Origin of the sequence: Culturomica massiliensis (genome assembly GCF_900091655.1) — a bacterium.
In the GTDB taxonomy this organism is placed as follows: Bacteria; Bacteroidota; Bacteroidia; order Bacteroidales; family Marinifilaceae; genus Culturomica; species Culturomica massiliensis.
In genome coordinates this window covers 865,073-1,095,758 of record NZ_LT594621.1, presented here as the reverse complement: position 1 = coordinate 1,095,758, position 230,686 = coordinate 865,073, and the positions used below count along the sequence as shown (strand labels likewise).

194 protein-coding genes, 3 tRNA genes, 1 other RNA gene, 4 pseudogenes and 1 CRISPR repeat array (2 of these 203 cut by a window edge) are annotated in these 230,686 nt (G+C 43.4%); of the genes and pseudogenes, 105 read left to right on the top strand and 97 right to left on the bottom strand.

From position 1 onward, the window contains the following. Positions 1-779, top strand: the 3' portion of a protein-coding gene (locus BN8908_RS05790; protein ID WP_068689608.1) for a thioredoxin family protein. 229 nt of this gene lie to the left of the window's left edge; 779 of the gene's 1,008 nt are visible here — the last part of the coding sequence; the start codon falls outside the window, past its left edge; its stop codon occupies positions 777-779. An 87-nt stretch (positions 780-866) separates the two neighbouring features. Beyond that, complete coding sequence (locus BN8908_RS05785; RefSeq protein ID WP_068689606.1) at positions 867-1,886, top strand: endonuclease/exonuclease/phosphatase family protein; 1,020 nt, start codon at positions 867-869, stop codon at positions 1,884-1,886. 41 nt (positions 1,887-1,927) lie between these two features. Here the strand turns inward: BN8908_RS05785 and BN8908_RS05780 are convergent, their stop codons facing one another. The 3 genes from BN8908_RS05780 to BN8908_RS19195 form a co-directional block, all read right to left on the bottom strand. Then, positions 1,928-2,797 carry an SPL family radical SAM protein gene (locus tag BN8908_RS05780; protein WP_068689604.1) on the bottom strand — a complete coding sequence of 290 codons (870 nt, stop codon included), beginning with the start codon at positions 2,795-2,797 and terminating at the stop codon, positions 1,928-1,930. Positions 2,798-2,803: 6 nt separating this feature from the next. After that, positions 2,804-3,079 (bottom strand): zinc ribbon domain-containing protein, encoded by a 276-nt coding sequence (locus tag BN8908_RS05775; protein WP_021988872.1) that lies wholly within the window; start codon positions 3,077-3,079, stop codon positions 2,804-2,806. A gap of 830 nt (positions 3,080-3,909) precedes the next feature. Further along, positions 3,910-4,173, bottom strand: a complete 264-nt coding sequence (locus tag BN8908_RS19195) for a hypothetical protein (protein WP_005653600.1) — start codon at positions 4,171-4,173, stop codon at positions 3,910-3,912. 296 nt (positions 4,174-4,469) lie between these two features. Between BN8908_RS19195 and BN8908_RS05760 the strand changes: the two genes are divergently transcribed. From BN8908_RS05760 to BN8908_RS05725, 8 genes are read left to right on the top strand one after another with little or no spacing between them, the layout of a single operon-like run. Further along, positions 4,470-4,685 carry a hypothetical protein gene (locus BN8908_RS05760; protein WP_004291535.1) on the top strand — a complete coding sequence of 72 codons (216 nt, stop codon included), beginning with the start codon at positions 4,470-4,472 and terminating at the stop codon, positions 4,683-4,685. Between the two features lie 11 nt (positions 4,686-4,696). Continuing rightward, positions 4,697-4,918, top strand: coding sequence for a hypothetical protein (locus tag BN8908_RS05755; protein ID WP_004291534.1), 222 nt, complete (start codon positions 4,697-4,699; stop codon positions 4,916-4,918). 13 nt (positions 4,919-4,931) lie between these two features. Beyond that, the gene (locus tag BN8908_RS05750) at positions 4,932-5,348 is read left to right on the top strand and encodes a PcfK-like family protein (RefSeq protein WP_004291533.1); all 417 of its coding nucleotides are present in this window, start codon (positions 4,932-4,934) and stop codon (positions 5,346-5,348) included. Continuing rightward, entirely contained in the window at positions 5,345-6,676 is a 1,332-nt protein-coding gene (locus BN8908_RS05745) for a PcfJ domain-containing protein (RefSeq protein WP_004291532.1), read from the top strand. The genes BN8908_RS05750 and BN8908_RS05745 overlap by 4 nt, the downstream gene beginning before the upstream one ends. A gap of 24 nt (positions 6,677-6,700) precedes the next feature. Next, positions 6,701-6,958 carry a hypothetical protein gene (locus tag BN8908_RS05740; RefSeq protein ID WP_004291531.1) on the top strand — a complete coding sequence of 86 codons (258 nt, stop codon included), beginning with the start codon at positions 6,701-6,703 and terminating at the stop codon, positions 6,956-6,958. Positions 6,959-6,977: 19 nt separating this feature from the next. After that, positions 6,978-7,211 carry a DUF3873 domain-containing protein gene (locus BN8908_RS05735; protein WP_004304291.1) on the top strand — a complete coding sequence of 78 codons (234 nt, stop codon included), beginning with the start codon at positions 6,978-6,980 and terminating at the stop codon, positions 7,209-7,211. Continuing rightward, positions 7,208-7,453, top strand: coding sequence for a DUF6956 domain-containing protein (locus tag BN8908_RS05730; RefSeq protein ID WP_004291529.1), 246 nt, complete (start codon positions 7,208-7,210; stop codon positions 7,451-7,453). Before BN8908_RS05735 ends, BN8908_RS05730 begins: the two co-directional genes overlap by 4 nt. A 53-nt stretch (positions 7,454-7,506) precedes the next feature. After that, a complete protein-coding gene (locus BN8908_RS05725) occupies positions 7,507-7,815 on the top strand; it encodes a hypothetical protein (protein WP_004304290.1) in 309 nt (102 codons plus the stop codon). A gap of 33 nt (positions 7,816-7,848) precedes the next feature. Here BN8908_RS05725 and BN8908_RS19080 read toward each other — a convergent pair whose 3' ends face one another. The 21 genes and pseudogenes from BN8908_RS19080 to BN8908_RS05620 all read right to left on the bottom strand — a co-directional run bounded on the left by BN8908_RS19080 (position 7,849) and on the right by BN8908_RS05620 (position 24,657). Continuing rightward, positions 7,849-8,238, bottom strand: a complete 390-nt coding sequence (locus BN8908_RS19080; RefSeq protein WP_004291527.1) for a hypothetical protein — start codon at positions 8,236-8,238, stop codon at positions 7,849-7,851. 64 nt (positions 8,239-8,302) lie between these two features. Next, a complete protein-coding gene (locus tag BN8908_RS05715; protein ID WP_004291526.1) occupies positions 8,303-8,830 on the bottom strand; it encodes a glycoside hydrolase family protein in 528 nt (175 codons plus the stop codon). Further along, positions 8,827-9,330 (bottom strand): DUF3872 domain-containing protein, encoded by a 504-nt coding sequence (locus tag BN8908_RS05710; RefSeq protein ID WP_004291525.1) that lies wholly within the window; start codon positions 9,328-9,330, stop codon positions 8,827-8,829. The genes BN8908_RS05715 and BN8908_RS05710 overlap by 4 nt, the downstream gene beginning before the upstream one ends. Beyond that, a pseudogene (locus BN8908_RS05705) lies at positions 9,327-10,052 on the bottom strand (toprim domain-containing protein); the annotation flags it as partial. The pseudogene BN8908_RS05705 and the gene BN8908_RS05710, both read right to left, overlap by 4 nt. A 112-nt stretch (positions 10,053-10,164) precedes the next feature. Further along, positions 10,165-11,973: a reverse transcriptase/maturase family protein gene (locus tag BN8908_RS05700; RefSeq protein WP_007850383.1), complete on the bottom strand. Its 1,809-nt coding sequence runs from the start codon at positions 11,971-11,973 to the stop codon at positions 10,165-10,167. Positions 11,974-12,532: 559 nt separating this feature from the next. Then, positions 12,533-12,709 (bottom strand): annotated as a pseudogene (locus tag BN8908_RS05695) (toprim domain-containing protein); the annotation flags it as partial. Between the two features lie 7 nt (positions 12,710-12,716). After that, the gene (locus tag BN8908_RS05690) at positions 12,717-13,292 is read right to left on the bottom strand and encodes a conjugal transfer protein TraO (protein ID WP_004291523.1); all 576 of its coding nucleotides are present in this window, start codon (positions 13,290-13,292) and stop codon (positions 12,717-12,719) included. Between the two features lie 2 nt (positions 13,293-13,294). Beyond that, positions 13,295-14,281, bottom strand: a complete 987-nt coding sequence (traN, locus tag BN8908_RS05685; RefSeq protein WP_004291522.1) for a conjugative transposon protein TraN — start codon at positions 14,279-14,281, stop codon at positions 13,295-13,297. Positions 14,282-14,315: 34 nt separating this feature from the next. After that, positions 14,316-15,668, bottom strand: a complete 1,353-nt coding sequence (gene traM, locus BN8908_RS05680; protein WP_004291521.1) for a conjugative transposon protein TraM — start codon at positions 15,666-15,668, stop codon at positions 14,316-14,318. After that, entirely contained in the window at positions 15,649-15,936 is a 288-nt protein-coding gene (locus tag BN8908_RS05675) for a TraL conjugative transposon family protein (RefSeq protein ID WP_018697145.1), read from the bottom strand. The genes traM and BN8908_RS05675 overlap by 20 nt, the downstream gene beginning before the upstream one ends. Before the next feature lie 27 nt (positions 15,937-15,963). Continuing rightward, positions 15,964-16,587 carry a conjugative transposon protein TraK gene (traK, locus tag BN8908_RS05670; RefSeq protein WP_004291519.1) on the bottom strand — a complete coding sequence of 208 codons (624 nt, stop codon included), beginning with the start codon at positions 16,585-16,587 and terminating at the stop codon, positions 15,964-15,966. Positions 16,588-16,618: 31 nt separating this feature from the next. Next, on the bottom strand, positions 16,619-17,623 hold the full coding sequence (traJ, locus tag BN8908_RS05665) for a conjugative transposon protein TraJ (protein WP_004291518.1): 1,005 nt from the start codon (positions 17,621-17,623) through the stop codon (positions 16,619-16,621). Between the two features lie 3 nt (positions 17,624-17,626). Beyond that, positions 17,627-18,256 (bottom strand): DUF4141 domain-containing protein, encoded by a 630-nt coding sequence (locus BN8908_RS05660; RefSeq protein WP_004304283.1) that lies wholly within the window; start codon positions 18,254-18,256, stop codon positions 17,627-17,629. Positions 18,257-18,279: 23 nt separating this feature from the next. Next, positions 18,280-18,660, bottom strand: a complete 381-nt coding sequence (locus BN8908_RS05655) for a DUF3876 domain-containing protein (RefSeq protein ID WP_004291516.1) — start codon at positions 18,658-18,660, stop codon at positions 18,280-18,282. 40 nt (positions 18,661-18,700) lie between these two features. Then, positions 18,701-21,205 carry a TraG family conjugative transposon ATPase gene (locus BN8908_RS05650; protein WP_004291515.1) on the bottom strand — a complete coding sequence of 835 codons (2,505 nt, stop codon included), beginning with the start codon at positions 21,203-21,205 and terminating at the stop codon, positions 18,701-18,703. Next, complete coding sequence (locus BN8908_RS05645; protein WP_004291514.1) at positions 21,202-21,534, bottom strand: DUF4133 domain-containing protein; 333 nt, start codon at positions 21,532-21,534, stop codon at positions 21,202-21,204. Before BN8908_RS05645 ends, BN8908_RS05650 begins: the two co-directional genes overlap by 4 nt. Before the next feature lie 10 nt (positions 21,535-21,544). Continuing rightward, positions 21,545-21,862: a DUF4134 domain-containing protein gene (locus BN8908_RS05640; RefSeq protein ID WP_002560983.1), complete on the bottom strand. Its 318-nt coding sequence runs from the start codon at positions 21,860-21,862 to the stop codon at positions 21,545-21,547. Between the two features lie 201 nt (positions 21,863-22,063). After that, positions 22,064-22,792 carry a hypothetical protein gene (locus tag BN8908_RS05635; RefSeq protein ID WP_004304280.1) on the bottom strand — a complete coding sequence of 243 codons (729 nt, stop codon included), beginning with the start codon at positions 22,790-22,792 and terminating at the stop codon, positions 22,064-22,066. 16 nt (positions 22,793-22,808) lie between these two features. Then, on the bottom strand, positions 22,809-23,162 hold the full coding sequence (locus BN8908_RS05630) for a DUF3408 domain-containing protein (RefSeq protein ID WP_004291505.1): 354 nt from the start codon (positions 23,160-23,162) through the stop codon (positions 22,809-22,811). Between the two features lie 2 nt (positions 23,163-23,164). After that, positions 23,165-23,605 carry a DUF3408 domain-containing protein gene (locus BN8908_RS05625; RefSeq protein WP_004291503.1) on the bottom strand — a complete coding sequence of 147 codons (441 nt, stop codon included), beginning with the start codon at positions 23,603-23,605 and terminating at the stop codon, positions 23,165-23,167. A 2-nt stretch (positions 23,606-23,607) separates the two neighbouring features. Continuing rightward, positions 23,608-24,657: a ParA family protein gene (locus BN8908_RS05620; RefSeq protein ID WP_004291492.1), complete on the bottom strand. Its 1,050-nt coding sequence runs from the start codon at positions 24,655-24,657 to the stop codon at positions 23,608-23,610. A 421-nt stretch (positions 24,658-25,078) separates the two neighbouring features. Here BN8908_RS05620 and mobA point away from each other — a divergent pair, with 421 nt between their 5' ends. From mobA to mobC, 3 genes are read left to right on the top strand one after another with little or no spacing between them, the layout of a single operon-like run. Continuing rightward, the gene (gene mobA / locus BN8908_RS05615; protein ID WP_004291488.1) at positions 25,079-25,507 is read left to right on the top strand and encodes a conjugal transfer protein MobA; all 429 of its coding nucleotides are present in this window, start codon (positions 25,079-25,081) and stop codon (positions 25,505-25,507) included. Then, the gene (gene mobB / locus BN8908_RS05610) at positions 25,486-26,733 is read left to right on the top strand and encodes a conjugal transfer protein MobB (protein WP_004291483.1); all 1,248 of its coding nucleotides are present in this window, start codon (positions 25,486-25,488) and stop codon (positions 26,731-26,733) included. The genes mobA and mobB overlap by 22 nt, the downstream gene beginning before the upstream one ends. A 30-nt stretch (positions 26,734-26,763) precedes the next feature. Continuing rightward, positions 26,764-28,782, top strand: a complete 2,019-nt coding sequence (gene mobC / locus BN8908_RS05605) for a conjugal transfer protein MobC (protein WP_004291482.1) — start codon at positions 26,764-26,766, stop codon at positions 28,780-28,782. A gap of 131 nt (positions 28,783-28,913) precedes the next feature. Here mobC and BN8908_RS05600 read toward each other — a convergent pair whose 3' ends face one another. The 13 genes from BN8908_RS05600 to BN8908_RS05540 all read right to left on the bottom strand — a co-directional run bounded on the left by BN8908_RS05600 (position 28,914) and on the right by BN8908_RS05540 (position 52,319). Beyond that, positions 28,914-32,168, bottom strand: a complete 3,255-nt coding sequence (locus tag BN8908_RS05600; protein WP_004291481.1) for a P-loop NTPase fold protein — start codon at positions 32,166-32,168, stop codon at positions 28,914-28,916. 16 nt (positions 32,169-32,184) lie between these two features. After that, positions 32,185-33,315 (bottom strand): ATP-binding protein, encoded by a 1,131-nt coding sequence (locus tag BN8908_RS05595; RefSeq protein WP_004291480.1) that lies wholly within the window; start codon positions 33,313-33,315, stop codon positions 32,185-32,187. Positions 33,316-33,616: 301 nt separating this feature from the next. Then, positions 33,617-34,222: an RteC domain-containing protein gene (locus tag BN8908_RS05590; protein ID WP_004304269.1), complete on the bottom strand. Its 606-nt coding sequence runs from the start codon at positions 34,220-34,222 to the stop codon at positions 33,617-33,619. Positions 34,223-34,460: 238 nt separating this feature from the next. After that, on the bottom strand, positions 34,461-34,883 hold the full coding sequence (locus BN8908_RS05585; protein ID WP_004291474.1) for a dihydrofolate reductase family protein: 423 nt from the start codon (positions 34,881-34,883) through the stop codon (positions 34,461-34,463). A 279-nt stretch (positions 34,884-35,162) separates the two neighbouring features. Further along, the gene (locus tag BN8908_RS05580; RefSeq protein ID WP_004291471.1) at positions 35,163-36,485 is read right to left on the bottom strand and encodes a sigma-54-dependent transcriptional regulator; all 1,323 of its coding nucleotides are present in this window, start codon (positions 36,483-36,485) and stop codon (positions 35,163-35,165) included. Further along, on the bottom strand, positions 36,478-38,796 hold the full coding sequence (locus BN8908_RS05575) for a hybrid sensor histidine kinase/response regulator (protein ID WP_004291467.1): 2,319 nt from the start codon (positions 38,794-38,796) through the stop codon (positions 36,478-36,480). The genes BN8908_RS05580 and BN8908_RS05575 overlap by 8 nt, the downstream gene beginning before the upstream one ends. Further along, positions 38,796-40,721, bottom strand: a complete 1,926-nt coding sequence (gene tet(Q), locus BN8908_RS05570) for a tetracycline resistance ribosomal protection protein Tet(Q) (protein WP_004291466.1) — start codon at positions 40,719-40,721, stop codon at positions 38,796-38,798. The genes BN8908_RS05575 and tet(Q) overlap by 1 nt, the downstream gene beginning before the upstream one ends. A gap of 657 nt (positions 40,722-41,378) precedes the next feature. Continuing rightward, the gene (locus BN8908_RS05565) at positions 41,379-47,195 is read right to left on the bottom strand and encodes an N-6 DNA methylase (protein ID WP_004291462.1); all 5,817 of its coding nucleotides are present in this window, start codon (positions 47,193-47,195) and stop codon (positions 41,379-41,381) included. Continuing rightward, positions 47,185-47,637: a DUF1896 domain-containing protein gene (locus tag BN8908_RS05560; RefSeq protein WP_004304266.1), complete on the bottom strand. Its 453-nt coding sequence runs from the start codon at positions 47,635-47,637 to the stop codon at positions 47,185-47,187. Before BN8908_RS05560 ends, BN8908_RS05565 begins: the two co-directional genes overlap by 11 nt. A gap of 162 nt (positions 47,638-47,799) precedes the next feature. Further along, positions 47,800-49,887: a type IA DNA topoisomerase gene (locus BN8908_RS05555; protein ID WP_004291456.1), complete on the bottom strand. Its 2,088-nt coding sequence runs from the start codon at positions 49,885-49,887 to the stop codon at positions 47,800-47,802. Positions 49,888-49,947: 60 nt separating this feature from the next. Beyond that, positions 49,948-51,519, bottom strand: coding sequence for a DUF3945 domain-containing protein (locus BN8908_RS05550; RefSeq protein ID WP_004291455.1), 1,572 nt, complete (start codon positions 51,517-51,519; stop codon positions 49,948-49,950). A gap of 20 nt (positions 51,520-51,539) precedes the next feature. Then, the gene (locus tag BN8908_RS05545) at positions 51,540-51,890 is read right to left on the bottom strand and encodes a helix-turn-helix domain-containing protein (protein ID WP_004291454.1); all 351 of its coding nucleotides are present in this window, start codon (positions 51,888-51,890) and stop codon (positions 51,540-51,542) included. A 3-nt stretch (positions 51,891-51,893) separates the two neighbouring features. Then, a complete protein-coding gene (locus BN8908_RS05540; protein ID WP_004291432.1) occupies positions 51,894-52,319 on the bottom strand; it encodes a helix-turn-helix domain-containing protein in 426 nt (141 codons plus the stop codon). Positions 52,320-52,457: 138 nt separating this feature from the next. On the opposite strand from BN8908_RS05540, the gene BN8908_RS05535 reads away from it, so the two are divergent. Further along, positions 52,458-52,757, top strand: coding sequence for a helix-turn-helix domain-containing protein (locus BN8908_RS05535; protein WP_004291426.1), 300 nt, complete (start codon positions 52,458-52,460; stop codon positions 52,755-52,757). 31 nt (positions 52,758-52,788) lie between these two features. Next, entirely contained in the window at positions 52,789-53,094 is a 306-nt protein-coding gene (locus BN8908_RS05530; RefSeq protein WP_004291424.1) for a helix-turn-helix domain-containing protein, read from the top strand. Between the two features lie 77 nt (positions 53,095-53,171). On the opposite strand, the gene BN8908_RS05525 is transcribed toward BN8908_RS05530, so the two are convergent. Both BN8908_RS05525 and BN8908_RS05520 read right to left on the bottom strand, forming a co-directional pair. Beyond that, positions 53,172-53,534 carry a hypothetical protein gene (locus BN8908_RS05525; protein WP_004291423.1) on the bottom strand — a complete coding sequence of 121 codons (363 nt, stop codon included), beginning with the start codon at positions 53,532-53,534 and terminating at the stop codon, positions 53,172-53,174. 11 nt (positions 53,535-53,545) lie between these two features. Further along, positions 53,546-54,781: a site-specific integrase gene (locus tag BN8908_RS05520; RefSeq protein WP_004291422.1), complete on the bottom strand. Its 1,236-nt coding sequence runs from the start codon at positions 54,779-54,781 to the stop codon at positions 53,546-53,548. A gap of 436 nt (positions 54,782-55,217) precedes the next feature. Between BN8908_RS05520 and BN8908_RS05515 the strand changes: the two genes are divergently transcribed. The 4 genes from BN8908_RS05515 to BN8908_RS05500 all read left to right on the top strand — a co-directional run bounded on the left by BN8908_RS05515 (position 55,218) and on the right by BN8908_RS05500 (position 61,880). Beyond that, entirely contained in the window at positions 55,218-56,144 is a 927-nt protein-coding gene (locus BN8908_RS05515; protein ID WP_068692134.1) for a magnesium transporter CorA family protein, read from the top strand. Between the two features lie 139 nt (positions 56,145-56,283). Beyond that, positions 56,284-57,357: an efflux RND transporter periplasmic adaptor subunit gene (locus BN8908_RS05510; protein WP_021988870.1), complete on the top strand. Its 1,074-nt coding sequence runs from the start codon at positions 56,284-56,286 to the stop codon at positions 57,355-57,357. 46 nt (positions 57,358-57,403) lie between these two features. Further along, positions 57,404-60,454, top strand: a complete 3,051-nt coding sequence (locus BN8908_RS05505; RefSeq protein WP_021988869.1) for an efflux RND transporter permease subunit — start codon at positions 57,404-57,406, stop codon at positions 60,452-60,454. A 103-nt stretch (positions 60,455-60,557) separates the two neighbouring features. Continuing rightward, positions 60,558-61,880: a TolC family protein gene (locus tag BN8908_RS05500; RefSeq protein WP_187373429.1), complete on the top strand. Its 1,323-nt coding sequence runs from the start codon at positions 60,558-60,560 to the stop codon at positions 61,878-61,880. Between the two features lie 226 nt (positions 61,881-62,106). On the opposite strand, the gene BN8908_RS05495 is transcribed toward BN8908_RS05500, so the two are convergent. After that, positions 62,107-63,174 (bottom strand): RluA family pseudouridine synthase, encoded by a 1,068-nt coding sequence (locus BN8908_RS05495; RefSeq protein WP_068689597.1) that lies wholly within the window; start codon positions 63,172-63,174, stop codon positions 62,107-62,109. A 17-nt stretch (positions 63,175-63,191) separates the two neighbouring features. Next, complete coding sequence (locus tag BN8908_RS05490; protein ID WP_021988866.1) at positions 63,192-64,007, bottom strand: PASTA domain-containing protein; 816 nt, start codon at positions 64,005-64,007, stop codon at positions 63,192-63,194. 176 nt (positions 64,008-64,183) lie between these two features. Between BN8908_RS05490 and BN8908_RS05485 the strand changes: the two genes are divergently transcribed. Beyond that, on the top strand, positions 64,184-65,953 hold the full coding sequence (locus BN8908_RS05485; protein ID WP_068689595.1) for a PBP1 and LysM peptidoglycan-binding domain-containing protein: 1,770 nt from the start codon (positions 64,184-64,186) through the stop codon (positions 65,951-65,953). A 485-nt stretch (positions 65,954-66,438) separates the two neighbouring features. Here BN8908_RS05485 and BN8908_RS18910 read toward each other — a convergent pair. The 3 genes and pseudogenes from BN8908_RS18910 to BN8908_RS05470 form a co-directional block, all read right to left on the bottom strand. Next, positions 66,439-67,095, bottom strand: a pseudogene (locus tag BN8908_RS18910) (cell division ATP-binding protein FtsE); the annotation flags it as partial. A gap of 24 nt (positions 67,096-67,119) precedes the next feature. Then, the gene (gene rpe, locus BN8908_RS05475; protein WP_068689591.1) at positions 67,120-67,770 is read right to left on the bottom strand and encodes a ribulose-phosphate 3-epimerase; all 651 of its coding nucleotides are present in this window, start codon (positions 67,768-67,770) and stop codon (positions 67,120-67,122) included. 102 nt (positions 67,771-67,872) lie between these two features. Then, positions 67,873-68,385, bottom strand: coding sequence for a gamma carbonic anhydrase family protein (locus BN8908_RS05470; RefSeq protein ID WP_068689589.1), 513 nt, complete (start codon positions 68,383-68,385; stop codon positions 67,873-67,875). Positions 68,386-68,586: 201 nt separating this feature from the next. Between BN8908_RS05470 and BN8908_RS05465 the strand changes: the two genes are divergently transcribed. The 3 genes from BN8908_RS05465 to BN8908_RS05455 all read left to right on the top strand — a co-directional run bounded on the left by BN8908_RS05465 (position 68,587) and on the right by BN8908_RS05455 (position 69,458). Further along, positions 68,587-69,036: an Hsp20/alpha crystallin family protein gene (locus BN8908_RS05465; protein WP_021988861.1), complete on the top strand. Its 450-nt coding sequence runs from the start codon at positions 68,587-68,589 to the stop codon at positions 69,034-69,036. A 230-nt stretch (positions 69,037-69,266) separates the two neighbouring features. Continuing rightward, positions 69,267-69,339, top strand: a tRNA-Gly gene (locus BN8908_RS05460). Between the two features lie 46 nt (positions 69,340-69,385). Then, positions 69,386-69,458, top strand: a tRNA-Gly gene (locus BN8908_RS05455). Between the two features lie 83 nt (positions 69,459-69,541). Here the strand turns inward: BN8908_RS05455 and BN8908_RS05450 are convergent. Beyond that, positions 69,542-70,351, bottom strand: a complete 810-nt coding sequence (locus BN8908_RS05450; RefSeq protein WP_068689587.1) for a GLPGLI family protein — start codon at positions 70,349-70,351, stop codon at positions 69,542-69,544. 241 nt (positions 70,352-70,592) lie between these two features. Further along, on the bottom strand, positions 70,593-71,135 hold the full coding sequence (locus BN8908_RS05445; RefSeq protein WP_021988859.1) for a hypothetical protein: 543 nt from the start codon (positions 71,133-71,135) through the stop codon (positions 70,593-70,595). 160 nt (positions 71,136-71,295) lie between these two features. Here BN8908_RS05445 and BN8908_RS05440 point away from each other — a divergent pair, with 160 nt between their 5' ends. Next, complete coding sequence (locus tag BN8908_RS05440) at positions 71,296-71,916, top strand: TonB-dependent receptor (RefSeq protein WP_068689585.1); 621 nt, start codon at positions 71,296-71,298, stop codon at positions 71,914-71,916. A 5-nt stretch (positions 71,917-71,921) separates the two neighbouring features. Continuing rightward, positions 71,922-74,147, top strand: coding sequence for a peptidase domain-containing ABC transporter (locus tag BN8908_RS05435; RefSeq protein WP_068689583.1), 2,226 nt, complete (start codon positions 71,922-71,924; stop codon positions 74,145-74,147). A gap of 1,924 nt (positions 74,148-76,071) precedes the next feature. Here BN8908_RS05435 and BN8908_RS05430 read toward each other — a convergent pair. The 7 genes from BN8908_RS05430 to BN8908_RS05400 all read right to left on the bottom strand — a co-directional run bounded on the left by BN8908_RS05430 (position 76,072) and on the right by BN8908_RS05400 (position 82,700). Then, positions 76,072-77,598: a vitamin K epoxide reductase family protein gene (locus tag BN8908_RS05430; RefSeq protein ID WP_161945855.1), complete on the bottom strand. Its 1,527-nt coding sequence runs from the start codon at positions 77,596-77,598 to the stop codon at positions 76,072-76,074. A 92-nt stretch (positions 77,599-77,690) separates the two neighbouring features. Then, complete coding sequence (locus tag BN8908_RS05425; protein ID WP_068689578.1) at positions 77,691-78,500, bottom strand: GLPGLI family protein; 810 nt, start codon at positions 78,498-78,500, stop codon at positions 77,691-77,693. Between the two features lie 91 nt (positions 78,501-78,591). Further along, entirely contained in the window at positions 78,592-78,759 is a 168-nt protein-coding gene (locus tag BN8908_RS18695; protein ID WP_021988855.1) for a bacteriocin, read from the bottom strand. 298 nt (positions 78,760-79,057) lie between these two features. Continuing rightward, the gene (locus tag BN8908_RS05415) at positions 79,058-79,903 is read right to left on the bottom strand and encodes a GLPGLI family protein (protein WP_068689574.1); all 846 of its coding nucleotides are present in this window, start codon (positions 79,901-79,903) and stop codon (positions 79,058-79,060) included. A gap of 70 nt (positions 79,904-79,973) precedes the next feature. Continuing rightward, positions 79,974-80,144 (bottom strand): bacteriocin, encoded by a 171-nt coding sequence (locus BN8908_RS18690; protein ID WP_021988853.1) that lies wholly within the window; start codon positions 80,142-80,144, stop codon positions 79,974-79,976. 331 nt (positions 80,145-80,475) lie between these two features. Beyond that, positions 80,476-80,874: a DUF3244 domain-containing protein gene (locus BN8908_RS05405; RefSeq protein WP_021988852.1), complete on the bottom strand. Its 399-nt coding sequence runs from the start codon at positions 80,872-80,874 to the stop codon at positions 80,476-80,478. A gap of 161 nt (positions 80,875-81,035) precedes the next feature. After that, positions 81,036-82,700 (bottom strand): tetratricopeptide repeat protein, encoded by a 1,665-nt coding sequence (locus BN8908_RS05400; protein WP_021988851.1) that lies wholly within the window; start codon positions 82,698-82,700, stop codon positions 81,036-81,038. Between the two features lie 245 nt (positions 82,701-82,945). On the opposite strand from BN8908_RS05400, the gene BN8908_RS05395 reads away from it, so the two are divergent. The 4 genes from BN8908_RS05395 to BN8908_RS05380 all read left to right on the top strand — a co-directional run bounded on the left by BN8908_RS05395 (position 82,946) and on the right by BN8908_RS05380 (position 87,245). Then, positions 82,946-84,199 carry a carboxypeptidase-like regulatory domain-containing protein gene (locus BN8908_RS05395; protein ID WP_021988850.1) on the top strand — a complete coding sequence of 418 codons (1,254 nt, stop codon included), beginning with the start codon at positions 82,946-82,948 and terminating at the stop codon, positions 84,197-84,199. A 44-nt stretch (positions 84,200-84,243) separates the two neighbouring features. Beyond that, positions 84,244-84,801, top strand: coding sequence for an RNA polymerase sigma-70 factor (locus BN8908_RS05390; RefSeq protein WP_021988849.1), 558 nt, complete (start codon positions 84,244-84,246; stop codon positions 84,799-84,801). Positions 84,802-84,868: 67 nt separating this feature from the next. Beyond that, a complete protein-coding gene (locus tag BN8908_RS05385; protein WP_148453216.1) occupies positions 84,869-85,714 on the top strand; it encodes a FecR family protein in 846 nt (281 codons plus the stop codon). Positions 85,715-85,718: 4 nt separating this feature from the next. After that, the gene (locus tag BN8908_RS05380) at positions 85,719-87,245 is read left to right on the top strand and encodes a carboxypeptidase-like regulatory domain-containing protein (protein WP_021988847.1); all 1,527 of its coding nucleotides are present in this window, start codon (positions 85,719-85,721) and stop codon (positions 87,243-87,245) included. A gap of 79 nt (positions 87,246-87,324) precedes the next feature. On the opposite strand, the gene uvrB is transcribed toward BN8908_RS05380, so the two are convergent. The 4 genes from uvrB to BN8908_RS05360 are packed head-to-tail and all read right to left on the bottom strand — an operon-like array spanning position 87,325 to position 91,722. Further along, positions 87,325-89,337 carry an excinuclease ABC subunit UvrB gene (uvrB, locus tag BN8908_RS05375; protein WP_021988846.1) on the bottom strand — a complete coding sequence of 671 codons (2,013 nt, stop codon included), beginning with the start codon at positions 89,335-89,337 and terminating at the stop codon, positions 87,325-87,327. A 2-nt stretch (positions 89,338-89,339) separates the two neighbouring features. After that, complete coding sequence (locus BN8908_RS05370; protein ID WP_021988845.1) at positions 89,340-89,732, bottom strand: response regulator; 393 nt, start codon at positions 89,730-89,732, stop codon at positions 89,340-89,342. An 11-nt stretch (positions 89,733-89,743) separates the two neighbouring features. Continuing rightward, complete coding sequence (locus BN8908_RS05365; RefSeq protein WP_021988844.1) at positions 89,744-90,115, bottom strand: thioesterase family protein; 372 nt, start codon at positions 90,113-90,115, stop codon at positions 89,744-89,746. Positions 90,116-90,144: 29 nt separating this feature from the next. Continuing rightward, the gene (locus BN8908_RS05360) at positions 90,145-91,722 is read right to left on the bottom strand and encodes a peptide chain release factor 3 (protein WP_021988843.1); all 1,578 of its coding nucleotides are present in this window, start codon (positions 91,720-91,722) and stop codon (positions 90,145-90,147) included. Between the two features lie 294 nt (positions 91,723-92,016). On the opposite strand from BN8908_RS05360, the gene nfo reads away from it, so the two are divergent. From nfo to BN8908_RS05340, 4 genes are all read left to right on the top strand, one after another. Continuing rightward, the gene (nfo, locus tag BN8908_RS05355) at positions 92,017-92,865 is read left to right on the top strand and encodes a deoxyribonuclease IV (protein ID WP_021988842.1); all 849 of its coding nucleotides are present in this window, start codon (positions 92,017-92,019) and stop codon (positions 92,863-92,865) included. A 30-nt stretch (positions 92,866-92,895) separates the two neighbouring features. Next, positions 92,896-93,387: a metallophosphoesterase family protein gene (locus BN8908_RS05350; protein WP_021988841.1), complete on the top strand. Its 492-nt coding sequence runs from the start codon at positions 92,896-92,898 to the stop codon at positions 93,385-93,387. A gap of 23 nt (positions 93,388-93,410) precedes the next feature. Further along, on the top strand, positions 93,411-94,991 hold the full coding sequence (locus BN8908_RS05345; RefSeq protein WP_068692130.1) for a S41 family peptidase: 1,581 nt from the start codon (positions 93,411-93,413) through the stop codon (positions 94,989-94,991). Positions 94,992-95,059: 68 nt separating this feature from the next. Next, the gene (locus BN8908_RS05340; RefSeq protein WP_068689568.1) at positions 95,060-95,938 is read left to right on the top strand and encodes a hypothetical protein; all 879 of its coding nucleotides are present in this window, start codon (positions 95,060-95,062) and stop codon (positions 95,936-95,938) included. Positions 95,939-95,984: 46 nt separating this feature from the next. On the opposite strand, the gene BN8908_RS05335 is transcribed toward BN8908_RS05340, so the two are convergent. Then, positions 95,985-97,808, bottom strand: coding sequence for an ABC transporter ATP-binding protein (locus BN8908_RS05335; RefSeq protein WP_021988838.1), 1,824 nt, complete (start codon positions 97,806-97,808; stop codon positions 95,985-95,987). Between the two features lie 84 nt (positions 97,809-97,892). After that, on the bottom strand, positions 97,893-99,230 hold the full coding sequence (gene purB, locus BN8908_RS05330) for an adenylosuccinate lyase (protein WP_021988837.1): 1,338 nt from the start codon (positions 99,228-99,230) through the stop codon (positions 97,893-97,895). 158 nt (positions 99,231-99,388) lie between these two features. On the opposite strand from purB, the gene BN8908_RS05325 reads away from it, so the two are divergent. After that, a complete protein-coding gene (locus BN8908_RS05325; protein WP_021988836.1) occupies positions 99,389-100,186 on the top strand; it encodes an EI24 domain-containing protein in 798 nt (265 codons plus the stop codon). Between the two features lie 112 nt (positions 100,187-100,298). Further along, on the top strand, positions 100,299-101,684 hold the full coding sequence (locus BN8908_RS05320; protein ID WP_068692128.1) for an NfeD family protein: 1,386 nt from the start codon (positions 100,299-100,301) through the stop codon (positions 101,682-101,684). A gap of 310 nt (positions 101,685-101,994) precedes the next feature. Next, a CRISPR array of direct repeats spans positions 101,995-103,383; the repeat unit is 29 nt; unit sequence CTTTTAATAGAACTAAGTAGTATTGAAAC. A gap of 108 nt (positions 103,384-103,491) precedes the next feature. Here BN8908_RS05320 and BN8908_RS05315 read toward each other — a convergent pair. Continuing rightward, positions 103,492-104,085 carry a TetR/AcrR family transcriptional regulator gene (locus BN8908_RS05315; RefSeq protein WP_021988834.1) on the bottom strand — a complete coding sequence of 198 codons (594 nt, stop codon included), beginning with the start codon at positions 104,083-104,085 and terminating at the stop codon, positions 103,492-103,494. Between the two features lie 431 nt (positions 104,086-104,516). Between BN8908_RS05315 and BN8908_RS05310 the strand changes: the two genes are divergently transcribed. Next, complete coding sequence (locus BN8908_RS05310; protein WP_021988833.1) at positions 104,517-105,422, top strand: YitT family protein; 906 nt, start codon at positions 104,517-104,519, stop codon at positions 105,420-105,422. 154 nt (positions 105,423-105,576) lie between these two features. Here the strand turns inward: BN8908_RS05310 and hydF are convergent, their stop codons facing one another. Continuing rightward, positions 105,577-106,758 (bottom strand): [FeFe] hydrogenase H-cluster maturation GTPase HydF, encoded by a 1,182-nt coding sequence (hydF, locus tag BN8908_RS05305; protein ID WP_068689562.1) that lies wholly within the window; start codon positions 106,756-106,758, stop codon positions 105,577-105,579. Positions 106,759-106,776: 18 nt separating this feature from the next. After that, a complete protein-coding gene (locus tag BN8908_RS05300; RefSeq protein ID WP_021988831.1) occupies positions 106,777-107,928 on the bottom strand; it encodes a sigma-54-dependent transcriptional regulator in 1,152 nt (383 codons plus the stop codon). Between the two features lie 231 nt (positions 107,929-108,159). Between BN8908_RS05300 and BN8908_RS05295 the strand changes: the two genes are divergently transcribed. From BN8908_RS05295 to BN8908_RS05280, 4 genes are all read left to right on the top strand, one after another. Continuing rightward, complete coding sequence (locus BN8908_RS05295; RefSeq protein ID WP_068689560.1) at positions 108,160-110,352, top strand: patatin-like phospholipase family protein; 2,193 nt, start codon at positions 108,160-108,162, stop codon at positions 110,350-110,352. A gap of 44 nt (positions 110,353-110,396) precedes the next feature. Beyond that, the gene (locus BN8908_RS05290) at positions 110,397-111,377 is read left to right on the top strand and encodes an FAD:protein FMN transferase (protein WP_068689558.1); all 981 of its coding nucleotides are present in this window, start codon (positions 110,397-110,399) and stop codon (positions 111,375-111,377) included. Between the two features lie 19 nt (positions 111,378-111,396). Next, entirely contained in the window at positions 111,397-113,301 is a 1,905-nt protein-coding gene (locus BN8908_RS05285) for a BamA/TamA family outer membrane protein (RefSeq protein ID WP_068689556.1), read from the top strand. 113 nt (positions 113,302-113,414) lie between these two features. Further along, complete coding sequence (locus BN8908_RS05280) at positions 113,415-114,557, top strand: cation:proton antiporter family protein (protein ID WP_068689554.1); 1,143 nt, start codon at positions 113,415-113,417, stop codon at positions 114,555-114,557. Between the two features lie 247 nt (positions 114,558-114,804). Here BN8908_RS05280 and BN8908_RS05275 read toward each other — a convergent pair whose 3' ends face one another. Further along, positions 114,805-117,159: a transglycosylase domain-containing protein gene (locus BN8908_RS05275; RefSeq protein WP_068689543.1), complete on the bottom strand. Its 2,355-nt coding sequence runs from the start codon at positions 117,157-117,159 to the stop codon at positions 114,805-114,807. Between the two features lie 298 nt (positions 117,160-117,457). Here BN8908_RS05275 and BN8908_RS05270 point away from each other — a divergent pair, with 298 nt between their 5' ends. After that, positions 117,458-118,024: an adenylate kinase gene (locus tag BN8908_RS05270; RefSeq protein ID WP_021988825.1), complete on the top strand. Its 567-nt coding sequence runs from the start codon at positions 117,458-117,460 to the stop codon at positions 118,022-118,024. Positions 118,025-118,153: 129 nt separating this feature from the next. Here BN8908_RS05270 and BN8908_RS05265 read toward each other — a convergent pair whose 3' ends face one another. From BN8908_RS05265 to BN8908_RS05255, 4 genes are all read right to left on the bottom strand, one after another. Next, on the bottom strand, positions 118,154-120,187 hold the full coding sequence (locus BN8908_RS05265; RefSeq protein ID WP_068689541.1) for a transketolase family protein: 2,034 nt from the start codon (positions 120,185-120,187) through the stop codon (positions 118,154-118,156). Between the two features lie 68 nt (positions 120,188-120,255). Next, on the bottom strand, positions 120,256-122,790 hold the full coding sequence (locus BN8908_RS05260) for a S9 family peptidase (protein ID WP_068689539.1): 2,535 nt from the start codon (positions 122,788-122,790) through the stop codon (positions 120,256-120,258). 159 nt (positions 122,791-122,949) lie between these two features. Continuing rightward, the gene (locus BN8908_RS18445; RefSeq protein ID WP_154670133.1) at positions 122,950-123,126 is read right to left on the bottom strand and encodes a hypothetical protein; all 177 of its coding nucleotides are present in this window, start codon (positions 123,124-123,126) and stop codon (positions 122,950-122,952) included. Positions 123,127-123,690: 564 nt separating this feature from the next. Further along, on the bottom strand, positions 123,691-125,424 hold the full coding sequence (locus tag BN8908_RS05255; RefSeq protein WP_068689537.1) for a tetratricopeptide repeat-containing sensor histidine kinase: 1,734 nt from the start codon (positions 125,422-125,424) through the stop codon (positions 123,691-123,693). Positions 125,425-125,729: 305 nt separating this feature from the next. Between BN8908_RS05255 and BN8908_RS05250 the strand changes: the two genes are divergently transcribed. Then, positions 125,730-129,749 (top strand): hypothetical protein, encoded by a 4,020-nt coding sequence (locus BN8908_RS05250; RefSeq protein WP_068689535.1) that lies wholly within the window; start codon positions 125,730-125,732, stop codon positions 129,747-129,749. Positions 129,750-129,919: 170 nt separating this feature from the next. Here the strand turns inward: BN8908_RS05250 and BN8908_RS05245 are convergent. The 4 genes and pseudogenes from BN8908_RS05245 to BN8908_RS05230 all read right to left on the bottom strand — a co-directional run. Beyond that, positions 129,920-129,992, bottom strand: a tRNA-Phe gene (locus tag BN8908_RS05245). 54 nt (positions 129,993-130,046) lie between these two features. Continuing rightward, positions 130,047-131,198 (bottom strand): lipoprotein N-acyltransferase Lnb domain-containing protein, encoded by a 1,152-nt coding sequence (locus tag BN8908_RS05240; RefSeq protein WP_068689533.1) that lies wholly within the window; start codon positions 131,196-131,198, stop codon positions 130,047-130,049. Then, positions 131,198-131,962 carry a tRNA pseudouridine(38-40) synthase TruA gene (truA, locus tag BN8908_RS05235; RefSeq protein WP_068689530.1) on the bottom strand — a complete coding sequence of 255 codons (765 nt, stop codon included), beginning with the start codon at positions 131,960-131,962 and terminating at the stop codon, positions 131,198-131,200. Before truA ends, BN8908_RS05240 begins: the two co-directional genes overlap by 1 nt. Before the next feature lie 124 nt (positions 131,963-132,086). Beyond that, positions 132,087-132,401, bottom strand: a pseudogene (locus BN8908_RS05230) (acyltransferase family protein); the annotation flags it as partial. A gap of 352 nt (positions 132,402-132,753) precedes the next feature. On the opposite strand from BN8908_RS05230, the gene BN8908_RS05225 reads away from it, so the two are divergent. From BN8908_RS05225 to BN8908_RS05195, 8 genes are all read left to right on the top strand, one after another. Next, positions 132,754-133,425: a YggS family pyridoxal phosphate-dependent enzyme gene (locus BN8908_RS05225; protein ID WP_068692126.1), complete on the top strand. Its 672-nt coding sequence runs from the start codon at positions 132,754-132,756 to the stop codon at positions 133,423-133,425. Positions 133,426-133,457: 32 nt separating this feature from the next. Further along, entirely contained in the window at positions 133,458-134,435 is a 978-nt protein-coding gene (locus BN8908_RS05220) for a dihydroorotate dehydrogenase-like protein (RefSeq protein ID WP_021988776.1), read from the top strand. A 41-nt stretch (positions 134,436-134,476) separates the two neighbouring features. Beyond that, positions 134,477-135,664, top strand: coding sequence for a transglutaminase-like domain-containing protein (locus tag BN8908_RS05215; protein ID WP_068689529.1), 1,188 nt, complete (start codon positions 134,477-134,479; stop codon positions 135,662-135,664). Between the two features lie 156 nt (positions 135,665-135,820). Then, positions 135,821-136,570 carry a transporter gene (locus BN8908_RS05210; protein WP_316245205.1) on the top strand — a complete coding sequence of 250 codons (750 nt, stop codon included), beginning with the start codon at positions 135,821-135,823 and terminating at the stop codon, positions 136,568-136,570. Between the two features lie 315 nt (positions 136,571-136,885). Beyond that, positions 136,886-137,170: a hypothetical protein gene (locus BN8908_RS05205; protein ID WP_068692124.1), complete on the top strand. Its 285-nt coding sequence runs from the start codon at positions 136,886-136,888 to the stop codon at positions 137,168-137,170. Positions 137,171-137,268: 98 nt separating this feature from the next. Continuing rightward, a complete protein-coding gene (locus BN8908_RS18905; protein WP_235837411.1) occupies positions 137,269-137,655 on the top strand; it encodes a hypothetical protein in 387 nt (128 codons plus the stop codon). A gap of 177 nt (positions 137,656-137,832) precedes the next feature. Continuing rightward, positions 137,833-138,072, top strand: a complete 240-nt coding sequence (locus BN8908_RS18900; RefSeq protein ID WP_235837410.1) for a hypothetical protein — start codon at positions 137,833-137,835, stop codon at positions 138,070-138,072. A gap of 110 nt (positions 138,073-138,182) precedes the next feature. Next, complete coding sequence (locus BN8908_RS05195) at positions 138,183-139,361, top strand: DUF418 domain-containing protein (protein WP_068692122.1); 1,179 nt, start codon at positions 138,183-138,185, stop codon at positions 139,359-139,361. Positions 139,362-139,447: 86 nt separating this feature from the next. On the opposite strand, the gene BN8908_RS05190 is transcribed toward BN8908_RS05195, so the two are convergent. After that, positions 139,448-140,542 carry an MFS transporter gene (locus BN8908_RS05190; RefSeq protein ID WP_068692120.1) on the bottom strand — a complete coding sequence of 365 codons (1,095 nt, stop codon included), beginning with the start codon at positions 140,540-140,542 and terminating at the stop codon, positions 139,448-139,450. A 323-nt stretch (positions 140,543-140,865) separates the two neighbouring features. On the opposite strand from BN8908_RS05190, the gene BN8908_RS05185 reads away from it, so the two are divergent. After that, entirely contained in the window at positions 140,866-141,774 is a 909-nt protein-coding gene (locus tag BN8908_RS05185; RefSeq protein ID WP_021988769.1) for a bifunctional enoyl-CoA hydratase/phosphate acetyltransferase, read from the top strand. Positions 141,775-141,843: 69 nt separating this feature from the next. On the opposite strand, the gene BN8908_RS05180 is transcribed toward BN8908_RS05185, so the two are convergent. Then, positions 141,844-143,454: a serine hydrolase gene (locus BN8908_RS05180; protein ID WP_068692118.1), complete on the bottom strand. Its 1,611-nt coding sequence runs from the start codon at positions 143,452-143,454 to the stop codon at positions 141,844-141,846. A gap of 137 nt (positions 143,455-143,591) precedes the next feature. Beyond that, positions 143,592-144,299: a YiaD family glycine zipper/OmpA-like lipoprotein gene (locus BN8908_RS05175; protein ID WP_021988767.1), complete on the bottom strand. Its 708-nt coding sequence runs from the start codon at positions 144,297-144,299 to the stop codon at positions 143,592-143,594. A gap of 290 nt (positions 144,300-144,589) precedes the next feature. Between BN8908_RS05175 and bioD the strand changes: the two genes are divergently transcribed. The 3 genes from bioD to BN8908_RS05160 are packed head-to-tail and all read left to right on the top strand — an operon-like array spanning position 144,590 to position 148,282. Next, entirely contained in the window at positions 144,590-145,255 is a 666-nt protein-coding gene (gene bioD / locus BN8908_RS05170) for a dethiobiotin synthase (RefSeq protein ID WP_021988766.1), read from the top strand. Positions 145,256-145,259: 4 nt separating this feature from the next. Then, positions 145,260-147,065 carry a peptidase U32 family protein gene (locus BN8908_RS05165; protein WP_068689525.1) on the top strand — a complete coding sequence of 602 codons (1,806 nt, stop codon included), beginning with the start codon at positions 145,260-145,262 and terminating at the stop codon, positions 147,063-147,065. A 2-nt stretch (positions 147,066-147,067) separates the two neighbouring features. Then, positions 147,068-148,282, top strand: coding sequence for a hypothetical protein (locus BN8908_RS05160; RefSeq protein ID WP_148453213.1), 1,215 nt, complete (start codon positions 147,068-147,070; stop codon positions 148,280-148,282). On the opposite strand, the gene BN8908_RS05155 is transcribed toward BN8908_RS05160, so the two are convergent. Both BN8908_RS05155 and holA read right to left on the bottom strand, forming a co-directional pair. Continuing rightward, positions 148,229-148,813, bottom strand: a complete 585-nt coding sequence (locus BN8908_RS05155) for a D-glycero-alpha-D-manno-heptose-1,7-bisphosphate 7-phosphatase (RefSeq protein ID WP_021988763.1) — start codon at positions 148,811-148,813, stop codon at positions 148,229-148,231. The two genes, BN8908_RS05160 and BN8908_RS05155, sit on opposite strands and share 54 nt — an antisense overlap. A 111-nt stretch (positions 148,814-148,924) precedes the next feature. Continuing rightward, positions 148,925-149,935, bottom strand: coding sequence for a DNA polymerase III subunit delta (gene holA, locus BN8908_RS05150; protein ID WP_021988762.1), 1,011 nt, complete (start codon positions 149,933-149,935; stop codon positions 148,925-148,927). A 126-nt stretch (positions 149,936-150,061) separates the two neighbouring features. Between holA and BN8908_RS05145 the strand changes: the two genes are divergently transcribed. Continuing rightward, positions 150,062-152,017, top strand: coding sequence for a heavy metal translocating P-type ATPase (locus BN8908_RS05145; protein ID WP_068689521.1), 1,956 nt, complete (start codon positions 150,062-150,064; stop codon positions 152,015-152,017). 7 nt (positions 152,018-152,024) lie between these two features. Beyond that, complete coding sequence (locus BN8908_RS05140) at positions 152,025-152,453, top strand: Fur family transcriptional regulator (protein ID WP_021988760.1); 429 nt, start codon at positions 152,025-152,027, stop codon at positions 152,451-152,453. Positions 152,454-152,476: 23 nt separating this feature from the next. On the opposite strand, the gene BN8908_RS05135 is transcribed toward BN8908_RS05140, so the two are convergent. Then, positions 152,477-153,055: a DUF4294 domain-containing protein gene (locus BN8908_RS05135; RefSeq protein WP_021988759.1), complete on the bottom strand. Its 579-nt coding sequence runs from the start codon at positions 153,053-153,055 to the stop codon at positions 152,477-152,479. 45 nt (positions 153,056-153,100) lie between these two features. Between BN8908_RS05135 and BN8908_RS05130 the strand changes: the two genes are divergently transcribed. The 6 genes from BN8908_RS05130 (at position 153,101) to BN8908_RS05105 (ending at position 158,895) form a co-directional block, all read left to right on the top strand. Further along, a complete protein-coding gene (locus BN8908_RS05130; RefSeq protein ID WP_021988758.1) occupies positions 153,101-153,691 on the top strand; it encodes a YqgE/AlgH family protein in 591 nt (196 codons plus the stop codon). A 53-nt stretch (positions 153,692-153,744) separates the two neighbouring features. After that, positions 153,745-154,101, top strand: an RNA gene (gene rnpB / locus BN8908_RS05125) — RNase P RNA component class A. Positions 154,102-154,158: 57 nt separating this feature from the next. Then, positions 154,159-155,385 carry an L-serine ammonia-lyase gene (locus BN8908_RS05120; RefSeq protein ID WP_021988757.1) on the top strand — a complete coding sequence of 409 codons (1,227 nt, stop codon included), beginning with the start codon at positions 154,159-154,161 and terminating at the stop codon, positions 155,383-155,385. Positions 155,386-155,466: 81 nt separating this feature from the next. Further along, positions 155,467-156,054 (top strand): bifunctional nuclease family protein, encoded by a 588-nt coding sequence (locus BN8908_RS05115; protein ID WP_021988756.1) that lies wholly within the window; start codon positions 155,467-155,469, stop codon positions 156,052-156,054. A 143-nt stretch (positions 156,055-156,197) separates the two neighbouring features. After that, entirely contained in the window at positions 156,198-157,529 is a 1,332-nt protein-coding gene (locus BN8908_RS05110) for a glucose-6-phosphate isomerase (RefSeq protein ID WP_068689519.1), read from the top strand. A 151-nt stretch (positions 157,530-157,680) separates the two neighbouring features. After that, a complete protein-coding gene (locus BN8908_RS05105) occupies positions 157,681-158,895 on the top strand; it encodes a 6-phosphofructokinase (protein WP_068689518.1) in 1,215 nt (404 codons plus the stop codon). A gap of 54 nt (positions 158,896-158,949) precedes the next feature. Here the strand turns inward: BN8908_RS05105 and BN8908_RS05100 are convergent, their stop codons facing one another. Beyond that, positions 158,950-160,134 carry a porin gene (locus BN8908_RS05100; RefSeq protein WP_068689517.1) on the bottom strand — a complete coding sequence of 395 codons (1,185 nt, stop codon included), beginning with the start codon at positions 160,132-160,134 and terminating at the stop codon, positions 158,950-158,952. 249 nt (positions 160,135-160,383) lie between these two features. Here BN8908_RS05100 and BN8908_RS05095 point away from each other — a divergent pair, with 249 nt between their 5' ends. After that, a complete protein-coding gene (locus BN8908_RS05095; RefSeq protein ID WP_068689516.1) occupies positions 160,384-161,178 on the top strand; it encodes a hypothetical protein in 795 nt (264 codons plus the stop codon). Positions 161,179-161,249: 71 nt separating this feature from the next. Here BN8908_RS05095 and BN8908_RS05090 read toward each other — a convergent pair whose 3' ends face one another. The 6 genes from BN8908_RS05090 to BN8908_RS05060 all read right to left on the bottom strand — a co-directional run bounded on the left by BN8908_RS05090 (position 161,250) and on the right by BN8908_RS05060 (position 167,478). Then, positions 161,250-162,458 carry an acetate/propionate family kinase gene (locus BN8908_RS05090; protein ID WP_021988751.1) on the bottom strand — a complete coding sequence of 403 codons (1,209 nt, stop codon included), beginning with the start codon at positions 162,456-162,458 and terminating at the stop codon, positions 161,250-161,252. Between the two features lie 104 nt (positions 162,459-162,562). After that, positions 162,563-163,570, bottom strand: coding sequence for a phosphate acetyltransferase (gene pta, locus BN8908_RS05085; protein WP_021988750.1), 1,008 nt, complete (start codon positions 163,568-163,570; stop codon positions 162,563-162,565). A gap of 94 nt (positions 163,571-163,664) precedes the next feature. Next, the gene (locus BN8908_RS05080; protein WP_021988749.1) at positions 163,665-164,741 is read right to left on the bottom strand and encodes a ParM/StbA family protein; all 1,077 of its coding nucleotides are present in this window, start codon (positions 164,739-164,741) and stop codon (positions 163,665-163,667) included. Between the two features lie 57 nt (positions 164,742-164,798). Next, positions 164,799-165,968, bottom strand: coding sequence for an IS4 family transposase (locus tag BN8908_RS05075; protein ID WP_068688305.1), 1,170 nt, complete (start codon positions 165,966-165,968; stop codon positions 164,799-164,801). Between the two features lie 518 nt (positions 165,969-166,486). Further along, the gene (locus tag BN8908_RS05065; protein ID WP_021988748.1) at positions 166,487-166,951 is read right to left on the bottom strand and encodes an alanyl-tRNA editing protein; all 465 of its coding nucleotides are present in this window, start codon (positions 166,949-166,951) and stop codon (positions 166,487-166,489) included. A 71-nt stretch (positions 166,952-167,022) separates the two neighbouring features. Beyond that, positions 167,023-167,478 carry a GNAT family N-acetyltransferase gene (locus BN8908_RS05060; RefSeq protein WP_021988747.1) on the bottom strand — a complete coding sequence of 152 codons (456 nt, stop codon included), beginning with the start codon at positions 167,476-167,478 and terminating at the stop codon, positions 167,023-167,025. A 385-nt stretch (positions 167,479-167,863) separates the two neighbouring features. On the opposite strand from BN8908_RS05060, the gene fabG reads away from it, so the two are divergent. The 4 genes from fabG to BN8908_RS05040 all read left to right on the top strand — a co-directional run bounded on the left by fabG (position 167,864) and on the right by BN8908_RS05040 (position 174,932). Continuing rightward, complete coding sequence (gene fabG / locus BN8908_RS05055) at positions 167,864-168,610, top strand: 3-oxoacyl-[acyl-carrier-protein] reductase (RefSeq protein ID WP_021988746.1); 747 nt, start codon at positions 167,864-167,866, stop codon at positions 168,608-168,610. Positions 168,611-168,694: 84 nt separating this feature from the next. Continuing rightward, positions 168,695-170,758: a hypothetical protein gene (locus BN8908_RS05050; RefSeq protein WP_068689514.1), complete on the top strand. Its 2,064-nt coding sequence runs from the start codon at positions 168,695-168,697 to the stop codon at positions 170,756-170,758. After that, the gene (locus tag BN8908_RS05045) at positions 170,719-171,696 is read left to right on the top strand and encodes a DUF6340 family protein (protein ID WP_082989225.1); all 978 of its coding nucleotides are present in this window, start codon (positions 170,719-170,721) and stop codon (positions 171,694-171,696) included. Before BN8908_RS05050 ends, BN8908_RS05045 begins: the two co-directional genes overlap by 40 nt. Before the next feature lie 38 nt (positions 171,697-171,734). After that, complete coding sequence (locus BN8908_RS05040; RefSeq protein WP_068689512.1) at positions 171,735-174,932, top strand: UvrD-helicase domain-containing protein; 3,198 nt, start codon at positions 171,735-171,737, stop codon at positions 174,930-174,932. A 130-nt stretch (positions 174,933-175,062) separates the two neighbouring features. Here the strand turns inward: BN8908_RS05040 and buk are convergent, their stop codons facing one another. From buk to BN8908_RS05020, 4 genes are all read right to left on the bottom strand, one after another. Continuing rightward, positions 175,063-176,136, bottom strand: a complete 1,074-nt coding sequence (buk, locus tag BN8908_RS05035) for a butyrate kinase (RefSeq protein ID WP_068689510.1) — start codon at positions 176,134-176,136, stop codon at positions 175,063-175,065. A gap of 107 nt (positions 176,137-176,243) precedes the next feature. Then, positions 176,244-177,359: a glycerate kinase family protein gene (locus tag BN8908_RS05030; protein WP_068689507.1), complete on the bottom strand. Its 1,116-nt coding sequence runs from the start codon at positions 177,357-177,359 to the stop codon at positions 176,244-176,246. After that, entirely contained in the window at positions 177,359-178,702 is a 1,344-nt protein-coding gene (locus BN8908_RS05025; RefSeq protein WP_021988740.1) for a serine hydrolase domain-containing protein, read from the bottom strand. The genes BN8908_RS05030 and BN8908_RS05025 overlap by 1 nt, the downstream gene beginning before the upstream one ends. A gap of 131 nt (positions 178,703-178,833) precedes the next feature. Next, positions 178,834-179,622 carry an aminotransferase class IV gene (locus BN8908_RS05020; protein WP_068689505.1) on the bottom strand — a complete coding sequence of 263 codons (789 nt, stop codon included), beginning with the start codon at positions 179,620-179,622 and terminating at the stop codon, positions 178,834-178,836. 248 nt (positions 179,623-179,870) lie between these two features. Between BN8908_RS05020 and BN8908_RS05015 the strand changes: the two genes are divergently transcribed. The 6 genes from BN8908_RS05015 (at position 179,871) to BN8908_RS04990 (ending at position 185,612) form a co-directional block, all read left to right on the top strand. Then, positions 179,871-180,362 (top strand): hypothetical protein, encoded by a 492-nt coding sequence (locus BN8908_RS05015; protein ID WP_021988738.1) that lies wholly within the window; start codon positions 179,871-179,873, stop codon positions 180,360-180,362. Continuing rightward, complete coding sequence (locus tag BN8908_RS05010) at positions 180,352-181,182, top strand: Rossmann-like and DUF2520 domain-containing protein (protein ID WP_021988737.1); 831 nt, start codon at positions 180,352-180,354, stop codon at positions 181,180-181,182. The genes BN8908_RS05015 and BN8908_RS05010 overlap by 11 nt, the downstream gene beginning before the upstream one ends. Positions 181,183-181,223: 41 nt before the next feature. Continuing rightward, positions 181,224-181,751: a KdsC family phosphatase gene (locus BN8908_RS05005; RefSeq protein ID WP_021988736.1), complete on the top strand. Its 528-nt coding sequence runs from the start codon at positions 181,224-181,226 to the stop codon at positions 181,749-181,751. 112 nt (positions 181,752-181,863) lie between these two features. After that, positions 181,864-182,814, top strand: a complete 951-nt coding sequence (locus BN8908_RS05000) for a geranylgeranylglycerol-phosphate geranylgeranyltransferase (RefSeq protein WP_068689503.1) — start codon at positions 181,864-181,866, stop codon at positions 182,812-182,814. Between the two features lie 23 nt (positions 182,815-182,837). Beyond that, positions 182,838-183,425: a Maf family nucleotide pyrophosphatase gene (locus BN8908_RS04995; protein WP_021988734.1), complete on the top strand. Its 588-nt coding sequence runs from the start codon at positions 182,838-182,840 to the stop codon at positions 183,423-183,425. A 33-nt stretch (positions 183,426-183,458) separates the two neighbouring features. Further along, positions 183,459-185,612: a S46 family peptidase gene (locus BN8908_RS04990; RefSeq protein WP_068689501.1), complete on the top strand. Its 2,154-nt coding sequence runs from the start codon at positions 183,459-183,461 to the stop codon at positions 185,610-185,612. A 32-nt stretch (positions 185,613-185,644) separates the two neighbouring features. Here the strand turns inward: BN8908_RS04990 and BN8908_RS04985 are convergent, their stop codons facing one another. Continuing rightward, positions 185,645-186,322 carry a superoxide dismutase gene (locus tag BN8908_RS04985; protein ID WP_082989223.1) on the bottom strand — a complete coding sequence of 226 codons (678 nt, stop codon included), beginning with the start codon at positions 186,320-186,322 and terminating at the stop codon, positions 185,645-185,647. Between the two features lie 171 nt (positions 186,323-186,493). Between BN8908_RS04985 and BN8908_RS04980 the strand changes: the two genes are divergently transcribed. From BN8908_RS04980 to BN8908_RS04970, 3 genes are read left to right on the top strand one after another with little or no spacing between them, the layout of a single operon-like run. After that, a complete protein-coding gene (locus BN8908_RS04980) occupies positions 186,494-188,011 on the top strand; it encodes a DUF4836 family protein (RefSeq protein ID WP_082989222.1) in 1,518 nt (505 codons plus the stop codon). Positions 188,012-188,044: 33 nt separating this feature from the next. After that, positions 188,045-188,689, top strand: coding sequence for an ATP-binding cassette domain-containing protein (locus tag BN8908_RS04975; RefSeq protein WP_021988730.1), 645 nt, complete (start codon positions 188,045-188,047; stop codon positions 188,687-188,689). After that, the gene (locus BN8908_RS04970; protein WP_068689497.1) at positions 188,686-189,867 is read left to right on the top strand and encodes a hypothetical protein; all 1,182 of its coding nucleotides are present in this window, start codon (positions 188,686-188,688) and stop codon (positions 189,865-189,867) included. The genes BN8908_RS04975 and BN8908_RS04970 overlap by 4 nt, the downstream gene beginning before the upstream one ends. Positions 189,868-189,907: 40 nt before the next feature. Here BN8908_RS04970 and BN8908_RS04965 read toward each other — a convergent pair whose 3' ends face one another. The 3 genes from BN8908_RS04965 to BN8908_RS04955 form a co-directional block, all read right to left on the bottom strand. Next, complete coding sequence (locus BN8908_RS04965; RefSeq protein ID WP_068689495.1) at positions 189,908-190,579, bottom strand: hypothetical protein; 672 nt, start codon at positions 190,577-190,579, stop codon at positions 189,908-189,910. 109 nt (positions 190,580-190,688) lie between these two features. After that, positions 190,689-192,821, bottom strand: a complete 2,133-nt coding sequence (locus tag BN8908_RS04960) for a TonB-dependent receptor (RefSeq protein WP_068689493.1) — start codon at positions 192,819-192,821, stop codon at positions 190,689-190,691. A 94-nt stretch (positions 192,822-192,915) separates the two neighbouring features. Then, entirely contained in the window at positions 192,916-193,233 is a 318-nt protein-coding gene (locus BN8908_RS04955) for a hypothetical protein (protein WP_021988726.1), read from the bottom strand. 305 nt (positions 193,234-193,538) lie between these two features. Between BN8908_RS04955 and BN8908_RS04950 the strand changes: the two genes are divergently transcribed. The 4 genes from BN8908_RS04950 to BN8908_RS04935 all read left to right on the top strand — a co-directional run bounded on the left by BN8908_RS04950 (position 193,539) and on the right by BN8908_RS04935 (position 197,272). Beyond that, entirely contained in the window at positions 193,539-193,964 is a 426-nt protein-coding gene (locus BN8908_RS04950) for a Fur family transcriptional regulator (RefSeq protein ID WP_068689491.1), read from the top strand. 31 nt (positions 193,965-193,995) lie between these two features. Further along, the gene (locus BN8908_RS04945) at positions 193,996-194,547 is read left to right on the top strand and encodes an NADH peroxidase (protein WP_021988723.1); all 552 of its coding nucleotides are present in this window, start codon (positions 193,996-193,998) and stop codon (positions 194,545-194,547) included. A gap of 86 nt (positions 194,548-194,633) precedes the next feature. After that, positions 194,634-195,470, top strand: coding sequence for an ATP-binding protein (locus BN8908_RS04940; protein ID WP_068689489.1), 837 nt, complete (start codon positions 194,634-194,636; stop codon positions 195,468-195,470). Positions 195,471-195,487: 17 nt separating this feature from the next. After that, entirely contained in the window at positions 195,488-197,272 is a 1,785-nt protein-coding gene (locus tag BN8908_RS04935; RefSeq protein ID WP_068689487.1) for a vWA domain-containing protein, read from the top strand. 4 nt (positions 197,273-197,276) lie between these two features. On the opposite strand, the gene BN8908_RS04930 is transcribed toward BN8908_RS04935, so the two are convergent. Continuing rightward, positions 197,277-197,981 carry an SAM-dependent methyltransferase gene (locus BN8908_RS04930; RefSeq protein ID WP_021988720.1) on the bottom strand — a complete coding sequence of 235 codons (705 nt, stop codon included), beginning with the start codon at positions 197,979-197,981 and terminating at the stop codon, positions 197,277-197,279. 269 nt (positions 197,982-198,250) lie between these two features. On the opposite strand from BN8908_RS04930, the gene BN8908_RS04925 reads away from it, so the two are divergent. The 13 genes from BN8908_RS04925 (at position 198,251) to BN8908_RS04865 (ending at position 213,461) form a co-directional block, all read left to right on the top strand. Continuing rightward, positions 198,251-199,015, top strand: a complete 765-nt coding sequence (locus BN8908_RS04925; protein WP_021988719.1) for an MBL fold metallo-hydrolase — start codon at positions 198,251-198,253, stop codon at positions 199,013-199,015. Between the two features lie 211 nt (positions 199,016-199,226). Beyond that, on the top strand, positions 199,227-201,731 hold the full coding sequence (gene gyrA / locus BN8908_RS04920; protein WP_068689485.1) for a DNA gyrase subunit A: 2,505 nt from the start codon (positions 199,227-199,229) through the stop codon (positions 201,729-201,731). 59 nt (positions 201,732-201,790) lie between these two features. Further along, the gene (locus BN8908_RS04915; RefSeq protein WP_021988717.1) at positions 201,791-202,951 is read left to right on the top strand and encodes a tetratricopeptide repeat protein; all 1,161 of its coding nucleotides are present in this window, start codon (positions 201,791-201,793) and stop codon (positions 202,949-202,951) included. 197 nt (positions 202,952-203,148) lie between these two features. Then, positions 203,149-203,970 carry an SDR family oxidoreductase gene (locus BN8908_RS04910; protein WP_227462024.1) on the top strand — a complete coding sequence of 274 codons (822 nt, stop codon included), beginning with the start codon at positions 203,149-203,151 and terminating at the stop codon, positions 203,968-203,970. 104 nt (positions 203,971-204,074) lie between these two features. Continuing rightward, positions 204,075-205,559, top strand: a complete 1,485-nt coding sequence (locus BN8908_RS04905; protein WP_227462023.1) for a DUF3078 domain-containing protein — start codon at positions 204,075-204,077, stop codon at positions 205,557-205,559. A 3-nt stretch (positions 205,560-205,562) separates the two neighbouring features. Beyond that, positions 205,563-206,609, top strand: a complete 1,047-nt coding sequence (locus BN8908_RS04900) for a nucleoid-associated protein (RefSeq protein WP_021988714.1) — start codon at positions 205,563-205,565, stop codon at positions 206,607-206,609. 6 nt (positions 206,610-206,615) lie between these two features. Beyond that, positions 206,616-207,635 (top strand): endolytic transglycosylase MltG, encoded by a 1,020-nt coding sequence (gene mltG, locus BN8908_RS04895; RefSeq protein WP_068689483.1) that lies wholly within the window; start codon positions 206,616-206,618, stop codon positions 207,633-207,635. Positions 207,636-207,740: 105 nt separating this feature from the next. Then, the gene (rpsF, locus tag BN8908_RS04890) at positions 207,741-208,088 is read left to right on the top strand and encodes a 30S ribosomal protein S6 (RefSeq protein WP_202668897.1); all 348 of its coding nucleotides are present in this window, start codon (positions 207,741-207,743) and stop codon (positions 208,086-208,088) included. Between the two features lie 3 nt (positions 208,089-208,091). After that, positions 208,092-208,361, top strand: a complete 270-nt coding sequence (gene rpsR, locus BN8908_RS04885; protein WP_009136073.1) for a 30S ribosomal protein S18 — start codon at positions 208,092-208,094, stop codon at positions 208,359-208,361. A 19-nt stretch (positions 208,362-208,380) separates the two neighbouring features. Further along, on the top strand, positions 208,381-208,821 hold the full coding sequence (gene rplI, locus BN8908_RS04880) for a 50S ribosomal protein L9 (protein WP_021988711.1): 441 nt from the start codon (positions 208,381-208,383) through the stop codon (positions 208,819-208,821). 170 nt (positions 208,822-208,991) lie between these two features. Beyond that, a complete protein-coding gene (gene uvrA / locus BN8908_RS04875) occupies positions 208,992-211,751 on the top strand; it encodes an excinuclease ABC subunit UvrA (protein ID WP_021988710.1) in 2,760 nt (919 codons plus the stop codon). A gap of 55 nt (positions 211,752-211,806) precedes the next feature. Beyond that, positions 211,807-212,568: a dihydroorotate dehydrogenase electron transfer subunit gene (locus BN8908_RS04870; RefSeq protein ID WP_021988709.1), complete on the top strand. Its 762-nt coding sequence runs from the start codon at positions 211,807-211,809 to the stop codon at positions 212,566-212,568. Continuing rightward, positions 212,556-213,461, top strand: a complete 906-nt coding sequence (locus tag BN8908_RS04865) for a dihydroorotate dehydrogenase (RefSeq protein WP_021988708.1) — start codon at positions 212,556-212,558, stop codon at positions 213,459-213,461. The genes BN8908_RS04870 and BN8908_RS04865 overlap by 13 nt, the downstream gene beginning before the upstream one ends. Here the strand turns inward: BN8908_RS04865 and BN8908_RS04860 are convergent, their stop codons facing one another. Beyond that, positions 213,462-213,878: a helix-turn-helix domain-containing protein gene (locus BN8908_RS04860; RefSeq protein ID WP_021988707.1), complete on the bottom strand. Its 417-nt coding sequence runs from the start codon at positions 213,876-213,878 to the stop codon at positions 213,462-213,464. A 653-nt stretch (positions 213,879-214,531) separates the two neighbouring features. Between BN8908_RS04860 and BN8908_RS04855 the strand changes: the two genes are divergently transcribed. The 3 genes from BN8908_RS04855 (at position 214,532) to BN8908_RS04845 (ending at position 218,192) form a co-directional block, all read left to right on the top strand. Beyond that, a complete protein-coding gene (locus BN8908_RS04855; RefSeq protein WP_021988706.1) occupies positions 214,532-216,313 on the top strand; it encodes an aminopeptidase P family protein in 1,782 nt (593 codons plus the stop codon). A 71-nt stretch (positions 216,314-216,384) separates the two neighbouring features. Continuing rightward, entirely contained in the window at positions 216,385-216,915 is a 531-nt protein-coding gene (locus BN8908_RS04850) for an RNA polymerase sigma factor (RefSeq protein ID WP_021988705.1), read from the top strand. Then, a complete protein-coding gene (locus tag BN8908_RS04845; protein WP_068689482.1) occupies positions 216,912-218,192 on the top strand; it encodes an outer membrane beta-barrel protein in 1,281 nt (426 codons plus the stop codon). The genes BN8908_RS04850 and BN8908_RS04845 overlap by 4 nt, the downstream gene beginning before the upstream one ends. On the opposite strand, the gene BN8908_RS04840 is transcribed toward BN8908_RS04845, so the two are convergent. Further along, positions 218,189-218,551, bottom strand: a complete 363-nt coding sequence (locus BN8908_RS04840) for a hypothetical protein (protein ID WP_021988703.1) — start codon at positions 218,549-218,551, stop codon at positions 218,189-218,191. The two genes, BN8908_RS04845 and BN8908_RS04840, sit on opposite strands and share 4 nt — an antisense overlap. Positions 218,552-218,588: 37 nt before the next feature. Between BN8908_RS04840 and BN8908_RS04835 the strand changes: the two genes are divergently transcribed. From BN8908_RS04835 to ftcD, 9 genes are all read left to right on the top strand, one after another. Continuing rightward, a complete protein-coding gene (locus BN8908_RS04835; RefSeq protein ID WP_021988702.1) occupies positions 218,589-219,068 on the top strand; it encodes a Rieske (2Fe-2S) protein in 480 nt (159 codons plus the stop codon). Positions 219,069-219,195: 127 nt separating this feature from the next. Beyond that, positions 219,196-220,731 (top strand): bifunctional phosphoribosylaminoimidazolecarboxamide formyltransferase/IMP cyclohydrolase, encoded by a 1,536-nt coding sequence (gene purH, locus BN8908_RS04830; protein ID WP_021988701.1) that lies wholly within the window; start codon positions 219,196-219,198, stop codon positions 220,729-220,731. 4 nt (positions 220,732-220,735) lie between these two features. Further along, a complete protein-coding gene (locus BN8908_RS04825) occupies positions 220,736-221,758 on the top strand; it encodes a rod shape-determining protein (RefSeq protein WP_009136110.1) in 1,023 nt (340 codons plus the stop codon). Between the two features lie 94 nt (positions 221,759-221,852). Further along, the gene (gene mreC / locus BN8908_RS04820) at positions 221,853-222,677 is read left to right on the top strand and encodes a rod shape-determining protein MreC (protein ID WP_068689476.1); all 825 of its coding nucleotides are present in this window, start codon (positions 221,853-221,855) and stop codon (positions 222,675-222,677) included. Positions 222,678-222,688: 11 nt separating this feature from the next. Next, a complete protein-coding gene (locus tag BN8908_RS04815; protein WP_021988699.1) occupies positions 222,689-223,195 on the top strand; it encodes a hypothetical protein in 507 nt (168 codons plus the stop codon). A gap of 52 nt (positions 223,196-223,247) precedes the next feature. Then, on the top strand, positions 223,248-225,098 hold the full coding sequence (gene mrdA, locus BN8908_RS04810) for a penicillin-binding protein 2 (protein ID WP_021988698.1): 1,851 nt from the start codon (positions 223,248-223,250) through the stop codon (positions 225,096-225,098). Between the two features lie 12 nt (positions 225,099-225,110). Beyond that, complete coding sequence (gene rodA, locus BN8908_RS04805; protein WP_068689474.1) at positions 225,111-226,532, top strand: rod shape-determining protein RodA; 1,422 nt, start codon at positions 225,111-225,113, stop codon at positions 226,530-226,532. 111 nt (positions 226,533-226,643) lie between these two features. Beyond that, complete coding sequence (hutI, locus tag BN8908_RS04800) at positions 226,644-227,897, top strand: imidazolonepropionase (protein ID WP_068692112.1); 1,254 nt, start codon at positions 226,644-226,646, stop codon at positions 227,895-227,897. A gap of 29 nt (positions 227,898-227,926) precedes the next feature. Beyond that, positions 227,927-229,630, top strand: coding sequence for a glutamate formimidoyltransferase (gene ftcD, locus BN8908_RS04795; RefSeq protein WP_021988695.1), 1,704 nt, complete (start codon positions 227,927-227,929; stop codon positions 229,628-229,630). A gap of 105 nt (positions 229,631-229,735) precedes the next feature. Here the strand turns inward: ftcD and BN8908_RS04790 are convergent, their stop codons facing one another. Next, positions 229,736-230,413 (bottom strand): hypothetical protein, encoded by a 678-nt coding sequence (locus BN8908_RS04790; RefSeq protein WP_021988694.1) that lies wholly within the window; start codon positions 230,411-230,413, stop codon positions 229,736-229,738. A 5-nt stretch (positions 230,414-230,418) separates the two neighbouring features. Next, positions 230,419-230,686, bottom strand: partial view of a peptidase domain-containing ABC transporter gene (locus tag BN8908_RS04785; protein WP_021988693.1) — the end only. It continues 1,949 nt past the right edge of the window; 268 of the gene's 2,217 nt are visible here — the last part of the coding sequence; the start codon falls outside the window, past its right edge — the gene reads right to left on this strand; its stop codon occupies positions 230,419-230,421.

Below are 230,686 nucleotides of genomic sequence, written 5' to 3'. Positions count from 1 at the left end.
CTGTGAAAATAAATGCAGAATCGGCGGATACGATGCAATTCCGGGGAAAAATATATCCGCCTTTGAAAAACGGTGAACGTTACATCAGCAGTTTGGCTGCCGAAATGTTAAAAGGAAAGATGTCTTATCCGACGACGGTTTTTTTGTATGATAAGGAAAATGTCAATATTGTTGTACCGGGGTACCTGGATGTTGCCAAAATGGAGGCTTTCCTGATTTATTTTACAGAGAATGCTTATTTTTCTACGAATATCAATGATTTCATCGTTGATTTCGAGCAGGTTTTCACACCGGGAAAAGAGATGCAGGAGAACCGGCCGGAACCCTATTGGACTTCCTTTCAGGATTTAGAGAATAAACAGAAAGCAGAAAATAAGAAAGTGTTGCTTTATTTGTCTGCTCCCTGGAGTAATTCTTCGAAAATGATGGAGCAACTGGTTTTTCCCGATTCGACTTTTTCCTCTATTGCTCAAAAATATTATTATTGTTTGCATCTGGATGTGTTGTCGCAGGATACCCTGACATTTATGACTCATCGTTTTGCCAATGCCGGTAAGGAAAATAATAATTTGCACCAGTTAGCGATAGCTTTGAGTGATAAAATATTGCGGGTGCCGAGTATCTATATTTTCGATGAGGAGGGAAAATTGATGGAAAGTCTGTATTTTTATCTGGACAGGGGGAAGGGGGATATGATATTGGATTATATCGGGAGCGATACTTATAAAAATATGACATGGACCGATTATGTAAAGATGAAAAGTAAAGAAGGTTTTTAATCGGTTTTCAATTCAGACTCTTGTTTTACGATCGGTGTTTTTTTGTTTGGATCGGATTTATCGGTTTAATTTATAGGGTATTAGAGTATGTTGTTACGGTTTGTATTGACATTCATTTGTCTGTGGGGACTATCCGGATTTGCCGAAGGACAGCAACATTATCGGATTGTTTCTTACAATGTGGAAAATTTATTCGATATTCAGGATGATCCGGATACACGGGATGAAGATTTTACTCCTTTCGGGAGGTTGCATTGGAACCAGGAAAAATATACGGATAAACTGTTGAAGCTGGCTGAAGTTGTAAAGGCCGTCGGAGAAGGTGAGTTTCCGGTTTTTATCGGTTTGTGTGAAGTGGAGAACCGGCGTGTGTTGGAAGATCTGACTCAAAAGACCGGACTGACTGAAGGCGGATATGGAATTGTACACCGGGATTCCCCCGATGCAAGGGGAATAGATGTGGCTTTTCTATATCGGAAAGCACTGTTCCGGGTGATAGACGAGGAATTTTTGCCGATCCCTTTTTCGCCGGAGGAAGAAGTATTTACCCGTGATATTTTGTATGTTTCCGGGATATTGGAGCAGGATACCTTGCATTTTATGGTTTGTCATTTCCCTTCGATGTCCGGAGGGGAAGCCGGGAGCGAATGGAAAAGGAAACGGGCGGCAGCCGTAGTAAAGGAAAAAGTCGGTGAATTACAGTCGAAGAATCCGGAAGCTGCTATTGTTATTATGGGAGATTTGAATGGTAAAGCCGATCGGCCGGCTCAAACGGTTGTATTGGATACAAAGGATTCCGGGACGGAGCAAATTCAATCCGGACATTTGTATAATACCGGTTATTATTTATTGAATCAGGGATACGGCAGTTATAAATACAAGGGAACCTGGCAAACGATAGATCATATTATTGTTTCCGGGGCGTTGCTGAATGGAAATCATGTTTTACAAACCGACCCGAAATTGCAGGTATTTAATCCCCGTTTTTTGTTGGAGGAAGATAAAACCTATTATGGTTTCAAGCCTTTCCGGACTTATCTGGGGCCCCGTTATCACGGAGGATATAGCGATCATCTGCCGATTTATCTCGATTTGAAACGGGAATAAATAACCATTTTTTCACTGGATCGGATTTTTATTTTATCGGTTTAAAATAAGGAGAGTTGTCCGTCTGCCAAAGGTTGATAGAATTGCATTTGAGTAGCTATCCCTAATTTTCCACAGAAGTCGAAAAAAACATCGGATAGTTCTCTGTAATGGGAACTGTAACAGGCATATTGATCACCGAAATGTTTTTGATATTCGGCTTTCACTCCGGGAAAATTTTTGTCCAGAGCCGAATAAAAATATTCCCGGGAACCTTTTCGGAGAGTTACGCCGAACATCGGCAGGATGTACGATGCTCCGGAATCTTTTGCCCGGTGAATGATTGTCTGGATATTTTCTTTTGTATCGTTGATAAAGGGGAGTATCGGCATCAGTGTTACACCGGTGTAGATGCCTTTATGGGCTAAGAGTTCCATCGCCTTAAAACGTTCTGACGTTTTCGGTGCCAGCGGTTCTATCTGTGAGGAAAGGGTGTCGGTTGCAGAGGTAATTGTAAAGCTTGCTGCAACATATATTTTTGCGATCTCTTGCAATATATCCGAATCCCGTTCTACCAGACTACTTTTGGTTAGGATATGGACCGGAAATTTTTCGGTTGCTATGAGTTGAAGTGCTTTGCGTACAAATTGTAATTCTTTTTCAACCGGCATGTAGGGATCGTTCATCGATCCGGTGCCTATTGTAGCTTTGTTTTTCCGTTTGGCATATAACTCTTTTTTTAATAGTTCCAGTGCATTTTGCTTAACGGATATTTGTGATATGTCTCCTATTTTGTAACAGTCACTCCGGGTATCACAATATATACACCCATGCTGGCATCCCCTATATAGATTCATGTTATAGGTGATGCCAAACCAGGTATCCGGTCCTTTTAACCTGGACAGGATGGATTTTGCTTCAATGTATTGCATCGTATTCTATTGTCCGGACCAACGCTTTAAGGTCGGGAAATAGGTTTTCATGTTGGCAATGGCCTCTTCTTTGGTATAGGAAACACCGGCATTTTTGTTAAATTCAGCTACAAACTGTGCGCAATGTTCGATCATTTGTTCCAGGGTACAATCCTGGGTAAAGGCTCCGTCTTTATAACAATAGCAACAAAATTCTTCGTTTTTACTTCCATCCCTGTTGCTACCCAGCTCTTCCTGTTTTTGCAGGGGCATACCGCAGCTTTGGCAATACTTTGTTTCCATACTTGTTTTTGCTTTAATAATCAATAATTCGTTTAACCGTTATATTCGTTTTCGTTTGAAAATGAATGGAATGGGGATATTTTATCAGTATATAAATTTTTGTTATTTTTTTCTTTCCCTTCCGGGGTGTTTATATACTCCTCGAATGACATCTTTGCGTACAAAATTACACAATTTGGAAGGATTAATGGTTGTCCGGTCCAGCCAAATTTTATATATTTTAAAAGTTTGCTTTCTACCTTTTATTTTGTTTTTACAGATGTTTAATATTTCAGGTGAGGGATTAAACAAGTCATTGTTTTCAGTGAAAGAGAAAAACGGTTCTATTTTTTGACATGAATACTCTTTCCTTTGGATTTTAAAAGCTATTTTTGCGGCGTGAAGTTACGAAAAGAGTGTAATTTATTGGAAATGAGCGTAGGTTAATTGCTCTTGATAGTAATAGGTTACGATTTAGTTAGTTATCTACTGCATTATCCTTCTGCGCGTTGCGTAACCTTCAAAGAACTCTTCGTATGCAAAAGTAGCTATTTAATTCGAGATTTTGATATAAACTCCCGTTTTTTATCCCCTCATTCATAAGAATTTTCCGTAAAAGCGGTATTGTCCGTCGGCACACCATTGCCCAAAACGAGTTTGGAACAAACGTGTGCCGACTACCGCATAGCTGGAGAAAAGGGCATTGCCTCACGCCTAAACGATGTTTAGACAGATGAAGCAATGCCCCTTTCTTTTGCGCCTATGCCAAGAGGTGCTTTTACGGGTTTTCAAATGATTTTTCTTTTTTCGCTGTCTCTTTTGCCGGAAGCGGAAAGTGAATGCAGAGTGTGTCAGCCTGCCCCATGAATGAAACAGGCGCCCACACACAGCCGGACAAACCGGGAAGAATGATTGTTGCCACCCGGCTGAACAAGTTCCGTCGGATCGGAAACAATCATACTTCCTTTGTTGTGGTTTGCCCTTTTCACGCTTCCGGTGATGTCTTTTTCCTTTTGGTGATTCTTTTTTTTACGGATTTTCCCCTGAAGTTTTTTTCTACACAATCTGCCTCTGTTTTCGTTTACCTCCATTTTGCGCCTTTCAGTAAGCCGCATCAGTCAGTCATTTTCGTTCTGGGCGCAAAGGTAATTCCGGGATTGGACGGGAAAGCAAGGTCAAGCCTCCTGTTTTCGGTAAAAATCTCCAGCCCTGCGGGTAGTATTTTGACCGAAAAACCTTGCATTCCCTAATCCCTACCTTTTCAAGCACCCGAAACGAAAACGACCGATGCGACAGAAAGACGCATAAAAAAAATGTCGGATAAACGAGAGGCAGATAAGATAGTTTGAAACTCAACTCCCTCAGCTCTTGAATCCGCATTAAAAACAAAAAAATCAAAAACAGCGAAGATATGACGGCAACGGCAAATTTCAGACAAATGGCGCAACACATCGGGTTGGCGATATGCGGCTTGATGATGCGCACCGCCTTCGGGGTGTTCGGCATCCTTTGGGGCATCATCAGAGAGATTGTAAACGGAGTGTTCCGAGTGGCGATAGGTGTAATCGTGGCTATCCTTTCCACCATTGCCTTCTTTGGCTTCATCCTTTGGTTATTCACCCTTTAACCCTTACCGACATGGCAAAAAGAAACAGCAAGACGGCAGCGCAGCAGTGCAGATATTACGAGGTGGACAACATCTTCGTGTATATGGTGGAAACGTACATCAACGGCAATTTTGAAACTTTCCGAAGATTGTACCACGAACTGAACAAGGACGCACGGAGGGATTTCATGGACTTCCTTCTCAGCGAGGTAGAGCCGACCTATTGGAGAGAGATACTGAAACAGATAATCTAAAAATGACAGCGATATGAAAGGAACAGACCATTTCAAGAGAACGATATATATGTACTTGGAACAGCGTGCGGAGGAAGATGCGCTATTTGCAAAGAAGTACCGCAACCCTGCCAAGAACATGGACGAGTGCGTGACCCACATTCTGAACTATGTGCAGAAAAGCGGTTGCAACGGTTTCACGGACGGAGAGATATTCGGGCAAGCCATCCACTACTATGAGGAAAACGAGATAGAGGTGGGCAAACCGATGGACTGCCAAGTGGTTGTGAACCACGTTGTGAAACTCACGGCAGAGGAAAAGGCGGAGGCACGTCAGAACGCTGTCCGCAAATACCAAGAGGAGGAACTCCGCAAGTTGCAGAACCGCCACAGACCGTCAGCGAGAAAAGAAAACCAACCCCAACCCTCATTATTTGATTTAGGCTTATGAAACCGAAGACCAAGATACAGAAAGAGGTGGCAAGACTTTCCGCCAACCTTCGCCCCATATCAGCGACACAAATAGATTGGGCATACCGCCACTGCGTTGAGCATATCGGCTACCGCACCAAGAAAGGGAACATCACCTGTTCCGACTGCGGTCACGAGTGGCACAGCGACAGCGGACTATGCGACACCCTTGAAGGCTGCACCTGCCCCAAATGCCATGCCGAACTCAAAGTGCAGGACACACGCAGACGCATCTACAAGGAAACGCAGAATTTCAGCGTGATAACCACCTGCAAAGGGTATCAGGTAATCCGCGTGGCGCAGGTCAGATGCGAGAGCAGGAAAGGCGAACCGATGCGTTTCTACTGCCACGAGGTCGTGCAGCGTTGGATTTCACCCGACGGCAAGGTTACGGACATGGCGTTGCTCCGTGGCTTCCTTTTCTGCTATTGCGATGTGTGGGCATTAGGCAGCGATATGGAGGTAAGACCGCACAACAGCCTATACGATGATGTGGTGGCAAGAAGCTGTGCATATCCAAAGATGAGGATATTGCCCCAACTCAGACGTAACGGCTTCAAGGGCGATTTCCACGGCATCTCCCCCGTGCGTCTTTTCAAAGCCTTGCTTTCAGACCCAAGAATTGAAACCCTTATGAAAGGCGGTGAGATTGAGGTCATGAAACACTTTCTTTTCAATACCCGTACTGCCGATGAATGTTGGGCATCATATCTGATTGCCAAGCGTCACAAGTATCAGATAGACAACCTCTCAATGTGGTGCGACTATCTGCGTATGCTCAAAAAACTCGGTCAAGACCTCCGTAACCCGAAGAACATCTGTCCCGAAGATTTCATGGCGGCACACGACAACGCAACCCGAAAAATTGAAGCCATACACGAGAAGGAAAGAGCCGCAGAGCAACGCCGTTGGGAGATTGAAAGGCGTGAGCGTGAGCAACAGCGACAACTCCAACGAAAGAAAGATGCGGAGGATTTCATCGCCAACAAATCCAAATTCTTCGGCTTGGTAATCACGGACGAGGAAATAATCGTCAAGGTGCTTGAAAGCATAGACGAGTATTACAACGAGGGCAAGACGCAGGGCATCTGCGTGTTTGGCAGTGGATACTACAAGAAAGCCGACACCCTCATACTATCGGCAAGGATTGGCGATGAGATTATTGAAACCGTAGAGGTGGACTTGCGAACCCTCGAAGTGGTGCAGTGCCACGGCAAGCACAACCAGGACACCGAATATCACGAGCGCATCATAGACCTTGTGAACAAGAACGCCAACCTTATCCGTGAGCGGATGAAAGCGGCATAGCATAACCCCTAAAACAACATTGATATGGAAGTAAGAATTGAAAGTATGATTTGTGTGTGGGATGATGCAATCCCCACGATGTTCCTTGAATTTGTGAACCTCCTCACTCTCACAACGAGTGAGGGGGAATTGAGAAAGAGCGTAAAGGAGTTTGCCGAGAAGCACGAACTTGACAAGTTTTTCCTTTACGGCTTCGGCTCACACCATTTCTACCTGCACCAACGCTACACAAGCAACCCCGAAATGGTGATGAAGAACAGAGTTCTGTCAGTACATTTTTAACCATCTAAAAAGCAACATTATGACAACACGAATGACCATCAACGGAGTAAGCACCTGCGCGGAAGCAGGTACGGAGAAATACGAGCGTTTCCAATCGGGTATCGGAAGACGCAGGCGGACACTTGTGCAGTACGACTACCGCCACCCCATAGACAGAGAATTGTTCTCTTGTGTCAAACCCACGTTGGACGAGTGCCGAGCCGCACGGGACAAGTGGCTGAACGCAAAGAAGGGAAAGGAGGACAGACTATGAACACGACCTATCAAACGCTGATAGTCAAGTTCAGCGAACCTATCACGGCATTGGACGGTATCTTTGACGATACCGGAGCGTGGGGAACGGACACCCTCAAGGGGTGGATAGATGATTACGAAAGCACACGTTTCACCGCCACCGACAGCCATACGGCAGTCATCACGAGCGAGTACAATATGGAATGTGTGAAAGAGTGGCTACAACGGCAGACCCCCATTTCCGAAATGCGAGAATTTTGAACGGGATGGCGGTGTCCGCACCGCCAATACTTAAAACCCTAAAAACAAAAGATATGATAGCCAAGACGATATTACAGCAGATAGGCGGAAAACGCTTCACCGCCATGACAGGTAGCCGTGATTTCATAGATATGGGCAACGGCTTACGGATGAGCCTTGCAAGGAACAAAACAAGTGCCAACCGCCTTGACATCATCTATGACGAAGGGGCAGACCTCTACAATATGCGCTTCTACCGCAGGACGTTCAGCAAAAAGACCTTTGAGTGCAAGACAAAGGACATTGCCGTACACGAGGGTATCTATTTTGATATGCTGGAGGAAATGTTCACGATGGTGACGGGACTTTACACACGCTTTTGAGTGGCGGGGCGGCGAGAGCCGCCCTACTTTCTTTCAGTGAGCATGATGGCGGACAAAGAAAGTAGCAAAGAAACCTTTGTCCAATCTGCGATAACTAAAAAATCCGCAAGTAAAACTTGCGGAGGCTATATATTGGGTCGTTATTTTTTGGTGGAGGGGAATGATAATCTCGAACCGTTGAACTACACATTTCTGCTTCGTCTCCATTTCCCCCAACGATTTGATACGTTCAATCATTTTTGTTGTTCCTTTCTGAATTTTCCTAAATACTTTCTTCATAATTTCGCTATACTTTTTATGGTTAATAACTATGTTTTGTATTGCTCTCACAACACTTACAACTTGAAGTGTTATTTGGAAACCGATAGGCAAAAATGGCTCAACGATGTCAATTAACGAGAAAATCCTACGATAATCTATCAAGTGATAGAGCAAAAGACGTGCCAAGTTAAATATGGCACGTCTTTTGCCAGTTTTGTCAGTCCTTTTATGGGATATACAACAGCGCAAACTCCGCCTTTCTCCGTTTGAGCAGCATGGCGTGGCGTTTTCCTTTGTAGTTGCAGAAGGCTATATACTCACGGTAGATGTTCCTGTCACCAGCTTCCAGCTTCTTGATTAAGGTGCTTTTGGGGATTGTTTTGCTGCCTAACAGCTTCGCCGGTCCCACATTGTAAGCTAACGTGCCAAGCAAAATCGAATCAACCCCGAATTTACGGAACATGGCGACAAATTTGCGCAGGTCTTTCCGCAAAAGTTCATCCGCATCCCGTTTTGTCATGGTTCGTGCCGAATACTTCTCGTTTGGCAAAAGTTTGTGACCCCAACCGACGTATGGGTAGTGTTTTTCTGAGTGCCAGCCTTCAAAGTAGCGGCAGCATAAAAAAGCACGTTCCATAAGCGGCAGTCGGTAGATTGCCGCCTGCCCGTCCGTTCCCTCTTGGCGGCTGATCTGCGCGGACACAGAACAGACCGTCAGAAGTGAACAGAGCATTGTCATGAATACACGCATCATTTCAACAAGGGGCTGAAGTTGCCGATGGGAACGATGGTAAGATCGTCGTCCTTTACATTCCTGTTGTTGAAGTCAAATTCCAGTTCGTAGGAGTTGCTAAAGTTATCCTCCACCACCACGATGAAATTATGCGCCTCATCACCCGCCGCCGTGTAGTACAGGCGGAATTTTTCGTTCTCCAGCAGGTAGCGGTCGTTAGGCAGGAAGGTGATGCCGTTATCCATTTTGAGCGAGCCTTCCCCCTCGAACTGGAAATAGCGGATGGTATAGAGCGTACCCGAAAAGTCGCCCTCCTTTTTCAGTTCACAGCGGATTTCCACTGTCTGCCCCTTTACTACCTTGTTCGGCACGGGCATGACCTCCACCGTGAAGGGATAGGACTGCTGGATGTCCATGTCATCGTCACATGACACGAGGGTGAATGACATGGCGGCTATCAGGCATAACGCCACTGCCTTGAATATTGATGTTCTCTTGTTTCTGTTGTTCAGTATGTTCATTGTTCTTCGATTTTTAGATGGTTGTTTTTCTGTTTTTTCGTTGTCAGTTGCAGGTACTCGTTCAAGTCCTTGCAACCGTCATAGAGGGAGGAACGGTCGGTGACACGTTCCCCGTATCGCATGGTAAGTGCGGCAAGCGTCCGCCGTCCGGCTTCGTCACGGTCGAGGAAGCAGCCGATGCGCCCGTATCCGTCCAGCAATCCCGCCGCCTTCTCCACGTTGGCGACTGAGTTCAGCACAAGACAGTCAGCGTTACCGGTTACACCAAGCGTCACGGCAGAGAGAAAGTCCATGAAGCCCTCGAACACGAGGCACTCGTCAGCCGGGATGTCATTCGCCTTTACCAGTGATACAGACTTCGGAGGTATGCAACCCTTGAAATATCGGCTTCTGACTTCATAGCCACCTGCCATGTTCGGAAAGCCAACGGCAAAATACCGTTTCCCACGCACACCGTAGTTCAAGCGGCAGCAGTGACGGGATGCGATGGCGTAAGGGATGCCCCGTTCCTCTAAATACTCCGTCAGCAGTGAGCGGAGCAGCGGAGCGACCTCCACATCCTCAAAAACGGATTCGGTCGGCTTCGAGAGATAGACGGGCTTTTCCCATCCGGCAACCGTCATATTGGCGGCTTCCGCTATGAACTTCGCTTGCTTCATGAAGTCATCGCTTTGCAGAAACTCCCCGGCAAGCGTGAAGATGTCGCCGCCCTTGCCCAAACGTAGGCTCGGTACAAGACGCCTTGCCGCCTTTCGGCAGTAGGTTTCCTCATACCTGCCCCCAAACCGTACTTGCATGTCTCCACGCATACGGCTCTCCATTGATAACATGACTTTATCCTGCATGGCTCTGTATTTTTGCATTACAACTTGTGCATACGACCAAAGTCTTTCGATGTTTTGCGAGCATCAGTTTTTCCCATTCCGTATCTCCTTTCAGATGATTCAGATTTCTTGCATGATGCATTACAACAGGACCGACTTTCCCACACAACTCACACACCTCGGATTTTAACCTTTCAACCAGCGTTGGTTGTGGTACTGTGATTATATATGGGATATTGTCCACATCTGCGAAAGACGATGGCAGTTTGCGTTTGAAACCTTCATTGTAGAATACTCTGTAACGTAGTTTACCTTTTGCATCGTGATACGGAACAATGATGTCATTTCCTTTTTTGTATTTGTCAATGACCTTACTGATTGAACTGTTTGTTTTTGCTGCAATGGTATGATACATACTGTATTCCATAATGTAGCCAAATTTAGAAGCTGCATACGAGACGTTATTGGCTATACTGTAATAGTTGTAGAATCCTCTGATTTCAGAGTTGTACCGTGCTACTATGTCTTCTATTTTCTTTTTCATCAGTTTGCCCCTCAATTTAGAAAACCACGTTTGAACCCCGTTTTCCATCTTATATTTAATGGCTTCATAGTGTTCCAATCTGTTTTTTACAGTTTCTGTGGCTACCTTGAGGACAACTGTACCATTGAAACTTCGGACTGGTACATTGAACTTGTTACGTTTGGTTACGTCAGTTTTACGGACTAAGACTTCATATCCGAGAAATTTTGCAGGCTTTTGAGCGTTTGTTATCAAAGTCTTTTCTTGCGACATTTCCAAATGCAGACATTCTTGCATATATTGAGTTATGTCAGACTTGATTTTGATACAGTCCGCCTTGCTACCAATAACACCGATTAAAAAATCATCGGCGTATCTCGTGTATTTCAGTCTTTTATAGGTGTCGTCCATATAATCCCTACATGTAACCTTTAGCCGTTCACGTCTAAGTTTCTCATATTTGTCTTTAAGTTGTTTCGCACTTTCGGCATCTTTCGCACTTTCAATCTCAGCTTTCAGTTTGTATATCTGTTCGCTGAGTCTTGAATACTCCTTTGTTAGATGTCTTTCTTTTCCCTTGTTGAAATTACGGGTATATTCTTCCATGTACTTATCGAAACAGTCAAGATAGATATTTGCCAATATAGGACTTATTATACCTCCTTGCGGTGTTCCCGAAAAGGTGTTATGGTATTCCCAATTTTCAATGTAACCAGCATTCAAGAACTTACGGATGAGTCTGAGAAATCTTTCGTCAGAGATTCTTTTCCTCAGAATTCCTATCAATACATTGTGGTCGATGTTGTCGAAGAATCCTTTGATGTCTCCCTCTATGAACCACTTTGTACTTTTGAATGTTTTTTGTATGCGGGTTAAGGCGGTATGGCAGCTTCTGTTAGGTCTGAATCCATGTGAAGAATCTTCAAACACTTCTTCATAAATAGCTTCGAGAATTGTCCGTACTACCTCCTGCACAAGCTTATCCTCAAAGGAGGGTATGCCAAGCGGTCTTTTCTTGCCGTTTTTCTTGGGTATATACTTTCTCCTTGCCGGATTCGGCTTGTAAGATTCATCCTTTAGGGATGCGATGATGCGGCTTATTCTTTGAGTGCTCATTTGGTCTATTGTTTTACCGTCAGAGCCGGGTGTCATATTTCCCGGCTTTGCATAGATGCGTTGGTAAGCCATATAGAACATTTCCACGTTGTACAAAATGCGATACAATCTTTCGAACTTGTAATCCGAAACTTTGCCATGCTTGTTTAAAGCTTTTAATACTTGCTCTGGACTTCTCATAATGTCTCACACATTTTCCGTTGTTTGTATTAAGTTATCTAACTGCTTCCCTTCGCCATGTACAAGGCTTTCCCTTGCTCGGACTACTACGGAAGCTCCGTTCCCATGTCAGATATTCAGAGCCTATGCTCATAGCTTTTCAGCATTCTGATTTAGGGAATCCCCATTTGCTTTCACAATAACTATTTGGCGGACTGACTGTCGGATGCGACTTACGTTCTGTATCCGCTTATTGCGGTTGCTCAGAAGCCAGTTCTTGCCCTGTTGTAATTTCGGTTTACATAGGGTGCTTCTGCCCGACATTTCAATTACCTTACGTCGGGGCTGGTACAGGTGCCGCAGAACTATCGTTCAACCAATTAGGCTTCATCCTTGTGTCTGTCTTTTCCTCTTGCCATACAGTCGCAGCTTGGTAATTGGCTGACTAATGACTTTACTGACATGCTTCTGTCACCTTTGGGTTTCCCCTCCAGCTGAGTCGTTGAGGATAGGCCTATTTGAACTCTAACCTAATCTCTTGCCAAAGAGATATTTATTGTGTAGCCTATATGGGCGCATCGAAGTCGTACCAGAGCTGTTTCGCCACGTTCACACGGAAAGAGGATGTGCGCTCGCCCCTGTACGGGGCAAGATACCACAGCTCGTTACCGCTCCTTCTGACAGGCTCATGCCCCAGCCGTGCGAGAAAATCCGCAAGCGGCATCCTTCTGACAGCATCTATTTCCGTCCTTTCCATGCCCGTGTCAGTTGATGATGAACTTGATACCGACCCCGAACTGCGTGTGGAACTTCCGTGTGTCGCCACCCCAAAGGCAACGCTCCCGCAGGTTGGCAAGCAGGGCGATACGGTCTGCCACGTAACACTCCACATCGAGCGTCAGCGCACCGCCGTAGATGAAGGCGTCCCGGTCGTGCAGCGTGGAGCCGTCATGCAGCACCTTCTTCCCCCAATTTACCGCCTCATATCCGGCGAGAGCCGAAGCCCCGGCATAGACGAAAACAATCTTTCGGGCGTCCGACAGTATCTTGAAGTAATAGCCGCCCTCCGCCGTGAACTGCGCCACGGGTATCTTGGTGTCCTTGTAGGGATTGTTCTTCAACAGGTATTCGCCACCGAACACCCACTTGTTCCCCTTCTTCGTGTAGGTGGAGAGAGCCGCCCCGAAGCTGTACCCGCCGTCCTTGCCGCCGAGATTGAAGCCGTCCGCCATGTCCGCCCTCACCTCGATGCCCTGCATCTTCGGCAGACACCGCTGGGCGTGCGCCTGCCCTGTAAAAAGGGCAAGCGACGCGATGATTATTGCGATGTACTTTCTCATGGTCAGCGTACTTGAAGTTCGTTGATGGTACCCGCGCGTACCAAATCCTCGTTCTCAATCACGAAGGACTGGTGACGGCCGCCGTTCTTCTCGTTCAATTCCACCACGAGGCACTTGTCATCGGGGATGGTGAACTTCGCCATCGTGAAGACCGTGCGCTCGCTCTTTTTGCCCGGCACGAGGGTGGCGTAGTTCTGCGCGCGGAGCGGCAGAATAATCTGCTCCTGCACGGCAGTACGCTTCGCAACCTTCTTGTCCACGATTTTCCAAGTGATGTAGTCCACATCGAAAGGCACGTTGCTCTGGTTCTTTATCTCCGTGTGGAAATAAAGCAAGCCGTTGTGCGTGTAGATGCCTTTCAACAGGTATTGGATGCCGAAACGCTTGCAGCCGATATGCTTCACCTCGCGCTTGTTCTGTTTGTGGATGGACTTCATGATAAGGCGCACCAGCATCGGGCTTTCGCTGCCCAGCTCTTTCAGATAGATTTCCTGCGCGTTGTTCGGGCGGTTCACCGTGCTGCCGTCATGGATGAAGTCGCACATCTCCACGTTGAGCAACAGCGGTTCGGCGGCGTACTTCACGTTGAAGGTGTAGAAACTGCCGTCCTCCGTGATGACGGACATATTCGTTTCGTTGGGAAAATTCCTTACGGTAGCCTTCACACGGATGATGTTCTCCGCTCCGTCGGCTTTCCCGGCAATCAGGTCGGGCGAGCCTAAATCGACATAGCGCACCTCCGCCGGAAAAATGACGTGGACGGTCTTGTCGTAGGTCACTTCCAGACCGTGCGGCGGTATCATGCGGTCGAAGGTCAGCTTGCGTGACAGCCCGTGATATAGGTCGCCGTCCGCCTCCTTCTGCGGATAGACCTCCTTCGTCAAGGTCGGTTGTTCACTTCCGTTGGTCGTTTCAACGGTTACATTCTCCTGCGCGTTGGCAGTTATGATGCCCATAGCGAGGGCAAACATGATGATTACTTTTCTCATTACTTTTGGATTTTAGTGGTAATTTTTATTGTTTTCAATATTTTTCTTGGTAAAGCATGACCCTGTACCCGGCTTTCAGATGCACCTTGACGGTTCGCATCTTTTTGGCGATGTACTGGCTCGTGCCTTGTATCAGCCCCTTGCCCAAGTCGGAGGCGAGCTGCGCCCCGGCATTGGTGGAGATGTTGATGCTGCTTCCCAGCGAGCCGCCCATGTTGGCGGCGACCTCCCGGACGGCGTTCATCTCCATCGAGTTCGGGATGAAGATGCCGGGCTGTCCGTCCGTGTCATAGACCGCAAGCTCCACGGGGATAATCGTGCCGTCGTATTCCAGCGAGGTAATCTCGATGTCGAGCCGCTCACCCTGTATCTTGCCCGTGCCGACCACCACCGCACCCCGGGGTATTGTCCTGCCTGCCACCGCCATAGGCTCCAGCAGGCGCAGCCTTACCGTCTGCCCGTCCGTCACGCTCTGCGCCCCATGCACGCACGCCGGTATGGTGTTCCTGTCCAATACCTCCGCCGTGCCGACAGCCGTGTTGAAACCCCGGTTGCGTTCCTGCGATAAGGCGGCGACAAACTCCGCGTTACTCATAGGCTGTGAGAGTGAAGAAACTACTTGATGCTCCACCTGTCTGATAGGCATTGCCTTGTTCTTCTTCCCTTTCTGCACGGTAGTTGGCTCTGCCCTCTGTTCCGCCGATGGCTGTCCTCCGTTCTGACCGCCCATGTACTTTGCCGCCAGCTCGTAGGACTTCTCCATAAGAGCCACCTGCTCGTCCATAGAGGAAGCCTTGCCCCTCTCGCTTTCCAGTTCCGACTCCAGCGATGCGATGCGCTCCAACAATTCGTCCATCTCCGCATTGTCGTTTTTCGGCTGGTCGTAGAAGTTTCCGAGCGTGGCGTTCAGGTCACGGTAGGCGGCTGCGGAGGACTGGATGGTCTGCGGCGTGGCTGGCTTTGCCCTTTCTTCCTTGCCGCCCGGATTGGCGAGGTCGAAGTCCACTCCGTTCTCCGTTCCCGCTATCTCGCGGTCGAACATGTCGCCCAGCTGCCCGATGGCACGGTTGCGGCTCTCCTGACGCTCTTCCATCTCCCCATGCTCGTAGGCTTTCAGCTTGTCGCCGATAATCTGCCGGTTCGCCTTGTCAGCGTCGGGCATCTCGGTGTTGTATCCGTCCGTTCCCGGCGGTTGCTCCTTGCCGGAGGACGGGGCGAATATCAGCCACATCGCCCCGATGAACACCAACACCATAGCGGGCAGCACGATCATCTTCTGCCGTTTCAGCCGTTGCGCCTCTGTCAGCGGTTCGCGCTCCTTTTTCGGTTTCCCCGTTTCGGGAGCAGCTTTGTTCTCTTTCGTCGGTTCATTCTTTGTCTGTTCCATATAAATAAGGTGTTAAGTGATTGCCTGTTTCCGCCGGGGTCGGCAGTTCCACCCGTCCGGCGTGTCCCGTTTCCATATGTGAGCCGTCGTTCCTGCCGATGTCATAGACGGCTCTGCCGAAGGTGTAAAGGGCAAGCACCGCGAAGGCGGCGAACATCCCCAGCACGATGCGGCGGCGTGTTTCCGGCGGCAAGCCGTCCAGATACCCTTTGAGACTTGCCGCCAAGCGTTTCCGTTTGTCGTGGAGTTTCCAATACATGCCCCACATTGATTTTCTGATACTTTTCATGTCCTGTTACCGTTTGATAGTCTGTAAATCCTTGTTCTCAATGATGGTGAAACCCTCGATGGTAAAACCGTTCGGGTTGTCATCCGACCGCGATGCGTTCAGCAGGCGGCAGGTGGTCACGAGGCTGCGCTCGGTGACGTTGCTCTGCCGGATGATTTTCTGTGTGGCGTAGGTCACGGCACGGTAGGGATAGGCGTTGAAGTCGCACACCACGCTGTCCACCTTCAGCACTTGGTTGATGTTCCCGGCGATGATGCGGTTGTAGTACCCCTTCTCCGCGAAGTCCGAATAATAGTGGTACACGCTCTTGTCCGCCAGCAGCAAGGCACGTTTCACGTTGTGTTCAATCGCGCTTTTTTCAGGTGATAGCGTGAAGAACATCTCGTGGAAACGGCGCACATGTTCCCGTGCCTCCGCCGGGCGGTTCTGCGACAAATCCTGAGACAAGGCGAGCATCAGGCTCTTGCCGTTGTCCAGCACATAGATTTTCTCCCGTTGCTTCTCTGCGAAACGGTAGGAGTTCCACACGCTCCACACCGTCACCACGGCGCACAGCGAGAGGAAGACGATACCGAACAGGCGTATCTGCCTGAACGACGATTCGATGTTTCTAAGTGATTTGAATTCCATTTATATTTTCCAATTTATGATTGCACATTGATTATTTCAGCAATTTGCCGACACGTCCGACTGCGTTTCCTGCGGCTGCACCCGCCACGCTGCCCGCCATGCTTCCGGCTCGTCCCGCCATCTGGTTCACGTTGCGACCGTAACCGCCCATGCCTCCGGCTTGGATAATCCAGCCCGCAACGGTGGGAATGGTAAAGTAGCCGATGATGCCGATGCAGAGGAATACGATATACACCCCGTCGCTCGAATCCAGCGAGAAGTTCGGGTCTGCCTGCATCCGCTCGATGTCGTTTTGCAGCATCAGAACCTGTATCTTCGCCAGTATGGTGCTGAACATGTCCGATACCGGTAGCCACAGATAGACCTGTATATAGCGGCATATCCACTGCGTGAGCGTGTTTTGGAAACCGTCCCATACCGACAGGGCGAAGGCTATCGGACCGAGAATCGCCAGCACCACGAGAAAGAAGGTGCGGACGGTGTCTATCACGAGGGCGGCGGCTTGGAACAGCAGTTCGAGTATCTCGCGGAAGAAGTCGCGGATGCTCTTCTTCATGTTGTACATTCCCCGGTCGATATACATTCCCGCCATCGTCACCATGTCGGAGGGCGACCAGCCGAGTTCCTCCAGTTGCTTGTCAAATTCCTCGTTGGACACGAGGTAGGCGGTTTCGGGGTTGCGTACCATCGCCTCGTATTCCAGTTTGTCCTTCTGCTCCCGGTATCGGTTCATGTCCAGCGTTTCCGCCTCCAGCATCTTTGCCGTGCCCTGTACGACGGGTGAGAGGATGCTGTTTATCGTGCCCAGCACCACAGTCGGGAAGAACATGATGCACAGACCGATGGCAAAAGGACGGAGCATCGGGAATACGTCTATCGGTTCAGCTCTCGCCAGCGACTGCCATACCCGGTAGGCGACGTAGAACAGCGCACCCAGCCCGGCGATGCCTTTCGCCACACCAGCCATGTCCCCACACAGCGGCATCATCTGCTCATAAAGTGAACGTAAAATCTGATGAAGGTTGTCGAACTTCATAGGCTACCAGTATCTTTCGTTCATGTTCCCGTACAGCCCCATGATGCGGTCGAGGTCGTTCTTCTTTTTCGCACGCAGGTAACTCACGGAGATGTTCTTGTTCGTGTAGTAGCTCACGAGGTTGCGGTAACGCTTCATCTTCGAGTGGCAGCGTTCCACCACGTCCATGCGCTCCTTGTCGGTCATGGAGAGCGTGGTGATGTTCACCACGTTCCTGAGTTCCGTCAACACTTCGTTGCTTTCCTCCAGCAGTTTCGTGTAGCCGAAAGCGATTGCGGAAAGCTCTTCGGGTCTGAAATTCCCGTCACGGAGCATCCGTTGGAAACTGTTCACATAGATGTCTGTGATGTCGCCCACCATCAGGATGGTCTGCTGCACCTTGCGGGCGTCCTTGACCAGATTGTTCACCGATTTGAGGGCATCGTAATACTTCTTGCCCTGCTGATAGATTTTCACCGTCTCCTGAAAGTTGCTCACCATGTTCGTGGCGGTCTTGGAGGTATGGATGATGTTTTTGGAGGCATTGATGATGCCCTGCGCTAGATTGCCCGGATCGCTTACGACCCACTGTGCGCTTGCCCTGCCCGCGAAAAGCAGGCACAGGCAGATAATCATTGTTATTCTTGTTCTCATGTTACTTTGGATTTTAGTGGTTGTTATTCTTCGGTCGGATGTCCCGGCTGCGGCTTCACCCGCACATAGTCCCCGTTTGGCGAGAAAGTCAGCACATCCGTGGCCTCGTTGTAGGACACGTCGATGCGGAAGCCGGTGTTCATGAACAGGTTGCCGTTCTCCTCCTGCAAGAGATAGGTTTCCGGCTTGAGCTTGCGGCGCAGACCGCTACGACGGAACACCGTCACTTTGTAGGCTTCGCCCTCCTTGTAGATAAGCACGTCAGGTTTTCCCTCCACGCTCTCCCAGTTCCCGCACAGCATGTCGCGGCGGTTGTCGGCCACGTCGCAGGATTGCAGCATCATGACCGCCAATCCGATAAGGCACTTGCTGACTTGCAGCATTTTCACTTTTGGTAAATTCATACGCGTTTTTCTTTTTTGGTTGATACATTCTGTTTTTTAGTTATTCCTTGTTTCTCCGCCTTTCGGCAAGCTGCCGGATGGCGGCTTCGATGTCGTCGCCCAGCTTCTCCGCCAGACGGTAAACCTCCACTTTTTCCGTTTCCTCGGTGGTGTACGCCAGATACTCTTCCGCGCTGACCTCCGTGGCATAGACCGCCGACTGCGTGCCGCCCAAGCCTATCCACACCTCCTTGTAGAGCCGTGAAGGGTTGTTCGCCATGTTGATGGAGAGTATCTGCGACTTCTCCTTTTCCGTCAGTCCGAGCAACGCCTGTATCTGGTCGAACTTGTTCATATATTTCCTTTGGTCAAGCAGGATTTTACAATCCGAGTTGTTGATAATGCTCTCTTTGACCACCGGAGAACTGATAATGTCGTCCACCTCCTGCGTCACCACGATTGCCTCGCCGTAATATTTTCTGACCGTCTTATACATATAGCGCAGATATTCAGCCATGTTCGCCGATGAGAGGGCCTTCCAAGCCTCTTCCACGATAAGCTGTTTCCGCACGCCTTTCAGCCGCCGCATCTTGTTGATGAAGGCTTCCATGATGATGATGGTCACGACGGGGAACAGTTCGCGGTTTTCTTTAATCGAATCTATCTCGAAGACGATGAACCGCTTGCCGAGCAGGTCGATGTTCTCCGTGGAGTTGAGCAGGAAATCGTAACGCCCGCCCCGGTAATACTGCCGCATGGTGGTGAGCATGTTGTCGATGTTGAAGTCGGACTTCTCCACCTTGATGTCACGCTGTGCCAGTTCCTTGCGGTAGTCGTCACGCATATACTCGTAGAAGGTGTTGAACGACGGCACGATGCTACGGTCGGATTGGATGCGCTCAATATAGGCACTCACGGCACTGCCCAGCTCGCCGCTCTCCGTCTTTGTCACCTTGTCGTCCTCCGACTTCCAGAGCGTCAGCAACAGGGTCTTGATGCTGTCCTTCTTCTCCACGTCGAAGATGTAATCGTCGGTGTAGAACGGGTTGAAGCTGATGGGCTTATCTTCCGTGTAGGTGAAATACACACCGTCCGCTCCGCCTGTCTTGCGTCGGATCATGCCGCACAAGCCCTGATAGGAGTTTCCCGTGTCCACCAATACCACATGTGCGCCTTGCTCATAATATTGGCGCACGAGGTGGTTCATGAAGAAAGACTTGCCGCTGCCCGAAGGACCCAGCACGAACTTGTTGCGGTTGGTCGTGATACCTCGCTTCATGGGCAGGTCGGAGATGTCAAGGTGCAGCGGTTTTCCCGTGAGCCTGTCCACCATCTTGATGCCGAAGGGCGAGAGCGAGCTGCGGTAGTTGGTTTCCTCTGTGAACAGGCACACCGCCTGTTCGATGAAGGTGTGGAAACTCTCTTCCGCCGGGAAGTCCGCCGCATTGCCGGGTATCGCCGCCCAGTAGAGTGTCGGGCAGTCGATGGTGTTGTGGCGCGGCACGCATTCCATGCTTGCCAACTGGCTGCCCACGTCGTTCTTGATATGCTTCAGTTCCTCCGCATCGTCGCTCCACGCCATGACGTTGAAGTGTGCCCGTACCGAGGTCAGTCCGTAGGAATGGGCTTCGTTCAGGTATTGGTCTATCCACTCGCGGTTGATGCTGTTGCTCCTTGAATAGCGAGATAGCGACTGCATGTTACGGGCGGACTTCTCGAACTTCTGCAAGGTTTCCTCACTGTTGTCTATCAGCACATACTGGTTGTAGATATGGTTGCAGGAGAGCAGAAGCCCCACCGGGGAGGCGAATGACAGTCGGCAGTCACTCCGGTCGGTGGAGAGCTTCTCGTAACGGGTGTCGGTAGCCACCTTGCCCGGCAGGTCTTCCGCGTCGGAGAGGGTGTGCAGACACAGGCGGTTGTCGCCGATGCGCATCTCCCTTGCCGAAAGCTCGATGTCCTGCAAGGTGGTGTCACCTTCCGGCATGAGCGAGAAGTAGCGTTCAATAAGTCCCGTCTTTCCCTCAGTACCCACAATCTCATCGGTGGAGAGGCGGCGCAGCCTGACAAGCCCGCTGTCGTTCATGATGCGCTCGAACTGTTCGCAGGCTTCCAAGAACTTGGTCGTGGTTTCCCTGTCCAGCTCCTTCGGGATGATATGTCCCCGGCACAGCGTGCTGAAATTGCTCTGCATCCGGTTACGCTCCTTTGTTGTCTTGGTCAGGTAGAGGTAGCAGGTGTGTTTCAGGTACGGACGCTCGTTGAAGTGACGCTCGAAAGAGCGGCTTAAAAAGCTCATGTCGTCCTTCTGAAGCTCCGGTTTGTAGCGTTCCTTGATGAACCAGTCCTGTTTGTGGACGACGGAGTAGTCCGGCAGCACCTTGATAGCCTTGCACCAGCAACTGTGTATCGCCTCGTACTCCGCACCCGTCACGGTGTAAAGTTCCGGTAGTTCCACCTCGAAAGCCACCGTGATGTCGGCGTCCTTTGAGATGATGCAGCCATGCTCCACCGCTAAAAGTGGGAACCTGTTTTCCAGTGTTGTCATTTTCGATGTATTCCTCATTGTCTTTCTTCCTTTCGTTGTCGTTTGAACAGACGGGTTATCCGCCGCCGGTTGATAAGGTATCGGGGATGGCTCCGTGCCGCTCCTAATTTCATCAGCCCGTGTTCACCGTACCGGGCGTTCAGCGCGAAGGTCTGCCATACAAGGAGGGAGGACGATGCCGCGCCGAAGCCGATACATATCCACTGGTCGATACCGACCATGTAGAGGATGACGAACAGGACGAAGAGAGCCAGCAGACCTCCGCAGAAGATGAAGAGGTACTGTGCCTTCAAGCCCTTGAACTCTACCGGACGGCCGATACCCTTGTTGATTGGGTATTCAGCCATACATTATTTATTAAAGGAAGAATGAGCGCAGGATGGTGGCGGCAACAATCAGGAAGATGCACGCGCCGAACCACGAGGCGGCTGTCTTGCTGGTGTCGGGGTCGCCCGATGAAAACTTGCCGTACACTTTTACGCCCCCGATAAGCCCGACGACTGCACCGATGGCGTATATCAGTTTAGTTCCGGGGTCGAAATAAGAACTCACCATAGAGGTGGCTTCGTTGATGCCCGCGATGCCGTTTCCCTGCGCGAAAGCGGAGGCGGTTGCGGCGATGACAAGTGCCGCGGAGAGGATTGCTTTTCTGTTTTTCAAGATGTTCTTGTTCATAAACTGTTCTTGTTTTTTGCCGTCAAAAGGGTGGATGGTCCTTTGTCGGGCGGTTGATACTTTGTTTCTTTACTTTGGTTTTAGTGGATGCCCGTTTGTTTCCACGGACGTGGGCGTGTCCGTTGCGGATGGGGATGCGCCTTGCGTTTCCTCGCCGCGTGGGTTGATGTCATTCTTTCATGTTCATTTCTTTTATTGTTGTCATACATAGTTGCGAATGTCGAACTCCTCGATGTTGTCCGGCACGACGAACTCCTTTTCAGATTTCTTCAGCCGAATCTCGATAAGCCCCTTGATGCGGATGCCTATCTCCGAAGAGCCTTCCATCATTTTCTCGTACAACTCCGTGCCCTCCATGTCGGTGAACACCTTAGCCGCCTTTTCACGTTCCGCCTGTGTCGCGTCCGGGTTTTTGGCGGTCTTGCAGGCGTCGTCAATCTCGTCAAAGCTGCTGCCCGAAGCCCGTGGCGTGTCCGAGGCGTCCTCTTCCGGTTCGTCGTCCCCGTATCCCAGTTCCTCCGGCGGTATGCTCGTGAAGGTCTCATCGAGTTTTTCCTCCGGGACTTGTGCCGGGCGGGATGCGTTTCCCGTTTTTCCGTCGTCAAAAGTAGCCTCTTCCTCCGACAGCTCAATGCCTTTTTCAATAGTGGCGGCTTCTTGCGTCGGTATGGCAGCGGTTGTCCGGGTGGATGCCATCCTGAAACGGCTCTTGCCGATGATGTCCGCCTTTTCCGCAGGGACTTCCTCGTGTGCCGCTATGCGTTTAGCCTCATTCCCGTCCAGTGACCGCCATAATCCGACAATGCCCTTGAAGAAGCGGACAATCCGCGTGTCCATGATGCGCTCGTAAAGGAGCAGGAACAGGAACCAGAGGTTGCAGCCGACCGATACCGCCAGCAGAATGTCTGTCATGCTGATTGTGTAATTCATATCCTTCCGTTTTTGGTTAGAATACTGAATTGTAATTTCGGGCATAAAGGCTCTTTATCGCATCTTCGCACTGGTTGAAGTGGTGCGTCAGCACATGGTCGATGTAAGCGGACAGCGTAAGCCGGTCATGCCCGATTACACGGGTGATACGCATGATACGCTCGTGGTACTCCGGGCGCACATACGCCATCTTCCCCTCACGTGCCTTTACTTCCGGGTCGCGGATGAACAGGCGTTCATAGTCCTTCTCACTGCATTTGCCGCTTACCGGGACAGGCGACAGTATTTCCACACTCGCCTGCACTTGGGTAAACATACCTCCGCAGTCTTGCTGTGGTCTTTTTTCATTCGGTGTCATTTCTTTTTCCATTTTCAAATCAGATCTTCACGTTGTTTCTTGTACAGTTCGTTGATTCTCTCCTTGTGCTGTTCCAGATGCTGGCGCAGCACGGTATCCACATATCCGCCTACTGAGATTTCCCCTCCGGCGATGTCGTTCACGATTCTGAGGATCTTGCCGTGGACGTCACGGCTGATATAGACACATTGGCGGGTCTTTATCTCGTTGCGGCGCAGGAATAGCTCGTTGTAGTCCTCGTCCTGCCTTTTCCGGCGTCCACTTTCCCTCTGCGCTTTTTCCCGTGTTACGGGTTGCACAGGAGATGGTTCCGGTGCGGCGGTGTCCTCTTCGGTCGGTGCAGCTGCGGGTACTTCCTGTGCGGGGCGCAGTGTCCCGTCCTGTGTGCGCCGCCCGATGGAGGCTAACAGCAGTTCCTCGTCGATGCCTTCCGTGTTCACTTTCCTGCTGCCCATGCTCACTGCGGTCTGATGATGTCGCTTATCTCTTCGGAAAACTCCCGGATGCCACTCCCTTTCAGCAGTGCCGTGTCCATCGGGAAGATGGTGGAGCGGAAAACGCTCTTGCGCTCTTCCGAAAGGTCACGGCGGAACTTCTTGCTGTCGGGCAAGCGGGTGGAAAGTACCGGAAAGCCCATTTCGGCTATCACTTCCTCGTAGATGCCGTACAAGTCGTTCCTCTCCCTGCCGTCCACCATCGTCCAGAACAGATGCAGCCCCTTTGTTTTCGCCTGTCCGGTAGTCATCAGCCTGTCGCGGAACATCGTGACGAATTTCAGGGTACTCTCCACGACAAAGCGGTCGGCACTCAGCGGAGTGAAAATGTAGTCCATCTGCGAGAGCGTCTTTATCACGCCGTTGCTTCGGAGTGTGCCGGGCATGTCGAAGAACACCACGTCGGGTTTCACGTCCTCAGTGGCAATCATCCTCTCGGCATCGTCGAGGGCGTTCACCGCATTGCTTTTGACGATGGTGTAGGCGTTCTTTTTGATCCGGCGGAAATGGTCGCAAGCGAGAGCCTTGAAGTAGGTGCTGCTGTCGATAAGCCCCATTTCGTGTTCGCGCAGCCCGTGGATGCTGTGCTGCGGGTCGTCGCAGTCCACGACGGCGACATTGTAGCCTTTCACGTTGTGCAGGTAGCTGGCGGCAAGTGCCGTGACAGTGGATTTGCCGATGCCACCTTTCTGTGTTGCGAATGCAACGAAGATTTCCTTACTCATAGTTCCATTTATTTTAATTGTTGATGATTTGTTTTTCTGTTTCCATACGGATTTGGCTGTCGCACCATCCGCTTCCGTGACTACACACGCAGGCGGGTCGTCGCGTATCCGGTTCTGTGGTGAAGCGGTGCGTCGGACAAATGGTGATTGACGACATTGCGTCATGAAGTCATTGAATCCATACGTCACCGAATTGTCGGAGAACCGGGTTTCCGACGGTTCGGGTATCCGTTTCGGCAAGTATCCGAAGAAGCGGATTTCCGGGTATTTGAATGTTCCGTTTATCATATCTTCAAATCGTTCGTTTCTTGAATCATGCTGCAAATAAACAAGTATATTTTGGAACCTGTATCACTTCTCCGGCAAGTGGCGGCACGTTGCGCCGGTTGGCAGTCATTGACCGGGTCAAGCATCTGTCCGATACCGCTTTAAGGGCGTAACTTTGCACCCGGACAGCAGGGTTCGCCGATGACGCGCGGCCCGGAGTCCTGAAAGGTATTTTCCCAATCCGTCCCCTGACGGATTTTTATGTTCACCTGAACATAGCAAGATGTCTTTTCAGCCGCTCAAAATATTTTGAGCAGCCACGAAAAGCACTTGCCCTTGCAGGGGGCGGGCTTTCCCTCCGAAGTCGGGAAGCCTTTCAGAACTGCGGTGCTGTAATCCGAAGCGGCGGCTTATGCCGTCAATCCGCTAAATCCAAAGTAATATGAAAGAGAAAAGGAAAAGCAAATCAGGGAGAAATCCCAAACTTGATCCGGCGGTGTACCGGTACACCGTCCGTTTCAACGAGGAGGAACACAACCGTTTCCTCGCCATGTTCGGAAAATCGGGTGTCTATGCACGGTCTGTTTTCCTCAAAGCGCACTTCTTCGGGCAACCGTTCAAGGTGCTGAAGGTGGACAAGACGTTGGTGGACTATTACACCAAACTGTCGGATTTTCATGCACAATTCCGTGCCGTGGGTACGAATTACAACCAAGTCGTGAAGGAACTGAGGCTGCATTTTTCAGAGAAAAAGGCGATGGCGTTGCTCTACAAATTAGAGCAACACACCGTCGAACTCGTGAAACTGAGCCGCCGGATTGTGGAACTTTCAAGGGAAATGGAGGCAAAATGGTCGCAAAAATCAGTGTAGGAAGTTCGTTGTACGGCGCGATTGCCTACAACGGGGAGAAGATTAACGAGGCGCAGGGGCGGCTTCTCACCACCAACCGCATCTACAATGACGGTTCGGGAACGGTGGACATAGGCAAGGCGATGGAGGGTTTTCTCACCTTCCTGCCACCGCAGATGAAGATCGAGAAGCCGGTGGTGCATATCTCTCTCAACCCGCACCCGGAGGATGTGCTGACCGATATTGAGTTGCAGAATATCGCCCGCGAGTATCTGGAAAAACTCGGTTTCGGAAACCAGCCTTATCTTGTATTCAAGCACGAGGACATCGACCGCCACCACCTGCACATCGTGACGGTCAACGTGGACGAGAACGGGAAAAGGCTCAACCGGGATTTTCTCTACCGCCGCAGCGACCGTATCCGCAGGGAACTGGAACAGAAGTACGGATTGCATCCGGCAGAACGTAAAAATCAGAGATTGGATAATCCGTTGCGCAAGGTGGCCGCATCGGCAGGTGATGTGAAGAAGCAGGTAGGCAACACCGTGAAGGCTCTGAATGGGCAGTACCGTTTCCAGACGATGGGCGAATACCGTGCGCTCCTTTCCTTATATAATATGACGGTGGAGGAAGCGAGGGGCAACGTGCGCGGACGGGAGTATCACGGGCTGGTCTATTCCGTCACGGACGACAAGGGTAACAAGGTGGGCAACCCGTTCAAATCCTCGCTTTTCGGGAAGTCCGCAGGCTATGAAGCCGTACAGAAGAAGTTTGTCCGTTCCAAATCGGAAATCAAGGATAGGAAACTGGCAGACATGACGAAACGCACCGTCCTTTCCGTGCTGCAAGGCACTTATGACAAGGACAAATTTGTATCCCAACTCAAAGAGAAGGGCATCGACACCGTACTGCGCTACACAGAGGAAGGGCGCATCTATGGGGCTACCTTCATCGACCACCGCACGGGATGCGTGCTGAACGGTTCGCGCATGGGTAAGGAGCTTTCGGCGAATGCCTTGCAGGAACACTTCACCCTGCCATACGCCGGACAACCGCCGATACCGCTATCCATCCCTGTGGATGCTGCGGACAAGGCACACGGGCAGACCGCCTACGACAGTGAAGATATATCGGGCGGTATGGGCTTGCTCACTCCCGAAGGTCCGGCGGTAGATGCCGAGGAAGAGGCTTTCATCCGGGCGATGAAGCGCAAAAAGAAGAAAAAACGCAAGGGCTTGGGTATGTAATCAGAGTATCAACAATTAAAAAATCAATGTATGTCACAACAAGAAGACGATTTGAGGGCATTGGCGAAAATCATGGATTTTCTGCGTGCCGTGAGTATCATTTTAGTGGTCATGAACGTGTACTGGTTCTGCTACGAAGCCATCCGGCTGTGGGGCGTGAACATCGGCGTGGTGGACAAAATCCTTCTGAACTTCGACCGCACGGCGGGGCTGTTCCATTCCATTCTCTACACGAAGCTGTTTTCCGTCCTTTTGCTTGCCTTGTCCTGTCTGGGTACGAAGGGTGTCAAGGGTGAGAAAATCACTTGGGGGAGAATCTGGACAGCATTTGCCGTCGGGTTCGTGCTGTTTTTCCTGAACTGGTGGTTGCTGCCCCTGCCGCTGCCGCTTGAAGCGGTGACGGGACTGTATGTCCTTACCATTGGAACGGGCTATGTCTGCCTGTTGATGGGTGGTCTGTGGATGAGCCGCCTGTTGAAACACAATTTGATGGAGGATGTTTTCAACAACGAGAACGAGAGTTTCATGCAGGAAACGAGGCTTATCGAAAGCGAGTATTCGGTCAATCTGCCGACACGTTTCTATTACAGGAAACGCTGGAACAACGGTTGGATCAATGTAGTTAATCCCTTCCGTGCGTCCATCGTGTTGGGTACGCCGGGCAGCGGCAAGTCCTATGCCGTGGTAAACAATTTTATCAAGCAACAGATTGAAAAGGGCTTTAGTCAATACATCTACGATTTCAAGTATCCCGACCTATCTACTATTGCCTACAACCATTTGCTGAACCACCCGGACGGCTACAAGGTAAAGCCGAAGTTCTATGTGATCAACTTCGACGACCCGCGACGCTCTCATCGGTGCAATCCCATTCACCCGGATTTTATGGAAGATATTACGGATGCCTATGAGAGTGCCTACACAATAATGCTCAACCTCAATAAAACGTGGGTGCAAAAGCAGGGCGACTTCTTCGTGGAGTCACCTATCATTCTGTTTGCCAGTATTATCTGGTATCTCAAAATCTATCAGAACGGGAAGTTTTGCACGTTTCCCCATGCTATCGAGTTTCTGAACCGCCGTTACGAGGATATATTTCCGATACTGACCTCTTATCCGGAGCTGGAGAACTACCTTTCGCCGTTCATGGATGCGTGGCTTGGAGGGGCTGCGGAGCAGCTCATGGGTCAGATAGCGTCGGCAAAAATCCCGCTTTCGAGGATGATTTCACCGCAGCTCTACTGGGTGATGTCAGACAGCGAGTTTACGCTGGACATCAACAATCCCGAAGAGCCGAAAATCCTCTGCGTGGGTAACAATCCCGACCGTCAGAATATCTACGGTGCGGCACTCGGTCTGTATAATTCCCGTATCGTGAAGCTCATCAACAAGAAGGGGATGCTGAAGTCATCGGTCATCATCGACGAGTTGCCCACAATATACTTCAAAGGGTTGGACAATCTTATAGCTACCGCCCGAAGCAACAAGGTTGCCGTGTGTCTGGGCTTTCAGGATTTCAGCCAGTTAGTGCGTGACTACGGGGACAAAGAGGCGAAAGTGGTGATGAACACTGTCGGCAATATTTTCTCCGGTCAGGTGGTGGGGGAAACAGCCAAGACGCTCTCCGAGCGGTTCGGTAAGGTGTTGCAGAAACGGCAGTCCATCTCCATCAACCGGCAGGATGTTTCCACCTCCATCAACACGCAGATGGACGCGCTCATTCCACCGAGTAAGATTTCCGGGCTTACGCAGGGAATGTTTGTCGGTTCTGTATCCGACAACTTCAACGAGCGTATCGAGCAGAAGATTTTTCATTGCGAGATTGTGGTGGATGCCGAAAAGGTGAAACGGGAAGAAAGTGCCTACAAGAAAATTCCCGTCATTACAAACTTCACGGACGAGGACGGCAACGACCGCATGAAGGAAACGGTGCAGGCGAACTACCGGCGCATCAAGGAAGAGGTGAAGCAGATTGTGCAGGAGGAACTGGAGCGTATCAAAAACGATCCGGTGCTGTGTAAACTGCTACCAGATAATGAGACTGTCTAACAAGTCCCCAAAATTGAAAATTATCCCTATCGAAGTTTGAAGTGACCCCCAAAAGTTGGATACAATTTTTTTGGGGGGCACTTCAGTTCTGACGGGTAAAATCGTAAAATTCGGACTTGTTAGACAAATACTTACGCGGTTTCAACCTCAGGTACTGAATCTATCGAATTGACAAATTTAACCAATTGCGGATCTGAATCTTTTTGTATGAGGTTTCGGAGACTCTTTTTCAATTCATAAGCATCATCCCCTGCTGTATTTATTAAATCCATATAAAAATCTTTGTTTTGCAGAATCAATGAACGGCATGCCCCATCGGAAATTACAGGTTTCACTATTTTATCAATAACGTCTCCAGCTTGACTTTTCAAATTACCATGCGATCTAAGCCATGTTTCGAAAAATTGAAACTTTATTGCATTGATAGTCTTTTTACCGATGCAGAAATCATTTCTTATATCGGTAACTGTCGATTTAATTTTTCGTTTATCCAATCTTTCAACTATATTCTTGAAACAATTAGGGAAAGGATTCAAACTTTGAGTTCCAGAAGCAATATCCATCAGAATCTTTTTGCCAAATTCAGTCAAGTTATCTGGCAAGGATTTGATTTTAGCCAGTAAATGTTTTATTGCGACAAACCAATAATATGATGTATGTGCTGTTCTTTGGGCGTATAATGTATCAACACTTATTTCAGACAACGCTTCGAACGCTATTTTATTGATATGATCGGTCAGGACATTGCTTATTTTAGTGGTCAAATCGTAAAAAGATGCGTCAGGAATTACATCTTTAATATTGTTCTTAGTGATATACTTATCCAAATCGGTATTCCACTCTGCTAAATGCTCGATAAATACCTCATCCGTTACACCTATTCTGTTCTTAATATCTTCAAATTGGGGCAATATGTCTGAGAGCAATAATTTATAGCCAAGTTTATGATTTACCATGTATTGTAGTGTTTCATTTAATAGCGGTATATTCCATCCCACACTATTTACTAATAAGTCTCCATGATCCACATAATAGTCCATGAGTTCTGCAACATATTTTATATCTCCACCCTCTATTAAGGAAACGGAATGACCATGTGCCAATTGCATGGCGACTAAATCGTAATATCCAGACTCTTTAATGTTTCGGCCATCAGTTTCTAATTCAGAATGCAACTGATTTATGTAGGTTGAATCTAACGTTACAGGTAAAGGTCTTTCTTCGTCAGATGCCAATAAACGATAGGTTGTAAATATAGCCCCTATATTATCTTTATTTACATTCTGTTCATCAATGCAATTCGTGATCGCTTGCAAAAGCGTTGGAAACGTATAGGTAGAATTATCTTTTAACGTTTTTACAATATCTGCATGGTCGAAATTATCGGGTAGTAAGTTTGCCAAATAATTATCGAGCGCCTCCGAATTTGTTGCTACTTGATAATATTTATATGCTTTAGTTGTCGCGTTATCCCGATAGGCAGCATCTGTTGCATTTGCAGCTTGAATATAATCGATAAATGTATTTGGCTTGACTGTTTTTGCTTCAATCAATGACGTAAAATCGCACGCCAACTTATTTTGCGCAATAAACCTGTCTATTGCATCTAACGTTTTGAAATAGTCGCCGCCATTGAAGTCATTGAACCGAACTATCTTCTTATATAATTGAGCAATCACATGGTTTTGGCTTTCCGTGTCTAAATGCAACAGCAGTTCTTGGTATTCGACAGGGAACACCTGCTTCTCTATGGATTCTTTTAATTTCAATTGTGCTATTCTTTGCCATACACGCAGAATAACATCGCTCTTTCGAGTTAATTTATGCAAACAATGTATAATCTTATCGATAAGCGCATTGTCCATACATTGTATAACTTCTTCTAATACAGTGTCAAATTGTTTATTAGTCTCTGCATATTGATTTATGTCGTGGTCTTCTTCTCCGTTGATGCAGCCTTCAATATATTTTTTCAATGGAATTTGTCGAGCATCTTCAACATCGACACCATATACCAAAGCTGCAATTTCGCGTTGTGTTTGCAGATCATTGTTAATTATTGTTTGAATGCCATTCAGATAGTCGCCGGACAATATTTGTTCTACTGGATTTGCCAGAATATCCGTCTTCTTCAAACAGAACAATGCTATGTTTATCATCAAAATTTCGTTACACCACTCTTGTTTAAGAGCGACCATCTCATTGATATATGATATAATTTCCCTAACATTGGCATTAGGATTTACCAATCTGAATATCCGATTTATAGTTTCTTTCGCTTCATTTTCTGTTTCTCCAAATGCTTCAACAAACAGTTTGTTGAATATACTTCGATAGTCGGTAATAACAGGAGGAGCAACACGATAAACAATAGGGAAAGTTTTATTGATAAAATACTTGGTCAGTTGTTTCGTTTGTTCGTCGGTCTCATCTCCGAATGCACAAGCTAAATGTGTTTCATCGAAAGGAATAACAGCCCAAACATTTTCAAAACCGCTATCGGCGAAGAACGTATGGATAGAAGACCATAATTCTTTTACTTTTTCAGCGGGGAGACGATCCATGTTGTCAAAAACAAGGACTAATTTACGTTGTCCTTTTTCCTTGATAAAATCAGAAATGTCTTGCATCCATGTTTTGAACTCGTAAACCGTTGGTTCGTCTTCGCTCAAAGTCTCATAGCAAACGTCCTTTTCGACTTTATCTTGATAAATAGCTAACATATAACTCCATCCATATTTATGATCTTTGCTATATGCCCATTTCCAAACGCACAATGCAATAAGAACTGGCAGTGCAGCTATGATAATAGACAATAAAGAAAACCACCATGTTGTGGGTGTAGGTTTTACTGCATACGCAATAAATGTAAATATCGGAGTTAAAACTGCAACCAAAAATGCCGCAACCATACCATTACTGATAAGGGGATATTTTTCGGTTACGGTCTCCGTTTTACGGGCTAATAAATATTTCAGCTTTTCAGACCATGATACGGTTTTCGTACCTCCACCTTTGACTTTTATTGTTGCATTTCCAGATAGGATACCATCATCAATAAGTTTGCTTGTAAGCAATTCCAATATAGAGCGGCGTTGCAAGTCCTCTTGATGTCCCCATGCGTCATACTCAAAAAAGTAATAGTCGTCTGATAATTCACGTTCCAACATTTTAACCACGTTGGATTTTCCAGATCCCCAAATACCTTCGATGCCGATAATTCGAGGTAAAGTACATTCCTCATCCAATGAATCATTCTGACAAAAATGGCGAGCAATAGTTTTTGCCAACCTTTCTTGCGAACCTCCATCGAATTTGTCAATACCACACGGTTTATTTTGGATAAACCGCGGATATTGCTGTTTGGATTGTAGTTTTGTTTCCATATACGTAATTTATTGATTATACGAACTCCAAATAATTCTCCCGATTTACCACATGAAACTCGGCATAGGGATAGGCTTCTTGGAAGGCTTTCGGTGCGGCCGGCATTTTATTTCCCCACTTGAACTCCAAGGCGGTAAGACTGTCGGCACTCTCCTCAATCAGGTCGATTTCCTGTTTGTCGTAGGTGCGCCAGAAATAGAACTCCCTGTGCAGTCCCTCATTGAAGTTCGCTTTGCGCCGCTCTCCGATGATGTAGTTCTCCCACAGCGCACCGACATCCTGCCGAATGGCCAGCGGTGAGAAAGCCCCGATAATGGCATTGCGAATGCCGTTGTCGTAGAAGTACCACTTGCCAGCTTTTGTAACCTCCTTGCGTAGGTTACGCGAATAAGCCCCCAGACGATAGATAACGAAGACCTTTTCCAATAGGTCGAGGTATTTTTCAACGGTCGTCTTGCTCATGCCGAGTTGTTTACCTAACTCTTCGTAAGAAACTTCGCTGCCCAACTGAAAAGCTATCAATCGCAGTAGATCGCGCATCTTGCTCGAATTTTTTAAGCCGTCAATTGCTAAGATATCTTTAAGCAGGTATGCACCGACAATATCACGTAGGTAGTCTGTTTTACGTTCATAGTTCTCCATCATTACTACTTCGGGATAGGAACCGTAAATCAAGCGCGCTTCGAGGTTCTGGCGGGTTTCAAGTGCCGTTTCCGTCTGTGCGATTTCCCGTTGCGAGAATGGTGTAAGGAGAAATTGCGTACTGCGGCCGACCAACGGTTCACCAGTCTTATTCAGCAAATCGAATGACGAAGAACCACTTGCCAAGACACTTATTCCCGGTATTTCATCAACTATCAACTTCAGAATACTACCGATTTGTGGTATGTTCTGTGCCTCATCAATAGCCAGCAAATCAATACCATCCAATAAATGCCGATAATTGGCTATTGAGCGATTCTCCAATAGTGCTAATGTGTCGTAGTCTTCGCCGTTGAGCATCATCGTCCTACCTGAATAGTTGTCCACAATTTTACGCATCATTACCGTTTTACCAACACGGCGAGCACCAAAAATCAGTACTGCTTTATTGGGCGCGATTCGTGCTGTAATCTTCTCTTGAAGTATTCTATTTACTGTTTCCATACCTTATAAAATATAATGCAAAGATAATCATATTTTTTTAATTGGCGAATTTTACAAAAAAAACGGGCTATTAAATGGCGATTTTTACAACCACAATCTTATGGAAGTTGTTTCATTGTTTTTAGTAATGATATATGTTCATACTATGATGACTCAATAATTTACCAGACATACGTTTCTGAAATTTGTCCTTATAGGAATGAAAAACTCACATATATTGTGCTAATTAATATATAATTAAATGAAAATAAAAAGACAGGATACGAGTATTCCTGTCTTCTCATATGTAATGGATATTTTTTTATTTTCTCATCCGCTCCAACTCCTCATCACGCAACATTCTCTCGTTCAGTTTTTCCTGCATCCTGTCAATGAAATAGGTGCGGCTTTCGTTCTTCCGGCGTTTGATATCAGTGTAGAAGCGGTAGCAGTCTTTAGAATCAACCCCGAATATCTTATAGAGAAGTGGGGCGAGCTGTTTGAGCGGCATATTGCCGTTGTTGATGCAGCCCATCACGTCTATGCCGTAGATAAGTTCCACGAGGTCGATGGCATTGCCCGTCCATTGAAGAAGGCTGGCGGTGGTTTCTGTTGCGTTGTTGGCGGATATTAGTGGTGGCACTTGGGGCGTGGCAAGGAATTTCTGCATCTTTCTTACGAAAGACAGAGCCTTGCTGACGTAGGCGGCAATCTCTCTTTTTTCTTCTGACAGATTACGTACGGGATGGTGCTGCAACTCGATTTCGATGTAGGCAAGCGCGATGACGGTAAGGTTCATGTCCATGCCGCCGTTGCACAGTTCGATCACTTGGGTGGCGAAAGCCGTGTATGCCGTTTCCATATTGCAGTCGCCGGCTTCGTTTATCAGGCGGAAAAAGTCGGTTTCCGCCAGCAAGAAATAATTCATGGTTCTGTCAATTTTGAAAATTACACTTTGTTTTCTGCGTGCGCACATGAATATAATTGGCAAAAAACGCGGCAGAAAATAAAAAATCCAACACTCAATTTTACAAAGTGCTGGATTTCAGAGGTATAAAATTCAGTATTTTTTCACAAGGACAAATTATCTCCGACTTAAATTGTTTGTAATCGGAACATTTATTCTATTCCTGAAAATAGAAATGTATGCTTGCCGCACATTTTGGCTATCTTGCTTTTTTATCAAGGATATAGATAATGCGACATACACCGTTGGGATAGCTTTTCAAAGAGGAAAGCGTCCAGTGTTGCTCTGGCAGAGCCGACTTAAAAAAATGTCGTCCGCTTCCGGATATGAAAGGAACGGTGTATAGTATGATTTCATCCACAGCGTGCATCCGCAGCAGTCCGTTTATATAGTCTGCCGTGTCCGGTGTGGCTTCCGCGAGGTAACGGATGTTTGTGCAGTCTTTTCTCCATTCGTGCAGCATTGAAATGGAATAGTCCGGTGTCACACGGTAAAAGGCTTTCTTCCTGATTTCATCAAGACCGCAACGGTCAAGGCACAAATCCTGATGTGCTTTATCATATAACTCTGAAGAAAGACATCCGTCCATCGTCAGTACGGCGAGAATCTGAACTTTACCCATAATCGTTTCCTTTCGTTAGGCAAGGGTAAAAAAGTAGCGTGCAATTCACACTACCTTCAAGCGATGGCTCTGGTAAAGCCTTTACGGAGAGTACGTGAATGCACGCTATGCGTAAGCATAGCATAAGCATCACGCAATCGTCTCCGTAGTTCCAATTTACCAGATTTTCGCTTGAAACGCCTTGCGGTCTTATCCTATATGTTGGCGGCGAAAAGCTCCTGCCAATCGCCGTTTTTCTCAAATGTTATGCAAAGATAGCCAAATTCAGTGAATTACGGGCTATGATTGCTTGAATTTATATTTAAGTCCATACTCTTCAAGTTTGCTGTATAGTGTTGTCCTGCCTATGCCGAGCAGTTCTGCGGCGACACTCCGGTTGCCGTTTGCCTGTTTCAACGCACGCAATATCCGCTCCTTATCCTCCGCGTCATTGCGCAAGGCGAAGCTGACAGTAGAGGTCGGTTTCGTCACGGCAAGTTCCAGATGCTCTTTCATGACAACACCTTCCTGCGCCTGCAATACAGCACCCATAACTTTCTGCCGAAGTTCCCGCACGTTGCCCGGCCATGCGTGTGTCAGCAACGCTTTACGTGCTTCGGAACTGAACCCGCTCACGCTACACTCCAGCTCTCTGTTTGCCATATCACGGAAGAACTCTGCCAGCGGCATAATGTCTTCTTGACAGTCACGCAACGGAGGAACGGTTATCCCGAAGTCGTGCAGGCGGTACAGAAGATCCTGCCGAAAACGCTTTTCATTCACCGATACCTCCAAATCTTCATTGGTAGCAGCGATGATGCGGACATTGAAATTCCGGTCTGCCTTGTCTCCGACCGGGCGATACCGCCTCTCCTGTATGGCACGGAGCAACATCTGTTGGGTTTCCAACGCGAGGTTTCCTACCTCGTCCAGAAACAACGTGCCGCCTTCCGCCTCATGGAAATATCCTTTCTTGGCATTGTCCGCACCTGTAAATGCACCTTTGACGTGTCCGAAGAAAGCCGACGGTGCAAGCTCTTTGGAGAGTGAACCGCAGTCCACCGCCACAAATGGCTTGCCTGCACGTTTGCTCTTGTCATGCAACAGGTGGGCAATATGCTCCTTGCCCGTGCCGTTCTCACCAAATATCATCACGCTCATATCGGTGGCGGCTACCAGCCTTATGCGGTGCATGATTTTCTGAAAGGCGGAACCTTCACGGGCGAATATAGGCATACGGCGTTGTCCTGCCTGACGTTCTTTCAGTATGGAACGGATCAGGGGGACAAGTTTATCCTCCACAAGCTGTTTGGGAATATAGTCTATCGAGCCGAGTTTCATGCTTTCCACGGCGGTATTAACTTCGGCGTAGTCGGTCATAATGATGAAGGGCTGCATCTTTCCCTCCTTTCGCATCCAGCACAAAAGGTCTATGCCACTGCCGTCAGGCAGACGCAGGTCGGCAACCACGATATCATTATCTGTTGCCTGTTGCAGATGTTTCTTCGCGGTTGAGAGGTGGTAAGCCTTCATATTGCGGTAGCCCTCCCGTGACAGCATATTGCAGACATATTCGCAATACACGATGTTGTCTTCCACCACAATTATTTTTGTCTTATTCATCTTCGTATTTTCTCCTTTCCTCTTCTGCCAACCGTATTATTTCCACTCCCTTATCCAGCACGGCAGTCACGGCATGGCTTAACGCTTCACCATCCGGGAGAGCATCGCCACGAAGCAATCCGTAAAGTACATTCAGCGGTTGGTCGGCACGGAGCACCTCCCACGAACTGCGCAGGTGGTGGATCAGGGAATCCAGCTTTTGCAGGTCTTTTTCTTTTGCTGCATCCCGTACCGCCTGCATTTCCTTTTCTGTTTCAGTTATCAACTTTTCCAGCATGACGGCTTCATTGCCATAGGACAATAAGGCGGAAAAGTCCGGTTTCCCGTCCGGTGTCGCTTTTATGGCACACCTGTCGGAAACCTCCATCAGTTCCGATATGGAGAACGGTTTGAACAGGCATCCGGCAAAGCCTTTTGCCAATAGTTCCCCTTTGTTACAACTGCCCGAAGCGGTTGCCACAACCACCGGGATTGTTGGTGAATTGCCCACGTTGGACGAACGCAACAGTTCCAGCAATTCGAAACCGTTTATATCGGGCATATTCAAGTCTGTCAGCAACAGGCTGTATTCTTTCTGGCGTATCATTTCCATCAGTGCCGCAGCATCGGTGCAAGTGTCGCAGTGTATTCCTTCTTGGGAATACATCTCTTTCAGCATCAGAAGTAATACCTCATCATTGTCAATGGCGACAACATCATGGAATTTATTGTTATGATAAACAGGTGTATTGCTTGTATATCCAAGCTGTTCTTCAGCTTCCTGCATAGAAATTTCAACTGTGAAACGACTGCCTTTCCCTTTCTTGCTGTCTAAACGGATTGTTCCGCCAAGCATCGACACAATATTACGCATTATGGCAAGCCCAAGCCCGAAACCCTCCTTTGCGGCGGCATTTGATAGACGTTCAAACGCACCGAACGCTTGTTTCTGTTCCTCTTCTGTCATGCCTGTACCTGTATCTTCAACGACCAGTGTCAGAACTCCATTATCATATTCAGTAATCAAAGAAACACCGCCTTCTTCTGTGAACTTGACAGCGTTTGACAGCAGGTTATTCCCGATTTGTATTATTCGCTCTTTGTCGGTCAATACAATGGCATCGTGTCCAGTCTTCACGGACAAGGACAGCCCTTTGTTCACGGCAACAGGCATGAACTCCGTTTCAAGTGTGTGCGTGATTGCTGAAATCCGGCAGGGTGACAGACGGGGCTGTTCCTTGCCGTTGTCCAGGCGGAAGAAGTCAAGCAAAGTGTTAAGCATATCCCGCATACGGTCGGAGGATTGCAGTATGTTTTGGATATACTGCCCGGACTTATCCTCACACTGTTCTTTCCGTATCAGTCCGGCATAGCCTGTTATTGCTGTCAGCGGTGTGCGCAGTTCATGGGTGATAGTATGTACCGCCTTCTTCCTTGACGTTATCAGTGCCTCGTTCCGTTGTACGGATTGTTCCAGTTGCCTTATCAAATCAGTTGTCTTGTGCTTGTATTGTTTAATGCTTTTTGCATCACGATGTATGATGATGTAGGAAATTAACAACAATAGAAGAACGAATCCCATTAAACCGCCTACTTGCATAAATGACTTTTCACGCATGGCAACTATTTCGTTTTCCCGGCTTTGCAGTTCGGTTTGTACCTTTTCTTCTATTTGGCAAATCAATTCTTGCAGTTGTCTGTTAAGTTCTGCATTACGAGCTGCAAGGCTGTCGGCTTGTTCCGACAATTGGCGATCCTGCACTTTCTGTTCGCTGATTACGTTTCTATTGACCGAATGAAGGATAGTGGTTGATACTGCTGGAGTTACTTCCTTTTTTTTGCCGAATATGCCTAAGAAACCTTTTCGTTTTGGCTTTTTGGACTGTTCCTGCACACTTTTCTGTACAATAACCGGAATTTGATTGGCTATCTTCTTGTTAATAGATTGTTGTTCATCCATTAACCGGACTATCTGGAACATCTGTCGTTCCTTATCCTCTAAAAGACTGCGCACACTATCGATGCGCTCTGCTGGATAGGTGGCCTTGAAACGGCAGAGCATACTGTCCATTGCCATACGCCGTGCATGGTAATGCTCGATATCTTTATCGTTCCATTCCAGTATTGTTTCACCCAATAGAGAAAATTTTATCATTTGAATATTGATATTGTTTATTTCTTTTCGGAGCTCGTCTATTTTTTTATTGCCAAGTTCTAATGCTTCTATCTCCTGCCATTCATAGAGGCTATTATATGCCATACATCCGATAAGAATGGAGATAAGTATATATCCCAACCGTATTGCCTTATAGAAATTTCCTGACCGCTCCATTATTTTAATGACATTGATTTTTGGAACATGAATAAAAGTTTATCTTTTTCGTTCATGCGGATATTATCAGAATAACCGTCTTTTGTTATTTGATACCCACATGGCTTAACCATAAAAATGCCTAAGCCCTTAGTGTACGAACTTACTTCTGAGGCATAGTCTTTACTTGTATTTAATGGAACTTTCCCTTTAATATGACACCACTCATTATTACAACTGATGTCTTCAATCTCAGACATCAGTTTTTGCAAATCTGTAATAGCTTTGGAACTCGCTACTTGGGGTATCTGCAACTCAAAACAGAGCATCGGTTCGAGAATGTCCACACCTGACTGTTGCAAAGCCAGCCTGAAGACATAAGGGGTCAGCTGTCTGAAATCAGCAGGTGTACTTACCGGGCTATAATACTCGGCTTGAGTAAAAGTTACTTTCAGATCTGTCACTTCCCATCCATGTAAACCAGATTGGCAAGACATACGAATCCCTTCAAAAACGGCATTTTGAAAAGAATGGTTCAGATAACCATAGGAGATGTCACTTTCGATTTGCAACCCTGCCCCTAACGGTAAGGGTTCAAGAGTCAGCCCTATTGTGGCCCAGTAAGGGTTGGGTGGTACTTCGATCTGAATAATCTTATTGACCTTTTTTATAGGTCGTTCTTTGTAGATAGTCTTGATCTCATCAAAATGGACCTTTACGGAAAATCGTTCTTCCAGCAATGTCTGTATGATTTCCTTTTGGGTCAAACCATATAACGAGATTTCCAATTCATCACTATATGAGTTTATGGAAAAGGACAAAGACGGGTCTTCAATCCACAATGTATTCAGAGCGGATATCACCTTGCTTCTCTCTTCGGGCTTATTTGGCCGGACGGAGGATTTGAGAGCGGGATGCTGATGAGATAATCCTTGAATCAAACAAGGTTTAGCACCTAAATAATCTCCGATTCGAAAATCTTCTATATCTTCTACAATCGCGATATCATTGGCACCCACTTCATCAACATTTATCTCTCTGCCCTGATAAATAGTCTTTAGATTTTTAATCTTGATGAATTTTTCCGAATCGTTGATTCTTACAACGTCTCGAAGTCTCAGACTTCCGTCAATTATTTTAAGAAAACTTCTTTTATGCCCTTTGGGGTCATGCTCTATCTTATAGAGATAAGCTGAAAGTCTGTTTGAGACTGATGCCGGAGGAAGTATAAAAGAAGAAATGGCGTCCAACAACTCATTGATACCGATATTGAACATTGCTGATCCATGTAGCACCGGATAGACTTTGGCTTTTGCCACAAGAGCGATTATCGTATTCCAATAATCAGCCGGTGAAATTTCGCTATCCGCCAAATATCGTTCTAATATATCGTCGTCATGGTTGCATACAAATTCTTTGTATTCTTCCTTTATATATGTTTGGGAGCAAACCGGATAAACCGATCCATCGACAACAGTTTGCATAAACAGGACATCTTGCGACAGATTTGTTTTTATATCCATATACAAACGCTCCAAATTCACACCGGCACGGTCAATCTTATTGATAAATATAATTGTCGGGATTTGCAGCTTTTGTAAAGTACTGAACAGCAACTTTGTCTGCGCTTGTATGCCTTCCTTTGCGGATAAGATGAGGACTGCTCCATCAAGCATTTTGAATGTCCGCTCCACTTCCGCAATAAAATCCATGTGTCCCGGAGTGTCAATGATATTGCATTTCACTCCATTCCAGATAATAGATGTCGTAGAAGCCCGGACAGTAATTCCTCTACGTTTCTCTATATCCATAGAGTCCGTTATGGTGTCACCATTATCCACACGGCCGCACTTTTCCGTTGCTCCACTGGCAAACAGCAGATTCTCGGTTACGGAAGTTTTTCCTGCATCAATGTGAGCAAGAATTCCTAAATTTATAATATTCATTTGGATTAAGCAATAATATACTACAGTAGATGCATTGTCGAAACGCACCTTTTAATACCTCCTCGTAGCATATGAGAACTACAGGATTACTAACTCGTATTAATATGTATATTATTACTGCCGCATAACGATTACAAAATTACACAAAAAAATATATCTAACAAAAGTGGGAGGATTTTTTAACTTTTTACCATAGACATTTTATTAGGGAAGCGTAGGTTCAACTGGCAAGTACAAATAAGTAGAAATGTTTGAACAACACCGTTTTAGGAAGTTGAAAAATCAAGTTTCTCTCTCGGTATAGCGTTTATTTTGGCCAATATCTTCTTTAGTTTAGCATTTGTGTATTTCCCATTCGTGTTCTATTTAGCTCCTTATTATGAGTATGTAGCAAGTTACTTATCAAATTCAGCCTCTTTGAGGGTCAAATATGGTTTTGCAAATGGTGACTGACAAGACATAAACAAGGTCAGCAGGAATTTTTTACATAAATGGACATGAATGTATATAACCTAAAATAAGAATAAATTTTAATAAGGGCTGCCCAAAAAGAAAAAAATGCAGTTGCCATCCTATAGATACTTGCAGAAAGGATAAAATTTACTTTTAGACCTTTTGGGATAGCCCTTATTAATACTTCAGATAAAATTCCTTAGGTTATATTTTCAATCCTTTGGACCGGGTTTCCTCCTTGGCATACAGTCCCGGACGCCCGATTATGACATGGTTGGCAACGATACTATCCGCCGGACTGCGTATCTGCGGCGGTGCATTTTCGGGATATTGCGCCTGCCTGTTCCTCACATCTTCCGCTTCCGGCTTGAGCTGTTGCCCTTCATTCTCCTTTTCTGCGACTTCGGGCGTGGGTGGCGCAAGCTCCAGCTGAATTTTTCGGTCAAGGGCGGCAAGTTCGGACTTCAACTGCTTCAGCTCGTCCTCCTTCTTCCACACCTTACCCGCTATCTCCTGTAACTGCGGTATCTCCATCTCCAGCACCTCGTTCTTCGCCTTGTACTGGTCGATGATGGAGGGTATCCTCTCCATCGCGTTGAGGAAGTTGCGGGCGGCGGCCAACGGGTCAGCCATCGCCAGATGCCCGTTGTTGTAGGTGTACTTGTAGTTCCCCTCGACCACGAAGCGGTTGTCGGTGAACTCCAATCCCTCTTTGAGTATCCTTTCGCTCACCACCTTTATCGGAAAACCGTAAAGTTCACCGACCTGCGTGTACAACCCTCCGGTCGTGGCATTCTTGGCTATCTCCTGCAAACGCTTTCCGATGACCTTCTCATCGGCGGAATCCACTCCGTCCACCTTTATTATATTAAGGCGGTTGCCCTCCTTGTCGGTCTGCACCACCGACAGGAAGCGGTTCCAGTCCTCCGTCATGGCATCTATGAAAGCCGTGTTGTTGCGCAACTCGCCGGTCTTTGACTCCAGCTTGAACTCCGAATCACGCTTGCCCTTGTTGAACGACTTGCGTTCCCCTTCGAGCGATGCGATCCGCTTTTCCAGTTTCGCCTTGTCCAACAGGTCGGTATTGCCGGAGAGCAACGCCATGTATTCCGAGAAATTCATGCCCGATTTTTCGTCCATTGCCCCCTCGTCGATGGTACGCGCACCCATCGCACCGCTTTTGAGCTGGCTTATGAAAGTCTGCTTGCAGTGCAGGAGGTTGAACTTGTAGCTGTCCAGTGACTTCTCCACCGCGTAGATGATTACATCCACGTTGTTCCCGGCGAAATGTTTGGCAATCTCATTACCTGCCCTAACTCCGCGTCCGTCACGCTGTTGCAAGTCGGACGGTCGCCACGGCGTATCGAGATGATGGATAGCCACACACCGTTTCTGGGCGTTCACACCCGTTCCGAGCATAGAGGTAGAGCCGAACAGCACACGCACCGTCCCGGCGTTCATGGCGTCTATCACCGCCTTCCGCGCCTTGTCGGTCTTGCACTCCTGAATGAAGCGCACCTCGCTTGGCGGTATACCGTAGTCCTCCGTCAGTTTGCGCTTGATTTCCGAATAGACGTTCCACCCGTCGCCCGGCTGGTATGTCCCCAAATCAGAGAAAACGAACTGCGTGCCTTTCTGGGCGTCGTATTTTTGATAATACTCCGCGATCATCTTGGCACAGTGACTCGCTTTGTTGTCGGGATGATCTTCGTAATTCGGGTCTATCATGCGCATGTCGAGTGCCATTTTCCGGGCATAGTCCGTGGCGATGAGCATCTTCGCCTTTTCTTCCGTTTCCGAAAGCGGCAGCCTGCCCAACAAGGTGGCATCGCCCGTCTTGGCGAACTGCATCAGTTTCTGTATGAAGTCCTCCTGTTCCGGCGTGGGCGGTATATGGTGCAGTATCTCGTTCTTGGCAGGACGGTCAACGCCCACATCCTCCGCCGTGCGGTAGTCCGTGATTTCATTATAGAAGGCGGCAAGCTCCGGCACTTTGATGAAGTAGCGGAAACGCTCCTTCTGGACCACATTGTTCGTCACGTTAAATTCAAAATCCGTCGTCTTCTTGGCAAATATCGCCGCCCAAGCGTCGAAACACCTTATGTCCTGCCGTTCCAGCTCCTTCGGGCGCAGGTACTTGAACAGCAGGTACAATTCAGTCAGTGAGTTGCTGATAGTCGTGCCGGAGAGGAAGGTCGCACCCAAGTCTTTTCCTGTGCGCTCCTGTATGGTGCGTATGGCAAAGAGCATGTTAAGTGCCTTCTGGCTTCCCTCGCTGTTTCCCAATCCCGCCACACGGTCGTGGCGCGTGTTGAAAGTCAGATTCTTGAACTGGTGGCTCTCATCTATGAAGATGTGGTCGATGCCCATCTGCTTGAAATCCACCACGTCGTCCGTGCGTGACTTTATGGCGTGTTCCACCTTCTCCAGCTTCGCTTCAAGGTTGTGCTTGCGCTTCTCCAATCCTTTCAGCATCGCCCGCGACACGTTCTTTCCCTGCTGCCGTAGCACTTCGAGGTTTTCCTCCACCGTGTCAAGCTCTGCTTGCAGGATGCGCTGCTGCAATTCCGGCGACTGCGGTATCTTGCCGAACTGGTCGTGCGACATGATGACGCAATCGTAGTCGTTGTTCTTTATATTATTGAAGAAGCGCACACGGTTGGCGGTCGAAAAGTCCTTCTCCGAAGCGTACAGAATACGTGCGTTGGGATATGCCGCCTGATAGGTGGCTGCAATCTCCGCAACGTTGGCTTTCAGCCCGATAATCATCGGCTTGTGTGCCAAATTCAGACGCTTCATCTCATGCGCGGCGATGCACATTATCAGCGTCTTACCGGTTCCCACCTCGTGGTCGCAAATTCCGCCGCCGTTCTGTTTCAACATCCAGACGCAATCCATCTGTGAGGGATAGACGCTCTTGATACCCCGGCTTGCCAGCCCTTTCAGGTTGAGGTCGGGAAAGGTCTGATGGGAGCCGTCGTAGCGCGGGCGCACGAAACAGTTGAACTTGCGGTTATACATCGTCACAAGCCGCTCCTTGAACTGCGGCGACTGCTCTTCGAGCCATTCGGAGAAGCCGTTTCGTATCTCGTCAATCTTGGCGTTGGCGAGTTGTATTCCCTCGCTGTCGCGCATCTTGATGTCGTTGCCATGCTCGTCCTTGCCGATGGACTTCATCATGTCAGGGCAGGTGTTGTGCAGGGCGTGTTTTAGGAGGTGCATACCGTCATAGTTCCGGTAATACCCCTTCACCAGAAACTCGTCCGTGATTTTCATGGTGCGGTAGCCGCACACCACCGAAAACTCGTCCATGCTTGCGGAATAGGCGATTTTCACCTCCGTGTCGAACAGCCGGCTCATGTAGGCGGCATAGACACCCGTCGGAATCCAGCGTTCCCCGAAATTGAAGTCCAGATCCTCGAAGGCGATGCGCTGCGGCTCGGCATCTTTCAGAGCCTCCAACGCCTGCTTCACCTCCGGCATACGCTCATTTTCGGGATTGTCACCCATCCATGCCTCTATGCGTTCCGCTTTCTCTATGACATTTCCGGCGATGAAACGGTCTTTGATTTCGTAACCGGTCACGAGCGGATTGTAGTAGATGCGCCCTTGCAGGGCAGTGAGCAAATCCTCCGCCGTGCTGTCGGTTATCTCCCGCATATAGTCGAGATTGACCGTACCATATTTGTTGAGCGACGCAGACAGGGCTTCTTCGGGAGAGCCTACGTTGGCATGGCTCTCCACCGCGAAGGAAACAGGATGCTCGAAGATGTCCGCCTTGACGAACTTTCCGTTTTCCATCCGTTCCAGCGAAAGGATGTCGCGCCCGCCCGCATCCATCATCACTAACTTCACGTTCTGCTTGGCGTTGAGGTTGCCGTAGCGCATGACAAACTCATCGTAACAGGTATTCAGATGCTCTCGCCACGGAACATTTGCCTCGCGCCGGAGCGATTCATAACGGTACAGACGCTCGTAGGCGTCACGCAGCGACACATACAACAACGCCTTTTCCTTCTGGTATCCTTTCAGGTCGAGCGGCTGGAATGTCGCCCCGTATGGCGTGATGTCTTTCAGGTAGCCGATGTTATGACGCCCCCGGTCAGCCACCAGCGACCCTTCGCGCAGGTGCATCTCCGGCGTGCGGTGGTAGGCACGCGGAGAAAGGTCCACGACTTCCTCCTTCGGCTTTTCCGCTTCGATGTCGGGGAAAAGGAAAGTCCCCACCGCTTCCGATGGGGTATCTGTAACGGCAGGTGCGGCGACTGCCTCCGGCTGTGTTTCCTCCTGTCGTGGCTGCTCACGGGAAGTTTCCGGCACGGCTTTCACTTCCGTCTTTTCCGCCACTTGTTTCTCGTTATGCTGCCTTGCCAGTTCCCGAAGTTCTTTCCTACGCTCCGGCGTCAAACCCATCATCATTTCATAGAAACCGTTGATGGGAGGATTGGTATCCCAGTCCAGTGTGGCATAGATGTCGTCCGGGTCGGCAGGCTTGGCGGTGTTCTCCGCTTTCACCTCCTTATTCTCCATTGCGGGTTTTGCAGTTGGAGCTGTCGGTGTAACCGTGACTTTCGGTTTGGGCGGAGTGGACTTTGCCGTAACTGCCTTTTTCACCGTCTTTTTCTTTTTGGAGGTTTTCGGTTGGCTGACCTCTTCCGTCATCCCCCAGAGGTCAAGCAGGGTGAGCTGCACGCCTGCGGAATATTGCGGGCGCGGTTCTATCTCCGGCTTTTCATCTGCGGGTTGCGGCTTTTCTGTCGGAGTTTCCACCGTCTGCGCCGAGGATACTGTTTCCAATTTTATGGCAGGACGCTCTACTTTATTTTGAACGGCAACTTTTTCTTCCGTTCCTGCCTGCCGGATTGAACCCGAATACAAGCGCATGGCAAGCCTGTAATGGAAATCCTCGTCGAGCATACGGCGCAAATCCCCGGCGATGCCTGCTGCCTTGCCCTCGTGCAGATAAACCATAGCGGGCTTCCCGTAGGGGTCTGTGTCAAGTTTCGCCATCGTATGCACGATGCGTTCCGGGTGGTGGATGAAATAGGCGTTGTCGGTCAGGGCGGTTTTCGTGTCCGTCTGTATCACGGTCATCAGCCGCTCGTCCTGCGACATTTCCTTCTTGCTGAGGTTCTTTTGCAGGACAATCAGGTCACTGCCCACCTCCGTGCCCGCGTTGTCCGTGAACAGGTTGTTGGGCAGGCGTATCGCGGATACCAGATTGGCCTGACTGAACAGCTCGTTACGCACGGAGGTCTTGGTGCTATTCAATACCCCTTGCGAGGTGATGAACGCCACGATACCGCCGTCACGCACGGCATCCAGTCCTTTGAGAAAGAAATAGTTGTGGATGGTTTTCTGGGCGGAGCGTCTGCCGAAAGAGTCGCTCCGCTGAAACTCCGCGTCGAACACGGCAATGTCACCGAACGGAATGTTGGACACCGCCAAGTCGAAATAATTGTTGAACGGTCTTTCGATTTTCTCAAAACCGCAGGTGCGCATTTTCTGGTCGGGATAGAGATGCCTCAAGATTGTACCCGTGAGCAGATCCTTCTCGAAAGCCATCACATCCGCATTGGGGCTGTGCCGCAGCATGGAATCCACGAACACGCCGACACCTGCCGACGGTTCGAGCATACGGGCGGGGCGGACGCTGTAATCTGCCAGCACGTCCGCGATGGTGTCGGTTATCTCTTTGGGGGTGTAGAAAGCGGTCAGCACGGACGCTTTCAGCGAATCCACAAACCGCTTGTACTCTGTTTCGTCCTTGCTGTTCTCACGGATAAGCCTGTGCAGCTCCACCGTCGGGGCGAACAGTTCGAGGTCGGATTTCGCCCACCGGACGGCATCCGTCAGTTCCTTTGCAGGGTTGAGGATACATTTCAGACCGCCGAAACCGCAGTACCTTTGAAGTATGGCACGCTCTTCGGTTGTCGCTGTCCTATTTTCCCTGTCAAGGATGAATGCCGTCCGTATCGCCTCGATGTTGTCCCGCAGTTTCTGTTTGCGGTTAAACGCCATATTCGTCTAAGTAAAGGACGGTTGCTCCCGTCAGCTCCGTGTAGAGCAGGTCGTAATCGGAAGACAGGGCGAAATTGTCATCCGAGAGGTCATAGACGGAGAACACGTTGCCGACAAGCGGCAGCAGTTTCAGGACAAAGGCTTCACGCTTCTCTTCCGGCACTTCATCGGCAAACTCGTTTTCCACGACTTCGCGGAGGATGGCGTAACGGGAATAATGCAGCCCGCGCAGCAGCGTGTCCATCGCCAGTTCCTGCGCACCATCGGCGGGATAGCCTTCAAGCCGTGCCCTCTCATACGTTTCGGCGGCACGGTCGGCCCGTTCCCGTATGAAAGCGGTGTCGTCAGCCTGTTCAAACTTGTTCGTGCGGAGATAGTCCAGCAGGTACAGACCGTAATAGGAAAAGTCGGTCTGACCCTCGTTTTTCTTCTTGTTGTTCATTACTTTGGATTTAGCGGATTGATAATTAACGGGATAATCGGTTGGAAAAAGGAAGAAAAAGGCACTCGGTATCCCTCCGAGTGCCACCACTAAATCCAAAGTATGAGTGTAATCCGGTATCGAAGAACAATTCATTACTCTGAACAAGTGGCAAAGTTAATACTATTTCTTCCGTCCTGAAAATTTCTTGTCCTTTTTAGCCTCCGGGAACACAAAAGTCGTGTTATATTCCCCGTCAAAGGCGACAACAGCATCGAAACTCTTGCCCTGTTTGCTCTTGAACCCTTTGAGCAGCTTGGTATGCCCTTCGGTGAGCAGGTCTTTGATTTCATCGTCGGACAGGGTGCGTCCCGCTTTCAGCCGGAACACGGGCAGTCCGCACTCCGTGTTGTCGCAGCGTACCACCTTGCCGTAGAACCGCATCCTGCCCGTGCCACACTTGGGACACGCGCAGCCGGAGTCACGGCTGCCGAAGAGCTTGTCGCACGAGATCAGTTCGGAGGTTATCTCACGTGTGTACGCCTCTATCTCCTTGCGGAAGGTGTCGTCGGACAGTTCCCCGCGCTCGATACGCGCCAGCTCCTTTTCCCATTCGCCCGTCATGGCAACATCGGCGATGCGCATCGTCTTGACGACGGAATTGAGGGCAAGTCCTTTTTCGGTGGGAACAAGCGACTTCTTGCAGCGTTCCATGTAACCGCGCTTGAAAAGCGTTTCGATGATGGAGGCGCGTGTGGCGGGAGTACCGATGCCACAGTCCTTCATCGCCTGCCGCAGTGCGTCGTCCTCAATTTCCTTGCCCGCCGTTTCCATTGCCGAGAGCAGGGTGGCTTCGGTATGCAGCGGCTTGGGTTTGGTCTTTCCTTCGGTAATGGACGAGCCTTTCGGTGTCAGCGTGTCGCCTTCCTGCCAGCCGGGGATGGTAATTTCCTCTTTTTCCTCGCCATAGACGGCACGCCATCCGGTTTGCTTCACGACGCTGCCTTTTACGGTAAACTCCACTCCGGCACATTCCGCCGTGACAGTGGTCACATCCTTGACGCATTTCTCAGAGAATGCCTCGACCATGCGCCCGGCAATCATCTGATAGATGGTATTGTCCTCTTTGGAGAGGAAGAGCGGTTTCTCACCCGTGACGAGCAGGGCATGGTGGTCTGTCACCTTGCCGTCGTCCACGCTGCGGCGTGTCGGGGCGGCTTTTGCCCGCACCTTGTCTTTCCATTCGGGCTGTGTGCCGATGAAAGCGAGCAGTTTGGGAATTTCGGCAAACACGTCTTCGGGGATGTAGCGGCTTCCCGTTCTCGGATAGGTTATCAACTTCTTTTCGTAGAGTTTCTGCGCGATTTCAAGCGTCTGTTCCGCCGTGAAGCCGTGCTTGGCGTTGGCTTCTTTCTGGAGCGTGGTCAGGTCGTAGAGCAAGGGAGTTTCCTCCGTCTTCTCCTTGCGCTCGGCTTTCGTGACAGTGGCGCAACCTGCCGCCTTTACCTTATTATATAGTTCCATCGCCGGTTCTTTCTCTTTCCATTTCTCGGAGGATGAGAATTTCACGACTTCGCCGTCGCAACCGTCCGTTGCGATATGGAGCTGCCAGAATGCTTCGGACGTAAAGCGGCGGTTCTCCCAGTAGCGTTCACATACCATAGCCAACGTTGGTGTCTGCACCCGCCCCACGGAATACGTGCCGTGTCCGGCGGCGATGGATAACGCCTGTGTGCCGTTGATGCCCACGAGCCAGTCGGATTCGCTCCGCGCTTTGGCGGCGAGGTAGAGGTTGTCGTATTTGCTGCCGTCTTCGAGTTTCCGCAGTCCCTCGCGGATAGCTTTGTCGGTGAGAGAGCTGATCCACAGGCGCACGAAAGGAGTGGTGCAACCCGTATAGTGGTAGAGGTAGCGGAAGATAAGCTCTCCCTCGCGTCCGGCATCGGTCGCCACGATGATATGTTCGCTTGTGTCGAACAGTCTTTTGATGACTTTTATCTGCGACACCACGCCGCTGTCGGGCTTGTAACCTTTCTCCGTCCTGACCTGACGGGGGACGAGCGTGAATGTGTCGGGAATAATCGGGAGGTTGTCACGGACAAATCCGCGCACGCCGTAGCCGTCGGGCATGGCAAGCTGAACGAGGTGTCCGAATGCCCATGTCACGGCATAACCGCCTCCCTCGAAATATCCTTCCTCTCTCTTTGTCGCGCCCACGATGCGGGCGATTTCACGTGCCACGGAGGGCTTTTCTGCAATGATTGTCTTCATGTCTTCTTCTTTTTTGTTGATACTTTGGATTTTATTTTGGATTCAGTGGCGGACACGGGATTACATTTTCATGCCCTTGCCCGTTTTCTTCTGCGGCTTCTCCTGCTGCTGTTGCTGGCGGGCGTCCTTCGGGTTGGTCTGACCTTTCTGCAACGGCTCTCTCAGATTCTTTGTAGCCTCGTTGGTCTTGCCATCGTTGTTCACCGCCACCTGCGTGCGGCTCTCGTTGGACGGAGCAACCTGCTGTGCATTGTCAGGGTTCGTGTCGTAGCGGTACGGGCGTCCCTTCTCCGGGTTGAACTTGATATACATCGTGGCATGGAAGCCCTGCTTGTCGGTCACGTTCTCCAGCTTCACGGCTTTACCCGCCACATAGTCGGCTTTCTGCTGGTCGGTGAAGCTCACGCCGCTCCATTTGCTGATGGGGCGGATGCTGCCGTCCTCGTTCGTCCACGTGTTGCGGCGTTGCTCCTTCTTGGTCTGTGCGGCATTTTCCCCGCCCTGCGCCTGACTTTTCGATGTGTCGCCTTTGGTTTCCTGTGTCTGTGCGGTACGGGGCGACTTGCCGGTTCCCGGCACGAACTCCACGCCGCGCTGCTCCACGTTCACTTGCAGGGTGGTGACGAACTTTCTGCCGTCGTTGCGCTCGATGAGCTTGTCGCGTACGGGCAGTCCGGCGCGGAGCATGTCCCGCTCCTGCGTGGTGATTTCCGTCTTGCCGATGCGCTCCGGGATGCGCACCCTGCTTGCCGGAATGTCCGTGATTTCATTCGTCTTGCGGTCGATGCTGATGTAGGAGGGGATGATCTCGCCCGTTTCCCTGTCCACAATGTCCACGACCCTACCGAGATTGCCCGTTTCGCGGAGGTTCTTCCGGTCATTGTCGGAGAATTTGTGTTCCTTGTACTCATCCAGCTTCTGCTCCTTGCGGATGAAGTGCGGCACGAGGCTGATGTTTCCCTCACCGTCCTTCTTGAAGGAGAGGCGGGCGTCCAGCTCGAATGATTCGCCGCCGAAGGTCGGTTTGACCTTTACCAAGTCGGACTTGCCATAGTTGAGCATCTTCGTAAGGTCGCCGGACTTTTCAAGGTTGTCCCGCTTTACGCCCCATCTGTCCTCCAGCTCCTGCCAGTTGATTTTACTCTCGTCGATGGGCTGGTAGCCACGTTTGCCCTGCATCTGTTCGGATTTGTCCTGTTGCTGTTCTTTCCGTTGTTCCATGTTCTCCTGTTTTTGAGGTTCTTGTTTCTCTGTCTGTTGTGCTGCCATCTCTTCCTGCACCTTCTTCTCATAGTCGGAGGTGTCCACCTTGTGAGGGGCGAGCAGCTCCTTGTTCGCTTCGGGGTCTTTCAGCAGTTGCTTCATCACCTCTAAGAGATTTTCAGCTTGGTCTGCCGCAATGCGGTAGAAACCGAAGCGGCTGGGTTCCTTGCACTGCCGGAAGAAGTTCTTGAAGAAGTTGTCCAGCACGTCGCCATGTCGGTCGAATTGCAGGAAACTCTGCGCGTTCTCCGCTTTTGCGGGGGTGCGCTTGGGTGTGCCGTCCGCGTTCAGCCCGGCTACCACGCTGATCTCGCCTGTCTTCTCGTCACGGACTACCAGCACGTCCTTTTCGTCTTTTTTCTTTGCCATCTGAAAAATGTTTTAATGGGTTATTTATGAAAGAAATTATGGATACGAGCCTTGTAGAAGGCTATATCTTCCTTTTTGAAGTCCTTGATATGGTTGGAAAGGAATGTCAGCACGTCCTCCTCGCTGTAATAGGTCTTCTTGCCCAGCGTCTTGTAGGGCAATGCGCCTACGCTGCGGTAGCGTTGGAGGGTGCGTTTGCTTATCTGGAGCAACATGCACAAATCCTGATTGTCGAAAAGGCGGATGCTTTCCGTGATAGTGGGCTGTTTCCCCTCAGCCTTCATCGCCAGCAGCAGTTCGTCCTGACGGTCGAGCCGTTCCATCAGCTTCTGCATCCAGCCCTCGAAGTTGTTTCGTGTGAGCAGTTCCATGACCTATGTCCTCCTTCCTTTTGGTTTGCCGCCCGTGCGCAGCGTGTGGTTGTGGAACAGGGTGTCTATTGTCCCTTCCTCGTTCCTTACTGTGTTGTCCTCCAATAGCCGCAGTATCTCGGAAAGGCGGTAGCGGCAGCTTCCGCGTACCACCACATACTCGATACGGTGGTCGGTGCGCATACGCTGCATGGTGCGCTTGCTCACGTTGAGCATCTTCGCCGCCTGTGCCGTGTCAAGCAGCTTGTCTTCGGTTTCCCGCTTCCGTTTCTTCTCGTCCCTTGCCTCGCGGATGTACCCTGCGATGTTCGCAATCTGCGCCATCATCTCCTTGTAGGCGGAACTTTCCATTGTTATCACTTTCATGTTCAGTCCTTTCTTTTTGTTTCTGCGACAAAATTCGGCAATAAACAAAAGGGGCTTTAACAACTCACTACGTGACTCACGTAAGATTTTTGCGGAAGATGGCTCCGTAACCCGGTCAAACGGCGCAACAGGCAGCCTTTCAGCGGAAAACGATACGTCTTGTATGCCGTTTCGTTACCTTTGCGGCAAACTCTAAATGACATGAATATGGAAATAGTATCTATCGAGAAAAAGACTTTCGAGATGATGGTGGCGGCATTCGGCGCACTCTCGGAGAAGGTCGCCGCCCTGAGGCGCAAAAGCGACACGGGGCGCATGGAAAGATGGCTCACGGGCGAGGAGGTCTGCGGGCAGTTGAGAATAAGCCCGCGCACGTTGCAGACGCTGCGTGACAGGCGGCTTATCGGCTACTCGCAGATAAACCGCAGGTTCTATTACAAGCCAGAGGAGGTGAAGCGGCTGATACCGCTTGTCGGCACGCTCTATCCGCACGGCAGATGATTTGATTTATTCACCCACTGAATCCGAAGTTATGATGAACGAGAACAACGATGTTTTTACGATGGAAGACGAGCCGATAGCCTCTGTGGTGCAGGATATGCGCAAAGGCTCGAAATGGCTGTCCGCATTTCTGGAAAGCTACCGTCCTCCGCTGGACGGGGAACGTTACCTGACGGACGGCGAGGTGTCGGAACTGCTCCGTGTGAGCCGGCGCACCTTGCAGGAATACCGCAACAACCGCGTGTTGCCCTTCATACTTTTGGGAGGGAAGGTGCTTTACCCGGAAACGGGGCTGCGCGGGGTACTGGAAGCGAACTACCGCAAGCCGCTGGAGTGAGGCGGTTTCATGAAAAAGTAAACGGGTGACACCTTTTGTGGTGCTACCCGTTTACTTGTCTTATGGGGTATGTGCAATCAGCAATACCCGGCTTTTCCGTTCTGTATGAACATCACGTATGTCTGCCGTTTCTCTTGTGAGAGTGCCTTTCCCACCAGCCATGTGCGGAACAGGTGGGTGTTGTAGGTATTCACCCTGAAAGCGACCGGGATGATGATTTCAAGGGCGTACACGTCCGCGTGCAGCCCGTTTTCAAGCTGCATGTAGCGGCACACCTCGTAGTCGTTCAGCACGTCCGACTTGCGGACGGCTCTGATGGCGGCGTTCACTGCCGGGACGGTCGTATGGAACAATCCGGCTATTTCGGTGGCGGTCATCCACACGTCGTTACCGGTTACGCTGACTGCCTTGTCCTCGATGATGATTGTGTCACGTTTCATGGCTTTTCTTTTTAGATGGTGCAACCTGCAAATTCCTCGACGCCGTTCAATCTTGCGGCAAGGTTCTCCATGTCCTGATTGAGCTTCTCTTTGGTTATCTTTGCGTAAATCTGCGTCGTCTTTATGCTCTTGTGTCCGAGCATGGAGCTGACCGTTTCGATGGGAACACCGTTGGAGAGGAATATCGTCGTGGCTGCCGTGTGGCGGCTCTGATGCCACGTGATATGCTTGGTGATGCCGCAACGCTTGGCGACGGCACGGATACCGGCAAGGCACGTGTTATAATGCGGAACGGGAAATATCCTGCCGTCCCCGCACAGTCCCCGGTATTTGCCGATTATGCGGTTGGCGATGTCGAGCAGGCGGATGTTGGACACCACGCCCGTTTTCTGGCGGTTGATGTTTATCCACTCGTGTTCGTCGAAGTAGGTGCGGATATTCTCTTCCGTAAGGTTGCGCATATCCGCGAACGACAGCCCCGTGAAGGCGCAGAACAGGTAGAGGTCGCGGTACAATTCCTGTTTGGCGTTTTTCAGTTTCCCCTCCATCAGCAGGCGGATCTCATCTTTGGTCAGGAAACTGCGTGTTGTTTCCTCCTTCTTGATTTCATACTCGCGGAACGGGTCGCGCGTCAGCCACTCGTTGTTGATGGCGATGAATACCATCGTCCGTAACGGGCAGACGTACAGCCACACGGTATTGGTGCAGCAGTGCTTGTCCGTGCGCAGGAACATCTCGAAGTCGGAGATGAAAGCCGGGGTAAGCTCTTTTAGGGCGATGTCCTTCACATGGTAGCGGATGTCGAGGAACTCTTGCATGTGCTTGTAAACGGTGCGGTACTTCAGCAGCGTGCCTTTGGCTTTCATGCCTGCCTCCACCTGCTTCTCGTAGTCCTCGTTGTGCTGGCGGAACACCTGCATCAGCGTGTGGTAGCGGTGTTCCAGTCCGAGAAAGGCGTTCTTCACCTTCTCCGCCGTGACGAAGTTGTCACGCTCCATGATTTCCTGATAATGCCTGTTGATGCGTACCCGCATCTTGTCAAGCATACGGTTCGTTTCGAGTGCCGCCGTGCTTCTGCCCGTGACACGTCCACCTTTGGTGTCCCACAGTTTCGGATCGACAGTCAGTTTGCAGCTGAACTGTGTCTGGCTGCCGTCCACCGTGATGCGTCCCATGACGGGAACTGTCCCGTCCTTTTTCACTACCTGACGCTTGAGGTAGTAGATTACTGAAAATGTACTCTTCATTGTCCTTAATTTTTGGGTTTCAAAATTAGTTGGTGAAGAGTCCGGTGTTGGTACGCAAAACGGGGAGGAACGGCGCAATCTTTTTCCGTAACCTGATTTTTCGCATGAGTTATGGATAACTCACTATTCCTTAGAGCCTTGTTTCGCTATTCGTACCCGTTTGTCGCATTTTCGGGCATGGTTACGAACAAGTAACGTAGCGGCGTCAGGATTTGGCTTCGGCAGGGATTGTAATGGCTTCACGGATTATCGCCACTTCAACCAAAACCCTTGTAACTCAATTCTATCACTATATCTTTCCGCATTTCACTTTTTTGTAGTAACTTTGCGGTGAAAAATTCATAATGAAAACTATGGACGATTATCATCAACAGTATTAACCAGAGCAAAGGTTTATTCTCAGGACCTTTGTTCACAATGAATGGAGGGTATTATTATGAGAAGATTCCTTTGGGCAGATCAGGGCTTTCAGGAAAAAGAAGCATGGCAGGCCGATTGTTGGATAAATGTTGAAGCGCCGACTCCGGCAGATATCAAGTATCTTATCGAAAAATTAAATGTTCCCGAATCTTTTTTGTCGGATATCGAAGATGCCGATGAGCGTCCCCGTATAGAGGAAGAAGACGGCTGGACTTTGATTATTCTGCGCATACCGTTCCGGCATAAAGGGAATGATATCCCGTATGTTACGGTGCCTTTAGGGTTTATCATGAAAGAACATTATTTTGTGACGGTATGCCATTTTAATACGGATATGTTGCCGGATTTCATACGCTATGTAAACCGGAAGCGGTTGACGTTTACCGGAAACTGGGACTTGTTGTTCAGGCTTTTTCTGTCTTCTTCCGTATGGTATTTGAAGTACCTGAAGCAAATCAATAACCAGAGCCGGCAGGTGGAAAAAGAACTGGAACGCTCTATTGAAAATGAAGAATTACAACGTTTATTGAAAATCGAAAAATCTCTGGTTTTCTTCATAACGTCTATGCGGGGAAATGATAATTTGTTGGTTAAATTGAAGAATCTGCGTTCTCAGCGGAAATTTTTCGATGAGGATCTGGTGGAAGATGTTGAGATCGAGCTCCGGCAGGCTTTGGATTCGGCGCGTATATACAGTGATATTCTCAGTGGAACTATGGATGCTTATGCTTCGGTTATTTCCAATAATTTGAATGTGATTATGAAGCGCATGACATCTATTTCTTTATTGCTGATGATACCGACTTTAATTGCCAGTTTATACGGCATGAACGTACCCAACTCCTTATCTGATAAAACATATGGTTTTCTTTTGATTTTCAGTGTTTCGGTTTTGTTTTCCGGAATTGCATTTCTGGGGTTGAAAAGACGAAATTGGTTTTGACGTTAAAAAAAGACGATTTTTAATAAAATATTAACAAAATGCAGATAAACTTTGTGTTATCTTCATTGTCCAATAATAAATCGGTCACATTGTGGCCGGTTTGTTTCTGTATGTCGATTTGTAATAAATTGAAAATCAAATGAATAAACGGATAAAAAGGGGATTAGTCATTATTATTGTATTGGTGGTGTTGGGAATTATTTTTATTCCTCGTCTGGGATGGTTTTCGGTAAAGTCGGAAATACCGGATGCTGTGCCTCGTAAAGGAAGTGGAGTACTGACAGTGGAAGGTGTCGTTGCCCAAAATTCGCATTCCTCCAACGGTATACAGGTTGTGGGTACGATGTTAGCGAATGAGGAGGTAGAATTGGTGGCAGAAATTGTCGGTAAGGTAAGGCGTATCTATTTTCAGGAAGGCAGTTATGTCCGGAAAGGGGATTTGTTGTTGAAGGTAGACGATGCCGATTTGCAGGCCCAGTTGTCCCGGGCAGAATTTCAGCGTAAGTTGTTAAGTGAGAAGTTAGAGCGTCAGCGTATTTTATTGAAACGGGAATCCATCAGCCGGGAGGCTTTCGATCAGTTACAGACGGATTATAATGTGCTGGAGGCAGATATCGAATTATTGAAAGTAAAAATCAGCCGGACGGAGATTCGGGCTCCTTTTGACGGAGTGATGGGATTCCGGTATGTCAGTGAAGGTAGTTATGTACAGCCTAGTTCTAAGATTGCCACGATTGTGGACAATTCTGTCCTGAAATTTGAATTTTCGATTTCCGAAAAATATGCGGCCCGGGATTTGAACGGCCGTAGAATCGATTTCCGGGTAACCGGTAGTGACAGGTTGTATGCGGCACAGGTATATGCAGTGGATCCTTTGATTGATATCAAGACCCGTATGATTTTATTAAGGGCCCGTTACGATAACCGGAGAAACGAATTGATGCCCGGAATGTTTGCCAAAGGTACGCTGATGGTGGGAGGTGAAAATGAATATATCGCTATTCCGACGGAAGCTGTTGTACCGGAAATGGAAGGAAAACGGATGTGGGTGGTGAAAAACGGGAAGGCCGCGAGTGTGCCTGTGCAGACAGAGAGCCGTGACGAGAAAAATGTAGAAGTGATTTCCGGTATTCAAGTCGGAGATACAGTCTTAACAGGTGGTTTGATGCAGTTGCGGGAAGGTATGAATGTGTCTGTGAGCCTGAAAAGATAGAAATTGAGAACGAGTAGAAGAGGTGTAATTTTGTAACTGGAAAAAAATGAGTTTATCGTCTACCTGTATAAAACGACCGGTATTTGCCACGGTCATGAATATAATTCTGATGCTGGTGGGATGTGTCGGGATGGTGTTTTTAGGGGTGAGGGATTATCCGAGTGTGGACCCGCCTATTATTTCTGTATCGACGAGTTTTCCCGGGGCTAATGCCGATGTTATCGAAACTCAGATAACGGAACCTTTGGAGGCTGCTGTAAATGGAATTCCGGGTATTCGTTCGTTGACGAGTACGAGCCGGGACGGGCGAAGCTATATTACAGTGGAGTTCCAATTGGAAGTTGATCTGGAGACGGCTGCGAACGATGTGCGTGATAAGGTATCCGGGGCTATGCGGCGTTTACCGAAAGATGTGGATCCGCCGACGGTAACAAAAGCCGATGCCGATGCCCAGCCGATTTTCGGGGTGTCTTTGCGAAGCGATCAGCGTTCGTTGATAGATTTGAGTATGTATGCCGAACAGTATTACAAAGAACGTTTGCAGACAATCAATGGTGTGAGTAGTGTTTCTATCTGGGGAGAAAAACGGTATTCGGTGCGTTTGCGGATGAATCCGGCTCTGTTGGCTGCTTACGGAGTAACACCGATGGATGTCAGGGATGCTGTGAGTCGTGAAAATGTGGAATTACCTTCGGGGCGTATTGAAGGTGAGAATACGGAGTTGACCATTCGTACTCTCGGACGTTTGATGACGATTGAAGATTTCAACAATCTGGTTATCCGGGAAACGGATAGTAAGGTTGTACGTTTCCGGGATATCGGTGTTGCAGAGGTGGATGCCGAGGATGTGCGTTCCATTATGAAGCGTAACGGCATACCTATGGTTGCTTGTGTGATTATTCCTCAGCCGGGAGCAAATTACATCGATATTGTGGACCGTGCTTACGATGTGATGCAGGATTTGGAGAAGGATTTACCTGCCGATGTCGAAGCCGGGATTGCCTTCGATAATACGGTCTTTATCCGGAATTCGATTGATGAAGTGAAGAGTACGATTGTTGAGGCTTTTATATTGGTGGTATTGATTATTTTCTTGTTTTTACGAAACTGGCGTACCACTTTAATACCGGTATTGGCGATTCCTATTTCTCTGGTGGGAGCATTTTTCATTATGTATCTGGCTGGTTTTACCATTAATATCCTGACTTTATTGGCGGTGGTGCTGGCCATCGGGTTGGTGGTCGACGATGCCATTGTGGTCATGGAAAATATTTATACGAAGATCGAGCAGGGGATGTCTCCGAGAGAAGCCGGGTTTAAGGGATCGGAAGAAATATTTTTTGCTGTAATCGCTACGACGGTCGCTTTGGTGGCTGTATTTTTTCCTATCGTTTTTTTGCAGGGAACAACGGGGAGGCTGTTCCGGGAATTCAGTATTGTAATTACCGGGGCGGTGATTATATCTTCTTTTGTCGCTTTGACATTTACGCCTATGATTTCGACCAAATTGCTGACCAGAAATGTCACCGATAATTGGTTTTACCGGAAAACAGAACCTTTTTTCAATGGCTTGACGGAGTATTACCGGCGTTGGTTGGATAGTTTTATGAGACGTCGTTTCTTGGCTCCCGTGATATTGAGTGTTACAGCTGTTGTGATTTATTTTTTGTGGACGGTGACACCTTCTGAAATGGCTCCTCTGGAAGACCGTTCCAATATTCGGGTGATGTCAACGGCACCGGAAGGAGCGACATTCGATTACATGAACCGTTATACGACCGAATTATCTTCTTATGTGGAGCAGGAAGTGCCGGAGCAGGATATGATCATCGAAATGATCGGCGGAGGCAATACGAATCGTTCGACTTTGAATCTGTGGTTGGTGAAACCGGAACAGCGGGAGAGAACCCAACAGGAAATTGCCGACGAACTGGGAGTTAAGGTAAGACAGTTTACGGGAGCCCGTACGATGGTATCGCAACAGCAGACTTTCGGAGGGCGCCGGGGAGGATTACCGGTAGAATATGTTATACAGGCCAAAAATCTGGAAGATTTGAAGCGTGTATTACCTCGTTTTATGGAAGAAGTTAACAAGAGTCCCGTATTTTCAGTGGCAGATTTGAACCTGAAATTTACCAAACCGGAATTAACCATTAATATAGACCGGGATAAGGCTGCCGTGATGGGAGTTTCTATGCAGAATATAGCTCAGACATTACAGTTGACGATGAGTGAGCAACGGGTTGGTTATTTTATATTGAATGGAAAGCAGTACCAGATATTGAGTCAGATCGACCGGGAGAATAGGAACAAACCTTCTGATTTACAGACGATATATGTCAGAAATGACAAGGGAGATTTGATTGCATTGGATAATTTAGTGACGACCTCTGAAAGTTCGATGCCTCCTCAGTTATATCGTTATGACCGTTTTGTTGCAGCTACTGTTTCGGCCGGCCTTGCCCGTAAAAAAACCTTGTCACAGGGTTTGGAGGAAATGGACCGGATAGCCCAAGAAGTATTGGACGATAACTTTAAAACGACTTTGTCGGGAAGTTCTAAGGATTTTGTGGAAAGTTCTTCCAGTTTGATGTTTGCTTTTATTTTGGCATTGGTATTTATTTACCTGGTGTTGGCAGCACAGTTCGAAAGTTTCCGGGATCCGCTGATTATCATGCTGACTGTGCCGTTGGCATTGATCGGAGCTATGCTGTCCCTTTGGTACTTCGAGCAGACGATGAATATATTCAGTCAGATCGGTATTATCATGCTGATCGGGTTAGTGTCTAAGAACGGTATTTTGATTGTCGAGTTTGCCAATCAGCGTAAAGCGATGGGAGAATCGATGCTGGAGGCTGTGAAAAATGCGGCTGTCGCCCGTTTCCGGCCGATATTGATGACCAGCTTGTCTACGGTATTGGGAATATTGCCGATGGCAATTGCTACCGGTGCCGGTGCTGAAAGCCGAGTTGCAATGGGTATAGCTGTAGTAGGTGGAATGGTATGTGCTACGTTTCTTTCTCTGTTTGTAATTCCTGCTATTTATTCTTATTTGTCAGCAGGTAAAATGCAGGTGGTAGATGAAGGGAAAGAGTAATGAAGCGTAGGTTTACGATAAAATGAGGTGTTATAGGGGAAATGTTTGGATCAGGATTGAATAGTGTTGAGAGAGACCTTTTGAAAGATAAAAAGGAAAAATGATGAAAAAGGGAAAAAGGATTAGAGTATTGTGTACGTTTTTTTGTTTTCAGTTTTTTATGGGTACGGTTCTTTTTGCGCAGGAAAGCCGTGTTACGCTGGAACAATGCATACAACAGGCGTTAGAGGCTAACTATTCCATAAAGATTGTACGTAATCAGGAGTATATCGCAGATAATAATGCCAATTACGCGCCTTTTCTGCCTTCGGTCGGGATTGATGCACAGCAGACTCAGCGACTTAACGATACAAAGACGACTGTAAGCGGGGAAGACCGTAAAGTGAACGGAGCGACGAGCGATGTACTTTCAGCCGGTGTTTCTTTAAACTGGCGTATGTTTGATGGTATGGCCATGTTTACGACCTATGCCAAATATCAGGAGATGTTGGCAATCGGAGAGTTGAATACACAGATGGCTTTGGAAAATCTGACGGTGAATGTGAGTGAGGCATATTACAATGTCATTGTACAACATAGCAAATTGGATGCTTCGAAGCACTCTCTGGAATTGTCAACAGAACGTTTTAATGAAGCCAGGGACAAGTATGTATTGGGGGTGTTGTCCGGTTTGGAGTTACAGCAGGCAAAAATAGACCTGAATGCCGATAGTTCGAAGTATATGAAACAAAAAGAACTGTTGAAGAGTGCTTATATATCCCTGAATATGATTATGAATGCCGATTTACAACGGGCGATGTATGTACATGATACAATAATGTTACGGGAACCGTTGATATATGGTGAATTGTATAATAATACACTGGCTATGAACACACTGCTTCAGATTGCCCGTAAGGATCAGAAGATATCGGCTATGGATGTAAAGCTGGCCCGTTCGGCTCTTTTTCCGACACTCGATTTTAATTCCGGTTATAACTACAGCCGGACGAAAACGCCTTCGGCGACGACTTCCTTGAACCGGACCAACGGTTTTTATTGGGGCTTTAATTTGAAGATGAATATTTTTGATCGTCTGGAAAATCGCCGCAAAATCAAGAATGCGGAATTGGAAGTCGAAAATGCGGAATGGAGTTATAAAGAGACGGAATTGCAGACATTGGCCGATTTGGCCCAATTGTATAATACTTATGAAAATAATCTGCAGATTGTCAGCTTTGAAAATGAAAGTGCAGATGTGGCTTTTGAGAATCTGGACGCCGCTTTGGAAAAATATAAGTTGGGCTCTTTGTCCGGTATCGAGTTCCGGGAATTTCAACGAAGCTATATCGATGCGGTGGATCGTAAACTGTCGGCTATCTATCAGGCAAAGGTTTCCGAACTTTCATTGATGTTAATCAGCGGTCAGGTAAAAGTGACCAATTGATGAAAAACTATTTTTATTTTAGATTTACGATTGGGAGGAGGATGGATGTGTTTATGTGTTTTGAAGAAAATGTTGATGTTTGACAAACTGATTCATTGTCAGACGCATTTAATCTAAAATCAAGATGTCGTTTCATGCACGGATTAACGCTATGCAGTGAGTTATGAAATCAACTTTTCAGGATGAATTAATTAAAAATCGTAAATCTGCAATCTGCAATTATATTTTATCTTTCACTGGTATAATTCCGCCATTTTTCAATAAGCTGCAGCATATCTGGGGGGATCGGGGATTCGAAAGAAAGACGTTCTCCCGTTGCCGGGTGTGTAAATCCCAGTGTTTGCGCATGTAAAGCCTGGCGAGGGCATACAGCAAAGCAGTTGTTGACGAATTGTTTGTATTTACTGAATGTCGTACCCTTGAGAATGGCATTTCCACCGTATTCCGCATCATTGAAAAGCGGGTGTCCGATGTATTTGAAATGTGCCCTGATCTGATGGGTTCTGCCGGTTTCCAATATACATTCGACCAGGTTTACATATCCCAGTCTTTCGATGACCTTATAATGGGTGATGGCATGTTTGCCGTGGCTGCCGTCCGGGTAGACGGACATAACTTTGCGGTTTACCGGATGACGACCGATATGTCCGGTAATGGTGCCCGTTTCACTTTCCAGGTTTCCCCAGCATACAGCCAGATATTTCCGGTCGGATGTCTTGTTGAAAAATTGCAGGGCCAGGTGGCTTTTGGCTTCTTCTGTTTTGGCAATTACCAATAGACCGGAGGTATCTTTATCGATACGGTGGACCAATCCCGGCCGGATATCGTTACCTGTAAACAGTGGGTTGTCTTTGAGATGCCAGAGAAGAGCGTTGACTAAGGTACCGCTGAAATGACCGAAAGCCGGATGTACAACCATACCTGCCGGTTTGTTTACAACGAGTAAGTAATCGTCTTCATATACGATGTCCAACGGGATATTTTCGGGTGTGATTTCAATCTCTCTTTTGGGGTATGAAAGTACAACAGAGACGATATCATTCGGTTTTACTTTATAATTGGATTTTACCGGTTTATCGTTGACACGAATACATCCGGACTCTGCCGCATCCTGAATTTTTGTCCGGGAGGCATGGGGAAGTCGTACCAGTAAGAATTTATCGACACGCAAGGGCATTTGCCCTTTATCGGCTTCGAAACGATGGTGTTCGAACATCTCCCGGCCTTGAATTTCTTCCTCGCTTTCCGTTATTTCTTCTTCAAAGTCTTCGATTTCTTCTGTATATTCCACCATCTCGTTTTCCGGTAAAATTATTCTGTTACGATCAATGAGTCCAATGCTGCAATCCGGGCTTTATTTTGAGAAACTTCCAGGTCGATATAGCTACCCGCCGGCACATTCGTGTTCGGTTGGAAAGCCGGTTGTTGGAAGCAGACGACAGCCGAGTTGATATCCGAATTATTTTTTAAACTGTTATCCGGAATGATTTGTCCGACGTTCAGATAGTTTTCCTGTAAAAGCCGGATTGCATCTCTGACTTTCAAACCACATAGTTGCGGAAGGGCGACATAATTGATCTCATTTCCTCCGTTTCCGAGAACGATATCTATTTTGACACCTTTGCGCAGCAGCGAGCCGGCTTCGATATCGTTGTCCTTGTATTTCAGATGCAATACCAGATTCTTAAATTCAGAAGGGGCATATTCTATATTTCCGATCTGAAATCCTTTTGCCTGTAATGTTTGTAAGGTCTGACGATAAGAAGAGTTGTTCAGTTGGGGAAATATGACCTGCTCGGGATTCTGGGCACATACCGTCAGTTGGATCATCCGGTTGGCCTTTACTTTGGCTCCGTTTATCGGATATTGTTCCTGAATTGTACCGGGGAGGGCTTTTTCATCGTATATCGAATCGACAATGATGACCCGCAGATTGTTTTTTTTCGCCAATTGCTGAGCCTCTTCCCAGGTCAAATCCTGAAAAGCCGGAACGGATATTGAATGACCGTGCATTGTGTATTTATCGAGTGCACCCAACACAAAATATCCGATGACTACAGTAATGATTACGGCAGCTAATGTATTCAGCAAAAGAAGTGTCAGTTTAGGATATTTGGAAAATAACATAAATCCGGTCGCATTTTATCGTTATGATTCTGTTTTACCATCTTTGTATTGTGAAGATGGCTATGCAAAATTAGCGTAGATTTTTAAATTATCTACTACTTTTTCGTATTTTTGCCCTTCCGGGGGTAAGAAAGACGTTCCGGTGTTCTTAAATACAGGCGCAAAGAGGTTTGTTTATGATGAAATTTGTAATTGTTCTTTTCGTATTACTGGCTTGCGGCCGGCTTTCGGCACAGCATGTCGAGGTACATAAATCGACGGATATCGTTGTCATAAAAGGTAAGAGTTATTACTTACATGTGGTGGAAGACGGACAGACGCTTTATTCCATCTGTAAGGCGTACGGTGTGGATATCAATGCGGTAAAGGAGCTGAATGGCAAGCAAGACAATGCAATCAGTATGTTTGAAGTGCTGAAAATACCTTATGTAGAGCCTTATGTGGAAAAAGACGGTAAATATTATTACCATAAAGTTGAAAAAGGGGAGACATTGTATTCGATATCCAGAAAGTTCGGTATTAAGGTAAGGCAGATATTGAAAGAAAATAAACAATATGAGAATACTCCTTTATCAATCGGGGCGATTGTAAGACTCCCGATAAAAGAAATTGATGTCGCCCAGATCGGTACGTCGGTCGATATGCCGGTAAAAGAAACGGAAGAGAAGGTGATCGGACTGGAACAGACAATCCCGCTGGAAGAGAAGAGACATGAACCGGAAGAGGTGCGGAAAAATTATTACCCGCTGGTAGGGGATACACTGGCCGGCCGGCCGGAGTTTATGGATGATATGGCAATTCCGGATAATAAGTATGTAAAGGTAGCTTTATTATTGCCCTTGTTTGTACAGGAAAATATAGAGTCAAATTTGGGGGCCGTGTTGGTAGATACCCTGACTTTACGGAAACATCCTGTACAGATATTGCATAAATCCGAACAATTCCTTTATTTCTATGAAGGAATGCTATTGGCTTTGGATAGTTTGAAAAACGAAGGCTATAAAATAGACCTGCACATTTTCGATACCCAGAAAAGCAGTGAACGGATGTATGGAATTGCAGCAGAAATAAATGAGTTGAATCCGGATTTGGTGATCGGTCCGGTCTATGGTTCGGAGTTTAAAGTATTGACGGAAAGCCTTATGAACCGGCAGATTCCGATTGTTTATCCGCTATCTTCAAGAAGTGAAGATTTCGGGAAATATCCCAATTTTATACAGGTGAATCCTTCGTTTCAGGCTTTGGCGGAAGACATGGCAGCCTGGATTGCTGCCCGGCATGAAACCGCTAATATTATATGTATCAATTTGTCGAAGGGGGGAGAAACGGAAGAACAGATGCTGACGGATATAACAGAGAAAAATTTGTTTACGGAGCAATTGAATCGGTTGACGGATATCGGTTTCTACAAATGGAATTTCGGAGAAGAGCATCTGGAGGCTTTGAAATTGCTGTTGAATCCGGATCAGGAGAATATAGTGGTGTTGCCTACATCCAAAGAAGCTGATGTAAGCAAAATACTGCCGACTCTTGCAGCCTTGGCGGAGCAATACCGGATTACGGTTATCGGTTTTCCGGATTGGCAGAATTTTACTTCGGTAGACCATGAAATGTATTATAAACTGAATGTGAAATTATTCACATACAGTTATGTCGATAATTATTCGGATAATGCCAAATATTTTGCAGATCAGTACCGGACTTATTTTTATACGGAACCGCATACCCTGTCGGCTAAGGCGTACGATATGGGGTTGTATTTTATTCCTTTGGTGGCGAAATATGGAACGAGGACGTTGGAAGCTATCGGATATACCGGTAAAACCGGACTTTTTTCCGCTTTTAATTTCAGACGTCTCTGTCCGGAGTGCGGCTGGGAGAACCGGGGACTGTATATTGTAAATTACGGATCCGATTATAGAATTAAAATGGAATTGGTGAAATAAGAAAAGTCCGGAAAAACTTCCGGACTTTTTATTTATCAATCGATTAGTTCAAAGCCAAAGGGAGAAGATAACGTCTTATCTTTTTCCTCTTTCTTTTCTTCCTTTGGGGAAACCGTACTGTCATCTGCCGGAGTATGTTGTTCTTCTGTTTTTTCTGCGGTATCTTTTTCCCGTAAAGACTGGCTATTATCTTCGGGAAGGATATTGTCTTTCCGAATTTCGGAAATTTCTTCAGATGTCAAGGTATTTTCAGCAACAATTGCTGTTTCTTCCGGCATGTCTGCCTCTTGTTCCGGTATCTTTTCCTGTTCCGGATCTTGTCCTTCCTGTTCCGGTAATTTTTCTTCTTCTTCCGGGAGAACGGCTGACGGTTCTTCCGGAGCCGGAGCCGTTAAAATATCACCTTCTATCGGTGTGTTTTCGATACTTTCAATATCTGCGGGGGCCAGTGTGTGCTGTTGTACCGATAACTTTTCGTCTTCTATCAAAGTTCCGTTTTCACAACGTAGTACCCGTCCCGGATATTTTTGGAGCAGGTCGTATTGATGTGTGGCAATGATTACGGTTTTACCGTTTTCACAAAGATCTTTCAATAATTCGGCTAATCGGTAAGAAGTTTCTGGATCGATATTCCCGGTAGGTTCGTCGGCTAAAATAAGGGGAGGGGCATTGAGTAATGCCCGGGCCAATACGATACGTTGCTGTTCTCCTCCCGATAGCTCGTGAGGCATTTTGAATTTTTTATCCGGCATTTCTACTTTCTCCAGGACCGTATCGATCCGTTCTTCTATGGCTTTTCTATTTTTCCATCCCGTTGCTTTCAGTACGAATGCAAGATTATCGTGTACATTCCGGTCAGTAAGAAGTCTGAAATCCTGGAAAACGATGCCGCATTTTCTGCGTAATAAAGGGATCTGCGATTTTTTTATCTTTTTCAACTGGAATCCGGCTACCTCAATATTTCCGTATTCCAGTGGTAATTCTGCGTACAGTGTTTTGAGAAAAGAACTCTTCCCACTTCCTACTTTACCGATAATATAGATAAATTCGCCGCTCTTGATTTCCAAAGAGACGTCTTTTAATATCGTTATTTTTTGTTGCCGGATGACGGCTTTATCAGTTTTGATGATTGTTTCAGACATGATATAAATAAGCTGCTTGTTTGATTATAGTTGTTTCAGGGCCTGGATGGTTGCCGGTGGATTTTCGGAACCAAAGACAAAACTGCCTGCTACCAATGCGTCGGCACCGGCTTCTGTCAATTCTTTTCCTGTTTTCAGATTAACGCCTCCGTCTACTTCTATCCATGTCTTTGCGCTTGTTTCCCGGATCAGTTGTTTGAGTTTTTTTACTTTGTGAAGTGAATTTTCAATAAAAGACTGACCACCGAATCCCGGATTTACGCTCATGATGAGTACAATATCAATATCCTGGATGATATCTTCGAGAACATTTACGGGTGTATGCGGATTCAGTGCAACACCGGCTTTCATACCGTATGATTTGATACATTGCAGAGTCCGGTGAAGGTGGGTGCTTGCTTCCCAGTGTACAGTCAGAATATCGGCTCCTGCTTTATGGAATTGTTCGATATATCTTTCCGGCTGCACAATCATCAGGTGAACATCCAGAGGTTTACGGGCCATCGATTTGATTTGAGAAATAATCGACATACCGTAGGAAATATTGGGTACGAATACCCCATCCATAACGTCTATATGAAACCAGTCTGCCGAACTTTCGTTGACCATTTCGATGTCTTTTCCCAGATTCAGAAAGTTTGCAGATAAAAGGGAGGGTGAAATAATTACACTCATAAATCAATAGTTGGATTCTGAAAATATAAGCCATCAGGCTGTTTTCAGAAATATGATACAAAAATAAATTTTTTCCTTGTCTTCTCAGTTTTCTGTCTTCCGTCATTTATACCAGCCGGCATACATGGAATAGGCATTGACGATTCTTTCTACTTCGCCTTTCAGCAATTCGGGTCCCATTTGCTTTATTTTTTTGGCAGGGATACCGGCATATACCCAACCGGATTCCACGACGGTTCCTTTGGTTACGACACTGCCGGCAGCAACGATGGAGTTGCTTTCGACAACGGCATCATCCAAAACGATGGCCCCCATACCGATCAATACGTTGTCATGAATCGTGCAGCCATGTATTACTGCATTGTGAGCGATAGACACATTGTTGCCGATGTTGGTCGGGGATTTTTGATAGGTAGCGTGTATGGTTGCATTGTCCTGTATGTTTACCTTATTACCGATTTTAATGTAATGTACATCGCCTCGTAATACAGCACCGAACCAGATACTGCAATCATCTCCCATCTCTACGTCTCCGATGATAGCGGCATTGTCTGCCAGAAAACAGTTTTTGCCGAATTTCGGAGTATGTCCGTTTAATTCTTTTATAATGGCCATGATCTGAATATTTATGTGTTTTTTGGTTTTTCGTTTTATCAGCTTCGAAGGTACGAAATAAGCGATAAATCACAATAAAATATATTAATTTTCAGTTTTTCATTTTCTATTTTCATTTATTTAATGGATGTACTGAAACTGTCTTTTTAAACCTGTCGTACAATCTTCAGAATTTTGGAATAAATATAAAATGAAATTGTCATGAGCATAGTAAAGAAAAACAATGAATTGCGGCCTTTTTATTCCACATTGCTGGATGAGTTTTTTAATACAGGAATGATGCCTTATATGAGTCCCGGTGAGAAAAACGGTGTTCCTGCATTGAATGTAAAGGAAGATGATAAGACCCTGACACTGGATGTACGGGTACCCGGAATGAAAAAAGAAAATATCAAATTGGAATATAAAGATGGATTTTTAAGTATTTCAGGGGAAAGTAAAGAAGAAAAAGAGGAGGAAGAAGGGAAGGGAAAAGGAAAGTATCTCCGGAAAGAATTTTCTTCTTATTCGTTTCATAGAACAATCGAACTACCGGAAGAGAAGTACAATGTAGCTGAAGCACAGGCTTCCTACAAAGACGGAATTCTTGAGATTACAATGCCCAAGAACGCGGAGACAGAAAAATTGCAAAAAACAATTGAGGTTAAGTAGGTAGTTTGATTTTAGTGGTCGGTCGGTTTTTCGGAACCGGCCGATTTTTTTTTTGAAAATTATTTGGAAGTTTCTGAAAAAACGTATTATATTTGCACCGCAATCGCGAGAGAGCAGTTATTTGAAATAATGCGAAAATAGCTCAGTTGGTAGAGCACGACCTTGTCCCCAGTGGATAATAAATCCGACCTTGGCAGGGTGTCTTTTCCGGGAGTAAATGCATTTGAATTGCGAAAATAGCTCAGTTGGTAGAGCACGACCTTGCCAAGGTCGGGGTCGCGGGTTCGAGTCCCGTTTTTCGCTCTGGAAACCGGATGTTGAATTCGGTTTTACTTTTTTAAAAAACAATGCGATAATAGCTCAGTTGGTAGAGCGTTGGCTTCCCAAGCCGAAGGTCGCGGGTTCGAGTCCCGTTTATCGCTCCTCGGAATCAGTCACTTAACAGAGTGGCTGATTTTTGTTTTTACTGCATTTTAGAGAAAAGTCAACCCTCGGCGTCACCCCATTAATGCGGATAATCGGTTTCCATCTGGTCGTATTTTAGTTTTACGGGTTTTGAATCGAGAAAAGAAAAATCGACGCTGCTGACAGCTTTGGTTTGTCCATCGCTGTCGGAATGATATTTCCAACAAGCATTGAGAAAGGTTTTCCGGTCGGTTTTGACATATTTTGGACGTGAATAGTATCCGAAATAAATCGGACGCTCGGAACGGTTTATGCCTGTCAGTTCGAACTGATATAATCCTGCCGTATCGGCAACGGCAACGATCAGGCCGGGAAGTCCTGCAAATTTCCAGGGGCCGTTGTCTATCGGTATTTCAGGGGTAAACCAGGCTTCGTATTTTCTTCCGCGGAACTCACAATCGGCTTTTTGACAGGAAAATCCCAGTATTTCTTTTGTCTCAGGTTGGATTTGCCAGTTTTGTTTTTCCAAATCTTCTGTGAACTTATAGTGGGAAAGGTTGTTTTGGTCGGCAACCGTAATTTGATTTTCCGGATAGTTTTTATGAATGTAACTAAGTGTGCGGGAGTGTGGGAAATTTCCGGTTGCAAACCCGGCTTCGAAAAGTTGTCTCCAAACTTTCATCCCTTCAGGGGTAGCAAGGAGGGAGTCGTTTTCATGGGTATATTGACTGTAGAATTTTGAACAATTTTTTCCGATTTGTAGTACCATGAGGTCTTCTCCCATCGTTTCCAATTTAAGCTTGATGTAAGAAAACTTATACCAACATTCCATGTAAGCGGTATCTATGACCTGTGCACGGACACAAAGAGAAAATAAAAAAATTCCGAAAAATAGACAAATGGTTCTCATCGTCATACTGATTAAGAGTACATACTACCTAAAGCAGATATAAGATTGGCCGAAAAATAAATGCAGAATAGGGATTCGGGTGTATTTCTTATATCGTTTTATATTTGCTAATATAGCTTTAAAATTTTAATTTTAGTTTATTTTTCAATTTTTTTCGCATCGGTTTCATTGTTTTATCTGATAAGTTCATAGGGCTTTGAGGGGATAGGTTTAAGATTTACCATACTTTTCAGTGTCCGTTTTATTTTTTAAAAAGTGCCTGTATCGGTTCTGTCAGGTTGTGGATTAACCGTTTATTTCGGATGATAATTTCACCTTCTCCCTGCATTTCCTCAATGGGGTGAAGACATTTGTTGCCTGTGGTTGTCAGGCCGGAAGGAAATTCGATGTCAGCCAGATACTGGTTGTTTTGCAGATGGGTATGTATATGGGTAATTTTTCCTTTTAGTTTACCGAATTCCATTGCGGGGAAGCAGTCCAGACTGACATATACGGTTTGGTTTACGGCGACTTTTCCAAAACCTTTGGAGGGTAAGTAAATCCGGCCTTTAATTTTGAATTTTTTCCCGTTTAACAAAAGTAAGCTATCGTTTTCATGTATTGAAGTCAGGGTAAGGTTTACCCGGCCTTTCATGGTTTCGGGATATTCGATCAGGCTGGAAGCAATGATAATGCCCGTAAAAATGAGAAAGATAACGGTGATGCCCCAACGGATGAGACGGGGTGGGATCGTATTCATGATTTCATGAGCTTCTTCGCTATAAAAATTTTCATTATTCGGCATAAAGCAGTACTTTCTAAAAGTGGACGATACCTGTAAATTTTAATTTAGACCGGATTGTAAGTTGCCTGGTTTAATTTCCGAGTTCGAGCTGGTTTTTGACTAGTTCGTAGTAATACCCTTTGGCAGCAATCAGACTGGTATGTGAACCTTCTTCCTTGATTTGCCCTTTGTCCAGTACGATGATGTGATCTGCTTTTTTGACCGTACTCAGCCGGTGGGCGACAATAATGACCGTAAAAGCTGGATTTTAACGGGACGTTTCAGTAAAGGGATTGACAAACTACACGGCATGATAGCCATCGACCTGATGTATATCAATAACCGAACCTCTATGATGCAAGACGGCATTCAAACGCCTTACACCAGCGACTGGTTTACGATTTCCCCCCAATTCAATTTCCGTCCGGTTTCCTGGAGCAACATCGTATACAAATGCACCTTCGGACGTAACATCCTGGAACTTCCGACAACATCCTCTTCGAGCAACCGGTTTACACAATCCCTGGAAATCGTTTTTGTCCCAACCCAGCAACTGGATATAAAACTGAAAGGGGAACATTACTACAACGAACTGAACGCCAAACAATCCAAAACATTATTCATGGCCGATGCCAGTTTCACATACCGGATTTCCCCGTCCTTTGAAATCGGCGGAATTATCAGCAATATTCTGGATAAAAAGGTATATTCCTATACATTATACGACCAACTGACCAATTACGACTACCGATATATGATCCGTCCCCGGAATTATATGCTACAGGCAACCCTTACTTTTTAAGAACGATGAAGTTTCCTTTTTTTAAACAACTGGACAAAATGGATTGCGGTCCGACCTGTCTGCGAATCATTGCCGCTTATTACGGCAAAAACTATTCGCTGCAAGGGCTACGTGAAAAATGTCACATCTCTCGTCAGGGTGTATCCTTATTGGGAATCAGCGACGCAGCCGAATCGATCGGATTCAGGACCACCGGAGTAAAAATTACCTGGGAACAGTTAAAAAACGAAGTAAAACTTCCTTGCATCATTCATTGGCACCAACAACATTTTATCGTTGTTTACCGGATCCGCAAAAAAAGAGGCCACCGGTGGATATATGTTTCCGATCCGGGCGAAGGCCTGCTCCGATATTCAGAAAAACAATTTTTACAAGCCTGGCTGCAAATAAAAACAATCCCGGAGAAACTGAAAGAATTTATTACCGAGATTCCCCGGGATGACAAAGGTATTGCTTTACTTCTTGAACCGACTCCCCGCTTTTACCAGGAAAAAGGAGAAGAAGACAATCGCCTGAAATTCACCTATCTGTTCAAATATTTCCATCCCTATTACAAATACCTGATACAACTGGGCTTATCCGTTCTTACAGCCAGTGTTATCAGCCTGATTCTTCCATTCCTGACCCAGGCGATGGTAGACAAGGGGATCGGGCTGGAAAACCTTCATTTTATCGCCATTATCCTGATCGCCCAGGTCATGTTGGTGGTCGGGCAAACGGCCAACAACCTGATTCGCAGTTGGCTAATGTTGCATATGACAACCCGTATCGGCATATCTCTTATCTCTGATTTCCTCTGTAAGCTGATGCGCCTGCCCATCGCTTTTTTCGACTCCAAAATGGTCGGTGATATTATACAACGCATCGGTGACTATAACCGTATTCAGGTATTTATTTCCGGTACACTGCTGAGCATGCTGATGGCCCTTATCTCATTTATTGTATACGGTATTATTATGGCCGGTTACGACCCTGTTATTCTGGGCATATTTCTATGCGGAAGTATTCTCAATATCTGGTGGATTCTGTTATTCATGAAAAGAAGACGAAAATTAGATTACATGCGTTTTCAGGAAGCCTCCGCCAACCAAAACAGTATTGTCCAGCTAATTAACGGAATGCAGGATATAAAACTGAACAATTGCGAAAAGCAAAAACGCTGGGAATGGGAACGCATTCAGGCCAAATTATATAAAATCAGCATAAAAAACCTGACACTCGGACAAAGTCAGGAAATAGGCGGAATTTTTATCGATCAAACTAAAAATGTAATTATTTCCTTTCTGGCTGCAAAAGCCGTTATCACAGGAAACATGACCCTGGGTATGATGGTAGCCCTTCAGTATATCATCGGTCAGCTAAACGCTCCTCTTTCCCAGTTTATACAGTTCGTACAGATCAGTCAGGATGCCAAGCTCAGCATGGAACGTCTGAGTGAAATACAGGAACGTCCGGATGAAGAACCCGAAGAGGTAAAAAAAATACACGAAATTCCCGAAAATGCCGATATTGAATTTCAAAACGTCACCTTCCAATACGATGGGCCACATTCTGATAAAGTATTAGACAACATCAGTCTGAAAATTCCTTCCGATAAAGTAACCGCCATTGTCGGTACAAGCGGAAGCGGTAAAACGACACTGCTGAAACTTATTCTGGGATTTTATACCCCCGGAGAAGGACAGCTTCTTTTAGGCAATAAACCGCTGACTTGTTACAGTGAAAGCTGCTGGCGGAATCAATGCGGAGTAGTGATGCAGGAAGGTTATATTTTTTCTGACACCATCGCCAATAACATCGGCGTATCCGACACTACTCCGGATATGGCACGCGTTATCGAGGCGGCAAGAATCGCTCATATCGAAGATTTTATCGACTCCATGCCCCTGAATTACAACACCAAAATCGGAGCAGACGGACACGGACTGAGTACCGGACAGAAACAACGGCTACTAATTGCCCGTGCGGCCTATAAAAACGCCAAATTTCTGATCCTGGACGAAGCAACCAATTCACTGGATGCCAACAATGAAAAATACATTATGGAAAAATTACAATTACTATTCAAAAATAAAACGGTCGTTTTTTTGTGCGAACCGGGTATTGACGATGTAATCTCCTTCGAAATTTCGTCCGTTGATATAGGCATTTTCAGTCCACATACGGGTCATATTGAAGTTATAAAAGCAGGATTTCAGACTATTGCGGTATACGATGCCGGCAGATACTGATTTTACTTTGTTCGTAGTAAAATCGATCAGTCCTTGTTGTAAATTGCGATAATTTTGTAAGATGTATCCCCGGAAAAACAGACTTTCGTCTAAGGGTTTGTTTCCGATACTTCCTTGTGCTTTAATTGTCAGCAAAGGGGTAATAAAATAATTTATGTTAATAGATGGAGCCGATATAAAGCGGTTTTTATATCGTTTATCGTGAAATACCCAATCCTGGAACCGATAGCGGAAATAATGGAAGGGAACGTTCAGGGTAACTTTTGCACTGGAACTGTTATATTCCAGGGAAGGAGTGATATATGGGTTGAGATAGGAAGAAACCGTGTTGTTTTTCAAGAGCGTTGAAATCGGGTTTATCCCTTTTAGATCGCTGTTGAAATCTCTGTAAAGGAATTTGAAGCCTCCCCTTAATGTGAGAATGAAACGTGAGAAGGCAGAGACGTAGGCAAAAGCGGTGTTGGAAAATAAAACGGAATTATCTGCTTTTTGGTACTCGTGTTGAGCTTCCCGGTTAACTTTCAGTTGTTGCGGCTCGTAAAGCCATTTGTTATAGGAAGTAAATGTGACGGACTGTTGTCCGAAGCGTTTTATTAATTCCAGGTTGTTGGTCAGTTGATAACGGGGTGTTTCAGCCGACTGACGGTTTGCGAAATCTCCGAAGGTGTTTATATCCGTATCATTCCAGCGGAGATTTGTCTGTAATTCGTTTTTCAGGTAATATCCGGTGGTGTTGGCAAAGAGGGTCAGGCGTCCCGATAATTCGTTTTTCAGGTCGCGGCTTGCTTCGCTTTCATTTACAATCCGTGTTGAATCTTCGAAGAAATAAGTTGTCCGGCTGGCATTGTCCGAGCGGAGCCGGTTCCAGAGGTAAGTTACTTGTGCATTCAATTGGTAATTGTCATTGAGCTTCCAGCCGTTGCTTGTCGTAAACAGGTGACTTTTATTGAACAGGTAACGTTTTTCTTCCAGATCCGGTGCCGATTCCGGATTTACTTGAATATAATCGTTTGTTTTATACCGGTTTTCTTTGGCATTCAGGAGGTCTGCCAGCTCGAATTCTTGAATTTCATTGCTTATATTGGTACCGCAGTTATTGGTTTTGTATGTATTGAGGCTTTGCCATTTGGGTACGATACGCATGGCGAAAAGCCGTCCGTCCCAGATAAAAGGATCTCCTCCCGCTCCGGCTTGTAGATTACCGATCCATTGGGCTTTCGCTTCGTCTTTCAGTTTGATATTGATAGCGGCGTTTTCGGGGAAGGAGAGACCTTTAAAGGCTTTGATAGGCTGATGGTGTTCCAGTACTTCCACACTTTTTACATTCTTATGCGGTAAGTTGTTGGTTGCGATGCCGTATTTGTTTTCGAGCAGGTCGATTCCTTCGATGTAAAATTTACTGATGGGCAGTCCCTGGTATCTGATTTCTCCTTTTTCAGATACTTCTATACCGGGCATTTTCTTTAATACATCTCCGATAGTCCGGTCCTGAACTTCGGAGAAATTCGATACAATATAGGTCAGGGTATCTTCGCGTTGGATGATACGGGTGGCTTTGACGGATACTTCCCGCAGATTATACGGTTTGACGTTCATTTTTATTTGAAACCGGAGTTTATCCGGAGAAAGCGGGAAGGTTTGCGTTTCATATCCTAATCCCGAAAAAGAAATATGCAGGGAATCCTGGAATAAGACGGATAGTGAGAATTTCCCCTGATTGTCAGTCAAAGCATAAGCTATGATCTGTTTTTTACAGCCTTTTAAAACGGTAACCATTGTGTTTTCCAGAGGTTCGTTTTTTTCTCCTTCGATAACCGTACCGGAAAGTGTCGTTTTTTGAGCTGACAGATTTCCATAGAATAGTACGGATAATAGACTCAGAGCTATGAGATAGGCTATTCTTTTCATAGTAATATGCTGTATATTATTCGTCAGTTATCTTTTTTAAAAATTCTTCCTCCGGAAAGAAATAAGCTAAATCGTTTATTGTATATGTTACCGGCAGAACACGCTTTCCAATTGCAATATAGGGTATTTTTTCGATTTTATCTTTTTGATTCCGGTAAATATGTGCTTTCAGACGGGTTATTGTGTCCGGACTGATTTCAGGAACCGGATAGTGACGTGTAAAGAAATCCGGTAAGGGATGGGTAAACCAGGCTTTCAGAACCGATAAGAATTTCGAACTGTCATTTATCTTTTGGTAGAGTTCCAAAAGATGTAATTGAATGCTGTTGACCGGGGAGTTTTCCGGTTTATCCGTACCGTCGAAACGGATGAGCCATTTTACTTTTCCGGGATATGTTTCGAGCAGATGAATGATATCGTTTGCTGCTTTCCGGCAGGGTTTGCACGATGGATTGAGTACTGTAATGAGAGTGTGAGGTGCATTTTTTTCACCGATTAACATATCGGAGAAGGTTTGGGTGTTTAAACAGGGTTGTTGCTGAAATGAAGTATAGGCGATCGCCGGATTTCGTTTCAATTTCAGGAATTCGATATTATCATGTTTCGACTTTTGTTTTGCTTGTGCGTATATTTCGATGAGGGTGGCTATCCCGGCGGCTGTAATTCCGGAAAATGCCAAGATCAGAACGGAAGAAAACAGATTGTTACTAAAGACCGTTTTTATGGGATAGAAATAAAAGAGGATGTTTTCAATCAGTATGATACTACAGGTCGCCAGACATAAAGGACACCATTTTTTTAAAATTGTTCCCTGATAGATAAAAGAGAAAAGGATAAAAGGCAGGCCTGTGACTGAAATATAATATAACGATGTTGTAATTGTTGTTGCGCAATGTGCCAGATAACCGTTGATGAGAGCAAGAATTCCCATACAAAAGTAAGCCAGGCCCACAGCTGAAAGAGGAATTTTCCCCATAAGGCGGGAAGCCGGAGATTGTAAAACCCTGTCACAATCGAAAACCGAAGATGTTTTACATAATGAATATGTGGTAGCAGACCCGGGAGACAGGTAATGACTGATAAATCCAAGGCATACGATAAATCCGGACATTTTCAGTAATAGAAGAGAGATACCGTTTACCGGAAAAAGAACATATAAAATGATACTGCTTCCCACAATCAGCAGGTAACAGAATAGATACAGGTGTGGAATATGAAAACGGAACCGGGAGGGATACGCGGTTTTTGGACTTTGCTCGGTGATGTATAAGATGTATCCGCTCCAACGGTTCCGAAAGTCTTCTGCCGGACCGGTAATATATTTGTTTGTGACGGCATCGTAATAGGTTGTCTGAGATGTATCGGCTTTTAGTAAAAGTATAAAACGATTATCTTTTAAATGTGCAAGTGCCGGAGAGTTTGCTTTTAATACTCCGGTATAATCTGCCCGGTAAACTTTATTGTTTATACCGAGATAAGTAAGGGTTTGCGAAATAGAGGAAATGGCAGGATAGAAGGGATGTGACAATAATGCTACTGTCAATTCCTTTTTTTTAAAAGGGCGATTTACTCTTTTCAGGAATTTACTTATCAGGAGGAGGATATAGTCGTTATCGGAATACATGAAAAACGCTTTTAATGTGGGTAATCGGTTTCCATTTGATCGTATTTCAGTTTTTTGGGCTTTGAGTCGGGGAATGGCAAATCTATACCGGAGACGGCTTTGGTTTGTCTGCTGCTGTCTGAAAAGAATTTCCAACAGGCATTGAGAAACGTTTTTCTGTCGGTTGTGACATAGCGGGGACGGGAATAGCGTCCGAAACGGATCGGACGGTCAGAACGGCTTATGCCTGTCAGTTCGAAACGGTATAGACCTGCCGTATCGGCAATAGCAACGATAAGTCCGGGAAGTCCTGTAAATTTCCAGGGACCGTCGCTTACCGGTATTTCCGGTGTGAACCAGGCTTCGTATTTTCTGCCTCGGAATTCACAATCGGCTTTTTGGCAGGAAAATCCCAATATTTCCTGTGTTTCAGGTTGAATTTGCCACGTTTGTCTTTCGAAATCTTCGGTGAATTTGTAATGTGTCAGGTTATTAAAATCAGTGACCGTTATCCGGTTGAGAGGATAATTTTTGTGTATGTAACTGTGAGTGCGGGCATACGGGAAATTATTGGTCGTAGCTCCGGACAAAAAAAGTTGCCTCCAGAGTTTCCGGCCTTCGGGGGTGGCATTGAGAGAATCGCACTCCTGGGTATATTGACTGTAAAATTTTGAGCAGTTTTTACCGATTTGTAATACCATCAGGTCTTCTCCCATCGTTTCCAAAGGAAGATTGATATAAGAAAATTTATACCAACATTCCATATATGCGGTATCTATTGTCTGTGCCCGGATAAACAGCGAAAATAGGAGGCTTCCGAAAAAAAGAAAAATTGTTTTCATCGTTTATAGGATAAAGAAGATACGTATTTAGGATCGGTAAAAAAGTTGCCCGAAGAGCTGTAAAAGCTCTCCGGTAACTTTTAAAAATTGTTTAGCAATGCTTTGAATAGGCATCGGAGGCTGATTTCCTTTCATCTTCACTCCATCTGCCCCAATTGTTTTCAATCAGCATACTAAGAGTTGCACAATATTCTTTTGCAGATACATTTTGACCACCGGTAATTTGGTTCATTTCCTTATAGTTTAATTCTTCCAACATGACTTTAAATTTTAATGATCGCCTACTCGTTGAGCTTTTCGGCATCTGCTCCGGTTGAATCATACAGGCCGGATTCTGCAGACGAATTACCGTCTCGGCTGTTTCGTCAAATTGACCTATCTTTGTCGTGCCTTCTTTCGATTTGTTAGACATATAGCCTGACAGCTGTGTTTATCCTTATCCGGAAGGAGGTTTTTGGGTTTATACGGATGGCAGGTCCGTAAAGCCAAAATTCAATTACACGTAATTGTAAACCTTTCTGTTTTAAAAATCATTTTTTTATGTTGTATATAGATAGCTATTTGTAATCTCGTTCGATAAAGTCATAAGCTTTTCGGGGCTTGGGTTTGGAACTTGTTCCCAGATCAATGCCTACCATGGCATTTACCTGATCGGAGGACGAGTTGAAATATATTTCAGCATTGCGCTGCAGGAACTTCCGGCGTGTCGTTTTTGCAGAACGACGGTTCCGGATAAAATCGAGTTCTTCCAAAGGGGCGATGTTTTCTGTTTTTAATCCGACCAGTGTGTACTGATAATCGTGTGTCGTATCATATATTTCCAGGATCAGACCCGGTAATCCGCAAAATTTCCACGGTCCTTCCGGAACCGGAATTTCCGGGGTATACCAGGCTTCGTACTGCCGGCCTCTGAATGAGGTCCGGGCACAATGACAGGTGTAGCCCTGAATCATTTTGCTAGAATCGTAAAGCTGCCAATTCTGGCTTTCATAAGGTTCGGAAAATTTCACTTCGGTAACGAGCAGTCTCGTCAGGGTCGTCAATTGTCCGGCCGGATCGTTCTTGAATAAGTAATCGTCTGTCGTTCTGGATCCCGGCCGGCTGCTGATATTACCATTTGTAATGGCTGTCTCCATCAGGTTTTCCCATACTTTTTTCCCCTCTTTTGTTTGTAATAACGAATCTGCGAAGTATCTGTAATGACTGTAAAAAACACTGTATGTTTTACCTATTCTCAATACCATCAAATCTTCTTCACTACGACGGGTAATGGTATCCCGTATTTCTATATACTGATAACTGCACTCTAAAATCGTATTATTCGTTATGTCGGGTGCGGTGAAGGTTGAAAATTCCGGTAAGGGACTCCCTAGTATGAAAAAAAGTAAAAGCCGGTATATCATAACGGTTTTGTTTAAAATAGATAAACGTCATCCTCTCTATAAATCAGAGGATGACGTTTGGAATAGATTTTTATTTACAGTGTTTGCTATATGCATTCCATGCATTGGTCCACTGTTCAGCCGTCCATTCTGTTTTAGCATATTCACCATCCATCATATTGGTGAGTGTTGCACAATACTCCTCTACAGATACGCCACCGGTAATTTGGTTCATTTCCTTATAGTTTAATTCTTCCAACATGACATTAAGTTTTAATGATCGCCTACTCGTTGAGCTTTTCGGCATCCGCTCCGGTTGAATCATACAGGCCGGATTCTGCAAACGAATTACCGTCTTGGTTGTTTCGCCAAATAGACCTATCTTTGTCGTGCCTTCTTTCGATTTGTTAGACATATAGCCTGACAGCTGTGTTTATCCTTATCCGGAAGGAGGTTTTTTGTTTTATACGGATGGCAGGTCCGTAAAATTAAAGTTCAATTACACGTAATTGGAAACTTTTCTATTTTAAAATGATTTCGTTTTGGATAATACTTCTATTATACAAGACTTCTGTTCTAGGGTACGATTGGAATTATTTTGTAAAAGAGCCCTGATAACATAGTTTATGGTAATCAGGCATATAAAATTTCAGGATGTATTCACCTTCATTTAATCCGCTTACGTCGATGCTGTAAGTGTTGTTTTCGGCGGTAAAATACAGGGATTTGGCAACAGTCAGACCTGCCCGGTTGATAACCGACACTTCGACTGGACCTACGGACATATTGATCGAAAAGTCGACGATGTCTTCACAATAGGACGCTTTTATTTCAGGGTAGGAAATAACTGACACTGGGACAGGTAAATCTGGTATGGAAATAATTATAAGTATTTCGAACGGAATTTTGTCTTTGCCTTTTATTTCTGCAGAAGAGAAAAACGGAGAAAATACCAAAGAGCTGATCAGAAGAGTTAAAAATAAATTTTTCATTTGTACATATTTTAAAGTTATTTAATACTTAAATATAAAATGAAAATATATCCTTTGTCTTGTTTTGTATTTCCCGATTTTGTTAAAAGGAGGTTTGAAAATCAGGCGTTTGAAAAATAACATTTCCCATATCTGTAAAAATATCATCCCGAAGTCCGGTTTTATCCGCAGGAATTTAAAAAATCGTTTTGAATTTTATTCAGAATTTGCTCCAATGAGTTCGTCCGTTCCGGAACCAGTGTTTTACAAATTTTATACCGGGAATTGTATACTGTTTTTTCGGATATTCGCAAATAAGTGGCAATTTCCTGAATCGAAAAATTACAATAGGTCAGGATGCAGATTTTTATTTCGCTTTCCGATAAGTATTTTTTGTAATGTTCTTCGAAATAATCGGCCAGGCCGTTATATAAGCCGTTTATTCCGGTTTTTACTGCCTCCCAGTCTTCTCCGAGCATATATTTTTCCCGTATCGTCTGGATTTCTGCATTTCTTTTCTTTTCATTATGTATGTTTCGGGTATTTGCTGCGGCCAGTTCTTTCAACATTTGTATTTGCTGAATGAATAGTTTCTGCGATCCGTTTTTAGGTGTTTGATTCAGGTGGTGAAGCAATTCCTGAAGTTTCGTTATGCGTTTCTCTGTTTCCAGTACGCGCATTTGCGATTCGGCCATTTCCCGGCTGCGTTTGTTCAACCGGTTTTTATAAATAAAATAAAGCAACAGGGAAGAGATCAATAGAAATAGCAGACCTCCCAATAAAAGGTGATTGCGAAGCGCAAGTTTCTGGTTTTCGGTTTCTGCCGTTTTTTTATTGTACAGTTGCGCATAACGGTATACGGAATGGGCTATATTGTTTTTGTACAGGGAATCTTGTAATATATAACCTTTTTTTAGGGTTTCGAAGGCTTTTTCCGGTTTATGGTCCTGTTGCTCGATATTGGCCAGTGTAAAGTAAAACCCGGGTTCTGTTGTAGGGTATTCGTTTGATAAATGGGAAAGAGCCAAACGTGCCGAATCCAGTTTATTTTCATAGCTGTAGATTAGGGCAAGCATTAATGATTGTTTGAGGTTAGGCGTGTTTTTGTAAAAACCGTTTGCTTTAAGAAGTAATGTTTTGGCCTTGGACAGATTGTTGTGGGATAAATAAATACCTCCTTCCAATATTAACGAATGCACATAATCTAAAGTATCTTGTATTTTTAAAAAACCTTCCTGGGCTTTTTGCAAATAATTTTGACAGGAATCAAGCTGGGTATTACATATAAATGTTTGTGCCAGGTTTAAATATCCCAGATACATGTTTTTTATATTTTGGCACTTCCCGAAATAGTGGATAGATAATTTGTTCATTTTTAATGCATTGTCCCAGTCCTGTTGTTTTTGGTATTCCTTGTTCAAACGTGCGTAAATCAGTCCTAACAGATTCCATTCTTTCAGGTCGAGGGCGATTTTTTCCGCTCGCAGAAAAGTATGGATGGCTTCCTGTGTCATTGAATTTTCTACAAAATAATAGCCGAGATAAAAGTATGTTTCGGCGAGTTCCCTTGATTTCCCGCGGGACTTATAATAACTCAGGGCTATATGAATCAGAGAGTCGGATTCGATCGGAAAATTGTTTTTATCCAAGGCCTGAATATAGAGAAGGCTGAATAAAGCTTTGTTTTTCCGGTTGAGGTCAGCCGGATCTGGTATAGATTGCAGTAATTCCAAGGCTTCGGCCGGTGCTGTTTCCATTTTCTCCCGGACTTCTGTCAATCGGATATCGGTTGTTTGTGTGCATGAAAGGCACAGCAATAAACTTATTGTATATAATAATCTGTACATGGTTTTGTTTTAGATTTTGAAAGATACGTGATATATGTAAAATATGCAATTCTTTTTAAAAACTATATTCGGTTGAATTGAAAAATAAAATAAGAAAAATGTTTGCATTGATTTTCACTATTTTATGTTTTTCAAAGCTCTGAGAGGTGTCTTGTATGGAATAATTTTTTTAGGGTTTTTGGGTGCTGAACCATCTTAGGAATAGGAACGCAAAAAGAATTATTTACCTTTAAAATTATCTTACTATGAAAACTTGGTTTAAATATACGTTGAGTTGCGTAGCCACAGGGATGTTGTTGCTTTACGTAACGGGAATTTTGGCCCAGGACAGCGTCGGTTTTTATACCGTCAGCGGAGTGGTCAAAGATCAGAAGACGGGGAAAAAACTGGAATGTGTGAATATTTCTGTTCCCGGAACGAATATCGGGACTGTGACAAATAAGGATGGAAAGTTTGTACTGAAGCTTAAAAAATCTTTATCGGCAAATGTTATTGAAATATCTCATATCGGTTATCTGAACTGCCGTCGGGCTCTCGAGGGGAAAAATGAGTTAGTGACTTTCAAGCTTATTCCGTGTTCGGTTTTATTGAATGAAGTGATCGTGGGGAGTCAGGAGGCAAAAAATATTGTGGCAGCGGCTATGGACCGGATCGGAATGAATTATGCCGGTAAAAATACCATGCTTACCGCTTTCTATCGGGAAACCACTCAAAAAGAACGGAGGTATATCCATATCTCGGAAGCGGTTATTCACGCTTTTAAGACTCCCTATACTGAAAATACATACAATGACCGCGTACAAGTGTATAAAGGACGTAAGTTGTTAAGTCAGAAGGCAAACGATACTCTGGCTGTCAAATTAATGGGAGGGCCGACACTTGCTGTTTATGGGGATGTCGTGAAAAATCCAGATTTGTTATTGGATAAAAATACGCTTTCCCTTTTTACCTATGAAATGGGAGAACCGACCATCATTGATGACCGTCCCCAGTATGTCATTTATTTTGCACCTTTGGCTAAATTGCCTTATCCTTTGTATTACGGTGTTTTTTATATCGACAAAGAAAACCTGGCTTTTACCCGGGCCGAATTCTCTTTGGACATGACAAACAGAGCCGAAGTGACGAAAGTAATATTGAAAAAGAAGCCGTTGGGTCTTCGTTTTAAACCGATTACTTTATCGTTTCTGGTTACTTATAAACAACGGGAAGGAAAAAGTTATTTGAATTACATTCGGAATGAGCTTAGGTTCAAATGTGATTGGAAACGTAAACTTTTTTCAACCCATTATAGCATTGTGAGTGAGATGGTGGTTACTGAAAGTCAGGAACAGAATGTCACGGCTATACCATACAAGGTATCTTTCAAAAGAGGGCAGGTCCTTTCGGATAAGGTGACTGATTTTTTCGACAAAGATTTTTGGGGTGGTTACAATATTATCGAACCCACGGAATCCCTGGAGTCCGCTGTCAAGAAATTAAAAAAGCAGTATAATTGATTGGGAGTGATGCGAATATGTATTATATTTAGGAATCACTATGTATGTTGTATATGACTGTAAATGATGTATCGGCTTTAAGGAAAATCAGGGGAGGTGATATCCGGGCTTTCGAAAAGCTTTTCCGGTACTATTACGAACCCCTGTGCCGCTATGCAGTTTCTTTTACTAAGGATATTGAAGCCGCAGAGGAGATTGTACAGGAATTATTTTATATGTTGTGGAAGGAACGGGAGCATCTCTGCATTCATTCCCTTAAGTCTTATCTTTACGGAGCTGTCCGGAATAATGGACTTCAATATCTGAAGCATTTGGAAGTTCGGGATAAATACAGGGAAAAATTAACCCGGGAGACGGTGAGCGAAAATTATAACCTCACGCCTTTGGATAAACTGGAGTATCAGGAACTGGAGGAAAGGGTAGCAGGGATATTGGATACCTTTCCGGAGCGCAGGCAGCGCATATTCCGGATGCACCGTTTTGAAGGGAAAAAATATGCGGAGATTGCCCGGGAATTGTCGGTTTCTGTAAAGACGGTAGAAGCAGAGATAAGTGAAGCGTTAAAAATCTTACGAAAAAGAATAGGAGAAAGGGCCTGTTGATTGTTTTTATCAGAAATTACCGAGTTTTTATAATGTGTTTATAATTGTTTTAGATTGCTGGAAGGATATGAAAGAAAAAAATAAGATAGTAGATGTCGATCGGGCCTGGGAGGCTTTGCATGTACGGCTACAAAATGATGGTTTAATGAATATCCGGAAACCCCGGTTGACGAGAAAGCGCAGATATATGCAGTTTGCTGCTCTTTTTGGGGGAATCGTAGTTGTCTGCGGAGCGATTTTTCTTTCCTGGGATTCTGAAGAAGTGTTCGAACTTTCGTTTACCTCTGAAAATGCCGGAGAAAATATGACTTTGGTTTCAACATTGGCCGACGGATCAACCGTTTATCTCACTGACGGCGGAACACTCACCTATCCCGGAAGTTTCGAAAAGAACAAACGGGAAGTTTCGATGACCGGTGATGCTTTATTCGAAGTGGTTTCCAATCCGCGACGTCCTTTTATTATAGAGACACCGAATGTGGTTATTGAAGTTACCGGAACGGTTTTTAACGTTCGTTCTTTTCCGTCCCGGGAAGCTTTCGAACTCTATGTTCAGGAAGGAACTGTAGAGGTTGTTTGCAAAGCGAATGAGGCCCGGATGGCCGTTCAGGCGGGAGAGATGGTCCGGTTGCAGGCAGGGGAATGGCAGAAAGGTACGGCTTCCGGCGTTGATTTGTACGCTTTGTATACCGCTAAAATGAGATTTAAGGATGAATTTCTGTCTGTTATGTTGCCGATACTCAATCGTATCGGTGACCGACCGATTGTGTTGCGTGATCCGGAAATAGGCGAAAGAAAAATGACCGTTGCTTTTTCCGATAATGATTCGGAAGTTATGGCTGAGCTGATTTGCGCTGCCTTGAATTTGCGGCAAACGATAAAGCAAGATACGATTTATATTTTCAAACCCTGAGAGCATGGTAAAATGTATTTCAATCGGGATATGGTTGGTATTGCCGTTCTGCAACATAGTCGTGCAGGCTCAGCAGACGGACGTGTTTGCTCGTGAAATACGTTTTTCATCTTCCCGGGGTACCGTTTATGAAATGCTCAATCAAATTACCGAACAATCCGGCTTTTGGTTTGTATACGACAGCGATTTAATCGATAATGAGAAAAAGGTAACGGTTTCCAAAGGTGTTTATCCGCTCCGGGAGGCGATCCTGCAAATTACCGGAGATAATATGTTGGAAATGAAATTAATCGGCCGGCACATTCTTTTATATAAGGAAAAAGCCGTACCGACTCGTGTCGCTGTTTCTGAGCAGATGCCTTCTTTTTTGATGGTCCGGGGAACTGTCCGGGACCGGGAGACGGGGGAGCCTTTGGCTTATAGTTCGATTGGAATAGACGGAACGGGAAAAGGAGTGGTTGCAAATCAAAACGGGAGTTTTTTGCTTAAGCTGCCCGATTCTTTGCTTTATTCTTCTCTTTATATCTCTCATCTGGGGTATGAACCTCAAAAAATAGCTACAGAATTATTGGCAGGCAACACTACGGATATCCGGTTACAGGTTCGTCCCATTCCCCTGGAAGAAGTAATTGTCAGATTGGTAAATCCCGTTAAGATTTTGAAAGAAATGTTGGAAAAGCGGGGAGAGAATTATGCAGAGACTCCTGTTAATTTAACTACTTTTTACCGGGAGGGGGTGGAGAAGGGAAAAGAACTCCTTGCTTTGACGGAAGCTGTTTTTAAAGTTTATAAAACAGGTTATTGTTCGCTCGAGAATGATCGGGTAAAGTTGTTGAAGATGCGGCGTATCGATAACGAGAGATGGAAAGATACGCTTGTCATGAAAATAAAAGCCGGCATCAAGGCTTCGTTTACGTTGGATTTAACAAAGAATCTTCCTGATTTTCTGACTTTTAATGAATCGAATCTTTATAATTATTATAAGGTAGACATGAGTGTCGTCGATTCGCATTTGGTACATGTTATTGCTTTTGAACAGCGCAAAGATGTCCGTTTGGCTTTATACAAGGGAGAGCTTTATGTAGATGCGGAGAATTCTGCTTTGTTACGTGTACGTATGGAAATAAATCCGGATTATATACGAAAAGCGACAAATACCTTGATTGTCAAAAAGAGTAAAAGAATCGATATAACCCCGAAAAAGGTGGTGTATACCGTCAGTTATAAACCTTGGGGCGGGAAATATTATATCGGACATGTGCGGGGAGATCTTGATTTCCGGATAAAGAAAAGAGGAAAATTGTTTGCTTCGTCAGTACATACCTGGTTCGAGATGGCTACTTGTAATATTGACACATTACAAGTCAGGCGATTTGCGCGAAGGGAAACTTTACCCATCAATAAGGTATTTTCGGAAACCCGTTTTATGTATGATGAGAATTTCTGGGGGGACTTGAATATTATTCTTCCGGAGGAAAAGTTGGATCAGGCCATTTCTAAAATCAATTCCCGGATCATTGAGACGGAATAACAAAACTTCTCATTGGGGATGTGGAAGACAGGGGGTTGTACATTTTCTCCGCCCTTACAGATACTTTATGCTTTCGGGTTTAAGGGCGTTTATTTCCCAGTAATTTTTCAAGCCGGAACATTTCGTCGCGTAAACGGGCAGCTTCCATAAAATCGAGTTCTTTGGCTGCTTTTTGCATGGCAGCTTTGGTTTTTTGATGCATTTTTTCCAGCTCGTTTTTGCTCATATAGGCGGTTACGGGATCGGCGGCCGTATTGATATGCTCTTCTTCTACGTAAGCGCGGGTGGTTTGCTGGGTAAGTACGGAATCCGTGGATTTCTTGATTTGGCGGGGGGTAATATGATGCTCTTCGTTGTATTTCAGTTGTTTTTCCCGCCGGTAATTCGTTTCATCGATGGTTTCCTGCATGGACCGGGTAATGGTGTCGGCATACATAATGACTTTGCCTTCTACGTTGCGGGCGGCCCGTCCGGCAGTTTGTACCAGAGAACGGGTAGAGCGTAAGAAACCTTCCTTATCGGCATCGAGGATAGCGACTAAAGAGACTTCCGGCAGGTCCAAACCTTCGCGTAACAGGTTGACCCCGACAATGACATCGATAATGCCCTTGCGTAAATTTTCCAGAATTTTAACTCTCTCTAAGGTATCTACATCCGAATGGATGTATTGACATTTTATGCCCATCCGGTCCAGGTATTTACTGAGTTCTTCCGCCATTTTTTTAGTCAGGGTGGTAACGAGTGTCCTTTCATGAAGATCGATACGTTTTTGAATTTCATTGACGAGGTGGTCGATCTGGTTGAGGGTGGGGACTATTTCAATTACCGGATCGGGGATACCGGTCGGGCGTATGATTTGTTCGACAATTACTCCCTGACTTTTTTCCAGTTCGTAATCTGCCGGGGTGGCGCTGATATAGATTGTTTGACCGGTTTTGGCTTCAAATTCCGAAAATGTCAGGGGACGGTTGTCAAAAGCTGCCGGTAAACGGAAACCGTATTCGATAAGGGTTTGTTTGCGGGCATGATCTCCTCCGTACATGGCTCGTATCTGAGGAACAGTGACATGCGATTCGTCGATTACCATCAGAAAATCTTCCGGAAAATAATCCAAAAGGCAGAAGGGGCGTACACCTGCCTGACGACCGTCGAAATAACGGGAATAGTTTTCGATACCGGGACAATATCCCAGTTCCTTAATCATTTCCAGGTCGTATCTGACTCTTTCCTCCAGGCGTTTGGCTTCCAGGTGTTTTCCGATTTCTTTTAAGTAAGCTACCTGCAGATGCATGTCTTTTTCGATTTCAACAATGGCATGAGCGATCGTTCCCTTATCGGTGACGAATAAATTAGCCGGATAGATATCCAATTCTTCAAAAGCATCGATTGTCCGTCCGCTTGACGGTTCGAAGGAATGGATACAATCAATTTCGTCGTCCCAGAATTCAATGCGATAGGCTATACCTTCGTACGTTTCTATAGCAGGGAATACATCTACGATTTCTCCTTTGGCACGGAAACTGCCTCTTTTGAATTCTACTTCATTATTGGCATACAGAGCATCTACCAGTTGGCGTAAGAGTTGGTTGCGGCTGATTCGCATTCCCTTTTTGAGGTGGATGACATTGGAACCGAATGCCCGGGGATCAGCCATACCGTAAAGGCAGGATACGGAAGAAACGACAACGATGTCTTTACGTCCGGATAATAAAGATGCCGTTGTACGTAAACGTAATTTGTCGATTTCGTCGTTGATTGCTAAATCTTTTTCAATATAAGTGTCTGTTGTCGGAAGGTATGCTTCCGGTTGATAATAGTCATAATAAGAAACGAAATATTCTACGGCATTTTCGGGGAAAAAAGCTTTGAATTCGCCGTATAGCTGGGCGGCCAGTGTTTTATTGTGACTAAGAATCAGGGTAGGCCGATTGACGGCATTGATGACATTGGCTACGGTAAACGTTTTTCCGGATCCCGTTACTCCCAGCAATACCTGATCATCGGTTCCCTGAAGGATACCTTTTGTCAGTTGCTCGATCGCTTCCGGTTGATCACCGGTGGGACGAAATTCCGAAGTCAGTTTAAAGGCCATGGCTATGAAAGATACTTATCTAATGTTTCGATCAAAACTTTTAATCTGATTGGTTTTAACAAATAATCGTTGCATCCTTCGTCTGCCATTTGCTCCCGTTTTATATTGAGATTATGGGCTGTCTGGGCGATGATTATTTTATCCGGAAACTTTTCTTTTATCAGGTGCGTCGCTTCAATTCCATCCATATCCGGCATACTGATATCCATTAAGATAACATCTATATCCGGGTGATTGTCAATGGTTTTAATTGCTTCCGCTCCATTGTGAGCCCGATATATCGTAATTTGCGTATTTTTTAATAAAGCGGATAATACGATGAAATTAGTTTCATTGTCTTCTGCAATCAGCAGTGTTTTATCCGACCAATTCGGAAGAACAGATTGTTTTTTCATAAAGGGTAAGACTAAAGTTTAGCCATGAATTTTACCGGGTCAATGATGAAACGGTCATGGATGGCATATCCGATTTGCCCTTTTTCGTCCTCTGCCTCTATTTCAAAACGTATTCTGCGTCCTTCGATTTCCGTTACTTTCGCTTTGCAATTTACTTTGTCTCCTACGGGCGTTGCTTTAATATGTTTTACATTTATTTCAATTCCGACGGTGTCCTGGCCTTCTTCCAGATGTCCTTTGAGGCAATGAACCGCCGTATTTTCCATAAGGGCAACCATCGCCGGAGTGGCGAAAACTTCCAGACTACCTGATCCGTATACGGCGGCAGTGTCTTTGGGTTGCACAGTTATCGATTGTTTGTATGTGATTCCGGTTTCCAGCATATTTCATGATTTTATATATATTCTTATTCTTAAAATTCAGAGGTAAAATGGAATATCAGTTTTTTATAATTGTTCTGAGCCATTTGCAGCATATATTGTGAATCGGCCAGAAATACATCCCTGCCGTGTTTGTCTTTAGCCATGTATTGGGCTTTGTGCTTTTTGAAGTCGGTTAACTCACTTTCATCCAAGGCTTCGATCCAGCATGCTTTGTACAGATTGATGCCTTCCCAGCGGCAGGATGCCCCGTATTCGTGCAGCAAACGATATTCGATAACTTCAAATTGCAATGCTCCGACAGTACCGATGATTTTGCGTCCGTTGAATTGGTTGACAAACAACTGGGCAACCCCTTCGTCCATCAATTGATCGATACCTTTAGCCAATTGTTTGGATTTCATCGGATCGGCATTTTCTATGTATTTGAATAATTCCGGAGAAAAGCTCGGTATTCCTTTGAAATGTAATTTTTCACCTTCGGTTAAAGAATCTCCGATCTTGAATGTTCCTGTATCGTGTAAACCTACAATATCTCCGGGATAAGCTTCGTCGATAATCGATTTTTTGGAAGCCATAAAAGCTGTCGGAGTTGAAAATTTCAGCATTTTCCCGTTTCTCACATGCAAATAATTGGTATTTCGCTTGAAAATTCCGGAACAGACCTTTACGAATGCAATACGGTCGCGGTGGTTCGGATCCATATTGGCATGTATCTTAAATACGAAACCAGTGAATTTTTCTTCGTCCGACAGTACGGTACGTTCTTCCGTTTCCCGGGGAAGCGGGGAAGGAGCCAGTTCGATGAAACAGTCCAATAGTTCTCTGATGCCGAAATTATTCAGTGCCGAACCGAAGAATACGGGGGCAACTTCTGCATTCAGGTAATCCTGACGGTCGAGTTGAGGGTAGACGCCCTGAATCAATTCCAGATTTTCACACAAGGCGTGAGCTTCCCGTTCTCCGATATGTTCGATCAATGTTGCCGAATGCAAATCGTTTATTTCAATTCCTTCAGGCAAAGTTTGAACTGTAGGGTTGTATAAGAGCAGGTTTTTCTGGTAAATGTTGTATACGCCTCTGAACGTATCTCCGCTGCCGATCGGCCAGCTAAGCGGATTTACCTTTATCTGCAGTTCTTTTTCGATTTCATCCAATAAGTCAAAAGGATCATGGGCAGGCCGGTCCAGTTTGTTGATAAAGACGATTACCGGGGTTTTGCGCATCCGGCACACCTGCATAAGCTTGCGGGTCTGGGACTCAACCCCTTTGGCGGCATCTACGACGATAATGACACTGTCGCACGCTGTCAGGGTACGGAACGTATCTTCAGCGAAGTCCTGGTGACCGGGGGTATCCAGAATATTGATTTTTACGTCATTGTATTCGAATCCCATCACGGATGTGGCCACAGAGATACCTCTTTGACGTTCGATTTCCATAAAGTCGGACGTCGCCGTCTTTTTTATCTTATTCGATTTTACAGCACCTGCAATGTGAATAGCGCCTCCGAATAGTAATAATTTTTCCGTAAGCGTGGTTTTCCCTGCGTCCGGGTGACTGATAATACCGAATGTCCTTCTGCGTGCAATTTCTTCTTTAAATCCCATGGGTTAAATCTATTCCTGACCATTAAAACGGGCACAAAGATAATAAAATTTTACTATGATACAGGTAAAATCTCTCGTTATCCACAAGTCCGGAAAATGGATTTTGGGGAAATCGATCCGTATTTTGCAGTAAATTCTGTATGTGTCCTTTATTCTGTTATTGTAAAGGAAAAAATAACGTTATTTTCAGATGTTATGATAAAATTATGAACGATGAAATTGGCCGGGGTTGTATATAAATCAAAAATAAACATACCTTTGTATACCTTATTTGCGTAAAACAGGGAAAAAAGTATGAAATATATCGGAGCACATGTACATATTACCGGCGGTGTTGAGAATGCCCCGGAGGAGGCTCGGGCGTTGAAGGCCGGAGCTTTTGCTTTGTTTACAAAAAATCAAAGGCAATGGGTCGCTGCCCCTTTGACGGTAGAGAGTATCGATCGTTTTCGCCAACGTTGCGACGAATACGGCTATGCTGCCAGACATATCTTGCCTCACGACAGCTATTTGATCAATCTGGGAAATCCGGATCGGGAAGGATTGGAGAAATCCCGGACTGCTTTTCTGGACGAGATGAAACGTTGTGAGCAATTGGGCTTGAGTTTGTTGAATTTTCATCCGGGAAGCAGTTTAAAGAAAATCAGTGATGAAGCCTGCCTTTCTTTGATTGCCGAATCGGTAAATCTGGCTTTAGCACAAACCCGGGGAGTATGTGCCGTGTTGGAGAATACGGCCGGTCAGGGTTCTAATCTCGGTTATACTTTCGAGCAGTTGGCTTATATTATCGATAAGGTGGAAGATAAAAGTCGGGTGGGCGTGTGTATCGATACCTGCCATACTTTTGCTGCGGGATACGATATCAAGTCGGAGTCCGGTTTTACGGAAACTTTTGAGCATTTTGATGAGGTTGTCGGTTTTAAGTATCTGAAAGGAATGCATTTGAACGATTCCAAAAAAGAATTGGGATCACATGTCGACCGGCATGAAAATATCGGGAAAGGAGAGTTGGGAATGGACGTATTCCGCAGAATTATGCAGGATTCCCGTTTCGATGACATCCCTTTGGTATTGGAAACACCGGACGAAACGTTATGGGCTGAAGAGATCAGTCTGTTGTACGGATTTGCTGAAAGGCATTGACCATAGCCCCGGAACAATTAATTTTGAACTATGAGAATCGGTTTATTGTCGGATACGCACGGGTGGTTAGATCCGAAGTTGCTGGAATTCTTTGAAGGATGTGATGAGGTTTGGCATTGCGGAGATATCGGAACTATGGAGGTTGCGGAAGAATTGGAGCGGCATTTTATTGTCAGAGCCGTATATGGAAATATAGACGGGGGAATGATGAGGAGAGTATATCCGGAAACCGACGTCTTTACCTGTGAAGGTGTAAAGGTGCTGATGACTCATATCGGAGGATATCCGGGACATTATGATATGCGGATTAAATCCCGTTTGTTGCAGGAACGCCCCAAACTGTTCGTATGCGGGCATTCGCATATCGCCAAGGTTATGTATGACCGTAAACTGGCATGTTTGCATATCAATCCGGGGGCAGCCGGACGTTACGGTTTTCATAAAGTGAGAACGGCTGTGCGTTTTGTAATAGGGGCTGGAGAGATCAAAGACCTGGAATTGATTGAATATGAAAGAAATTGAAAAAATAAAATAGATTAGATATGATGAAAAGACTGTTTATCGGAATTATCTTATGTTTGGGAATATGCCTGACTGGTTTTGCACAACGGAATAATAATCAGGCAAGGGAACAGAGTTTGAAATACCAGCGTTTGATGGCTTTAATCGATGCTTTTTATGTCGATACGGTAAATTTGCCGAAATTGACGGAAGAGGCAATTGTTAAGGTCTTGTCGGATTTGGACCCGCATTCCGTTTATATTACCAAAGAGGAGGTTGAGGAAATGAACGAACCTCTGGAGGGCGGATTTTTCGGAATAGGAATACAGTTTACGATTTATCAGGATACCCTGATGGTCGTTTCGGTTGTGCCCGGCGGTCCTTCCGAAAAGGTAGGATTGCTGGCAGGGGACAGAATCGTGTCTGTGGACGGGGAAAATATCGCCGGAGTAAAACTGACCAATACCCAGGTAAGGAAGCGGTTGAAGGGGGAGAAGGGAACAGTGGTGCAGGTAAGCGTGGTGCGTGGCTCGGAACCTATGGATTTCCGTATTGTCCGGGGAATGATACCGCTTCATAGTGTTGATGCGGCTTATATGCTGGATAAAACGACGGGATATATTAAAATTTCCCGTTTTGCAGCCAATACGATTGATGAATTCGAGGAAGCTGTGAAAAAGATGCAGGCAGAAGGAATGAAAGACCTGATTCTGGATTTGCAGGCCAATGTCGGAGGATATATGGGGGCAGCTATCGGCATCAGTGATAATGTGCTCGGAGATAAGAAAATGATTGTTTATACGGATGGACTTTCTTCCGGCCGCCGGGAGGAATATTCGACTTCCAAAGGCTTGCTGAAAGACGGGAGAATTGTGTTGTTGATAGACGGTAATTCGGCTTCTGCCAGTGAAATTGTTTCCGGAGCTGTACAGGATTGGGACAGAGGCCTTATTGTAGGACGCCGTTCTTTCGGGAAAGGCTTGGTACAAAGACAATATCCCCTGACAGACGGTTCGATGATACGTCTGACAATAGCTCATTATTATACCCCTTCCGGACGTTGTATTCAAAAGCCATACAAAGGAGAAGATTACCGGGCGGAATTATATAACCGCTATGAAAGCGGAGAATTGTTGAGTGCGGATAGTATAACGGTTAACGATAGCCTGAAATATTATACCAAGCTGAAAAAGAGAATTGTTTACGGAGGAGGCGGTATCATTCCTGATGTTTTTGTTCCGATCGATACGAATATCAATTATTCTTATTTTAATCGTCTGAATGCTAAGAATGTAGTAGGTGAATTTGTCGTCGGTTATGTAGATAAAAACCGGGAAAACCTGAAGAAAAAATATCCGACTTTCGAGAAATTTCAGAAGTCGTTTGAGGTTACTCCGGAAATGATCGACCAGATTGTAAAAATGGGAGAAAAAGCAGGCGTTCCTAAAGATGAAAAATTACTGGAGCCGGTTATTCCTGCCATGAAACTGTCGATAAAGGCTTTGATTGCGCGGGATACCTGGGATATGAACGAGATGTATCAAATCTTTAATGAAGATAATAAGGTTTTAAAAGAAGGATATAAGGCCCTGAAAGACGGGACGTATGAACGGATTTTAAAATAAACCAGCGGAATTTTGGATGAGATAAAGAATTGAAGTTTTTTTGATTTAAAATTGGAATATAAAGATTCATGCAGGAAGAATCTAAACTTTTAGGTAAAGAAATAGCATATCCTGAAACCTATTGTCCGGAAATATTGGTGGCTGTTCCCCGTAGACTGAACCGGGAAATATACGGTATTGACCGGCCGGACAGCTTATTTTGTGGATATGACAGCTGGCATTGTTACGAAGCCAGTTTTCTTACGAAACAGGGATTGCCGGTCGCCGGAATTTTGAAATTGGTTTATGCTTCCACCAGCGAATTTCTGGTTGAAAGTAAATCATTGAAGCTTTACCTGGGTTCTTTTAATATGATCTGTTTGGGGGATTCTGTGGCCGAAGGGATTGCTGTATTTAAAGCTACGGTTGCCCGGGATTTGAGCGCTTTGCTTCATACTTCTGTAGAAACGGCATTTTTTCAGACTTTACCGGATTCCCGGCCTTTTGATTTTCCAGAATATACTTTGCTTGAAACACTTCCCCGGATTGCTGCTGCTTCTTTTTCGGCATATCAGGAAAATCCAGCCTATCTGTTGGAGAATGTGACAAAATATGGTGGTGAAATGCTGGTATGCAGCCATTTGTTGAAAAGCAATTGCAAGATTACCCATCAACCCGATTGGGGAAGTATTTACATCCGGATTAAAGCAGCACATTTACCCGACGAGCTTTCTCTATTAAAATACATTGTTTCTCTCCGGGATGAAAATCATTTTCACGAAGAAATCTGTGAGATGACTTTTAAACGACTTACCGATATTTTCAATCCGGAGATACTGACGGTTTGTTGCCTGTATACCCGGCGAGGTGGTATCGATATTTGTCCGGTACGGGCAAACAAAGCCGAATTTATACCTGCCTGCCTGCCACGGGCCGACATACTCACGGCATCGGCATTTAGACAATGATTAATTACAGAAAAATTTCAAACGACGGTGTTTCTTCTTTTTAGATTTAAAAATTCTGCATAGAATACAATTTGGTATATATGCCGTTTAGTTTCAGCAGTTCTTCGTGGTTGCCTTTCTCTACAATCTTTCCTTCATGGAATACGCAGATCATGTCGGCATTCCGGATAGTGGAAAGACGGTGGGCAACAACAATGGAGGTTCTGTTACGCATCAGGTTGTCCAAAGCTTCCTGCACTAGTTTTTCTGATTCGGTATCCAGGGCAGAAGTAGCTTCGTCCAGAATCATTATGGGAGGATTTTTCAATACGGCCCGTGCAATACTGAGCCGCTGGCGTTGTCCGCCGCTGAGCTTACTGCCCCGGTCGCCGATGACGGTTTGGTAACCGTGTTCGGTTTGCAGTATGAATTCATGGGCGTTGGCTATTTTTGCTGCGTTTTCTACAGCTTCCTGCGTGGTATTTTCAACTCCGAAAGCTATATTGTTGTATATCGTATCATTGAATAATATCGGGTCCTGGTTTACATTGCCCATCAGTTCCCGCAGATCATACAGGGCGAAATTACGTATATCCGTGCCGTCTACACATATCTCTCCTTGTCTGACATCATAGAAGCGTGGCAGCAGATCGACGAAAGTACTTTTCCCGGAGCCGGATTGTCCGACCAAAGCGATCATTTTTCCTTTAGGAATGGTTAAATTGATGTCTTTCAATACCTGCTTGCTTTCGTTGTAAGAGAAACCGACATTCCGGTATTCGATGGCTTCCCGGAAAGTATCGATACGAACCGGTTTTTCGACTTCCCGAATGGTGGATTCTGCTGATAAAATAACATCTATACGATCCATGGCAGCCAGCCCTTTTTGGACACTGTAATAGGCATTTGTCAAATTCTTAGCCGGGTTGATAATCGAATAGAACAGTGCGATATAGGCGATAAAACCTTCGGCAGAAAGGTTACTTTGGTGGTTCAATACCAGTTTCCCTCCAAACCATAAGACGATGACGATGACGATCGTACCTAAAAATTCACTCATCGGATGGGCGAGGGAGCGACGGCGCATCAGCCGGTTTTGGATACGCCGGTATGCTTCGTTTTCGCCGGAAAATTTCCCGTCCATTTTCTTTTCTGCATTGAAGGCTTTTATAATTCTCAAGCCGGATAAGGTTTCTTCCATCAATGCCAGTATCTCTCCCATTTTAGTCTGTCCTTCCCAGGAACGCCGCTTCAAATTTTTGCCGACCTTGCCGATCAGTAACCCCATCAGAGGGAGTAGGACAAATACGAATAAGGTTAACTGCCAGCTCATAATCAGCATCGTCGTCAGGTATACGATAATCAGGATCGGACTTTGGAAAAGCATATCCAACGAACTCATGACAGATGCTTCTACTTCCTGAACGTCACCGGTCATACGTGAAATAATGTCTCCTTTGCGTTCTTCTGAAAAAAAGGGAAGTGGCAGGGATAAGATTTTCAGGTATATTTTTCTGCGGATGTCTCTGACGACACCGTTACGGATATAAATCAATTCATAAGAAGCCAGATAAGCGAAGCCGGTTTTGAAAGCGGTGGAAATAATGGCTAAGATACCGACAAAGACCAATGTATTGGCTTGTCCGAAGCTGTTTTTGATTTCAGTGACGTAATAGTTGAAAATCTGGGCGATGGATTTCGTATCCAGGGCGAAGGGAACGAGTTCGGTTACGTCGTGCTGGTTGTCAAAAATAATCCGAAGGATCGGGATTAGCATCGCAATGGATAAACTCCCGAAAATAGCATGCAGAAAATTAAAAAGGACACTTTTGGCAACCCGGCTCTTATAGGGAGGAATAAATCTCCTGAGAATAGAAATCAAATCTTTCATAAATGTGCTTTCAATGATGAAAATCAAGGCCAGAAATCCGGAGGAAGGACTTCTGGCCGGTTTGATATTTAGCTGTGATAAATATTAGATTCCCGTATAATTAGACGGTGTAATCTGTTTTAATGTTTTTTTCAAATCAGCGGAAATCTCAAGTGTGTCGATGAATTCGGCGATGGATTCCTGTGTGATTTTATTGTTGGTACGTGTCAGTGCCTTTAAAGCTTCGTAAGGATTCGGATAGCCTTCGCGGCGCAAAACGGTTTGTATGGCTTCGGCCACGACAGCCCAATTTTTTTCCAGGTCCCGTTCAATCGCTTCTTTATTGATGATCAGTTTATTTAATCCTTTTAACGTGGATTTGAAAGCGATAAGGGTATGGGCTAACGGTACACCGATATTCCGTAATACGGTAGAATCCGTCAGATCTCTTTGTAAACGGGAGATCGGTAATTTATTGCTCAAATGATCCAATACGGCATTCGCTATACCTAAGTTACCTTCTGAATTTTCAAAATCGATCGGGTTGACTTTATGAGGCATTGCCGACGAACCTACTTCTCCCGCCTTGATCTTTTGTTTGAAATAAGTCATGGAAATGTATGTCCAGAAATCCCGGTCCAGGTCTATAACGATGGTATTAATCCTGCGCAGGTTATCGAATAAAGCTGCAAAATTATCATAATTGGATATTTGTGTCGTATAACTTTCCCGTTCGATTTTAAGTTTTTCCGTCAGGAATTTATTACCGAAATCGGCCCAATTGTATTCGGGATAAGCCACATGATGGGCATTGAAATTTCCCGTTGCTCCTCCGAATTTGCCGGAGATAGCAACTTTTTTCAGTAACTCCAGTTGACGGCTCAAACGGTAGGTGAATACTTTCAATTCTTTCCCCAGACGGGTTGGGGAAGCCGGTTGACCGTGAGTTTTGGCCAACATGGCAACATCTTTCCATTCTTCAGCCAATTCTTCCAGTTTGGCGATCAGTTCGTCGATGACCGGATAATAGACGTTATGTACGGCATCCCGGAAAGAGCAGGGAACAGCGGTGTTGTTGATGTCCTGTGATGTCAGGCCGAAATGGATAAATTCTTTGTATGCATGCAGATTCAGAGCGTCGAATTTTTCTTTGATGAAATATTCGACGGCTTTAACATCGTGGTTGGTTACTTTTTCAATGTCTTTAATCTTTTGCGCATCTTCTATCGTAAAATCCATATAAATTTCCCGTAATTGGGAAAATAAAGAGTGGTCGAAGGGCTTCAATTGAGGAAGCGGTAATTCGCAAAGTGCAATAAAGTACTCAACTTCCACCATGACCCGGTAACGGATCAGTCCACTTTCTGAAAAATATTCGGATAAACTTTCAACTTTATCACGATAGCGGCCATCGATAGGAGAAATAGCGGTTAATGCTTGCATAATGATTATATTTAGTATTTTTAATGCATCTATTTTTTCAAGGCTTACAAAAATACAAAAAATAGGATTAAGAAATTGAAAATTGAAAATTGAAAATTGAAAATTGTGTTAAAAGAGAAAAGTTTTAACTTTGTCTTTAGACATTTAGAAAATAGGTTATGGGTATTTTTCAAGGATTTTTTATGGGAATAGGAGTATATGGCCAAGCCATTGAGATACTTTTCAGCCGTAAATTTTATTGGTTTTTGATTTTTCCATTGATTGTGCTGGTCCTTCTTTTTTTGACCGGGCAATGGCTGGTCGGTTTGGCAGGAGACAGCCTTTCCGGACTGGTTGAAATGAAGATTACAGGTTGGTTGGAAGGTATATCTTGGTTGCAGTGGTTGAGTAGTACAGCCGGTTTTCTGATACGGATATTGCTGCGGATTACTTATTTCCTTTTATTTATGGCATTCGGTGGATACATCATATTAATTGTCATGTCACCGGTTTATTCCTGGCTGTCGGAGCGGACGGAAGCACATTTATCCGGAAAGAAATACCCTTTCAGTTTAAAACAGTTGCTTTGGGAGATTTTCAGAGGGATTCTGATCGTTATCCGGAATATGTTTTTTCAGTTGTTGATAACGATATTGTTGTTATTGTGTTCTTTTATACCGCTGCTCGGTTTATTGGCTCCGGTAGCCTTGTTTCTGGTATCTGCTTATTTTTACGGTTTTTCTTTTGTGGATTATGCTATAGAAAGAAAGCGTTTTAATGTAAAAGAGAGCATTCGGTATGTCAATAAGAATGCGGGTATGGTGACTGGTGTCGGGTGTGTTTTTGCTTTGTCGTTGATGATTCCCTGGCTTAGTGTCATTGCCTGTAGTTTTGTTTCGATTTTATCGGTTATAGCGGGAACGGTAGCGATTCACCGGGTGACGGAGGAAAAGCAGGAAACGATACAGAAAATTTGATTTCAAATATTCCGTAAATAATTTGTAATAAAAATACAGTGTTATTAAATTAGGAAAATAATAAAGTGGGTGACATCTAATGTAACGCCTGAATTTTAAATTAATGATTGTGATGAAAAGATTGGTTTTATTCATAACGATGTTTTTATGGGTGCTGGGTGTGCAGGCGGAAGGAGAAAGGACCCTGGTATTTAAAGTGGATATAAAGGATGAGATCGGCCCTGAAGTGTGGCGTTTGGTCAAAAAATCTTTTGAGAAGGCTCAGGAAGAGAATGCAACTTACATCTTAATAGATATGAATACCTATGGCGGAATGGTAGTGTATGCTGATTCTTTGAGAAGTCTGATACTCAATAGTAAGATACCGGTATGGGTATTTATCGATAATAATGCTGCTTCTGCCGGAGCCTTGATTTCGATTGCCTGCGACCGGATTTATATGAGAGAAGGAGCGAATATAGGTGCGGCTACTGTAGTTAATCAAAGCGGTGAAGCCATGCCTGATAAATACCAGTCGTATATGCGCTCAATGATACGGGCAACAGCCCAGGCCCATGGTAAGGATACCCTGATAGAAGGGAGGGACACCAGCTACCGGTGGAAAAGGGATCCCCATATAGCAGAGGCTATGGTCGATCAGACGATTCATATTCAGGGAATAACCGATAGCGGGAAAGTGGTGACCTTTACACCGCATGAGGCAATACAATATGGTTTTTGTGACGGTATAGCTGAAAATGTAAGTGAAGTGCTTAAACAGGGAGGGGTAGAAAATTATACGATAACTACTTATACTCCGACCGGTTTGGATCGGATTATCGGCTTTTTAATTAATCCGGTAATACAGGGACTTTTGATTATGCTTATTATCGGAGGGATTTATTTTGAATTACAGACTCCGGGAGTGGGATTTCCGCTATTGGCTTCCGTAGTGGCTTGTATACTCTATTTTGCTCCTTTGTATCTGGAAGGTATCGCCGATTACGGGGATATTATTTTGTTTGTTATCGGCGGACTGTTATTGCTTTTGGAGATATTCGTTATTCCCGGTTTTGGGGTAACGGGAATCAGCGGGATTATCTGTATTATTGCCGGATTGGTATTGGCAGGGGTCGACGATATATCGTTTGAGTTTTTTGGAGATTTTGCCGGAATGATTCTCAGGTCGCTGTTTCTGGTGATTACCTGCTCTTTGTTTGCTTTGATTTCAAGTATTTGGTTAAGTGGTAAGCTGTTCGGTTCCAGACGGTTGGCACTTGCTTTGCATGCTGAACAGCGGGCAGAGGACGGGTATGTCGGGGTGGATATGACTGCTGTAAAAGAAGTGGATAAAGAAGGTGTTACTACAACCGATCTTCGTCCGGCAGGTAAAATTAGAATAGAAGGAGAGATTTATGATGCCGTATCTGCCGAGGGGGATTATATTACAAAAGGAAGCCGGATAAAGGTAGTCGATTATCAGGCCGGACAATTGTATGTTGTGAAAAGTGAAGATTGATCTTTGATTTCCGATTTATGATTAATCGGGTAGGAAAGAATATAAACTTCTAAAAATAAGGGGGAGAGATGTATGCAATCCCCATATATAATGTCGACCTATGGGAAAAGATCGGTTGTTTTAGGTCAGATTATTGAAGATTTAGATAAAAAGTTCTTTGACGTATTGATAATGAATAGATTGTAAATAGTCGTCGAAGGACGGGAAAAATCTAAGAATTGCAGGTCGACTGCAAACAACCGTAAAAAACAATGGCAATATAATTGATAAATAGTTGATTATCAAATTTGTATGATATGATATTTAATGCCTTTTAATAGAACTAAGTAGTATTGAAACAAATTTGGTCGATGAGATAGAATTTTCTCGTGATTCTTTTAATAGAACTAAGTAGTATTGAAACGCTGGTAAGCCCTGAAAGGCAAGGCCGAAACATAACTTTTAATAGAACTAAGTAGTATTGAAACTATTTGTAAGCTCTTTAATTCTATGGGTCTTTCTCCTTTTAATAGAACTAAGTAGTATTGAAACGCGATATCTTAAAAGACTTCGTAAATTTATTTATCCTTTTAATAGAACTAAGTAGTATTGAAACACCTTTATCTCCTTAAACGGAACAAAACGAGCCTTTCTTTTAATAGAACTAAGTAGTATTGAAACTTTCTAGCCAGCGTTGTAAGGCATTAGCCCTACGAACTTTTAATAGAACTAAGTAGTATTGAAACCTTTCTTTTGCATAGCAAATCTGGTCAGAGAAGATACTTTTAATAGAACTAAGTAGTATTGAAACAAATAAAAGGCCCTATTTTGATAAGCAGTCAAACTTCTTTTAATAGAACTAAGTAGTATTGAAACTTTTTATTCTCGGTTCTTACTTTAGAAGCAGAAGCCCTTTTAATAGAACTAAGTAGTATTGAAACAGTCCTGTTTTATCTTTATAAAATCTGCGGAGTTAACTTTTAATAGAACTAAGTAGTATTGAAACCGGGAAATAACAGCCTGCTTCAATAATCCATCTTTACTTTTAATAGAACTAAGTAGTATTGAAACCGGCAGCCACGAGGTCCCGAAAGGAACCGAAATCAGCTTTTAATAGAACTAAGTAGTATTGAAACAAAAGACATCTTGTATATCCTTCGAGGTAAGTATGTCTTTTAATAGAACTAAGTAGTATTGAAACAAGTAAAAACCCTAAAAACGATAAATAATTATGGGACTTTTAATAGAACTAAGTAGTATTGAAACAATGCTGAAAGGGTATTTCTCAGTTCAAGTGCCAATCTTTTAATAGAACTAAGTAGTATTGAAACTCCGCTGCGTATACGCTCTCCTCTCCGGGTATCTGCTTTTAATAGAACTAAGTAGTATTGAAACTTACGGATGCCGGCGGAGCTTTGAAAGAAATGGCTGCTTTTAATAGAACTAAGTAGTATTGAAACAGAAATACCAAACTTGCAAATGCCTTGTCTGCTTCTGCTTTTAATAGAACTAAGTAGTATTGAAACTTTATATCCGCATCCCTTAGCCTTATATATTGCGAACTTTTAATAGAACTAAGTAGTATTGAAACCTACAATAACTCGTCTAACAAGGCCAGGTTATCCGCTTTTAATAGAACTAAGTAGTATTGAAACTTGTTGAAAGTCGAGCTGCATACCCATTGTCCGAAACTTTTAATAGAACTAAGTAGTATTAAAATACTGTTGGCTATACTACTATCAGGGAATACTGTATCTTTTAGAATCGTCGATTTATAATGGCTTTACTTTTCTCAACGGCGGCAAAGCCGCGCTTGACAGAAACGTAGTTACTGACTTCGTGGACTGTTTTGCCGGTTGATGATCCCATAGAACATCAGATCGATATATTCCAATATGGTACGGGAATTTTTATCTTTCCGGTTGGCCAGGATAAAAGCTTGCTCCAGGCTTTTAAACATGAGCAATAAGTTTTGTGAGAAGATACGGGGATCACTTACCCGGAAAATGCCTTTTTCTTTGCCTTCCCGTACAATTCCCGTAAGCAATTTGATTTCTTTGCGATCTATATCTTGCCGTAGATGTTCCACACGGATATTATTGAAAAGGAAATCGTAACGGATATAACGGTTACTTCGTACTAAACTGTCGATTACCCCAAAATGTTGCAAGATATACAATTTTAGACGTCTGTCGGGAGGAAGAGGCGAATCTGCAGCTTTTTGAAGTTTTTCGTTAATACTGTTCACTTCGTCTTCAACGACGTATTTATAAAGTTCGTCCTTGCTTTTAAAATGGGTATAGAGGGTACGCCTGCTCATTTTGGCAGCAGAGGCGATATCGCTCATTGTAGCTTTATATACGCTGATTTCTTTAAATAAATTTTTGGCGACATTGATAATTTTATTTTTGGTTTTACTCATGTAGCTTATTGTTTAATGAACTTTTAATCGTTCTGTTGATCTTTTTAAAGGCAAAAAGCCTTTAAGCGGTGAAGTGGGTTTTGTGTGAAGTGCAATAATAAGCATTTTTTATGGATTCTCTCGTTTTTTTATAAAGATTAAGTCCATTGCTCCGTTTATTGTTTACATATTACATTATGCAAAGGGTGTCAAAATATCCGGATCTATTATGGATTACATAGAATATTTAATTTGTGACAGACAGGAAACCTTTATAGTGAAAGTAAATTATTTACTATTTTCCAGGTTTATGTCATATTTGTGAAAACATGACAAATGTCATGTTTTTTTGAAAAAGGCCGGAGTATATTTGCGCGAATTTTAACTGGTGTCCCGGTGATGATTGATTTACCGGTAAGTATGAATTAAAACTTTCTGTAAACATGAATGTTATGAACATTTCCTTTTATAAGGATAAAATTTTTTCAGCCCGTTGGTTTCAGACCTATGCTACTCTCATATTAGGTTCTTTTGTCATCTCTATCGGGTATACTTTTTTTATGACACCGTATAAAATCGTACCGGGGGGTATTTATGGTATTTCGACGATATTGCATTATCAGCTAGGGTTTCCGATCGGTATGGCGGCTTTGTGTTTCAATTTACCTTTGAGTTTATGGGGGGTAAAAGTGTTGGGTAAACAATTCGGTTTGAAGACTTTTATCTGCTTTTTACTGGTAGCCATGTTCGCCGACGGTATGCCTCTTTTTCTGAAAGCATGTGGGCACCCGCATCCTTACGATCCGTTTCAGTTGCAAGACGAGGTTCTTTTGGCCAGTGTTTTCGGTGGGGTAGTTATCGGTATCGGAGCCGGATTGATTTTAAAGACACGTTCTTCCAGCGGTGGTACGGATGTATTGTCTTCTATTTTAAATAAGTTGACCCGTAAGCCGATCGGTATGTTACAGATGACAGTAGACTCTGTTATTGTACTGTGCGGTTTAATCGTATTTCAGGATTGGAAAGTACCGTTTTATTCCTGGTTGACGATTTTCCTAATGGGAAAAGTAATCGATATTGTTATTCAGGGATATTCGAGTGATAAAACATTCTTTATTGTTTCCGAAAAGACAGAAGAAATCCGTAACTATATTCTTACCGAATTACATCGCGGTGGTTCCATCGTTCCTGTAAACGGTATGTTTAACCGTACTGAAAAGGAAATGATTATGACGGTGGTAAACCGGAGAGAGGTCGTTACTTTGCAACGGGCTATTTTTAAAATCGACCCGAAAGCATTTACGACCATTATGGAAGCAAAAGAAATTATCGGACAGGGATTTAAGACCATTGATTAAATGAAAATCAAGAGGGATCGATTTTAAATTTACTGTTTAGATTGTTTTTGGAAAAATCAGACTTCGATTTCAGATTTTATTTTTGATTACAATTTTGGAATATACCGGCATGGAAGCTATTTGTAAGATCAGCGAAGTCAGCCGGTATTTGTTCCTATTTTTTTAAAGGAGCGATTGTACGGTCGAAAATGCCGGAAAGAAAAGCGATGGCCATGCCGTAGTTGCTGACCGGTATGCCTGCTTCAATAAATGGGAGAAGGCGGTTTTTCAATTGCGTATGTGTGACCATACAGCCTCCGCATTGGATAACGAGGGCATAGGTATTTAACGGATGTGTAATCGGGTCTAAGCCGGAAATAAATTCAAAATTCAATTGCTTGCCGCTGTATTGGCGTAATAAATTCGGTAGTTTAACTCTCCCGATATCTTCGCAACTGACGTGATGAGAACAGGATTCCAACATCAGGATTGTATCGTTGTCTTGCAGATGCCGGATGTATTGAGTGCCTTCCAGGTACTTTTGAAAACATCCTTTTTGCCGGGCCAGTAAAATACTGAAGCTGGTAAGCGGTATGTCGGCCGGAATAAGTGTCGCTACTTTTTTAAATACCTGACTGTCGGTAACAACCAATTTCGGTATAATACCGGTGGTTGATAAAAAATGGGAGATTTCTTCCGGTTGAAGTACGACACTGATACAATGCTTATCGAGAATATCCCGTATTGCCTGTACCTGAGGTAAAATGAGGCGGCCTACCGGAACTTCGGAGTCGATAGGGGTGATGAGCATCACGATGTCCTGCGGATTTACAAGTCCTTCCAGTAAAGGTGAAGGATTGGAGATTTTTGCAATGCGGCGCAGAGCGTCGAGTAAACCGGGGACAGTTTTGTTATCATAGGCACTGAAATCGATGACCGGGACTTTATACTGGCTTTTAAGACTGGTTTGCAGGACCGGATTGAGGGGAGAGAGATCCGCTTTGTTGTGCAAAATCAAAAAGGGCAAACGAAGAGAACTGAAACGTTCAGCCAGTAGCTCTTCTTCTCTCTCAAACCGGTTTGCCGTAATAACCAGAATGGCGATATCTGCCCGGGGCAATTGCTCAAAGGTCTTATTGACCCGTTGTTTACCGAGTTCGCCTTCATCATCGATACCGGCTGTATCAACAAAAATTACGGAGGCAAAACCGGGTATTTCGAAACTTTTCTTTACCGGATCGGTTGTTGTACCGGGGATATCCGAAACAATCGCTATTTTCTGTCCCGTTAAGGCATTGATGAGTGAGCTTTTACCGCTGTTACGACGACCGGTGATCAGAATATGAAGTTTATCCATCGTTATTGTATCTGTTTTTTATTTGTATAGTTGTACGTCTTCTGCAGTAATGGTCGGACCACATAAAATGATCAGACGTTCTACGACGTTGCGTAGTTCCCGGATATTTCCAGTCCATTCGCACTCCTGCAGCATGGATACGGCAGCCGGTTCTATTTGTTTCGGAGAAGTGCGCATTTCGGTACAAATTTCTTCTATAAAATGTTGAATCAGTTCTTCTATGTCTTCGGAACGTTCATTCAGAGCAGGAACGTCGATGATAATAACGCTAAGACGGTGGTATAAATCTTCCCGGAAATTACCTTTGGAAATCTCTTCCTTCAGGTTTTTATTGGTGGCGGCAATGACCCGTACATCTACCGGAATATCACCGTCTCCGCCGATCCGGCTGATTTTGTTTTCCTGTAATGCACGCAATACTTTGGCTTGGGCATCCAGGCTCATATCGCCGATTTCATCGAGAAAGATCGTACCGCCGTGTGCCAGTTCGAATTTTCCTTTTTTCTGTTTGATGGCGGAAGTGAAAGAGCCTTTTTCGTGTCCGAATAATTCACTTTCGATAAGTTCGGAAGGAATGGCAGCACAATTGACTTCAATAAATGCATTGTCCCGGCGATTGCTTTTTTCATGTAATTGACGGGCAACCAGTTCTTTACCTGAACCGTTCGGACCGGTAATCAATACCCGGGCATCTGACGGGGCAACTTTTTCGATCATATGTTTGATCTTTTCCAATGCCTCGGAATGTCCGATCATTTCATATTTTTTGCTGACCTTGGTTTTTAAAGTCTGGGCTTCCTGTATTAATAATGTCTTATCTGTGGCATTTTTGATCGTAATGAGAATCCGGTTTAAATCGAGGGGTTTTTCAATAAAATCATAAGCTCCCTTTTTTATAGCCTCGATAGCCGTGTCGATTGTGCCGTGTCCGGAAATCATAACGACAGGAGTATCCCGGGAAAATTCCTTGATTCTTTCGAGTACTTCGATTCCTTCCATTTTCGGCATTTTGATATCACAGAATACCAATTCCGGTTTTTCTGTCTTTACGGCAACAATCCCTTCCATGCCGTTTTCCGCCAGAATGACATCGTGTTTTTCAAAAGTAAGGATATCTTTCATGGAGTTCCGGATACTCCGTTCGTCGTCGATAATCAGTATTTTTGCCATGTTATGTCGTTTATTTTAAGGAACGATTCTTGGGTGTATGCAAATACAGACCGGATGGATCCGGTTTTGTATAAACCCTGCTTTTTCCCTTATTTTATGCAAAAATAATTAAATATTCGGCTATTGGACAATTGGAGCCGGACAGATACCTTTTTTAACATTCTTGCCGGAAGTTATTTCTTAAATTAGAACTAAATTTGTTATTCTAATTTGATAAAACAGATCATTCTGATGAAGAAGTTCGTATTTTTATTCGTCATTTTTATGACATTGACATATTCTCTCCAGGCAGAACGGAAAAAAGTCGGTTTGGTATTAAGTGGCGGGGGGGCAAAGGGTGTTGCTCATATCGGTGTACTAAAGGTTTTGGAACGGGCAGGTATACCGGTTGACTATATTGCTGGAACCAGTATGGGATCCATTGTCGGAGGACTCTATTCCATCGGATATGATGCGGAGATGCTGGACAGTTTGGTAAAAAAACAGAATTGGTCTTTTTTATTGAGCGACCGGGTGTATCGGTATAATCTTCCGTTTTCTCAGAAAGAAACGGATGAGAAATATCTGGTATCCATTCCGATGATCGGAGGAAGGCGTATACAAGTGCCTTCCGGGTTTATCAGCGGACAAAATATTTACAATCTGTTTTCGGAATTGACGATCGGTTATCACGATTCCTTGTCTTTTTTGACATTACCTATCCCTTTTTCCTGTGTGGCTGCCAATGTTGTTAATGGGAAGGAAGTTGTTTTGAATAAGGGCAACCTGCCTTTGGCGATGCGTTCCAGCATGGCTATTCCCGGGGTTTTCGCTCCTGTACGGCTCGATTCCATGTTGTTGGTGGACGGGGGTATAGCCAATAATTTCCCCACGGATGTCGGTTTGGCAATGGGAGCTGATATTATTATCGGCGTTGATGTGTCTTCCGAGCTTCGCAAGAGAGATCAATTGAATTCTGTTTTAGATATTCTGGATCAGTTGACTTCGTTTATGGGAATGAATAAATATGAGGATAACATTAAGTTGTGTGACCTGTATATTAAACCGGATATTGTACCTTATTCAGCAGCCAGTTTTGATCCGGAAGCTATAGATACTTTGATTCGGCGGGGAGAAGAGGCAGCCTGGGCGCATTGGGATGAATTTATGAAGTTAAAAGAACAGTTAGGACTGGCCAAGACGGAAAAGGCCGAGAAAAAAATCGAGAATAAGTTCATTATAACAGATTCTTTAAGGATCGGACAAATATTGATCGAAGGTGTTCCTGCCAAAGAAGAAAAATGGATACGTAAGAAAGTCCATCTGACAGAAAATACCGATATTTCGATTGGTGATTTACATCGGGCGATAGCTATACTTTACGGCACGGGATCTTTTTCTTATGTAAATTATCAGTTAAATGGAAAAGAAGTGTACGATCTGACCCTGACATTGAAAGAAAAGCCGACGAGCTCAATTAATTTCGGTTTTCGTTTTGATTCGCAGGAAATGGCTGCCATATTGTTGAATACAACGATTTCACCCAAGAATTTACGTGGTTTTCAATTGTCGTTAACCGGACGTTTGAGTATGAATCCGTATGTAAAAGCCGAGTATTTATTCGGAGAAAACTTTTTACGTAGAGCCGGATTATCGTATATGTATAAATACAACGATATCGATCTTTACCGTAAAGGCCATAAATTGGATAATATTACTTTTTCCCAGCATGTTGGGGAATTGAGTTTTTCGGATATCAATCTTTTAAATTGTAAATTTATGCTGGGGATTCGCTATGAATATTTCGATTATGAGTCTTTTTTGTATTCGGATCATTCAATGACGACCCAGGCGAAGCCGGAAGGTTTTCTGGGATATCATGCTTTGGCCCGTTATGAAACCTTCGATAAGAAGTATTATCCTACCCGGGGCGTTTCTTTTTTAGGAGAGTATTCTCTTTATACCGATAACGGCATTCATTATGACGGTGGAGCTCCTTTTTCTGCCCTTGCCGGAAATTTCGAAACAGCCTGGTCATTGAGCCGGAGATTTACTGTTTTGCCTGCTTTTTACGGAAGGATATTGATCGGCCGGGACATCCCTTTTTCATACCGGAATTATATGGGAGGCGAAGTTGCTGGACGGTATATGTCGCAACAATTACCGTTTGTAGGTATCCATCATTTTGAAACGTTCGATAATACGGTGTTGGCCCTGAGAATGAAACTGCGGTATCGGATCGGTTCGAAACACTATGTAACGGCTACAGCCAATTATGCCAAACAGGAGAAGAATTTTTTTGATATATTGGGTGGGGATGATATTTGGGGCGGGGGTATATCTTATTCTTACGATACTTTAATAGGGCCTATCGAGTTGTTGTTCGATATGTCAAATTGGGATAAGAACTTAGGGATTTATTTCAGTCTGGGTTATTATTTTTAGTCTGGAAACAGAGATCAAAAGTGGTGAATTAATATGAGAATAATATGAAATATTGGTTGTATGTAGGAATGCTTTGCTTGCTGGGAGCCTGCCAGGCGAAAACGTACCGGTACACAGAAGGCGGTATTTACGGCACTTATTATCGGATAACTTACCGGGCAGACAGGGATTTAGGGCGTGAATTAATCGGACAGCTGGAACGTGTGAATGCATCGCTTTCGATGTTTAACGATAGTTCTGTGATTTCCAGATTGAATCGTGGCCAGACAGAGCGGGTAGATTCTTTGTTTGCCTGTATGTTCAGGGTGGCTGTTCAGGTAAACCGGGAGACGGAAGGGGCTTTTGACATCACGGTAGCTCCTTTATCGAATGCCTGGGGATTTGGATATAAACGGGACAGTTTTCCGGTACCGGCAAAAATAGATTCTTTATTGCAGTATGTGGGAATGGGAAGATTGCGTTTGGAAGAAGGACGTTTGTTGAAAGAAAAAGAGGGGATTGAAATGGATGCGAGTTCCATTGCCAAAGGATTGGGGGTGGATTTGGCTGCCGATTATTTGCAGAAACAGGGGGTAGAGGATTATATGGTGGATATCGGTGGAGAAATCCGGGTGAAAGGTGTGAGTGACAAAAACCGTCCGTGGCGGGTCGGAATTGATAAACCGATTGATGATCCGAAAGTGCAAAACCGGCAACTGGAATTAGTTGTTGAGTTGACAAAAGGTGCTATTGCAACATCAGGTAACTACCGCAATTATTATATTCACGAAGGGAAGAAATATGCGCATACCCTGAACCCGCTGACCGGATATCCGGTACAACGGGATATTTTGAGTTCGAGTGTTTATGCTCCAACCTGTATGGAGGCGGACGCTTATGCTACAGCCTTTATGGTGCTGGGGTTAGAGAAAAGTAAAGAGATTGTACTTAAGCATCCCGGTTTGGAGGTATGCTTTGTATATGAGCGGGATGGTAAATCGGAAATCTGGATGTCTCCGGCTTTTGAGAAAATGGTATTGAAATAAGGACAGAGAGGAGGGGGAAATGATAAAACGGTTGATCGGTTTGTGCCTATTGCTGAATCTGTTGGTTGCAGGAAATACTGTTTCTGTAGCCCAATCTGTAACAGAACAGGACACGATTACCGCCAACCGGGAGAAGATACTTTCCCGTCCCCGGGTTTTTTTACCGGATAGCCTGATCCGGGATACATTGAAATATGAATATGTCCGGATAAAAAATGTGGCTTACAAGTCATCTTTTACCAAAGAATTGTACAAAATGATTTTTGTCGAGCCTCGGCGTAACCGGGTCAATGTTATGCGTACACAGAACAGTGAGGAACGGTTTAAAGCCTATGCGGGAAAGATCATAAAAGAAATCCATATTGAAGTGCTCCCCCCTTATGGTACAAGTGTATATGACACAACTTATTTGGAAATGGATTTGGGGTGGCTTAAAAATGCGGCGAATAAGATACACATGAAATCCGCCGACCGTATTCTCCGGAAACAATTGACTTTAAAACCCGGAATGCGTCTGGTGCCTTTTGAAATTGTACAGAATGAGATTTTACTTCGTCGTCTGGATAATATCGACGATGCTACGGTTATGGTGGCTGAAGATAAAGATAATCCGGACGAGGTGGTTCTGACGATTATTTGCAAAGATCAGTTTTCCTGGGGTGCGGAAGTGTCTTCCAATTTTCTGAATAATGCCCGGATTGAAGTGGCCAATAAGAATTTTATGCGCTTGGGGCATATTGTCGAATATGATTTCAGCTACCGGGGAACAAAAGATCAGAAGTGGGGCAATACGGTACGGTATAAAGTCAATAGTGCTTTCGGTAGCCACTTTGACTTTCTCGGTTATTATCAGAATGATTACTCGGCGAAACAGATTTGGGGATCGCTGGATCGGCAGTTTTTGACATCCCGGATAAAATGGGCGGGCGGATTTACTGTGGGACGGGTTTATCGTGCCGATGTTTTACCGGATGTCAATATCATACATCAGGATGTTCCTTTTAATTACCATGCTTTCGACGTATGGGTGGGAAAATCGTTTTTGCTGAATACGCGTCATAATTACAACCGGAATTTTTATATTACCGGGCGTTTTCTGAATACGATTTTCAATGCCCGTCCCGTTGTATCTTCTGATTCGAATCAGTTTTATTACAATCGCCGGAATTATTTCGGTTCTCTTATTTTCCGGAAATTGAGGTATTATAAAGCGAATCTGATTTATGATTTCGGACGTACGGAAGATATTCCTTCCGGTTTTTATTCGGCATTGACATTTGGTTATGAGAATAATGATTTTCAGAATTCTGCTTATGTCAGTTACGAAGTCCGCTATTCCCATTTTGATTTTCCCACAGAGCGTTTGTATTCTTTCGATGCCGGGATTGGATCGTATATAAATCAGGGGGGATTTGAGCGGGGGATGTTGAAGGTCGGATTGCATCATATCAGCAATTTGCAGGCACTGGGTTCCTGGCGTTTCCGCTTTTATAATGATATAAACTACGTACTGGGAATACGGCGTTATCCGGCAGATCATCTTTATATGAAGGATTATGATATATTGGGATTCGATTCTGATACATTGTGCGGAAATCAGAAGCTTTCGACTTCTTTGTCGGCGACTTTTTTCATGCCTTATATTAAAAAAGGATTCCGGGCTGCTTTGACCGGTTTTGTGGATGTCGGAGCCATTGCTCCTGAAAATACATCTATACTCAAGAGCAGAGCCTATTGGGGAATGGGATTTGCTATCAATCTCAGAAACGATAATATTGTCTTTAAAAACATTAGTTTGCGTTTGTCTTTCTATCCTTCAGCGCCGAAAGATATGCGGGTATTTGAGGCTTCTATGTCCGGAAATTTACAGAATGGATTTTACGATTTTCAGGTTCGTAAACCTAAAGTGTTGAATTATGAATAAATTTCGGAACTTATCGAAATGATTTGTCGTATTGTCACAAATATTTTATTTTTGCCGGACGAAATTGATAACAGTATCGGCCGGTTATGGTACGATCTATTAATTCCTAATAAATGAAAAAAGTTTTATTATTCTCCTTGTTCTTATTGATCGGTTTATTTTTTTCACAGGTTCTTCCTTCTTTATTTAGCGATACGTATGAGACGTTTGTATTTGTATTCAAGAACCTGATGTTCATTTGTCTGGCTTTTATCATGATTAATGTCGGTCGGGAATTTGAGCTGAATAAAGCTAAATGGAAGTCTTATACCGAAGACTATTTTATTGCAATGGCTACGGCAGCAGTACCTTGGTTGTTAGTCGCTTTTTATTATATCTATATTTTGCCCTACAATGATTTATCCTGGGATAAGAATTTGCTGGTAAGCCGGTTTGCTGCGCCTACTTCTGCCGGAATACTTTTTACCATGTTGGCGGCTGCGGGCTTGAAAAAGGAATGGATTTATCAAAAAACACAGGTGTTGGCGATTTTCGACGATTTAGATACTATCCTTTTGATGATTCCTTTACAGATACTGATGATCGGTTTTAAATGGCAATTGTTCGCCATTGTATTGGTCGTTTGTCTGTTACTGGTATTCGGCTGGAAAAAATTGAACAGTTTGAATTTACCTCAGTCCTGGAAAGCCGTTGTAATATATTCTGTTTGTTTGGTAGCGGCGTGTGAGAGTATTTATTTGATATCCAAGGTATTTATGGGGCAGGAGGGAGCCATTCATCTCGAAGTGCTTTTACCGGCTTTTGTCTTGGGAATGGTAATGAAAACCGTGCATAAGACAGGAAAAGAGGAGGAAAATGCAGCCGGCTTTATTTCTTATCTGTTTATGTTCCTGGTTGGGTTGAGTACTCCTCTGTTTGTCGGGATCGATACGGAAGCTGCCGGCTTTCATTTGCCCGATTGGGGGACGATAGCTTTGCATGTATGTGCGGTAACCTTGCTTTCCAATATCGGTAAGATGTTCCCGTTGTTTTTTTACAGAGATCGTAATATTCTTGAACGATTGGCACTTTCTATCGGTATGTTTACCCGGGGAGAAGTTGGGGCCGGAATTATCGTGATTGCCTTGGGATACCAATTAGGTGGAATTGCTGTGATTGTTTCTATCCTTAGTTTGGTACTCAATTTGGTACTGACTGGTTTCTTTGTCGTGGCTGTGAAAAAAATCGCACAACGCGTATACGGCGTGAAGGAGTAGGAAAGGGTTATTTATTTTAGATTTACGATTTATGATTTATGATTTACGATTTGGGCTTGCTTTTGTCAGGCTTTGACGATGGTATAGAGGTTTGCGTTTCTTATTTCCGTGGCTTCCGGTTTTAGCTTGTCCGGAAAGGTTGGATGATGAAACATAAGAGTTGCCGGGATCGGTTTATTATAAATTTTAGACCGATCCCGGCAATTCTTTTTCTGTTTTCGAATTCTCAGTCGTAAATTGAAATTTTCTATTTTTCTTTTTTCCGGAACAGGTTTCCGATTTTCCGGAATAATCCTTTTTTCTCTTTTTTGGTAACGGTGTCCTGAGGATGTGCCAGAGAACGTTTCTCCATTTTTTTGTTTCCGATCCGGTCGAAAAGGTTCATCTTTTCTTTAAAAACCGGAGTTTCTAGATCTTTTTCCTGTGGAATGGAAACGTAGGGAAAAGTTAGGCGTTCCCAATAAGCATAGTCCGCATCCTTCAGACATGCCTGCATAAACAGCCCGAAAATAGGTAGGGCTGTATTAGCACCTTGTCCCAGGGAGGTTGAATTGAAATGGATATTCATGTTATTGGCTCCGACCCGGACACCTACGACGATACGGGGATTATAACCGATAAACCAACCGTCGGCCTGATTTTGAGTCGTACCGGTTTTACCGGCTAATTCATTGATTAAACCATAGTTGCTTTTCAATCTGCGGCCGGTACCTTCTTCAATAACGGCGGATAGAATATTGCTCATGATATGTGCTTCTTCTGCCGGTAGTACTTCCTGAAATTCAGCTTGGGGGGCCTGATATAATATTTTTCCGTCTTTGTCTTTGATTTCCGACAGATAGTACGGTTGTGTCAGTTTGCCGTTGTTGGCAAAAGCCATATAAGGTTTTATCATTTCGGATAAGGGGATGTCGGCAACTCCCAGGGCCAAAGAAGGATATTGGGGTAATTCGGAATGAATACCCAGATTGTGAGCATGAACGAGTGTATTCTCGATACCTGTTTGAAGTAACACTTCAACGGCAATGGTGTTGATTGATTTACTAAGAGCGCCTTTTAAGGTGTAATATCCGGTATAATCGTTGTCGGAATTCCGGGGTGTCCAGTTATCGTATTCTTTATAAGTTTTTTGTTCGTTTTTGTAATAGGCATCTAAACGGGCTCCGTAATGTATGGCTGCGCTGTAAACGACAGGTTTAAAGACCGAACCGACTTGCCGGGGAGCTTCAATTTGATCGTATTGGAAATATTTGTAATCCAATCCGCCGACCCAGGCTTTTACCTTTCCGGTATGCGGTTCTACGGCGATGAGTCCGGGATGTAGTATTTTCAGGTAATGTTTTAATGAATCGATAGAAGACATTTCTACTTTTGTCTCTCCCTGGTATGCACTGTATATGACCATGGGTTTCTTCTGGTTCATAGCCTGCATAATTTCTTTTTCCCCCAAGCCTTGATTTTTGAGGGATAAGTATACAGGACTGGTTTTTATAGCCTGTTCCAGCACCCGGGGTGTATTTTGCCAGGGTTCTTTTTTTCCCCAATGCGTATAAAAATCGTTTTGCAATTTTTTCATATATACTGCGGTTGCCGTTTCCGCATAGCGTTGCATATCTGCATCGAGGGTTGTTGTCAGGCGAAGGCCGTCCGTGTACAAATTGTAACCGGTTCCGTGTTTGGCATTGTATTCATTCAGGATACGTCCGGCATCCTGACGTATTTTTTCCCTAAGATAGGGGGCAAGACCGGAATAATGGTTTTCAGGACGGTAATCTAAACCTAATACTTCTTGCTTTAGTCTTTCTCCGGCAGAGTCTTGCAGCATGTCATATTTGACCATCTGATTGATGACCGTATTGCGGCGCTGTAATGCCCTTTCAGGATTCAGGCGCGGATTATAACGTGAAGGACCTTTCAGCATCCCGATTAAAGTAGCTGCCTGAGGAATTGTCAGATCGGAAGCCGAAGTCGAAAAATATTTCCGGGCAGCACTTTCTATGCCGAAAGTACGTTCTCCGAAAGAGACTGTATTCAGATAGAGGGTCAGAACTTCGTCTTTTGTATAGAGTTGTTCCAGACGGTGAGCGGTGAGGATTTCCTTTAGCTTTATGACAGGCATAAATGTTACCTGATGTTCTTCCCGGGGATATAGATTTTTGGCCAGTTGCTGGCTGATTGTACTGCCGCCCCCTGAAGAACGGTCGCCTAACAGTAAAGTTTTAAAAATCACCCGTAGCATACTGATTTTATCGAATCCGTGATGCTCGTAAAAACGGACATCTTCTGTAGCGATTAAAGCATTTATGGCATTGGGGGAGATGTGCCCGAAATTGACATTTGTACGGTTTTCGATAAAATATTTTCCCAGTAATTCTCCGTCTTCACTGTATAATTCCGATGCTTCTGCATTTCGGATATTTCGTAGTTCCGTATAATCGGGAAGTTTTCCCCATAGCCCGATATATACGGAGTAAACAAAAGCGCCGATAAGAGCTGCTCCCAGTAAAAGTAAAATGATCAGCCATTTCAGGATTCTGAACCGGCGCCGTTTTTTTGATGTTTTATGTGTTTTTTTTCGATGTACAGTCGCTTTCTTTTTCATATCCCAAAGATAAATCAGAATAATGGAAAATGAAAAATTTCGACCGAAGATAAAGTCTTTGATTTGGGTTATTTACGATTTGTGGTTTTTGATTTAGGTTTTGGCCGGGGCTGCCGGTAAGTATTAAATTATTTCTTTCTGTGCATTATCGTACTTCTTTTTGTCTTTTATTTATTACTTTTGACCGGATTTAAGTGATTAGACGGTTGGGATTTTAGGTTTCGTTTTGCCGGGTAGCCGTAAAATGCTTAAATGTACCCAGTGGAGTATTTAATTAAACAGAATAAATCATACGGAAATGTTGAATATTGCATTATTTGGTCCGCCATGTGCCGGTAAGGGTACGCAGGCAAAAAGAATTGTAGAAAAATATAATCTGGCTCATCTTTCTACGGGAGATATGATCCGAAAAGAAATAGCCGAAGGTACGGAACTGGGTAAAATGGCTGCGGATATTATCAATAGCGGAGAGTTGTTGTCCGATGAATTTGTGATCCGGTTGATTCAGGATAGCATCGCAAAGAGTGAAAATGTCGATGGGTTCCTGTTTGACGGTTTTCCCCGGACAGTTGCTCAGGCACAAAAATTGGACGAGATGCTGATGGAGGCAGGAGGACCTTTGAAATGTCTTTTGAGCATAGAAGTTCCGGAAGAAGAGCTGAAGCGCCGGATGTTGGAGAGAGCCAGAATTGAAGGACGTGCCGACGATACGGAAGAGGCTATTAATAAACGGTTTCAGGAGTATCATGCAAAGACGGTTCCGGTAGCCCGGCATTATGAAAAAATCCGTCATGCCATAAAAGGGGATGGAACGATAGATGAAGTGTTCAATGCTCTTACCGGTGTGATCGAGAAAGTAAAGTAGTGTATTTTGATATAGCTGAATCCCTTCGGACCATGATGACCGGAGGGATTTTTTTATGTAAAAACTCCTTCCGGACAGTGTATTACTGATTTCCGGAAGGAGTAAAGTAAGACCGGATCATCCGGCTTTTTATTTTCCGAGCATTTCGCAGATTTCGTTGTATACGAATTCACCGGTGAAACCGAATTTCTCATCCAGAACCTTAGCAGGAGCGGAGTATCCGAAATGATTTACACCGTGGATTTTACCGTTACAACCTACCAGGCCCTCGAGGGTAACGGACAAGCCTGCCGTCAGACCGAATTTCGGTTTGGCTGCCGGGATGACTTTTTCCTGGTAAGCGGCAGATTGTGTACGGAAAAGACCTTCGGAAATGGCCGATACCACTTGTGAACGGATACCTTTTCTTTCCTGTAGTAAATGAGCGGCCTCGACCAATGTTGCTACTTCCGAGCCGGAAGCGATCAGAATAACATCCGGATCGTCGCTGTTTTTAACGACGATGTATGCTCCTTTTTCTGCTTGTAAAGCCTCTTCGTAACGATCTCTGTCCGATGGAAGATCATTGATGTTCTGACGTGATAGCACGAGGGCTGTCGGAGTATGGGTATTTTCCATAGCCATCTTCCAGGCTACAGAAGTTTCAGCGGCATCAGCCGGACGTAATGCCAGCATACTCATTTTACCGTGATGATTCTGTAGTTTTTCCATTAGCCGCAATTGAGCTTCGTGTTCGATGGGCTGATGAGTAGGGCCGTCTTCACCAACGCGGAATGCGTCATGGCTCCAGATGTATTTTACCGGAACTTCCATCAAAGCCGACAGGCGGAAAGCCGGTTTCATATAATCGGAAAATACGAAGAATGTTCCGCAGGCTACATGAATACCACCGTGTAAAGCTATCCCGTTGCAAAGAGCGGCCATTGTCAATTCGCATACTCCGGCTTGCAGGAATTTACCCGAGAAATCGCCTTTCACAAGATTACGGGCACCTCCTTTGATGAATCCGTCGGTTTTGTCCGAATTGGAAAGGTCGGCAGAACTGACAATCATATTGTCGACTTGTTTAGCCAATTCTACCAATACATCGGCAGAAGCTGCACGGGTTGCGATATTGGCTTTGTGGGCAATGGCTTTGTAATCGATGGCCGGAGTCTCGCCCGACATGTATTTATGGTATCGGATTGCCAGTTCCGGATTTGCCTTTTCCCAAGCTGCCTGTTCGGCTTTTTTCTTGCGGGCGTAAGTCCGTTTTTCTTCCAGTACTTTGGCATAAAATTCCTGTACGTCCGGGAAAATAGCAAATGGATTTTGTGGGTTACCTCCGAGATTTTCAATTGTTTTGTCAATGGAAGCACCGGCTCCGGTCAAAGGCTGACCGTGAGTGGATACTTTATTGGAAAAGTCCTCTCCGTTAGCACCGACGGCACCTTTGCCCATCAATGTTTTGCCGATGATCAGGGTAGGGCGTTGTTTTTCTGCACCGGCAGCCGTCAATGCTTCCCGGATCTGATCGGCATCATTACCGTTTATGGTGATGACATTCCAGCCCCAGGCTTCGTATTTTTCAGCCGTATTTTCGGCGGTAACTTCTTCTACCTTGGTTGATAACTGGATGTTGTTGGCATCGTAGAACATGATCAGGTTAGCTAATCCCAGTGTACCGGCGATACGTCCGGCACCCTGTGAAATCTCTTCCTGAATACCACCGTCGGAGATGAATGCATAAGTTTTATGAGACATCCATTCACCGAAACGAGCTACCAGAAAGCGTTCGGCAATAGCAGCACCGATGGCCATTACATGTCCCTGACCAAGCGGACCGGAAGTGTTTTCCACGCCCCGGGCCTTGTCTACTTCGGGATGACCGGGGGTGATACTACCCCATTGACGGAAGTTTTGCAAATCTTCCAGACTGTAATTACCTGTCAAACAAAGTACGGAATATAACATCGGAGACATATGTCCCGGATCCAGGAAGAAGCGGTCCCTGTTTGCCCACGTCATGTCGTCCGGATCGAAGTTTAAAAATTCCGAATACAATACGTTGATGAAATCGGCACCGCCCATAGCACCTCCGGGATGTCCCGATTTGGCCTTTTCGACCATTGAAGCTGCCAGAATACGGATGTTGTCTGCTGCTCTGTTTATCGTTTTATTCATTATTCTAGGGTTTTATTTTTAATTTTTACAAAGGTAATGTTTTTGGGTAAACTCCGGTTTTTACCCATTTATAAATTTTTCTCCGGATAAAGGTTTTCCCACCAGGCAGGCTGCCCTTTCAGATATTTGGCAAAATAGGCCATAATCGTATTGTTCCAAAGGATACGTTGTTTGTAATCTACAACATGATGATCGGCATCTTTGACGAATACCAATTCAACATCTTTACCTAAAAGTTTAAGTGCCGTATAAAACTGCATACTTTGAGCCGTCGGTACATTAACGTCTTTGGTACCGTGGATCAACAGAATGGGATTGTGGGCTTTGTCGGCACTGAATAACGGACTTTGGTCGACATAAATGTCTTTGCGGTTCCAGGGAAAAGCGTGAGCCGTTGCATTTGTACTGTAAGTGTATCCCCAATAACCGTCACCCCAATAACCGTCGAGGGAAGAGATGCCGGCATGAGAGATCGCACAGGTGAATATATCCGAATGTGTCGTCAGATACATAGTCGTAAAGCCGCCGTAAGAAGCTCCCATGCATCCTACTTTGGTAGCATCGATAAATGAATGTGCCTTGATAAAAGCTTTGGTAGCATTGATAATTTCATCTCCGGTAATTTTTCCCCAATTATTTTGGTGACGGGCCGAGAATTCCTGGCCGTAACCGATTGTGCCGGAAGGCTGGAGTACGTACACTACATACCCGTTCGCCGCATATAAATTGAATGGATAGCGTCCGCCGAAACTGCGTTCTACCGGAGTCGTTCCCCCGTAATAATAGACAATTAGCGGGTATTTTTTGTTCGGGTCGAAATCGGCAGGCAGATAGTAGCGTCCGTCGATTACCGTACCTTTTTTATAGTTGTAATCCCAATCTTTTACTTCTCCGAATACGATGTATTCGTATTGTTGTTTGGCCGGATTCGCCCATTGTGCCGTTTCCAATCCGTTCAGATTCATGGTATAGATGATGGGAGGATAGGTAACATTTGAGGCAATATACATCATTCTGTTGCCTTTTTCCGGAACACTGGTTGAAAGGATAATGTCTCCCGGACATTCAATTTGTGCGATGTGCTTGTTTTTCACATTGTAGCGGAATAGGTGCACGTAATCTCCGTCGACGGCTGTAAGGTAAATATTACCGTCGGTATGCCAATAGGATTGGCTTACGGAAGGATTAAAGTCACGGGTCACGGGGATTACCGTACCGTCGGCGAGGGTATAGATATACAATTGTGTATCGTATTGGTTGACGATGGGATTATTACCGATGTTTTCGCCCGACTTTCCGAAAGCTGACGGTCCTCCGCTTATCAGCAATTGCTTGTCGTCGGGAGAGAAGGAGCAGAAAATACTGAAAAGCCGGTCTTTCCAGAGTGTATCAATCTTCTGGGTTGTCATATTCAACAGGTAAATCGATTGTTTACTGTATGGGAATTCGTTATAGTCCGGAGTTGACGTCGAAAAGATCAATTGTTTACCGTCGTGACTGATATCCATCAGAGAAGTACTCAGGTTTCCCCAGGTCAGTCGGGAATGCAGCCCGGTAGAGAAATCGTACTTACATAAGTAGGAGCGGTAACGGTAGTAGGGTTGACGATCTTCGATGCCCTGTAGTTTGCGTAGTTCCCAGTCTTTTTCTCCGTAATTTTTCGATGTATAGTATATCAGATAGGATAAATCCGGCGACCAGGTATAGTTTTCCAGCTTGCTGTCTTCTCGGATCAGGCAATTCAGTTGTTGTTTCTCAATGTCGTAAGTGTAAAAAGAGTATCCGTTTCCTTCTTTAAAAAGATAAGATATTCTGTCTTGTCCCGGTACCCATTGAGGAGACATCATGTTATTACCGACAGCATATACCACTTGTTTGTCCGCTACCCGGTAAATTGTTGTGGTGTATGAGTTTTTGCCGCCGGCAGTTTCGCGCATACGTATAAGAGCATATTTTCCCGTAGGGGAGAGTTTTGCCGATTCTATTTTTTTACCGTTGAGGATATCATATATATCTTTTCCTCTTTCCGGGGATATACTGAAACGGACGGCATTTTCAGTTCCTTTTGTCAGGGGCTTGAAATTACAACAGAAGGCTTTTCCTCCCTGGCTGATTGTTTTTACGATAATGGTATGCTTACCTGGAACCAATTCACAACTGACCGATTTGTCTGCCGCTTTATTTTCCCCGTAGGTCAGTTTTTTTTGTCCGTCGATATAAATTTCCGCATTCCCGAAAAGGTGGAATTTCAATTCTCCTTTTATCCATTGGTCATTGCTAAGATAAACGGCGTAATAATACAAGGTCGTCCGGTTTTGTACAGGAACCGTTATCGTATCTTGCTCCATCCGGGCTTTGTCCCATTTTAATTCCCGGGAAACGTTTTCGTTTTTGCCGGCGACAGGAATCATTTGTCCGACATTCAAACCGGAATATTCGAGTAACATGTCGTCAGTAAAAACTTTGCCATCGACATTTTTTACAGAACTTAAAGCCGGGGCTTCTAAGGAAATTGGGGTAAGAGCGAGCCATTCTCCGGCTTTCTGGCCGCTTACACTGAAAAAGCAGGCGATCAGAAAAAATAAAACAATGTTTTTTTTCATGGTGATTTTATTGGGTTTCTTGACTTTTGCAAAGTTAAAAATATAAAACGACGAGTGTTATAAATTATGGTCTTAGATTTACAATTTTGGACAATAATCTTTATTCTTTAAATAGGATTCAACTGCCTTTGGGCAGATTTTAAATTTTGAATACAATTTTCACGATATAGTTGTCGGCTTTATCTTATTGAAAATAAGATAAAGCAATGAATCTATCAATACGACAATGCGAGTTCCGGGTTGTACACCGGTAATCGGCCAAAGATAAGTATTCTGTGTATGTGCATAAGCAAGGGTGAGACAGAAGGCAGCGATAAGAGTCCGGAATTTTTTCATAAGTCTTATCTTTTGTGGTTTATGTTCTTTCGATTAATACCTGAGGTTATTTGTCATTGTTTTATGATTATAAAACATTAAAATTAACATCTAAAAGAAAAGGCCTGAATGCTTTTTCTGGGATAAATTTATCCTAATAATAGCCCGGTAAACTTTGAATTAACAAATGAAGACAGCCCGACTCCTCCCATCTCAATTATACTAGGATTTTGATAATTTTGATTGTGAAAAAGAACGAGTTCGCCCGGTAATATTGAGATCCTAAAACCTGTCCTTCAGAATTTGACAATAAAGATGACAAATGATGTGAGAAATTAATGTTTGATGTGTAATATTTTATATCCGCTAGTTCCGGGAAGAATCGATTGCCTCCCGCTGGGGCATTGCTTCATCCGCAGGAATGACTGGATGTCGAATCATTCTGATTTAAAGAATCGGTTGGGTGAATATATTCCGGCCTTAATTTAACAATGATAGCGTTGAATTAAGATGATTACAGGATAAATGATTGTAAACGTGTGAATTTAACTACGATCGGGTCTGGTAATTTATGGAAACGTTTATTTAATTTTTTGATTCTTTACACAATTCTATCGTTATTTCCGTTCCTTTTTGCGGCAGGGTGTAGATGTTTATCGTTGCCCCCAGCAATTCGACTCTCGAACGTACAGTCATAAGTTCTTCTTTACTTTTCGGGGAAGCGATGCCGACACCGTTGTCTGATACGGTGAGTGATAATTTGCTTTCGGATAATATAAGCTGAACATTGATTTCCGTTGCATTGGCATGTTTCAGGGCGTTATTTATCAGTTCTCCGGCAATCCGGTAAAAATTAATTTCGGTCTTTTCATTATATCTCAATTCTTCTCCATAAAAATGGAAATTTACCATATCTGATCCTTTGCAATATTCTTCCAAAACCGGTTTTAGTCCGAACCGGGCCAACGATTCGGGCATGAGGTTATGAGCCAGACGTCGCATTTCCGTAATTGATTTGTCCATAAGGAGAATTGCCTTATCGAGTTTTTGGGATTCCTGAGACATGTTTGTTTTTATTTGTGCCAGATCGAGGCGAACCATTGTAAGCAGTCCCCCCAAGCCGTCGTGTAACTCGCGTGAAAGGCGTCCACGTTCGTGATTTTCGCCGTCGAGCAGAGAAGAAGCGGCTACCAACAGTTTCTCCTGTTCCAGTTTTTTTACCTGTTCTTCTATCCGGATCCGTTTTAATTTCTGATACCTGTTGATCAGTATAAGAATGATAAAAAGAAGAAAAATACCGATACCGCCTACAACGGTAAGTATGAGATATAATTTACGTTCCTCATTTAAAGTAACGATATGTAGCTCTTTTTTTTCTGTTTCATAAGATATCTTTAATTCCTGGATGATATTTTCCCGTTCGAGGGTGTGTAGAGAGTCCCGTTTTGTCTGGTATTGCTTCCGGTAATCCAATGCGCGGTCCAAATCGCCTTTTTCTTCATAAAGCTGTGCCAGTTCGTTCATTAATGCGAGATAAAGTTCGCGGGTATTTACTTTAAGTCCCATTATTTTTTCCATAATGGCAATCGCTTTGTCGTATTTTTTTGCTTTACGGTGAATCAATGCCTGCGTATAATCCGCGTAATAATCATTGCCTCCGGTTTTGTTCACTTTATCGATTGTCGCTTGAGCTTCTTCCAGCCTGTCGTTCAGTATAAGACATTGTGCCAGGTTAATCGATGCGGTGAACCAGGCCTGATTAAAATTTATGGCATTACTGATTGTTATGCATTCCTGAAAATAGGGGATTGCTTTCTTTGTATTTTTGTCAATTGTCATATAGGCGTTCCCGATATTGTTTAAAGCGCGGGCTATACCGACGGAATCATTTTGTTGCTTCGTCATTCCCAGCCAGCGTTCATAAGCTGTAATGGCTTCGCTACTCTTGCCGAGATTGAAATACAGGATACCGATATTGTTTAAGGCCCTGGCAAGTAATTCCGGATTTTTTTCGGTTTCACCGAGATGCAGAGCCTCATACAGGCAATAAGAAGCAGAGTCGTATTGTCCCAAAATATCGAAGGCTATACCTTTTTGTACCAGCACATGCCCCCGGCGAACAGCAAAAGAGTCGGCCTTCAATAAGGGAAGCAATTCATTTGCAACCATAATCATCGAATCCCGGTGTTTTTCCTGATAGTAGTGTTGTATTTTCTTTTCTAAAGCAGATAAACGGGGATTCTCTGTATTTATACCGGTTTTACATCCGGCTAAGGAAAACAGCAAAATTGTCGGAATAAAAAAGAAACTATAATTCATATCGGTCAATATTTTACAAATATAAATAAATATTGGTAGTCGTTAATACCCTAAAAAAGGGGTTTTTAACCGATCGGATTGTTATTACTTTTTTACTTTCTCTGATAGGGGGATAACAGTAAGAAGTGCTTAAAATTGAGAAAGATAACTGCATACTCAAATTTTCACTTATCTTTGTAACAGTCGTAACTGTTACGAGCGTGACGAGAATAAAGAATATGAAGTTTTACAATAGAACCAGTGAGGTAGCAGAATTGAAGCGAATACAAAAGTTATCGTTCACCGAACATTCTTATTGAAATCCTATGGAAGTACATCAATTAAAAGAAGAGATAAAACATTTTATTCAGAATTACACTATTGAGCAAGGGGGGATGATACGAAAAGATCAAAAGGCTATAGAAGCAGATTTGTTATGGGATGCTTCACGCTTTTGGGCTACAGTAATTCACAAAGCCTCACCAATTAGAAAGAAAATGACTTATTCTGAATTTTTGGACTATAAATTACACTATGAAACTCAGAATAATATTGCTATAAACAGTAATAGTTTGTTTGACAGGTTTTGGTTACGGAATGTTTTAGGTTTTGTTGAAATACCGGGTGGGATAAGTTGTTTAATTTATACTTTTGAAAAGATTTCAAAGTTTAAGAATGAATTTCAATTTCTTGATTATCTATATTCCTCACAACCAGAAAAAGTAAAGAGTATAGAGAAAAATCAAATGATACCAATATTAGAGAATTATAACAAAATTAGCAATACAAATATAACTATTGAAAACATTTGGGAGATTAAAGAATTTGAGATTAAAGATAATGTTATTAAGCTAGACAATTTCGAATACTATTATTCTCCATTTTTAACACATTGGGATGATTTACAGTTTATTTTTGATTTACAGAAAATATATAATGCAGGAAATAAAGGACTTAAAATATTAAAAAGTGAGTTTATTCAGATACACGATAATTTTGCTCAATTATTTGCTATTCCCACAATTGAGTCTTTTACTGCACAAAAAATAATTGAATTAATATCCGACGATGTTTATTATATAGATTTTAATAATACAAATATTGCCTATATAGATTTATGGGATAAGGTTGCAGGAATTTATTGGGAGATATTATTAGCTGATTCTACATTCAGTTCAAATCAGGAAAGAATTTTGTCTTATCTATCTAAGATTCTTTATTGCGAAGATTATCCTAATGCCTTATCTCATTGTTCTGGAAAGGCAAAAAGAATTTTTTTAGATGAGTCTTTTTCCCTTATTGAAGGGGAAAAAGACTTAGAGGGTGTTGATGTTGAAATAAGAAAAGTTCGTATCGACTCACCTCACCTCTATGGCATATACGAGATTACTTCTGAGAGATTTATCAATGAATGTAGTTTGAATAATACAGATTTATTTGAATTGTATGATGATGTCTCAAAACTAGAACATAAAGCCCATATAACGTTTCTGCATGATCAAAGGTCGAGAAAATGGATATTTTATCTGTTATGGATTATTATAAAGAACGATTTTGAAGTTGAGAGTAAAGAAGATGAAGACTCAGAAGAAGACAAACGATCCTCTGTGTTTAATTATAAACGAATAGAAAAATTATTATTGTCTTCAAGAGAGAAACCTTCACTTCTCGGCATGATAATAAGAAATATTACGTATCATAGAAGAGAAATTATTCCCTATTTATTGACCAATCAGAATTTTGTATCATTATCTTTTCAAATAATAGATCAGTTCAATTTTCCAAAAGAAGAAAGAGAATTGTTGTCCAATAAGCTATGGACAAAATGTTTGCAACTGGCATTAATAACAATTTCTTCCCCAAATGACAAAGAGATAGCCTCAAAGTTTGTTTTCCAAATATTCAGACAAATCAATAAAAACAAATATAAGCTAAATGCCAATTCGGAAAATATAGTACAGAAAACAGCCCTTAAAGATCGGGAAATGCTGTTGTTGGGTTTAATTGAAAAAAGTCCGAAAAATACACATCGTTATTCCAAAACTATTGAAGAGTTTTTGCTGCCTGCTATTATTAATGAATTATCGCAGTTATTTATTGATTATGACGAAGAAAATATCTATAATGATAGCGTTGTACAACTTCCTTTAATGAAATTAGATGGTTTATCATGGTTGATGAGATGTTCTACTTATTGGAGGTATAAAAAGCAACTTTCCGGATCCGATTTTAATATTCAGCCAATTACACATGGATTTTATAATCTCTATATTGAAACCGTTGAAATAAATGAAATTGAAAAATATGATTTTATCACTCATAAACGCGCAAAGTCCATTCCTATATGGGCTGAAAAGAGAGAAAGAATAAAAATCGTAGATTGGCTTTTTCCTATATGGTTTATTTATAAGAACCGGTTATTAAATAAATTTTTAGAGCCAAGGTTTGATTTTGAATGTGATACTAATTTTTATAATAAACGGAATCGTTTTACTGCTGAAAAGCTAAGGAGTCATATTGCTATTTTATTACAAATACATGAAAAACTTATTTTGCCTACAATACCTTACGGTTTAAAAAAGGAAACACTTAGCCTCATTAAAAAACGTATAGAAGAGAGAATTCTTGAAATACTTGAGGATAATTTGGAAAATAAACCGGAAGAAGGGAAGATAGATATATTTGATTTTAACCAGGAATGGAAGTTTAATACATCGCAAAATGAAGTTTTACTTCCTCAGGTAGCACGAGCGATTAATTATTTTGGCAATAAAGAATCCTTAATAGATATTATCATTAAGTCAAATGATATTATTAAGATACTGACATTCACAGAATATATATCATCTGAAAGTATAAAACAAAGCCTGATAAATAAGGTTAAAGAGGCGGATGTGGATTTATTTCTACGGAATACTGATTGGATTCCAGAAATTCAAACGACATTAACAAAAATAGTTCAATATCCGGAATTAATATCTCAAATTGAAACTGTTATTGATTTTTGGGAAAAAGAGGTTATTGCCAGAAAGACCAAACATAAAGAATATAAAAATGTTTTGTTCCAAACGCAACTTATTCTTGCTTATTTCAAAAACGATGAAAAAGAATTGAATGCTATCCCAATTCCTCCTTACGATGGGGTTATTATAGTTGGTGATATTTCCAATAGCGAGATAAAAAGCTTTTATTTGGCTTTAATTAAAATGAAAGAGTCTCCGGAAATTTCATATAACATCTTTGATCGTCTTATCCGGGCATATCCTAAATATGTAAACATTGCCCTAAACAGGATGGCAGCTAAAATCAGCTTGGCAGAAAAGAGTAAGAATGTTGACTATTATTATGAAGCTCTTGAAGAATGGGAGGAATATAAAAACACAAGGAAAGACATTGATGAAAAAAATCTTGGTACAGCCTTTCTTGCAAATAAAATGCTTATATTGTATGAAACTCAACAATATGAACTACTTAGTGAGATGTTTCTCGATTTGGATTTATTATCTAAAATGAATCCGGAAATCCTCAAAATATATATTGATTCACTCAAAGTACAGGGTAACTATTTCGAAGCATCTAGATTGCAAGAAGAAGCGGAAAAATTTCATAAATACACATTCAGTAGTGATCTGAAGACTGTAAGTAAATTTAATATTGAGGATGAAAAGGTAATTAAAGAGCTGAAGTCTTATTATGACAAAATATTAAACTGTAGCCCTGAATCTCTCATTAAAATATTGCCGGAAAAACTTAATGGTCGGTTAATGGTCAGTGAATTTCTCACAAATGAAATAGCCTTAGCAGCTAGTAAGATGTTGGATAAAATAATGTCTATCTCGGAAATAAAGAATGAAGATAAATACAATGACATTATTGAATTAACCGTTGATTCCCGAATCAATACCTGGGGATGGTTTGTTGATGCACAATCAAGAGGTGGTTTTTCTAATCCCCGCAACAGGTCTACTTCTAAACAACCCGGAGAACGTGATTTGCTAATAATGACAGCAAATAAAACTCCTATAAGCATCTGTGAAGCTTTTATATACAGGGATAAAGCTACAGCAAAAGATCATGTACAAAAGATTTTCAATTATTATCATCAAAAGGAAAATTTTATAATCTTGATTTATAATTTAGATAAAGAAAAATGTGATAATAATTGGAATACTTATTTAAATGAAATTATACCGGAGTCAAATTATCCGGTTAATTATAAATACATATCATGTAAAGAGGTTACAAGTGAATTTGGATATAATAATTCTGAAATAAAAATAGCCCAGTCAATTCATAAAAATAACATAATAATGCACCATATTTTTGTGAATGTTGATTACAGATAATTCCCCAAGAATAGCACTTGGGGACGGGGGTAAAGTGCTATCAAGTGACCATAAAACACTCATTTACTGAATGTAATCTTTATCATGTTAGATTGTAAATTTAAAAACTTTCATCTCTGATCTACAATCGTCAATAAAAAAGAGAATCACGAAAGTGACTCTCTTTTCTGTGGTACCACCTGGAATCGAACCAGGGACACAAGGATTTTCAGTCCTTTGCTCTACCGACTGAGCTATGGCACCTTTGTTTTTTGTGTTTGCAAATATAGAGGTTTCTGCTGAATCTGCCAAATGGTTTTAAGGTTTTCTTTGTTTGAGACGGGTGCAGATATAGATAAGCAACAGCAGCAGAGGTAAGGATGCCATAGGGACGGCAGGGGTTAAAAAGAACCACAGCGGGATACCGATAAGCAGGATGATACCGTAGATGGTCAGATAGAGTTGGAGTAAATAAGACCGTTTTTTCCGGAAGAGGAAAAAGGCTGCTGGCAGATTTAACGGATTGGCCCAAATTAGGTTAAAGTTGGGGGCTGTAATGGGGTGTTCGGTGAAATAGCCCAGAAATATCAATAAGCAGCCTATCAGTCCGGAAGCGATAAAGAGCAAAAAAGCTGTTGTATGAAGTAATTTTCCGGAAGGGAAGCGGATTAATCCGATAATTAACAGAACGGTTCCCAGGGTAAAGATAAAAAACGGGGTGGTGTACCAAGGGGAGTATACGGTTGATTCAGTTGCCTGGTATAAGATAATTTGTTTTTCTGCCAGCATTTTATTTCCATAAGTAGCAGTTTCCAGGCCTTGCATCAGGTAGTCGGGCAGGAACATATATTGGTAAGGAGTAGCTTCCCGGGAACCGGATTGGGCCAATATGGTGTGAATACCCCATTTTACCCAGGGCATGCGATAGAGGTATTCGTCCAACAGATTCCAAAAGCTTTTGTGCATATCCGGCAGATGCCATTCGATGGGTTGCAATATGCTTTTGGCAACGATATCCCTTACCCGGGTGGAACAATTATCGAAAAGAAAATTGTACAGGTAGGTCCGGTTGACCGGTTGATGGTTTTCTACAAGCAGATCGAATAACCGTTGCCGTTGTAAAGAGTCGAGATTCAGGGTTTGTGACCATACACTCCGATTATCGGAAATATACGAATTTATAAAACTTTTATACGAAGTCACCGCCAATTGATACGGGAGTAGGCCCTGTGCGTATTTTATGTAAAAATTATCTGTCTGAAAGTCAAAGGTGCCGTAGTTGAATACGATATCCATGTCTTTTGCCGGATCGCATACCCGTATGGCTGTATGTCCGAATAAGGAATATAATTCGGCGCCGGGCGAGCAGGTCAGGATGCTGATCTTTGTTTGTGAAGACAAATGGAGTGCTTCGGCTTTTATTCCGCTAACAACCAGAATTAAGAGGAAAAGGTTTCGTATGGTTTTCATCAGCTTTTGTTTTTTAGGTCTCGGATGTTTTCCGGGTATTCGATATTATAAAGGAAAAGGGCATTTCCCGGTACGGAAGTTCCTGCATTACACCGGTTTTTCGATTCGATGATTTGCCTTAGTTCCGTTGTATTCATTTTTCCTTGTCCTATTTCGAGCAGGGTACCGACGACAGCACGTACCATATTGCGTAAAAAGCGATTGGCTTTGATGGTAAAAACCAGTTGTTTTCCCGTGTCTTCCCAATAGGCTTCGTATAGGATACAGTCGTTGGTTTTGACGTCGGTGTGCAGTTTAGAGAAACTGGTAAAGTCGGTATATTCAAATAATATCCGGCAAGCTTCATTCATTTTACCGATGTCGGGTAGTGGGTATACTTTCCAGGCAAAATCGCAGGTAAACGGATCTTTTTGTTTATCGATGTAATATTTATAGGTTCGGGAAAGAGCTGAAAAACGGGCATGCATACCGGACTCTACGATATATATATCATAGATCGCGATGGCTTTTCCCGTGATCCGGTTTAATTTATAAACAATTTGCTCCAAGCCGGTCAATGGATCCGCGGTGTCGAAGTGGGCGACATAGAATGAAGCATGTACGCCTGTGTCTGTACGGCCTGCACCGACGACATTGATATCTTCCCGCAACAGTATACTTAATGCCCGATTCAGTTCTTCCTGTACAGTCGGGGTTCCCGGTTGGATTTGCCAACCGTGGTAATTGCTGCCGTTGTATGCGAGTTCGATAAAGTATCTGGGCATAGTATATCGGTAATTAGGAAGGTTATTGTTTTACGGTTTTGGTCAAAAAACGTTTTTGCAGCCATTGCCGGACGGGGTTGTCATATAGTTTTAGACAAGCATAGGCCAGAATTGCTTTGCTACCGAAAAAATAGAACACGGTTCCGATAAACATTCCCATAATAACCATCGGATGTAACCGGATGAGGCGACGTTTGAAAAAATTTCCTAAAGTCATTTTATGCCAACGATCGTCATATGCATAGCCAATAACAAAACCGGAGAGAACGAAAAAGGAATCGACAGCCAGATAACCGTGATTGATAAGTTGTTCGGCTGGTCTGCTGGCGTGAGCTTCAAAAAAGTGGAACAATACGACCAATAATGCGGCTACACCCCGTAATCCGTCAAGTATTTCATAGTAAGGTTTTGAAGTCAGATAGGAAATCGGGGCATTCATAAACAATGTTTTGATTTACGATGCAAAGTTAAAATTCTTTTGTTATTAAATAGTAAAAAGGACGGCAGGCTATTCTGATTTTGAGTTTTATATTCTGGATTTTAAAGACGGATTAGGGATCAAAGTTATTTAAAAATTAAAATTTTTAATTTCAGATAAAGAAGAGGTATGATAACTCATGAGCAGGGGTCCGTTAATCTGTATTATAAGATAGAGGGTTCTTGTTGCCGGCGGAGCCAGAAAAACCCGGGTCAAATATTGGGGCTTGTTAAAAAGATTCCTAATTTTGTAAAAGCTATTTTTTAGAGCCGGAAAATGTTTTTGGAATAAACGATACTTATTGTTTGGGATGATGGATATACAAAACAGTATAAAAGAAATATTGTCGGAGTTACCTGCCGGTGTAAAGTTGGTTGCGGTTTCGAAAACCAAGCCGGTGGAGGATATTCGTCAAGCTTATGAGGTGGGCCAACGGGTCTTTGGTGAAAACCGGCCTCAGGAAATGGCCGTTAAATCTCGTGAACTTCCTCAGGATATCGAATGGCACATGATCGGGCAGTTGCAGGAAAAGAATGTAAAATATATTGCTCCTTTTGTTCGGTTGATTCATTCGGTGGATAGTTTGAAATTGTTACAGAAGATCGACCGGGAAGCGGAAAAGAATGGTAGGATAATCGATTGTCTGTTGGAATTTCACATTGCAGAGGAAATGACGAAGTCCGGTTTATCGTTTGAGGAAGCCCGGCACATTTTGGATAGTGAAGAGTATGCCGGATTGAATCATGTCCGGATTGTCGGTGTTATGGGGATTGCTACTTATACGGACAACCGGGAGCAAATAAGGGCAGAGTTTCACCATCTTAAACAAATATTTGAAAAATTGGAAGTACTGTTTTTTACCGATAAATCGTATTTTAAAGAAATATCGATGGGAATGTCTGAAGATTATAACATAGCTGTTGAAGAAGGGGCTACTATGGTTAGAATCGGGAGTTCGATATTCGGCAGTCGTATTTATAAGTGAAATAAAATACAGAATAATATAAAAATAGAAATATGGCAAATTTAAAAGTGAATTTCGTCGGATTGGAATTGAAGAGTCCGATCATTGCAGGAAGTTGCGGATTGACTTCCGATATTGTAAAGTTACAGGAAATGGAACGGTGCGGAGTCGGTGCGGTGGTATTGAAATCGGTGTTTGAAGAACAGATTATGCAGGAAGCCAGCCAGTCTATCAGTGATGCCGGTTATCCGGAAGAGGAAGATTATGTCCGGAACTATGTGCGGGCACATACCCTGAATCAATATATCGGTTTAATCAAAGCTGCCAAAAGTACATTGAAAATTCCGGTTATTGCGAGTATCAATTGTGTGAGGGACGGTGAATGGGTGGATTTTGCCTGTCAGCTTGAGAATGCCGGGGCAGATGCCATCGAACTGAATGCTTTTATTTTACCTTTGGATGAGTTTGCTGAGAGTACAGATGTTGAGAATATGTATTTCAATATAGTTAAGCATGTCAAATCACAGATAAAGATACCGGTGATTATGAAATTGAGTCATTATTTCACTAATCTGCCGGCTTTTATCAGTAAATTAAAAGCATACGGAGCTGATGCTGTGACTCTTTTCAACCGTTTTTACGAACCGGACATTAATATAGAAAATGAGACAGTCGGGGCGGCTTCTGTATTCAGTATGCCGACGGATTTGCGTACAACTTTGCGCTGGACGGGAATATTGGCAGGAAAAGATCCGTTGTTGCAGATTTCAGCTTCAACGGGGGTCCACAGCGGAGAAGCGGTTGTTAAATTATTATTGGCCGGAGCGACGACGGTACAGGTGTGTTCCGAAATGTATGAGAGCGGTATTTCTTCATTGGCTGTGATGAATCGTTTTTTATCTTCCTGGATGGTCGATAAGTCTTATCAAACCATTGAAGATTTCCGTCGGAAGTTGTCATATGCAGAAGTAGACAATGCTTCCCGTTACGAAAGGGCGCAGTTTATGAAATATTTCAGTAGCCGGGAATAGTTTTGTAGGAAAAGGAATAATTGGCCTAATTTTAGAAGATTATGAAGTATTGGATGTTATTATGGGTAGTGTGCATTTTCGGATGTTCCGGAAACAGATATCCGGATATACCTCAAGAGTATCATAAATTGTTGGATAAGGCATTTGCCCGGGCAGGGGAAAATGTCATAGAACTCAATAAAGCCATAGACTCTTGCGATGTCCGCTATAAAGAAGGTATGGCATTTCTGATTGCTTATATGCCCGAGCAGGATTTAAAGACGTTGAAGGCTGGTTTTTTGCTGAATAATGTTGATTATGCCTACATGGTCAAAGAGCAGTTTCCCTGGACCAGGACTTTACCCGACAGCATCTTTTTCAATGAAGTTCTGCCGTATGCCTGTCTGAATGAAACGCGGGATGAATGGCGGGCTGATTTTTACGGTCGTTTTTTACAATATGTAGCTTCCTGTGAAACGATAGAGGAAGCCATCGATTCGGTGAATCGTAATATCCGGGATGAGTTGAAAGTGGATTATAATACGAAACGGGAAAAACCGGACCAAAGTCCTTATGAATCGATGCGGCAGGGCATGGCTTCCTGCAGTGGTTTGTCGATATTGCTGGTCGATGCTTTCCGGTCGGTAGGTATTCCGGCCCGTGTTGCCGGCACACCTAATTGGCATGACAACCGGGGCAATCACAATTGGTGTGAGGTGTGGATAAACGGACAATGGTATTTTACAGAGTATTACCCGAATGCCTTGAATAAAGCCTGGTTTTTCGCCGATGCCGGCAAGGCTGATAAAGCGGATCCGCAACATGCCATATATGCTTCTTCTTATAAGCCTGCTGATACTTATTTTCCTTTGGTGTGGGATGAGAGCATCCGTTATGTAAATGCGGAAAATGTGACAGACCGTTATGTAAATCTGTATAAGGAATACCTGACTTCTGTAAAAGGGGACGGTAATCATATCCCTTTAAAGTTGATGATGTTCAAAACAGCGCAGTGTACGGAAAATTCGGATGACAGGGTGGCTGCCAATGTCGATGTATTTTGCGGTAAGGAGCAGGTAGGAGGAGGCCGGACTTCCGGCCCGGAACAGGATATGAATGATGTATTGGAGTTTTTACTGGAAAAGAATAAAACGTATACCTTTAAGTATACGACGACTATGGGCAAGGACAGTGTTGTGGACGTAAAGGTGGGCGAATATCCGGTAGAAGTAAGATTATATATGGAATAATTCGGTGTGATACAAACATTAAAAAACTGGATGCTTCCGATAGCTATGCTAACGGGAGCATTATTTCATTCTTATATCGGGCTTTTGTCATTTATGACTCCGACTTTGATTTTTTGTATGCTTTTTCTGACATTTTGTAAGATTTCGCCGAAGCATATGAGATTCACACGCCTTCACATCTGGTTGTTGCTGATACAACTATGTGGAAGTTTGCTGGTATATGGAGCAATATCCCCTTTTAATCGGGAGATTGCGCAAGGCATACTGATATGTATTTTAGCTCCTACAGCTACCGCAGCTGCCGTTATTACCGGTATGTTGGGAGGAAGTGTTGCTTTTCTGGCCGGTTTTGTCTTTTTGAGTAATGTCGCGGTAGCTTTGGCAGCTCCTGTCATTTTTTCATTTTTGGGGACGAACAGTACGTTGCCTTTCTGGGAGTCTTTCGGATATATCGGACGGCAGGTTGTTCCTTTATTGATTTTTCCGTTGTTCGGCGCCTGGTTGGTGCAATATTTGTTACCCCGTTTTCACAGGTGGCTGTTGTCGGTACAGATATTGGCTTTTTATATGTGGTCGTTGGCATTGACGATTGTAACCGGCCGTACCGTAACCTTTTTGCTGGAGCAACCCGATCCTCATTATGCCAACGAAGTTTTGCTGGCATTGTTGGCATTGGGCGTTTGTATTTGCCAGTTTTGGCTGGGACGCCGGATGGGTAAAAAGTACGGTAATACGATTGCAGGCGGTCAGGGATTGGGACAGAAAAATACCATTCTGGCGATTTGGATGTCACAGATTTATCTTTGTCCGACAGCAGCCGTCGGACCTGCTGCCTATGTGTTGTGGCAAAATATAATTAATAGTTGGCAATTGTGGAAAAAGAGAAAGAGTGAGATAAAACAATAAGTATAAAATTTTGATATATAGTGTTTTGTATTTATTTGCTTCGATTTCAGTTAGTTCTCCTATTTTTTTATTTAGTTAAAAAATACATTTGTTCTGCTACTATTTTGTTATTTGTATTCGTTGGAATAATAAAATAAATGGTTATAACTTGTATCGGTAATTTTCTTTTTTGGCAGGCTTGCAATAATTCAAAATTAAGTCTTTTCAGCATTCAGATTAATTTCCTACATTTATAGCCACGTGAAAAATGATGTATGTGAATAACGAACGAAAGAGATTCGGAAAGATACACATAAATATGTTAAAATTATAATGATGAAAACACTTGGGAAGGCTATTTTTTATCTGTTGAACTTTGCTTTGTATCATGTTCTGATGTGGTGGGCGGTCAATAAAATGTGTGCTGGACTGATAGCTGCCGGTGTTGAATATTGGATACTTTTTGCTGTGCTCATTTTTTTAGGCGTAAGTACTTTCAGCTATTTGCTGGCACATTATTTTTGGGATAATTGCTATTGGGGAATGTTCTTTAAAAATATAGGTATGTTTCTTTTGGCTTTATTTGTCACTTATTTAAGAATGGTTTGTTATGATCTGTAATTATCAGGATGATTCTTTATTTGTATAAGGAAAAGGAGCGGAATATCGTTTATACGGAATTATAAAATAGTGAATTATAGATATAAAACATTTAATAAATGATTGAAATTAAAAGAAAAGGATCAAGATCAATCAAAGAGATACCTGCAACTATTTTGGAACAACTGAACCGTGGTGAAATAGAATCTGCTAATCTGGTGGAGTTTTTGGGTGTTGATCGGAAAATTTTGCTTGAAAACTTATTAATGCAATGCGGTAGAAAAAAATACCTGGAACCGATTTTGAAACGACTGGACAAGCTGGAAAAACAAACTCCCAAGACGGTTTATGAAACAATTGCAATGGGGATTTATGAACAGATAAGGGCTCATCATGACAGTGATCTTTTATTTACTATTTCAAGACACCGCTCAGATATCGTCAGATGTTGGGCAACTTACATTATAGGAAAAAATACAGAATTGAGTGTACAGCAAATGCTTTAGGCAATAAGGCCATTTGCTGCCGACAGACATTTTAATGTCAGGGAATATGCTTGGGTTGATGTGAGAAAAACTATCGTACAAAATTTGCCCGAAAGTATTGCAATATTATCGGTATGAGCAACAGACGGTGATGAAAATATAAGGCGGTTTGCAAGCGAAGTAACCAGACCGCGGGGGGTGTGGTGCGAACATATTGAAATCCTGAAACAAAATCCGGAATTGGGATTGCCTATATTGGAACCATTGAAATCCGACACCTCCAGATATGTTCAGAATAGTGTCGGAAATTGGTTGAATGACGCAAGCAAGACACGACCTGAATTTGTCGGAGAACTTTGTAAACATTGGGAGAAAGAAAGTGACACAAAAGAAACACAATATATCATTAAAAGAGCTTTAAGAACGATTGTCAAATAGTTTTCAAGGAAAAGATACTTATGGAGCAAAAATATGTCGTATCGGAAAAATGGGAAAAAAGTAATCCTGATCCGATAATACTGCAAAAGGAGGATATTGTTCGGATAGAGATGGAACAATCTGTAAAGAAAACAGCCCGTATTGAAGTTGTGGACGCCTTGCGGGGATTTGCTGTAATGGCTATTATTTTAGTGCATAACCTGGAACATTTTATTTTTCCCGTTTATCCGACTGCTGCGCCCGCCTGGTTGAGCGTTTTGGATCAAGGTGTCTTTCATATCATATTTTCTTTATTTGCCGGTAAGGCTTATGCTATTTTTGCATTATTATTCGGATTTACATTTTATATCCAATGCGATAATCAAAGGAAAAGAGGGAAAGATTTCGGATATCGTTTTTTATGGAGATTGGTATTATTGGTGGGATTCGCCACATTGAATGCAGCTTTCTTTCCAGCAGGCGACGTATTGCTGCTGTTTGCTGTTGTCGGAATCGTATTGTTTCTGACTCGCAATTGGAGTGATAAGGCTGTATTGATTACTGCGGTAATTTTTTTGTTACAGCCTGTTGAATGGTATCATTATGTAGCCGGCCTTATCAATCCGGATTATAAGATGCCTGATCTGGGCGTAGGAGCGATGTATGGAGAAGTTGCAGAATATACTAAATCCGGAAATTTTTGTAAATTTATTTGGGGTAATATTACGTTAGGGCAAAAAGCCAGTTTGTTATGGGCTGTAGGAGCGGGGCGTATTTTGCAGACTGCCGGACTGTTTTTGCTGGGTTTCTACATCGGCAGGAAACAACTTTTTATAAACGGTGAAAAAAATATCCGTTTTTGGATAAAAGTGCTTATCATCGGTGCCGTTTTTTTCGCACCGTTATACCAGTTGAAAGAAGTGGTTATGGAAAATAACACATCGATACAGCAAACCGTTGGAACGGCATTCGATATGTGGCAGAAGTTGGCATTTACCTTTGTGTTGATCGCCTCTTTTGTATTGCTTTATCAGAATGAAAAATTTCGTAAAACCGTTTCGGGTTTGTGTTTTTATGGTAAAATGAGTCTTACCAATTACATTACACAATCCCTGTTGGGAGCCTTTGTTTATTTTCCTTTCGGACTTTATCTTGCCCCTTATTGCGGATATACTTTCAGTTTATTTATCGGTCTTATTTTGTTTGTTTTACAGGTACAATTTTGCAAATGGTGGTTGAACAGGCATAAACAAGGGCCGTTGGAAGCTATCTGGCATAAATGGACATGGCTGTATTCAAGAAGTAAATAAGAAATCCGGAGTGACTGTATGTGGAAAATACTCCTCGTCGTGCTAGTTAGCCGCAAATTGGAGTAACGGTTGTTTGTTTAATCCTTTTAATGTTTTTTCCATTGTAAAAGTAAAAATACCAGTCCCGGAATAAAGATAATCAGTGCTGTCACTTGTAATGCCGCGGAGAGGGAATAGGCATCGCTGAGCCATCCGATAAAAGGGGCCATTGCAGCAAACAATAAGCGAATGATGAAATTACGAATGGAAAGTACCGTCGCCCGCATTTCTGAGAAAGTCTGCTTGTTGATATAGCCTTTCAGGATGGGAGTGGCAAAGCCTCTGACGATGTAGAAGAGAAAAAGCAGGAACAGACCGAAATAACTGATATTATAAGCTACCAGGAGGTAACCGCCGGAGATGAATATCAAAATCAACAGATAGGTCCGGTTCTCTCCCAATAATCGGTTTAATTTATCGGAATATAAAGCAGCTATTCCTACTGTCATGTTTAAGACGGTCCATATAATACCGTATAGTGTGGTCGGCGTATCGATGGCCATCAGTATCGGTTGAACGAACCAGGCCATTGTCAGGGTTGCGGCACCGATGATTCCGGAGAACATGATATCGTAACACAGGTTTTTATTGGTGATCAGGGAATAACGGATAATGTGTAAAATATTGGCAACCGGATTGGTTACTTTGACCCGGGTGGAATAATCTTTTAACATCAGGGCTGCCGGTATTCCGATAAAAGCAATAAGTGTCTGGCAATAGAAAGGGAGACGGAGAGAATAAGCTGCCAGAAAGCCACTGACCAAACCCGCACCGGCTTCTGAAAAATTCCCGATCATAGTAACTTTTCCTTCGTATTTGAGGTATTCGTCTTCCCGCCGATTGCCGAGCATGGTGTCGTACAGCAGGGCCGAATCAGCCCCTGAAACCATGCTTTGTCCCGTTCCTAACAGCACTTCAGCTAAAAAGAAAGCTCCTAAGGTGTAGGAAAAAGAATAACAAAGAAAGCCCCCGAAAGCTAACGTACAACCTAAAATCAAAGTATTCCGGCGTCCCCAGGCATCGGCCAGGTAACCGGCCGGAATTTCGAAAGCGACGACTGCAATGGAATACACGCTCTTCAAAAGAAATATATCTTTTAGATTCAGGCCGTTTTCTTCGTAGAAAAGTACGATGACAGGCATGACCAAGGTAAACCATTTGGAAACCTTTATCAGATATAAGGCGATCAGATTTCTTTTGAGAGACACAGATAGCAGTATTTTTGATTCTGTCGGACAAAGGTAGAATTTAATTGTAAATTTTAGATTTTAAATTCTCAATTAAATCCTTTTGAGAATAAGAATACTGCTTATAAGACAAACCCGGTAATGGGAGGGACCGGTATCGTTGTTTTGGCTTTTGTGAAAAAATGCACAAAAGAGAATAAAATGTGCAAGATTCTTTTGGTTTTAAATAAATTCATATATTTTTGTTACACATTATAACTAATATACAGCTAAAAACTATGAAAATCGAAAAAATCAGTGATATTTATGAATCACTAAAACAGAATGCCAATAAAAAACGTCTGGTGGTGTCTTATGCTAATGACAGTCATTCGATCGAGGCTGCTTATAAGGCTGTAAAGATGGGATTGATAGAAGCGATATTGATCGGGGATGAGAAAGAAGTCAGGAATGTATGTGCGGAATTGGGTTATGATGCGGGGTGCTTTAAAATGATACATGAGCCCAACGATATAAAAGCTGCTCAAAAAGCGGTAGAATTGGTTCGGGAGGGACAAGCCGATGTGATTATGAAAGGCTTGGTCAGTACGGACAAATATATGCGTGCTATATTGAATAAGGAAAAAGGTTTGGTAGATCCGAATACGATATTGTCTCATGTGACGGTGATGGAATGTCCGGGGTATCATAAATTATTGGTGATAAGTGATGTCGCTGTTATTCCGGCGCCTGATCTGAATCAAAAGATTGCGATGATCAAATATGTGACCCTGACTGCTAAAGCGTTGGGGATAGAGTGTCCGAAAGTTGCTTTGGTGACTCCGACAGAGCAGGTATTGCCCAAGGTGCAGTCGACGGTGGATGCTGCAATCTTATCCAAAATGGCGGAGCGGGGACAAATTTGTTCTTCTGTGATCGTGGACGGTCCGATGGCTCTGGATGTTGCCATTGACCGGGAAGCAGCGCAGATCAAGAAAGTACATTCATTAGTTGCCGGAGATGCGGATTGTTTGGTATTCCCGAATCTGGAAGCCGGAAATGTATTTTATAAGACCAATACCAAAATCTGTAAGTCTAATCAGGGGGCTATTTTGGTCGGAGCCAAAGTACCGAGTGTATTGTCTTCCAGGGGAGATAGCGTGGAAACCAAATTAAATTCCATTGCTTTGGCGGCTTTGTTGGCGTAAAATCGTTCAAAATAATACAAAAATAGAAGAGGGAGCGATCAAGCTCCCTCTTGTTTTGGGTATATATCCTTAGTAAACATTAGTTGATTGTGCTACCAGATTTTCCAGCAAATCCTGCATTTTTTCAATGATCGGGCTATCCATATTGTAATTTAAAGCCATTTGTTCCATTTGCGGGAAAGTAACCCATACACTGCCGTTTTTATCTTCCCATACTGAAATTTTCAGAGGTAATTCAATGGAGATACTCGGATTGTCCTGCATCAGTTTGGTACCTACTTTGGGGGAACCGAAAACAATGACCTGGTTTGGCCGGAGTTCCAGCCCGACTTCTGCTGCATTTTTGCCGTGATCGAATATGGCGAATACGGGAATTCCCATTGCTTTGATGTTTTGATTTAATTTTGCCATTGTTTCGGGTACACTGAACTGGCTTTCATAGGTATAGAGTATGTTGTCATTTGCTCCCGTACCCATTTTCCCATTGTCGAATGCCGCAGCGATACGGCGTGCCAGATTTGTCAAATCTACTCCTTCTTTATTGGCCAGTAAAGTGACGCATACCAGTTCGGAGGGATCCGTAAACCGGCTTAGGAATGCCGAGTGTCCGGGAACATTGCCTTTGATGTCCATCAATCCTTTGTGATGGTAGAATTGCCAACCGGCCATTGCAGGTACTGTTTTACCGTTTGTCAGTTTGGTCGGTTCATAGATCAATGCCCGGTTTTCAGGTTTGGCGATCAGGATACTGCCGGCCAGTGCAATGTCCCAGTGGCTTACGTCTTCTGCGGAGGCCCATAAGTCGGAAAAACCTTTCATTGCTGCTCCGTTTAAAGGGGCTACCTTTTCCAATTTGCCTTCTTTGTCCCGGTAGCCTGTCGATGTTTCCAGTGGGTCGATGTAGTCTTTGTCATGTTTAAAAGCCTGGTGTAAATTACGGCTTGCTCCTATATTTTCTTGTTTTACTTTGGACAAATCTTCGTCGAAATAGGTTTCCTTCATTCCCAAATAATCGATTTGATTCTTTTTTACGAATTCGTGATAGGGCATTTTTGCTACTTTTTCAATTATTGAAGTCAATAACAGAAAATTAGTGGCACTTTGCTTTACTTCTGTTCCAGGGGTAAAGGCCAGAGGTGCTGATTCGACCATGGCAATCAGTTCGGCAGGAGTATAGGCTTTCGAGGCCGTAAATCCGCTTTGTTTTCTGTAATCAGCAATCCCGGAACTGTGCTGCATTAATTGGAGGACGGTAATGTCTTTCCAATTTTCAGAAATATCCTTCAGATATTTGCTGATTTTGTCGTCCGGATTTAATTTTCCTTTTTCATACAATTGCATCACTGCAACAGCGGTGAATCCTTGTGAAATAGGACCGATCGGCCAAATGGTTTTCGGACTGGCCAGATTTCCCTTTTCGATATCCGTTATTCCGTATCCGACGACACGCGGTATATAGGGGGCTTGTACAATAGCCAGAGTCATTCCGGGAATACCTTGTTCTTCCATAAATTCATAAATCATTTGGTCTATGGATTTTCCCTGGTAAGCAACCTGTACATTGCCTCTGCCTTGTTGAGGTAATTGATTTTCATATTTCTTCATATCCATTTTTCCCGTTTGCGCTAATATCGTTCCCGAAATCAGCAGTTCTACAAATAAAAACAAGCTTTTTCTCATACTATTCGGTTTTCGTTGATTAATTTTATTCAAAGATAACCGGAAACATTCCGGGAATAAATGGCTATAATTCATTTAAAGTATACCATTTATCCCGAAGCTCTTTTTTGATTAATTATTATGTACGGGAGTTGCATTTATTCCAGAGTCCCGTTTTCTGCTTTTTTAATCATATCTGAATTTGCCGTGATGTAAACTTCCACGCGGCGGTTTTGGGCACGGCCTTCGGCTGTACTGTTGTCGGCAACCGGTTGGTCGTAAGCTAATCCTTCGGTGGTAATCCGGGAACGGTTGATTCCGTTTCCGACCAGAAAATTAGCTACGGCGTCGGCTCTTTCTTTCGATAGTTTTTCGTTGACGGCCCGGCTACCAGTGTTGTCCGTATGCCCGTAGATCGTAATGTCCGTATCCGGCGAATTTTTCAGGGATGTTGCGAATTTTGTCAGGGCTGTACGTGCTGAGGGACTCAACTCGCTTTTATTAGTCGCAAACAGGATGCCGTTATCGAAGGTTACTTTAAGGGCTTGTAAATTATTGACATCGGTAACACTTTCTACCTTGGCTTCCTGAATTTTCTCCAGTTCTTTTTTCTGTTTGTCCATTCTCCGGCCGATTAAGGCCCCTGTACCCGAACCGACGGCAGCTCCTACAGCGGCTCCGATCAATGCTCCTTTTCCTTTTCCGGCTAATGCTCCGATTCCAGCTCCCAGGGCTGCACCACCGCCGGCTCCGATCATCGCTCCTTTGCCGGTATTACTCATACTTGCACATCCCGGAAATACCGATCCGGAGAATACGATACAGCTTCCTAAAAAGAGTGCTGTAAAAAGTTTTCCTGTTTTCATGTTTTTGGCGTTTATTTTCCTTCTTGTTTACGGAATATGTGGCTGCCGAGTTTAAAAACAGATTTTAATTGTAGGTTGAAAATCAGAGTAAATGTTGGATTTATTAACCGGAGTTTGTGATCATTGATTTTATCTTAAAATAAATTAGAGCAATCTCACAAACTTGAGATATTTATGGACTGATTTTTATATTTTTGCGATTGTATTTGCTGTAATGCAAAAAACAGAAATTAAACCAGGAGAATCTCGGATCGTTATTATTTAAGATTTCTCATTTAAAATATATAAGCATGTCGGTGTATTTTATCAGTGGTATCGATACGGATGCCGGAAAATCTATTGTTACGGGAGTAATAGCCCGGACACTATTGAAAAAAGGAGTAAAGGTCATTACACAGAAGTTTATCCAGACGGGATGCCGGGGAATATCGGAGGATATATTGAAACACCGGGAGATTATGGGCATAGAGCCACAGGAAGTGGATAAGGACGGAACAACCTGTCCTTATGTTATGACCTATCCGGCTTCGCCACATTTAGCGGCAGAAATTGATAAGATAACTATCGATACGGCAATCATTCACCGGTCAACCGAAAAATTGACTGCATTATACGATAAGGTATTATTGGAGGGAGCCGGGGGATTATTCGTTCCGGTCAACCGTCATTACCTGACAATCGATTATGTACAGGATAACGGTTATCCGTTGATATTAGTGGCTTCTTCCAAATTAGGCAGTATCAATCATACTTTAATGAGTCTGGAGTTATGCCGCCTGCGGGGAATTGATGTGAAATATGTCGTATATAACGATTTCCCCAATGACAGTGAAATCATAAAAAACGATTCGATTACGATCATCCGTCAGTATCTGGATGACCATTTTCCCAAATGTAAATTATTGGAATTACCTGTCATAGAAGGAAATAAATGGCCGGAACTCTATATCGGTTGAGTTTATGAGAAAAGTAGAACTATTGTCTCCGGCAAAGGATTTAACGATCGGCATTGCGGCCATCAATAATGGTGCCGATGCCGTGTATATCGGTGCACCGGCTTTCGGCGCCCGTAAATCGGCGGCAAATAGTATCGAAGATATCGCGCTGTTGGTAAATTATGCCCATCGGTTTTATTGCAGGGTATTTGTGACTCTCAATACGGTGTTGTATGATTCGGAGCTGAAGGAAGCGGAGCAGATGATTCGCCGGTTGTATGACATCGGAGTAGATGCCCTTATTATACAGGATATGGGTATTTTGAAACTGGATATTCCACCGATAGCCTTACATGCCAGTACTCAAATGCACAATTACGATCCGGAGAAAATTATTTTTCTGGATCGGTTGGGATTCGAACGTATCGTGTTGGCCCGGGAACTTTCGTTGGAACAGATACGGGAAATCCGGCAGCAGGTGAAGGCCGAGTTGGAAGTGTTCATTCACGGTGCCTTATGTGTCAGTTTGAGCGGACAATGTTATCTTTCACATTATATGTCCGGGCGTTCTGCCAACCGGGGGGAATGTATGCAGGCCTGCCGGATGAAATGGTCCGTGAAAGACAGCGACGGGAAGTATATTCTTCAGGATAAATATGTATTGTCTCTGAAGGACTTGAATATGTCTGCCCATATAAAGGATTTAATTGATATCGGTGTAGATTCGTTTAAAATAGAGGGGCGGCTGAAGGATGAGAAGTATGTGAGTAATATTACAAACCACTATCATTCGCTTATCAAGACACTTATAGAATCAGAGAATCGAGAAGTGGACCGTGTCGGTAGCGGAGAAATTCAGTCCGGTTTTCCGGCAGATCCCGAACGGAGTTTTAACCGGGGATATTGCGATTATTTTGCTGTGGGAAGACAAACCGGATTGGTGAATATGGAAACCCCGAAGTCGATCGGTAAGTATATTGGGACGATAAGGCAAGTAAAAGGAAACCGCCTGTGGATTGCCGGTGGGGAAGACATGCATAACGGAGATGGATTGTGTTATCCGGAAAACGGGGAATGGAAAGGTATCCGGGTGAATAAAGCAGAAGGAGAAGTGGCTGAATGCAATGAAGTATTGACAGTACGTCCGGGAACCCGTTTGTACCGCAATTACGATCATCGGTTTGCCGTGCAATTGGAAAAAAATCATTCTTTCCGGAAAATCGGTGTTCGGATAAAGGTTGTTGCATCGGCGGGACATCTGAAGTTGTATGCAGAGGATGAAGACGGTGTAAAGGTTTTTCTCGAGCCGCAAGAATGTTTTGAGTTGGCTAAGGGAGAAGGACAACGGGAACGGTTGATACGGCAGTTGAAGAAATGCGGGGAAAGTGATTTTTTTTGCCAAGATGTCCTATATGAAGGAGAAACGCTATTTTTGCCCGTAGCCGCGGTCAATAATTACCGGCGGCAATTGCTGGAGAATTTGTCTGTAGAAAGGGAAAAATACCGGGAAGTTTTAAGAATGAAAAAGCTTGTGCCGGAAGTGAACTGGAGAGAGAAGGTCGATTGGAAAGGAAATGTGAATAATAAGGCGGCAGCGCTTTTTTACCGGGAACACGGGGCCGTGGATGTAGAACCGGGATTTGAGACCGGAAATGAACAGGAAGGCCGCGAATTAATGCGCACCCGCTATTGTATTTTATATGAATTGGGCTACTGCCGGAAGCAGGGAAAGGACAAAAAACTGCATTTCCCGTTATATATCTGTAATGCAAAGTATTGTTTCCGTCTGGACTTTGATTGTCAGGCTTGTTTTATGAAGATTATTTCTTGATTATGGCACGGCTTTTTTGTTTCAATCCGGATAGTGAAATGGCCATTGCCAATGGCGGGCGTTTTTATACACCACCTGCTAATATTATCCGGATGGCAAAAGATTTGGGCTATTTACCGGCTTATTTCTCCGATAAGGGGGATGCTGTGCTTGTTCAGCAAAAACCGGACGAGGAATTTATACGGGAGCGGGAAACCATTTTCGGATTGAGTCCGGAACTGGTGCAGCAGAAAATGTATGCCGGCTTGGGAGACAGAACGGCCGAGCCGTGGGGATGGAGTCCCCGGACGGATCAATTTTTACAGGCCGGATATTGGAAGGAGGAATACAAGGGACTGTACAGCCGGTTGACAGCCTGTCAATGCCTTCGGGAACTTTGTAACCGTTTGCCTTTTATCCGGAAAGATATAGTACCTGAAGTATGCCGGTCTCTGGATGAAATTGCCGTTTGTGTGCAAGGAGGGGAATATGTGGTAAAGGCACCGTGGTCATCGTCCGGCAAGGGACAGCTTGGAATCGGCAGAGAGGGAATAACGGTAAAGGCGGGAGAATGGTTGAAAGGTATATTACACCGGCAAAATTATGTGATGGTTGAAAAACGATTGGAACGGGTATGTGATTTTGCCATGGAATTTTATGCAGACGGAGAAGGAACCATAAATTATGCCGGTCTGTCTTTTTTTTATACCGGGAATGGCGGGGAATACCAGGGAAATTATATCGGCACCCAAAGTAGGATTGAAGCAAAGTTGACAGCTTATATCGGATGGGAGCAGTTATGTTCGATAAAAAAGGAATTGTCGGAAATATTGCCTTCTGTTTTGTCCCGTTATAAAGGTTTTCTTGGGGTAGATATGATGATTTACAAAGATGAGCAGGGAGAATATCTTGTACAGCCTTGTGTTGAAATCAATCTCAGATATACAATGGGGGTATTGGCTTTGTTTATCAGTGAGCGTTATGTAGCTGAAAATTCAGAGGGAATTTTTAAAATTTCTTTTTATCCCGGAGAGGGAGAAGCTTTTCAAAAAAATCTCGGTTACCGGCATATATCCCCGTTGAAATACGAGGAAAATAAGATTATTGCAGGTTATATTAATTTAAATCCAGTGGATAATTCGACAAAATTTCTGGCAGAACTTTTTATCCGGAAAAGAAATGGATCAGAACTCGGATTCGTCCAGATTCATGTTGATGGTTTTGGCTCTTATTCCTAGGATCTTATTTACGGCCGGAGTAATGTCCTGATTTTTGTGAATTTTGATGGATTTTATACCGGCAGCTTCTGCAGCTTTGGTATCCCGGGGACTATCTCCGATCATATAGGAACGGTTGCGGTCGATATTGAATTCTTCGATAGCCAGATTGATCATATAAGGAGAAGGTTTTCGGCAAACACAGGTTTTTACGCTTTCATGATGGGGACAATAGTATATCCTCGTGATACAGATCCCGTTTTTAGCAAATTCGGCACACATATAATCGTGTACTTCTTTAACTTGTTCATGGGTATAAATGCCTTTGGCGATTCCTCCCTGATTTGTAACGATAAAGAGAAGATAACCAGCATCCTGCAGTTTTTTCAATCCTTCGACTACTCCCGGATTAAAATGTACATCTTCCTGCCGGTAGATATAATCGAAACCCTCGTCACAATTCAACGTCCCGTCCCGGTTAAAGAATACTGCTTTATTCAAAGGCTTTTCATCCGGATTCACTACGTTTACAGATGTTTTTCTTCTTCGCATTGTTTTTATTACTTTTATTCATTGCATTTTTATGCAACCGTAAATTGGTATATGCAAATATAAAGAAATTCTGCCGTATTCCGGATAATAAAAAATTTTAATTTTGGCCGGTTAATGCATAATTTTAAAGACCAGTTCTTTCAGCAATTCTCCGTCGGAACTATTGACATTGCCTACGCCTTTGGATTTCATGTCATATTCACGCAATAATGAGATGATGCCGGCACATTTGACTGCATTGTACATACGCGCCCCGTCGGTATAATCTTTCATAAAAAAGCTGTTGATGCCCAGCAGTCTTGCCATTTCCTGTGCATTAGGGGTCGATTTTTTCTGATAATGATAGGTCAGCAGATTCAAAAAATATTTAAACAAGGTGGCAATCGTCAGTACCAACGGACTGTTTTTGGGGTTGGCTTCGAAATAATTGACGATGCGGTTGGCTTTGAGGAAATCTTTTTGAATGATGGCCGTTTGTAGTTCAAAGGTATTGAAATCCTTACTGATACCGGTGTGTTCCTCTACCAACGATTCTTTTATCGTTCCTCCCGGCGGAAGCAGTAATATCAGCTTGTCGATCTCGTTTGCTACCCGGCTTAAATCAGTTCCCAGGCTTTCGGCTAAAATACCTGCAGCCTTGGGCGTAATATTGTATGAACTCGATTTACAGTAGTTTATAATCCAATCCGGGATTTTATTGTCGTATAATTTATTGGAATCGAACCAGATACAGTTGGAAGAGGCATTTAGTTTTTTAAATACATTTTTTCTCTTGTCGGCTTTTTTGTTTTTGTAGGCCAGTAACAGGATGGTTGAGGTTTGGTAATGTTCGATATAAGGTAAGAGATTATCGAAATCTTTGATATTTTGCGCTTCCCGGACAATAACCACTTGCCGCTCGCTCATCATAGGGAAGCGCCGGGCCGTATCGGTAACGGTCGTCATATTGACGTCATTGCCGTACATAACCGTTTGGTTAAAGGCTTTTTCTTCTTCGGTAAGTACGGTTTTCTCGATCAGATCGGTGATACGGTCGATAAAAAACGCTTCTTCTCCGTTCAGAAAATAAATGGGTTTGTATTTTTTGGCTTTAATATCCTTTATAATTTCCTCAAAACTCATTGTTCCTGTATTTGGGACAAAGATAGGAAATAATACCTTATTATTTTTACATGTATCGGTATTAAACTTTGCAACTTTGTTGCATTTGCTGTCTGTTATCTTTGTAAAAAATAAAAAGAAAAGAATATGAAACAGTATGCCAGTTGCGGATGTTGTGCAGATAAGAAAGCACAGCCTACCAGTGTTTTAAAAAAATCCGGTTTTATCCGTGATTATTGGAGAGTTTTACTTTCATTGTTACTGTTACTCGGTGGAATAATGCTGAATGCAATGGATATGGCTTTTTTCCGGGAGAATTATGTCGCATTGACATGGTATTTTTTGGCTTATTTCCCTGTCGGACTCCCTGTTATAAAAGAAGCGTGGGAAAGTATCTTTCGCAAAGATTATTTCAGTGAGTTTACGCTTATGTCTGTCGCTACGCTGGGGGCTTTTTATATTGGCGAGTATCCCGAAGGGGTGGCAGTAATGCTGTTTTATGCTGTGGGAGAACTTTTTCAGGATAAGGCTGTCGATAAGGCAAAGCGCAATATCAGAGCTTTATTGGATGTCAGACCGGAAAGGGCTGTCGTCGTCAGGGGGGATGTCCTTATTGTAGAGGAACCTCAACGGGTACAGGTCGATGAAGTCATTGAGGTAAAACCCGGAGAGCGGGTACCGTTGGACGGTGTGATGTTGAATGACGTTGCAGCTTTCAATACAGCCGCCTTGACGGGAGAAAGTGTGCCCCGGAATATCAGAGAGGGCGGAGAGGTTCTTGCCGGAATGATTGTTACGGATAAGGTGGTCCGGATAAGAGTAACCAAACCTTTCGATAAAAGTGCCTTGGCCCGTATTTTGGAGTTGGTTCAGAATGCTTCCGGACGCAAGGCGCCGGCCGAATTATTTATTCGTAAATTTGCCCGTATCTATACGCCGGTTGTCATCGGTCTGGCCGTGTTGATCGTGTCGTTGCCTTTTCTGTATTCGCTGGTCAATACACAGTTCGTATTTACATTCGACAATTGGTTGTACAGGGCGTTGGTTTTTCTTGTTATTTCATGTCCCTGTGCTTTGGTTGTCAGTATTCCTTTGGGCTATTTCGGAGGTATCGGAGCGGCTTCCCGGTTGGGAGTTCTGTTTAAAGGGGGAAATTATCTGGACGCTATTACCCAAATTAATACAGTTGTATTCGATAAAACCGGTACATTGACTCGCGGGACATTTGAAGTGCAGTTGTGTAAGCCGGCACCGAAGTTTTCGGAGAAAGAACTGATACGTTGGGTGGCTTCTGTAGAGCGGAATAGTACACATCCGATTGCTAAAGCGATTGAACGTTATGCGAAGGATCAGAAGATAGAGCCGGTTGCTGTCGCCGGTGTAACGGAGATCGCCGGTCACGGTTTGGTCGCAGAGGCAGACGGAGTCCGGGTTTTGGCAGGAAATACCCGTTTGTTGTCCCGGTTTGATATCGATTTCCCGGAAGAGTTGCTTGCTGTAAGGGATACGATTGTGGTTTGTGCTTTGGGAGATGAATATGCAGGTTATTTGTCGTTGTCGGACAGGCTGAAAGAGGATGCTTTTACTGCTGTCGAGGACCTGAGAGCGTTAAATATCCGTAACATTCAGATATTATCGGGTGATAAACAACGTATTGTTACTAACTTTGCAGAAAAGCTGGGCGTAACGCAGGCATACGGAGACCTGCTTCCTGACGGAAAAGTGAAGCACATTGAGGAGTTACGCCGGAATCCGGAAAACCGGATTGCTTTTGTCGGGGATGGTATAAACGATGCTCCTGTTCTGGCTTTGAGTCATGTGGGGATTGCAATGGGAGGATTGGGGAGCGATGCCGCCATAGAAACGGCCGACGTCGTAATACAAACGGATCAGCCTTCTAAGGTTGCTACTGCTATTAAAGTCGGAAAACAGGCACGCCGGATCATTTGGCAAAATATCTCTTTGGCTTTTGGCGTAAAATTGCTTGTATTGATTCTGGGAGCCGGTGGGATGGCTACTTTATGGGAGGCCGTTTTTGCGGACGTAGGGGTTACACTGATTGCCATACTGAATGCCGTACGGATACAAAAAATGATTAAATAGAATGGTTATGGAAGAGAAAACTTGTTTGGATATGCTGGCAAAAAGGGAAATCAAACCGACTGCTATACGAATATTGGTGTTGCAGGCCATGTTACGGGCAGAGCGGGCAGTTTCTTTACTGGACCTGGAAAATTTATTGGATACTGTTGATAAATCTACTTTGTTTCGTACCGTCACCCTTTTTCTGTCCCACCATTTGATACACAGTATCGACGATGGGACTGGTTCGCTGAAATATGCGGTATGTGGCGATAGTTGTGCATGTGCCGTCGAAGATTTACACACTCATTTCAACTGTGAATATTGTCATAAAACGTTTTGTCTGGAAGGTATACCGACTCCGGTTGTAGAGCTGCCCAAAGGTTTTACGCTTAATAGTATCAATTATGTGTTGAAGGGGATTTGTCCCGATTGTGCTTTGAAATTAAAAAATTGAGGGCACAGGAGAAATCTGCAAGTTTATTCCCCGCGCCGGATGGCCAGTACAATCTCTTCAATATCTGCATCTTTACCGTAAGGTTCGTAATCTGCTTTGAGGTTATTGCCGAATAGCAATGCGAGGGATTGCCAGAAATAGGCATTTACGCTTCCTTTGTATTCTTTGATGTGAGCAAAAGCGCTGTTATTGGTTTCACGGTATATTAAACGAATAAGAATACGGCCTTGTGTGATAGTAAGTTTCATTAGTGGCTTTTTGAATGTTTTCATCATTTCTCCGTACTCTTCTTTGATGATCTGTTTACGTTTTTTGCGGTCGGACACGGTTGAAATGCGGGTATCTATTTCCCGGATTTTCCGGGCTGCAATTTGGGCGTAGGGATATACTTTGCGGACATTGTATTCCAGTCTTTCCTGTTTTTGGGTATAGCGGCGGTATTGGCGTTTGTTCAGTTTTTTTCCAAATACATTTACTTCTTCCAGGTTCAGATGGGGAAGCGTGTCGCCGTGTACGACTGTTGCCGGCACGACAATTTGTTGTGCTTTTAAAGCGTTTGCATAAAATAATACCCAAAGTATGACGAAGAATATTCTTACCATACCAAAATAATTTGCTATTTTTGACAGGTAAAAATACGAATATTTGTGGACGAACAGTTTCAGGATTTATTTAAAATAAAATACAATCGTAAAAATGTCGGTGTCGGTGATATTCTGATTGCCGAACCTTTTTTGAAAGGAAAATATTTTTCCCGGGCGGTCATATATATTGTTGAGCACGATAAAAATGGGACAATTGGTTTTACGTTGAATAAAGTTTTGCCTTATACGACTTCTGAACTGGTCAGTGAATTGAAAAAAATTGATTTTCCGGTGTATTTGGGAGGGCCGGTAGAGCAAAACCGACTTTATTATATACATACGCATGCGGAACTTCCTGATTCTTTATTGATCCGGGACGGTGTGTTTTGGGGAGGTGATTTTACTCACTTGGTGCGTATGTTGAACAGCGGAGATATTTTACAGGATGAAGTTCGTTTTTTTGCCGGATATAGCGGCTGGGATACCGGTCAGTTAGAGAGCGAGCTGGAAGAAAATTCATGGATGGTGGGACAGATTAGCGGTGAAGGGATTTTTCACAGGTCTCCGGATGGATTGTGGGAAAAATCGATGTCGGAATTGGGGGGAAGATACAAGGTATGGGCGAATTTCCCGGAAGATCCGGTTATGAATTGAAAGGTCAGCGCCTTTCAGTGGAATTGAGAATTAGAGAATTATTTTTCATTATAATAGCAGGCCGTTCTATCGCTGTCCCGCAAGGGAGAGAGGAAAGTCCGGGCAACACAGGGAACCGTGCTTCCTAACGGGAAGATATCCGTGAGGGTATAGTAACGTAACAGAAAATAACCGTTCCGGGCGTTTAACGTTTCGGAATAAGGGTGAAAAGGTGGGGTAAGAGCCTACCGGTATTCCGGGTGACCGGAGTAGCCGTACGTCTGACGGGTTGCAAGACCATGTATACCGACGCTTTAAGCTTTCCCGGCTGAGTCGGGGGGTAGGTTGCTGGAGTTGTAAAGCAATTTGCAACGTAGATAAATGATAGAAACCGTAAGGTACAGAACCCGGCTTACAGGCCTGCTATTTTTAGTTTAAATTATCGACAATCAATAATTGAATCTTTAAGGAAAGAAGCAGAATTAACGATGAAATCAATACGTGAAATTTACAATATCGGATATGGCCCTTCTTCCAGTCATACCATGGGACCCAGCCGTGCGGCCGGTTTTTTTGTCGGGAGACACCCGGAGGTGGAGAAAATCAGGGTTACTTTGTACGGAAGCCTGGCATTAACAGGAAAAGGGCATGGTACGGATACGGCGATTATGAAGGTTGTACCCCGTCCGGAGGATACGGAAATTATCTGGAAACCGGATATCACCTTGCCGAAACATCCGAACGGTATGGTGTTTGAAGCCATATCTCAGGGGCAGGTGATCGACAGTTGGACGGTATATAGTATCGGCGGGGGAGCGTTGTGGGATGAAATAGGTACGTTTGACGGAGGAGACGTTTATCCGACAACCTCGATGTCGGAAGTGATCAGATGGTGTTTGGATGAAGGGTGTACATTTGTGGATTATGTGACGAAGTATGAAGGGGAAGAGATTTTTATTTATCTGGAAGAGGTTTGGAAGCAAATGCAGGAGACGCTGGAAAAGGGATTACAGGCTGAAGGGGTGTTGCCCGGAGCTTTGAAATTAGCCCGTAAAGCCAGTTCATACAATATAAAGGCGATGCAGTCCTCCGGTTCATCCCGGCCGATGGGGATGCTTTTTGCCGCAGCCCTGGCCGTATCGGAAGAAAATGCCGGAGGCGGACGGGTCGTGACGGCACCGACATGCGGGGCTTCGGGGGTTGTACCGGCTGTCATGTATTTTTTGAAGCACGATCAGAAAATGCCCGATTACCGTATTATCCGGGGATTGGCGACAGCAGCTCTGATCGGTAATATTGTCAAGAGTAACGGTTCTATTTCCGGCGCCGAAGTGGGGTGCCAGGGTGAATTGGGTACGGCCTGCGCAATGGCTGCCGGCGCAGCTACTCAAATTTGGGGAGGGACTCCCCGGCAGATTGAGTATGCTGCCGAAATGGGCTTTGAGCATAATTTAGGATTGACCTGTGATCCGGTATTGGGCTATGTACAGATTCCCTGTATAGAACGGAATGCTTTTGTAGCTCAAAAAGCTCGGGAAGCAGCTTTATACGCCTTGTTTTCTGACGGGCGTCATATGGTTTCTTTCGACGAGGTAGTCAAAACGATGATGGAAACCGGAAGAGACATGCAGGCCAAATACCGGGAGACAAGTCTGGGAGGTTTGGCCAGCGTATGTATTAAACGGTTGAAATGTGATTTAAACGATACATTGTAATTGAATATTGAAACTTAAACGGGTAGAAGTCGTTAATTCAGATGAATACATCTTTGACAAAATGTCGTAAACGAATCGATTATGGAAAGGATTAAACTGAAGATTTTAGGATTATCGTATAGTATGGCTCAAACCGGTGCGTATGCATTGATCTTGACCGACGAAGCAGATCTTCACCGTATTCCTATCATTATCGGAATGCCCGAAGCCCAGTCAATCGCTATTCAACTGGAAAAATTACAGCCACAGCGTCCGTTGACTCATGATCTGATCAAATCGTTGACAGATAGTTTAAGTGTGACTTTAAAAGAGGTTTTTATATATCGGTTGGACGCCGGGATATTTTATTCGGAGCTCTATTTCGAGACTCCTTCAAATACGATAAAGATCGATTCCCGGACATCGGATGCCATCGCTTTGGCATTGAGATTCGGATGTCCGGTTTACACGACCCCGGAAATAATCGAAAAAGCCGGTATTCTGGTTAGCCAGGAAGTACGTGAACAACAGCAGGGGGAGATTCACAACAGTGTGATCAATGTCGAAGAAAATCAATACAAAGACTATACGGTACAAGAGTTGACGAAACTGATGGAAGAAGCCATTCAGCGCGAGGACTACGAGACGGCCTCCAAATACCGGGATTTATTGAAGACAAAGAAAAAATAAAGATATTTAATTCGATGTAGTGAGTCGATGGACTTACTTGATAGAAATTTAGGTTGTGTTTATGCTATTTACTTAAATAGAAATTATTGCGGTATTTGAATATATCAGCTAATTATGATAGAGTACATATAACAATAAAGCTTATGAACAGTATTAAATTTGATTACAGCCATATCTGTAATTTCGTAAAAAAAGAGGAAATAAGTGCGTTGTTTCCGGAAGCTAAAAATGCTTTAGAAAGTTTGAAAAACGGTAGCTGTAAAGGAAATGATTTTTTGGGGTGGTTGGATTTACCTACCCGTATCGGTATAGCAGAGTTGAATGATATAGAGAACACAGCCCGGGAATTGCGGGCCCGTACCAATGTGGTCGTTGTGATCGGGATCGGAGGTTCCTATCTGGGCGCCCGTGCTGTTATCGAGGCATTGGCTGACAGTTTTCATAACTTCGGAGATGCCGGGATGAAGGTTATTTTTGCCGGACATAATATCGGAGAAGACTATTATCACGAATTGATGAATTACTTGTCTGATAAGGAATTCGGTATTTGTGTGATTTCTAAGTCGGGAACGACAACCGAACCTGCAATTGCTTTCCGCTTGCTGAAAGAAATGCTGGAAGCAAAGGTAGGCAAGGCTGAAGCCGGTAAACGGATTGTTGCCATTACAGATGCCAGCAAGGGAGCTTTGCGTACGCTGGCGGATCAGGAAGGCTATAAGTCCTTCGTGATTCCGGATAATGTAGGAGGCCGTTTCTCGGTGTTGACTCCTGTCGGATTGTTACCTATCGCTATAGCCGGTTTTGATATCAAGGCCCTGGTAAAAGGTGCAGTGGAAATGCAGAAAGAGTGTCTGGAAAAGCAAGGCAGTATTGCCTTGGAATATGCTGCAGCCCGTACGGCTTTGCATCGCAAAGGATATGCCGTTGAATTGTTGGCCAATTTCAATCCGAAACTGCATTATATTACAGAATGGTGGAAACAATTGTACGGAGAAAGCGAAGGGAAGGAGCACAAAGGTATATTTCCTGCCGGTGTTGACTTTACGACAGATTTGCACTCAATGGGACAATACATACAGCAAGGTCCCCGGATGATGATGGAAACGGTCATATCTGTAGAGAATTCCCAATATAAAGTGGAAATTCCGGCCGATGAAGCCAACCTTGATAAATTGAATTTCCTGGCCGGTAAGCGGGTAGATGCCGTAAATAAAATGGCAGAACTGGGGACCCGCATCGCACATGTCGACGGAGGGGTTCCCAATATGCTGGTGAGTATGCCGGCATTGAATGCTGAGTATATCGGTCAGTTATTCTATTTCTTTGAACTGGCTTGTGGTATTTCCGGTTCCATGTCCGGAGTGAATCCTTTTGACCAGCCTGGAGTGGAAGCATATAAGAACAATATGTTCGCTTTGTTGGATAAGCCCGGATACGAGGCTGCTTCCAAAGAGATTAAAGCCCGGTTGAAATAAATATTGGTATTGAGACAAGAAGGCTGTCTGAAAACTTTTCTTTTGTTATTCCGAATAGGATAAAACTGTCGTGGCACGGTATTATCCCGGAGTGGGAAGATGAGTTTTCAGGCAACTTTTTGCTTTTATAATTTGAAATGAGGTATTGAAAATGAAAACTATTGCGATATTGTGTGGAGGGGGGCCGGCACCGGGCATTAATACAGTAGTGGCTACTGTCACAAAAGTTTTTCTGAAGGCCGGTTACCGGGTATTGGCTATTCATGAAGGGTATAAAGGACTGTTTGGGGAGAATCCGGATGTAGAGGAACTTACTTTTGAGAAGGCAGATTGTATTTTTACGAGAGGCGGTTCAATGATCCGGATGAGCCGTTTCAAGCCGAAAGATGAAGATTTTTCATCGCGCTTGTTTGTAAAATACGGTATTGAATTGCTGGTAACGATCGGAGGGGACGATACGGCATCTACTGCCAACCGTTTGACAAAATATTTGTCTGCCTGTCAATTGGAGGTGAAAAATATACATGTGCCTAAAACCATCGATAACGATTTGCCTTTACCGGAAGGCGTGCCTACTTTCGGTTTTATGTCCGCCCGGGAAATGGGCGTAAATATCGGTAAAGTAATAAAGGCCGAGGCTGCGACTACTCAAAACTGGTATATATTAATGTCTATGGGGCGTGAAGCCGGACATTTGGCATACGAGATCGGTAAGAGTATACAGGCGGCCACGATCATAATTCCGGAAATGTTTGCCCATACGGAGATTACCATGGATAAAATTGTACGCCTGATCATATCGGCTATGTTGAAACGGCGGGTATGCGGTGTTAATTCAGGCGTGGTGGTTGTGAGTGAAGGTATATTTCACTTTTTGAAGGACGAGGATATCGCTGCTTCCGGTATTGTTTTCGATTACGATGCCCACGGGCATCCGGAACTGAGCGATGTTGGCAAGGCCCAGGCTTTGAATAAGATTGTGCGCCGGCGTTTGCAAGCCATCGGTCTGAATATCGTCAGCCGTCCCGTAGAGGTCGGATATTCCTTGCGTTGTACGGATCCCTGTGCTTACGATTTGAGTTATTGTACGACTCTGGGAATCGGAGTAAAGAAATTGTACGAAGCCGGTTGTTCGGGATGTATGGTGGCTGTGGATATCAATCAGCAGGTTATTCCGGTTTATTTGCAGGATGTAGAAGATGAGAATGGAAAAATTCGTCCCCGTTTGGTGAATATGGAGCGGGAAGAGGTGAAATTTACTTTTTCCGAGATGATGTACTACCTGACGGATGCAGACCGGGAGGCAGCCCGTCAGTTTGTCGATAATCCGGAAGAGTTTGAACGAACCGGTATACTCGGATATTGATATAACAATTTCAGATTCACGCATTTTTTATTGACGTGAATCTGAAATTACAGACTAGAAAATCGGAATCTGGTAGATAAGACCTGCCGATATGCGTTGCGGGTTACTGTCAGACATGCCTAACGTCTTTGCACATTGGGTATAGTCGAACGAACGGCCTACATAGGTCAGGAAAAAATGCAGATTTTCACGCATCGGATAATACTCTATACCTCCGATGTAGCCCCAGGAGGTACTGTATTTCCCTTTGGCATATTCCTGATTGCTTTTGGTAACGGAAGCCGTTTCATACATCCCTTTGAGAAAAATATTGATTTTCGGACGGATGCGATAGTTGAAATGGGCAACCAGCGACATATAGCGGGTATTCAGTGCCCGGTTGTCAAATCCGGCCTTGTATCCCATACGCGAGATAATGCCTTTACGGTCCAGTTCTTCCCGGGAATACATGAAATCGAAATACATGTGAAAGCGTTTCAGGTTTAACTGATTCCCCAGCGCATAATAGTACATGTTTTTATTGGTTGCATCGTGGAATACCGAGACAGACCAACGGGTGTTGATCATATTCTCCAGAAAACTGCCGTTCCAGTTTAATGTGTATCCTAAAGGTGTTTTTGCCGGTTTTATACCCGGGTCCACCTGTCCGAACATCTCTTCGAAAGAACCGTTCCTGGAATCTACGATTTGAAACTGGAGCTCGTGATTATCGGTGATCCAGTAGGCAAAATCGACTCCGGTCAGGAAGTTTTGCATGTATTCCAGCATATCGCAATATTGGTATACCTCTATCGGGTTTAAATCAAACTCGATGCCGCCGTATACGGTCGATTGCTTCCCGGCAAAAAAGGAAAATTTAGGTGTGATCTGAAAACCGATGGCTGCATAGTCGATGGAAGTGGGCAGGTTGTCCAGAACCTGGGGGTTGTTGCTGCGGTTCAGACGCTGACGATAACGGTAGAATATCCATTTGTTGATATTTCCTTTTACTTCGATCCGGAGCTGGTCCATTTTAAATGTGGCCTGCTCGGTGTCGTTACCGTTCGGATAAGCATTGAAACTCCCCTGGGTATTCAGAAAAATGTTGAGTTTTTCCGTTTTCTTTTCCAGACTGGTAATGCGCTCGAATAGGGTTTTAGCGTCCAGTGAATCGGTTTTTGAAGATTGGAAGCTTAGGTGTTGAGCAAACAGGAATGAGCTTCCTCCAAACAATAAGAGTAGTAAAATTATTTTTTTCATATCTCTCGAATAATTACAACGTATCGCGTGGTTATAATTTAATTGTAATTTTAGATTAAATGAATCCGGCAACGAATCTGTTTGTCAGATAATTTAAAATTTACAATCTAAAATTTACAACTTATATGTACCCTGAAAACGATAAAAAGTTACATAAAATCCTTTTTTTCTTGTAGCTGTGAAAAAAAATGCAGATATTCGCAGACAATTAATAAATACGGGAATTTTTATTGACAAAAACAATTAAGTATGAAAACATTAAAGAATTTAAAAAGTTTATTGGTCATTGCTGCTTTGCCGGTAATGATGAGCGGCTGTGTGAAGTCGAATGATCCGGAGTTTACCGCTTATCCGGGCGGATACATATTGCAGAAAAACAATGATTTCGCTGTATATTTGAATGTAACGGCCAATGAGACGATGAAAAGTGCAGAGGTTATTTCTGCAGATAATCCTTTTCTTTTTATGAGACAAGTGTTTAATGTAAATGTATGGGAGATACCTGAAACTTCTTTGCAATGGAGACGGGAAATGCCGAACGGAGGTTATAAATTTACGGTAACGAATACCAAAGAGGAAAGTGCGGTTGCCGGTTTTACGTTGAATATTGATAAAACCAAGCCGTTGGGTACGCTGAAATTGAAAAAGTTCGAAATGAAAAATGGAGAGATTTCGATGGAGGTGGACGGAACCGTAGAAAATGCCACCGCTTATTATCTGATGTTTGCTTTGGGAGCCAAAAGTTCAGAGAGCAGTCCGTATGAATTTAAACGTTGCTATGCCAATTTCGTTTATTGGGGATGGGATACAAACCAGAAATTACCGACTTCTGCACGTATTAAATTAAGAGATATTGTATATCGTGCAACGAATGGATTTGTCAATCTGACGGAGAACGATGTCGTATATATTGCTTTCGCAGCAGCCAGAACCGAATCCAACGGAGGTTCTCTGATTATGGAATATCCTCAGAGTCCGATAGAAGTAACACTGAAAACGGATGAAAATTTCCTGGTGGACGGTCCTGTGACTCCTGTTGAATAAACTGCGATTGAGTGTTAAAATAAAAAATCGTACGGATTTCCGTACGATTTTTTTTATGAATCGGGCTTAATTTATTTTATGGATTTGACCAGTTCCATGGTATCGGTAGCAATAACCAGTTCTTCGTCTGTTGTAATGGTCATTACTCTTACTTTGGAATCTGCTTTGGAAAGTGTCCGGTCTACACCTCTGGCCTGCTGATTGATGTTTGAATCGAAATCAACCCCGAGGTATTCCAGACCGTTACATACCATTTCACGTACGATACTGTTGTTTTCACCGATTCCTCCGGTAAATACAATCAAATCAACGCCGTTTAAAACAGCGGCATAGGAGCCGATGTATTTTTTAACGTCGTAACAGAATACTTCAATAGCGAGTTGAGCTCTTTGGTTGCCTTCTGCAACGGCAGCATCCAATTCCCTGAAATCGGACGAAACGCCTGAAATACCGTATACCCCGGATTCTTTATTGGTTAAGCGGACGGCTTCCAGACTGGTAAATTGCTTTTTATCACAAATGTAAAGTAAGGCTCCGATGTCCAGATCCCCGCAACGGGTTCCCATAATCACGCCGGCAACAGGGGTGAAACCCATAGAGGTGTCTACGGATTTGCCTTTGTCTATGGCTGTAATGGAGGCTCCGTTTCCGAGATGGCAGGTGATGATTTTTTTCTCTGCTATATTCCAGCCCAGAATCTGACAGGCCTTTTCAGCTACGAATTTATGAGAAGTGCCGTGGAAGCCGTATTTCCGTACTCCGTATTTCTCGTAATATTCGTAAGGGATACCGTATATGAACGCCTTCGGAGGGAGTGTTTGATGAAATGAGGTATCGAATACAGCAGCCTGCGGTACGGAAGGTAACAGACGTTCCATTGTCGTAATGCCTTTGAGGTGTGCCGGGTTGTGTAAAGGTGCAATTTCACTGCATGCTTTGATTTTAGCTTTTACGTCTTCATCTATAAGTACGCTGTGAGAAAAGTATTCTCCGCCGTGGGCGATACGGTGACCGACAGCATTGATTTCATTCAGAGAATCGATAACGCCGTATTTTTTATCGATTAAAGCCTTTAGGATCAAATCCATACCGTCGACATGATCGGGGATAGGCTGTTCGATAACGAGTTTTTCTTTGCCTTCCGGTTTATGTGTAAAAATGCCCATGGGAAGGCCGATTTTTTCAACTAAACCTTTCGCTAAAATGACCGGTTGTGCCTTCATATCCAATAATTGGTATTTGATAGAAGAACTACCGCAATTCAATACTAATATATTCATTTCCTTTTGTTTTGTGCCGATGCACTTTTGATATTTGAAAATTGGCAATCTGATACAGAAAATTGCCTGCTTCAAATTGCCGTTTGTAATTTTGAATATGTCTTTTATTTCATCAATCCGGCAGCCTGGTTTGCTGTAATGGCAACCATATTGATGATGTCGCTTACGGAACAGCCTCGTGAAAGGTCGTTGATCGGAGCAGCCATACCTTGCAATACGGGACCGACTGCTTCTATGCCCGCAATACGTTGTACCAGCTTGTAGCTGATATTGCCGACTTCCAGTGTAGGGAATATCAAAACATTGGCTTTTCCGGCTACAGGGCTTCCCGGTGCTTTCAATTGTCCGACAGAGGGAACGAGAGCGGCATCGGCTTGCAGTTCTCCGTCGATCATAACGTCGGGAGCCATTTGTTTGGCAAGTTCGGTTGCTTTAACGACTTTATCTACAAGCTCATTTTTAGCGGAACCTTTGGTAGAGAAGCTCAACATAGCAACGCGGGGTTCTATTTTGGCAATATTACGGGCTGTACGGGCCGTAACGACAGCAATCTGTGCCAGTTCTTCTGCCGTAGGATTCGGATGTACGGCACAGTCGGCTACCACCAACAGTCCGTTTTCACCGAATTCCGGTTTGTTGGTCAATAACATAAATGCTCCGGAAACAACGGAAATACCCGGTTCGGTTTTTACAATCTGAAAAGCAGGACGCAATACGTCGCCTGTTGCATTGATAGCTCCGGCAACTTCTCCGTCTGCATCTCCGTTTTTGATCATAAGGGTGGCAAGGTATAAGGGGTCTTCAACAAGCTTTAACGCTTGCTCTTTTGTCATGCCTTTGCTTTTGCGCAATTCGACCAACAAATCGATATAGGCGTCTTTTTTAGCGTGAGCTACCGGATCGATAATCGTTGCAGAGTCGATGTGGTGCAAATTCAATGCTTCAGCTTTGGCTTTGATATCGGCCGGTTTACCTAAAAGAATGAGTTGTGCGAGACCTTCGCTGAGAATAACTTCTGCAGCTTTCAGGGTACGTTCTTCTGTTCCTTCGGGGAGTACGATTCTTTTCTGGCATTCTTTAGCGTTTGCCTTTATTTGTTCTAAAAGTTCCATTGTGTATTTTGTTATAATTGATTAAGGCATTTGGTCAAAAGAAAGAGTTGTCCCATTTGCGGAACAACTCTTTTACCGGTACAGGCGTCTATGGTCATTCGCCATCTTTGTATATCGTGACGCAAGTATTTGCGTTTCCTATATCCATACCGACCGCTAACTGAGGATTTCTGAAAATCTTTATTTCATCGGCATCCACATTGTTCGGGATAGCAGATTTAGCGACATTGGATTTTATTTTTGAATGGAGGCAATATCCGTGAGAAGCACATTTTTCCGGTTCCGGATAGACTTCAACGCTTACGAATTCTCCGAATTCTTCTTTAAAGCAGTCGATCAATTCGGGATACAGAGCACCTCCTCCGACTAAATACATTTTGGAGCATTTGTTGAAATCATCGTCCGTGAATGCTTTTCTCAAATTAGGAGCAATGATTTCTGAATAGTATATTTTCAATACTTTTTCCCGAATATCCAGGATATTGTGTTTTACACGGTTTACCGTAATACTGCCTTTCTGGAAAGCAACATCGATCTGGTGTTCGGTTTTCAGATTTAAATAAAAACTTTTTGCCAATTCATTCGCTAATAAATTCACAGCATGGCGTAAACCGTGGGTACTGATCGCTGAACGGTTGATTAAACCGGCACGGGTGCTTACAACAGCTTCGCATGTACCGTATCCGAGGCTGACGATGAAGAAATTTTCCTTTTCCTGCAATTTACCTTCCCGAATGGCAGTGGTACACCCCATGATTTCAGGAATAATTTCCACTTTACCGACATTTACTTCTCTTTTGGCATTTGCCGGACCTCCGAACGTAGAAGCATCATAGTTGATGATGTGGCGTCCCTGTAGAATTTCAGCAGCCTTATCCCGGTATAACATATAGGTTGAGAACGGGAAACCGGTGGTCAGGTAAATCTCTTCCTCACCTTTCGGCTGGGTCAGTAACAAAGCCGCATTACATAATAATTTGTATTCTTCTTCGGTAGGAGCCGGGTTGATATTTTTATGAGGGGAATAACCTTCCACAAGAGCCAGGTTACCTACAATATACTCGTTGTCATCAACCGTAATTTTTATTCCATCCAGAATGTTTTCAGCGACATTACTAAGTTCCTGATTAGTTGCTTCGTATACGCTAGGGAAATTGTAAGATTTCAGCATATCAATATTTGTTATGTATTAATTTTTGCATAAAGACGAAACAACACTGCTGGGCACTTAGTCCCAGCTGATTTTCAATTGTTTATAATTTAGTTCTTTGACATTTTTGTAATCGCAATTGGTAAGTATCTCTCTTACAGGCGTTTTATCCAGTAGAGAAAAACTCAAAATTTGTAGGATTTCGTAGATTGGACGGTTAACTTTCAATTTGTAAGCGACAATGGCAACCAGACAGTATGTTATGATGGCACAGTAGACTTGTGTCTTGACTGCATTCATCGTGGTTCCCCAAAAAGATTTTACTTTCAGGTGTTGCTTTATCCATTTGAAAAATAGTTCCACCTGCCAACGGTTCTTGTATAGCAAGGCTACTTCCTCTGCTGAGAGTTCCATGTTGTTGGTGATGAACACAAATTCTCTGCCCAGTTCTTCATCGTAGTATTTAACCCGCCGAAGTTTGTCCGGATATGCTTTGAGCGATTTATACGTTTCAAGTATTCCAATCTGGTCACATTTTATTCCGGTTGTTTTATCGACTTCACGGGAATACATTCTACGGAATCTCATATTATCCTTTGCACGTGTAACGAAGTAAGCACCACAGGTGTGAAGCTTATGCAAACGGGTGAAGTCAACATATCCTTTATCCATGATATAGAAACTTCCCTTTTCATAACTCAACTCATCCAGCATGTTTACGTCATGTACTTTAGCATTGGTTACCAGTACGATTGTCGGTATGGAAGTCTTTACATCATACAAGGTATGAAGTTTGATGCCTCCTTTGTGTTTCCTAAATTCCGCCCACCAAAAAACATTCAGACAAAGGTCTATGGTGGAGGAATCAAAGGCATAAACATTACCGTCAACTTTCACCTCGAAGTCATTTTTGTTGTAGCTATTACGGGCTTCCGCAATCAGGGTATAAGCAAATTCTTCGTAGATACGATAATCTCTATTCCGGTTTGCTTTCCCCAGATTGGTACGGCTAACTGTTGCACCGAATCCCAAGTGATAGTACTTGCTCTTGTGTGCCTCAAGGCTGAGCATAAGCTCACGCATACTATCTCGGGCGGTCAGTTGTCCGAAAATCATGCACAGCATCTGATTCCAACAGGTGAATGTTCTGATTTTCTTATTCCCGGAATACTTCTCTACCAAACGGTCAAAGACACGACGGGGAAGAAAATCTGTAAGTTGAGCGAAGATATATTTGCCTTGGTTCATTGTTTTTAGCTTTTGGACAAAGCTAAAACAACTTTTCAATTCAAATCGTCACGCTCCAAAAAGATATTTAACTATGCGATTATCAAAGATTTCAAAGAACGATGTTTAATTTAAAGTGCCCACTAGTGACGAAACAAATTTAAATAAAAAAAATTGTAAATACATGGTCTTTGCATTCAAATTTTAAAAAAAGTTGTTTTTTATATCAATTCATAGAACATCAGTCCTTTAATTTAAAATCAGGGGACGTTTTAATTGTAGATTTTAGATTGATAATTTTAGATTATACCCACAATCTTCCCCTCAAAAAAAGAGAAATCGTGAAACAAAAACACAACTTATTTTATAGAGGTCTGCAAACGGATATTTTCGAAAAGAAAATAAAGGTTCTGAATTTAAAATCCACACCAAAAGTTCATATAGATTGTAAATTTTAGATTGCCCTGGAAACTGATTCGTTATCAGGTTCTTTAATCTGAAACCATAAATCTACAATTAAAACGTTCGTTGTTAAATGTTTATTTTTCGAGTTTAAATCTTATCCGTAAAGTTGTGTTTTGATAATCTGTACTTATAATTTTAAATTTTCCGATTTCAGAGGTATTGCCGACATGCTGTCCGATACAGGCACAGGTATCGTAATCCCCGATTTTTACAAGGCGGAGGGTAGCACCGGCCTCTTCCGGCAATTTGCTTAAGTCAATACCTTCCGGAATCCGGTTGCGGGGGAGGAATTCAACGGTTACCGGCAGATGGGCCGCAATAATTTCATTGACCTTATTTTCAACGGCGGCTATTTGGTCGTTTGTGGGTTCTGTAGGGAGTATATAGTCGCATTTGGATTTTTTCTTCTCGATGTGCGCATTCCGGGAACGTCCGCATCCGAACAGCCGGATCATGGTCTGGTTGAGGATATGTTCAGCCGTATGCATCGGCGGATATTCTTGCTTATTGTGATCGTTGAGTTGAATTGCTTGTTCCATGTCATATTTATTGTTTATATCTTTCCGGAAAAATAGTTATTTTCATTTTCCCGGCTTATACGTATATTTTGTTATAATTCTTTGGATAAGAACCCATATTCTTTCATATCCTGAAAACCCATTTTAATGTAAAATTTACAAGCCGGAGAAGATAGTCCCGTATTTAATATAATATCATTGATATTTTCTTGTTTTAGTCTTTTCTCTATTCCTTTCATAAAATATTCTCCCAAACCTCTTCTTTGCAACGTGTGATCTATACAATACTGATCGAGAAAATACTCATACCTTAATTCGTCGTTTTTTAACCAGGGTTTTATGAAACCTATTGATACGCCGATCACTTTATGATTGTCATCACACAATTGGTATCCCTTAAAATTGGGTAAATCAATGAATGCACGAAAAAAACGTATGACAGGCTCTTTGGATTCAAAAATATCATTCCACGGTGGTTTTGAGAATACGTCTGTAAATAAATCTACCGATTCTTCCGTTAAAGATTTGTCAAATTCTATAATATACATAAGTGAGTTTGTAATTATTGAGTCGGTACAATAACATTTGTATCCGAACCGATTGTACAATTTTTCAAAGATACGATTATTTTTTTAACGGATGTTTTAATTGTAGATTTACGGTTTCAGATTAAAAAATCAGTTTCCAGGGCAATTTAAAATTTACAATTTACATGAATGTTTTTTGTATGTAAATGACAACCGGAGATATTCTGTGTTTTCCGGTAAAGAATCAGAGAATTAGGGCTGAAAGGAGAGGGCTGGTTTATAGGAGAAAAAAATAAAATGTGCAAAGAAAAGGGTTTTTTCATTATCTTTGACCATCAAAATTTAAGAATAGAACCGGATAATCCGGTTGAAGTCTAACTAATCATAGTCAAATAAAACTGTTATTATGAAGTTATTAGAAGGAAAAACGGCCCTCATTACCGGTGCATCTCGTGGAATCGGTAAAGCAGTGGCTTTGGCATTTGCCAAACAAGGTGCTAACATTGCATTTACAGATTTAAGATACGATGAAATTGCCCAGGCTACGGAAAAAGAGATTGCAGCTTGCGGAGTTAAAGCGAAAATGTATGCTTCGAATGCTGCTGATTTCGCACAGACGGCAACTACAGTCGAAGAAATAGCTAAAGAATTCGGTCGCATCGATATTCTGGTAAATAATGCCGGTATCACCAAAGATACCTTATTGATGAGAATGTCTGAAGAACAATGGGACGCTGTCATCAATGTGAATTTGAAATCTGTGTTCAATTTCAGTAAAGCGGTATCGGCTGTCATGCTCAAACAAAAGAGCGGGTCTATTATCAGCATGAGTTCTGTAGTCGGTGTCAGCGGAAATGCCGGACAGGCTAATTACTCCGCTTCCAAAGCCGGTATTATCGGCTTCACGAAGAGTATTGCCAAAGAACTGGGTTCCCGCAACATCCGGGCCAATGCTGTTGCCCCCGGATTCATTATTACGGATATGACGGCTCAATTGTCGGAGGATGTACGTAAGGAATGGGCTGCCAAGATTCCGTTGAGAAGAGGAGGTACCCCGGAGGATATCGCAGATGTATGTCTGTTCCTGGCTTCAGATCTTTCAAGATATGTTACCGGTCAGGTTATACATGTTTGCGGGGGAATGAACATGTAATATTTACGATTGTTGATTTATGATTTACGATTAGGTAGCTCCTATAATCGTAAATCATAAATCGTAAATCATAAATCTATCAAGGTGGTATTTGGTGTTTCTTTTTGGTGGATATTACCGGTTATTTTATTGTCGGTAGTGATGGCTTGGTTTAAATACCGAAAATTGCTCCGGCTTCCGGATATCGGCCGGAAATTGGCTTGTTTTATTGCTTTTCTTCGTTTTCTGACTGCTTTTTTACTGCTTTTTCTTTTGTTACAACCGGCCTTGTCTTTGATCCGGCGGGTCAAAGTGAAACCCTTGCTGATTATCGTTCAGGATAATTCGGCTTCATTGTTGAACAATAAGGATTCTTTATATTATCTGAATGAATATGGAGCATCTTTACGGGAAAAAACAGGCTTACTGGAGGAAAAATTTAGAGTTGAATGGTTGACATTCGGGAAGAGTGTTAAGAAGAGTGATGTAATCGATTTTTCGGAAAACTATACGGATATAGCCGGAGCGTTTGATTATATCAAAGATAATTACATTGCCAGAAAGCCGGAAGCCGTTATTTTATTGAGTGACGGTATATACAATACAGGTGTCAATCCGCGTTATAAAACATGGGATTATCCGGTATATACCGTTGGGCTGGGAGATACGGTACAAATGCCGGATGTGTATGTAAAAAGTCTGGATTGTAATAAATTCAATTTTATACGGACCGTATTTCCATTGAAAGCCGAAATTGTAGCTGTGAAACAGAAGGGGAGAACCGTAAAATGTGTTTTGCGGGAAAATGGGAACAGCATCCGGGAAGAGGTTCTGACGATAGACAACGACAATTATTTACGGGAAATTATATTTCCGGTCGAGGCTGTCCGTAAGGGGATGATGAAATATACGCTGAGCCTGGAGACTACTTTTGAAGAACGGAGCCTGAGAAACAATTTGGCAACGGCTTATGTAAATATCATAGATAATTCGGGAGAAGTAATCATCTGGTACGATGCTCCCCATCCGGATATTGCAGCTATTGCCGGGGCATTAAATACTTCCGGCATATTCAAATGTACAGTCAAGCGGTTCGGGGAGTCTTTGCCGGCGGAAAATAAGCCTTCTTTATTTATTTTTCACAATCCCCGCAGCGATGATCCGGAGTATCGGAAAGTGTTGGAGATGGCAGGGCAGCGTAAAACGGCCTTGTGGTATATTTTGACCGGAAGGAAAGAGATTACCGCTTTTGCCCGTTACGACAAATCATATACGGCGAATTTTACGGCAGAAATAAACGAATATGCTTCTCCGGCTCTTAACCGGAATTTTCCTTTTTTTGAGTTTACGGAAGAAGAAGCCCGGCAGTTCGCAGCATTCCCGCCGGTTGTCGCACCTTTCGGGGAGCTTAAGGGAAGTGGGAATAAGCCGTTATTTTTCCAGAAAATAAAAAATACGGTGCTGTCTAATGAAATGATGAGCTTTTATGACCGTCCCGATTATCGTTTGGCTTTCTTTTGGGGAGAAGGCTTGTGGAAATGGCGTTTGTTTTCATATAAAGAGAATGGAAACCATGATCTTTTCAATACATTGGTTTATAAAACCGTGAATTACCTTTCGGGCAGACGGGGCAATGACCGCTTTTTATGTGATATAGAGTCGCTCTATAATGAATCGGAAGATATTGTCATACATGCGGAATTGTATAATGAAAGCTATGAACTTGTCAATACTCCCGATGTGCGGCTTGTTTTGAGGCATGACGGAAAAGACTTCAATTATCTGATGAACCGGCACGGGGATAAATACCGGATTAATTTAGGTAATTTACCGGCAGGAGAATATGACTATGTATTTGCTACGGATTTGAAAGGCGGACATTTTGAGAAGAAAGGTACATTTTTTATCCGGACACAGAATAGCGAAGTCCACGATGTTGTTGCCGATAAAGCTTTATTGTCCGAAATAGCCCGGCATTCGGGCGGACAAGCCGTAGATTTGAAAGAAGTTGATAATTTATTGCAAAATATCAATCAGAATCGTAACTTCAAGGCCGAATATAAGCAAGAAGTGAGATATGTAGAATTGGGAGAGTTGCAGTGGTTGGGGTTAATTTTAATATTTTTATTATGTGTCGAATGGTTCTTCCTCAAGTATTATGCAGGGTGATCGCTCTGATTTCCGGACTGGGACTGATATTATTCTGCGGTTCGTGTAGTAGTTACAGGACATTTGAAGTGGAGGTGCTGACTCCGGCAGATGTCACGTTGGGACAAGGTAAAAAATTGGGATACCTGAACAGGCATATACGGAAGGTGCAGGACACTTCTTTCATTTTGTATGCGTATGAAGGAATGACTCCGGACGAACTGTCGGGTTTGTTTTATCAGGGACTGACGTCTGCCTGGACGGAGGACGGCACACGTGATTCCATTCCTGCTTTTGCCGAGAACCTGGTTTCCTATATGCGCTCTGACAGTATCCCTCCGGCATATCCTGCTGCCGATATTCAGAAGATATGCCGTACTTTCTGTTTGGATTATGTGGTATCATTGGAGACTTATTATTATACGGTGAACGAACGCAGCGGAAGCATAAAAAGTAATTATTGTGTACGTTTGTATGCCGCAGATGAACCGGCTCCGGTGGATTTGGTCGTATATCGTGACGATTTAACGGATTATCTGACCGATGAATTCAATTTTTTAGATTTTATCCGGGCAAATGCCTGGGATAAAGGAGCCCTTTATTGCAAGCGTCTGATTCCGCATTGGGAGGTAACGGAGCGAAGGGTATACAACCGGCAAAAAGTGTTGAGGATGGGGGATATTTTCTACCGGCAAAATGATGTGGAGCAGGCGATGAAATTATGGGAAGCCGCGACCAAAGAACGTCCTGAAACAGCCGTTCAGGCTTATCTGAATTTAGCCTGGTTGTCGGAAAATCAGGGTGATTTCGAACAAGCGATAGCTTTGTTAAAAAAAGCCCGTGAATTGGCAGATAAAAACAAACCGGCCCACCCGGATATCCTGTATTTGACAGATTATCAAAAGACGCTCGAAAAACGTTTAAAGGAATACAACCGTATTGAGCAACAATTGAATTGACGGGATATTTTTAATTTATTTACCATCAATCTATTTCTATGTCCCGGCTAAACATTTATAAGGCTTCTGCCGGTTCCGGAAAAACCTTTGCTTTGACATTGGAATACTTCCGGATCATTTTTTCGGTTCCTGCCGAGTATAAGAATATTCTGGCGGTTACCTTTACCAATAAGGCAACCGGGGAAATGAAATCCCGGATTATTAAAGAGTTGAACCGGCTTGCCGAAGGGCAAAGCAGTAGCTACGGTCCGATTTTGCAGAACGAATTCCGCCTTACAGACGAACAACTGAAAAATAGAGCCATTCAGTTGCGTACCATGCTGTTACATGATTACGGACGCATTTCCGTTACGACCATCGACCGTTTTTTTCAGCGTATCATTAAATCTTTTACTCACGAACTGGGTATATTTCCGGGATATAATGTCGAACTCGACAGTGATTTTGTGCTTTTAAAAGCCGTAGACAAAGTCATGGAAGAAGTAAAGGACAAACCTGAATTGAGGTTCTGGATCGGAGAGTTGATGACTGCCGGCGTGGAAGAAGGAAAATCCTGGAGGATCAAAGCCAGGATTGTAGAGTTAGGGGAAGAGCTTTTTAAGGAAAATTATATGCTCCTGGACGACAAAATCCTGACCCGTTTCAGCGACAAAGACTTCTTAAAAGAATACCAGTTGTTTTTGAGGAATATCGTCCGGGAATATGAGGAAACCCTTTCTCTTTTGGGAGAAAAAGCGGTTTCCTTAATTGAAAGCAACGGTTTGGAATTGCAGGACTTCAAAGGAGGGAAAAACGGATGTGCCGGGCATTTTTATAAGTTGAAAGCCGGGAAGCTGGACGATGTCACTTCAACGGCCCGTCAGGCTGTCGGAGATACCGGTTATTGGATTACCAAAAGTTGTGTTCCGGAAATCCGCATGAGAATTGAATCGGTTTTCCCGGAATTGAATCGCATATTGGCATCTGCCATAGAAACGTACGACACCCGATACCGCTATTATCTTTCAGCCCGCCAATTGATAGCCAATTTATACCAGTTGGGGATTTTAAACGATTTGTATAAGAAAGTCCGGGAATATTGTGACGAAAAAGGGATCATGCTGCTTAGTGATACGACCCATATTTTGAATATACTGATTGAAGGAAACGACACGTCGTTTCTGTTCGAGAAGACAGGGAATTACTACAAGCACCTGATGATAGACGAATTTCAGGATACCTCTTCCTTACAGTGGCGGAATTTCCGGCCTTTGGTCGTCAATACGCTCGCGGAAGGCAATCAGGCGATGATCGTGGGAGATGTCAAGCAGAGTATCTATCGCTGGAGAAACGGAGACTGGCGTTTACTGGCCAGTCGGGTGGAAAATGAATTTGCCCGTTTAGGTACGAATGATATTATTTTGCAGAATAACTGGCGAAGTGCGCGTGAGATTGTCGATTTTAACAACGTTTTTTTTCGGGAAGCAGCCCTGGAATTAAAGGCGTTATACGACCATTCGGCCGGGGAGGATAATGCCTGGTCGGAAGCCATCGTGCAGGCTTATGATAATCTGGAACAGGTACCGAAAAGAGAATTGGGAGGATATGTCGATATTCTGTTCGGACCGTCGAAAAAAGAAGAAGATGCGGATACGCAAATTATGGCTTCCGTAACGGAGGTCATAGCGGATATTACCCGACGGGGAGGACAGCAAAAAGACATCGTAATATTGGTCAGAAATGCGAAAGAGGGGGCTTTTGCGGCTAATTATTTTATGGAATACAATACGACTGCCTCTCAAAAGATAAATTTTGTATCCAATGATTCTTTGTACGTCAGATCGTCTGCCTATGTCCGGTTTATCGTCGCAGTATTGCGGTATATGGCCGATCCCTACGATATTGTCAACAAAGCTTCCATACTTTTATTTTATTATTCGTCGATAAAATGTTGTAATGCAGATAAATGGGATGCTATATTTAAAGCTGCAAAAGAAGAGGAATTATTCCGTTTTCTGAATTCGGATTTTACCTTCAATTCCGGTAAGATATTGTCTTATTCGCTTTTTGAAACCGTAGAAGCCATTATCGATAAGTTTTCTTTGAAAGATAAAAAGGAGGAAGTGCCTTATCTGATAGCCTTTCAGGATATCGTTTTCGAATACGAATCGAATAATTCGAATAGCATTATCCTGTTTCTGGAATGGTGGGAAAAAGAACAGATGAAAAAAGTGCTTTCGACTTCGGAAGATATTGATGCCGTACGTATTTTGACCATTCATAAAGCCAAGGGACTGGAGTTTGAGCACGTCATATTGCCTTTTTGCAGTTGGGAACTGGATGCAACACAACCGCTACGGCGCATCTGGTGTACGACCCGGGAAGATAAATTCAATGAACTGGAATATGCACCCCTGAATTATTCGGCTAAATTGGCGGATACGATATTTAAGGATGATTACTTCGATGAGCACCTGAAAGCTTATGTCGATAATCTGAATTTGTTGTATGTGGCTTTGACCCGCGCGGAAAGAGAGCTATATGTCCGTCCGTATCGTCCTAAAATCAATAAAGACGGTAGTCTGACTGTGGGAGATATCGGTACATTCATGTATCAGGTGTTGGAAAGGTTAAAAGGGAAGGAGCAAATTCATTTTTGCCCGGACGGAGAAATGAATCTGCAATACGGTACGAAATACCAAAAAGAAAGTACTGTTTCTGAACAGAAGCCGCTGGTATTGGAGCATTATGCCGTATATGATTCCGAAGAACGGATCAGTATCAGGTACAAATATCAGGATTACACCGATCCGGATCAGGATACCCGTTCGGCGGTCGATGAAGGTAAATTGCTGCACGAGATATTCCGGATGATCGAGTCTGAAGAAGATGTGGAAAAGGCTCTCCGGCAAATGTGTCTGAACGGATTGATTTCCCTGGAAGACAAAGCGGTTTACCGCGCAAAAATCGAAAAATATTTGTGTCGTCCCGAAGTTTCTGCCTGGTTTTCATCCGATTTTCAGGTTGTCAACGAAAGGGATATTCTGTTTGGCGGGGGAGACAAAGTACGCCCCGACAGGGTGTTGTTAAAAGGAAATACGGCCTGGGTAATCGATTATAAATTCGGGAACAAGGAAGAAGAGAAATACAAGCGGCAAGTCCGTTATTACTGCCATACATTGCAAAAAATGGGGTATACTTCTGTTAAAGGCTACATCTGGTATGTGGTACTGGATAAAGTCGTTCCCGTCGAATAAAAATCTGCTTTTTTCAGTGTAACGGTGCTTATTAATAAATATATCAACTTCGATACTATGTAATAAAAAGAATAGGGTAAAAAAAAGTGACCGAAAACTGAATTTTCGGTCACTCTTATTTATGTTCGGATTATACGTATTTTTTGGCTTGGGTTTCGCCTTTTAGTATCCGTAACCCGTTCATTGCCAAAGCACGCATTTCGTCTTCTCCCGGATATACTTTTACGGGAGCGATGAAGCCGACTCTTGCGGTGATGTAATCGGTTACCGGTTTTCCGTAAGCAATGCCTCCCGTCAAAAGGATGGCATCTACCTGACCTTTCAGAACCGTAGCCATTGCACCGATTTCTTTGGATACCTGATAACTCATGGCATCCTGAATTTTTGCCCATTCCGGATCGGTTTCTGCTTTACGCTCGACTTCCAGCATGTCGTTGCTGCCTAAATAAGCAACAACACCGCCTTTGCCGCATAACATTTTTTTGATTTCTTCTTTGGTATATTGTCCGCTGAAGCAGAGGTTTACCAAAGCACCGGTAGGAAGGGAGCCGCTACGTTCGGGTGAAAACGCACCTTCTCCGTCCAAAGCGTTATTGGTGTCGATTACACGGCCTTTTTGATGTGCACTGACGGAAATACCGCCTCCCATGTGAGCGACAATCAAATTGAGGTCTTCATATTTACGGCCAGCTTCCTGTGCATAGGTACGGGCAATCGCTTTCTGATTCAATGCGTGAAAAATAGACAGGCGTTGAATGGCGGGGTGTCCGCTGATACGGGCAATCGGGTCCATTTCATCTACGACAACAGGATCGGCAATGTAAGCCTTTACTTTGTCACCGAGCTCTGCAGCAATATTGTGTGAAATCAATCCTCCCAAATTGGATGCATGTTCTCCCATAACGGGATGTTCCAGATCGTGAAGCATAGCCGCATTTACTTCGTATATGCCGGATTCGATCGGTTTGATAACACCGCCTCTGCCAACGATTGCATCGATGGTCGCAATATCGATCCCTGCATTTTTCAATTCGGAAAGAATAAGGTCTTTCCGGTATGCAAACTGGGAAGCAATGTTCGGATAACTACTGATCTCTTCGGCTGAATGCCGGATCGTTTTGATGAAAATCTGATTTTCATCTTCGAAAATCGCAATCTTTGTTGAAGTCGAGCCTGGATTGATGGCAAGGATTCTGTAAGCCATATGTGCTGTTTTATTTTAAGGATTAAATTAAATTTTGTGCAAAAGTTGTAAATTGTAAGCAGAAATCAAAGGAAAAGTATAAAAAAATAGCAAACGATTTCGAAAAATCAGCGAAATAAGGTATCCAGGTATTTTTTTACGTCCCGGCATAGGGCGGGAAAGTAGCACTGAGCTTGTTGTATCGAGGCCTGGAGGCAGGGGGCGTAGTCGATTAACCGGAATATACGGTCGAAAATTTCAACTCCGGGTTCCGATATGCCGGCAACGGCAATGACGGGGATATGCCGTTGCCGGCATTTATCCGCAATTACGCCCGGCATTTTACCGTATAAAGATTGCCGGTCGATACGGCCTTCTCCGGTAATGACGACATGGCTTTCCCGGAGGTGTTTTTCAAATCCGGAGACCTGAAGATAGTATTCGGACCCGGAAATGAGCCGGGCTCCCAAAAAGACTGCAAATGCTGTTGTTATTCCTCCGGCAGCTCCTCCGTATTTCAGACCGGCAACATCCGCATTTGAATATCCGGTTAAAAGGGAGGCATACCTTTTCAGATATGTATCCAGTTGTATAACCTGCTGCGGCGAGGCTCCTTTTTGAGGTGCAAATACATAGGCCGCTCCTGTTTTTCCGTACAATGGATTTTCTACATCACAGAGAATAGTAAATTTTACATCTTTGAATTTTATCTTTAAGTCAGACGGATCAATTTGTTTTAAATCAATGATGTGATTTCTGTATTTATCATGGCTTTTCGTTATTTTCAATCCCATTTCAGTCAAGGCTCCCAATCCACCGTCTATGCTGGCACTACCGCCCACACAAAGGAGTATTTCGTTTGCTCCGTTTGTTACGGCGTGATTTACGGCTTTGCCTACCCCCGTCGTATTGGCATTTAATACATCATATTCCTGAATTTTCAGTGTTTTCAGGCCACATATACCGGCCAGTTCAATGATGGCGGTTTTCCCGCTGCGGTAATAAGTTCCCCGGACAGGCCGTTCCAAAGCATCGACTGCCGGAAAATAAACCGGACGGGGCAGAGGAAAGTAAGAAGCGATGATTTCAGCCGTACCGTCGCCTCCGTCACCGGCAGGCAAAGAAATTACCCGGTACCGACCGGACAACAGAGAATTAAAATAATCACATATTTGCGGCGCTGTCAAAGAGTCTTTGAAAGCATTGGGAGCAACCAGAACCGTCGGTTTGAAAGAATCGGACATTATTGAAAGACAATATGCTGATGGGGCTCGAATTGTTGTAAAGCAAAAAGATCCTTTTCCGGCCATGAAGGAACATTTTTCAAAGCCTTGGTTATCATTCCGTTGATATAGGATTGAAAACGGGGGCCTTTCCATGAACCGGTATTGGATATAAATACCCAGGCATATCCGTCTGATTGCTTTTTCATAAGTACGCTGCTACCCGACAGGGTGCCCGTACGCGACCATTCTCCTTGCGGAGTAACATGCATCCAGCCGATAGGCAGGGCATCCGCACTGAATGTCGTCATCTGCTCTATACTTTCCGGACTGAGGATATCGGGAATAACCGGATTACCGTCGATTACGGCCATAAACCGTAGCAATTCGGAAGCAGAAGCCACCCAGCCGCCGGCTCCGTATAATTCTTCGATATTGTTTCCTCCGTAATATTTAGGTACCAGTTGCTTACTTCCGTCGCATGAGGGTATCAGCTCTTCTGCCGTGTCATAATACCGGACTTCATTGGGAAGCCGGTTTTCATAAAGATTCCTGCCCAGATGCATATCGAAACAACCGGCAGGACGCAAGATATTTTGTTTGATATAATCTTCGTAGTTCATTCCCGATACTTTCTCGATCACCCGGGTTAAAATACCGTATCCGACATTGGAATAAGCCGTAGAAGTGCCGGGCGTGTAGTGAAGACGGCGGGATAGTACGAAACGAATGATCGTATTCAGGTCGACGGGAGGTTTTACTTTCATTTTACGGGCAATGTCCAGCGGACAAAACATCGGATCTCCGTATACGGCTGTGTAGCCTCCCTGATGCCGGAGCAGATGTTCTACGGTAATACGCTTGGTTCTGGGATCTTTTATTTTGGAAAAAATAGAGTCGTTCAAGATACCTTCCGGTCCGAAAACCCGGTCTTCTAACCGGAGTTTGCCTTCTTCCGCCAGTTTCATGATTCCGCTGGCGGTAATCAATTTGGAAACCGAGGCAATGCGGAAAATATGTCTGACATCGACTTCTTCACCGGTTTCTGCATCCGCATATCCGTAACCTTTGCTGTATATCAGTTTATCGTCTTTCATTAAGGCAAAAGAAGCTCCGCGGATCTGCCATGTTTTCATGAATTTTTCAATGGAGCGGTCGAGCTTTTGGGCTATGGGAAGTTCGGAATCTGTATTGGAGAGTACTTTGTTTAGGGGGAATAAAGGAAGCGGGGCTTTTGTTGCCATGGCTTTAGCCAGTAGTAGAGTCGAATCGTTCGATAGGGGTGTTCCTCCTGCAAAATTGATTTCCCAAGGCTTAGCCAGAAAAATAGTGATAATGACAACAATTAAGATAAAATACTTCATTATGCAAAATAGTAATTTCAGGTTATCCTCGGTTTAAGTCATTTAATTCAACCTGTAGCATATCAATATATTATACTTTGCAATATTAAAGAAAAGCTAGCTAAATTAAAAAAATTTGATCAAAAAAAATCCTAAAAAACGTTATTCAGCAACGAAAAATAGATTTCCATCAGTTTACGTAGATACCGGTTATCAGGGGAAAACGGATAATGGTCTATCGTTTTTATGGGCAATACCAAGGGAGAGGTGCCGGTAATGAAAGCCGCATCAAACGAAGGCAGATTTTGATAAGCGACCCGTTCTTCCCGAAGCGGGAATGTCTGTTCTTTACAAATGTCAAGTACCCTTTTGCGAGCTGTTCCCGGTAATACATAACGTGTCGGAGCCGTATAGAAAATACCGTCTTTTATGAAAAATACATTGGACCGGGAACCTTCCGTTACCCAACCGTCTCTGTCTATCAACAGGACTTCGTAGACGGCATGTTCCCGAAGCAACCGATTCGTCATATCCCGTAAACCGTTGTTGATATATTTAACTTCCGGATTATTGCGCATAGCCTGGCAACTGATGGTGGCCACACCTTCCCGGTAATCTTTTTCAGTCGGATAGCAATGGGGAATCTGGTAAATGTATTCGTCGGTTTTGTCAGTTGTAAAATGGAGTACATATTTTATATTGCCTTCTTTCATCTGTTCCAGACGGATAAGCTCGTTCAGCTTATTTTCAATATGAAGATTGCATACATGTATGTCAATATTTGATTTTTTTATTGAATTATCCAATCTTTGTAAGTTGTCGCTTAAGAAGATAGGGTGTCCGTTATACACCCGAATCACTTCGTATATGCTCAGCCCGTTTTCAAATATTTTTTCTGAAAAGTCAGAGATATCAGTGATTGTATTGTTCTTTAAAATCATGGCCTTATTTTTTTACAAAATTACAAAATTGTCGGATAATGTGTTGCTGTAAAATAGAATTCGTATCAGGTTTATATAAAAACAGGCTGCAATCGGAAAATATCAGGAATAGTGCCAGAAAATCAGATGATTAAAATAATTACGGCCGTAAAAAGGAATTTGCTCCGGACAGCCTCTTCGGATAAAAGAATAATTTTCGAATTTTACCGCTGCATTTTTCGATAATTTGAACTATTTTTGACTCACCTATGGAAAATCAGAAAACAATTGAGAATACGGTTGCCTTTTTGGAAACAGTGGTTATCGGAGAGTTGGGGAAGGTTCAAAATGCGGGATTGTCATATATGCAATTTGTATTGATGGGGCAAGCGATAGAAGTGTTAGGAGGCTTTTTGGACAGAAAACCGATGAAGACGAAAGGACAGGCGGCCAAACGTTTTGCGGCAGGAATAACGTATTTGTTCGGGGGAAAATACCGGATATTGAATGAAAACGACTTTCTGTACCACAAACTGCGTAATCAGATGGTGCATGCTTTTATTCCGGCCCAGGATATACTCCTGCTGAATCAGGAGGAAGAGAGCGGGGAATTTCGTCATTTGGAAAGAAAAAACGGACAATTGGTAATGATTTCAGGGGTATTTTACCGGGATATTTGCCGGGCTTGTAAACGACTGGCAGACTTGATAAAAGAAGGAAAGGTAAAACCTAAAAATATTGCTTTCGGAGATGATGAATAAGAGGATTGTGATGATTGGCGCCGGTAATGTAGCACATCATCTGGCTCCGGCTTTGCTGAAAGCCGGTTTGAATTTGTGCCAGATATACAGCCGCAGCATCGAATCGGCCAGGGCTTTGGGCGTGAAAACCGGTATTACCTATACGGCGGATTTGTTTGCCATATACCCCGATTGCGATATTTATATCTTTTGTGTAAGTGACGATGCTTTACTTCCGCTTTTTAAGAGTATCAGAATAAATAAAGAAGCTGTTATTATACACACTTCCGGAAGTGTACCCCTGGACATATTCAAGGCTTCGGCGGATTATTACGGGGTAATGTATCCCTTGCAGACATTTTCCAAAAAAAGAGCCCTGGATTTTGCAGAAGTACCTTTATGTATCGAGGCTTCAGAACCGCGGGTATTGGATACTGTCCGGCAGTTAGCCGGATGTTTGTCAAATAACGTTCAGGAGATTTCGTCGGAAAAGCGTAAAAAACTGCATCTGGCCGGTGTGATTGCCAATAATTTTACCAACCACTTGTATATGATGGCCGGAAAAATACTGGAAGAAGAAGGTTTGGATTTTAATCTATTAAAGCCGTTAATTTTTGAAACGGCTCATAAAGTAATGTTATTGCCTCCTTACGAGGCCCAAACCGGACCTGCCAGGCGCGGGGATGAAAATATACTGGGGTTGCATAAAAGTTTATTGAAAAAAAACCGGAAATTGGCTGTACTTTATAATCTTATGTCCGATTCGATTCAGGAAACTTATGCTAAAAAGGAAGAAAAAGAAGAGGTCGGGGATAAACCGCAAATGTTATCGTTATGGTAGAAATGAAACAGGTGAATCGTTAATAAATCAATTATTTGAATATGGCTTTTTTTAAAGATGAATTAAAAAAAATACGGGCATTCGTTTTTGATGTCGACGGTGTATTGTCCCGGCAGGAGGTAAGTTTATCACCGGAGGGGGAATTGATACGGACTTCTTGTGCTAAGGACGGATATGCCATTATGTACAGTGGTAAGAAAGGATATATCCGGGCGGTTATTTCCGGAGGCGGAGCCCCCGGATTGGAAGAAAGATTCCGTAAACTGGGAATACAGGATATTTACCTGAAAATTGAAAATAAAGTCGAAGCCCTGAATGAATTAATGGAGAAATACAGTCTGAAACCGGAAGAGATCATGTATATGGGGGATGATATTCCCGATTATAATGTCATGACGATGGTAGGGCTTCCGGTATGTCCTGCCGATGCTTGTGAGGAAATAAAATCGATTTCCCGTTATATTTCGGATATGCCCGGAGGAATGGGATGTGCCCGGGATGTAATCTCCCAGGTATTGAAAGCCAGGGGGGATTGGATGGATACAACATGCTATGTGAAAAGCATGTAAGCCGGATTCGGTTCAGAAAAGATTCAAAGGAAAGAGGTGAGAACGGAAGCTTAAAGCACAATATGCGGTAATATTCGCTATACATATTGAAAATCAATAAAATAAATGTGATATGCTCGGGATATTAAAACTGATCAGAATTCGGACACTTTTGTTTGCTGCTTTCACCATGTATTGCATGCGTTATTTTGTCATCCGTTCTATTTTAGATATCAACGGACTGACGTTGCAGCTACCGGATTGGGCTTTTACTTTATCGGTACTTTCGGTTTGTGCCCTGATTGCCGGAGCCAATGTGATCAATGATTATTTCGATACGAGGACAGACCGGCTATCGGCTGTAAAAGATGTGGTTGTCGGGCGGTGTATTACCAGGCGTACGGCAATGACACTTCATTCTGTCCTGAATGTATTGGCCATTGTTATAGCATTCGGCCTGAGCATCTATGTCGGCATCTGGAAAATCGGTATTTTATTTTTACTGGTATCCGGGTTGTTGTGGTTTTATTCTTCCGCGTATAAAAGGTATTTGTTGATCGGAAATCTGATTGTCGGTATTCTTGCAGCATTGATTCCACTTTGTGTTTTGTTATTTGAGATCCCTCTTTTGAATGATGAATACTCTGATTTATTGATACAAACAGATACAAACTTTATGTATTTATTTAATTGGATTCTAGGTTTTTCTCTTTTTATATTCCTGAATACCGTTATTTATGAGATGAATAAGGACATTTACACGATACCCGGAGATATCGAAAAAGGAATCCGGTCAGTACCGGTGAGATGGGGTATTCGTGCAACCCGGATCGTGATATCGGTATGGACGGCGATTGCTGTATGCTGCGCTGTTGTGTTGTATTTTACCGTATTTTCTGAATCTTCTCTGGTATTGACTTATATTGCTTTGGGTATTTGTCTGCCTTATTGTATCTATTTGGTATGTATGTGGTTTTCTGTCAAACGTAGCCTGCAATTGGGTATTATTCGCCTGATTATGGTATTGTGTGTAGCTTTCAGCTTTTTATTACATCATTTTTTTGACCTGATATTTGCCAACTGACCGATCTCTCAATTTTTAAATCTATGAGTAACATATCCCACATTATTTTAGCTTCTTCTTCTCCCAGGCGGCAGCAACTGATGAAAGAGGCCGGCATTGCCTTTGAAGTCAGAACGAAAAATACGGATGAAGTATATCCGTCGGAATTGAAGGTTGAAGATATTCCCGTATATCTGGCTCAATTGAAGGCTGCGGCCTTCAAAGGGGAGCTAAAAGCCACGGATTTACTGATAACGGCAGATACGATTGTGAGTCTGCACGGTCAAATGATTGGAAAGCCGCATGACCGGGCGGATGCCATTCGTATTTTGAGCGGGCTGTCTGGTAATAAACATACTGTAATTACAGGCCTTTGCCTGACGACGGCTTGTGAGCAAAAAAGTATTCCGGTTTTTACGGATGTTTATTTCAGAAACCTGGATAAAGAGGAGATTATTTACTATGTAGACAAATACAAGCCTTTCGATAAAGCCGGTGCTTATGGGATTCAGGAGTGGATCGGCTATGTAGGGATAGAACGGATCGACGGTTCGTTTTACAATGTCATGGGATTGCCTGTGCAAACGTTATACCGGGAATTGAAAGCTTTCGGATTGAATATGTGTGAATAAATCAATAATCATTTATTTTATAAAATCAAGACTATGAAAAAAGGTATACTGCTGTGTTTTTGTGTCATTTGGTGTATTGTTTGCTGCCGGGCCGAAGAGGGGATGTGGATTCCGATGTTATTGAAAAAATACAATATCGAGGATATGCAGAAAAAAGGCTTTAAGCTGACGGCTGAGGATATATATGCTATAAACCGGGCATCTCTGAAAGATGCGGTTGTCGGTTTAGGGCGGGAAGGACGTCCGTTCCAGCATTTTTGTACAGGGGGATTGATCAGTGCCGAAGGACTTGTCGTGACGAATCATCACTGTGCTTTCGATATGATACAGAAACATTCCTCTTTAGAGAAAAATTACCTGAGGGATGGCTTTTGGGCAAAAGGGCGTCATGAGGAATTGGCAAATCCGGGAATTACGGCTTCTGTATTGGTACGTATGGAAGACGTCACCGGGAAGATTCAGGCAGCATTGTCGGAAAATATGCCGGAGAAAAGGCGTAATGGCGTGATAGACAGTGTTTGTAACGTATTGGAACAGGCGGCGGTTGCCGGTACCGATTTGTCGGCCAATATAAAACCTTATTTCAACGGAAATCAATTTTTTATGTCCGTGTTCCGTATTTATAAGGATGTCCGCCTGGTAGCTGCACCTCCTTCGGCAATCGGTAATTTCGGAGGAGATACGGACAATTGGACCTGGCCGAGGCATACCGGAGATTTTTCGGTGTTGCGTATCTATGCCGGAGAAAATAATGAGCCGGCAGCCTATTCCGAAAAGAATAAACCTTATCGTCCGGCAGCTTTTTCCAAAATTTACGCCGGCGGATTGACGGAAGGTGATTTTACGATGGTATTCGGTTATCCGGGTACAACGAACGAATATTTGCCTTCTTATGCTGTCGATCAATTGGTGGAGCTGGAGAACCCTCATAAAATTGCCATACGGACAGCCAAACTGAATATCATCAAGGCTGCTATGAATTCTTCGGATTTGTTACGGATCAAATATGCTTCGAAAGCAGCCGGTGTCGCTAATGCATGGAAAAAATGGCAGGGAGAAAGCAAAGGTCTGAAACGCTTTAAAACGGTTGAAAATAAAAGAATGTTGGAAGAAAAGTTTCAGGTATGGGCAGCCGGCAAGCCGGAATACGCCGGTTTAATTGATCGTTACAAAGCATTGTACGATAAGCGGAAGGAACTGATGCTGGCAGATATTTATCTGGGAGAAGCAGGCCGGAGAGGGGCCGAACTGATGAATTTTGCTCTGTCGGCTTACACTTACGCCCAACGTTATAAGACACAAACAGACAAAGCGGGTGTTCAGGAAGATTTCAGAAATTATGCAACGGCTTTTTTCAAGGATTACGATGCGGAAGTCGATAAAACGATATTGATTGAAATGCTGCGGTTGTACAACGAAAATGTACCGTCGGAATGGGTGCCGGAAGGGGTAGCAGAGGCTGCCGAAGGGAAGGGAATAACCTTATTCGCAGAAGAAATGTTCCGCAAATCGGTCTTTACCGATCCGGACAGGACTTTCAGTTTTATTGATAAACTGGATTCTAAATCGGTGAGTAAAGTCAGCCGGGACCCGGCCTATCTGCTGATCAATTCGATCGTCGGTTTCAGTCGGGAAAAAGTATTGTCCCCTTTGAATCAGATAAACCGGGAGATACAGCAGTTGAACCGTCTTTGGCTGGCCGGTTTGATGGAGATGGAGTCGGATAAGGTGTTCTATCCGGATGCCAATTCGACCCTGCGTATCGCCTACGGCACGATAGGAGGTTATTCTCCGTCAGATGCTGTAAGATATAATTATTATACTACCTTATCCGGAATTATGGAAAAGGATAATCCGGCAATTTACGATTATAATATTCCGCAGAAATTGAGGGATATTTATGCCTCCGGCGATTTCGGTCCTTATACACAAAACGGAGAAGTACCGGTTTGCTTTATCGCCAATAATCATACGACGGGAGGAAATTCGGGCAGTCCGGTTTTAAATGCCCGTGGCGAATTGATCGGATTGAATTTCGACAGGGCCTGGGACGGTGTCATGTCCGACATGCAATATGACCCGGAAATTTGCCGGAACATTGCCGTAGATATAAGATATGTCCTTTTCATTATCGATAAGATCGGAGATGCCCGTTACCTGCTGGATGAAATGGAAATTGTAAACTAAAAAAAAGCTGAGTCCCCGACTCAGCTTTTTTATCATTTAATACATTCCAGACGTTTATTGACCTTTTCCCAGTCGACAATGTTCCAGAAGTTTTCAACGTATTTGGCGCGTAAATTCTGTACATCCAAATAGTAAGCATGTTCCCATACATCCAGGTTCAACACGGGAGTTTTTCCTGCCGTTAACGGATTTTCTGCATTTTTGGTCTGAACAAGTTCCAGTTTGCCATCGGCGGAAGCAAGCAGCCATACATAGCCTGAGCCGAACAATGTCGTTGCAGCTTCTGCAAATTTTTGTTTGAAAGTATCCAGGTTTCCGAACGTACCTTCTATGTTTTTTTTGATTTTTCCTTCGGGGGCATTGTCTTTTTTAGGGGCATGTAAAGCTTCGAACTGGAAATAGTGGTTGTATACCTGTGCGGCATTATTAAATAGTTTACCGTCTGCCTGCAACATGATCTCCTCAATGCTGAGATCTTTGTATTCGGTATCGGCTTTCAAATTATTCGTAGTCTGTATATAGCCGGCCAAATGCTTTCCATAATGGAATTCTACCGTTTTTTTACTGATGTAAGGCTCCAATGCATCTTCCGGATAGAGGGTCGGCAATAATTTGAAATTATTGTTTTCGTCTTTTTGATTCACCTTATGGGAGATGAGTAACAGACAGGCAGCCTGTTTTACCAGATTGGATAAATCTTGTGTTTTCATGGTTTTTTGTTTTATAAATAAGATATAGATTAGGTAATTAAGTATTCTTAGTATTATTTTAACGTTTTCATATCGCTAAAGTTACAAAAAATGAAGCTGTTTTTACGAAATTGTCGCTCCAATCAGGCATATTTTAATAGCTTTGCAGTATAAAATAATAAAATTTCGATTATGAGAAAGAAACAGTTATTATCCTCATTGGTATTACTAATGGCTATGGGGATTTTTTTTGCCGCTTGTACGGAGACGGTGCAGAAAGCTTACTATGATGCAATTCCTGAAAATGCCTCGGCAATCGGTAGCATAAAGATAAACCGCTTATTGGAAAAATCGGATGCCGGAGAAAAATTGTCTGCTTATGCCGGACAATATGTAACTCCTGAGATAGCCGGTAAATTGGATTTATTTTTGAAGAACGGGAATGAGTCCGGTTTGGATTTGAATGAGAACGTATTTCTTTTTACAGCCGATTGCGAAGGCGCTGTTGCCAAAGTTGCAGACCTGTCCAAGCTGAAAGAGACTTTTCAAATACTGCAACAGCAAGGCAAATGTGAAGCCTTATCGAAAAAAAACGGATATTCCCGTACGGTAATCGGAGGGGAATTTGCCTGTCTTTTTAATGAGTATGTGTTGTTGGGACTTAATATACAGAGTACTGCCGAGGAGACATTTGCGACAGCCGAAAAATTACTTACCGCTCAGTCAACTGCAAATATCAGTGAGACACAAGGATTTAAAGATATGGTTGCAGTCGATAGTGATATTGCCTGGTGGTTCTCTTTTAAAAAGTGGGGGGAAGAGTCCTTAGCCCAAAGCAACCCATTGCTGAACGGAGTAGATATATCCCAAATCAGTATACTGGGAACCTTGAATTTTGAAAATGGAAAAATAGGGTTGACATATAAGATATTGTCGGACGATCCGGTCATGAAGCAATGGATAGCACAGGCCGGAAATCTGAATAACAGCCTGTTGAATTATTTCCCGGCAACGACGCTTTGTTATGCTGCGGCTCATATCAACGGCGAACAGATTTGTCAGCAATTTGAGCAAAATGAAGCCTGGAACCAGGCCCTGCAACAAGTGAATAAAGATGAATTAGTAAAGGTTTTATCAGCTTTCGACGGGGATTTTTCCTGGGGAATATCGGCCTTTAATCCCATGGGCATTCCGAATGTCTTAGCTTATGCCCAGGCTAAAAATGCTTATCCGGTTCAACTGTTGGCACTTACATTACAACAACCGCAAATGGGACAAGTGGTTGAGGTGAAAAATAAAGGTAAAAATGCGTACGAGGCAAAAATAAATATGGTGGGAATGACGGTATATTTCGGAGAAAAAGACGGACTTCTTTACCTGACAAATGATTCGGATAGTTTCAAAAACCTGGGTAAAAAGGCAAAGAAACCTCTAGGAGATACACCCTGGACAGCCGGTTTAAAAAATGCCGGATCAGCTTTATTGCTTAATGTAGAGGAAATGCTGGCATCTCCGTTTATTCAGATGAGTATTTATCAGATGCAGGGTCCGCAACAAGGAGCCCTTATGCTGCAGGCTCTCTCTATGTTCTCATACGTGGAAGCTTTAGGCGTTAATAATACGGCTTATCTGAATATCTATATGAAAGATAAGGAGCAAAACAGTCTGAAGGTTCTGATACAGGAAGGCACCCAAATAGCTAAGCAGTAAAATACTCGTTCCGGAAATTTTGATTGAAAACAGATGGAAGAGATCTTATTGCGAAATATTGTACCTGAAATATTCAGCCGACAAGATTGCCGGACATCTGAAATCTGGCATAAAGAGGTGACTTTCCGCTCGGGACAAAAGTATTTGATAGAAGCTGTATCCGGAGCCGGAAAATCGTCTTTATGCAGTTATATTTACGGCTATCGCCGGGATTATCTGGGCGAAATTGCATTTGACGGACAAAATATCAGGCACTTGGATAAGAAACAGTGGGGATTATTGCGTAAGGATTCGCTTAGTATTCTTTTTCAGGAATTACGTTTGTTCGGAGAACTGACTGTCTGGGAAAATATCCAGATAAAGAACCGGCTTACGGGTTTTAAAACGCCGGAATGGATCATGGAAAGTCTGGAACGCTTGGGTATAGGCGATAAGAAAGAGCAGTTGGCCGGAAAACTATCTTTCGGTCAGCAACAGCGGGTTGCCTGTATCCGGGCTTTATGCCAACCTTTCCGTTTTGTATTACTCGACGAGCCGGTAAGTCACCTGGACGAAGCGAATAACCGGGCTGTCGGTGCTCTACTGGCAGAAGAAGCCGCCCGTCAGGATGCAGCGATCATTGTGACCTCTATCGGCAAAAAGCTGGATGTTCAATACGATAAAATTTTGCATTTATGAATCTGGTCTGGAAATTACTGCGTGCGCATCTGAGTCCTGCCCAATTAATCGGGTTCTTTTTCGCCAATCTGGCCGGAATGGTTATCGTATTGCTGACCCTGCAAATCTATTTGGATTTACGGCCTTTATTCGAAGGAGGAGACAGCTTTCTCAAAAAAGATTATCTGGTGGTCACAAAGAAAGTCAGTACCTGGGGGGTATTATCCAGTAAAGACAATACTTTCAGCAGGCAGGAAACAGAGGAATTGGCGCGACAGCCTTTTGTCAGGAAAGTAGCCGGTTTTACCGCTTCCAGATTCAGAGTAACGGCAGGTGTTGAAATACAGGGGCGCGGATTTGCTACGGAAATGTTTTTCGAATCGGTTCCGGATGACTATATCGACGTGAATACGGATGAGTGGCATTTTGATGAAAAAGAGGGAGTAATTCCTATTATTATACCTCGCAATTATCTGAATTTGTATAATTTCGGTTTTGCTCAATCCCGTAGTTTACCGAAACTTTCGGAAAATGTAATCGAAATGCTTCGTATGGATGTAGAACTGCGTGGAAACGGACAGCAGGCAGACTACACGGGGAAAGTTGTCGGTTTCTCGAACCGGTTGAATACGATTCTGGTGCCGCAACAATTTATGGACTGGGCCAATCGTACTTTTGCATCCGGCGATTCCAACCCGGTTTCCCGTTTAATTGTAGAAACCGGTAATCCTGCCGATGAACGGATTACCCGCTTTTTCCGGCAAAAAGGATATGAGAGCGAAGAAGGTAAGGCGGATGTCGGAAAGATGACCTGGTTCTTGAACGTTTTGACAATTTCGGTATCCGTAGTCGGATTGCTGATATGCCTCTTGGCTTTCTATATTTTAATGTTGAGTATTTATCTGCTTTTACAGAAGAATAGCTATAAGCTGGAAAATTTATTATTGATCGGATATCCGGTCGGACAGATAGCGCGTCCTTATCGGAATTTAACGTTATTTTTAAACGGATCGGTTATTGCGGCCGCTTTATTGCTTGTCATGCTGGTCCGCAATTTCTATATGGACTGGTTCCGGGCAATCTGGCCTGAATTTACACCGGGCGGTGTGGCTGTTTTATGGATGACCGGAATAGGCTTGTTTCTTTTGGTTTCCGGTTTTCATGTACTGGTTATCCGGAAGAAAATCAAAAAGTTATAGTATTCTTTTGCCGTTTCCGGCAAAAGAATACTTCATTATTTTATTGACGTTGCAAGATAAATCCCAATTCCAGGGTTTCGGTTTTGTTCAGTATACCGGTAATTTGCTCGTTTAAACTCTGAATGACAGCGGGTAAGGCCTGTTCCGGAATCCGGTCGAATCCCGGTATTAAAGAAAGAATTTTTGAACGCAATTCTTCATTTCCCATGATGGTACGAACCAATGAATTAACGTAAACTTTATCAAAATAAAGCAGTAATTTATTGTTCTGTAGGGTATAAGTAAAGCTGATCGCCGGAATTTGAGGGATATTTCCACCCATAATCTGCTGTAATATCTCCGTATCGAGATTGATCTGGACATATTTACCGTCAGTTTTATATGTACCACCCATAGCCATCGTCGTTCCACCTTGCAAACTCATATTGATTTTGAGGGTTCCGTCGTTTTTAAAATCCACACCTTTGAAGTAAGCTCCCATTTTTTCTGTTGCCATAGCCAGAAACTCCGTTTTTAAATCTTCAACCTTCTTTTTATATGGCTCCTGCATAATTTGGAATACAATCGAATCTTCGGCATATTCAAATTGAAAATGGGGTTCCTCGTAGGTCCATGAACCGGTGAGAGGGCTATCGTCGTTCTTCTTATCGTCACAGGCAATAAAAACGGTTGAGAACAGTGCAATAATAATGTAAATGATATGCTTTTTCATAATCATGTATTTAATAAGTTAAGTAATTGTTCAAAATCAAGTATACATCCTAACAATTTAAGTGTTTGTATACAAATAGTCTACAAAAATACTGAATACGTCAACGGACTTAAATTTTAAATGTTACAGAGGCTCCGAAACGGGCAGGGGCTCCGGACTGTCCCATATCGTAATATTGAGGTAGTTTCTGTCCGACCGGATTATTCAGCATATAAGTAAAAAATGCTTTGTCCAGTATGTTCTTGCCCCATATATGGAAATCCACGTATTTCCCGGATAGGGTAATATCCATATTCCACAGGAAGTAAGGAGATTGTTTTAACCGGTTGGCTTCGTCAAAATACTGGGTACCGAAACCGGTGACATTTGTCGATATTCCCAGGGTCCGGCACCAGCTTGTGCGAAGCGCTTTTTGGTAAGCGATTCCCGTATTACCCGTAAATTCAGGAGCCATAACGATACGGTTGCCTTCGTATTCTTTGGTCAGGTGATGATAATATTTCGAATTGCTGTATCCGGCAGATAAGAAATAAGTCAAATTAGGGAATAATTCCCAGTTTAAGTCCATTTCACCTCCGATACTCCTTGCGTCACCGGCATTTTTTATACTCGGACCCATCATACCCATAACGAATATCTGCTGGTCCTTCCAATCGATATAGAAAACGGCGGCATTCAGGTTGAATGTCCCGGCGGGACTGAAATATTTGAAACCCAATTCATAGTTCCACAATTTTTCTTCGTCATATCCGAGATCCGTCAACAACGAGCTCATTTCGTTGGCAATGATATTGTATCCTCCGGCTTTATAGCCTTTCGCTACACTGAGATAAAGAGATACACGGTCGTTCCATTTCTGCATGAAAGAGAATTTGGGCAACCAGGCGTGAAAATCACTTTTTTTATCCGACGCATGAAAAGGACCGAAAGCTGCATCTCCGGTGAAAAGAAGACTATCCCGGTAGGTGAGGGCTGCATTTTCATAGTCATAGCGGATACCGGCCGTTACTGCCATACCGGGCCACATCTCTTTCAGAGTGATTTGTCCGTAACCGGCAATGCCTTTCGTTGTGGTATTATTAAAATATTTGGCCTGATCCAAAGGTAAAGGCAACAGGTAAGCCTTGTCTTTGCCGAAAGTTGCCAGGTATTTATTCGTCAGGTCTTTATAAAAGCCGAATGCACCAACGGTCCAATCCCAGTGTGCTGCGGCAATCGATTGGAGGTTGATTTCCTGGGTAACCAAATTCTGATTGGATTTTTTGATATTGTCAAATACGTCCAGATAAGTAAAATCCGCATCCAGAATCTGTTTATCCTTTGTCCAGGAATAAGATGTGATCCAGTTAAAAGCGGTATGTTTTCCCATTTTCTTCAGATTCAGATAAGAAGATATCATATCTCTTTTGTAAGAAGAGGGGGTATTGTAATTTACCAGATACCGGTCGGCTTTTAACGAATCGACTGCATGATAAGCATATCCGCCGTCGAAAGAATGATTGTAGTTTACACCGAAAGCGATTTTCCAGTCTCTTGCTGCATATATATTTCCCTGATAGCGGCCATTATAAGATTCTGTCGGATTCGAACGCCTGTCATTGTCATACCGGTTTTTGAAATAACCTTTCGATTTATTGTAGGAAAAAGATAATTTATTGTAAATAAATTTAACCGGCAGATTGACAATCAGATTGTAATTTTGAGAATAGTAACTGGCAAGACCGGCCTTCGCCCGTATGGCAAATTTGTTATCTGCCGGACGGGTGTTGATATTGATCAGGCCATTGATACTGTTCCGTCCGTACAATGTCGTCTGGGGTCCACGCAACACTTCTATCTGCCGGATATCATACAGATCGAAGACAAATGCATTTTTATCGAATACAGGCACTCCGTCAACATAAAGTCCTATCGGAGGGGTTCCGGAAACCGTCCCTATACCTCTGATATACAAAGGTGTGGAAAGCTTTAAGCCGCCTTCCTGCATGTAAAAATTCGGAACGATACCGGATATATTCCGCAAATCCGGATTATTCTCACCCGGAATTGTACGTTCCGTAACCACCGTCAAGGCAGCCGGAATATCTGTCGGTTTCAGCTCTCTCTTTTCAGCCGTAACAACAACCTCCTGCATCTGTTGTATGATGTGATATAAAGAATCGTCTGTCGTTAATATAGCCGATTTCTGAGAAAACGCCGGAAATACCGGAATAATAAATAAAATATAAAATAGATAACGCATACACATCATTTTAATGATGAAATAATAGAATGCTAAAATTTATCGGATGACTTATCCGGACAACATTACCGGATTGAAATTCTTTCCGGTATTATCAAGCCATAGGGACAGGCGGAGCACGCAAAGCCTTCCGTGTTAAGAAAAGACTTTGATAGTGAGGTGGGACATAAAGCGGTGTCTGTATTTCTACATATACGATGGTATGTTCTTTCTCCGCTTTCGGTACGATTTGTTCGCAATAAGCATACCATTCGTAATGAACCGGCTCTTCCTGCCGTGTTTCGACAACGACGACAGCAGAACTGACATATTCTGCCGGCACACTCTTTTCATGTGTATACAAAAGTACACCCAAAAAGGCAGAAGCCAGTAAATAAATCAATATGTTTGCCGATATACCTAAGAAAAACATGTGGCGAAGTTAGAAAAATATTTTATACACTTTACAACTATTTACATCGTTTATTTTATTTATTGTAGAAATTGCTTTTCGTAAACTTATAAAATGAACGGAATATATAGCTTTTTTATGACCGCTAAAAGAGAAAAGATAAAAAATTCATTTCATATTAAGTATTTGCCAATTAATGATTTGTAGATACATTGTCCCTGTATTGAAACAACGTGAATTCAAAAAAATTTCTTACATTTTGGCGATTTATGAGAAAAAATATAATTTTGTATTAAAATCAAATTTGTAATCATTACAAATAAAAAATGGATTCAATTGTAACGGCTCAGGACTATTTGGCCAAATATGGGATAAAGCCTTCCGTACAACGGATAGCCATTATGGAATATCTGATGGAACACCGGACACATCCCAGTACGGACGAGATTCATTCTGTGCTGATTAAATGGATGCCTACTTTATCGAAAACAACTGTCTACAATACATTGAAGCTGTTCACCGAGCAAGGTGCATTGATGGCTTTGGGAATAGACGATCGGAATATACGTTATGATATTGATGTTTCGGATCATGCGCATTTTATCTGTTTGGGATGTGGGAAAGTGTATGATATACCAGTTGATTATCTGGATAAACTGATTGTCCGGGGGGGAGAGGAATTGACAATAACGGAAACTCATTTATACTATAAGGGATATTGTAAATTGTGTGATAATAAGAGACTTAAGTAACATTAATCGTTAATTTAAAATCAAAATCATTATGAAAAAATTTATCTGTACAGTATGTGGTTATGTGTATGAAGGAGAGGAAGCTCCGGAATTTTGTCCTCAATGTAAGGCTCCGAGAAGTAAATTCAAAGAAATGGAAGCAACGTCAGGTAAGCTGACATTTGTCGACGAACACGTCATCGGTGTGGCACAAGGTGTAGATCCGGAAGTTTTAGAAGGATTGAAAGCACATTTTAACGGGGAATGTACAGAAGTCGGAATGTATTTGGCCATGAGTCGTCAGGCCGACCGCGAAGGTTATCCGGAAGTTGCCGAAGCTTTCAAACGTTACGCTTGGGAAGAAGCCGAACACGCATCAAAATTCTGTGAATTACTAGGTGAAATGGTATGGGATACCGAAACAAATTTGAGAAAACGTATGGAAGCAGAAGCCGGCGCATGTGAAGATAAGAAAAGAATTGCGACATTGGCCAAAAAACTGAATTTGGATGCTATCCATGACACCGTACACGAAATGTGTAAAGACGAAGCGCGTCACGGAAAAGGATTTGAAGGACTGTACAACCGTTATTTCAAAAAATAAATTCCGTCGCTGGACTATAAACCGGATTCAGGGAAAAACTCTGAATCCGGTTTTTTTGTGTATGTTTGCGAATAAAATTATCAGTAATGACGGATCTGTTTTCTTGTAGAAATCCAATCTTCACGCTTCCCAAACACTCGGATAAACTATGTATTCCGATACAAAAGTGGGAATTTTTATGCCATACCCTGTATTTGAAAAAATATCCTTTTTTACTGGGTCCGAAAGGTTGCGGCAAATCTTCTGTGGCCAAAGAGCTGGCGGATGCTATGGGTATGGAATACCATGCCTTTAATATGGGACAGGCGTTTAAGCCCAAAAAAATGTTTGTGGGCAGTCTGATCATTGGAGAAGACGGTAAAACTCTTGCGGTACGTTCAGAGTTTTTCCGGGCATTCGTTTCAGACCGGCCGACGTTGATTTTTTTGGACGAATTGACGCGTACTCCGGCTGTAGCCGCTAATTTTCTAATGACGGTACTGGATCGGCATCAGTCGTATTTGTACGACGAAGATTCCGGACAAAGGTATAATAAAGGCAGGAACGTCCTTTTTATTGCAGCGGGTAATACCGGTTTTGCTTATGTTTCGGCTCAACGTCTGGACACGGCTTTTGAAGACCGCTTTATCAAAACACGTTTGGATTATTTGTCTCCCCGGGAAGAATCGGCTCTGATATGCAGCCGGATTGACGGTGTAGCCCGTAAAGATGCTGTCCGGTTAGCGGAAATCGCCCGCATATTAAGGCTGGGGGAAGCCAAAGAAACCCTTTCCGTATCCTTGTCTACCCGGCAGGTACTGGACGCTGCCGCTTATCTTCCGTTGGGTTATTCGCTACAGGATGTGGTAGAAGAAATCATTCTTACCAATTATATGCTGTCGGGGGAGGAAGTGCTTGCCAGAGCTTTGTTGCAAGGTATATGAACTAACCGGGATAAAGTATGGATTTTGAACGACTGCAACGAATATATGAAGATCAGTTTATCGACCGGGCCTGGTGGGGACATTTCAATACTTCCGGGGCACCGGTCAATAAATCATTTCATACGGTAAATATCGTCGGGATCGTTGCAGCCTGTGCTAAGCTGGCTTTGCATATCACCGGCGAAATTCCCAGAATCGTACTATCGAACAAAGCTCCCAATTTGTCGGTAAATCCTGCAAAAATTGCATTGAATATCAAGCTTTTGCGTTTGGATATACCGGAAGATATAAAAGTAAATGCCCTGTTCGGAAGTTTTATTCACGAACTGGGACATCTGCTCTATACCCGCGAGGATATCGGGGCCAGAGAGGCCAGGAGGTATACCCCTGTACAAACCGGTTTTTTACATATGCTGGAAGACCGCCGGGTGGAATCCAAACTGGTAAATGCGTATCCCGGCTATCATTCTTTTCTGTATACGGCCAGGCGTTTGGCCTTATCCATGGGATGGTGGGCTATGGAACAGCGCATCGGATTTTACGGAGGGATGGACCCGGAAAACCGGGATATCAACGGAAACGACGGACATGAAGCGTTAACTGATTATATATGTTGTAAAATATTGTATCCCAACATCCTGGAAGATCCGGTATACATACGGGAGGTAAACAGTTTTCCGGGTAATTCCCGGAAAGTGAAAGAGATTGATTTATTATTGGATAAAATCAAAGGATATGCTGCGTTGACATTTACGGAAATAGAGAGCGTTGCAGAAGAATTGGCTGGAATTGTCGGAGAAAACGGGACGGTTAGCGAAAATTTCTGTTTACAGGAAGTAAAGAATACACTCCGGCAATTTGAAGATTATACGGCTGACCGCGATATCCGGATGGCAGAGTCTGTTATTGCAGATATGCAAAGGACATTCAATCCGGAAAAGTTCCATTATTATGCGAAGACCTCTTCTTCGGAGAGCAACCGCCGGACACAGGCGTCTGCCAGGGAATTTGTACATGTAATCCGGGAAGTGGAAGCCGAAACCGGGACGATTTCCGGTGAACTGCTGAAAAAAGCCAGAGAATTGGCCGCAGGTATACAACTTCAGTTGTCGATGTTTTCGGCAAAAACAGATAAAAATAAGGTGATTTATGAACAGGATGCGGGAGAACTGGACGAAGAAGAATTATATCAATCCCGCTATAACCGGAATATTTTCTGGGAAGAAACCCCGGCTCCTTCGGCCCGGTTGGAAGTCGTTATTTTACTGGATTTGTCCGGCTCTATGGTTACGGGAGATAAAATCGCCATGCAAACGGTCTTGGCTGTCGCCCTGGTATTGGCTTTTGAAAGATATGCGAATGTGGTAACGTATTCCGTATATGGACACCGCTGCGACGACAACGGTATTGAAGTAACTTGTTTTCATAAACCCGGACGGCGGTTGCAACTCGCTAAACTTTTCTCACAAAAGGCTTTGTATGCCAATGCCGACGGTTATGCCATGCAATATTGCTTTGAAAAATTTCAGCCCGACAGTCCCCATAAATTGTTTCTGATGATATCGGACGGAACGCCTTCTGTAGTTGCTTCTGAAGGAGAGGATCCCCAAGAGCAGGTGCGGGAAGTTGTTCATGAAGGGAAAAAGAAAAGAATCGAAGTCTTATCTCTGGGAATCGATAATTTTGACCAGGCAGATATGTATGATGAATTTATTCCGTATTCCGGAGCTGATACAATTGTACTGTTTTCCCGCTGGCTGAGAAAGAAATTCAGTTCGCTGGCCGATGAAACCGTATTCTGACGGCTTAGCGGGCATATAGGATAAATATGGCCGGGCGTTTGTCTATAGCAGGTGGAGGCAATTGCTTCCATTCCCGTATTGTTTTTGTCTTAATATATTCGTTATCAGTAGTGATATCACAGGCTACCGTAAGTTTTGTTTGAAGAGAAAGCACATGCAGCATTTCTTGAAAAAGTTTCAGGTTACGATAGGGAGTCTCGATAAAAATTTGGGAGCGGTTTTCCAGGGCAGACTCTTTTTCGTAGTTTTTTAAAGCTTTACTGCGCTCGTTATCTTTCACAGGCAGATAGCCGTTGAAAGAAAAATGTTGTCCGCTGCAACCGGAAGCCATAAGTGCCAATAGGATAGAAGAAGGACCTACAAGGGGACATACCCGGTAACCGCGACGATGAGCCAACGCGACCAGTTCGGCTCCCGGATCTGCGATTCCGGGACAACCGGCTTCCGAAATGATCCCCATATCTTCTTTCTCCAGCCAGGGCAAGCAAGCTTCGATTTCTTTCGGGGTAGAATGTTCATTCAGGTCCAGAAAAATCAAACTGTCGATATCTATGGTTTTGTCTATTTTTTTAAGGAAACGACGTGTGTTTTTAGGATTTTCGGTGGCGAATACCCGTAACTGACGAATCAGGCTGATAACTTCGTTTGGCAGTACGCATTCCAAAGCCGATTCTCCCAAACTGTTCGGTAGCAGATAAAGTTTTCCCATATACTTGTTTTTGCGTACAAAAGTACAAATTTGGTTGTAGATTCCGGATCGTAGGTTTCAATTTAATTTCAAAAAGGCAGGTCGGATACGGGGGCATTACAGCTTTTTCAGTAACAGACTGTATAAAAAAGTATTCAGGGGCTGACTCCGGCAGAATGATTAAAATCAGAAAAATTACCGTTTACCATATCTCCGGGGTGTATTTTTCAGGTAAATTATAATTGCCAGCACCGGTTTTTCATTATTTTTGTATGAAAATTAAGAAAACTATGAAATTGACTTTTTTAGGGAGCGGTACATCACAAGGCATACCGGTTATTGCTTGTGAATGTGAGGTATGTCGGTCAGAAGATAAAAAAGATAAGAGGTTACGTTGTTCTGCCATGTTGGAAATCGATGGAAAAAACATTGTCATCGATGCGGGACCCGATTTTCGTTACCAGATGCTGCGGGCAGAAGTAAAGGATATCCGGGCCATCCTGTTGACCCACGAGCATAAAGATCATATCGGAGGTCTGGATGACGTGAGGGCTTTCAACTGGGTGAAACACGGAGCTGTCGATGTATATACGGATATCCGGACGAAAGAAGCTGTTTTTAAGGATTATTCGTATGCTTTCAGTGAATTTAAATACCCCGGGGTACCGGAAATCAACATGCATGTCATTGACCCGAATCCTTTTTACATCGATGATATCCGGGTCATTCCCATTCCGGTGATGCATCACAAGCTTCCGGTGATGGGATTCCGGATCGGTAATTTCGCCTATATTACGGATGCCAATTACATACCCGAGAGTTCGATGGAGCGGTTGAAGGGAACGGAATACATGGTCATAAACGCTTTGCGTAAAGAAAGCCATCTGTCTCATTTCACCTTGGCCCAAGCGGTTGAAGTTGTACAAAAATTACAGGTAAAAGAGGCCTGGCTGACACATATAGGGCATCAAATGGGCCTGACCGCTGAAGTGTCTGCGGAATTACCCGCCCATATACATTTGGCATACGATACGTTAGCGGTAGAGGTAAATTAAATCTCATACATAATCAATGATATCAGGATTGATAATCCTTCCCCTTTCTCGTAGGATTTATACGTCCGGAGCAAGTAGGAATATTAAAACTTTCATTCGTTTATGTCTTAAAATTCGGTTGAATTTATTACATTTGTGAGGTTTTCACGGGTGGGAGTGCAGCGTTTGTGTAAATATTTGGATTTAAACAAGTTAACAATATAATTAGTAGATGGAAAACGGCGGAGAAAAAATCATTAAGATTAACATTGAAGAGGAAATGAAATCGTCCTACATTGATTATTCAATGTCGGTCATTGTTTCACGAGCATTGCCGGACGTAAGGGACGGAATGAAACCGGTACATCGGAGGGTGTTATTCGGTATGAATGAACTGGGAGTCAATTCTAATAAGCCTTATAAGAAATCAGCCAGAATCGTCGGAGAGGTAATGGGAAAGTTCCATCCTCACGGAGACAGTTCTGTATATATGACCATGGTGCGTATGGCACAACCCTGGTCTTTGCGTTATCCTTTGGTCGACGGTCAGGGTAACTTCGGCTCCGTTGACGGAGACAGTCCTGCTGCCATGCGTTACACGGAAGCCCGTATGGAGAAAATTGCAGAAGAGATGCTGGCCGATTTGGATAAAGATACGGTGGATATGGTTCCTAACTTCGATGAATCTTTAAAGGAGCCGACCGTACTTCCGTCTAAAATTCCGAATTTACTGGTGAACGGAGCTTCAGGTATTGCTGTCGGTATGGCAACGAATATGGCTCCTCACAACCTCAATGACGTTGTAGATGCGATATGTGCCTATATCGATAATGAGGATATCGACATTGAAGATTTGATCAAAATCATCAAGGCTCCGGATTTTCCGACGGGAGGTACGATATACGGATACAACGGTGTCAAAGAATCTTACCGGACGGGGAGAGGACGCATTATTGTGCGGGCTAAAACTTCCGTAGAAGTGACTCCGAACGGAAGAGAGAAAATCATTGTACATGAGATTCCTTATCAGGTAAATAAAATGGAGTTGATCATGCGCATCGCCGAATTGATCAACGAAAAGAAAATCGAGGGAATTTCCAATGTCAACGACGAGTCCGACCGGAACGGTATGCGGATCGTGATCGATGTAAAAAAAGATGCCATTTCCAACGTGGTATTGAATACCTTACTAAAACATACCGCTTTACAGACGTCTTTCGGGGTTAACAATGTCGTACTGGTGCACGGTCGCCCAAAACTACTCAACATTAAAGATTTGATTCACTATTTTGTGGAACATCGTCATGAGGTGGTGACCCGTCGTACGGAATTCGAATTGAGACAGGCTGAAAAGAGAGCCCACATATTGGAAGGTTTAATTATTGCCTGCGACAATATCGACGAAGTTATCCGGATCATACGGGGCTCTAAAACGCCGGAAGAAGCACGTAATACATTGATTGATCGTTTCAGTCTGTCAGATGTTCAGGCTGCTGCCATCGTCGATATGCGCTTGCGTCAGCTTACCGGTCTGGAACAGGATAAATTACGCGCCGAATACGAGGAAATCGAGAAATTGATTGCACATTTGCGTGAAATTCTGGACAGTCTGGAATTACGTATGCGTATTGTCAAGAGCGAATTACTGGAAATGAAAGAGCTATACGGAGATGAAAGACGTACCGATATCGTATACGCTTCGGAAGAATTCAATCCGGAAGATTTCTATGCCGATGACGAAGTCGTTATTACCATTTCACATATGGGTTACATAAAACGCACTCCTCTGAGTGAATACAAAGTACAGAATAGAGGAGGGGTAGGGTCGAAAGGATCGGCTACCCGGGATGAAGACTTCCTGGAACACCTGATCATGGCGACAATGCACAATACCATGTTGTTCTTTACGGAAAAAGGCCGGTGTTTCTGGTTGAAAGTATACGAAATTCCGGAGGGTACAAAACAGTCCAAAGGACGCGCCATACAGAATTTGCTGAATATAGAACCGGATGATAAAGTTAAGGCATATATCAATCTGCTTGACTTAAAAGATGCCGATTATATAAACAGCAACTATATTGTTTTATGTTCCAAAAAAGGCATCATCAAAAAGACAACTCTGGAAGCCTATTCGCGTCCGCGCCAAAACGGGGTGAATGCCATTACGATCAAAGAAGGCGATCAATTACTGGAGGCCAAACTGACCAATGGAGATAACGATATTATGTTGGCCGTAAAATCCGGTAAGGCAATCCGCTTCCCTGAAATTAAAGTTCGTCCGATGGGACGTATTGCAGCAGGCGTAAAGGCAATCAAACTGAAAAGCGAAGAGGATGAAGTAATCGGAATGATATGTGTCGAACCGGATAAAGCGGATATATTGGTCGTTTCTGAAAATGGTTTCGGTAAACGCTCGGCTATCAGCGATTATCGTATTACAAACCGGGGCGGCCAGGGAGTCAAAACGATAAATCTGACGGAGAAGACCGGAAATCTGATTGCTTTATTAGACGTTACGGATGAAGACAATCTGATGATTATCACAAAATCCGGATTGACGATTCGTATGGAAGTCGCTTCGCTGAGAGTCATGGGACGGAATACACAGGGTGTAAAACTGATAAACCTGCGGAGCGATGATGCCATTGCTGCCGTGGCCAAAGTGTCGGCATCCAAAGAAGATGAGAATATGGACAATGAAGAGAATGCACCGGAAGCAGATACTTCGAATGAATAATGAAACAAAATGCGCGTTTGAAACGTGAAACTGAAACATAAATTAAATAACACCTACGTATGAGAAAATTAACTTTTATTGTAATTTTACTTTTCTGTGCAGGTTTTACTTATGCACAGAAAGGAAAAGTAGCCCAGGCTACAAGTTATTTTACGTCCGGAAAGCTGGATGAAGCCAAAAAGCTGATTGATGAAGCCATTACACACGAAAACTGCGTAAATGACGCTAAATCTCATTTTACAAAAGGTCAGATTTATCAGGCGATTTTTGAGAGTCCGCTAAATGATTATCGTAAACTGGACCCGAATGCATTGGATGTTGCCTGGGAAGCTTTTCAGAAAACCATTCAACTGGATGAAAAGGGTAAATTTAACAAAAAGCTGAAAACCCAATACGAAAATTTAATTGCGGATTATACTAACAAGGCTATCGAGTATTATAACTCAGAAAACTTCAAAGGTGCTTTGGGAGCATTCAAGAGAGTACTGGAAATCGAAAAATCTCCGATAGTCAATTCTACGGCTGTAGATACTGCTATTATCTTCAATGCCGGTGTGGCTGCTCAAAGAGCCGGAGAATTTGCCGAAGCTGAAAAATTTTATAAGGAATCCCTGAAACACAATTATGAACCGGCCCGTACTTACGCTATGCTGGCCAACGTATTGAAAGAACAAGGGAAAGAAGAAGAAGCTGTTGAATACCTTCACAAAGGCTATGAATTATTCCCGAACGATGCTTATATGCTGGTAGAATTGATCAATTACTACCTGTTGGGCGGTGAACCGGAAAAAGCAGAAGTATATCTGGATGCTGCCATCAAGCAAGACCCGAATAACGCTTCTTTCTACAGAGCCAAAGGAACGTTGTATGAGAAAATGAAAGAGCCGGAAAAAGCAATGGCTATGTATGAAAAAGCCCTTTCTGTAGATCCGAAAGATTTTGCTGCACAATACAACCTGGGAAACCTCAAATTGACAGAAGTCATCGAACTGCACAAAAAAGTAAACGACATCGTAGATGCTGACGAATATAACAAAGGTATGGAACAGGTATATGCCGGTTATACAGCCGTAATTCCGTATTTCGAAAAAGCACGGGAACTGAATCCGACGGAAAGAAATACACTGACTACCTTAAAAGAATTGTATTTCAAACTGAGAAATAACGATCCGGGTTATATGCAAAAATACGAGGAAGTGAAAGCTGAATTGGAAAAATAATTCGTTACGGAATGATAAAGGGGAACTTCTCCCCTTTATTTTTCGGGATTCATAATTTACATAATATAAATTATAGGACAAATAAAAACTTCTTCCTTCCGGACAAATATCATAAAACTTTATAAAAAAATAGTCTTTCAGCCTTTAGAAATTATTATATTTGTGGAGTTTAAAAGATTGGCTTAAATATTTGAGATATGCGGAATTCCCTGAAAGATAAAGTTGCAGTTGTCACAGGAGCCTCTTCTGGCATCGGCAAAGCTTTGGTTTATGAATTGGCGCGTCAAGGTGCAAAAATTGCTTTGGCTTCCAGAAGTCTGGAAGACTTATTGGTTATTGAAAAAGAATTGAAAGCACAAGGTGCCGATGTATTATCGATCCGTACGGATGTCACAAAGGAATTGGCCTGTAAGGAATTGATGGAACAGACATTCCGCTATTTCGGGCGAATCGATATATTGATTAATAATGCCGGTATCTCTATGCGTGCTTTATTGGAAGACCTGGATACAAACGTGCTTCGCAAAGTCATGGATGTCAATTTCTGGGGAACGGTATATTGCAGTAAATACGCACTTCCCTACCTTTTGCAAACGAAAGGCAGTTTAGTCGGGGTTATTTCGATTGCCGGATATATCGGTCTGCCCGGCAGAACGGGTTATGCTGCCAGTAAATTTGCGGTACGGGGCTTCCTGAATACAGTACGGGTAGAAAACCGGAAAAAGGGATTGCATGTCCTGGTGGCAGCTCCGGGCTTTACGGCCTCGAATATTCGCAAAACGGCTTTGAACAGCGAAGGGCGCCAACAAGGAGAAAGTCCTCGTAATGAAAGTAATATGATGACGGCAGAACGGTGTGCCTCGATCATTATTAAAGGTATCCGGAAACGGAAAAGAGAAATTATAATGACTTTTATCGAAGGAAAACTGACGGTCTTTTTAAGTAAATGGTGGCCCCGATTCGTAGAAAAGCTTACCTATGCCCATATGGCTAAAGAACCGGATTCCCCTTTTAAATAAATACCTGCATTTTAGTTGAAAGTATGTGTCGTATTGTATTGATTTTGTGTGCTTTATTGATGAGTTTTAATTCGTCTTTCGGACAGCTTTTATATCCGGAGATCATGGAAATCAGAAATCTGGATGTACAGCCTTTAGAATCCGGACAATTGGCTTTCCCTGCAAATTTGTCATTTTTAAAGAAAAACTTGAAAAACAACCATATTGAGAATCCGGCAATCCGTTATGCCATTCAAAATCTGAAAAAGGAAAAGCACCGGGACTCTGATCTGAATAATGCCCTGGATGTCCTGATGCGTTATGCCCAGAACGATACCTTGAAAAATATGGTGAATTACATCCGGGATTATGTCAGTACGACCTGTAAAAATGAGGAAGCATTGAATACGGTCAATGCCCGCCTGGTCATAGACAGTATCCGGTACGCTTCCGACACCGTCCGCTATACGTTTGATTCGGATTTGAGAACACTGGCTTCTTACATTCAGCTTGATTCAAATTATATATGGCTGAAAAAAATCAGCCGGGATTCCGTTATGATTGAAATCAGTAATACGACTGACAGCACTTTGAAATTCTGGATCAACAACGGCCGTAAAGAATACCATCGGTTTTGGGCGGTAAATAAACTGGGTGATTCAATCGGGACGTGGATACAGGTTGCTCCTCCGGGAAATACAATCCGTTTTTATGTAGATGACGATGTATATCGCTCTAAAATGGATTTGAAAAAGGCCCGTGCCAAAAAAATTTCAAACCGCCTGGCGGCTTCTTATTACCATCTTCAGGCTCTTACTCCGGGCGAACTCCACCGACGTCACTGGACTTATTATTCGGAAGTAGAAATGGCCATGGGACAAGGTTATGTGGCAAACTGGTCCGGCGGCGGTGAAAATTCCCTCTCTGTTTTGAGTAATCTGCGTTATTTCATCAACTACAATAAGAATAAAACCAGTTGGGAAAACTTTCTGCATTACCGTTTGGGATTCCTTAAAAGCGGAGATCAGAATATAAGGAAAAATGAAGAAAAACTGGAATTGAATTCGAAAGTCGGTCAAAAAGCTTTTAAACATTGGTATTATACGGCCCAGTTGAATATCCTGACTACTGTTTTCAATTCTTATGAATATTCGGGTGAAAACGAAAAGAAAAAAATCGGAAATTTCATGACTCCGGGTTATTTTACTTTATCCGTCGGTATGGACTACAAGCCGAATGATAATTTTTCCCTGTATCTGTCCCCTATTGCCGGAAAATGGACTTATTTAAGGGACACTGTGGGTATCGACCCGGGACGTTACGGTGTAGATGCCGGCAAAAAATCCAAGGGAGATGCCGGTGCCCGTGTCGAGCTCCGGAATAAATTTTCATTATTCAAATTTATCGATGTACGTAACGAACTGATTATGTTCAGCAGTTACTATAATTCGCAACAGAGTTTCACCGGTAATTGGCAGGTTCAGCTTGATTTTAAGATAAACTATTTTATGCGGGCTTCGGTATATACAAATGTCGTATACGACGAAAACTATTCGAAGAAACTGCAATTTAAAGAGAATTTGAACTTAGGCGTTAATTTTAGATTCTGAGATATGATAAATTTTGAAAATTGTGAAATCTCCAATATTGTAATCCACAACATTGGGAACAAGTACGATGGCGGCGAGTTGACGGTTTCGGATAAATGTTTTTTACCGGATGATCCGGATGTCGTGGGATTACTGAAAAATTATTTCCTCTCTCCCTTTAAAAAGGATGCTTTTTACAATTTTCTTCCCTATGAGGACGAATTGATGAATAATCCGGTTTACGGGGCAGTTACCGACATATTCAATAACGAAGCATCTTTTTATGTGCAATCGGTATTTATGGCCCAGCATCTGTTCGAACAATCAAACAATCCCAATATCAAAGCGGGCGAATTGTATGTCGTTCACTTCCGGAATTGTAACATAGAAGAAGGCGTTTGTGATGCCATCGGTATATTTAAATCGGAAACGAAAGACACTTTTCTCAAGATTGTCATGAATCAAAATACATATCAGTTGGAAAGTGAATCCGGAATCAATATCCGTAAGCTGGACAAGGCTTGCATTATTTTCAATACACATGCCGAAAGCGGATATAAAGTGTCGATACTGGATAAGACAAATACCAAGGAAGCGATTTACTGGACGACAGATTTTCTGGGTTTACAACCTACAAACGACAGCTATTTTCAGACAGCCAACTATCTGAATCTGTGCAAAGATTTTGTCAAAGATATATACAATAAAGAAAACGACGTGCCCCGGGCCGATCAGATCGACATGCTGAACCGTTCCCTGAATTTTTTCAAGGAAGCGGAAGTTTTCTCTGAAGACCGCTTTAAAGAGGAAGTAGTCCGGGAGCCAGAAGTTATCAATGCTTTCGAGAATTTTAAAAAACAATATGAAGAAGAAAAGGAACTTCCGTTAAGCAACACCTTCCCCGTCTCGGATTTTGCCGTTAAAGACGAGAAAAAGTATTTCAGACATGTACTGAAATTGGATAAAAATTTCCACGTGTATATACACGGACAACGTAAATATATCGAAAAAGGATACGATACGGCCCGGGATATGAACTACTATAAGCTTTATTTCCGGGACGAAGAGTAAGCAATTATGAAAATCATTGCCAGAACAGGGATCGCCTTATTGTTGATTGCTGCCGTTGCCGGTGGCCTGGGATACTATTTTGTATGCTATCCCAACACACAGGTCGATGATGAAGGCGTGTTTTATATCCGGGAAGATGATTCTTTTGAAAATGTAATGGAAAATTTGCAGAATAACGGGTATATAAAAAACAGTTACACGCTTCGCCTTGTTTCCCGGCTGAAAAAATACCCGGAAATGGTAAAATCAGGGCGATACCGGCTCAAAGACGGTATGAACAATAATACCCTGGTTAATCTGTTACGTTCCGGAAATCAGGAAGCAGTTCATTTTACATTTAACAACCTCCGTACCCTGGAACAGCTGGCTGGAGTCGTTTCACGTCAATTGGAAATCGATTCCCTGGAATTTCTGGAAACAGCCCGACGTCCCGATTTACAAAGGGAATTAGGATTTACTCCGGAAACATTCATCGGTATGTTTATTCCCAACACGTATCAGGTGTACTGGAATACAAAACCCGAAAAACTGATCCGCAAAATGGCGGAGGAATACCGGAAATTCTGGAACGATACCCGATTGGCCGAAGCAAAAAAAGCAGGCCTGTCCCCCATGGAAGTTATAACATTGGCTTCAATTATTGAAGAAGAGACGGTTCGTCCGGAAGAACACCCCGTCATCGCAGGGGTTTACATCAACCGATTGAATAAAAATATTCCGCTGTCTGCTTGTCCTACCCTTAAATTTGCTTTGGGAGATTTCACCCTGAAACGGATTCTGAACAAGCATATGGAAATCGAATCTCCTTACAATACGTATAAGAACCAGGGGTTACCTCCGGGACCGATCCGAATGGCATCGGTCAATGTTATCGATGCCGTACTGCATTACAAGAAACACGATTACCTCTACTTTTGTGCGAAAAGTGATTTTTCCGGAGGACATTATTTTTCGAAAACCCTTCATCAGCATAATATATATGCGAAGCAATATCACAGGGCTCTCAATCAGAGAAAGATATACTGATAACATTTATAATCTAATTTAAAAGCCCTTTGTTTTTGCATTTCATATAAAAATAGTATCTTTGCGCCGACAAATTATTTTTATACTAATAATCAATTAATTATGTTGAATCATTACGAGACCGTTTTCATTACAACTCCCGTTTTATCTGAAATACAGATAAAGGAAGCGGTAGAAAAGTTCAAGAATGCCATTACGGAAAATGGCGGTTCCATTGAACATGAGGAGGCATGGGGCCTTCGCAAGCTGGCTTATCCGATCCAGAAAAAAACGACCGGATTTTATCACTTACTCCAATTTGAAGCAGAAGGCTCATTGGTAGACAAGTTGGAAACAGCTTATCGCCGTGACGAACGTGTAATCCGTTTCCTGACCTTCAGATTAGACAAGTATGCATATGAGTATGCTTTAAAGAGAAGAAGTAAAAACCAAGAAAAAAGAGAGGAGAAATAAGCCATGGCACAGAACGAAAGTGAAATCAGATATTTGACCCCGCCTTCAGTAGAAGTCAAAAAGAAAAAATACTGCCGCTTTTTAAAGAGCAGAATTAAATTTATCGATTACAAGGATCCTGAATTCTTAAAGAAATTCTTGAATGAACAAGGTAAAATCCTTCCGAGAAGAATTACCGGAACTTCTCTGAAATATCAGAGAAAAGTGGCTACAGCAGTAAAAAGAGCCAGACATCTTGCTTTATTGCCTTATGTAACCGATTTGATGAAATAATTTAAGGAAGGAGGACAAAATGCAAATTATATTATTGACAGATATAGCAAACTTAGGTCATAAGGACGACGTAATCAACGTAAAACCGGGTTATGGTCGTAACTACCTTATCCCCCAGGGATATGCTATCCTTGCCACCGAATCGGCTAAAAAAGTTGTAGCAGAAAATACCAAGCAAAGAGCACACAAAGAAGCTAAATTAAGAGCGGAAGCTCAGGAACTGGCTGCTAAACTCGAAGCGTTGAAACTGACGATCGGTGCAAAAACAAGCAGTACCGGCAAAATTTTCGGATCCGTGAATAATATCATGATCTCTGAAGCTTTACAGGCACAAGGGTATGATATCGATCGTAAGAAAATCATGCTGAAAGAAATCAAAGAAGTGGGAACTTATTCTGCAACGATAAAACTTCACAGAGATGTGAAAGTAAATGTGGAATTCGACGTGGTTTCCGAATAATTAAAATGAGTCATTAACAAGACTTAAACGTATTTCCAAACATATCCAAACACGAAAAGCACCCTTACGCGGGGTGCTTTTTATTTGCTATTATTTTCACTATCTTTGTACGTTTACTGCAACAAAGGCAGTATTCCAAAAATTAAAAGTTGAAAGGTAGAGGACGTAAAATGGGAAAGCAATACATAGAACTGAAAGGCATCCGGGTACACAATCTGAAGAATATAGACCTGAAAATAGAACTGGGAAAATTCATCGTGATTACCGGAGTGTCAGGAAGCGGAAAATCATCTCTGGCCTTCGATACCCTGTATGCAGAAGGACAGCGAAGATATGTGGAGAGTTTGTCGGCATATGCCCGTCAATTCCTGGGGAGATTGAATAAGCCGGAATGCGACTATATAAAGGGTATTCCGCCTGCCGTAGCCATCGAGCAAAAGGTCAATACCTCTAATCCCCGTTCTACCGTCGGAACTTCTACGGAAATATACGATTATATAAAATTGTTGTACGCCCGTGCCGGACGTACCTATTCTCCCGTATCCGGCAATGAAGTTAAACGTGATACGGTAGACAGTATCTGCCGCTATGTACTGGAACATGAAGGGAAAAATGCCGTTATCCTGGCAAAACCCGATAAGCTCGACGAACCCGAAGGGCTATCTCTCCTGTTAAGCCAGGGATTTGTGAGATTGAAATACGGCGACGGGTTTCTGCGAATCGAAGATGTAATACATGATGCCCACCCCTTACCGGATCAGGAAAACTGTTTTCTGGTGGTCGACCGGATTTCCGTCAACCGGGAAAAAGATACCGTTTCCCGTATATCCGAATCAATAGAAACAGCTTTGTATGAGGGAAATGGAGAATGTTTTATTGAAATAGACGGTGTCCGGCATCCTTTTTCAAATCGCTTTGAAGCAGACGGTATCAGTTTTCAGGTACCTTCCGTAAATATGTTCAGTTTCAACTCTCCTATCGGTGCATGTCCGAAATGTGAAGGATACGGCCGGGTATTGGGTATTGACGAAGACCTGGTCGTCCCGAATAAGTCTTTGAGTCTGTACGAAGACGCCGTCATGTGCTGGCGGGGAGAAGTTATGAGTGAATGGAAACGGCAGGTGATCAGTGCAGCTCATCACGTGAATTTCCCGGTGCATACCCCCTATTACGAACTGACTGCCGAAGAAAAACGGTTGCTGTGGCAGGGATGCCGTTATTTTAAAGGTATCTATGATTTCTTCGAACATCTGGAATCCAAAAAATATAAAATCCAAAACCGGGTAATGATTGCCAGGTATACCGGAAAAACTATTTGCCCCGATTGTCATGGAACCCGCTTAAAGCCGGAAGTTTCTTACGTCAAAATCGGAGGTAAATCCATAGCAGAATTAGTGGAGATGCCGATTGCCGAATTGAAAGATTTCTTCGACCGGCTGGAATTGGATCCCTATCAGCACAAAGTGGCTGAACGAATCCTGCCCGACATACGCAGCCGGCTGGAATTTCTATTGGAAGTGGGCTTGGGATATCTGACCCTCAACCGCCTTTCCTCCTCTCTATCCGGAGGTGAATCGCAACGCATAAATTTAGCTACGTCTTTGGGCTCTTCATTGGTCGGTTCGCTCTATATCCTGGACGAACCCAGTATCGGATTACATTCACGGGATACCGACCAGTTGATAAAGGTCTTGAAAAAATTGAGGGATCTGGGAAATACGGTTGTCGTCGTCGAACATGACGAAGACATTATCCGGGCGGCCGATGAAGTAATCGATATCGGGCCTTTGGCCGGAAGATTGGGCGGAGAGGTCGTCTTTCAAGGAAACATGGAAAAACTGAAAAAAGCCGATACGCTGACAGCCGCATATATGTTTGGGAAAAAAAATATCAGTGTACCCGAGCACCGGAGAAATTTTACTAAAAAAATAACGATAACGGGAGCTACGGAAAACAACCTGAAAAACATTTCAGTCGATATCCCGCTGGGTATTATGACAGCCGTGACCGGTGTGAGCGGTTCCGGAAAAAGTACTTTAATTAAAACGATAGTCGTCCCTGCACTTAAAAAGTATTACGGAGATTATTCCGACCGTACCGGAAGTTTTGATAAGTTGCTGGGAGATGTAAAAGCCATAAACGGTGTGGAATTTATCGATCAGAATCCGATCGGGAAATCCACACGCTCCAATCCGGTCACCTATCTCAAAGCCTGGGACGATATCCGCAAGATATTCTCGGAAGTAAAACTGGCTAAGATACAGGGATTCAAACCCTCCCACTTTTCTTTCAATGTACCGGGCGGCCGCTGTGAAGAATGTCAGGGAGAAGGAATTATCAAGGTCGAAATGCAGTTTATGGCCGACGTTTATCTGCAATGTGAACATTGCAAGGGCAAACGCTTTAAAAGTGAAGTACTGGAAGTCAAGTACCGGGAGAAAAGTATTTACGACATATTGGAGATGACTGTAAACCAGGCCATTGATTTTTTTGCAGAAGACGCCGGATACAGTGAGCGTAATGTCGTCGATAAATTACAGAAATTAGCCGATGTCGGACTGGGATATGTAAAATTAGGCCAATCTTCCAGTACATTGAGCGGCGGAGAAAGTCAACGGGTCAAATTAGCCTATCACCTGAGTCGTGAAAATGCAGAGCCGACTCTTTTTGTCTTCGATGAACCGACAACCGGTTTGCATTTTCATGATATACATAAATTGATGGAATCCCTGAACGCTTTGATTGTCCGGGGACATACCGTATTGATCATCGAACACAACATGGATGTCATCAAATGTGCAGATCACATCATCGATTTAGGACCGGAAGGCGGTAATGAAGGCGGACGGGTTGTGTTTACCGGTACACCGGAGGACCTGATAAAATGCCCCGATTCCTATACCGGAAAATATTTGAAAGAAAAGTTATAACGCTTTTGATAAGAAATGGATACAAGAAAATAAACCGTGCAACTTTTAAGCTTACATGAAAAAGATTATTGATTTTGAAGTTTTAGAAAACCGGAAATTAAATCGGGATATGTTTTTGCTGACTGTATATTCCGAAGAATTACCGGAAATCAAGCCGGGACAATTTGTAAATATAAAGGTAGAAGGCTCCTCCTCTACTTTTTTACGCCGGCCGGTTTCTATTTATGACGCTGATCCTCAAAAAGGATTATTGTATTTATTGATTAAAATTGCCGGACACGGAACAGCCAGGTTATCGGAATTACAGAAAAATGAAAAGTTGAACATTATACTACCATTGGGAAACAGCTTTACTCTTCCTGAATCCGGACGCTGCCTGCTCATCGGAGGCGGTGTCGGTATCGCCCCTTTGCTGTATTTATCAAAAGAATTGAATAAACGGGGAATTGTCCCGGATTTGCTTATCGGAGTCCGGTCGGAAAAGGATATTATATTGAAGGACGTTTTCGGAAAATTCTCCCACCTGCATTATACCACAGAGGACGGCACTTACGGAGAAAAAGGCTATCCGACCGGGCATTCTTTATTGAAAGAACATTTCGATCATATTTTTTGTTGCGGTCCGGACCCGATGATGAAAGCTGTTGCACGTTATGCTTATACTAATAATATTGATTGTGAAGTATCACTGGAAAATATGATGGCTTGCGGTATCGGAGCGTGCCTGTGTTGTGTTACGGATACGACAGAAGGACATAAATGTGTGTGTACGGAAGGACCTGTATTTAATATAAACGATTTGAAATGGCAGATTTAAATATTTCCTTGAAGGAACTGGAGTTAAAGAACCCGGTATTAACAGCTTCCGGTACATTCGGATACGGTACCGAATTTCAGGATTTTATAGACTTATCGGCACTCGGAGGCTTTATTGTAAAAGGTACAACCCTGCATCCCCGGGAAGGTAATCCTTATCCCCGAATGGCGGAAACGCCTTCGGGCATGTTGAATGCAGTCGGACTGCAAAACAAAGGCGTAGATTATTTTGCAGAGCATATCTATCCCGGAATAAAAGATATAAAAACACATATACTGGTAAATGTTTCAGGGTCTACTGTATCCGATTATGTCGCGACCGCAGAGAAAATAAACGACCTGGATAATATTCCGGGGATCGAACTGAATATCTCCTGCCCGAATGTAAAGGAAGGTGGAATGGCTTTCGGTACCCGTTGCTCTTCTGTGGCAGAAGTCGTAAAAGCCGTCAGGAAAGTATACGGAAAACATCTGATGGTGAAATTATCTCCCAATGTCACCGATATTCAGGAAATCGCATTGACGGCAGAAGCCGAAGGAGCTGATTCTGTCTCCCTGATCAATACACTGCTGGGAATGGCCGTAGATATTCGTAACAGACGACCGGTTTTGAGTACTGTTACCGGAGGATTAAGCGGACCTTGTGTTAAACCGGTAGCCTTGAGAATGGTGTGGCAGGTGGCAAAGGCCGTAAAAATTCCGGTTGTAGGTCTGGGAGGCATCATGACTGCTGAAGATGCTATCGAATTTTTGCTCGCCGGCGCCTCGGCCGTTCAAATAGGTACGGCTAATTTTATTGATCCGGCTGTCACCGTAAAAATCATTAACGGTATTAACGATTACCTGGAACAAAACCATTTTAAAAGTGTACGGGAAATTATAGGATTGATTTAGTCAGTCCTTTTGGTAATCTTCAAAACTTCCGTCGCTGAAAAACAGGATAATTCGCTTTAATGCTTTCTTGTTTGTCAATAAAGGGATCGTAGCTGCAATTTCACCCGGGATTGCAGCTATTTCTTTTTCTGCGGACGCGTGTTCCGGTTCTTTAGGCGTTTGTAAAACGGTTTTTTCTTGTATATCTACAGACGGGGCTGTCGCCGGATGATTATAAATTCCGCCTTTCCCGGTAAGCAGCCAATCCATACTGATATCCGGAAACGCCTTGGCTATATTTACCAGCACATCATAGCCGGGCTTATTGCGTCCCTTCAGTAAATGAGAGATGGCAGAAGGATTTACATCTATCATATTGGCAAATTTCGTTGCCGTCAGTCCTTTTTTTTCAATAATCTCATTCAACCTGTCTTTCATTTTCCCGAAATTTACATGACACAAGTCATTTTATCGTTATAACAAAATCATCCGTTTTCTTTTACAAATGTAATAATTAACCTCAAATCTACCAAATTACATTTGTAATTAGTAGAGTTTACATATGTAATTTATACTAGTATTAACCCTCCTATCTCTACCCTATTTATTTCATTTTCAGTATATTGAAACTGGATTACAGATATTGCATTGTATGAATAGCTGATATATAGTATGTTACAATCAAACAATCTTCTGTTTTAAAAGAAAATATATTAAATAAAAACTATATATAAACACATTAAACAACTGATTATCAAACAATTTTTTAATTTTATAAGACCGATTTATAATCAAAATGGGCTTTAAATATCTTATTCGGCTTTAAAATATTAAATATATACATGATATATTTATATTTAAAATACTGGCTTAAAGTATATTATACCTAATATATTCAGGTCGGAAAAATCTAGTCCCCAACAAGGCGTTACTTTTGTAAAATTTATATTTCAGAGAACACAACATTACATATGTAACATTCAGATGGAGCCCAAAAACACCGGCATACTACATTACATTTGTAAACAATCCTCTTTTTTGCAAATTGAGCTTATTCTTATTACATTTGAAAAAATTAAAACATATAAAAAATGACTATACCTGAAAAACTCACAGCTTTAAGAAAAATAATGGAGCGAGAATCTTTGGATGCCTATATTATATCCGGCACGGATCCGCACAATAGTGAATATTTACCGGAAGCATGGCAACAACGAAAATGGATATCCGGATTTACGGGGTCGTATGGAACCGTTGTAGTCACCTTAAAAGAAGCCGGGTTATGGACGGACACCCGTTATTTTATTCAGGCAGAAAAAGAATTGGCCGGAAGCGGTATAAACATGCACAAACTCAGAGTACCCGACGCCGTTGACTATCCGGAATGGCTGGCATCCGTCCTGCCGGCGGAAGCCCGTGTCGGTATCGATGGATTTTGTATGCCCGTAAATGATATAAAAAGCCTGGAATCTTATTTTACGGCGAAAAAAATCCGGGTGATTGATAAAACAGACCTGCTGGGGGAAATCTGGCTGGATCGCCCGGGGCTACCGGAGGCTCCCTTGTTTTTGTTAAAAACGGAATTTACCGGTAAGCCGGCCCGGGAAAAAATAAATTCTGTCCGGGAATATTTACAGGAAAAGCAAGCCGATTATGCCCTGTTCAGTTGCCTGGATGAAATTGCATGGCTCTATAATATAAGAGGCCGGGATGTTTCGTATAATCCGGTGGTGATCAGTTATGCTGTTGTCGGGCGGGAAAAATCCTGGCTGTTTGTAAAAAACCGGAAAGTTTCGGCCGAAATATCCAAAGAATTGGCGGCAAACGGAATCGAGATACGGGATTATCATCATTTATTTTTATTTCTGGACGAATTGAAAAAAACGGATGCGGTTTTTTGTCTGGATACGGACACATTGAATTATGCCGTATACAATAAAGTCAAATCGGTTTGCCGGTTGATTGAAAGCAAATCGCCTGTCGTATTGTGGAAATCAATAAAAAATACGACGGAATCAGAAGGATTCAGAAAAGCTTGCATACAGGACGGTATCGCCATGACCCGCTTTTTCTATTGGCTGGAAGACAGTTTAAAGAAACAGGAATTGACAGAAACCGAGGTGGCGGAAAAACTGACCGCATTCCGTCAGGAATGTCCCGATTATATTTCAGATAGTTTTCATACCATTTCCGCATACGGTATGAATGCGGCTTTACCTCATTATTCTGCCGTTCCCGGACAGGATGCCGTACTGAAAGCCAAAGGCTTGTATCTGGTTGATTCGGGGGCCCAATATTGGTACGGGACAACGGATATCACCCGTACGATTCCTTTGGGAGAACTGACTGATTTGGAAAAAGAGGATTACACACTGGTATTAAAAGGCATGATTAACCTGGCAAGATGTATATTCCCGAAAGGAACAGCCGGCGCAAATATCGATATAGTTGCCAGGCAGCCTTTATGGGATAATCTAAGAAATTACGGACATGGAACGGGACACGGGATCGGTCATTTCCTCTGTGTACATGAAGGACCTCAAGACATCCGCCAAACCTGGCGTAACCAGCCGATACTTTCCGGAATGGTTACGTCCGACGAACCGGGCATGTACCGGGAAGGTTCACATGGCATACGCCACGAAAACATGATTTTATGCCATCCTATCGCCGTGAATGAGTTCGGGGAATGGTTGGGGTTTGAAACATTAACTCTTTGTTATTTTGATACTTCTGCATTGTCAATTGAATTATTAAGTGCGGAGGAAAAAAAATGGCTGAATGCTTACCACAATACGGTATATGAAAAGTTGTCGCCCCATCTTCAACCGGAAATTGCAGATTGGCTGAAAATGAAAACCCAAAAAATTTAAAAATAAATTGCGTCATTCTCAAAGAATGACGCAACCTTTTTATAATCTGCGCATCTATTGAGCAACGAGTCATGTGTATAGTGGAAGATATAGTAGAAAAGTGCAAGAAAAGAGACCGTAAAGCCGAGGAGCAGCTTTACAAACTTTTTTCTGCTCGCATGTTTGCACTATGTCTCCGCTACTCCCCAAGCCGGACGGAAGCGGAAGATAATTTCCAGGACGGCTTTATCCGGGTATTCGAATCAATCGGACAATATACTGGAAAAGGCTCTTTTGAAGGCTGGATGAAGCGCATTTTTATCAATACGGCTTTGGAAAAATACCGGAAAAATCAGTCCGTTCAGTTAACAGAGGATATTCCCGATGTCGTACAAACGGAAACCGACGACGAAGAGGCCTATATTCCCGAAAACGTATTGATTGGCTTTATAGAAGAGTTGCCTGAAAGGTACAAACTGGTTTTTCGCCTGTATGTCGGAGAAGAATTACAACACAAGGATATTGCAGCTATGCTCGGCATCTCAGAGGGAACTTCAAAATCCAATTTAGCCAGAGCCAGAGAAATCTTAAAGAAAAGAATAAAAGAATACGCAGAGCGATGAGTAATAATATGGACAACAGATTGAGAAAGGTATTCCGGGAAGAATCGGTAGAACCTCCTGCCTATTTGTGGGAAAATATCCGGAAAGAAGTGGATGCCAGAAGGAGACAGAAAAAATCCGTTGTGTGGTGGTATAGTACTGCTGCCGGGATTGTCTTGTTGCTGGGATTGTCCTGGCTGATACAAAAAAAAGAACCGCTGGAAAAAGTTGTATCGTATACTGAAATTACTGCACTTGGGCAGGATTACATAGAAAAGGAGTATAAAAACAGGGAGCTTGTAAGCTGCCTGTCTGCCCGTCGTCCTTTACCGACGGAACATCTGCCGCAGACACTTCTTCCCGAAAAGACAACAGAGACTCCGCTCGAAATCGTACAATTGTTTGCAGAGCGTACACTTTCAACACCGGTCCCCGAAGCTGAAATAAAAACACCGGCCATTCGCAGGGATTTTATTCCACTTGTAAATAAAAATTCCTACGAAACGCAAAAACTGTACAGACAACTTTTACTAGCCGACTCCGGAACTAAACCGGAAAAAATGAAACAATCCCCGGGTATATCATTGGGAGGATACATTGCTCCCGGATATTCTTCCGGAAATTATACAGCACCCGACAAAGCAGCCAGAAACTACCGATATTCCGGCAACCAGATGCAGGGTATGTTCAATTTAAGCGGAGGACTGAAAGTAGCTGTCAATACAGGGAAACGCCTTAGTATCCAAACGGGGATCATGTATACGAAAATAGGTCAGAAAACCGAAGGAGAGAAAAATACTTCGGTGTATAATTTAAACATGACGGCCATCGCCGGTCCGAGACAGGTGCGCAACATTCCTTCACTTTTGGGAAATATAAAAACCACTAAAAAAATACCGTCGGTGTACTACGCAACTACATTCTCTTCAAGCGGAGGTGGTAATATCGAACAAGTATTCGAAGCCCTTGAAATTCCATTGGCCTTAAAATACCGATTGAACAATAACAAGTTAAAAATAAGTGTATTGGGGGGATTCAGCGGAAGCTTTATCGTAGCTAATAAAGCTTATCTGAATTACGGGAATAACCGGAAATATGTAGGAACGACCGAAGACATCCGGACATTCAATATCAGTACGGATTGGGCGCTGGGTGTCGAATATCCGATTTTTCCCCGGATTACATTTATGGTAGAACCGGGATTCCGGTATTATTTACAATCCATCAGCAAAAACAAAGATATTGATTTTAAACCCTATATGTTCTCTTTTTCAACAGGTATCGGAATCAGTTTTTAGTCGTATTTGCGATTGAGAATTTCATTGCTGATAATCGCTTGCCGAAGATCGAAAGCATAACTTTCGGTCTCTTCCTCTTCCAAAGACACCTCTTCTTTAAACAGGCCATTGCTTTCCTCCTGTTTGTCGGTTACCGTCAGGCAATTTGATTGTATCCGGGAATCCGGCCATTCGGTTGCCTGCACCAACTCGCCATCTTCTTCTTCCGTTTCCAGGAACGGGTCCGGAGTTTCCGAGGAATCCGGGGTGTCCCCGACTTGTCGTTTTTTGGTTTTCTGAGCCTTGAAAAGACTCGCAATTCCTGCAATTAATGTTAAAAGCAGATATATCCAATCTGAATTTGAACCGTTGTCGCTCATTTTATTATCTTTGCAGATGTTTGAAAAATTACCTGTTATGAAGTCAAAAATAGTTATTTTTTTACTCTCTGCCATTTTTTTGTCTATAAATATGAGTTGCGGAGATAAATACGGTAATAAGCTGGGAGGCGATCATATCATTCCTTACGTCCAGATTTACACGGAAATTCCTTTCGGTACGGGAGGTGACGATCCTTTATCCTGGCAAAACATAGCCCGTTATTTTGCAACCTCTACGCCTAATCCGACAGCTATCGGATACAAAGGACACGGCATCATCGTATTTACATCTGATTTGGAAGATTTTCATTGCTATGACGCAACCTGCACCAATTGCAGCGATTTAGAGTCTTTTATTACCGCCAAGGATTTAAAAGGAACAACGGCAGTATGTCCGGTTTGCGGTACGGAATTTGAATTGTTTTCCGGTCAGGCTATCACCAATACCGAAAAGATATACCCTTTAAAGTCCTATTCCATTACTAAAGTAGGTAAAAAACTGATTGTCAGAAACTAAAATACTGCGAAGTGGAATGTAAATAAAAATATTATACTATCTGCGAAATTATTAAAGAAAAAACATTCTTTTTTTTTACCTTTGCGGCGAAACAGAAAATTACACACTAAAAATAATAAACGTCCGGATGAAAAGAGCATTAATAAGCGTTTATGATAAAACAGGAATTATTGATTTTGCCAAGTCACTGAATTCCATGGGTTGGGAAATCATTTCTACCGGAGGAACCTCAAAAAAACTGAAAGAAGAAGGCATTAAAGTTCAGGATATTTCAGAACTGACAAAGTTCCCCGAATGTTTCGACGGTCGAGTAAAGACCTTACATCCTAATGTTGAAGGTGGCATTCTGGCTATCAGAGATAATGAACATCATCTCAAACAGATGCACGATTTAGGAATAGAACCCATCGATATCGTCGTATGTAACCTTTACCCTTTTAAGCAAACGGTTTTGAAACCGGGAGTCTCACACGAAGAAATTATCGAGAACATCGATATCGGCGGTCCGACAATGATACGGGCTGCTGCTAAGAATTACAGATTTGTCACCGTATTGACCGACCCGGCCGATTATGACCGGGTGATTTCCGAATTGCAGGAATCGGGCGATACTTCTGCCGCTACCAAAGAACTGTTGGCGGCAAAAGTATTTATTCATACGGCTCACTACGATGCACTCATCGCCGATTATTTTTCTAAAAAATTAAATATACAGTCTCCGCAAACCTTGACCCTTACCTATGAAAAGAAACAGGATTTACGGTATGGGGAAAATCCGCATCAGGCAGCGACATTCTACACCGCCATACAGGGTACGGCCGGTACGCTGACCGCAGCCGTTCAGCTACACGGAAAAGAATTGTCATATAACAACATCGGTGATACCGACGGAGCACTGGAAACCCTGAAAGAATTTGAAGAGCCGACTGTCGTTGCTGCCAAACATGCCAATCCTTGCGGAGTCGGAAGTGCAGCTACAATTGCCGAAGCCTACCGGAAAGCTTACGAGGCTGATCCGGTTTCCATATATGGCGGTATCGTTGCTGCAAACCGGGAAATAGACCGGGAAACAGCCGAAATGATGGCCCGGACATTTCTGGAAGTAATTGTGGCTCCCTCTTATTCACCGGAAGCTTTGGAAATTTTATCGAAGAAAAAGAATATCCGGTTATTACAACTGGAAGACATATTGACGAAAGACGAAAAAGCACACAAAGCAAAAACCGTATTAGGCGGCCTGCTGATTCAGGATCAGGACACTTTATTGTTACCGGAAGACGGTCTGAAAGTGGTAAGCAAACGGCAACCGACCGAACGGGAAATGGAAGATTTATTGTTTGCCTGGAAAGTTGTAAAGCATACTAAATCGAATGGTATTGCAATTGCAAAAGACAAATGTACGACAGGTGTCGGACCGGGACAAGTAAGCCGAATCTGGGCATTGGAAAATGCAATTCGCCAGGGAGGTGACCGCATTGCCGGTAGCGCCATGGCTTCGGATGCCTTCTTCCCTTTTGCCGATTGTGTTGAAGCTGCACACAAAGCGGGTATCACAGCCATTATCCAGCCCGGAGGTTCCGTTCGGGATCAGGAATCGATAGAAGCTGCCGATAAATACGGCATTGCAATGATATTTACAGGTATGAGACATTTCAAACATTAATAATATGGGATTATTTTCATTTTTATCACAAGATATAGCGGTCGACCTGGGTACGGCCAACACCATTATAATAAATAACGACAAGATGGTCGTTAACGAACCTTCTATCGTAGCCATCGACCGTCGCACGGAAAAAGTAATTGCTATCGGAGAAAAAGCCCGGCAAATGCAGGGAAAAACCCATGATAACATAAAAACAATACGCCCATTGAGGGACGGAGTTATCGCCGACTTCAACGCTGCGGAACAAATGATCCGCGGTATGATCAAGATGGCGAATATCAATAACAAATTCTTCTCACCTTCTTTGCGCATCGTTATTTGTATTCCTTCGGGAAGTACCGAAGTGGAGGTACGTGCCGTACGCGACTCTTCCGAACATGCAGGAGGCCGGGATGTATATATGATTTATGAACCGATGGCAGCGGCTTTGGGTATCGGTTTGGATGTTGAGGCTCCGGAAGGTAATATGATCGTAGATATAGGCGGTGGTACGACTGAAATTGCAGTCATTTCACTGGGAGGTATCGTGACCAACAAATCCATCCGTATTGCCGGTGACGATTTGACGGACGATATCCAGGAATATATGCGTCATCAGCACAATATTAAAATTGGAGAACGTACCGCCGAAGAAATCAAAATTCATGTAGGCTCGGCGTTGTCCGAACTGGATGAGCCCCCTGCCGATTTTATCGTACAAGGCCCGAACCAGATGACGTCACTGCCGGTAGAAGTGCCCGTTTCCTATCAGGAAATAGCTCATTGCCTGGAGAAATCCATCTCCAAAATTGAAATTGCCATTCTGGGGGCCCTGGAACAGACTCCTCCTGAGCTATATGCCGACATTGTGAACAAAGGCATTTACCTCGCCGGGGGCGGTGCTTTGTTGAGAGGACTGGACAAACGCTTGTCTGACAAGCTTAATATACCTTTCCACATTGCAGAAGACCCGCTTCGGGCTGTGGCCAGAGGAACAGGAATAGCCTTGAAAAATGTAGACAAGTTCTCATTCCTGATCCGATAAAACAGCAGAACAATCCATGAATCTGTAAATACCGAATGAAAATATCCGCAGGAATCATCTGCCGGATATTTTCGTTTAAGACAAATAGGAAATCGTGAAAAATATTATAAAACTTATATTAAAGTATCATTTTACTATATTTTTTATACTGTTGGAAATTGTGGCTTTCTCTATGATTGTACAACACAATCGCTATCAGAGAACCATTTTTTTCAGACAGAGCTCTTCCCTGTTTTGTCATATTTCTTCGTATATCTCCGATATCGGGGAATATTTTAATCTGAAAGCGATAAACGAAAAATTAGTTGCAGAGAATACCGGTTTAAAGAATACAATTGAAGAATTGAAATCCTCTCACCCGTTTGTGTCTATAGACACCAGTAAATCCGAAGGAGATTACCTGTATATGAACGCCAGGACGGTCAATGCCAACTTTAACAAAACCAAAAATTACATCACTCTGGATAAAGGCATTGTAAACGGTATACGCAAGGAAATGGCAGTAACTTCCCGGGACGGAGTTGTAGGCATTATCCAAAATATCAGTAATACCTATGCCGTTGTTCTTCCCCTGATCAATACAAATCTGAAAATATCCGCTAAAATAAAGAAAAACGGTTATTACGGTTCCTTACAATGGGACGGTAACGATTACCGGTATTCCTATCTTAACGATATCCCCTTTCATGTTGATGTTGCTCAGGGAGATACAATTGTAACTTCAGGCTTCTCCTCTATTTTTCCCGAGGGGGAATTAATCGGATTTGTAGAAACGGTTGATAGGGAAACCGCCAACTTTCTTACTATAAAAGTACAACTGGCAACTGATTTCGGTAAATTGTCGGATGTGTATATCGTCGATAACCGGAAGAAAGAAGAAAAAGAAACTCTGGAAAAAGTCAGTTATGACGAAAGATAAAGTGTAATCTAATGAACAGTACAAAATATCTTATTCATGTGGTTTGCCTGTTTATTATTCAGTTGGCTATTTTGGATAATATACAGTTGAATTCATATATCTACATCAACATTTATATTTTGGCCATTCTGATATTACCCTATACCATGAAGAAAACGTCAGTATTGCTACTGGCTTTTCTGTTCGGTTTTATCATAGATTTGGCTAATAATACAATGGGAATTCATACTGCAGCTACGACGTTTATAGCCTATCTTCGTCCTAAATTGTTGCAATTGACTTCAAACCGGGATCAGATCGACGACATACAGGGGGCACAAAAGGTACGGAAATTCGGATGGTTTTTCAGGTATACGACATTGTCCGTATTTATTTTCAACGTAGTACTGATGCTGGCAGAAGCTTTCAGTTTCGCTAATTTCTCCATCACCTTGCTACGTATCGTGTGCAGTACTGTTGTATCCGGTTTCTTTATCATGCTGTATTATTTTATTGCTTTGAAGAAAAAACAGGAGTAACGAACGATTTGAATTGGTGGTTATTCAAACATTATAACTCCGCAGGGAACCCATGAACAAATTCTCACATAGAAAGGCTGTTATTTCCGGATTGATTGTTTTCGTATTCGGGATATATATTATTCAGTTATTCAAATTACAGGTAATTGATGAATCCTATAAGCTTTCAGCCATCAACAATTCACAACGGGTGGAAACCCAATATCCGGCCAGAGGATTGATTTATGACCGGAACCATAAATTATTGGTATACAATCAGGCTGCTTATGACTTGATGGTCATTCCCCGTCAGGTAAAAAATTTCGATACGCTGGAACTGATCTCCATACTGGGAATACCGAAAGAAGTTTTGGTAAAAAACATGGAAAAATGTAAACGGTATTCCCGTTATAAAGCATCCATCTTAATTTCCCAGATCACGGATAACAAATACGCCAAACTTCAGGAAAAACTGTATAAATATCCCGGTTTTTTTATCCAGACCAGAACCCTGCGCAAATACAACGTAGCTCATTCTGCAGATGTATTCGGCTATATCGGAGAAGTCAGTCAGAGCCAAATTGAAAAAGACAGCAGTTATACTTCCGGCGACTATATCGGAGTAAACGGCTTGGAGAAAAGTTACGAAAAGATTTTGCGGGGAACCAAAGGAAAACGAATCTTATTGGTGGATAATTATAACCGCATCAAAGGTTCCTACAAAAACGGAGAATACGATATTCCGGCAGTTGTCGGCGGCGACCTGACGACGACACTGGATATCGACTTACAGGAATATGCTTACCGGCTGATGCAAAATAAGAAAGGCGGGATCATTGCCATAGAACCTTCAACCGGAGAAATCTTACTGAAAGTATCCAGCCCCGGTTACGACCCGCAATTTCTGGTCGGTCTGGAGCGAAGTGAAAACTACCGGAAATTACAACAGGACCCGAATCTGCCATTATTCGACCGTACCGTTACGGCGACCTATCCTCCGGGTTCTATTTTCAAAACGATTCAAGGCTTGATCGGATTGCAGGAAGGTGTAATCACTCCGGCCACCCAATACGAATGTCACAGAGGTAATTCTTTCAACGGGCAGTTTATGAAATGTCACGGACATGCTTCTCCCCTGGATTTGAAAGGAGGAATTCAAAATTCATGTAATCCTTATTTCGTAAATGTATTCCGCCGGATATTGGAGAATAACAAATATGCGAATGTACGGGAAGCGTATGGAAAATGGCGGGATTATGTCCTGGAATTCGGATTGGGACAACGGATTTGTCCGGATTTTATGAACGAATCTTCCGGTTCGATACCGACACAGGCATATTACGACAAAGTGTTCCGCACGCACAACTGGTATTACACTTACATCATGTCCCTTTCCATCGGCCAGGGAGAACTGTTGATCACTCCGCTTCAGATGGCGAATATCGTTACATGTATTGCCAACAGAGGATCTTATCTGACCCCGCATATTGTGCGTCCGGCTGACCCCGAACACCGGGCCAGAATCGTGCGCCACGACTTAAACATCAGAAAGGAATATTTCGATGTCATTGCCGATGCCATGGAAGAGGCTGTCAAAGGCGGAACCGCCCGTGTTGCAGCTTGTGATTCCGTTACCGTATGCGGAAAAACCGGAACAATTCAGAATCCTCACGGACTGGATCACTCGGCATTCTTCGCTTTTGCCCCGAAAGTAAATCCTAAAATCGCCATTTTGGTGTATGTAGAAAACGGAGAATGGGGATCGACATACGGAGCTCCGATTGCAGGATTGCTGATTGAAAAATATTTGACGGGAAAAATCTCTTCCCGGAAAATGGCTTTGGAAAAGAAAATGCTGGAAGCGGATCTGATCCACACCCCGGTCAAAAAAACAACAGATAAACGAGAAGAAGCGGAAGACTAATTTTTATACCGTATGAACAGACAGAATGAACTGATAAAAAACATCGACTGGCTCTCCATATTTTTATATGTCGTGTTGGTTTTTATGGGATGGTTGAATATCTATGCCGCAGTATACGATGATAATCACAGCAGCATACTGGATATATCCCAGAAATACGGTAAACAGTTGATCTGGATCAGTGCTTCATTTGTATTGGGGTTCTTTATTTTATTGACAGACAGTAAGTTTTTTACAGCCTTTTCTTTTGTATTGTACGGGTTGATGATCGGTCTTTTGGTATCCGTATTACTCTTTGGACACGAAGTTAACGGTGCCCGTTCCTGGTTTCAAATCGGCGATATACGGATACAACCGGCCGAATTCGGAAAATTTGCCACGGCATTGGCCGTCGCGAACGTAATGAGTCGGCATGGCTTTAAAATGATGCGATTCAGTAGTTTGCTGCAAATCGGACTTCTTCTGTTTATCCCGGCAGCATTGATTATTTTGCAGAACGATACGGGCTCGGCTTTGGTATACAGTGCATTTTTATTAGTCATGTACCGGGAAGGATTACACGGATCGATTCTGCTCCTGTTCTTTATCACCATAGTTCTGTTTATTTTTACATTGTTATATACTCCCCTGACGGTATTGATCATCATCATAGCCTCCACAATGATCGCATTCTTTTATTACCGGCAAAACAAGGGCGAACTGTACCGGGTATTTATCTTTCTGACCGGGTGTTTCCTGTTTTTGATGTTTATCCGCTGGCTGTTTGATCTGCCGTTTTCGGAAGAACGTTTGCTGCTCTACTCCTATCTGGTGACAAATATTGTAGCTATCTATTTCATATACAAAAGGAAAATGAAGCACATACTGTTCATTGTATTGGCTTCCTGGCTATGTATCGGAGCCACCATTATGGTCGACTATGCATTCGATAAGCTTCAACCCCACCAAAAGGACCGTATCAACAATCTGCTCGGTATTGAAACGGATTTGACCGGAGCCGGCTACAATGTAAACCAATCCAAAATAGCCATCGGTTCGGGTGGCTTTTTCGGCAAAGGCTATCTGCAGGGTACCCAGACAAAGTACAATTTCGTGCCGGAACAAAGTACCGATTTCATTTTCTGCACCGTCGGCGAAGAATGGGGCTTTATCGGAAGCACCGTTGTTATACTGTTATTCCTGGCTTTTATATTACGGATTATCAACCTGGCCGAGCGTCAACGCTCCGATTTTTCCCGGGTCTACGGATATGCTGTTGCGTGTATTCTCTTTTTTCATGTGGCCGTTAACATCGGTATGACAATCGGTATTGCTCCGGTTATCGGGATTCCCTTGCCCTTCTTCAGTTATGGAGGTTCTTCTTTATGGGCATTTACAATACTGATTTTTATATTTTTACGTTTGGATGCAAATCGGTTGCAGGTATTCAGTTAATCCCTGTAGCCGGGTAAAAACGAATAAAACTTAAAAGCGTTTACACAAACGTTTTAAATGTGCTACTTTTTTTCTACTTTAGTGCCTTCAGGCAAAAAAATAGAAAAATTTATGAAAACACTGATTACGAATATAAAACAATTAGTACAGGTAGAAAAAGAACCCCGGACTTGGGTTGCCGGCAAGGATATGGCACACCTGGAATGTATCGAAAACGCATATTTGCTGGTTGAAGACCAGAAAATCGCTGCTTTCGGAAAAATGGAGACTTTGAATAAAGAAGCCATTGAAAAAGGGACTGATTTCTTAAAAGAAGTCGATGCGACGGGACGATTGGTTTTACCATCCTTCTGTGATTCGCACACCCATCTGGTATATGCAGGCAGCCGGGAAATCGAGTATATCGATAAAATCAGGGGATTATCTTATGAAGAAATAGCCAGGCGAGGCGGTGGCATACTGAATTCGGCCGAGCGGATGCGTAAAGCTTCCGAAGAGGAATTATTCGATTCGGCCCTGGCCCGGATCGAAGAGATTGCTGCATTCGGAACCGGTGCTGTAGAGATTAAAAGCGGATACGGTCTGGAAACCGAAAGTGAATTGAAAATGCTTCGTGTCATCCGGCGTTTGAAAGAAGCAACTCCGCTCCTGATCAAATCCACTTTTTTGGGTGCACATGCCGTGCCTGCTGAATACCGCAATGACCAAACCGGATACGTAAACACAATTATCAACGAGATGATTCCGGCTATCGCTGCAGAGGAATTGGCGGATTATATCGACGTATTCTGTGACAAGGGATTTTTTACCGTGGAAGATACAGACCGTATGTTAAATGCAGGTATGAAATACGGAATGCGTGCGAAGATACATGCCAACGAACTGGATTATTCGGGGGGGGTACAAGTCGGAGTAAAATACAATGCCGTTTCTGTAGATCATCTGGAATACATCGGTCCCGAAGAAATCGAATGCCTGTTGGAAAGTGAAACTATGCCGACAGTATTGCCGGGAGCAGCCTTTTTCCTGAATATGCCGTACTCGCCGGTCCGGAAAATGATTGAGGCCGGACTACCGGTTGCTTTGGCCTCCGATTACAATCCAGGGTCCTCTCCTTCCGGAAACATGAAATTTATCATGTCTTTGGGATGTATCAATTACAAGATGCTCCCCGAAGAAGTCATCCATGCTACGACTATCAATTCCGCTTACGCAATGGGTGTCGAGGAAGAAGCCGGGAGTATTGCCGTCGGTAAACAGGCCAATTTTTACATCACCAAGCCGATCCCCGGTATCGAATATCTTCCTTACGCATACACCAGCAATTTGATCGATACCGTATTCTTAAAAGGAGAAGAATTTTAAAACATCAAAATTGAAAATATAAAACTGATATGAAAAAGCAACTAATCGAATGTGTTCCGAATTTCAGCGAAGGAAATGACATGAACATCATCAATCAAATCACCGATGCCATGAAAACCGTAGAGGGAATCAGTGTTATCGATGTTGATCCGGGTAAAGCCACAAACCGTACAGTCGTTACGATGGTCGGAGAACCGGAACCGGTCTGTGAAGCAGCTTTCCGGGCTGTAAAAAAAGCAGCGGAATTGATTGATATGACAAAGCATAAAGGGGCGCATCCCCGATTCGGAGCTACCGATGTGTGTCCTCTGGTACCCGTTTCCAATATTACAATGGAAGAAACGGTGGAATATGCCCGTAAATTAGCAAAACGTATCGGAGATGAACTCAATATACCGGTATACTGTTACGAATCGGCCGCCTATACCCCTGAAAGGAAAAATTTAGCGACCTGTCGTGCCGGCGAATACGAAGCTTTGGGCGAACGCTTACCGAGTGAAAAATGGCATCCGGATTTCGGCCCCCGGGAATTGAATGCCTGGACGGCTAAAACAGGTGCTACAGCCGTAGGTGCCCGTAATTTTTTAGTGGCTTACAACGTAAACTTAAATACCACTTCTACCCGCCGGGCAAATGCCATTGCATTTGATGTCCGCGAACGTGGCCGGGTAAAACGGGAAGGTAATCCTGTTACCGGTAAAAAAGTGCTGGATGAAAACGGTAAACAAGTCATGATCCCGGGTACTTTAAAATCCGTCAAAGCCATCGGCTGGTTTATCGAAGAATACGGTATAGCACAAATTTCTATGAATCTGACAGACATTTCGGTAACATCGGTACATGAAGCTTTTGATGAAGTATGCCGTAAAGCCGCTGACCGGGGAATCAGAGTGACCGGTTCGGAATTGGTAGGCGTTATTCCGTTACAGGCTATGCTGGATGCCGGCCGTTATTTTTTACGCAAACAACAACGCTCTACCGGAGTTTCGGATAAAGAACTGATAAAAATTGCCGTAAAATCTCTGGGATTGGATGAACTCTATCCCTTCGATCCGCATAAAAAAATCATTGAATATATTTTGGAAGACGAAGCCGGAAAAGGTAAAAAGAAACTGATCGATATGAATCTGACTGATTTTGCCGATGAAACGGCTTCCGAATCCCCGGCTCCGGGAGGTGGTTCGATTTCCGCCTACATGGGGGCTTTGGGAGCAGCTCTGGGAGCCATGGTTGCTAACCTCTCTTCTCACAAACGGGGTTGGGACGATCGTTGGGAAGAATTCAGCAACTGGGCCGAAAAAGGCAAATCTTACCAAACGGAACTGATTAAATTAGTCGATGAAGATACCAATGCATTCAATAAAATCATGGATGCTTTCAGTCTTCCCAAGAAGACCGACGAAGAAAAAGCTGCCCGTCAGCAAGCCGTACAGGAGGCAACCCGTTATGCGACAGAAGTGCCGTTTAAAACCATGAACCTGTGTTATGAATGCATGTCGGTGGCAAAAGCTATGGCTGAAATCGGTAATCCGAACTCCGTAACGGATGCGGGAGTCGGTGCACTGGCAGCCCGTGCCGGCGTTATGGGAGCCTTCTTAAATGTAAAAATCAATGCTGCCGGTCTGGAAGACAAGGCATTCGCCGAAAAAATCATTCAGGAAGGAGAAACGATTGCCGCCAAAGCCAATCAACTGGAAGCCGAAATCCTGCAAATCGTAAATTCAAAAATCTGATAATTCCAAAAATATCAAAGAAAAACGATTCTATAGGACTATTTTTAAATACATAAAACGAGATTCAAAAATGAGTCTCGTTTTTTAAATGATAGATAGTCACACTTACTTTGAAATAATACTTTTAAAAAGTGACTGTTTGGACCTAAGCAACAAAACTTTTCCTTGTGTGTTACTTGAATTCCAGCTTTTAATTTTGTTATAGTTATTTATATATAAAAATAGATACAGATCCGAACCTTGTGGTTCTTGATAAGCCACAGTCCCATTTAGTTGGGTTTTATTTTTGTCAGATAGTTCAACGATTACATCTATATTTTGTTGAAAATCGACAATTTTTGCTATTGGAACTCTAGTTTTAAACAAAAGTTTTTCTGGATTAATAGGAAATATTGCCAAAAATGGTTTATTTTTCTCAACTTTCCCATTATTCTTTACATACGGTTCGATATACCCTGTAAATGGAGCAATTACGAAATACACTGAATCTGAATTTGTTTGAGATACAATTGCACAAATGGTATCTCCTTCAAATGTACAAGTCGATACTTTTTTAAATGTCACATATGAATTCGTGGGAGCTATAAATTTTTTTACTTTTGGAATAAAGTCTATTATTAATGGATATTTATCATAAACAGGAATTTCAATTATATTAACTATAACAATCATAACAACAAAAGATATTGCAATAATCATTGATCCATATCTAAGAAACCTTGACGGAATTTTTCCCAATAGCATGCGAACCTTCTCACTTCTTAGTTCAATATTATTTTCCATAGACGTCAATTCCCTAATTCAAGTTGATTTTTAACAAGATAATAATAATTCCCTTTTTGCGATATCAGATCATTATGAGTTCCTCGCTCAACGATACGTCCATTGTCTAAAACTATAATTTGATCTGCATTTTTTACCGTACTTAGACGATGGGCTACAACTATAACAGTTCTACCTTTGTTATACTCAATAAGATTTGTTACAATATCTTTTTCATTATTAGCATCAAGGGAATTAGTCGCTTCGTCTAAAAATAAATAATCAGACTCTTTA

What these genes read in the sequence shown, in the direction of transcription:
- BN8908_RS05785 (WP_068689606.1), top strand. Translation starts at nt 867, where the DNA reads ATGTTGTTACGGTTTGTATTGACATTCATTTGTCTGTGGGGACTATCC.
- BN8908_RS05780 (WP_068689604.1), bottom strand. Translation starts at nt 2,797, where the DNA reads ATGCAATACATTGAAGCAAAATCCATCCTGTCCAGGTTAAAAGGACCG.
- BN8908_RS05775 (WP_021988872.1), bottom strand. Translation starts at nt 3,079, where the DNA reads ATGGAAACAAAGTATTGCCAAAGCTGCGGTATGCCCCTGCAAAAACAG.
- BN8908_RS19195 (WP_005653600.1), bottom strand. Translation starts at nt 4,173, where the DNA reads ATGCGGCTTACTGAAAGGCGCAAAATGGAGGTAAACGAAAACAGAGGC.
- BN8908_RS05760 (WP_004291535.1), top strand. Translation starts at nt 4,470, where the DNA reads ATGACGGCAACGGCAAATTTCAGACAAATGGCGCAACACATCGGGTTG.
- BN8908_RS05755 (WP_004291534.1), top strand. Translation starts at nt 4,697, where the DNA reads ATGGCAAAAAGAAACAGCAAGACGGCAGCGCAGCAGTGCAGATATTAC.
- BN8908_RS05750 (WP_004291533.1), top strand. Translation starts at nt 4,932, where the DNA reads ATGAAAGGAACAGACCATTTCAAGAGAACGATATATATGTACTTGGAA.
- BN8908_RS05745 (WP_004291532.1), top strand. Translation starts at nt 5,345, where the DNA reads ATGAAACCGAAGACCAAGATACAGAAAGAGGTGGCAAGACTTTCCGCC.
- BN8908_RS05740 (WP_004291531.1), top strand. Translation starts at nt 6,701, where the DNA reads ATGGAAGTAAGAATTGAAAGTATGATTTGTGTGTGGGATGATGCAATC.
- BN8908_RS05735 (WP_004304291.1), top strand. Translation starts at nt 6,978, where the DNA reads ATGACAACACGAATGACCATCAACGGAGTAAGCACCTGCGCGGAAGCA.
- BN8908_RS05730 (WP_004291529.1), top strand. Translation starts at nt 7,208, where the DNA reads ATGAACACGACCTATCAAACGCTGATAGTCAAGTTCAGCGAACCTATC.
- BN8908_RS05725 (WP_004304290.1), top strand. Translation starts at nt 7,507, where the DNA reads ATGATAGCCAAGACGATATTACAGCAGATAGGCGGAAAACGCTTCACC.
- BN8908_RS05715 (WP_004291526.1), bottom strand. Translation starts at nt 8,830, where the DNA reads ATGATGCGTGTATTCATGACAATGCTCTGTTCACTTCTGACGGTCTGT.
- BN8908_RS05710 (WP_004291525.1), bottom strand. Translation starts at nt 9,330, where the DNA reads ATGAACATACTGAACAACAGAAACAAGAGAACATCAATATTCAAGGCA.
- BN8908_RS05700 (WP_007850383.1), bottom strand. Translation starts at nt 11,973, where the DNA reads ATGAGAAGTCCAGAGCAAGTATTAAAAGCTTTAAACAAGCATGGCAAA.
- BN8908_RS05690 (WP_004291523.1), bottom strand. Translation starts at nt 13,292, where the DNA reads ATGAGAAAGTACATCGCAATAATCATCGCGTCGCTTGCCCTTTTTACA.
- traN (WP_004291522.1), bottom strand. Translation starts at nt 14,281, where the DNA reads ATGAGAAAAGTAATCATCATGTTTGCCCTCGCTATGGGCATCATAACT.
- traM (WP_004291521.1), bottom strand. Translation starts at nt 15,668, where the DNA reads ATGGAACAGACAAAGAATGAACCGACGAAAGAGAACAAAGCTGCTCCC.
- BN8908_RS05675 (WP_018697145.1), bottom strand. Translation starts at nt 15,936, where the DNA reads ATGTGGGGCATGTATTGGAAACTCCACGACAAACGGAAACGCTTGGCG.
- traK (WP_004291519.1), bottom strand. Translation starts at nt 16,587, where the DNA reads ATGGAATTCAAATCACTTAGAAACATCGAATCGTCGTTCAGGCAGATA.
- traJ (WP_004291518.1), bottom strand. Translation starts at nt 17,623, where the DNA reads ATGAAGTTCGACAACCTTCATCAGATTTTACGTTCACTTTATGAGCAG.
- BN8908_RS05660 (WP_004304283.1), bottom strand. Translation starts at nt 18,256, where the DNA reads ATGAGAACAAGAATAACAATGATTATCTGCCTGTGCCTGCTTTTCGCG.
- BN8908_RS05655 (WP_004291516.1), bottom strand. Translation starts at nt 18,660, where the DNA reads ATGAATTTACCAAAAGTGAAAATGCTGCAAGTCAGCAAGTGCCTTATC.
- BN8908_RS05650 (WP_004291515.1), bottom strand. Translation starts at nt 21,205, where the DNA reads ATGAGGAATACATCGAAAATGACAACACTGGAAAACAGGTTCCCACTT.
- BN8908_RS05645 (WP_004291514.1), bottom strand. Translation starts at nt 21,534, where the DNA reads ATGGCTGAATACCCAATCAACAAGGGTATCGGCCGTCCGGTAGAGTTC.
- BN8908_RS05640 (WP_002560983.1), bottom strand. Translation starts at nt 21,862, where the DNA reads ATGAACAAGAACATCTTGAAAAACAGAAAAGCAATCCTCTCCGCGGCA.
- BN8908_RS05635 (WP_004304280.1), bottom strand. Translation starts at nt 22,792, where the DNA reads ATGAATTACACAATCAGCATGACAGACATTCTGCTGGCGGTATCGGTC.
- BN8908_RS05630 (WP_004291505.1), bottom strand. Translation starts at nt 23,162, where the DNA reads ATGGAAAAAGAAATGACACCGAATGAAAAAAGACCACAGCAAGACTGC.
- BN8908_RS05625 (WP_004291503.1), bottom strand. Translation starts at nt 23,605, where the DNA reads ATGGGCAGCAGGAAAGTGAACACGGAAGGCATCGACGAGGAACTGCTG.
- BN8908_RS05620 (WP_004291492.1), bottom strand. Translation starts at nt 24,657, where the DNA reads ATGATAAACGGAACATTCAAATACCCGGAAATCCGCTTCTTCGGATAC.
- mobA (WP_004291488.1), top strand. Translation starts at nt 25,079, where the DNA reads ATGAAAGAGAAAAGGAAAAGCAAATCAGGGAGAAATCCCAAACTTGAT.
- mobB (WP_004291483.1), top strand. Translation starts at nt 25,486, where the DNA reads ATGGTCGCAAAAATCAGTGTAGGAAGTTCGTTGTACGGCGCGATTGCC.
- mobC (WP_004291482.1), top strand. Translation starts at nt 26,764, where the DNA reads ATGTCACAACAAGAAGACGATTTGAGGGCATTGGCGAAAATCATGGAT.
- BN8908_RS05600 (WP_004291481.1), bottom strand. Translation starts at nt 32,168, where the DNA reads ATGGAAACAAAACTACAATCCAAACAGCAATATCCGCGGTTTATCCAA.
- BN8908_RS05595 (WP_004291480.1), bottom strand. Translation starts at nt 33,315, where the DNA reads ATGGAAACAGTAAATAGAATACTTCAAGAGAAGATTACAGCACGAATC.
- BN8908_RS05590 (WP_004304269.1), bottom strand. Translation starts at nt 34,222, where the DNA reads ATGAATTATTTCTTGCTGGCGGAAACCGACTTTTTCCGCCTGATAAAC.
- BN8908_RS05585 (WP_004291474.1), bottom strand. Translation starts at nt 34,883, where the DNA reads ATGGGTAAAGTTCAGATTCTCGCCGTACTGACGATGGACGGATGTCTT.
- BN8908_RS05580 (WP_004291471.1), bottom strand. Translation starts at nt 36,485, where the DNA reads ATGAATAAGACAAAAATAATTGTGGTGGAAGACAACATCGTGTATTGC.
- BN8908_RS05575 (WP_004291467.1), bottom strand. Translation starts at nt 38,796, where the DNA reads ATGGAGCGGTCAGGAAATTTCTATAAGGCAATACGGTTGGGATATATA.
- BN8908_RS05565 (WP_004291462.1), bottom strand. Translation starts at nt 47,195, where the DNA reads ATGGCGTTTAACCGCAAACAGAAACTGCGGGACAACATCGAGGCGATA.
- BN8908_RS05560 (WP_004304266.1), bottom strand. Translation starts at nt 47,637, where the DNA reads ATGAACAACAAGAAGAAAAACGAGGGTCAGACCGACTTTTCCTATTAC.
- BN8908_RS05555 (WP_004291456.1), bottom strand. Translation starts at nt 49,887, where the DNA reads ATGAAGACAATCATTGCAGAAAAGCCCTCCGTGGCACGTGAAATCGCC.
- BN8908_RS05550 (WP_004291455.1), bottom strand. Translation starts at nt 51,519, where the DNA reads ATGGCAAAGAAAAAAGACGAAAAGGACGTGCTGGTAGTCCGTGACGAG.
- BN8908_RS05545 (WP_004291454.1), bottom strand. Translation starts at nt 51,890, where the DNA reads ATGGAACTGCTCACACGAAACAACTTCGAGGGCTGGATGCAGAAGCTG.
- BN8908_RS05535 (WP_004291426.1), top strand. Translation starts at nt 52,458, where the DNA reads ATGAATATGGAAATAGTATCTATCGAGAAAAAGACTTTCGAGATGATG.
- BN8908_RS05530 (WP_004291424.1), top strand. Translation starts at nt 52,789, where the DNA reads ATGATGAACGAGAACAACGATGTTTTTACGATGGAAGACGAGCCGATA.
- BN8908_RS05525 (WP_004291423.1), bottom strand. Translation starts at nt 53,534, where the DNA reads ATGAAACGTGACACAATCATCATCGAGGACAAGGCAGTCAGCGTAACC.
- BN8908_RS05520 (WP_004291422.1), bottom strand. Translation starts at nt 54,781, where the DNA reads ATGAAGAGTACATTTTCAGTAATCTACTACCTCAAGCGTCAGGTAGTG.
- BN8908_RS05515 (WP_068692134.1), top strand. Translation starts at nt 55,218, where the DNA reads ATGAGAAGATTCCTTTGGGCAGATCAGGGCTTTCAGGAAAAAGAAGCA.
- BN8908_RS05510 (WP_021988870.1), top strand. Translation starts at nt 56,284, where the DNA reads ATGAATAAACGGATAAAAAGGGGATTAGTCATTATTATTGTATTGGTG.
- BN8908_RS05505 (WP_021988869.1), top strand. Translation starts at nt 57,404, where the DNA reads ATGAGTTTATCGTCTACCTGTATAAAACGACCGGTATTTGCCACGGTC.
- BN8908_RS05500 (WP_187373429.1), top strand. Translation starts at nt 60,558, where the DNA reads ATGAAAAAGGGAAAAAGGATTAGAGTATTGTGTACGTTTTTTTGTTTT.
- BN8908_RS05495 (WP_068689597.1), bottom strand. Translation starts at nt 63,174, where the DNA reads ATGGTGGAATATACAGAAGAAATCGAAGACTTTGAAGAAGAAATAACG.
- BN8908_RS05490 (WP_021988866.1), bottom strand. Translation starts at nt 64,007, where the DNA reads ATGTTATTTTCCAAATATCCTAAACTGACACTTCTTTTGCTGAATACA.
- BN8908_RS05485 (WP_068689595.1), top strand. Translation starts at nt 64,184, where the DNA reads ATGATGAAATTTGTAATTGTTCTTTTCGTATTACTGGCTTGCGGCCGG.
- rpe (WP_068689591.1), bottom strand. Translation starts at nt 67,770, where the DNA reads ATGAGTGTAATTATTTCACCCTCCCTTTTATCTGCAAACTTTCTGAAT.
- BN8908_RS05470 (WP_068689589.1), bottom strand. Translation starts at nt 68,385, where the DNA reads ATGGCCATTATAAAAGAATTAAACGGACATACTCCGAAATTCGGCAAA.
- BN8908_RS05465 (WP_021988861.1), top strand. Translation starts at nt 68,587, where the DNA reads ATGAGCATAGTAAAGAAAAACAATGAATTGCGGCCTTTTTATTCCACA.
- BN8908_RS05450 (WP_068689587.1), bottom strand. Translation starts at nt 70,351, where the DNA reads ATGAGAACCATTTGTCTATTTTTCGGAATTTTTTTATTTTCTCTTTGT.
- BN8908_RS05445 (WP_021988859.1), bottom strand. Translation starts at nt 71,135, where the DNA reads ATGCCGAATAATGAAAATTTTTATAGCGAAGAAGCTCATGAAATCATG.
- BN8908_RS05435 (WP_068689583.1), top strand. Translation starts at nt 71,922, where the DNA reads ATGAAGTTTCCTTTTTTTAAACAACTGGACAAAATGGATTGCGGTCCG.
- BN8908_RS05425 (WP_068689578.1), bottom strand. Translation starts at nt 78,500, where the DNA reads ATGAAAACAATTTTTCTTTTTTTCGGAAGCCTCCTATTTTCGCTGTTT.
- BN8908_RS18695 (WP_021988855.1), bottom strand. Translation starts at nt 78,759, where the DNA reads ATGTTGGAAGAATTAAACTATAAGGAAATGAACCAAATTACCGGTGGT.
- BN8908_RS05415 (WP_068689574.1), bottom strand. Translation starts at nt 79,903, where the DNA reads ATGATATACCGGCTTTTACTTTTTTTCATACTAGGGAGTCCCTTACCG.
- BN8908_RS18690 (WP_021988853.1), bottom strand. Translation starts at nt 80,144, where the DNA reads ATGTTGGAAGAATTAAACTATAAGGAAATGAACCAAATTACCGGTGGC.
- BN8908_RS05405 (WP_021988852.1), bottom strand. Translation starts at nt 80,874, where the DNA reads ATGAAAAATTTATTTTTAACTCTTCTGATCAGCTCTTTGGTATTTTCT.
- BN8908_RS05400 (WP_021988851.1), bottom strand. Translation starts at nt 82,700, where the DNA reads ATGTACAGATTATTATATACAATAAGTTTATTGCTGTGCCTTTCATGC.
- BN8908_RS05395 (WP_021988850.1), top strand. Translation starts at nt 82,946, where the DNA reads ATGAAAACTTGGTTTAAATATACGTTGAGTTGCGTAGCCACAGGGATG.
- BN8908_RS05390 (WP_021988849.1), top strand. Translation starts at nt 84,244, where the DNA reads ATGTTGTATATGACTGTAAATGATGTATCGGCTTTAAGGAAAATCAGG.
- BN8908_RS05385 (WP_148453216.1), top strand. Translation starts at nt 84,869, where the DNA reads ATGAAAGAAAAAAATAAGATAGTAGATGTCGATCGGGCCTGGGAGGCT.
- BN8908_RS05380 (WP_021988847.1), top strand. Translation starts at nt 85,719, where the DNA reads ATGGTAAAATGTATTTCAATCGGGATATGGTTGGTATTGCCGTTCTGC.
- uvrB (WP_021988846.1), bottom strand. Translation starts at nt 89,337, where the DNA reads ATGGCCTTTAAACTGACTTCGGAATTTCGTCCCACCGGTGATCAACCG.
- BN8908_RS05370 (WP_021988845.1), bottom strand. Translation starts at nt 89,732, where the DNA reads ATGAAAAAACAATCTGTTCTTCCGAATTGGTCGGATAAAACACTGCTG.
- BN8908_RS05365 (WP_021988844.1), bottom strand. Translation starts at nt 90,115, where the DNA reads ATGCTGGAAACCGGAATCACATACAAACAATCGATAACTGTGCAACCC.
- BN8908_RS05360 (WP_021988843.1), bottom strand. Translation starts at nt 91,722, where the DNA reads ATGGGATTTAAAGAAGAAATTGCACGCAGAAGGACATTCGGTATTATC.
- nfo (WP_021988842.1), top strand. Translation starts at nt 92,017, where the DNA reads ATGAAATATATCGGAGCACATGTACATATTACCGGCGGTGTTGAGAAT.
- BN8908_RS05350 (WP_021988841.1), top strand. Translation starts at nt 92,896, where the DNA reads ATGAGAATCGGTTTATTGTCGGATACGCACGGGTGGTTAGATCCGAAG.
- BN8908_RS05345 (WP_068692130.1), top strand. Translation starts at nt 93,411, where the DNA reads ATGAAAAGACTGTTTATCGGAATTATCTTATGTTTGGGAATATGCCTG.
- BN8908_RS05340 (WP_068689568.1), top strand. Translation starts at nt 95,060, where the DNA reads ATGCAGGAAGAATCTAAACTTTTAGGTAAAGAAATAGCATATCCTGAA.
- BN8908_RS05335 (WP_021988838.1), bottom strand. Translation starts at nt 97,808, where the DNA reads ATGAAAGATTTGATTTCTATTCTCAGGAGATTTATTCCTCCCTATAAG.
- purB (WP_021988837.1), bottom strand. Translation starts at nt 99,230, where the DNA reads ATGCAAGCATTAACCGCTATTTCTCCTATCGATGGCCGCTATCGTGAT.
- BN8908_RS05325 (WP_021988836.1), top strand. Translation starts at nt 99,389, where the DNA reads ATGGGTATTTTTCAAGGATTTTTTATGGGAATAGGAGTATATGGCCAA.
- BN8908_RS05320 (WP_068692128.1), top strand. Translation starts at nt 100,299, where the DNA reads ATGAAAAGATTGGTTTTATTCATAACGATGTTTTTATGGGTGCTGGGT.
- BN8908_RS05315 (WP_021988834.1), bottom strand. Translation starts at nt 104,085, where the DNA reads ATGAGTAAAACCAAAAATAAAATTATCAATGTCGCCAAAAATTTATTT.
- BN8908_RS05310 (WP_021988833.1), top strand. Translation starts at nt 104,517, where the DNA reads ATGAACATTTCCTTTTATAAGGATAAAATTTTTTCAGCCCGTTGGTTT.
- hydF (WP_068689562.1), bottom strand. Translation starts at nt 106,758, where the DNA reads ATGGATAAACTTCATATTCTGATCACCGGTCGTCGTAACAGCGGTAAA.
- BN8908_RS05300 (WP_021988831.1), bottom strand. Translation starts at nt 107,928, where the DNA reads ATGGCAAAAATACTGATTATCGACGACGAACGGAGTATCCGGAACTCC.
- BN8908_RS05295 (WP_068689560.1), top strand. Translation starts at nt 108,160, where the DNA reads ATGAAGAAGTTCGTATTTTTATTCGTCATTTTTATGACATTGACATAT.
- BN8908_RS05290 (WP_068689558.1), top strand. Translation starts at nt 110,397, where the DNA reads ATGAAATATTGGTTGTATGTAGGAATGCTTTGCTTGCTGGGAGCCTGC.
- BN8908_RS05285 (WP_068689556.1), top strand. Translation starts at nt 111,397, where the DNA reads ATGATAAAACGGTTGATCGGTTTGTGCCTATTGCTGAATCTGTTGGTT.
- BN8908_RS05280 (WP_068689554.1), top strand. Translation starts at nt 113,415, where the DNA reads ATGAAAAAAGTTTTATTATTCTCCTTGTTCTTATTGATCGGTTTATTT.
- BN8908_RS05275 (WP_068689543.1), bottom strand. Translation starts at nt 117,159, where the DNA reads ATGAAAAAGAAAGCGACTGTACATCGAAAAAAAACACATAAAACATCA.
- BN8908_RS05270 (WP_021988825.1), top strand. Translation starts at nt 117,458, where the DNA reads ATGTTGAATATTGCATTATTTGGTCCGCCATGTGCCGGTAAGGGTACG.
- BN8908_RS05265 (WP_068689541.1), bottom strand. Translation starts at nt 120,187, where the DNA reads ATGAATAAAACGATAAACAGAGCAGCAGACAACATCCGTATTCTGGCA.
- BN8908_RS05260 (WP_068689539.1), bottom strand. Translation starts at nt 122,790, where the DNA reads ATGAAAAAAAACATTGTTTTATTTTTTCTGATCGCCTGCTTTTTCAGT.
- BN8908_RS18445 (WP_154670133.1), bottom strand. Translation starts at nt 123,126, where the DNA reads ATGAAAAAATTCCGGACTCTTATCGCTGCCTTCTGTCTCACCCTTGCT.
- BN8908_RS05255 (WP_068689537.1), bottom strand. Translation starts at nt 125,424, where the DNA reads ATGAATTATAGTTTCTTTTTTATTCCGACAATTTTGCTGTTTTCCTTA.
- BN8908_RS05250 (WP_068689535.1), top strand. Translation starts at nt 125,730, where the DNA reads ATGGAAGTACATCAATTAAAAGAAGAGATAAAACATTTTATTCAGAAT.
- BN8908_RS05240 (WP_068689533.1), bottom strand. Translation starts at nt 131,198, where the DNA reads ATGAAAACCATACGAAACCTTTTCCTCTTAATTCTGGTTGTTAGCGGA.
- truA (WP_068689530.1), bottom strand. Translation starts at nt 131,962, where the DNA reads ATGCCCAGATACTTTATCGAACTCGCATACAACGGCAGCAATTACCAC.
- BN8908_RS05225 (WP_068692126.1), top strand. Translation starts at nt 132,754, where the DNA reads ATGGATATACAAAACAGTATAAAAGAAATATTGTCGGAGTTACCTGCC.
- BN8908_RS05220 (WP_021988776.1), top strand. Translation starts at nt 133,458, where the DNA reads ATGGCAAATTTAAAAGTGAATTTCGTCGGATTGGAATTGAAGAGTCCG.
- BN8908_RS05215 (WP_068689529.1), top strand. Translation starts at nt 134,477, where the DNA reads ATGAAGTATTGGATGTTATTATGGGTAGTGTGCATTTTCGGATGTTCC.
- BN8908_RS05210 (WP_316245205.1), top strand. Translation starts at nt 135,821, where the DNA reads ATGAGATTCACACGCCTTCACATCTGGTTGTTGCTGATACAACTATGT.
- BN8908_RS05205 (WP_068692124.1), top strand. Translation starts at nt 136,886, where the DNA reads ATGAAAACACTTGGGAAGGCTATTTTTTATCTGTTGAACTTTGCTTTG.
- BN8908_RS18905 (WP_235837411.1), top strand. Translation starts at nt 137,269, where the DNA reads ATGATTGAAATTAAAAGAAAAGGATCAAGATCAATCAAAGAGATACCT.
- BN8908_RS05195 (WP_068692122.1), top strand. Translation starts at nt 138,183, where the DNA reads ATGGAACAATCTGTAAAGAAAACAGCCCGTATTGAAGTTGTGGACGCC.
- BN8908_RS05190 (WP_068692120.1), bottom strand. Translation starts at nt 140,542, where the DNA reads ATGCCTGTCATCGTACTTTTCTACGAAGAAAACGGCCTGAATCTAAAA.
- BN8908_RS05185 (WP_021988769.1), top strand. Translation starts at nt 140,866, where the DNA reads ATGAAAATCGAAAAAATCAGTGATATTTATGAATCACTAAAACAGAAT.
- BN8908_RS05180 (WP_068692118.1), bottom strand. Translation starts at nt 143,454, where the DNA reads ATGAGAAAAAGCTTGTTTTTATTTGTAGAACTGCTGATTTCGGGAACG.
- BN8908_RS05175 (WP_021988767.1), bottom strand. Translation starts at nt 144,299, where the DNA reads ATGAAAACAGGAAAACTTTTTACAGCACTCTTTTTAGGAAGCTGTATC.
- bioD (WP_021988766.1), top strand. Translation starts at nt 144,590, where the DNA reads ATGTCGGTGTATTTTATCAGTGGTATCGATACGGATGCCGGAAAATCT.
- BN8908_RS05165 (WP_068689525.1), top strand. Translation starts at nt 145,260, where the DNA reads ATGAGAAAAGTAGAACTATTGTCTCCGGCAAAGGATTTAACGATCGGC.
- BN8908_RS05160 (WP_148453213.1), top strand. Translation starts at nt 147,068, where the DNA reads ATGGCACGGCTTTTTTGTTTCAATCCGGATAGTGAAATGGCCATTGCC.
- BN8908_RS05155 (WP_021988763.1), bottom strand. Translation starts at nt 148,813, where the DNA reads ATGCGAAGAAGAAAAACATCTGTAAACGTAGTGAATCCGGATGAAAAG.
- holA (WP_021988762.1), bottom strand. Translation starts at nt 149,935, where the DNA reads ATGAGTTTTGAGGAAATTATAAAGGATATTAAAGCCAAAAAATACAAA.
- BN8908_RS05145 (WP_068689521.1), top strand. Translation starts at nt 150,062, where the DNA reads ATGAAACAGTATGCCAGTTGCGGATGTTGTGCAGATAAGAAAGCACAG.
- BN8908_RS05140 (WP_021988760.1), top strand. Translation starts at nt 152,025, where the DNA reads ATGGAAGAGAAAACTTGTTTGGATATGCTGGCAAAAAGGGAAATCAAA.
- BN8908_RS05135 (WP_021988759.1), bottom strand. Translation starts at nt 153,055, where the DNA reads ATGGTAAGAATATTCTTCGTCATACTTTGGGTATTATTTTATGCAAAC.
- BN8908_RS05120 (WP_021988757.1), top strand. Translation starts at nt 154,159, where the DNA reads ATGAAATCAATACGTGAAATTTACAATATCGGATATGGCCCTTCTTCC.
- BN8908_RS05115 (WP_021988756.1), top strand. Translation starts at nt 155,467, where the DNA reads ATGGAAAGGATTAAACTGAAGATTTTAGGATTATCGTATAGTATGGCT.
- BN8908_RS05110 (WP_068689519.1), top strand. Translation starts at nt 156,198, where the DNA reads ATGAACAGTATTAAATTTGATTACAGCCATATCTGTAATTTCGTAAAA.
- BN8908_RS05105 (WP_068689518.1), top strand. Translation starts at nt 157,681, where the DNA reads ATGAAAACTATTGCGATATTGTGTGGAGGGGGGCCGGCACCGGGCATT.
- BN8908_RS05100 (WP_068689517.1), bottom strand. Translation starts at nt 160,134, where the DNA reads ATGAAAAAAATAATTTTACTACTCTTATTGTTTGGAGGAAGCTCATTC.
- BN8908_RS05095 (WP_068689516.1), top strand. Translation starts at nt 160,384, where the DNA reads ATGAAAACATTAAAGAATTTAAAAAGTTTATTGGTCATTGCTGCTTTG.
- BN8908_RS05090 (WP_021988751.1), bottom strand. Translation starts at nt 162,458, where the DNA reads ATGAATATATTAGTATTGAATTGCGGTAGTTCTTCTATCAAATACCAA.
- pta (WP_021988750.1), bottom strand. Translation starts at nt 163,570, where the DNA reads ATGGAACTTTTAGAACAAATAAAGGCAAACGCTAAAGAATGCCAGAAA.
- BN8908_RS05080 (WP_021988749.1), bottom strand. Translation starts at nt 164,741, where the DNA reads ATGCTGAAATCTTACAATTTCCCTAGCGTATACGAAGCAACTAATCAG.
- BN8908_RS05075 (WP_068688305.1), bottom strand. Translation starts at nt 165,968, where the DNA reads ATGAACCAAGGCAAATATATCTTCGCTCAACTTACAGATTTTCTTCCC.
- BN8908_RS05065 (WP_021988748.1), bottom strand. Translation starts at nt 166,951, where the DNA reads ATGGAACAAGCAATTCAACTCAACGATCACAATAAGCAAGAATATCCG.
- BN8908_RS05060 (WP_021988747.1), bottom strand. Translation starts at nt 167,478, where the DNA reads ATGTATATTATAGAATTTGACAAATCTTTAACGGAAGAATCGGTAGAT.
- fabG (WP_021988746.1), top strand. Translation starts at nt 167,864, where the DNA reads ATGAAGTTATTAGAAGGAAAAACGGCCCTCATTACCGGTGCATCTCGT.
- BN8908_RS05045 (WP_082989225.1), top strand. Translation starts at nt 170,719, where the DNA reads ATGTGTCGAATGGTTCTTCCTCAAGTATTATGCAGGGTGATCGCTCTG.
- BN8908_RS05040 (WP_068689512.1), top strand. Translation starts at nt 171,735, where the DNA reads ATGTCCCGGCTAAACATTTATAAGGCTTCTGCCGGTTCCGGAAAAACC.
- buk (WP_068689510.1), bottom strand. Translation starts at nt 176,136, where the DNA reads ATGGCTTACAGAATCCTTGCCATCAATCCAGGCTCGACTTCAACAAAG.
- BN8908_RS05030 (WP_068689507.1), bottom strand. Translation starts at nt 177,359, where the DNA reads ATGTCCGATTCTTTCAAACCGACGGTTCTGGTTGCTCCCAATGCTTTC.
- BN8908_RS05025 (WP_021988740.1), bottom strand. Translation starts at nt 178,702, where the DNA reads ATGAAGTATTTTATCTTAATTGTTGTCATTATCACTATTTTTCTGGCT.
- BN8908_RS05020 (WP_068689505.1), bottom strand. Translation starts at nt 179,622, where the DNA reads ATGATTTTAAAGAACAATACAATCACTGATATCTCTGACTTTTCAGAA.
- BN8908_RS05015 (WP_021988738.1), top strand. Translation starts at nt 179,871, where the DNA reads ATGGAAAATCAGAAAACAATTGAGAATACGGTTGCCTTTTTGGAAACA.
- BN8908_RS05010 (WP_021988737.1), top strand. Translation starts at nt 180,352, where the DNA reads ATGATGAATAAGAGGATTGTGATGATTGGCGCCGGTAATGTAGCACAT.
- BN8908_RS05005 (WP_021988736.1), top strand. Translation starts at nt 181,224, where the DNA reads ATGGCTTTTTTTAAAGATGAATTAAAAAAAATACGGGCATTCGTTTTT.
- BN8908_RS05000 (WP_068689503.1), top strand. Translation starts at nt 181,864, where the DNA reads ATGCTCGGGATATTAAAACTGATCAGAATTCGGACACTTTTGTTTGCT.
- BN8908_RS04995 (WP_021988734.1), top strand. Translation starts at nt 182,838, where the DNA reads ATGAGTAACATATCCCACATTATTTTAGCTTCTTCTTCTCCCAGGCGG.
- BN8908_RS04990 (WP_068689501.1), top strand. Translation starts at nt 183,459, where the DNA reads ATGAAAAAAGGTATACTGCTGTGTTTTTGTGTCATTTGGTGTATTGTT.
- BN8908_RS04985 (WP_082989223.1), bottom strand. Translation starts at nt 186,322, where the DNA reads ATGAAAACACAAGATTTATCCAATCTGGTAAAACAGGCTGCCTGTCTG.
- BN8908_RS04980 (WP_082989222.1), top strand. Translation starts at nt 186,494, where the DNA reads ATGAGAAAGAAACAGTTATTATCCTCATTGGTATTACTAATGGCTATG.
- BN8908_RS04975 (WP_021988730.1), top strand. Translation starts at nt 188,045, where the DNA reads ATGGAAGAGATCTTATTGCGAAATATTGTACCTGAAATATTCAGCCGA.
- BN8908_RS04970 (WP_068689497.1), top strand. Translation starts at nt 188,686, where the DNA reads ATGAATCTGGTCTGGAAATTACTGCGTGCGCATCTGAGTCCTGCCCAA.
- BN8908_RS04965 (WP_068689495.1), bottom strand. Translation starts at nt 190,579, where the DNA reads ATGAAAAAGCATATCATTTACATTATTATTGCACTGTTCTCAACCGTT.
- BN8908_RS04960 (WP_068689493.1), bottom strand. Translation starts at nt 192,821, where the DNA reads ATGCGTTATCTATTTTATATTTTATTTATTATTCCGGTATTTCCGGCG.
- BN8908_RS04955 (WP_021988726.1), bottom strand. Translation starts at nt 193,233, where the DNA reads ATGTTTTTCTTAGGTATATCGGCAAACATATTGATTTATTTACTGGCT.
- BN8908_RS04950 (WP_068689491.1), top strand. Translation starts at nt 193,539, where the DNA reads ATGGATTCAATTGTAACGGCTCAGGACTATTTGGCCAAATATGGGATA.
- BN8908_RS04945 (WP_021988723.1), top strand. Translation starts at nt 193,996, where the DNA reads ATGAAAAAATTTATCTGTACAGTATGTGGTTATGTGTATGAAGGAGAG.
- BN8908_RS04940 (WP_068689489.1), top strand. Translation starts at nt 194,634, where the DNA reads ATGACGGATCTGTTTTCTTGTAGAAATCCAATCTTCACGCTTCCCAAA.
- BN8908_RS04935 (WP_068689487.1), top strand. Translation starts at nt 195,488, where the DNA reads ATGGATTTTGAACGACTGCAACGAATATATGAAGATCAGTTTATCGAC.
- BN8908_RS04930 (WP_021988720.1), bottom strand. Translation starts at nt 197,981, where the DNA reads ATGGGAAAACTTTATCTGCTACCGAACAGTTTGGGAGAATCGGCTTTG.
- BN8908_RS04925 (WP_021988719.1), top strand. Translation starts at nt 198,251, where the DNA reads ATGAAATTGACTTTTTTAGGGAGCGGTACATCACAAGGCATACCGGTT.
- gyrA (WP_068689485.1), top strand. Translation starts at nt 199,227, where the DNA reads ATGGAAAACGGCGGAGAAAAAATCATTAAGATTAACATTGAAGAGGAA.
- BN8908_RS04915 (WP_021988717.1), top strand. Translation starts at nt 201,791, where the DNA reads ATGAGAAAATTAACTTTTATTGTAATTTTACTTTTCTGTGCAGGTTTT.
- BN8908_RS04910 (WP_227462024.1), top strand. Translation starts at nt 203,149, where the DNA reads ATGCGGAATTCCCTGAAAGATAAAGTTGCAGTTGTCACAGGAGCCTCT.
- BN8908_RS04905 (WP_227462023.1), top strand. Translation starts at nt 204,075, where the DNA reads ATGGAAATCAGAAATCTGGATGTACAGCCTTTAGAATCCGGACAATTG.
- BN8908_RS04900 (WP_021988714.1), top strand. Translation starts at nt 205,563, where the DNA reads ATGATAAATTTTGAAAATTGTGAAATCTCCAATATTGTAATCCACAAC.
- mltG (WP_068689483.1), top strand. Translation starts at nt 206,616, where the DNA reads ATGAAAATCATTGCCAGAACAGGGATCGCCTTATTGTTGATTGCTGCC.
- rpsR (WP_009136073.1), top strand. Translation starts at nt 208,092, where the DNA reads ATGGCACAGAACGAAAGTGAAATCAGATATTTGACCCCGCCTTCAGTA.
- rplI (WP_021988711.1), top strand. Translation starts at nt 208,381, where the DNA reads ATGCAAATTATATTATTGACAGATATAGCAAACTTAGGTCATAAGGAC.
- uvrA (WP_021988710.1), top strand. Translation starts at nt 208,992, where the DNA reads ATGGGAAAGCAATACATAGAACTGAAAGGCATCCGGGTACACAATCTG.
- BN8908_RS04870 (WP_021988709.1), top strand. Translation starts at nt 211,807, where the DNA reads ATGAAAAAGATTATTGATTTTGAAGTTTTAGAAAACCGGAAATTAAAT.
- BN8908_RS04865 (WP_021988708.1), top strand. Translation starts at nt 212,556, where the DNA reads ATGGCAGATTTAAATATTTCCTTGAAGGAACTGGAGTTAAAGAACCCG.
- BN8908_RS04860 (WP_021988707.1), bottom strand. Translation starts at nt 213,878, where the DNA reads ATGAAAGACAGGTTGAATGAGATTATTGAAAAAAAAGGACTGACGGCA.
- BN8908_RS04855 (WP_021988706.1), top strand. Translation starts at nt 214,532, where the DNA reads ATGACTATACCTGAAAAACTCACAGCTTTAAGAAAAATAATGGAGCGA.
- BN8908_RS04850 (WP_021988705.1), top strand. Translation starts at nt 216,385, where the DNA reads ATGTGTATAGTGGAAGATATAGTAGAAAAGTGCAAGAAAAGAGACCGT.
- BN8908_RS04845 (WP_068689482.1), top strand. Translation starts at nt 216,912, where the DNA reads ATGAGTAATAATATGGACAACAGATTGAGAAAGGTATTCCGGGAAGAA.
- BN8908_RS04840 (WP_021988703.1), bottom strand. Translation starts at nt 218,551, where the DNA reads ATGAGCGACAACGGTTCAAATTCAGATTGGATATATCTGCTTTTAACA.
- BN8908_RS04835 (WP_021988702.1), top strand. Translation starts at nt 218,589, where the DNA reads ATGAAGTCAAAAATAGTTATTTTTTTACTCTCTGCCATTTTTTTGTCT.
- purH (WP_021988701.1), top strand. Translation starts at nt 219,196, where the DNA reads ATGAAAAGAGCATTAATAAGCGTTTATGATAAAACAGGAATTATTGAT.
- BN8908_RS04825 (WP_009136110.1), top strand. Translation starts at nt 220,736, where the DNA reads ATGGGATTATTTTCATTTTTATCACAAGATATAGCGGTCGACCTGGGT.
- BN8908_RS04815 (WP_021988699.1), top strand. Translation starts at nt 222,689, where the DNA reads ATGAACAGTACAAAATATCTTATTCATGTGGTTTGCCTGTTTATTATT.
- mrdA (WP_021988698.1), top strand. Translation starts at nt 223,248, where the DNA reads ATGAACAAATTCTCACATAGAAAGGCTGTTATTTCCGGATTGATTGTT.
- rodA (WP_068689474.1), top strand. Translation starts at nt 225,111, where the DNA reads ATGAACAGACAGAATGAACTGATAAAAAACATCGACTGGCTCTCCATA.
- hutI (WP_068692112.1), top strand. Translation starts at nt 226,644, where the DNA reads ATGAAAACACTGATTACGAATATAAAACAATTAGTACAGGTAGAAAAA.
- ftcD (WP_021988695.1), top strand. Translation starts at nt 227,927, where the DNA reads ATGAAAAAGCAACTAATCGAATGTGTTCCGAATTTCAGCGAAGGAAAT.
- BN8908_RS04790 (WP_021988694.1), bottom strand. Translation starts at nt 230,413, where the DNA reads ATGGAAAATAATATTGAACTAAGAAGTGAGAAGGTTCGCATGCTATTG.